This is a genomic window from Streptomyces sp. NPDC051578, assembly GCF_044454045.1.
In the GTDB taxonomy this organism is placed as follows: Bacteria; Actinomycetota; Actinomycetes; order Streptomycetales; family Streptomycetaceae; genus Streptomyces.
Window position 1 is genome coordinate 666,309 of the sequence record NZ_JBITDH010000002.1, and the last position, 224,538, is coordinate 890,846.

Annotated in this window: 206 protein-coding genes, 1 tRNA gene and 29 pseudogenes (1 of these 236 cut by a window edge); 127 read left to right on the forward strand and 109 right to left on the reverse strand. The window is 69.9% G+C overall.

All coding sequences use genetic code 11. The annotated features are described in order from the left end of the window. A partial coding sequence (locus tag ACIA6C_RS14095) for a tetratricopeptide repeat protein (protein ID WP_399276228.1) occupies positions 1-493 on the reverse strand: 493 nt, incomplete at its 3' end. Between the two features lie 330 nt (positions 494-823). Beyond that, positions 824-2,071, reverse strand: a complete 1,248-nt coding sequence (locus tag ACIA6C_RS14100; RefSeq protein ID WP_399275531.1) for a M20 family metallopeptidase — start codon at positions 2,069-2,071, stop codon at positions 824-826. Between the two features lie 420 nt (positions 2,072-2,491). Between ACIA6C_RS14100 and ACIA6C_RS14105 the strand changes: the two genes are divergently transcribed. Both ACIA6C_RS14105 and ACIA6C_RS14110 read left to right on the forward strand, forming a co-directional pair. Continuing rightward, a complete protein-coding gene (locus tag ACIA6C_RS14105; protein WP_399275533.1) occupies positions 2,492-3,403 on the forward strand; it encodes a DUF998 domain-containing protein in 912 nt (303 codons plus the stop codon). 147 nt (positions 3,404-3,550) lie between these two features. Further along, positions 3,551-4,813, forward strand: a complete 1,263-nt coding sequence (locus ACIA6C_RS14110) for a flavin-containing monooxygenase (RefSeq protein ID WP_399275535.1) — start codon at positions 3,551-3,553, stop codon at positions 4,811-4,813. Between the two features lie 53 nt (positions 4,814-4,866). On the opposite strand, the gene ACIA6C_RS14115 is transcribed toward ACIA6C_RS14110, so the two are convergent. The 4 genes from ACIA6C_RS14115 to ACIA6C_RS14130 form a co-directional block, all read right to left on the reverse strand. Further along, a complete protein-coding gene (locus ACIA6C_RS14115) occupies positions 4,867-5,637 on the reverse strand; it encodes an ABC transporter permease (protein WP_399275537.1) in 771 nt (256 codons plus the stop codon). Beyond that, positions 5,634-6,242, reverse strand: a complete 609-nt coding sequence (locus tag ACIA6C_RS14120) for an ABC transporter ATP-binding protein (RefSeq protein WP_399275538.1) — start codon at positions 6,240-6,242, stop codon at positions 5,634-5,636. Before ACIA6C_RS14120 ends, ACIA6C_RS14115 begins: the two co-directional genes overlap by 4 nt. A 237-nt stretch (positions 6,243-6,479) precedes the next feature. Then, positions 6,480-7,730 (reverse strand): glycosyltransferase, encoded by a 1,251-nt coding sequence (locus ACIA6C_RS14125; RefSeq protein ID WP_399275540.1) that lies wholly within the window; start codon positions 7,728-7,730, stop codon positions 6,480-6,482. Beyond that, on the reverse strand, positions 7,693-8,529 hold the full coding sequence (locus ACIA6C_RS14130; RefSeq protein WP_399275542.1) for a MerR family transcriptional regulator: 837 nt from the start codon (positions 8,527-8,529) through the stop codon (positions 7,693-7,695). Before ACIA6C_RS14130 ends, ACIA6C_RS14125 begins: the two co-directional genes overlap by 38 nt. Positions 8,530-8,911: 382 nt before the next feature. Here ACIA6C_RS14130 and ACIA6C_RS14135 point away from each other — a divergent pair, with 382 nt between their 5' ends. Both ACIA6C_RS14135 and ACIA6C_RS14140 read left to right on the forward strand, forming a co-directional pair. After that, positions 8,912-9,097, forward strand: a complete 186-nt coding sequence (locus ACIA6C_RS14135) for a hypothetical protein (protein ID WP_008740849.1) — start codon at positions 8,912-8,914, stop codon at positions 9,095-9,097. A gap of 618 nt (positions 9,098-9,715) precedes the next feature. Next, positions 9,716-10,101: pseudogene (locus ACIA6C_RS14140) on the forward strand (transposase); the annotation flags it as partial. Positions 10,102-10,118: 17 nt separating this feature from the next. Here ACIA6C_RS14140 and ACIA6C_RS14145 read toward each other — a convergent pair. Continuing rightward, a complete protein-coding gene (locus ACIA6C_RS14145; protein WP_361138755.1) occupies positions 10,119-10,334 on the reverse strand; it encodes a cold-shock protein in 216 nt (71 codons plus the stop codon). 292 nt (positions 10,335-10,626) lie between these two features. On the opposite strand from ACIA6C_RS14145, the gene ACIA6C_RS14150 reads away from it, so the two are divergent. Next, on the forward strand, positions 10,627-10,899 hold the full coding sequence (locus ACIA6C_RS14150; RefSeq protein ID WP_399275544.1) for a hypothetical protein: 273 nt from the start codon (positions 10,627-10,629) through the stop codon (positions 10,897-10,899). Positions 10,900-11,319: 420 nt separating this feature from the next. On the opposite strand, the gene ACIA6C_RS14155 is transcribed toward ACIA6C_RS14150, so the two are convergent. Beyond that, complete coding sequence (locus tag ACIA6C_RS14155) at positions 11,320-11,937, reverse strand: TetR/AcrR family transcriptional regulator C-terminal domain-containing protein (RefSeq protein ID WP_399275546.1); 618 nt, start codon at positions 11,935-11,937, stop codon at positions 11,320-11,322. Positions 11,938-12,002: 65 nt separating this feature from the next. Here ACIA6C_RS14155 and ACIA6C_RS14160 point away from each other — a divergent pair, with 65 nt between their 5' ends. After that, positions 12,003-13,283 (forward strand): beta-ketoacyl-[acyl-carrier-protein] synthase family protein, encoded by a 1,281-nt coding sequence (locus ACIA6C_RS14160; RefSeq protein ID WP_399275548.1) that lies wholly within the window; start codon positions 12,003-12,005, stop codon positions 13,281-13,283. Between the two features lie 721 nt (positions 13,284-14,004). Here ACIA6C_RS14160 and ACIA6C_RS14165 read toward each other — a convergent pair. Continuing rightward, positions 14,005-14,361 (reverse strand): transglycosylase family protein, encoded by a 357-nt coding sequence (locus tag ACIA6C_RS14165; RefSeq protein ID WP_399275550.1) that lies wholly within the window; start codon positions 14,359-14,361, stop codon positions 14,005-14,007. Positions 14,362-15,147: 786 nt separating this feature from the next. Here ACIA6C_RS14165 and ACIA6C_RS14170 point away from each other — a divergent pair. Together ACIA6C_RS14170 and ACIA6C_RS14175 are read left to right on the forward strand one after the other, a co-directional pair. Continuing rightward, entirely contained in the window at positions 15,148-16,293 is a 1,146-nt protein-coding gene (locus ACIA6C_RS14170) for a glycoside hydrolase family 64 protein (RefSeq protein ID WP_399276230.1), read from the forward strand. Positions 16,294-16,741: 448 nt separating this feature from the next. Then, positions 16,742-18,214: a glutamate--cysteine ligase gene (locus tag ACIA6C_RS14175; RefSeq protein WP_399275552.1), complete on the forward strand. Its 1,473-nt coding sequence runs from the start codon at positions 16,742-16,744 to the stop codon at positions 18,212-18,214. Positions 18,215-18,277: 63 nt separating this feature from the next. On the opposite strand, the gene ACIA6C_RS14180 is transcribed toward ACIA6C_RS14175, so the two are convergent. Both ACIA6C_RS14180 and fusA read right to left on the reverse strand, forming a co-directional pair. Then, positions 18,278-18,979 (reverse strand): class I SAM-dependent methyltransferase, encoded by a 702-nt coding sequence (locus ACIA6C_RS14180; protein ID WP_399275554.1) that lies wholly within the window; start codon positions 18,977-18,979, stop codon positions 18,278-18,280. Between the two features lie 351 nt (positions 18,980-19,330). Further along, positions 19,331-21,442, reverse strand: coding sequence for an elongation factor G (gene fusA, locus ACIA6C_RS14185; RefSeq protein ID WP_399275556.1), 2,112 nt, complete (start codon positions 21,440-21,442; stop codon positions 19,331-19,333). Between the two features lie 727 nt (positions 21,443-22,169). Here fusA and ACIA6C_RS14190 point away from each other — a divergent pair. After that, on the forward strand, positions 22,170-22,754 hold the full coding sequence (locus ACIA6C_RS14190; protein WP_399275558.1) for a hypothetical protein: 585 nt from the start codon (positions 22,170-22,172) through the stop codon (positions 22,752-22,754). 213 nt (positions 22,755-22,967) lie between these two features. Here ACIA6C_RS14190 and ACIA6C_RS14195 read toward each other — a convergent pair whose 3' ends face one another. Beyond that, entirely contained in the window at positions 22,968-23,606 is a 639-nt protein-coding gene (locus ACIA6C_RS14195) for a DUF998 domain-containing protein (protein ID WP_399275560.1), read from the reverse strand. 237 nt (positions 23,607-23,843) lie between these two features. Between ACIA6C_RS14195 and ACIA6C_RS14200 the strand changes: the two genes are divergently transcribed. Further along, entirely contained in the window at positions 23,844-24,830 is a 987-nt protein-coding gene (locus tag ACIA6C_RS14200) for an NAD-dependent epimerase/dehydratase family protein (RefSeq protein ID WP_399275562.1), read from the forward strand. 434 nt (positions 24,831-25,264) lie between these two features. On the opposite strand, the gene ACIA6C_RS14205 is transcribed toward ACIA6C_RS14200, so the two are convergent. Beyond that, positions 25,265-26,089 (reverse strand): MBL fold metallo-hydrolase, encoded by an 825-nt coding sequence (locus ACIA6C_RS14205; RefSeq protein ID WP_399275564.1) that lies wholly within the window; start codon positions 26,087-26,089, stop codon positions 25,265-25,267. A gap of 376 nt (positions 26,090-26,465) precedes the next feature. Between ACIA6C_RS14205 and ACIA6C_RS14210 the strand changes: the two genes are divergently transcribed. Both ACIA6C_RS14210 and ACIA6C_RS14215 read left to right on the forward strand, forming a co-directional pair. Beyond that, positions 26,466-26,702, forward strand: coding sequence for a hypothetical protein (locus ACIA6C_RS14210; RefSeq protein WP_399275566.1), 237 nt, complete (start codon positions 26,466-26,468; stop codon positions 26,700-26,702). A 405-nt stretch (positions 26,703-27,107) separates the two neighbouring features. Continuing rightward, positions 27,108-27,533 (forward strand): CAP domain-containing protein, encoded by a 426-nt coding sequence (locus tag ACIA6C_RS14215; protein ID WP_399275568.1) that lies wholly within the window; start codon positions 27,108-27,110, stop codon positions 27,531-27,533. Positions 27,534-27,784: 251 nt separating this feature from the next. Here the strand turns inward: ACIA6C_RS14215 and ACIA6C_RS14220 are convergent, their stop codons facing one another. From ACIA6C_RS14220 to ACIA6C_RS14235, 4 genes are read right to left on the reverse strand one after another with little or no spacing between them, the layout of a single operon-like run. Beyond that, the gene (locus tag ACIA6C_RS14220) at positions 27,785-28,258 is read right to left on the reverse strand and encodes a GNAT family N-acetyltransferase (RefSeq protein ID WP_399276233.1); all 474 of its coding nucleotides are present in this window, start codon (positions 28,256-28,258) and stop codon (positions 27,785-27,787) included. Between the two features lie 32 nt (positions 28,259-28,290). Beyond that, complete coding sequence (locus ACIA6C_RS14225; RefSeq protein ID WP_399275570.1) at positions 28,291-28,710, reverse strand: arsenate reductase ArsC; 420 nt, start codon at positions 28,708-28,710, stop codon at positions 28,291-28,293. Next, positions 28,710-29,480, reverse strand: coding sequence for an aquaporin (locus ACIA6C_RS14230; protein WP_399275572.1), 771 nt, complete (start codon positions 29,478-29,480; stop codon positions 28,710-28,712). Before ACIA6C_RS14230 ends, ACIA6C_RS14225 begins: the two co-directional genes overlap by 1 nt. Next, positions 29,477-29,857 carry an ArsR/SmtB family transcription factor gene (locus tag ACIA6C_RS14235; RefSeq protein WP_399275574.1) on the reverse strand — a complete coding sequence of 127 codons (381 nt, stop codon included), beginning with the start codon at positions 29,855-29,857 and terminating at the stop codon, positions 29,477-29,479. Before ACIA6C_RS14235 ends, ACIA6C_RS14230 begins: the two co-directional genes overlap by 4 nt. Positions 29,858-29,943: 86 nt before the next feature. On the opposite strand from ACIA6C_RS14235, the gene ACIA6C_RS14240 reads away from it, so the two are divergent. Both ACIA6C_RS14240 and ACIA6C_RS14245 read left to right on the forward strand, forming a co-directional pair. Next, positions 29,944-30,450 carry an ArsI/CadI family heavy metal resistance metalloenzyme gene (locus tag ACIA6C_RS14240; RefSeq protein WP_399275576.1) on the forward strand — a complete coding sequence of 169 codons (507 nt, stop codon included), beginning with the start codon at positions 29,944-29,946 and terminating at the stop codon, positions 30,448-30,450. Positions 30,451-31,034: 584 nt separating this feature from the next. Next, positions 31,035-31,847 carry an SAM-dependent methyltransferase gene (locus tag ACIA6C_RS14245; RefSeq protein ID WP_399276235.1) on the forward strand — a complete coding sequence of 271 codons (813 nt, stop codon included), beginning with the start codon at positions 31,035-31,037 and terminating at the stop codon, positions 31,845-31,847. 353 nt (positions 31,848-32,200) lie between these two features. Here the strand turns inward: ACIA6C_RS14245 and ACIA6C_RS14250 are convergent, their stop codons facing one another. Next, the gene (locus ACIA6C_RS14250; RefSeq protein WP_399275578.1) at positions 32,201-33,094 is read right to left on the reverse strand and encodes a phenylalanine 4-monooxygenase; all 894 of its coding nucleotides are present in this window, start codon (positions 33,092-33,094) and stop codon (positions 32,201-32,203) included. A 384-nt stretch (positions 33,095-33,478) separates the two neighbouring features. Continuing rightward, positions 33,479-33,922 (reverse strand): MarR family winged helix-turn-helix transcriptional regulator, encoded by a 444-nt coding sequence (locus ACIA6C_RS14255; protein ID WP_399275580.1) that lies wholly within the window; start codon positions 33,920-33,922, stop codon positions 33,479-33,481. Positions 33,923-34,022: 100 nt separating this feature from the next. Between ACIA6C_RS14255 and ACIA6C_RS14260 the strand changes: the two genes are divergently transcribed. Then, the gene (locus tag ACIA6C_RS14260) at positions 34,023-34,415 is read left to right on the forward strand and encodes a nuclear transport factor 2 family protein (protein WP_361138697.1); all 393 of its coding nucleotides are present in this window, start codon (positions 34,023-34,025) and stop codon (positions 34,413-34,415) included. A gap of 482 nt (positions 34,416-34,897) precedes the next feature. Here the strand turns inward: ACIA6C_RS14260 and ACIA6C_RS14265 are convergent. Both ACIA6C_RS14265 and ACIA6C_RS14270 read right to left on the reverse strand, forming a co-directional pair. Beyond that, positions 34,898-34,974 (reverse strand) — tRNA-Met (locus ACIA6C_RS14265). A 157-nt stretch (positions 34,975-35,131) separates the two neighbouring features. Continuing rightward, positions 35,132-35,860 carry an SDR family oxidoreductase gene (locus ACIA6C_RS14270; protein WP_399275582.1) on the reverse strand — a complete coding sequence of 243 codons (729 nt, stop codon included), beginning with the start codon at positions 35,858-35,860 and terminating at the stop codon, positions 35,132-35,134. A gap of 229 nt (positions 35,861-36,089) precedes the next feature. Here ACIA6C_RS14270 and ACIA6C_RS14275 point away from each other — a divergent pair. Continuing rightward, positions 36,090-36,200: pseudogene (locus ACIA6C_RS14275) on the forward strand (MerR family DNA-binding protein); the annotation flags it as partial. 283 nt (positions 36,201-36,483) lie between these two features. Here the strand turns inward: ACIA6C_RS14275 and ACIA6C_RS14280 are convergent. From ACIA6C_RS14280 to ACIA6C_RS14290, 3 genes are all read right to left on the reverse strand, one after another. Continuing rightward, the gene (locus ACIA6C_RS14280; RefSeq protein WP_399275584.1) at positions 36,484-36,645 is read right to left on the reverse strand and encodes a hypothetical protein; all 162 of its coding nucleotides are present in this window, start codon (positions 36,643-36,645) and stop codon (positions 36,484-36,486) included. A gap of 62 nt (positions 36,646-36,707) precedes the next feature. Next, complete coding sequence (locus ACIA6C_RS14285) at positions 36,708-37,667, reverse strand: anti-sigma factor RsbA family regulatory protein (RefSeq protein WP_399275586.1); 960 nt, start codon at positions 37,665-37,667, stop codon at positions 36,708-36,710. After that, a complete protein-coding gene (locus ACIA6C_RS14290) occupies positions 37,664-38,443 on the reverse strand; it encodes an MEDS domain-containing protein (RefSeq protein WP_399275588.1) in 780 nt (259 codons plus the stop codon). Before ACIA6C_RS14290 ends, ACIA6C_RS14285 begins: the two co-directional genes overlap by 4 nt. A 923-nt stretch (positions 38,444-39,366) precedes the next feature. On the opposite strand from ACIA6C_RS14290, the pseudogene ACIA6C_RS14295 reads away from it, so the two are divergent. From ACIA6C_RS14295 to ACIA6C_RS14305, 3 genes and pseudogenes are all read left to right on the forward strand, one after another. Further along, a pseudogene (locus ACIA6C_RS14295) lies at positions 39,367-39,630 on the forward strand (ATP-binding cassette domain-containing protein); the annotation flags it as partial. A 689-nt stretch (positions 39,631-40,319) separates the two neighbouring features. Next, a complete protein-coding gene (locus ACIA6C_RS14300; protein WP_399275590.1) occupies positions 40,320-42,881 on the forward strand; it encodes a serine hydrolase in 2,562 nt (853 codons plus the stop codon). A gap of 687 nt (positions 42,882-43,568) precedes the next feature. Further along, complete coding sequence (locus ACIA6C_RS14305; protein ID WP_399275592.1) at positions 43,569-44,375, forward strand: class I SAM-dependent methyltransferase; 807 nt, start codon at positions 43,569-43,571, stop codon at positions 44,373-44,375. A 421-nt stretch (positions 44,376-44,796) separates the two neighbouring features. Here the strand turns inward: ACIA6C_RS14305 and ACIA6C_RS14310 are convergent, their stop codons facing one another. Together ACIA6C_RS14310 and ACIA6C_RS14315 are read right to left on the reverse strand one after the other, a co-directional pair. Then, a complete protein-coding gene (locus tag ACIA6C_RS14310; RefSeq protein WP_399275594.1) occupies positions 44,797-45,606 on the reverse strand; it encodes a DUF4232 domain-containing protein in 810 nt (269 codons plus the stop codon). After that, complete coding sequence (locus tag ACIA6C_RS14315) at positions 45,596-46,123, reverse strand: SigE family RNA polymerase sigma factor (protein WP_399275596.1); 528 nt, start codon at positions 46,121-46,123, stop codon at positions 45,596-45,598. Before ACIA6C_RS14315 ends, ACIA6C_RS14310 begins: the two co-directional genes overlap by 11 nt. A gap of 104 nt (positions 46,124-46,227) precedes the next feature. On the opposite strand from ACIA6C_RS14315, the gene ACIA6C_RS14320 reads away from it, so the two are divergent. From ACIA6C_RS14320 to ACIA6C_RS14330, 3 genes are all read left to right on the forward strand, one after another. Next, positions 46,228-46,935 carry a DUF4232 domain-containing protein gene (locus ACIA6C_RS14320; RefSeq protein ID WP_399275598.1) on the forward strand — a complete coding sequence of 236 codons (708 nt, stop codon included), beginning with the start codon at positions 46,228-46,230 and terminating at the stop codon, positions 46,933-46,935. Between the two features lie 543 nt (positions 46,936-47,478). Continuing rightward, positions 47,479-49,578: a hypothetical protein gene (locus ACIA6C_RS14325; protein WP_399275600.1), complete on the forward strand. Its 2,100-nt coding sequence runs from the start codon at positions 47,479-47,481 to the stop codon at positions 49,576-49,578. Continuing rightward, entirely contained in the window at positions 49,575-51,113 is a 1,539-nt protein-coding gene (locus ACIA6C_RS14330) for an ABC transporter substrate-binding protein (RefSeq protein WP_399275602.1), read from the forward strand. The genes ACIA6C_RS14325 and ACIA6C_RS14330 overlap by 4 nt, the downstream gene beginning before the upstream one ends. A gap of 79 nt (positions 51,114-51,192) precedes the next feature. Here the strand turns inward: ACIA6C_RS14330 and ACIA6C_RS14335 are convergent, their stop codons facing one another. Together ACIA6C_RS14335 and ACIA6C_RS14340 are read right to left on the reverse strand one after the other, a co-directional pair. Then, on the reverse strand, positions 51,193-51,612 hold the full coding sequence (locus ACIA6C_RS14335; RefSeq protein WP_399275604.1) for a hypothetical protein: 420 nt from the start codon (positions 51,610-51,612) through the stop codon (positions 51,193-51,195). 69 nt (positions 51,613-51,681) lie between these two features. Next, a complete protein-coding gene (locus ACIA6C_RS14340) occupies positions 51,682-51,813 on the reverse strand; it encodes a hypothetical protein (protein WP_399275606.1) in 132 nt (43 codons plus the stop codon). On the opposite strand from ACIA6C_RS14340, the gene ACIA6C_RS14345 reads away from it, so the two are divergent. Further along, positions 51,800-52,108: a hypothetical protein gene (locus tag ACIA6C_RS14345; RefSeq protein WP_399275609.1), complete on the forward strand. Its 309-nt coding sequence runs from the start codon at positions 51,800-51,802 to the stop codon at positions 52,106-52,108. The two genes, ACIA6C_RS14340 and ACIA6C_RS14345, sit on opposite strands and share 14 nt — an antisense overlap. 118 nt (positions 52,109-52,226) lie before the next feature. On the opposite strand, the gene ACIA6C_RS14350 is transcribed toward ACIA6C_RS14345, so the two are convergent. Continuing rightward, positions 52,227-53,120 carry an NAD(P)-dependent oxidoreductase gene (locus ACIA6C_RS14350; protein WP_399275611.1) on the reverse strand — a complete coding sequence of 298 codons (894 nt, stop codon included), beginning with the start codon at positions 53,118-53,120 and terminating at the stop codon, positions 52,227-52,229. Positions 53,121-53,216: 96 nt separating this feature from the next. Between ACIA6C_RS14350 and ACIA6C_RS14355 the strand changes: the two genes are divergently transcribed. The 6 genes from ACIA6C_RS14355 to ACIA6C_RS14380 all read left to right on the forward strand — a co-directional run bounded on the left by ACIA6C_RS14355 (position 53,217) and on the right by ACIA6C_RS14380 (position 57,545). After that, positions 53,217-53,606 carry a winged helix-turn-helix transcriptional regulator gene (locus ACIA6C_RS14355; protein WP_399275613.1) on the forward strand — a complete coding sequence of 130 codons (390 nt, stop codon included), beginning with the start codon at positions 53,217-53,219 and terminating at the stop codon, positions 53,604-53,606. A 514-nt stretch (positions 53,607-54,120) separates the two neighbouring features. Then, a complete protein-coding gene (locus ACIA6C_RS14360) occupies positions 54,121-54,294 on the forward strand; it encodes a hypothetical protein (protein WP_399275615.1) in 174 nt (57 codons plus the stop codon). A gap of 53 nt (positions 54,295-54,347) precedes the next feature. Further along, positions 54,348-54,566, forward strand: coding sequence for a hypothetical protein (locus ACIA6C_RS14365; protein WP_399275617.1), 219 nt, complete (start codon positions 54,348-54,350; stop codon positions 54,564-54,566). Between the two features lie 295 nt (positions 54,567-54,861). Then, positions 54,862-55,356 (forward strand): MarR family winged helix-turn-helix transcriptional regulator, encoded by a 495-nt coding sequence (locus ACIA6C_RS14370; RefSeq protein WP_399275619.1) that lies wholly within the window; start codon positions 54,862-54,864, stop codon positions 55,354-55,356. Further along, a complete protein-coding gene (locus tag ACIA6C_RS14375; protein WP_399275621.1) occupies positions 55,353-55,808 on the forward strand; it encodes a MarR family transcriptional regulator in 456 nt (151 codons plus the stop codon). Before ACIA6C_RS14370 ends, ACIA6C_RS14375 begins: the two co-directional genes overlap by 4 nt. An 837-nt stretch (positions 55,809-56,645) precedes the next feature. Continuing rightward, complete coding sequence (locus ACIA6C_RS14380) at positions 56,646-57,545, forward strand: GNAT family N-acetyltransferase (RefSeq protein ID WP_399275623.1); 900 nt, start codon at positions 56,646-56,648, stop codon at positions 57,543-57,545. 214 nt (positions 57,546-57,759) lie between these two features. Here the strand turns inward: ACIA6C_RS14380 and ACIA6C_RS14385 are convergent, their stop codons facing one another. Next, positions 57,760-58,047, reverse strand: a complete 288-nt coding sequence (locus ACIA6C_RS14385) for a chaplin (RefSeq protein WP_399275625.1) — start codon at positions 58,045-58,047, stop codon at positions 57,760-57,762. A gap of 349 nt (positions 58,048-58,396) precedes the next feature. On the opposite strand from ACIA6C_RS14385, the gene ACIA6C_RS14390 reads away from it, so the two are divergent. Beyond that, positions 58,397-58,945, forward strand: a complete 549-nt coding sequence (locus tag ACIA6C_RS14390) for a MarR family winged helix-turn-helix transcriptional regulator (RefSeq protein ID WP_399275627.1) — start codon at positions 58,397-58,399, stop codon at positions 58,943-58,945. Between the two features lie 16 nt (positions 58,946-58,961). Further along, positions 58,962-59,366, forward strand: coding sequence for a hypothetical protein (locus ACIA6C_RS14395; RefSeq protein ID WP_399275629.1), 405 nt, complete (start codon positions 58,962-58,964; stop codon positions 59,364-59,366). Between the two features lie 63 nt (positions 59,367-59,429). On the opposite strand, the gene ACIA6C_RS14400 is transcribed toward ACIA6C_RS14395, so the two are convergent. Further along, entirely contained in the window at positions 59,430-59,699 is a 270-nt protein-coding gene (locus tag ACIA6C_RS14400; RefSeq protein WP_399275631.1) for a hypothetical protein, read from the reverse strand. Positions 59,700-59,933: 234 nt separating this feature from the next. Here ACIA6C_RS14400 and ACIA6C_RS14405 point away from each other — a divergent pair, with 234 nt between their 5' ends. Then, positions 59,934-61,133 carry a serine hydrolase domain-containing protein gene (locus ACIA6C_RS14405; RefSeq protein WP_399275633.1) on the forward strand — a complete coding sequence of 400 codons (1,200 nt, stop codon included), beginning with the start codon at positions 59,934-59,936 and terminating at the stop codon, positions 61,131-61,133. Between the two features lie 412 nt (positions 61,134-61,545). Here ACIA6C_RS14405 and ACIA6C_RS14410 read toward each other — a convergent pair whose 3' ends face one another. After that, complete coding sequence (locus tag ACIA6C_RS14410; protein ID WP_399275635.1) at positions 61,546-62,361, reverse strand: hypothetical protein; 816 nt, start codon at positions 62,359-62,361, stop codon at positions 61,546-61,548. 344 nt (positions 62,362-62,705) lie between these two features. Here ACIA6C_RS14410 and ACIA6C_RS14415 point away from each other — a divergent pair, with 344 nt between their 5' ends. Beyond that, the gene (locus ACIA6C_RS14415) at positions 62,706-62,900 is read left to right on the forward strand and encodes a hypothetical protein (protein WP_399275637.1); all 195 of its coding nucleotides are present in this window, start codon (positions 62,706-62,708) and stop codon (positions 62,898-62,900) included. A gap of 134 nt (positions 62,901-63,034) precedes the next feature. Beyond that, a complete protein-coding gene (locus tag ACIA6C_RS14420; RefSeq protein ID WP_399275639.1) occupies positions 63,035-63,484 on the forward strand; it encodes a hypothetical protein in 450 nt (149 codons plus the stop codon). Between the two features lie 180 nt (positions 63,485-63,664). Here ACIA6C_RS14420 and ACIA6C_RS14425 read toward each other — a convergent pair. Next, positions 63,665-63,829 (reverse strand): annotated as a pseudogene (locus tag ACIA6C_RS14425) (CsbD family protein); the annotation flags it as partial. A 1,286-nt stretch (positions 63,830-65,115) separates the two neighbouring features. On the opposite strand from ACIA6C_RS14425, the gene ACIA6C_RS14430 reads away from it, so the two are divergent. After that, a complete protein-coding gene (locus ACIA6C_RS14430; protein ID WP_399275641.1) occupies positions 65,116-65,454 on the forward strand; it encodes a MerR family transcriptional regulator in 339 nt (112 codons plus the stop codon). 378 nt (positions 65,455-65,832) lie between these two features. Continuing rightward, positions 65,833-66,138: an STAS domain-containing protein gene (locus tag ACIA6C_RS14435; protein ID WP_361137903.1), complete on the forward strand. Its 306-nt coding sequence runs from the start codon at positions 65,833-65,835 to the stop codon at positions 66,136-66,138. A 13-nt stretch (positions 66,139-66,151) separates the two neighbouring features. On the opposite strand, the gene ACIA6C_RS14440 is transcribed toward ACIA6C_RS14435, so the two are convergent. Further along, positions 66,152-66,532: an ATP-binding protein gene (locus tag ACIA6C_RS14440; protein ID WP_399275643.1), complete on the reverse strand. Its 381-nt coding sequence runs from the start codon at positions 66,530-66,532 to the stop codon at positions 66,152-66,154. A 303-nt stretch (positions 66,533-66,835) separates the two neighbouring features. After that, a complete protein-coding gene (locus ACIA6C_RS14445) occupies positions 66,836-67,477 on the reverse strand; it encodes a carbonic anhydrase (RefSeq protein WP_399275645.1) in 642 nt (213 codons plus the stop codon). Between the two features lie 431 nt (positions 67,478-67,908). Here ACIA6C_RS14445 and ACIA6C_RS14450 point away from each other — a divergent pair, with 431 nt between their 5' ends. Next, complete coding sequence (locus ACIA6C_RS14450) at positions 67,909-68,337, forward strand: hypothetical protein (RefSeq protein ID WP_399275647.1); 429 nt, start codon at positions 67,909-67,911, stop codon at positions 68,335-68,337. A 200-nt stretch (positions 68,338-68,537) separates the two neighbouring features. After that, entirely contained in the window at positions 68,538-69,806 is a 1,269-nt protein-coding gene (locus ACIA6C_RS14455; protein ID WP_399275649.1) for a serine hydrolase domain-containing protein, read from the forward strand. 103 nt (positions 69,807-69,909) lie between these two features. On the opposite strand, the gene ACIA6C_RS14460 is transcribed toward ACIA6C_RS14455, so the two are convergent. After that, complete coding sequence (locus ACIA6C_RS14460; protein ID WP_399275651.1) at positions 69,910-70,776, reverse strand: helix-turn-helix domain-containing protein; 867 nt, start codon at positions 70,774-70,776, stop codon at positions 69,910-69,912. A 75-nt stretch (positions 70,777-70,851) separates the two neighbouring features. Here ACIA6C_RS14460 and ACIA6C_RS14465 point away from each other — a divergent pair, with 75 nt between their 5' ends. The 3 genes from ACIA6C_RS14465 to ACIA6C_RS14475 all read left to right on the forward strand — a co-directional run bounded on the left by ACIA6C_RS14465 (position 70,852) and on the right by ACIA6C_RS14475 (position 73,165). After that, complete coding sequence (locus tag ACIA6C_RS14465; protein ID WP_399275653.1) at positions 70,852-71,289, forward strand: nuclear transport factor 2 family protein; 438 nt, start codon at positions 70,852-70,854, stop codon at positions 71,287-71,289. 316 nt (positions 71,290-71,605) lie between these two features. Next, complete coding sequence (locus ACIA6C_RS14470; protein ID WP_399275655.1) at positions 71,606-72,190, forward strand: PadR family transcriptional regulator; 585 nt, start codon at positions 71,606-71,608, stop codon at positions 72,188-72,190. Next, a complete protein-coding gene (locus ACIA6C_RS14475; protein ID WP_399275657.1) occupies positions 72,191-73,165 on the forward strand; it encodes a glycoside hydrolase family 5 protein in 975 nt (324 codons plus the stop codon). On the opposite strand, the gene ACIA6C_RS14480 is transcribed toward ACIA6C_RS14475, so the two are convergent. Continuing rightward, the gene (locus ACIA6C_RS14480) at positions 73,066-73,890 is read right to left on the reverse strand and encodes a hypothetical protein (protein WP_399276260.1); all 825 of its coding nucleotides are present in this window, start codon (positions 73,888-73,890) and stop codon (positions 73,066-73,068) included. The genes ACIA6C_RS14475 and ACIA6C_RS14480 overlap by 100 nt on opposite strands. A gap of 131 nt (positions 73,891-74,021) precedes the next feature. Between ACIA6C_RS14480 and ACIA6C_RS14485 the strand changes: the two genes are divergently transcribed. Continuing rightward, complete coding sequence (locus ACIA6C_RS14485) at positions 74,022-74,354, forward strand: hypothetical protein (protein ID WP_399275659.1); 333 nt, start codon at positions 74,022-74,024, stop codon at positions 74,352-74,354. A 19-nt stretch (positions 74,355-74,373) separates the two neighbouring features. On the opposite strand, the gene ACIA6C_RS14490 is transcribed toward ACIA6C_RS14485, so the two are convergent. Both ACIA6C_RS14490 and ACIA6C_RS14495 read right to left on the reverse strand, forming a co-directional pair. Next, a complete protein-coding gene (locus ACIA6C_RS14490) occupies positions 74,374-74,814 on the reverse strand; it encodes a nuclear transport factor 2 family protein (protein WP_399275661.1) in 441 nt (146 codons plus the stop codon). Between the two features lie 42 nt (positions 74,815-74,856). Next, complete coding sequence (locus ACIA6C_RS14495) at positions 74,857-75,378, reverse strand: GNAT family N-acetyltransferase (protein ID WP_399275663.1); 522 nt, start codon at positions 75,376-75,378, stop codon at positions 74,857-74,859. A 123-nt stretch (positions 75,379-75,501) separates the two neighbouring features. Here ACIA6C_RS14495 and ACIA6C_RS14500 point away from each other — a divergent pair. Further along, a pseudogene (locus tag ACIA6C_RS14500) lies at positions 75,502-75,748 on the forward strand (IS1182 family transposase); the annotation flags it as partial. A 147-nt stretch (positions 75,749-75,895) separates the two neighbouring features. Here the strand turns inward: ACIA6C_RS14500 and ACIA6C_RS14505 are convergent. Then, positions 75,896-76,285 carry a VOC family protein gene (locus tag ACIA6C_RS14505; RefSeq protein WP_399275665.1) on the reverse strand — a complete coding sequence of 130 codons (390 nt, stop codon included), beginning with the start codon at positions 76,283-76,285 and terminating at the stop codon, positions 75,896-75,898. Positions 76,286-76,368: 83 nt separating this feature from the next. On the opposite strand from ACIA6C_RS14505, the gene ACIA6C_RS14510 reads away from it, so the two are divergent. From ACIA6C_RS14510 to ACIA6C_RS14520, 3 genes are all read left to right on the forward strand, one after another. Further along, positions 76,369-77,145, forward strand: coding sequence for a TetR/AcrR family transcriptional regulator (locus tag ACIA6C_RS14510; protein WP_399275667.1), 777 nt, complete (start codon positions 76,369-76,371; stop codon positions 77,143-77,145). 878 nt (positions 77,146-78,023) lie between these two features. Beyond that, complete coding sequence (locus ACIA6C_RS14515; RefSeq protein WP_399275669.1) at positions 78,024-79,136, forward strand: ABC transporter substrate-binding protein; 1,113 nt, start codon at positions 78,024-78,026, stop codon at positions 79,134-79,136. Between the two features lie 379 nt (positions 79,137-79,515). Beyond that, on the forward strand, positions 79,516-79,761 hold the full coding sequence (locus tag ACIA6C_RS14520; protein WP_399275671.1) for a hypothetical protein: 246 nt from the start codon (positions 79,516-79,518) through the stop codon (positions 79,759-79,761). Positions 79,762-79,949: 188 nt separating this feature from the next. On the opposite strand, the gene ACIA6C_RS14525 is transcribed toward ACIA6C_RS14520, so the two are convergent. Further along, on the reverse strand, positions 79,950-80,747 hold the full coding sequence (locus ACIA6C_RS14525) for an NADPH-dependent F420 reductase (RefSeq protein WP_399275673.1): 798 nt from the start codon (positions 80,745-80,747) through the stop codon (positions 79,950-79,952). A gap of 56 nt (positions 80,748-80,803) precedes the next feature. Between ACIA6C_RS14525 and ACIA6C_RS14530 the strand changes: the two genes are divergently transcribed. Next, entirely contained in the window at positions 80,804-81,142 is a 339-nt protein-coding gene (locus tag ACIA6C_RS14530) for a winged helix-turn-helix transcriptional regulator (RefSeq protein WP_399275675.1), read from the forward strand. Between the two features lie 55 nt (positions 81,143-81,197). Here the strand turns inward: ACIA6C_RS14530 and ACIA6C_RS14535 are convergent. From ACIA6C_RS14535 to ACIA6C_RS14545, 3 genes and pseudogenes are all read right to left on the reverse strand, one after another. Continuing rightward, positions 81,198-81,854: pseudogene (locus ACIA6C_RS14535) on the reverse strand (transposase). A 15-nt stretch (positions 81,855-81,869) separates the two neighbouring features. Further along, positions 81,870-82,214: a hypothetical protein gene (locus tag ACIA6C_RS14540; protein ID WP_399275677.1), complete on the reverse strand. Its 345-nt coding sequence runs from the start codon at positions 82,212-82,214 to the stop codon at positions 81,870-81,872. Between the two features lie 222 nt (positions 82,215-82,436). After that, entirely contained in the window at positions 82,437-82,841 is a 405-nt protein-coding gene (locus ACIA6C_RS14545) for a type II toxin-antitoxin system PemK/MazF family toxin (RefSeq protein WP_399275679.1), read from the reverse strand. Positions 82,842-83,006: 165 nt separating this feature from the next. On the opposite strand from ACIA6C_RS14545, the gene ACIA6C_RS14550 reads away from it, so the two are divergent. The 3 genes and pseudogenes from ACIA6C_RS14550 to ACIA6C_RS14560 form a co-directional block, all read left to right on the forward strand. Further along, positions 83,007-84,155, forward strand: a complete 1,149-nt coding sequence (locus ACIA6C_RS14550; protein ID WP_399275681.1) for a GNAT family N-acetyltransferase — start codon at positions 83,007-83,009, stop codon at positions 84,153-84,155. A gap of 178 nt (positions 84,156-84,333) precedes the next feature. Further along, positions 84,334-84,627 carry a hypothetical protein gene (locus tag ACIA6C_RS14555; protein WP_399275683.1) on the forward strand — a complete coding sequence of 98 codons (294 nt, stop codon included), beginning with the start codon at positions 84,334-84,336 and terminating at the stop codon, positions 84,625-84,627. A gap of 378 nt (positions 84,628-85,005) precedes the next feature. Next, positions 85,006-85,236: pseudogene (locus ACIA6C_RS14560) on the forward strand (HAD family hydrolase); the annotation flags it as partial. 442 nt (positions 85,237-85,678) lie between these two features. Here the strand turns inward: ACIA6C_RS14560 and ACIA6C_RS14565 are convergent. Then, a complete protein-coding gene (locus ACIA6C_RS14565; RefSeq protein ID WP_272254392.1) occupies positions 85,679-86,068 on the reverse strand; it encodes a hypothetical protein in 390 nt (129 codons plus the stop codon). Positions 86,069-86,232: 164 nt separating this feature from the next. Then, a pseudogene (locus tag ACIA6C_RS14570) lies at positions 86,233-86,629 on the reverse strand (transposase); the annotation flags it as partial. 1,178 nt (positions 86,630-87,807) lie between these two features. Here ACIA6C_RS14570 and ACIA6C_RS14575 point away from each other — a divergent pair. Together ACIA6C_RS14575 and ACIA6C_RS14580 are read left to right on the forward strand one after the other, a co-directional pair. Further along, positions 87,808-88,204: pseudogene (locus ACIA6C_RS14575) on the forward strand (transposase); the annotation flags it as partial. Positions 88,205-88,430: 226 nt separating this feature from the next. Further along, a complete protein-coding gene (locus ACIA6C_RS14580; protein WP_399275685.1) occupies positions 88,431-89,720 on the forward strand; it encodes an FAD-dependent monooxygenase in 1,290 nt (429 codons plus the stop codon). Positions 89,721-90,267: 547 nt separating this feature from the next. On the opposite strand, the gene ACIA6C_RS14585 is transcribed toward ACIA6C_RS14580, so the two are convergent. After that, entirely contained in the window at positions 90,268-90,633 is a 366-nt protein-coding gene (locus tag ACIA6C_RS14585; protein ID WP_399275687.1) for a hypothetical protein, read from the reverse strand. Here ACIA6C_RS14585 and ACIA6C_RS14590 point away from each other — a divergent pair. From ACIA6C_RS14590 to ACIA6C_RS14610, 5 genes and pseudogenes are all read left to right on the forward strand, one after another. Continuing rightward, on the forward strand, positions 90,632-90,769 hold the full coding sequence (locus ACIA6C_RS14590) for a hypothetical protein (RefSeq protein WP_399275689.1): 138 nt from the start codon (positions 90,632-90,634) through the stop codon (positions 90,767-90,769). The two genes, ACIA6C_RS14585 and ACIA6C_RS14590, sit on opposite strands and share 2 nt — an antisense overlap. Positions 90,770-90,835: 66 nt before the next feature. Beyond that, positions 90,836-91,648 carry a DUF6042 family protein gene (locus ACIA6C_RS14595; RefSeq protein WP_399275691.1) on the forward strand — a complete coding sequence of 271 codons (813 nt, stop codon included), beginning with the start codon at positions 90,836-90,838 and terminating at the stop codon, positions 91,646-91,648. Between the two features lie 8 nt (positions 91,649-91,656). Further along, positions 91,657-91,937 (forward strand): annotated as a pseudogene (locus tag ACIA6C_RS14600) (kinase); the annotation flags it as partial. Positions 91,938-92,886: 949 nt separating this feature from the next. After that, complete coding sequence (locus tag ACIA6C_RS14605) at positions 92,887-93,027, forward strand: hypothetical protein (RefSeq protein ID WP_399275693.1); 141 nt, start codon at positions 92,887-92,889, stop codon at positions 93,025-93,027. 104 nt (positions 93,028-93,131) lie between these two features. Further along, positions 93,132-93,536 carry a hypothetical protein gene (locus tag ACIA6C_RS14610; protein ID WP_399275695.1) on the forward strand — a complete coding sequence of 135 codons (405 nt, stop codon included), beginning with the start codon at positions 93,132-93,134 and terminating at the stop codon, positions 93,534-93,536. Positions 93,537-93,881: 345 nt separating this feature from the next. Here the strand turns inward: ACIA6C_RS14610 and ACIA6C_RS14615 are convergent. The 3 genes and pseudogenes from ACIA6C_RS14615 to ACIA6C_RS14625 all read right to left on the reverse strand — a co-directional run. Continuing rightward, a pseudogene (locus ACIA6C_RS14615) lies at positions 93,882-94,184 on the reverse strand (TetR/AcrR family transcriptional regulator); the annotation flags it as partial. Positions 94,185-94,673: 489 nt separating this feature from the next. Next, positions 94,674-95,564, reverse strand: a complete 891-nt coding sequence (locus tag ACIA6C_RS14620) for a LysR family transcriptional regulator (RefSeq protein ID WP_399275697.1) — start codon at positions 95,562-95,564, stop codon at positions 94,674-94,676. 282 nt (positions 95,565-95,846) lie between these two features. Further along, a complete protein-coding gene (locus ACIA6C_RS14625; protein WP_399275699.1) occupies positions 95,847-95,975 on the reverse strand; it encodes a hypothetical protein in 129 nt (42 codons plus the stop codon). 270 nt (positions 95,976-96,245) lie between these two features. On the opposite strand from ACIA6C_RS14625, the gene ACIA6C_RS14630 reads away from it, so the two are divergent. The 5 genes and pseudogenes from ACIA6C_RS14630 (at position 96,246) to ACIA6C_RS14650 (ending at position 101,653) form a co-directional block, all read left to right on the forward strand. Then, on the forward strand, positions 96,246-96,656 hold the full coding sequence (locus tag ACIA6C_RS14630; RefSeq protein WP_399275701.1) for a nuclear transport factor 2 family protein: 411 nt from the start codon (positions 96,246-96,248) through the stop codon (positions 96,654-96,656). Between the two features lies 1 nt (position 96,657). Further along, positions 96,658-97,935, forward strand: coding sequence for a glycosyltransferase (locus tag ACIA6C_RS14635; RefSeq protein ID WP_399275703.1), 1,278 nt, complete (start codon positions 96,658-96,660; stop codon positions 97,933-97,935). Continuing rightward, a complete protein-coding gene (locus tag ACIA6C_RS14640) occupies positions 97,932-99,218 on the forward strand; it encodes an MFS transporter (protein ID WP_399275705.1) in 1,287 nt (428 codons plus the stop codon). The genes ACIA6C_RS14635 and ACIA6C_RS14640 overlap by 4 nt, the downstream gene beginning before the upstream one ends. 153 nt (positions 99,219-99,371) lie before the next feature. Continuing rightward, entirely contained in the window at positions 99,372-100,343 is a 972-nt protein-coding gene (locus ACIA6C_RS14645; protein WP_399275707.1) for an LLM class flavin-dependent oxidoreductase, read from the forward strand. A 76-nt stretch (positions 100,344-100,419) separates the two neighbouring features. Beyond that, positions 100,420-101,653, forward strand: a pseudogene (locus ACIA6C_RS14650) (TerD family protein). Between the two features lie 845 nt (positions 101,654-102,498). Here ACIA6C_RS14650 and ACIA6C_RS14655 read toward each other — a convergent pair. Beyond that, positions 102,499-103,335 (reverse strand): helix-turn-helix domain-containing protein, encoded by an 837-nt coding sequence (locus tag ACIA6C_RS14655; protein ID WP_399275709.1) that lies wholly within the window; start codon positions 103,333-103,335, stop codon positions 102,499-102,501. Positions 103,336-103,672: 337 nt separating this feature from the next. Between ACIA6C_RS14655 and ACIA6C_RS14660 the strand changes: the two genes are divergently transcribed. Continuing rightward, positions 103,673-104,842 carry an MFS transporter gene (locus ACIA6C_RS14660; RefSeq protein ID WP_399275711.1) on the forward strand — a complete coding sequence of 390 codons (1,170 nt, stop codon included), beginning with the start codon at positions 103,673-103,675 and terminating at the stop codon, positions 104,840-104,842. A 58-nt stretch (positions 104,843-104,900) separates the two neighbouring features. On the opposite strand, the pseudogene ACIA6C_RS14665 reads toward ACIA6C_RS14660, so the two are convergent. After that, positions 104,901-104,975 (reverse strand): annotated as a pseudogene (locus ACIA6C_RS14665) (glyoxalase); the annotation flags it as partial. 998 nt (positions 104,976-105,973) lie between these two features. Between ACIA6C_RS14665 and ACIA6C_RS14670 the strand changes: the two are divergent. Both ACIA6C_RS14670 and ACIA6C_RS14675 read left to right on the forward strand, forming a co-directional pair. After that, positions 105,974-106,584 (forward strand): annotated as a pseudogene (locus ACIA6C_RS14670) (hypothetical protein); the annotation flags it as partial. Further along, positions 106,581-107,369 carry a transposase gene (locus ACIA6C_RS14675; protein ID WP_399275713.1) on the forward strand — a complete coding sequence of 263 codons (789 nt, stop codon included), beginning with the start codon at positions 106,581-106,583 and terminating at the stop codon, positions 107,367-107,369. The pseudogene ACIA6C_RS14670 and the gene ACIA6C_RS14675, both read left to right, overlap by 4 nt. A 130-nt stretch (positions 107,370-107,499) precedes the next feature. Here the strand turns inward: ACIA6C_RS14675 and ACIA6C_RS14680 are convergent, their stop codons facing one another. Continuing rightward, entirely contained in the window at positions 107,500-107,931 is a 432-nt protein-coding gene (locus tag ACIA6C_RS14680) for a VOC family protein (RefSeq protein ID WP_399275715.1), read from the reverse strand. 496 nt (positions 107,932-108,427) lie between these two features. On the opposite strand from ACIA6C_RS14680, the gene ACIA6C_RS14685 reads away from it, so the two are divergent. The 4 genes from ACIA6C_RS14685 (at position 108,428) to ACIA6C_RS14700 (ending at position 109,574) form a co-directional block, all read left to right on the forward strand. Beyond that, positions 108,428-108,775 carry a helix-turn-helix domain-containing protein gene (locus ACIA6C_RS14685; protein WP_399275718.1) on the forward strand — a complete coding sequence of 116 codons (348 nt, stop codon included), beginning with the start codon at positions 108,428-108,430 and terminating at the stop codon, positions 108,773-108,775. Next, a complete protein-coding gene (locus ACIA6C_RS14690) occupies positions 108,760-108,924 on the forward strand; it encodes a hypothetical protein (RefSeq protein ID WP_399275720.1) in 165 nt (54 codons plus the stop codon). The genes ACIA6C_RS14685 and ACIA6C_RS14690 overlap by 16 nt, the downstream gene beginning before the upstream one ends. Positions 108,925-109,047: 123 nt before the next feature. Beyond that, positions 109,048-109,281 carry a hypothetical protein gene (locus ACIA6C_RS14695; protein ID WP_399275722.1) on the forward strand — a complete coding sequence of 78 codons (234 nt, stop codon included), beginning with the start codon at positions 109,048-109,050 and terminating at the stop codon, positions 109,279-109,281. 23 nt (positions 109,282-109,304) lie between these two features. Continuing rightward, on the forward strand, positions 109,305-109,574 hold the full coding sequence (locus ACIA6C_RS14700; protein WP_399275724.1) for a hypothetical protein: 270 nt from the start codon (positions 109,305-109,307) through the stop codon (positions 109,572-109,574). A gap of 74 nt (positions 109,575-109,648) precedes the next feature. Here the strand turns inward: ACIA6C_RS14700 and ACIA6C_RS14705 are convergent, their stop codons facing one another. After that, positions 109,649-110,629: a DUF5937 family protein gene (locus ACIA6C_RS14705; protein ID WP_399276237.1), complete on the reverse strand. Its 981-nt coding sequence runs from the start codon at positions 110,627-110,629 to the stop codon at positions 109,649-109,651. Between the two features lie 85 nt (positions 110,630-110,714). On the opposite strand from ACIA6C_RS14705, the gene ACIA6C_RS14710 reads away from it, so the two are divergent. The 3 genes from ACIA6C_RS14710 to ACIA6C_RS14720 all read left to right on the forward strand — a co-directional run bounded on the left by ACIA6C_RS14710 (position 110,715) and on the right by ACIA6C_RS14720 (position 113,929). Further along, the gene (locus ACIA6C_RS14710; protein ID WP_399275726.1) at positions 110,715-111,623 is read left to right on the forward strand and encodes an aldo/keto reductase; all 909 of its coding nucleotides are present in this window, start codon (positions 110,715-110,717) and stop codon (positions 111,621-111,623) included. 435 nt (positions 111,624-112,058) lie between these two features. Continuing rightward, positions 112,059-113,153: a serine hydrolase domain-containing protein gene (locus tag ACIA6C_RS14715; protein ID WP_399275728.1), complete on the forward strand. Its 1,095-nt coding sequence runs from the start codon at positions 112,059-112,061 to the stop codon at positions 113,151-113,153. Next, complete coding sequence (locus tag ACIA6C_RS14720; protein WP_399275730.1) at positions 113,153-113,929, forward strand: MerR family transcriptional regulator; 777 nt, start codon at positions 113,153-113,155, stop codon at positions 113,927-113,929. Before ACIA6C_RS14715 ends, ACIA6C_RS14720 begins: the two co-directional genes overlap by 1 nt. A gap of 328 nt (positions 113,930-114,257) precedes the next feature. On the opposite strand, the pseudogene ACIA6C_RS14725 reads toward ACIA6C_RS14720, so the two are convergent. The 5 genes and pseudogenes from ACIA6C_RS14725 to ACIA6C_RS14745 form a co-directional block, all read right to left on the reverse strand. Further along, positions 114,258-115,068, reverse strand: a pseudogene (locus tag ACIA6C_RS14725) (IS5 family transposase); the annotation flags it as partial. Between the two features lie 46 nt (positions 115,069-115,114). Then, positions 115,115-115,747 carry an ABC transporter permease gene (locus tag ACIA6C_RS14730; RefSeq protein ID WP_399275732.1) on the reverse strand — a complete coding sequence of 211 codons (633 nt, stop codon included), beginning with the start codon at positions 115,745-115,747 and terminating at the stop codon, positions 115,115-115,117. Positions 115,748-115,861: 114 nt separating this feature from the next. Then, complete coding sequence (locus ACIA6C_RS14735; protein WP_399275734.1) at positions 115,862-116,509, reverse strand: hypothetical protein; 648 nt, start codon at positions 116,507-116,509, stop codon at positions 115,862-115,864. A gap of 274 nt (positions 116,510-116,783) precedes the next feature. Further along, a complete protein-coding gene (locus ACIA6C_RS14740; protein ID WP_399275736.1) occupies positions 116,784-118,067 on the reverse strand; it encodes a sensor histidine kinase in 1,284 nt (427 codons plus the stop codon). Between the two features lie 184 nt (positions 118,068-118,251). Continuing rightward, positions 118,252-118,929 (reverse strand): response regulator transcription factor, encoded by a 678-nt coding sequence (locus ACIA6C_RS14745; protein ID WP_399275738.1) that lies wholly within the window; start codon positions 118,927-118,929, stop codon positions 118,252-118,254. A 151-nt stretch (positions 118,930-119,080) separates the two neighbouring features. On the opposite strand from ACIA6C_RS14745, the gene ACIA6C_RS14750 reads away from it, so the two are divergent. The 4 genes and pseudogenes from ACIA6C_RS14750 (at position 119,081) to ACIA6C_RS14765 (ending at position 121,645) form a co-directional block, all read left to right on the forward strand. Beyond that, positions 119,081-119,662: a hypothetical protein gene (locus tag ACIA6C_RS14750; RefSeq protein WP_399275740.1), complete on the forward strand. Its 582-nt coding sequence runs from the start codon at positions 119,081-119,083 to the stop codon at positions 119,660-119,662. A gap of 59 nt (positions 119,663-119,721) precedes the next feature. Next, positions 119,722-120,522: a hypothetical protein gene (locus tag ACIA6C_RS14755; RefSeq protein WP_399275742.1), complete on the forward strand. Its 801-nt coding sequence runs from the start codon at positions 119,722-119,724 to the stop codon at positions 120,520-120,522. 237 nt (positions 120,523-120,759) lie between these two features. Continuing rightward, positions 120,760-121,095, forward strand: a pseudogene (locus tag ACIA6C_RS14760) (hypothetical protein); the annotation flags it as partial. A 394-nt stretch (positions 121,096-121,489) separates the two neighbouring features. After that, the gene (locus ACIA6C_RS14765) at positions 121,490-121,645 is read left to right on the forward strand and encodes an ATP-binding cassette domain-containing protein (protein ID WP_399276239.1); all 156 of its coding nucleotides are present in this window, start codon (positions 121,490-121,492) and stop codon (positions 121,643-121,645) included. A gap of 1,054 nt (positions 121,646-122,699) precedes the next feature. On the opposite strand, the gene ACIA6C_RS14770 is transcribed toward ACIA6C_RS14765, so the two are convergent. The 8 genes and pseudogenes from ACIA6C_RS14770 to ACIA6C_RS14805 form a co-directional block, all read right to left on the reverse strand. Then, positions 122,700-123,068, reverse strand: coding sequence for a BlaI/MecI/CopY family transcriptional regulator (locus ACIA6C_RS14770; RefSeq protein WP_399275744.1), 369 nt, complete (start codon positions 123,066-123,068; stop codon positions 122,700-122,702). Positions 123,069-123,212: 144 nt separating this feature from the next. Further along, positions 123,213-123,722, reverse strand: a complete 510-nt coding sequence (locus ACIA6C_RS14775; RefSeq protein ID WP_399275746.1) for a sensor histidine kinase — start codon at positions 123,720-123,722, stop codon at positions 123,213-123,215. 7 nt (positions 123,723-123,729) lie between these two features. Continuing rightward, positions 123,730-123,798 (reverse strand): annotated as a pseudogene (locus tag ACIA6C_RS14780) (hypothetical protein); the annotation flags it as partial. A gap of 772 nt (positions 123,799-124,570) precedes the next feature. Continuing rightward, positions 124,571-125,185 (reverse strand): response regulator transcription factor, encoded by a 615-nt coding sequence (locus tag ACIA6C_RS14785; RefSeq protein WP_399275748.1) that lies wholly within the window; start codon positions 125,183-125,185, stop codon positions 124,571-124,573. Continuing rightward, a complete protein-coding gene (locus ACIA6C_RS14790; RefSeq protein ID WP_399275750.1) occupies positions 125,103-125,999 on the reverse strand; it encodes a phosphatase PAP2 family protein in 897 nt (298 codons plus the stop codon). The genes ACIA6C_RS14785 and ACIA6C_RS14790 overlap by 83 nt, the downstream gene beginning before the upstream one ends. Further along, positions 125,912-126,517, reverse strand: coding sequence for a phosphatase PAP2 family protein (locus ACIA6C_RS14795; protein WP_399275752.1), 606 nt, complete (start codon positions 126,515-126,517; stop codon positions 125,912-125,914). Before ACIA6C_RS14795 ends, ACIA6C_RS14790 begins: the two co-directional genes overlap by 88 nt. After that, positions 126,514-127,179, reverse strand: coding sequence for a DedA family protein (locus ACIA6C_RS14800; RefSeq protein WP_399275754.1), 666 nt, complete (start codon positions 127,177-127,179; stop codon positions 126,514-126,516). The genes ACIA6C_RS14795 and ACIA6C_RS14800 overlap by 4 nt, the downstream gene beginning before the upstream one ends. Before the next feature lie 212 nt (positions 127,180-127,391). Beyond that, a complete protein-coding gene (locus ACIA6C_RS14805; RefSeq protein WP_399275756.1) occupies positions 127,392-127,991 on the reverse strand; it encodes a hypothetical protein in 600 nt (199 codons plus the stop codon). 109 nt (positions 127,992-128,100) lie between these two features. Between ACIA6C_RS14805 and ACIA6C_RS14810 the strand changes: the two genes are divergently transcribed. The 6 genes from ACIA6C_RS14810 (at position 128,101) to ACIA6C_RS14835 (ending at position 133,389) form a co-directional block, all read left to right on the forward strand. Then, a complete protein-coding gene (locus ACIA6C_RS14810) occupies positions 128,101-128,298 on the forward strand; it encodes a hypothetical protein (protein WP_399275758.1) in 198 nt (65 codons plus the stop codon). A gap of 278 nt (positions 128,299-128,576) precedes the next feature. Beyond that, positions 128,577-129,446, forward strand: coding sequence for an STAS domain-containing protein (locus ACIA6C_RS14815; RefSeq protein ID WP_399275760.1), 870 nt, complete (start codon positions 128,577-128,579; stop codon positions 129,444-129,446). Beyond that, positions 129,443-129,841 carry an STAS domain-containing protein gene (locus ACIA6C_RS14820; RefSeq protein ID WP_399275762.1) on the forward strand — a complete coding sequence of 133 codons (399 nt, stop codon included), beginning with the start codon at positions 129,443-129,445 and terminating at the stop codon, positions 129,839-129,841. The genes ACIA6C_RS14815 and ACIA6C_RS14820 overlap by 4 nt, the downstream gene beginning before the upstream one ends. Positions 129,842-129,963: 122 nt before the next feature. After that, the gene (locus ACIA6C_RS14825; protein ID WP_399275764.1) at positions 129,964-130,326 is read left to right on the forward strand and encodes an ATP-binding protein; all 363 of its coding nucleotides are present in this window, start codon (positions 129,964-129,966) and stop codon (positions 130,324-130,326) included. Positions 130,327-131,260: 934 nt separating this feature from the next. Continuing rightward, a complete protein-coding gene (locus ACIA6C_RS14830) occupies positions 131,261-131,758 on the forward strand; it encodes a MarR family winged helix-turn-helix transcriptional regulator (protein WP_399275766.1) in 498 nt (165 codons plus the stop codon). Between the two features lie 443 nt (positions 131,759-132,201). Then, a complete protein-coding gene (locus ACIA6C_RS14835) occupies positions 132,202-133,389 on the forward strand; it encodes a PP2C family protein-serine/threonine phosphatase (protein WP_399275768.1) in 1,188 nt (395 codons plus the stop codon). A 27-nt stretch (positions 133,390-133,416) separates the two neighbouring features. Here the strand turns inward: ACIA6C_RS14835 and ACIA6C_RS14840 are convergent, their stop codons facing one another. From ACIA6C_RS14840 to ACIA6C_RS14855, 4 genes are all read right to left on the reverse strand, one after another. Then, positions 133,417-133,854: a MarR family winged helix-turn-helix transcriptional regulator gene (locus ACIA6C_RS14840; RefSeq protein ID WP_399275770.1), complete on the reverse strand. Its 438-nt coding sequence runs from the start codon at positions 133,852-133,854 to the stop codon at positions 133,417-133,419. Positions 133,855-134,155: 301 nt separating this feature from the next. Next, entirely contained in the window at positions 134,156-135,325 is a 1,170-nt protein-coding gene (locus ACIA6C_RS14845; RefSeq protein ID WP_399275772.1) for a PP2C family protein-serine/threonine phosphatase, read from the reverse strand. Between the two features lie 906 nt (positions 135,326-136,231). Continuing rightward, positions 136,232-136,564 carry a DUF4190 domain-containing protein gene (locus ACIA6C_RS14850; RefSeq protein ID WP_399276241.1) on the reverse strand — a complete coding sequence of 111 codons (333 nt, stop codon included), beginning with the start codon at positions 136,562-136,564 and terminating at the stop codon, positions 136,232-136,234. A gap of 424 nt (positions 136,565-136,988) precedes the next feature. Beyond that, positions 136,989-137,417 (reverse strand): DUF6003 family protein, encoded by a 429-nt coding sequence (locus tag ACIA6C_RS14855; protein WP_399275774.1) that lies wholly within the window; start codon positions 137,415-137,417, stop codon positions 136,989-136,991. Positions 137,418-137,904: 487 nt separating this feature from the next. Between ACIA6C_RS14855 and ACIA6C_RS14860 the strand changes: the two genes are divergently transcribed. Next, complete coding sequence (locus ACIA6C_RS14860; protein ID WP_399275776.1) at positions 137,905-138,288, forward strand: STAS domain-containing protein; 384 nt, start codon at positions 137,905-137,907, stop codon at positions 138,286-138,288. A 552-nt stretch (positions 138,289-138,840) separates the two neighbouring features. Here the strand turns inward: ACIA6C_RS14860 and ACIA6C_RS14865 are convergent. Together ACIA6C_RS14865 and ACIA6C_RS14870 are read right to left on the reverse strand one after the other, a co-directional pair. Continuing rightward, entirely contained in the window at positions 138,841-139,305 is a 465-nt protein-coding gene (locus tag ACIA6C_RS14865; protein WP_399275778.1) for an ATP-binding protein, read from the reverse strand. 35 nt (positions 139,306-139,340) lie between these two features. Next, positions 139,341-140,891, reverse strand: a complete 1,551-nt coding sequence (locus tag ACIA6C_RS14870; RefSeq protein WP_399275780.1) for a hypothetical protein — start codon at positions 140,889-140,891, stop codon at positions 139,341-139,343. A gap of 10 nt (positions 140,892-140,901) precedes the next feature. On the opposite strand from ACIA6C_RS14870, the gene ACIA6C_RS14875 reads away from it, so the two are divergent. From ACIA6C_RS14875 to ACIA6C_RS14895, 5 genes are all read left to right on the forward strand, one after another. Beyond that, positions 140,902-141,411, forward strand: coding sequence for a glycoside hydrolase family 5 protein (locus ACIA6C_RS14875; RefSeq protein ID WP_399275782.1), 510 nt, complete (start codon positions 140,902-140,904; stop codon positions 141,409-141,411). A gap of 49 nt (positions 141,412-141,460) precedes the next feature. Further along, a complete protein-coding gene (locus ACIA6C_RS14880) occupies positions 141,461-142,474 on the forward strand; it encodes an SPFH domain-containing protein (protein WP_399275784.1) in 1,014 nt (337 codons plus the stop codon). Further along, positions 142,471-143,367 (forward strand): hypothetical protein, encoded by an 897-nt coding sequence (locus ACIA6C_RS14885; protein ID WP_399275786.1) that lies wholly within the window; start codon positions 142,471-142,473, stop codon positions 143,365-143,367. Before ACIA6C_RS14880 ends, ACIA6C_RS14885 begins: the two co-directional genes overlap by 4 nt. A 158-nt stretch (positions 143,368-143,525) precedes the next feature. Beyond that, on the forward strand, positions 143,526-144,944 hold the full coding sequence (locus ACIA6C_RS14890) for a cellulase family glycosylhydrolase (protein ID WP_399275788.1): 1,419 nt from the start codon (positions 143,526-143,528) through the stop codon (positions 144,942-144,944). A gap of 464 nt (positions 144,945-145,408) precedes the next feature. Beyond that, positions 145,409-145,573 carry a hypothetical protein gene (locus tag ACIA6C_RS14895; RefSeq protein WP_399275790.1) on the forward strand — a complete coding sequence of 55 codons (165 nt, stop codon included), beginning with the start codon at positions 145,409-145,411 and terminating at the stop codon, positions 145,571-145,573. A gap of 83 nt (positions 145,574-145,656) precedes the next feature. Here ACIA6C_RS14895 and ACIA6C_RS14900 read toward each other — a convergent pair whose 3' ends face one another. Both ACIA6C_RS14900 and ACIA6C_RS14905 read right to left on the reverse strand, forming a co-directional pair. Continuing rightward, entirely contained in the window at positions 145,657-146,019 is a 363-nt protein-coding gene (locus ACIA6C_RS14900) for a DUF1330 domain-containing protein (protein ID WP_399275792.1), read from the reverse strand. Positions 146,020-146,251: 232 nt separating this feature from the next. Continuing rightward, entirely contained in the window at positions 146,252-147,412 is a 1,161-nt protein-coding gene (locus ACIA6C_RS14905) for an MFS transporter (RefSeq protein WP_399275794.1), read from the reverse strand. A 75-nt stretch (positions 147,413-147,487) separates the two neighbouring features. Here ACIA6C_RS14905 and ACIA6C_RS14910 point away from each other — a divergent pair, with 75 nt between their 5' ends. The 5 genes and pseudogenes from ACIA6C_RS14910 (at position 147,488) to ACIA6C_RS14930 (ending at position 152,641) form a co-directional block, all read left to right on the forward strand. Beyond that, positions 147,488-148,894: a PLP-dependent aminotransferase family protein gene (locus tag ACIA6C_RS14910; protein WP_399275796.1), complete on the forward strand. Its 1,407-nt coding sequence runs from the start codon at positions 147,488-147,490 to the stop codon at positions 148,892-148,894. Positions 148,895-149,455: 561 nt separating this feature from the next. Continuing rightward, positions 149,456-150,865, forward strand: coding sequence for a beta-propeller fold lactonase family protein (locus ACIA6C_RS14915; RefSeq protein ID WP_399275798.1), 1,410 nt, complete (start codon positions 149,456-149,458; stop codon positions 150,863-150,865). A 333-nt stretch (positions 150,866-151,198) separates the two neighbouring features. After that, positions 151,199-151,264, forward strand: a pseudogene (locus ACIA6C_RS14920) (DUF6342 family protein); the annotation flags it as partial. An 85-nt stretch (positions 151,265-151,349) separates the two neighbouring features. Next, positions 151,350-151,514, forward strand: coding sequence for a DUF6342 family protein (locus ACIA6C_RS14925; protein ID WP_399275800.1), 165 nt, complete (start codon positions 151,350-151,352; stop codon positions 151,512-151,514). 461 nt (positions 151,515-151,975) lie between these two features. Further along, positions 151,976-152,641, forward strand: a complete 666-nt coding sequence (locus ACIA6C_RS14930; RefSeq protein WP_399275802.1) for a S1 family serine peptidase — start codon at positions 151,976-151,978, stop codon at positions 152,639-152,641. Between the two features lie 176 nt (positions 152,642-152,817). On the opposite strand, the gene ACIA6C_RS14935 is transcribed toward ACIA6C_RS14930, so the two are convergent. The 5 genes and pseudogenes from ACIA6C_RS14935 to ACIA6C_RS14955 form a co-directional block, all read right to left on the reverse strand. Then, positions 152,818-152,991 (reverse strand): CsbD family protein, encoded by a 174-nt coding sequence (locus tag ACIA6C_RS14935; protein WP_399275804.1) that lies wholly within the window; start codon positions 152,989-152,991, stop codon positions 152,818-152,820. Positions 152,992-153,721: 730 nt separating this feature from the next. Continuing rightward, positions 153,722-154,057, reverse strand: coding sequence for a hypothetical protein (locus tag ACIA6C_RS14940; RefSeq protein ID WP_399275806.1), 336 nt, complete (start codon positions 154,055-154,057; stop codon positions 153,722-153,724). Positions 154,058-155,184: 1,127 nt separating this feature from the next. Further along, positions 155,185-155,280: pseudogene (locus ACIA6C_RS14945) on the reverse strand (transposase); the annotation flags it as partial. Between the two features lie 65 nt (positions 155,281-155,345). Next, on the reverse strand, positions 155,346-156,197 hold the full coding sequence (locus tag ACIA6C_RS14950; protein WP_399275808.1) for an RCC1 domain-containing protein: 852 nt from the start codon (positions 156,195-156,197) through the stop codon (positions 155,346-155,348). 853 nt (positions 156,198-157,050) lie between these two features. Next, a complete protein-coding gene (locus tag ACIA6C_RS14955) occupies positions 157,051-157,515 on the reverse strand; it encodes a GNAT family N-acetyltransferase (RefSeq protein ID WP_399275810.1) in 465 nt (154 codons plus the stop codon). Positions 157,516-157,684: 169 nt separating this feature from the next. Between ACIA6C_RS14955 and ACIA6C_RS14960 the strand changes: the two genes are divergently transcribed. Next, complete coding sequence (locus tag ACIA6C_RS14960) at positions 157,685-157,987, forward strand: hypothetical protein (RefSeq protein WP_399275812.1); 303 nt, start codon at positions 157,685-157,687, stop codon at positions 157,985-157,987. Between the two features lie 201 nt (positions 157,988-158,188). Here the strand turns inward: ACIA6C_RS14960 and ACIA6C_RS14965 are convergent, their stop codons facing one another. The 4 genes from ACIA6C_RS14965 to ACIA6C_RS14980 all read right to left on the reverse strand — a co-directional run bounded on the left by ACIA6C_RS14965 (position 158,189) and on the right by ACIA6C_RS14980 (position 161,156). After that, positions 158,189-159,265 carry a serine hydrolase domain-containing protein gene (locus ACIA6C_RS14965; RefSeq protein WP_399275814.1) on the reverse strand — a complete coding sequence of 359 codons (1,077 nt, stop codon included), beginning with the start codon at positions 159,263-159,265 and terminating at the stop codon, positions 158,189-158,191. A 231-nt stretch (positions 159,266-159,496) separates the two neighbouring features. Continuing rightward, positions 159,497-160,141 carry a dihydrofolate reductase family protein gene (locus ACIA6C_RS14970; RefSeq protein WP_399275816.1) on the reverse strand — a complete coding sequence of 215 codons (645 nt, stop codon included), beginning with the start codon at positions 160,139-160,141 and terminating at the stop codon, positions 159,497-159,499. 140 nt (positions 160,142-160,281) lie between these two features. Beyond that, positions 160,282-160,815, reverse strand: coding sequence for a hypothetical protein (locus tag ACIA6C_RS14975; RefSeq protein WP_399275818.1), 534 nt, complete (start codon positions 160,813-160,815; stop codon positions 160,282-160,284). 47 nt (positions 160,816-160,862) lie between these two features. Continuing rightward, positions 160,863-161,156, reverse strand: a complete 294-nt coding sequence (locus tag ACIA6C_RS14980) for a hypothetical protein (protein WP_399275820.1) — start codon at positions 161,154-161,156, stop codon at positions 160,863-160,865. Positions 161,157-161,501: 345 nt separating this feature from the next. Between ACIA6C_RS14980 and ACIA6C_RS14985 the strand changes: the two genes are divergently transcribed. Both ACIA6C_RS14985 and ACIA6C_RS14990 read left to right on the forward strand, forming a co-directional pair. Then, positions 161,502-162,689 carry an NAD(P)/FAD-dependent oxidoreductase gene (locus ACIA6C_RS14985; protein WP_399275822.1) on the forward strand — a complete coding sequence of 396 codons (1,188 nt, stop codon included), beginning with the start codon at positions 161,502-161,504 and terminating at the stop codon, positions 162,687-162,689. Next, on the forward strand, positions 162,686-163,603 hold the full coding sequence (locus ACIA6C_RS14990) for an RNA polymerase sigma-70 factor (RefSeq protein WP_399275824.1): 918 nt from the start codon (positions 162,686-162,688) through the stop codon (positions 163,601-163,603). The genes ACIA6C_RS14985 and ACIA6C_RS14990 overlap by 4 nt, the downstream gene beginning before the upstream one ends. 379 nt (positions 163,604-163,982) lie before the next feature. Here ACIA6C_RS14990 and ACIA6C_RS14995 read toward each other — a convergent pair whose 3' ends face one another. Next, complete coding sequence (locus tag ACIA6C_RS14995) at positions 163,983-164,156, reverse strand: CsbD family protein (protein ID WP_399275826.1); 174 nt, start codon at positions 164,154-164,156, stop codon at positions 163,983-163,985. 81 nt (positions 164,157-164,237) lie between these two features. On the opposite strand from ACIA6C_RS14995, the pseudogene ACIA6C_RS15000 reads away from it, so the two are divergent. Further along, a pseudogene (locus ACIA6C_RS15000) lies at positions 164,238-165,200 on the forward strand (alcohol dehydrogenase catalytic domain-containing protein). A 373-nt stretch (positions 165,201-165,573) separates the two neighbouring features. Here the strand turns inward: ACIA6C_RS15000 and tkt are convergent. Continuing rightward, a complete protein-coding gene (gene tkt / locus ACIA6C_RS15005) occupies positions 165,574-167,781 on the reverse strand; it encodes a transketolase (RefSeq protein WP_399275828.1) in 2,208 nt (735 codons plus the stop codon). Positions 167,782-168,409: 628 nt separating this feature from the next. After that, positions 168,410-169,528 (reverse strand): annotated as a pseudogene (gene tal, locus ACIA6C_RS15010) (transaldolase); the annotation flags it as partial. Between the two features lie 448 nt (positions 169,529-169,976). Here tal and ACIA6C_RS15015 point away from each other — a divergent pair. Continuing rightward, positions 169,977-170,783: a hypothetical protein gene (locus tag ACIA6C_RS15015; RefSeq protein ID WP_399275831.1), complete on the forward strand. Its 807-nt coding sequence runs from the start codon at positions 169,977-169,979 to the stop codon at positions 170,781-170,783. Here the strand turns inward: ACIA6C_RS15015 and ACIA6C_RS15020 are convergent. From ACIA6C_RS15020 to ACIA6C_RS15035, 4 genes are all read right to left on the reverse strand, one after another. Next, positions 170,772-171,212 carry a hypothetical protein gene (locus ACIA6C_RS15020; protein ID WP_399275833.1) on the reverse strand — a complete coding sequence of 147 codons (441 nt, stop codon included), beginning with the start codon at positions 171,210-171,212 and terminating at the stop codon, positions 170,772-170,774. The two genes, ACIA6C_RS15015 and ACIA6C_RS15020, sit on opposite strands and share 12 nt — an antisense overlap. Positions 171,213-171,976: 764 nt before the next feature. Further along, positions 171,977-172,744, reverse strand: a complete 768-nt coding sequence (locus tag ACIA6C_RS15025) for a DNA alkylation repair protein (protein WP_399275835.1) — start codon at positions 172,742-172,744, stop codon at positions 171,977-171,979. Continuing rightward, positions 172,741-173,148: an SRPBCC family protein gene (locus tag ACIA6C_RS15030; protein WP_399275837.1), complete on the reverse strand. Its 408-nt coding sequence runs from the start codon at positions 173,146-173,148 to the stop codon at positions 172,741-172,743. The genes ACIA6C_RS15025 and ACIA6C_RS15030 overlap by 4 nt, the downstream gene beginning before the upstream one ends. A gap of 12 nt (positions 173,149-173,160) precedes the next feature. Continuing rightward, the gene (locus ACIA6C_RS15035; RefSeq protein ID WP_399275839.1) at positions 173,161-173,622 is read right to left on the reverse strand and encodes a MarR family winged helix-turn-helix transcriptional regulator; all 462 of its coding nucleotides are present in this window, start codon (positions 173,620-173,622) and stop codon (positions 173,161-173,163) included. Positions 173,623-173,672: 50 nt separating this feature from the next. On the opposite strand from ACIA6C_RS15035, the pseudogene ACIA6C_RS15040 reads away from it, so the two are divergent. From ACIA6C_RS15040 to ACIA6C_RS15050, 3 genes and pseudogenes are all read left to right on the forward strand, one after another. Further along, a pseudogene (locus ACIA6C_RS15040) lies at positions 173,673-174,041 on the forward strand (integrase core domain-containing protein); the annotation flags it as partial. Positions 174,042-174,658: 617 nt separating this feature from the next. After that, positions 174,659-175,267: a TMEM175 family protein gene (locus ACIA6C_RS15045; RefSeq protein ID WP_399275842.1), complete on the forward strand. Its 609-nt coding sequence runs from the start codon at positions 174,659-174,661 to the stop codon at positions 175,265-175,267. 270 nt (positions 175,268-175,537) lie between these two features. Beyond that, positions 175,538-176,011 carry a VOC family protein gene (locus tag ACIA6C_RS15050; RefSeq protein ID WP_399275844.1) on the forward strand — a complete coding sequence of 158 codons (474 nt, stop codon included), beginning with the start codon at positions 175,538-175,540 and terminating at the stop codon, positions 176,009-176,011. Positions 176,012-176,045: 34 nt separating this feature from the next. Here the strand turns inward: ACIA6C_RS15050 and ACIA6C_RS15055 are convergent, their stop codons facing one another. The 4 genes from ACIA6C_RS15055 to ACIA6C_RS15070 all read right to left on the reverse strand — a co-directional run bounded on the left by ACIA6C_RS15055 (position 176,046) and on the right by ACIA6C_RS15070 (position 179,464). Continuing rightward, on the reverse strand, positions 176,046-176,981 hold the full coding sequence (locus ACIA6C_RS15055) for a DUF5996 family protein (RefSeq protein WP_399275846.1): 936 nt from the start codon (positions 176,979-176,981) through the stop codon (positions 176,046-176,048). A 51-nt stretch (positions 176,982-177,032) separates the two neighbouring features. Further along, positions 177,033-178,340, reverse strand: coding sequence for a Ku protein (locus tag ACIA6C_RS15060; RefSeq protein WP_399275849.1), 1,308 nt, complete (start codon positions 178,338-178,340; stop codon positions 177,033-177,035). 312 nt (positions 178,341-178,652) lie between these two features. Then, on the reverse strand, positions 178,653-178,949 hold the full coding sequence (locus tag ACIA6C_RS15065; protein WP_399275851.1) for a tyrosine-type recombinase/integrase: 297 nt from the start codon (positions 178,947-178,949) through the stop codon (positions 178,653-178,655). Beyond that, positions 178,943-179,464, reverse strand: coding sequence for a hypothetical protein (locus ACIA6C_RS15070; protein WP_399275853.1), 522 nt, complete (start codon positions 179,462-179,464; stop codon positions 178,943-178,945). The genes ACIA6C_RS15065 and ACIA6C_RS15070 overlap by 7 nt, the downstream gene beginning before the upstream one ends. Before the next feature lie 85 nt (positions 179,465-179,549). On the opposite strand from ACIA6C_RS15070, the gene ACIA6C_RS15075 reads away from it, so the two are divergent. The 6 genes and pseudogenes from ACIA6C_RS15075 to ACIA6C_RS15100 all read left to right on the forward strand — a co-directional run bounded on the left by ACIA6C_RS15075 (position 179,550) and on the right by ACIA6C_RS15100 (position 184,706). Further along, positions 179,550-179,888 carry a hypothetical protein gene (locus ACIA6C_RS15075; protein ID WP_399275855.1) on the forward strand — a complete coding sequence of 113 codons (339 nt, stop codon included), beginning with the start codon at positions 179,550-179,552 and terminating at the stop codon, positions 179,886-179,888. 397 nt (positions 179,889-180,285) lie between these two features. Further along, the gene (locus tag ACIA6C_RS15080; protein ID WP_399275857.1) at positions 180,286-181,704 is read left to right on the forward strand and encodes an NAD(P)/FAD-dependent oxidoreductase; all 1,419 of its coding nucleotides are present in this window, start codon (positions 180,286-180,288) and stop codon (positions 181,702-181,704) included. 155 nt (positions 181,705-181,859) lie between these two features. Further along, positions 181,860-182,861 (forward strand): NAD-dependent epimerase/dehydratase family protein, encoded by a 1,002-nt coding sequence (locus ACIA6C_RS15085; RefSeq protein ID WP_399275859.1) that lies wholly within the window; start codon positions 181,860-181,862, stop codon positions 182,859-182,861. 65 nt (positions 182,862-182,926) lie between these two features. After that, positions 182,927-183,223, forward strand: a complete 297-nt coding sequence (locus tag ACIA6C_RS15090) for a hypothetical protein (protein ID WP_399275861.1) — start codon at positions 182,927-182,929, stop codon at positions 183,221-183,223. Between the two features lie 396 nt (positions 183,224-183,619). Then, positions 183,620-183,948 (forward strand): annotated as a pseudogene (locus ACIA6C_RS15095) (hypothetical protein); the annotation flags it as partial. A 29-nt stretch (positions 183,949-183,977) separates the two neighbouring features. Continuing rightward, positions 183,978-184,706 (forward strand): SMI1/KNR4 family protein, encoded by a 729-nt coding sequence (locus tag ACIA6C_RS15100; RefSeq protein WP_399275863.1) that lies wholly within the window; start codon positions 183,978-183,980, stop codon positions 184,704-184,706. Positions 184,707-184,793: 87 nt separating this feature from the next. Here the strand turns inward: ACIA6C_RS15100 and ACIA6C_RS15105 are convergent. Continuing rightward, positions 184,794-184,991 (reverse strand): annotated as a pseudogene (locus tag ACIA6C_RS15105) (ATP-binding protein); the annotation flags it as partial. Between the two features lie 225 nt (positions 184,992-185,216). On the opposite strand from ACIA6C_RS15105, the gene ACIA6C_RS15110 reads away from it, so the two are divergent. Then, positions 185,217-186,026 (forward strand): hypothetical protein, encoded by an 810-nt coding sequence (locus tag ACIA6C_RS15110; RefSeq protein ID WP_399275865.1) that lies wholly within the window; start codon positions 185,217-185,219, stop codon positions 186,024-186,026. 224 nt (positions 186,027-186,250) lie between these two features. Further along, positions 186,251-187,109, forward strand: a pseudogene (locus ACIA6C_RS15115) (alpha/beta hydrolase). Positions 187,110-187,486: 377 nt separating this feature from the next. Here the strand turns inward: ACIA6C_RS15115 and ACIA6C_RS15120 are convergent. Then, positions 187,487-187,942, reverse strand: a complete 456-nt coding sequence (locus tag ACIA6C_RS15120; protein ID WP_399275867.1) for a hypothetical protein — start codon at positions 187,940-187,942, stop codon at positions 187,487-187,489. Positions 187,943-188,300: 358 nt separating this feature from the next. On the opposite strand from ACIA6C_RS15120, the gene ACIA6C_RS15125 reads away from it, so the two are divergent. Then, positions 188,301-188,537 carry a hypothetical protein gene (locus ACIA6C_RS15125; RefSeq protein WP_399275869.1) on the forward strand — a complete coding sequence of 79 codons (237 nt, stop codon included), beginning with the start codon at positions 188,301-188,303 and terminating at the stop codon, positions 188,535-188,537. A gap of 178 nt (positions 188,538-188,715) precedes the next feature. Here the strand turns inward: ACIA6C_RS15125 and ACIA6C_RS15130 are convergent, their stop codons facing one another. Beyond that, complete coding sequence (locus tag ACIA6C_RS15130) at positions 188,716-189,459, reverse strand: AraC family transcriptional regulator (protein ID WP_399276243.1); 744 nt, start codon at positions 189,457-189,459, stop codon at positions 188,716-188,718. A gap of 54 nt (positions 189,460-189,513) precedes the next feature. Here ACIA6C_RS15130 and ACIA6C_RS15135 point away from each other — a divergent pair. The 3 genes and pseudogenes from ACIA6C_RS15135 to ACIA6C_RS15145 form a co-directional block, all read left to right on the forward strand. Beyond that, a pseudogene (locus ACIA6C_RS15135) lies at positions 189,514-189,951 on the forward strand (MFS transporter); the annotation flags it as partial. Positions 189,952-190,102: 151 nt separating this feature from the next. Then, positions 190,103-191,302, forward strand: coding sequence for a trans-sulfuration enzyme family protein (locus ACIA6C_RS15140; protein WP_399275871.1), 1,200 nt, complete (start codon positions 190,103-190,105; stop codon positions 191,300-191,302). A 585-nt stretch (positions 191,303-191,887) separates the two neighbouring features. After that, on the forward strand, positions 191,888-192,319 hold the full coding sequence (locus ACIA6C_RS15145; protein WP_399276245.1) for a CAP domain-containing protein: 432 nt from the start codon (positions 191,888-191,890) through the stop codon (positions 192,317-192,319). Positions 192,320-192,648: 329 nt separating this feature from the next. Here the strand turns inward: ACIA6C_RS15145 and ACIA6C_RS15150 are convergent, their stop codons facing one another. The 3 genes from ACIA6C_RS15150 to ACIA6C_RS15160 all read right to left on the reverse strand — a co-directional run bounded on the left by ACIA6C_RS15150 (position 192,649) and on the right by ACIA6C_RS15160 (position 195,267). Beyond that, a complete protein-coding gene (locus ACIA6C_RS15150; protein WP_399275873.1) occupies positions 192,649-193,230 on the reverse strand; it encodes a hypothetical protein in 582 nt (193 codons plus the stop codon). 685 nt (positions 193,231-193,915) lie between these two features. Continuing rightward, positions 193,916-194,872 (reverse strand): hypothetical protein, encoded by a 957-nt coding sequence (locus ACIA6C_RS15155; protein WP_399275875.1) that lies wholly within the window; start codon positions 194,870-194,872, stop codon positions 193,916-193,918. Between the two features lie 2 nt (positions 194,873-194,874). Then, positions 194,875-195,267 (reverse strand): hypothetical protein, encoded by a 393-nt coding sequence (locus tag ACIA6C_RS15160; RefSeq protein WP_399275877.1) that lies wholly within the window; start codon positions 195,265-195,267, stop codon positions 194,875-194,877. Between the two features lie 586 nt (positions 195,268-195,853). On the opposite strand from ACIA6C_RS15160, the gene ACIA6C_RS15165 reads away from it, so the two are divergent. The 3 genes from ACIA6C_RS15165 to ACIA6C_RS15175 all read left to right on the forward strand — a co-directional run bounded on the left by ACIA6C_RS15165 (position 195,854) and on the right by ACIA6C_RS15175 (position 200,195). Then, complete coding sequence (locus ACIA6C_RS15165) at positions 195,854-198,682, forward strand: CHAT domain-containing protein (RefSeq protein ID WP_399276247.1); 2,829 nt, start codon at positions 195,854-195,856, stop codon at positions 198,680-198,682. 553 nt (positions 198,683-199,235) lie between these two features. Further along, a complete protein-coding gene (locus ACIA6C_RS15170; RefSeq protein ID WP_399275880.1) occupies positions 199,236-199,685 on the forward strand; it encodes an SRPBCC family protein in 450 nt (149 codons plus the stop codon). Between the two features lie 201 nt (positions 199,686-199,886). Further along, positions 199,887-200,195, forward strand: a complete 309-nt coding sequence (locus ACIA6C_RS15175; protein WP_399275882.1) for a DUF3253 domain-containing protein — start codon at positions 199,887-199,889, stop codon at positions 200,193-200,195. A 17-nt stretch (positions 200,196-200,212) separates the two neighbouring features. Here ACIA6C_RS15175 and ACIA6C_RS15180 read toward each other — a convergent pair whose 3' ends face one another. After that, on the reverse strand, positions 200,213-200,404 hold the full coding sequence (locus ACIA6C_RS15180; protein ID WP_399275884.1) for a hypothetical protein: 192 nt from the start codon (positions 200,402-200,404) through the stop codon (positions 200,213-200,215). 1,019 nt (positions 200,405-201,423) lie between these two features. Here ACIA6C_RS15180 and ACIA6C_RS15185 point away from each other — a divergent pair. The 4 genes and pseudogenes from ACIA6C_RS15185 to ACIA6C_RS15200 form a co-directional block, all read left to right on the forward strand. Then, positions 201,424-202,149: a dienelactone hydrolase family protein gene (locus ACIA6C_RS15185; protein WP_399275885.1), complete on the forward strand. Its 726-nt coding sequence runs from the start codon at positions 201,424-201,426 to the stop codon at positions 202,147-202,149. A gap of 311 nt (positions 202,150-202,460) precedes the next feature. Further along, complete coding sequence (locus ACIA6C_RS15190; RefSeq protein ID WP_399275887.1) at positions 202,461-202,895, forward strand: cupin domain-containing protein; 435 nt, start codon at positions 202,461-202,463, stop codon at positions 202,893-202,895. Positions 202,896-203,516: 621 nt separating this feature from the next. Continuing rightward, a complete protein-coding gene (locus ACIA6C_RS15195) occupies positions 203,517-203,648 on the forward strand; it encodes a hypothetical protein (protein ID WP_399275889.1) in 132 nt (43 codons plus the stop codon). A 260-nt stretch (positions 203,649-203,908) separates the two neighbouring features. Then, a pseudogene (locus tag ACIA6C_RS15200) lies at positions 203,909-204,517 on the forward strand (IS630 family transposase); the annotation flags it as partial. Between the two features lie 95 nt (positions 204,518-204,612). Here ACIA6C_RS15200 and ACIA6C_RS15205 read toward each other — a convergent pair. From ACIA6C_RS15205 to ACIA6C_RS15215, 3 genes and pseudogenes are all read right to left on the reverse strand, one after another. Beyond that, positions 204,613-205,383, reverse strand: coding sequence for a polysaccharide deacetylase family protein (locus ACIA6C_RS15205; RefSeq protein WP_399275891.1), 771 nt, complete (start codon positions 205,381-205,383; stop codon positions 204,613-204,615). Positions 205,384-205,574: 191 nt separating this feature from the next. Then, positions 205,575-205,790, reverse strand: a pseudogene (locus ACIA6C_RS15210) (IS5/IS1182 family transposase); the annotation flags it as partial. Positions 205,791-205,868: 78 nt separating this feature from the next. Next, positions 205,869-206,495 (reverse strand): TetR/AcrR family transcriptional regulator, encoded by a 627-nt coding sequence (locus ACIA6C_RS15215; protein ID WP_399275893.1) that lies wholly within the window; start codon positions 206,493-206,495, stop codon positions 205,869-205,871. Positions 206,496-206,594: 99 nt separating this feature from the next. On the opposite strand from ACIA6C_RS15215, the gene ACIA6C_RS15220 reads away from it, so the two are divergent. Beyond that, entirely contained in the window at positions 206,595-207,248 is a 654-nt protein-coding gene (locus tag ACIA6C_RS15220) for a CatB-related O-acetyltransferase (protein WP_399275895.1), read from the forward strand. Positions 207,249-207,332: 84 nt separating this feature from the next. Further along, positions 207,333-208,502, forward strand: a complete 1,170-nt coding sequence (locus tag ACIA6C_RS15225) for a macrolide family glycosyltransferase (RefSeq protein WP_399276249.1) — start codon at positions 207,333-207,335, stop codon at positions 208,500-208,502. A gap of 898 nt (positions 208,503-209,400) precedes the next feature. On the opposite strand, the gene ACIA6C_RS15230 is transcribed toward ACIA6C_RS15225, so the two are convergent. After that, on the reverse strand, positions 209,401-210,081 hold the full coding sequence (locus ACIA6C_RS15230; RefSeq protein ID WP_399275897.1) for a pyridoxamine 5'-phosphate oxidase family protein: 681 nt from the start codon (positions 210,079-210,081) through the stop codon (positions 209,401-209,403). Positions 210,082-210,315: 234 nt separating this feature from the next. Between ACIA6C_RS15230 and ACIA6C_RS15235 the strand changes: the two genes are divergently transcribed. Next, a complete protein-coding gene (locus ACIA6C_RS15235; RefSeq protein WP_399275899.1) occupies positions 210,316-210,879 on the forward strand; it encodes a hypothetical protein in 564 nt (187 codons plus the stop codon). 857 nt (positions 210,880-211,736) lie between these two features. On the opposite strand, the gene ACIA6C_RS15240 is transcribed toward ACIA6C_RS15235, so the two are convergent. Further along, positions 211,737-219,962 carry a LamG-like jellyroll fold domain-containing protein gene (locus ACIA6C_RS15240; RefSeq protein WP_399275901.1) on the reverse strand — a complete coding sequence of 2,742 codons (8,226 nt, stop codon included), beginning with the start codon at positions 219,960-219,962 and terminating at the stop codon, positions 211,737-211,739. Between the two features lie 38 nt (positions 219,963-220,000). Between ACIA6C_RS15240 and ACIA6C_RS15245 the strand changes: the two are divergent. Further along, a pseudogene (locus ACIA6C_RS15245) lies at positions 220,001-220,436 on the forward strand (hypothetical protein). Positions 220,437-220,477: 41 nt separating this feature from the next. On the opposite strand, the gene ACIA6C_RS15250 reads toward ACIA6C_RS15245, so the two are convergent. Then, positions 220,478-221,140, reverse strand: a complete 663-nt coding sequence (locus ACIA6C_RS15250; RefSeq protein WP_399275903.1) for a DUF4232 domain-containing protein — start codon at positions 221,138-221,140, stop codon at positions 220,478-220,480. Between the two features lie 635 nt (positions 221,141-221,775). Here ACIA6C_RS15250 and ACIA6C_RS15255 point away from each other — a divergent pair. Both ACIA6C_RS15255 and ACIA6C_RS15260 read left to right on the forward strand, forming a co-directional pair. Beyond that, positions 221,776-222,279 (forward strand): SMI1/KNR4 family protein, encoded by a 504-nt coding sequence (locus tag ACIA6C_RS15255; RefSeq protein ID WP_399275905.1) that lies wholly within the window; start codon positions 221,776-221,778, stop codon positions 222,277-222,279. 25 nt (positions 222,280-222,304) lie between these two features. After that, the gene (locus ACIA6C_RS15260; protein ID WP_399275907.1) at positions 222,305-222,709 is read left to right on the forward strand and encodes a hypothetical protein; all 405 of its coding nucleotides are present in this window, start codon (positions 222,305-222,307) and stop codon (positions 222,707-222,709) included. A 15-nt stretch (positions 222,710-222,724) separates the two neighbouring features. Here ACIA6C_RS15260 and ACIA6C_RS15265 read toward each other — a convergent pair whose 3' ends face one another. Further along, positions 222,725-223,342: a TetR/AcrR family transcriptional regulator gene (locus ACIA6C_RS15265; protein WP_181803289.1), complete on the reverse strand. Its 618-nt coding sequence runs from the start codon at positions 223,340-223,342 to the stop codon at positions 222,725-222,727. A gap of 68 nt (positions 223,343-223,410) precedes the next feature. Between ACIA6C_RS15265 and ACIA6C_RS15270 the strand changes: the two genes are divergently transcribed. Continuing rightward, on the forward strand, positions 223,411-224,538 hold the 5' portion of the coding sequence (locus tag ACIA6C_RS15270; RefSeq protein WP_399275909.1) for an alpha/beta fold hydrolase. Its footprint extends 207 nt past the window's final position; only the first 1,128 of its 1,335 coding nucleotides appear in the window; its start codon is at positions 223,411-223,413; its stop codon lies beyond the right edge, outside the window.

A 224,538-nucleotide genomic window follows, 5' to 3' on the forward strand; every position in this document is an offset into this window, starting at 1 on the left:
GCTGGTGTGCGTCGATGGCTTCATCGAACCGTCGCACCTGCTGCGAAGCCGTACCGAGGTTGTTCAGGGCCTGCCCCTCGCGGTGGTGGTCACCCAATTCGGTGAACCGAGCGGCGGCCTGCTGGTGTGCGTCGATGGCTTCATCGAACCGTCGCACCTGCTGCGAAGCCGTACCGAGGTTGTTCAGGGCCTGCCCCTCGCGGTGGTGGTCACCCAGCTCGTTGAACCGGGCGGCCGCCTGCTGGTGTGCGTCGATGGCTTCATCGAATCGCTGCACCTGCTGCAGGGCCGTGCCGAGGTTGTTCAGGGCCTGCCCCTCGGCATGGCGCTCGCCCAGCTCGCGGCATGTGACGAGATCCTGCTGGTGGGCCTCGATGGCTTCGTCGAACCGCTGCACCTGCTGCAGGGCGACGCCGAGGCTGTTCAGCGCTCGGCTCTCGCCATGACGTTCGCCCAGCTCGCGGCAAATTATCAGATCCTGCTGGTAGCTCATGGTGCCTCCCAGGAGTCGCGCCGTCCTTGACGACACTCTCAGCAACGAGCCAAACGCGGACGGCCGCAACCGGTTCGGGGCCGACCGCACCCAACCGAATGGCGCTTTCGCCTGTCTGGCGGACGCCACCTGCCACAACAGCCCGGCCGGCTCCTTGTCGGAGACACCACCTCCGGGCGAGCCCGATCACGGCGCGCCGGTTGGGCAGCGGGCCGTTACCCGGGCGGCGGTGATCGGCACGACGCGCGCGCCCGGGCAGGTCTGCGCCGACTTCTGCGCAAACAGGAAGCCGAGTGAGGCCACGGGATAGGCGGGGCCGATGACCGGACGTCAGGTGGTCGGCCGCTGTCGGCCGGTGGCTTCGAGGGCTGTGGCCGCGTAGAGGGCTGCTCCCGTGGCCAGGGCGTTCTCGTCGAAGACGACCCGGTCGGAGTGGAAGTCCGGTGTCTCCTCCGGTGTGAGGCCGGGTGGGCGGGCGCCCAGGAACGCCATTGCGCCCGGCACCTCCTGCAACACGTAGGAGAAGTCCTCGGCGCCCATCAAGGGCTGGGCCAGGTGATGGACGCGGTCGGGGCCCAGGAGCGCGCTTGCGGTGGCGTGGAGGAGCCGGGTGTGGGCGGGATCGTTGATGACGGGAGGGTAACCGTCGGTGAGGGTGACTTCGGCAGTGGCCGCGTGAGCGGCGGCGACGTGGTGGGCGACGCGGGTGATGCCTTCGTGTACCAGCCGGCGGGTGGCGGGGGAGAGGCTGCGGACGGTGCCGTGGATCTGGGCGGAGTCGGGGACCACATTGGTCGTGGTGCCGGCGTGGAGGGAGGCGACGGTGACGACCGCAGGATCGAAGACGTCGACCGTGCGGGTGACCATCGTCTGGATGGCTTGGACGATCTCACATGCGACAGGGACCGGATCCAGCGCCAGGTGCGGGGCGGAGGCATGACCGCCCCGTCCGCGGACGGTGATGTGGAGCAGGTCGGACGCGGCGAAGGTCGGTCCGGGCCGCAGATGGATCGTGCCGCTCTCGAAGCGGGTGGTGATGTGCAGGGCGAACGCCGATTCCACCCTGCCACCGGCAGGCTGCAGTACACCCTCATCGATCATGTGCCTGGCACCGCCGTCGGATTCCTCCGCCGGCTGGAACATGAACACCACCCGGCCGGCCAGCATCGAACGCCGGGCGGCGACCAGCCGGGCAGCCGTGACGAGCATCGCGGTGTGGGCGTCGTGTCCGCAGGCGTGCATGGCGCCCGGCACCTGTGAGGCGAACCCCAGACCGGTTTCCTCCTGCAAGGGCAAGGCGTCCATGTCAGCCCGCAGCAGCACCGTCCGGCCGGGCAAGGCACCTTCGAGGATGGCCGTGACGGATGTGAGGCGGGACCCTGTGGCGATCTCCAGCCCCAGGTCCGCCAAAGCGTCCAGCACGGCCCCTTGGGTGCGGGGCAGGTCCAGGCCCAGTTCAGGGAAGCGGTGCAGGCTCCGGCGCAGCTCCGCGGTCTCGGGCAGCAGGGCGTGCGCCTCGGCCAGCAACCCTGCCCACGCCTTCCGGGACGCAGCAGCGCCTGCTTCTGACGCGCTCACTCAGTGGCCTCCATCAGCCTTGACCTCGGACACGTGAGAGCCGGCGGGGTCCGGCTCGGTGACGCCGGCGACCAGCGGGGCAACGCGCACGACGTCTCCTCCAGCAGCGCGGCGTTCGATGTCGAGAGTCTTGACTGCCCCGGGCCGGCCCCCGCCACTCCGCACTTCACCCACAAGCCACATCAGCCGGGTGAACCGAGCGGCCGCCTCGTGGACAGGCCGGTCGCGTCCTCGGGCCCGTCCGAGCGCGGTCCCCCACCCGAATGGGACGCCGCCGTGACGGCCGCCCGGAGTCCTCCGGATGAGACACTGCCGCTACTTGGCATCTCCAGCGCGAACATGCACGACGGTCAGGGTCGGGAGCCGCTCGTCGCGGGGCATCCCCATTCTCCGCGGCCCGTCGCGGAGCGGGAGGCACGGATGCAGGGAGGCAACGCGTCGGGGTCACCGGACCCGGCGGACGGCGCGCCCGCGAGCCGGCAGGGCACCCGGCGGGCGGTGCGGTGGCGGGCGGCGGCGGTACTGCTCCTGGTGGCAGGCGTGACCTACAACGACTGGCTGTTGCAGTTGTGGGTGCACACCGGACTGGACCAGCGCAACTCCTACGTCAGCGAGGCGTTCGCCTCCGACCAGCCACATCAGATGTTGTTCGGTGCGGTGGAACTGCTCACTGCGGCGATGGTGCTGGCCGCCGCATGCCTCGTCCTGCCCGTGTTGCCGTGGAGCTGGGCCGCCGCCGGATGGGCGGCCCTCGTGCTGTTCGCCGCTTGCTCCGTGGCCGACGTCGTGCTGCCGATGCGGTGCGCACCCTCACGGGAAGCCGGCTGCCCCACCGCCAACGTCGCGCACACCGTTACCAGCGGTCTGGTGCACTTCGCCGTGTTCGCCTCCATGACCGCCCTCGCAGTCCACGCGCGCTCGGCCACCGGGCGGCGCTGTCGGGCCGGACGCTGGGCCCGCCGACTGCTCCCGGTGTCCATGACGGCGGCGATCCTTTCGGCGGGCCCGTACGTCGGCTTCTTCGGCGGGCAGGGAATCGCCCAGCGGATCCATCTGGTCACCGTCGGGGTGTGGATGTGGTGGTTGGCGGCCGAGGCGGCCCGAGCAGGGCGCCTGACGAGGCCGGCGCCGCCGCCCACGGCCAGGACGAACGCCGAGCGTGGAGCGGCCACCGGGCCGGCGGACACCTCGTCCCCGCGGGTTCCGTCCTGCCAGGGCTCCACCCCGGATGACGGGTCCGGAGCCCGCTCGTGCGCGCGGGGGGCATTCCATGCTGGGCACCAGTGCCCTGGACGAGCAGGGGGTTTCGCAGACTGCCCGGGCCCTGTGTGAACCCGCCCTGACACCATGGGCGCAGTGGTTTTTTCAAGCGGCCGGTCCCACGCAGGTCTTGATTCGACCGGCCGTTCCGAACCACCGCGTACTCCTCAGGAGTGGTGGGCGGCACCCTGCCCGGTGCGGCTGTCGTTGTACCGGACGATGCGCACTCTTGAAGATCTTCGCAATCCGACTGGCCGTCCGCCGGTACTCGTCATTGGTGCCGGTTCGAGCGGGCTGGCCGCTGCCGCCATGCTCGGCAAGGCCGGCCTGCCCGCCGTGGTCCTGGACGGTGCCGACCGCGTGGGATCGAGTTGGAGCGAGCGGTACGACCACCTGGAACTGCACACCACCCGCAGGTTTTCCGCGCTGCCCGGTCTGCGCGTTCCCCGGCGGGCGGGCTGCTGGGTGGGCCGTGACGACTGGGTGCGGTACCTGGGCGACTACGCCACCCACCACCGGCTCGACATCCGTACCGACACTGTCGTCCGCCGTATCGAACCCGCTCCACCGGCCCTGTCGGGGCGCGGTGCGCCGTGGCAGGTGTCCATCGCCGAGGGTCCTCGGCTGGCCGCGTCCGCGGTGATCGTGGCCACCGGCCGCAACCGTGTGCCGTGGATGCCCGAATGGCGCGGTCGCACGTCGTTCACCGGAGCTCTGCTGCACGCCGCCGAATACCGAAACCCCGGCCCCTACCGCGGGCGGGCGGTGCTGGTGGTCGGCGCCGGCAACAGTGCCGCCGAGATCGCGGTGGCCCTCGGCGACGCCGGGGCCGGACCGGTGTGGATGGCGGTGCGGACTCCGCCGCACATCGTGCCGCGCTCCAGCAACCACCTCCAGGCGTTCGCCGGGCTGATGCAGCACATGCCCCGCGCATGGGGCGACCGGGCCACCGCGGTGATGCGGCGCCTGGCACTGCCGGACCTGACCCCTTTCGGGCTGCCGCGCCCAACAGTGGGCATGTACACGCGTGCGGCACGCGAAGAGGTCAATCCCGTACTGGACCACGGCCTGGTCGACGCCGTCCGGTCCGGGGGTGTTCGTGTAACCGCCGCCGTCACGGGTTTCGACGGTCCCCGCGTACTGCTCGCCGACGGCACGAGCCTGACGCCGCAGGTGGTCATCGCCGCCACCGGCTACCGCACCAACCTCCCCGAGCTGCTCGGGCCGTTGCCGGTCCTGGACGCCGCCGGGCTGCCGCTCGTGCGCGGCGAGCGCACCCACGCCCACGCCCCGCACCTGTACTTCGCGGGCTTCGGCAACCCGCTCACCGGGGCACTGCACCACCAAGGCGTCGAGGCGCGCCGCATCGCGCGAGCGCTGAGCCGCACCGACCTGTCCGGGCACGACGCAGCCACCGGCCACGGGGTGATGATCCCCCGCCAGGCGTCCCGTACGCGCAGCATCTTCGCCCGCAACCGATGAGGCGGCACCCGGCGGCCCGCTGAACGGGTCAGGTCGGCAGCCCGCCGAACGGTTCAGGTACGGGTTCGGGCGGGTGCGACCCGGGTCAGCCGATGGAAGGCCGCCAGGGCAACGACGGTGGCGGCAGTGAACCACAGGCATTGGACGGCCAGCGCGGGCACCACGGACCGTGTCGTGAACGCGGCGGTCGTCGCGGCCTGGACCGCCCCGTAGCTGGGCAGCAGGACGATCGGTGGGCTGTCGGCGATCGCGCTGGCGACCGGGGTCTGCAAGGAGACGTCGACCAGGCTGATCATGACAATGGCGAACATGCCCGTGACCTCACGACGCAAGACGGTACCCAGGACGACACCCATCGCGCCGTAGGTCATCGCGCCCGCGAACAGCGCCCCCGCCACCCCCACCGGCCTGGCCGGTGCGATGAACAGACACAGCGCGGCAGTGGCGTACGCGGCGGCGAGAGCGCAGGCCAGCGACAGGGAAGCGAGTTTGCCGAGAACGAGGCGGAAGCGGGAGTAGCCGGCGAGCGCGAGACGGTGGTCGAAGGCGTGGCTGGCGAAGGTGGCCGCGAAGGTCAGGAAGCCGACGATGAGGACCACCGCGTTGAGCGCGCCGGTCAGTTGCATCAACCGGTTCCCGGCCACCACCACGCTCACGTCGTCGGCGCGCAGCCGGAACGGCACCGGCGTGGTGTGGGTGTCCAGGTAGATGGTTGTCGTCCACCCCGGGATGAACGCTGCCGCCAGCAGGATGGCGAACCGGTTGCGGGCGTACTCGATCAGCGTGTAGCGAGCCGTCGTCGCGGCCTGGCCCACAGCGCTCACGGGGCCACCACCGATCCCTCCCTCTCCAGCACCCCGTTACTCAGACGCCACAACACGTCGAGGTGGTCAGAGTCGTAGGCGAGATGGGAGACGATCAGGACACACCGGCCCTCATCGCGCAGCCGGGCGGTCAAGGCCCAGAACTGCTGATACGTATCCCAGTCGAACCCCTGGTACGGCTCGTCCAGAAGCAGCACCGCAGGATCGTGCATCACCGCCAGCGTGAGGTTGAGCTTCTGCCGTGTCCCACCGCTCAGCCGGTCGACGGGCACGCCCGCGTACCCGATGAGTCCGAGCTCCTCCATCACCTCCCAAGCCCGCTGCGCGGTGGGCAGCCGGTAGGCGCTCTGGAAGTACCGGACGTGCTGGGCGACAGTCAAGGCGTCGTTGAGGACGACGTGCTGCGGGCAGTACCCCAGCTTCCCGCCGGGTTCGACCGAACCGCGGTCGGGGCGCAGCTGACCGGCCAGGATCTTCAGCAGCGTGGATTTGCCCGCACCGTTCTCGCCGACGATCCCCGCCAGCGTGCCCGGCCCGATCCGAAGGTTCAATCCCCACAGCACCCGGCGGTTGCGGTAGGCATGGTGCACGTCGTGTACGCGCACGGGGGACTCCTTACGCCGGGACCGGGCCGAATGCCCGGTCGCAGCGCTTAACGACCCTGTCGCGCAAGCGTTTCGCCGTCACGGAGACCGCGCATGGAGGCGACCGGCGAACGCCTCATCCAGGGGCCCGCCGGGTCGCACTCGCAAGCCAGTTGGAAGCCGCGCGATTGCGCTGGGACCGTCCCGTTGACGGCGGCCGAAGCCGATGCCACCGAGGAACACCGGGCGCCCGTCGACTCAGCGGGAACGGCCGGGGGCCGAGGAGGGCAGTGTGAGGCGACGTACGGCCGACACGACGCCCCCGGCGCCGTCCTCCGCGGCCGTGTGCCGCGCGGCGGCAGCGGCGGCCCGCGCGTACGACGGCTCCCGCACGGCGGCCGTGAGCGCGTCGGCGAGCCGTTCGGCAGTCAGGGACGGGAAGGGGATCGGGGCCGTCCCCGCGCCGACCGCGGCGAGCCGCCCGGCCCAGAACGGCTGGTCCGCGGCCACCGGCACGGTGACCGACGGGACCCCGGCGCGGACCGCCGCCGCCGCGGTGCCGGCCCCGGCGTGGTGGACGACGGCAGCCAGCCGCGGGAACAGCAGGGCGTGCGGCACGTCGCCGATGACCAGCACGTCGTCCCCGGCACTGGCCCCGGCGGCCACGAGTTCCGCGATGCCCGACTGGAGGATCCCCCGCAGGCCGGCCCGTCGCAGGGCCCGTACGGCGATGGCGCCCAGACGTTCTCCCTCGCCTGCGGCCATGCTGCCGAAGCCGATGAGGACCGGCGGCGGTCCGGCCGCCAGGAAGTCCTCCAGCTCCGCGGGTAGTCGGTGGGCCGGGTCGACGTACGGCCACCAGCTCCCGGTCACCGTCAGATGGTCCGCCCAGTCGGACGGGCGCGGTACCAAGGCCGTGCTGAAACCGTGCAGGACGGGCCGGGCGGCCTCCTCCTGCCGCCGCCGCATGCGTGCGGCCGTCAGCGGTGGCAGCTCCAGGCGTTCGCGCAGCCGTGCCACGGCGGGCTCGAAGACCCGGTCGGCCATGTGCAGCGTGAACCGCCCGGCGGCCCGGTTGCCGAACCGGCCCAGCGAGCGGGCTCCCGCCACGGTGGGGGCGAAGTCGCCGGTGGGGGCGGTGGGCTGTAGGTACATGCCCATGCTCGGTATCCCGGTGGCCTCAGCGACGTGCCAGCCGAGCGGGGCGGTGGTGGTCGACAGCAGGAGCAGGTCCGTGCCCTCGGTCACGGCACCGGCGAACCCCTCGCCCAGGTCGGTGAGGAACGCGGCGGCGGCCCTCAGCAGTTCGCGCTTGCCCAGGACGTCGCCGTGCGAACGGGGATCGGCGGGCAACGGCCGGAACTCCAGGCCGGCTTCCTCGGCCAGGGGTGCGAAGGACTGCGTGGCGGCGAGTGCGACCTCGTGCCCGGCGTCGCGCAGGGCGGCGCCGAGCCCGGTGTAGGGCGCGACATCACCGCGCGATCCGGCCGTCGTGATCAGGATTCTCATCGGTGCTCCTCACGAGTGGTTCTTCGGTGTGCATGTGGCGCGACGCGTTGGCGTGCACCGCCCGGGCCAGGTACACCGCCAGGTCCGGGCGCTGCTGCGAGGGCGGCACGACCAGGGCGAACGCGCGCGGGTCGGCGGCGAAGTCGTCGGCGATCCGCCGGTGCATCTGCGGCGGACAGGGCGTGAACCACCGTGTCACGTGCAGCCGGTGTTCCTCAGCGACGTCCATCGCCCGCTGGCCGTCGGCGGGTTCGCCGTCATCGTGGACAGCAAGTAGCTCCGCCCGCCAGGTGGCGGCCTCGGCCATCAGCCGGCGCCAGTCCTCCACGGTGTGGGCGCCGGCCCGGGACATCGCCTCCCGGTGTCCTGCGGAGTCCCGCCACCTCAGCTGGGCGTCCACGGCATAGCTCAGGTCGAAGGAGATGTCGCCGAAGACGTCGAAGCGTTCCTCGGGCGTCAGGGACACCCCGGTCTGCTGGACCTCGATGGCCTGTTCGGCGACCTCGACGAGCCGCTGCAGCCGGCCGATCTCCTGCGACAACTGCCGCTGCCGGGCCCGCAGGTGCTCCAGCGCATTGGCCTGCGGGTCCGCGAGGATCTCGGCGATCTCCTCCAGGGGGAAGCCCAGTTCGCGGTAGAAGAGAATCTGCTGGAGCCGCGCGAGGTCGGCGTCGTCGTAGCGGCGGTACCCGGCGTGGCTGCGCTCACCGGGCGAAAGCACGCCGGCCTTGTCGTAGTGGTGCAGCGTGCGTACGGTCACCCCGGCGAAGGCCGAGACCTGACCCACGGTATAGCCCATGTCCGGACCTGCCCTTTCGTTCGTCCACAGCCTCAAGCCTGACGTAAGGGGAGGGTCAACTACGGTTCTGGGTGCGGGCCCCGTGCCCGGAAGAATCCGTTGCGTCAAGCCATGGACGCTCAGGAGGCCGCCCTGGGGTATGCGGGGCCCTGCGTGAGGTTGAGCCGACTGAATCGCTGCGGAGAGCGGGTTGCATCAGGGAGGAGCTGCATCGGAGTCGGGCCGGCCCGGGACCGTATGCCGTCGATCAGCTGCCGCCGAGTGCGGAGGGGCAGCCGCCACCGCCCTCGTCCCTCTCGGCGCGAGAGCGTGTTCTCCTGCCCGCCTGCCGGAGTAAGAAACACATAAGAATCGCATGCATGGTCGGTGGGCGGCCGGGCACATGGTGCTTCGGAGGTTGATAACTATGGTTCCCCTGCTTCTTGTTCTCCTGCTCGCCCTGATCCTTTTCGGTGCCGGTTTCGCGGTGAAGATCCTCTGGTGGGTCGCGATCGCGGTTCTGGTCTTGTGGCTCATCGGCTTCGTCGCCCGCCCCAAGGGCGGCAGCGGCCGCTGGTATCGCTGGTAACCGGTAACAAGTGCATGGCGGTGGGGGGGGGCCCCCCCCCCCCCGGGGGCCCCCCCCCCCACCGCCATGTCGACGTTACGCCCGAACGTATACGCGCACGGGCGGACTCCGGGTGAAAGTGGTCGCCAGGGGTATCCGGGGAAACAGTCGGGGCGGTCGCCGTGACGCAGCAGGGAATCTGCTCACCTCCAACGATCGACGGCCGTCCCGGCGCCCGACCCGGGTGGCGCCGTTGCACCACCCCGTTCGAGTGTGAACGCTCCTGATGCCCCACGGTCAGAGTCGCCAGATCGCGAAGACCGCGAAGACCGCCAGCGACAGTAGCCCACGGTCATACCGGCACCGGCCAGGTCCGCCGCGGAGCGCGCCCGGCGCACAAGGAGGGCGTCGAGCAGTCCCACGGCCTCCCTTCTGGCTTCGCCCCTCTTCGCGGTTGACGATGGCAGGTAACGCGTAGCCACCATCAAGACGAGTAAGGACAGAGCCTCCGGTCTGGGGACGAAACGGGCCTGGTGGCGCCGGGCAGGTGCGGTCGCAAGGGCGTGTCCGCAATGTCGGTCGGTCGTTGCCCGGTTCGTGGTGCGACGTCATGAACTGACGCATCAGGCACGGGAAGTGATGGGACCGTTGTTGGGCTCCGCCCCGGATGGGCCGTCCGGGTGCGGGACCGGCGGCAGGTCCTCAACAGGCCTGCGGAAGCTGTCTAGGGGCGGCGTGGCGGCGCCTGCCGGCGCGCCACGGACCGTGGAAGACCGTCAGCGAACGGTTCCGCCGCTGGTCAGCGGACGGCACCTGGGACCGGCTCTTTGCCCATGCTCAGCAGCACTCGGATTCCACCTGGCCTGCGACGGCCGGGGCCGGCCGCTCGCGTTGACCGTCACCGGCGGCAATGTCAACGACTCCACCCAGTTCGAGCCGGTCATGACTCGCGTCCGCATCACGTGGTGCGGGCCGGGCCGGCCCGCACCCGTCCGGCCCGCGTGGTCGGCGACAAGAGCTACAGCTGGAGCCCGGCCTGGAATCAGCCTTCTGCCATGACTTCGTCCGCCTGCATGCCCTTCTGTCCTTGCACTGCAACAAAGGTCACTTTCTGACCTTCCTTGAGACTCTTGAAGCCATTGCCCTGGATCGCGCGGAAGTGCACGAAGAGGTCGGGGCTGCCGTCCTCAGGGGTGATGAAACCGAACCCCTTCTCGTCGTTGAACCACTTCACTGTGCCCGATTGGCGCTCAGCCATGTCCGCTCCCTGCATCACGTGTTGGCGGGGCGTGTACCTCGCCGTGCAAGTGGATCATCCCCGACGGCGGTACGGCGGTTACGGCAGCCCGGGAAGATGGCTGGTAGTCGTCGAACGGCCTGAATCTGCTCCCCCGCTGGTCAAAGCCCGCCAGAGCGCCCTGGGGGGGGCGGAACCGAGGCCGGCGCCCAGGTGGGCGCGGGCGTCGGCAGAGGATGAGGGGTCGGCAGCCACACGCCGGCCACCCGCGTGAGGCGCGAGCCTGGTCGGGCTACAAGACGACGGTCTGATCATGGCGTTCCTCCTCCCTACAGGCGAAGTCGACGGTTTCGTCGCTCAGCTGCAGCCTGAGGTACCGCTCAGCCTGAGGGAACAGCCCCTGGCCCGCAACACGAACCCCTCAACGCCCTTTTCTCACCTGGGCGTACCCGAGCCCGATCTGTTGGCGAAGGTCCGCGAGAGCCAGGTGGGCGCGCCCTCCAAGGACAACCTCAACTGGCTGAAAGTGGCGGTGGTCCAAGTCAACGGTCGCACCAGCCGGGTCCATCTCAGCGGCGTCGACTGACCACCGGCCGGCGAATCTCAACCTCGCGGCCGGGTGCGGTGACGCGGGGGTGGAGTCACCCCGTCCCCGCGGAGCTGCTCGCGAGCCGAGGTCGCCACCTGTCTCGCCTTGGGCGTAGGCCAGTGGCGGGATACGGCGGCCTCCTGCTGCGTACCAAGCATGCGACCGTGAGCCTTTGTCGGAAAAGCCCGTGAGGCTTTCCGCCCTCCAGCCAGGGGCCTCACCGTTCGGATCGTGGCTGGGCCGTGACAAGGCCTGCTCACGTCCGACGGCCCGAAGCGGCCGGGACGCGAACGTCGACTGCGCGCCGGCTTTCCTCGCGCCGTCCCACATGCCGTTCCTCGGGCCGATTCCGCCCGTCGGCAGGAGAACGCGGGCCGAGCGCTCGGGCCGTCTGCGCCGCAGGCCCGTTCGACGGGGCTAGCCGGGTTCGGGCTCGTCATGGATGGTCAGTGCTCCGGCGAGGTCGAGGTCGGCGACAGTGCCGTGTGCGCCGGCGCGGACGAGCAGCACTGCGCCGAGCGCGGTGCTCCAGAACGTCCTGGCCTCCACGCTGAGCGGTCGACGGGTCCTCCATCCGCGACTGTCGATGAGCTGGCTTACGAAGCGCTCTGACTGCCGGAACAGCAACTGGAGGTGCTGGTCGACCACGGGAGCGAGTTCGGGCTTGGAGATCCCGGCGGCGAGTGCCCGGGCGACCGATGGCAGCGAGGGCATGGCCAGGACGGCGCGGGCGATGTTGCGCCGGAACGTCTCCGCGTCGGCGGCTTGGCGGCCGATGCGTTCGATCCGTCGGGCGTCGTGCAGCAAGCCGAGGAAGGCGGCGTGCACGAGCAGCGCGTCCTTGGAGCCGAAGTAGTAGGTGACCTGGTTGGGGAAGGCCCCTGCCGCGTGGGCGATCGCCGCGACGCTCACCTCGGCGCCGGGCCGCTCCTTGCAGAGCTGGGCGGCTGCCTCGATCAGCCGGCGTCTGGTCGCGCGACCTCGGTCACGCGACCGACCGGGCGTTGATCGAGCTTCGGTTCGCTTCGTCTCCACACCAGAATTGTATGTGATACAAAAGGATCGTTCACTTGTATCGCATACAAGAAAGGTCCAAGGAGATGCACCGGACTGAGGTCGTAGTGACCGGACTCGGCGCCATCACGCCGCTCGGAGGGGATGTGGTGTCCACCTGGGACGCCCTGCTCGCCGGCGAGTCCGGTATCCGCGGCGGCGTCCTGCCCGGCCACGAGGACGCCGGCCTTCCCGACACCGTCGCGGGAACGATGGCGATCGACCCCGCCGAATCACTGCTGCCGGTGCAGGCCAGGCGGCTCGACCGCTCGCAGCAGGCAGCCCTCACCGCGGCGGCCGAAGCCTGGGCCGATGCCGGCGCCCCGGACGTGGACCCGGACCGGCTCGCATCGGCGATCGGCACGGGCATCGGGGGCATACGGACGCTGCTGAAGGAAGACGACACACTGGAGGCGGCCGGTGCCCGGCACGTCTCGCCGCGCACGGTCCCGATGCTGATGCCCAATGCGGCAGCGGCGCTGATCAGCATCGAGTACGGCGCACGGGCCGGGGTCTACACGCCCGTCTCGGCGTGCTCTTCCGGTGCCGAGGCGATCGCCCTGGGGGCTGGGCTCATCCGTGCCGGCGAGGCGGACGTGGTCATCGCGGGCGGGACCGAAGCCGCTATCACCCCCATCACCGTCGCCAGTTTCGCCCAGGCCAAAGCGCTCTCGCGGCACACCGCCGAACCTGCCTCGGCGTCACGGCCGTTCGCCGCGGACCGCAGCGGTTTCGTCCTCAGTGAAGGCGCGGCTGTCGTGGTGCTCGAAAGCGCCGAGCACGCCCACGCCCGGGGCGCGCGCGTTCACGCGGTGCTCGCGGGCGCCGGCATCGCCGCCGACGCCCACCACATCACGGCGCCCGCTCCCGAAGGCGCCGGTCAGATCTCGGCCATGCGGAAGGCCCTCGCGCAAGCCGGCTTGGCGCCCGAGCAGATCAGCCACATCAACGCCCACGCCACCGGAACTCCGGTCGGTGACGTCGCCGAGGCGCACGCGATCGGGGAGGTCTTCGGCCGCGCTACCGTGACGGCCCCCAAGGCGGCGCTCGGCCATCTCTTCGGCGCGGCCGGCGCGGTCGAGGCGCTCATCGCCGTCCTCAGCGTCAAGCACGGCGTCATCCCACCCACCCGCAACCTCACCGCGGCCGGCGTGGATCCCGACATCGACCTCGATGTCGTCGCAGAGCGACGAGACGTCCCCCAGGAGGCCGTGCTCAGCAACTCCTTCGGCTTCGGTGGGCAGAACGTCTCACTCGTCGTCACACGTGCGCGGCACCACACGTCCACTGCGGTAGGCGAGCCGCATGCGCCGCATCGTCGTACCTGACACCTCGGCCGAACCCCGCACAGTGGCGGCCGGGCCGGTCGGCCGCGGGTTCGCTGTCCAGGCGCACGAGTCGGCCGTGCCCTTCCTCCCTTACCGCACCCCGCGGGCCGCACGACGCCTCCAGCCGGTAGGGCGCCCCCCCGGGCCGCACCACTGGCCTTGGTCGCAATGTGCTCGCACGCATTCGCATCAGTCCGCGATCCGCCACACGTTGGCCGGTGCAGGCGCGGGCGGCTGGGCCGATCCGATCGTCGGCGCGTCGACCGGCGCGATCTTGGCGCAGTGCCGGCCACCGGTCAGGACCCGGCCGGCACCCCACTCCTGTGCACCCCGCCCTCGGTGGACAGGTGCCGACTTGGCGAGGCGTTCGCCGTGCTCGGCGCCACGCCTCGAACCCATCCGAGGTGTGGCGCCGAGTGGGCCAGATCGCGCTAGCTTCCGAGATCGGCCCCGAGCAGGCGCATATCGCCCGGATACGCGTCATGGCAGGCACGGACCAAATGGCCGTACCGCGGAAGCTGCTCGCTCCCAGCTGCCCTCCGCCGTGGCGGCGAGTACGCCTGGGGACCGGCCTACCAGGCGGGTCTTGGCCAAGCCCACCGATACGGCAGAGCAGCTCCGCCTCGCACGGGAGACCGGATCCGACACGGACGGAGCGCCGCTTGGCCCCGGCCCGATCGACATGACATCGCGCTCGCGGCCGCGGCTTCCTCGGTGTTCCCTACCGGCGGGCGCAGCTCCAAGCCCCCATTCCCTGCATGGCAGCCAGCCTCTTGGCAGTGGTGATCTGCTCCTTCTTCGTGGCCAGGTCGGCTCGGGGCGCGTATCTGTGGCCACCCGCGGCTTTCCAGCTCGATGGGGTGAACTGCAGGCCGCCGTAGTGACCATTGCCCGTGTTTGCATGCCAATCGCCACCCGACTCGCATTGGGCGATCGCATCCCAGTTGACGCGGGGTTTAAAGGAGTGGATGGATGCGTGGGCGCTCGGATCGGTCAGTGCTGCCTGGTAGAGAAGCGCGGCACAGAATAGTGCGAGGATGACACTTGCGGTTCGCCGACTCACTTGAAAATCAGACATCAGTCTTCCTTTACGGTCTGAACGGGCCGCCCACAGGTCCGGCCCACCTCCTTACGGCCGTCAGGCCATGGCCTATTCGCAGGGCCGCCTTCCGACTCATCACCTGGTGTCGAGGGGTGAGGCGTCGGATCCGTGGGGAACGGCCGGTCGGTGCGGCAGTGAGAGTGTGTGGCCTTTGTGCAGGGCGGCCTGCCGAATCGGCAGCGAGGCGACCGCCGGGGCGCGTAGATCAGCCGCGCGGCAACAACTGGCACTGGAAATGAGACTCGTTGCGGATGGGGCTATGGGCCTAGCGATGGGTGATGCCAGGTCCGGCGCCGTCCGGAACGGGGAAGGTTCTGGAGGTTGGCAATTGTCATAGTCCAGTAACGCTTCGCGATGCCTGCGGGGGTGTGCTCCGTTTAGGTGGTGAAGGACCTGGTGAGCAGCGTATGGCCGGTGACTTTTATCATTTCCCGCTCAGCTCGGGAGCGCCGGGGCCAACGCGCCGGAGAGTCCGCCTGAGAACGACTGGCCGTCGTACCCCACCTTGGCGCCGGCCGTAGACGGTGAGTAGTCATCCGTCATGGCCTTCGCAGGTATGCCTTCCGCCCATGACTCGGGACGGGGAACCGCGGTCGCGTCAAGAGCATTGACAGAAGGTGAACACATCCGGACGCTGGGAGCGCTCTCAGGCTTCAATACGCCTATACCTGTTCCGCCGCCTCCCCTCGGCGCAAGGCCCCCCACCCAAGGAGGAAGAGAGTGTTCCGCTTAACGAGATCGCTCGTGTTCGCTATCTCGGCGATGGTGGGAGCCGCCGGTCTCATGTTCATCGGGCCCTCATCGTCCGCAGAGGCCGTACCGGCGACCATCCCGCTCACGATCAAGAACACCTCGGCCCGCACCGAGCCGGTCTACATCTACAACCTGGGCACTCTGCTGGCGACGGGCCAGCAGGGCTGGGCCGACGCCAACGGCACCTTCCACCCCTGGCCCGCAGGGGGCAATCCACCGACCCCCGCGCCCGACGCGTCGATCTCGGGACCGGCCAATGGGCAGACCAAGACGATCCGGATGCCCAAGTTCTCGGGACGGGTCTACTTCTCCATCGGCCAGAAGATCGTCTTCAAGGTCAGCACCGGAGGCCTGGTGCAGCCTGCCGTGCAGAATCCGTCGGACCCTAACCGGGGCATCCTGTTCAACTGGTCCGAGTACACGCTCAATGACGCCGGACTGTGGATCAACAGCACCCAGGTCGACATGTTCTCCGCTCCCTATGCGGTGGGCGTGAAGGCGGGCAACGGCACGGTCACAAGCACCGGTCGGCTCAAGCCGGGCGCATACAACGCCGTTTACAGCCAACTGCGTTCAGCGGGCTGGGGTGGATTGATCCAGAGCCGCCCCGACGGCACGCCGGTGCGAGCGCTCTCGCCCGGTCACGGGATCGAAGCGGGCGGAATCCCGGCCGGCGTCATGAACGACTACATCAACCGGGTCTGGAACAAGTACAGCAGTTCCACGCTCACCGTGACGCCGTTCGTGAACGAACCCAATACCAAGTACTACGGTCGGGTCTCGGGCGACGTCATGAACTTCACCAACGGCTCGGGAGCGGTGGTCACCAGCTTCCAGAAACCGGACTCCGAAAGCGTCCTCGGCTGCTACAAACTCCTGGACGCACCCAACGACACCGTTCGCGGTCCGATCTCCCGCACCCTCTGCGCAGGCTTCAACCGGTCGACGCTCCTGACGAACCCGAACCAACCCGATGCGAACGGCACCGGCTTCTACCGCGATGCCGTCACCAACCACTACTCCCGCATCATCCACGAGCAGATGGCTGACGGTAAGGCGTACGGCTTCGCCTTCGACGACGTGGGCGCTCACGAGTCACTCGTCCACGACGGCGATCCGCAAGAGGCCTTCATGACACTGGAACCGTTCGACTAGGACGTGGCCGGGCCGCCGTCTCCGCCCGTCCATGCCGGAACCCGGGCCCCTCTCGGGTCTTGCGGGAAACAGCAGGGACGGGCCTCGGCAGCCACGACGCCGCCCCGGCGGGTGGGTGCCCCGATGCCAGGTCGCCTGCTGACGTCGTTCCTGGGCGGCGGGCACGCCCAGCCGATGCCGGAGCGGACGCGCGCCGGCCAGACGCCTTCTTCACCCCGTGCCCGACCGCTCGCAAAGGGCCCCGAGCCCCCACAGCGGCTGGGCCGCCACCGCCGGACCATCGCACGCACCATGTCCTGGCCTGCCGGCTTCCGGCTGCCGACGCCTCCACCGACGCTACGACGCCTCATCCCCGCCGCCGCGGGCGCTGCCGCGTACGACGTGCGACGCTGGAGGAATAACGTCCACGAGCACCCGGACCCGAGCGCCGGGGGACGCGGGAGGTCCGATGGGACGGGATGTCCCGGCGATGATGTTCACCCGGGAGGACCGGCGCCGCTACCGGAACAAGACGCAGTCCTGCCTCGACGCGTTCGCCCGCATGCTGCGCGAGGCCCGGTTCGATTATGAGCGGCCCCAGGTCGGCCTGGAGATCGAGCTCAACCTGGTCGACGGATCCGGCGAGCCGGCCCTGTGCAACAGCGACGTTCTCGCCGCCATCGCAGACCCCGCCTGGTCGACTGAGCTGGGCCGCTTCAACCTGGAGATCAACCTTCCGCCCCGGCGGCTGGCCGGGGGCGGTCCCGATGCCTGGGAGCGTGAGATCCGTGACGCGCTCAATCACGCCGAGGAACGGGCCGCGACGGTCGGCGCCCATCTCGTCATGATCGGCATCCTGCCGACGCTCCAGCAGAAGGACGTGGGAGGGCACGCCCTCTCGGAGAACCCGCGCTACCACCTCCTGAACGAGCAGGTGTTCGCGGCCCGCGGCGAGGACCTGCGGATCGCGCTCGACGGGGTTGAGAGGCTGCGGACGTACGCCGACACGATCACCCCCGAGGCGGCCTGCACCAGCGTCCAGTTCCATCTCCAGGTCGCCCCCGATGACTTCGCCCCCTACTGGAACGCAGCGCAGGCCATCGCGGGTGTCCAGGTCGCCCTCGCCGCCAATGCGCCTTTCCTGTTCGGCAAGGAGCTGTGGCGCGAGACCCGTATCCCGCTGTTCGAGCAGGCCACCGACACCCGTCCCGAGGAGATCAAGGTGCAGGGCGTACGGCCCAGGGTGTGGTTCGGGGAGCGCTGGATCACCAGCGTCTTCGACCTCTTCGAGGAGAACCAGCGCTACTTCCCCGCGCTGCTGCCCCTCTGCGAGGACGAGGACCCGCAGGCCACCCTCCAAGCGGGGAACGTGCCCGAACTGGCGGAACTGACTCTGCACAACGGCACCATCTACCGGTGGAACCGGCCCGTGTACGCCGTCGCCCACGGCAAACCGCACCTGCGCGTGGAGAACCGGGTGCTGCCGGCCGGGCCGACCGTGGCCGACATCCTCGCCAACGGCGCCTTCTACTTCGGCCTGACCCGCGCGCTGGTCGACGAGGAGCGCCCGGTGTGGTCCCGCATGTCCTTCTCCGCCGCGGAGGAGAACCTGCACCTCGCCGCCCGGCACGGCATCGACGCCTCGCTCTACTGGCCCGGCATGGGCGAGGTCCCGGCCACCGAACTCGTCCTTCGCCGACTGCTGCCGCTGGCGCACCGGGGCCTGGAAGCCACGGGCATGGACGACACCTGGCGCGAACAACTGCTGGGCGTGATCGAACAGCGCTGCGTGTCCGGGCGCAACGGCGCCACCTGGCAGTCGGAGATGTTCCACCACCTCGACGACAACCTGCGCCGCCACGAGTCGTTGCGCCGGATGACGTGCCAGTACATGGATTACATGCACATGAACGCCCCGGTGCACACCTGGCCCGTCGACTGAACGGTCCTCTTGAGCGGCGGTGGAGCAGGCCCCGACCGGGCGCACGCACCGTCAGGCACCTCGTCAGGCACCTCGGCGGCGGGCCCGGAGCACGTCCGGCGTCAGGTCGTCCTCCAGTACGAGGCCGGCCTCCGCGAGTTCCCGGCCCAGCTCCCGCCTCGGCAGCGGCCACACGAGGAAGGACTCCCGGGCGTGGCGCAGGATGCGCCCCTGACGGCACACCAGGTAGGAGTAGTCGTAGCGGATACGGGCGTCCTCGGCGCACTGGGTGAGCAGCCCGTGGTAGGTGTCCATGCCCAGCCGGACCTGCCCCAGCCCGCGCCGCACCGGCTGCGCGGGAACACCCGATGGCGGCCGGTCCAGGAACAGCAGGCCGCCCGGCACCAGCAGTCCCGCCAGCACCCGCCACAGCGCGCGGCGCTCGACGGGCGGCAGACAGGGCACCAAGCGCAGGCAGACGGCCAGGTCGGCGGGCCCGTCCAGCGACAGGTCGAGGGCGGAGCATGCGTGCACCGTGACCCGTTCCCCCGCGGAAGCGCCGACCGGGGGGTGCAGCCGGGACAGCAGCACGGTCCGCATCGCGGGCGAGGGCTCCACCGCGTGGACGGGTACGTTCGAAGCGCTGATCAGGACCCCGGTGACCAGGCCCGTCCCCGCGCCGACCTCCACGATCCCGAGCCGCGCGGCGGCTGCCGGAGCGGCGAGGGCGAGTGCGTGCCGGTGGTAGGCGCGGGCGTGCAACAGGTCGTAGAACTCGGCCGACACGGCGTACGCCTCACCGGGCGCCTCCCCGGAAAGGCCGGGGAGCGCGGAACGGCCCGATGACGCGGGGACCCCAGGGACCCCGGGGACCCCGGGGACCCCAGGGACGCCGGGGACGCCGGGGACGCCGGGGACGCCGGGAACGCCGGGGACGCCGGGAACGCCGGGAACGCCGGGGCGGCCACAGTGCTCCGGCGCCGCTTCGCGTTCGGCCGGTCGTAAATCCACCCGTCTGTCCATCGGGCCATCATGGCCGTACCCGTCCCGCCCCACGAGCCCTCGATCCGGCCACGAAGGCCGGTCCGCGTCCCCCGCTCCGCCCCGGTGCGACGGGGCGGAGCAGGAGCCCTCCGGCTAGCGGGCCAGCACCGCGGCGGCGACCGAAGGCGGAACCGGCGCGAGGGCCGCGGGCCGGGTGGTGAAGGTGCCGCGGCCGCGGGTCCGCCCGCGCAGCCGGGTCGCGTAGCCGAACAGCTCGGCCAGCGGCACGACCGCCGTGACCAGCGCCGTCCCGGACCCGGACGTGGAGCCCGAGATCCGGCCGCGCCGGGCCGCGAGGTCGCCGAGCACCGCGCCGACACCGTCCTCGGGTACGGTCACCGTGACCTCCACCACGGGTTCCAGCAGTTCCATGGTGCTCGCGGCCAGTGCCTCGCGCAGGGCGAACCGGCCCGCCGCACGGAACGCAAGCTCCGAGGAATCCTTGGAGTGGGTGGCCCCGTCGGTGAGCGTGACCCGCAGCCCCGTCACCGGGTACCCGCCGAGTGGCCCTTCGGCGAGGGCGTCCCGGCAGCCGGTCTCGACGGCCCGCGCGTACTCCTGCGGCACCCGGCCACCGACGACCGTGGACCCGAACGCGAAGCCCGCGGCCTCGTTCAGCGGCTCGACGTCGATGACGACGTGCGCGAACTGGCCTGCACCACCGTCCTGTTTGACGTGACGGTAGACGAAGCGGGTGACGCCGCGCACGACGGTCTCCCGGTAGGAGACCTGCGGGCGCCCGACGACGACCTCCAGGCCGTGACCGCGACGGACCTTCTCCACGGCCACCTCCAGGTGGAGTTCACCCATTCCCGACAGCACGGTCTGGCCGCTCTCCGGATCAAGGCGCACCCTCAACGAGGGGTCCTCCTCCACGAGGTGCGCCAAGGCCGCCGCGAGCCGCCCGGTATCGCCGGTGCGGTCCGCCTCGACCGCCACCGACACCACCGGTTCGGCGACCGACGGCGGTTCGAGGACCAGTGGAGCGCCCGGTGCCGACAGGGTCGTGCCGGCCCGGGCGGCCTTGAGCCCGATCACGGCGACGATGTCGCCCGCAACCGCCTCCTCCCGTTCCTCGTGCCGGTCGGCCTGGACCCGCAGGATCCGGCCGATCCGCTCCGTACGTCCCGTAGCGGCGTCCAGTACGGACTGGCCCTTGCACAGCCTGCCCGAGTACACCCGTACGTAGGTGAGCCGTCCGGTCGGCGTCGCCGTCACCTTGAAGGCCAGCGCCGCGAACGGGCCGGCCGGATCGGGGGAGCGCTCCTCGTCCGGACCGCCGCCCGCACCGGCCGTACCCCGCACCGGAGGCATGTCGGCGGGTGACGGCAGGTACGCGAGCACCGCGTCCAGCAGCGGCTCGATCCCGCGGTTGCGGTAGGCCGACCCGCACAGCACGACGAGGCCGTCCCCGGCGAGCGTCAGCTCGCGCAGTGCCCGGGCCAGGGTCGGCGCGCTCAGCGCCGAAGCCGTGCAGAACTCCTCCAGGGCGTCCGCGTGCAGAGCGGCGACCGTCTCCTCGAGGAGCCGGCGGCGCCGCTGGGCCTCCTCCCGCAGCTCTTCGGGCACTGGGCCGCTCTCGTACGTGCCGTCCGTGCCCGCGCGCCCGGGCAGGTGTCCGTCCGCGTGCCAGTGCAGCGCCCGCATCTGCAGCAGATCGACGACCCCGGTGAATCCGTCCTCCCGGCCGATGGGCAATTGCACCACCAGCGGTACGACGCCCAGCCGTTCGCGGAGGGAGGCGACGGCCGAGTCGAGGTCGGCGCCCGCGCGGTCGAGCTTGTTGACGAACGCGATCCGCGGCACCCCGTGCCGGTCGGCCTGCCGCCACACCGACTCGCTCTGCGGCTCGACACCGGCCACGGCGTCGAACACCGCGACGGCGCCGTCGAGGACGCACAGGGACCGTTCGACCTCGTCGGCGAAGTCGACGTGGCCCGGGGTGTCGATCAGGTTGACGCGGTGGCCGCCCCAGCTGCAGCTCACGGCCGCGGCGAAGATGGTGATGCCGCGGTCGCGCTCCTGGGCGTCGAAGTCGGTGACGGTCGTTCCGTCGTGTACCTCGCCGCGTTTGTGGATGGCGCCGGTCGCGAACAGGATGCGTTCGGTGACGGTGGTCTTGCCCGCGTCGACGTGGGCGAGGATGCCCAGATTGCGGACGGTGGCGGGGGAGTCGGAGGTGAGGGGTCGCCGGTTGCTGCGCATGGCCCGGGGCCTTTCGAGTGATGAGGGAACAGGCAGCGCGATTCCCGGAACTGCACACGGCACACGGCCCCTCCTCGCCCCGGCCAGGCCGGCGTGAGCCGGCAGCGGGATGCGGAGGGAGGGGGCGGGAACTAGGACAGCGTCACGGGCATACGGTGGCGGCCGCGCAGCCGGCACCGGTCATCGCGAGACACCGGGATCACGTCGTACCGGGCCGGGGGAACGAAGGCGGTGGTGCGTCGCATGCACATGGCCCGGTTCCCCTTCTCTTCACTCCGCGTCGGGACACGCGGTGCCCCGTCGGCAGCGCGTGGGGCGAGTGTAGTGAAGGCGACCGCGAACGGGCGCGGCATTTTTGCGGCCCGGGCAGAGGGCGCGAGACGGCAGCAGGCCGCAGGCATGGGGGTGTGCTGAGGCTTGCGCCGAAGGACCAGGACCGGCTCCGGACGTTGGGCATCAAGGTCCGTAGCCCCTGGTGACAGATGCGGTGCTCCGCGAGGAGCGGTCAGGGCCTGGGCCGCCCGATCCTCGGAAGGATCAGGCTTTCACGTGCCCTGCGGTATGCCGGCCGTACCGCCCGGCGGTTGCTGTCGTTGGAGGCCGCCGCTGCGTCGCCGTCGGGCCTCTGCCGCAGGCCGGACTGCCCCTCCTGGACCACCCCTGGGACGAACCGGCCCACCCCCGGTGCGGCCGCAGAAACGGCGTCCGCCCGTGCGAACATGTCTGAATGAGCGTCACCGAGTCGACTGTTCGAAGTCCGGTGCTGGTGGTTGGCGGCACGGGGATGCTGGCCGGAGTCGTGGGCGCGCTCGTGGAGGAGGGACTCACCACGGTCGTCGTCTCCCGCCGGCCCCCCGGTCCAGCCGCCTTCGGGCGCCACGGCGCGGCAGGCGGACTGCTGGTACCGGTGAGCGGGGACTACACCGAGCCCGTCCGCTTTACCGAGGTGCTGCGCGATGCCGCCGCCCGTACGGGGCCGTTCGGGCAGGCCGTGCTGTGGGTGCACGCCGAGGGACGGCCGCACGCGTACGCAGCCGTAGCCGATACGCTGGCGGACGACGCGCTGGTGGTCGAAGTCCTCGGGAGCAGGGCCGCAGCGCCCACGGCCCCCGCACCCCGACCGCCCGAAGCCCTGAGCCGTACGCGCCACCGCGGCGTCGTCCTCGGATTCACCGGTCACGGGCCGAACACCCGATGGCTCGACCACGGGGAGATCAGCGCGGGCGTGCTGGCCGCACTCCGGGCCCCGAAGGACCGCGGACTGCATGTGATCGGGCGGGTCCGTCCCTGGGAAGACCGTCCTTGGCCCTGAATAGGGCCGGGCTGCCGGCAAGCAGCCGGGAGAACCACCAGAAGCGGGCTGCCCGTCCATTAAGCCCACCACAAGGCCATGATGACCACTACGGCTCGGGGGTGCTCATCACTCGCCATCGAAGCCGGAGTGCCGAGTTGGCTGGCGCGGCGGACGAAGCCCGGGCTGATCTCGAAGCCGCCCGAGCGGCCAGCCGAGATCTGATGAGCGCTCTCAACCAGCGGGGCTGAGACGTTCTGCCGGCATCGGCTTTTGCAAACGACCCGCCCGACGAATGAGGCCACGAACGCCGACAACCAGCGCCCAGAACAGGAGAGGAAGAGCGGCGACCCGTTCCATCCCTCCCATGCCGAGACCGAGGTAGTGGTGGAAGAGGAACAGCCCGAAGGCCGCGAGCGCTGTGGCTCCCAGCAGGCCGGTGCCCCACCGCAATGGGGTCGGTACATGTTCTGCCAGGCCGAAAACCGCCACGATGAGACCGATGTTGCCCGCTGCCATGATGAAGAGGGCGCCCAGGACATGCTGGTTCTCATTGGCGTCCGCAGGAGCCAGCCCGGCCAACACGAATCCCACGCCGGCACCGGCGAGCAGCAGACGGGCCACGGCAGCGGCCCGTCCCCTGCGCCAAAGGCCACCACCGGTCAGGGCGGCACCGACAACCAGCAGCACCCCCAGGGCGACGAACGAAACATTCATCAGACCGTGCTCGGGGGAACAGATATACCGCGGCTCAGGATCTGGCTGCAGAGCGCAGTGAGCGTTGCCTAGGTCGCTGATGTTGTTCCGCGCCCAGCTATACGGTCTGGCCCAAGCCGATTCGGCAATCCAATGGATGGCGAAGAACTGCACCACGCCCACGATCCATGCCGCGTACCCGATCCGGACTCTCACCATTCCACCTTCCGCCACACGAAGAACGTGCGGACAGCCGATCACGCGGCGCCGGACTCAGGCACTCCGACAAGCCCCCTGGAACAGAGTGGGGCAGACCCTACTGCGACCGGGGCAGGAGTTCGCGGACGAGCGCAGGCGCTACGCCGTCGGTGAAGGAGCGACGTGCAGGCTCACGGTCTGTGTTTGAGTGACCTGATGAAAATCTTGGTACTGGGTGGAACGGCGTGGGTGGGCCGTGAGGTCTCGCGGCAGGCGCTGGAACGTGGGCATCGGGTGACGTGCCTGGCCCGCGGGCAGAGTGGCAAGGCAGCCGAGGGCGCGGTGTTGGTCGCCGCGGACAGGCGGGACCCGTCGGCGTACGAAAGCCTGGCAGGCCAGGATTGGGACGCCGTGGTCGAGGTGTCGTGGCAGCCCGGCTTTGTCCGCGGGGCGCTGGCTGCGCTCGGCGAGCGGGCGGCCCACTGGTCGTACGTGTCGTCGGTCAGCGCGTATGCCTCGCATGCGGATCCGAACGCGGACGAGTCGGCGGAACTGCTCCCGGCGGCCGAGCGGGACGAGGTCGACCTCGACGGCTTCGGGGAGGCCAAGGTGGCCTGCGAGGAAGCCGCAACGGCCTCGGTGGGAGACCGGCTCCTCATCGCGCGGGCCGGACTGATCGGCGGCCCCGGTGACCACAGCGGCCGCTCGGGGTCCTGGGTCGCCCGCGCGGCCCGCCAGCCGTTGTCCCCGCTCCTGGTGCCGGCGTCCCCTGACCTACCGACGCAGGTGATTGACGCGCGGGACCTCGCGGCGTGGCTGCTGGACTGTGCGGAGAGGGGGACGACCGGCACGTACAACGCGGTCGGTCCGATCATGTCCTTCGGGGAGTGGGTAGCGCTGTCGAGGGAGATCGGTGGACACACCGGACCAGTGGTGGAGGCGGACGACGACTGGCTGCTTGGGCAGAAGGTGGTCCAGTCGATGGGCCTGGAGTCGCTGGCGTTGTGGGTGGCCGACCCGGACTGGGTCGGCTTCGGCGCCCGCAACGGCGCTGCGGCGAGCGCGGCCGGATTGCGGCACCGGCCCAGGGCGGAACTGCTGAAGGAGACACTGTGCTGGGAACGGGAGCAGGGCCTGGACCGGCCCCGGAGGGCCGGCCTGAGTGCCGACCGCGAGCGCGAACTCCTGGAAGCACTGGGGTGAGGAAGCTCGGCGGCGCGTTGTGACTTGAAGGCGGGCGGATGCAGGGCGGCGAGCGCGCTCATCGGCGTTTTCCTTGGCGCCCGTTGTGTCGGTCGGTTCAGGGCCGGCTTCGTCCGCGGCGAGTGGTCGGCGACCTGGCCTCGGGCTGGCCGTCGCCGGCCGGGTGGGTTTCCACAGCGCCAGCAGCGGGGCGGATTCCAGCATGCGGCTGTGGCACGGATCACGCAGCGCACCGTCGGCACTATCCGGTTGTTCGCTGCTGCCGGGGGGAAGGTGCTGCGGGGCGTGCGCGGCGATCAGGGTTCGAGCACGCGCCGCATCCACACGAGACCCAGGGATCGCAGCGATCCGTTGACCAGGCCTGAACTCGCGATTGATCGATTCGCGGGCCGCCTGGAGGTGTTGGTCCCCTGGCTGGGGGCCGTGGCGGCCGGTCAGGTGTGGACGTGGAAGTCGATGCTGAGGGGAAGCAGGAAGTCGGCCTGGTGGTGGTCGGGGTAGCGGCGGATCATTTCGGACAGGGCCTCCTCTCGGCTGGTGGCGGATTCCGTGACCGCGAGGAAGTCGTGGAGGTAGAGACGGATCTCCTCATAGCGGGTCGTGTCGCCTTGCGGGCCGTGGCCGGGGTGGACGGTCACATCGCTGCCGTAGCGTTCCTGCAGGGCATCCAGGGCTGTCAGCCACGACTGGATGTTGTCCCTGGTGACCTGGGGCCCCTCCCAGGCGTGGACGCCCGAGTAGACCAGGTCGCTCGTGAGGACTGCGTTGGCGGCGGGGACGTGCACCACGGTGGTGTGGTCGGCCTCCGCGGCGGGCCAGTCGGTGTCCAGCCGTAGGACCGCTCCCTGCGCGAGTGTCAGTTCCGGGCGGTCCGCGACCTCGATGAGGCCGTAGTCGAAGCCGTCGGGGTTGGCGGTGCTGCGCGGCTTCATGGTGGGTTCTGCGTCCAGCCAGCCGACGGACTCCATCCAGGAGGTGAAGCCGGTGACGTCGTCGGCGATCTCCCGGGTCGCGACGAGCAGAGGCACGTGCGGGAAGCGCTCGGCGAAGGTGCGCAGCCCGATGTAGTGGTCGGGGTGGCCGTGCGTGACGACCACCGCGAGGAGCTGCTTGCCGGAGGCGGCTACCTCGTCCGCCAGCTCGGCGGCTTCCGAGCTGCTGCGCAGGACGTCGATGACGATGAGGCTGGTGTCATCGGCGACCAGCCAGCTGTTCACGCTCGCTGTCGGCGCGGCGAACCTGGTCACGGTTACGGACACGGATCTCTCCCATCGGGCTAAAGGGCGCAAAGTGGTCGTAACGGATTGTGCCGCACTCGGGTGGGCAGCCTGGGGAATCTGCCACGGCGCGGCAGGTACCCAGATGAGCTGCAGGGGGCCGCGTTGTCCGCCGTGCTTTCCCCGGGGGCGTAGGCGCGGGACGCCAGCCGCCTGCGCGAGGTGCGGCGCTCGCGAGGTGCTGGGGTGTGGCAGCGGCCTCAGCGGGGCAGGCTGCGCCAGGGTTCACGTCTGTCTTGAGCCCGTGCGAATGCCGCCTCGTACCGTGTCCGGACTTGCGGGTCCGCCGTGCCCGCAGCAGGGCGCCGAGCGCCTGATGGCTGGCACCGCTTCGCCCCCGCCCGCAGCCCGAACTCCCTTGCCCGCCGCCCTCCGCGAGGACCACAAGATGGTCGGCCACCCGTCAGTGGACCCGGTCCCGGTGGACCGCGACATCCTGGCCGACGGCGACTGCGAGCTCGAAGTCGTCATCATCACCGTCGTGCCCGTCAGCGGGGACGAGACACAGCTCCGGCTCACCACCGTCGCCGGCCGGGTACCACGAGCACGGCACCGCCCCGACGCAGACCCTGGCCGTGGGCTGGATCAGTGGTGAGCCACTGCCCGATCGCCCGGTCCGTGGCGGTCGTGTGCCGCACCGCGGCCGGAGACCGTGCAGCTCGTAGGAGGCCCGCGCGGTGGCGCATTTTCCGCAAAGCGTTCCGGGGAGCCGGCCCTTCCGTATTCCCGAAGGGCCGGCTCCCGGGCAGCGGCCGGACCTGCCTCCGATGGCGACCGGGTGGCCCGGATGGCAGCCTGGACATGACGTCGAAGCCAAAGCGACTGGTCGCCTCACTCATGCGCTGAAAACAGTTCGTCGCGGGAGGTGTACCTCGTGAAATGCACTGCTTCACGCACCCGGAGGCTCATCGGTCCGGCCGTTGCCGCCATCCTGGCGGCGATGCTGGTACCCGCGGCCGCGTCCTCGGACGCAGCTGCCCAGCCCGGGGATGTAGTGGGCTTGATCAACGCGCAGCGTACGCAGCGGGGGCTTCCGGCGCTGACCGTCAACTCCGCCCTGAACACCGCTGCCCGGCAGCACGCCGCTGCGGCCGTGCAGCTGAAGTGGTGGGGGCCGGGCCAGGATCCGCACACCAACCCGCAGACGGGCTCGACACCGCAGAGCCGCATCATGGGGGCCGGCTACTGCCCGAACCCCCGGTCGTGGCAGGTCGCTGAAATCACGTACACCGGCTGGGGCACCTCGGGCACGCCGAGCGCCGCCATCAGATGGTGGATGAACAGCCCGGCACACCGCGCGAACATCCTCAACGGGACGCTGCGCGACATCGGCAGCGCGGCGTTGGCCGGCTCCGCGGACCGGGCCGGAGCCGGCGCGAGCGGCGCCGCGACGTACGGGGTGACGTTCGGGCGTTGCCAGCGCTGACCTCCTGCTCCCACGGCAATCCGGTTGCGAAGTGGTGGTGGGCCGGCTGACCGCACCGGGCACAGCCCATTGACGGTGCTCGGCCAGGTGCGGGTGGTCGGCGGTTCCAGTCGGGGTCGAGAAGGAGAAGCGCGAATGCTGGCCATGTGGACAGGTGCGATCAGTTTGACTTGATCACTTCTCTGAACTTGGCCTGGAGCTAGAGGGGGAGCGGCCGGGGTTTTGGCCAGTCGCAGAGCGTGGGGCACCCGTCAGGTGATCGTGGGGCTGCGGCGTTCGACGAGGATGACGTCGCGCCACGTTGAGTGGTGTCGGCCGATGCGTTCGCGGGTGCCGATGACGCGGAATCCGGCGCGCTGGTGCAGGGCGAGGCTGGCGGTGTTCTCGGGAAAGATGCCGGACTGCACCGTCCAGATGCCCGCCGAGTCGGTCGAGTCGAGCAGCGCGGTCAGCAGGTTCAGGCCGACGCCGCGGCCGCGGGCGTCTGGGTGCACGTAGACGGAGTGCTCGACGACTCCGGCGTATGCGCAACGGTCGGAGACCGGGACCACGGCGGCCCACCCCAGGACCTGGTCGCCTCCATCGAGGGCGACCAGGCGGTGGGCGGACAGCTTGGCGGCGTCGAAGGCCTGCCAGGTCGGGGCGGTGGTCTCGAAGGTGGCGTTGCCCTCCTCGATGCCCAGCTGATAGATGGCCAGGACCTGCTCGGCGTGCTCGGTCCGCATGGGCGCGATGCGCACGCCGGCCTCGGTGTCACTCACGCCGTGGGCTCGATGTCGAGTTCGGCGAGCAGGATTCGGACGCGGCGTTCGATCTCGTCGCGGATGGGCCGGACCGCCGCCACGCCCTGTCCGGCGGGGTCTTCCAGCTGCCAGTCGAGGTAGCGCTTGCCGGGGAAGTAGGGGCAGGCGTCGCCGCAGCCCATGGTGATCACGACGTCCGAGGCCTTCACCGCTTCGGTGGTGAGGATCTTCGGGGTTTCGGCGGAGATGTCGATGCCCGCCTCCCGCATGGCCTCCACCACGGCCGTGTTCACCGTGTCGGCGGGGGCGGAGCCGGCCGAGCGGACCTGGACGCGGTCACCACCGAGGTGGGTGAGGAAGGCGGCGGCCATCTGGGAGCGGCCGGCGTTGTGCACGCAGACGAACAGCACGGAGGGAACGGCGGAGGTACTCATCAGGCCAGGGCGCTTTCTTCGGCGGAACGGGCGGGGGCGGCGGACTTCTGTCCGCCGGGCAGGTCGGCGGCTTCGGCCTCGGTCCCCGCGGTGAGACCGAAGCAGACGGCGACGAGGGCGAGACCGGCGGCGGCTCCGAGCAACTGGGCGGCGAGGAAGGGCAGTACGGAGGCGGGGGCGATACCGGCGAAGGTGTCGGTGAACGCCCGGCCTATGGTGACGGCCGGGTTCGCGAAGCTGGTGGAGGAGGTGAACCAGTACGCCGCCCCGATGTAGGCGGCGACCAGCAGCGGCGCCAGGTGCGCGCGGCCGGCGCGGCCCAGGCCGAAGACGAGCCAGACCAGCCCGGCGGTGGCCACCAGCTCGCCCAGCCACAGCTGGCCGGAGAACCGGTCGTGGCCGGAGAAGTCGACCAGCGGCCTGCCGAACATGGCGTCGGCCAGGACCGCACCGGCGATCGCCCCGGCGACCTGGGCCGGTACGTAGGCGGCGACATCGCGCAGGGCGGGGCCGTCGCCGGTGCGCCGGCTGGTGAACCAGGCGGCCAGGGTGACGGCGGGGTTGAAGTGGGCCCCCGACACCGAACCGAGCAGGGCGATCAGCACGCCGAGACCGAAGACGGTGGCCAGGGAGTTGGCCAGCAGCTGCACTCCTACATCGCGGGTCAGCTCGGTGGCCTGGATCCCGGAGCCGACCACCACGGCGACCAGCGCTGCCGTCCCCAGCCCCTCGACCGCCGCCCGCCGCAGCAGCGGCACGGGCGCGCTCACGCGGGAGCCTTCGCGGATGCGGTGGGGACTTCCAGCAGGGCGGACAGCCTCGCCAGGGCCTCAGGGAGCACCCAGTAGTACACCCAGGTCCCGCGCCGCTCGGAGTCGACCAGCCCCGCCTCCCGCAGCACTCGCAGGTGGTGGGAGATCGTCGGCTGGGAGACGTCGAACGGGCCGATGAGGTCGCACACGCACGCCTCCCCGCCCTCGTACGAGGCGATCAGCGACAGCAGCCGCAGTCGGATCGGGTCCGACAGCGCCTTGAACATCCGCGACAGCTCGGCCGCGGCCTCCTCGCCCAACGGCTCGCGGACCATCGGCGCGCAGCACGCCGCCTCGTCCTGCCCGAGCACCGGCAGACCACCTTGTTTCGACATTCCTCAATATTGACAGCTGTCGAAACCGGTGGCAAGCTCGACTGTATCGACAGATGTCGAAGCAAGACGTTCGATGGGAGACCGCCATGTCCCGTGTCCAGCTCGCCCTGCGCGTAGCAAACCTCGAAGCCTCGATCGCCTTCTACTCCAAGCTCTTCGGCACCGAGCCCGCCAAGCGCCGAAAGGGCTACGCCAACTTCGCCGTCGTCGAGCCCCCGCTCAAGCTGGTCCTCATCGAGGGCGAGACCGGCGAGGACACCCGCCTGGACCACCTCGGCATCGAGGTCGCCTCCACCGAGGAAGTCACGGCTGCCACGACCCGGCTGGAGGACGCTGGCCTGGCGGCCTTCGAGGAGAACGACACCTCCTGCTGTTACGCCCTCCAGGACAAGGTCTGGGTCAGCGGTCCGGGCAAGGAGCCCTGGGAGGTCTACGTCGTCAAGGCCGACGCCGGCCTCTTGGAGAAGGCCGGCGCCACCCCGGAAGCCTGTTGCGGCTCCCCTGCGTGCTGTACCCCGCAGGAGCAGGCGCTCGACCCCGCTCACACTCCGGCTGAGGCCAAGGCGGCCGCCGGCTGTGGCTGCGGCAGCTGACCTACGTCGCCCGTCCGCGGCAGTTGGCGGGCGCCAGAGCGTCAACCAACTGGTTCTGGGTCATGGAGGAACGGCCGTCTCTGCCGACGGCCGCGACGTCGCTGTAGAGCTCGGCCATAGTGGGAGACATCAAGCGCCCGGCGCCGGAGGACCCGTCGGCCGCCACCTGCGAGGTGTCGGCAGCGCCGGCAGCATCGGGCCACTGGATGTTCGGCGGCGATCCGGCCGATCTTGACTTGGGCCCGGGAGAGGCTGACGCACAGCCCTTCGATCTCGCGGAGTTACCCCACACGTCTGTGCCTGTCGCCAGGCGGGGCACCGGCGGATGGTGGTGCGGAACCGGTTCTGCTGCGGCTCGTTGAGGGGCCGGGATGCACACTCGGCCCCGGGACCCCGAGCTCCCGGGGCCGGGCCCCTGGTTATGCCCCCCGACACCGCGGCCTGCGCGAGGAGTGGTGTCACCGTGCGCGGGCAGTCTCGGTGTCAGGTGTCAGGTGTCAGGTGTCGGGACCAAGCCGCCGGTACGGGACAGCCTTTAGGCTGGCGCGGTGACTGATGAGCAGGAGCGGGCGCAGCCGTCGGGAGTGTGGGCCACGGCGGTGGGAGTGACCAGGGTGCGCGCGCTGGAGACCGAGCGGGAGAACGCGCTGTTCCGTGACCCTCTGGCACACGCCTTCGCCGCCGCCGGCGGCCTGTGGCCCTCGTCACCGCCGCCCGATGACGAGGCCGCGCGCCGCCGTCGGCTGGCCGTGTCGTTCTCCATCGTCATCAGGACGAAGTTCCTCGACGACCTGGTGCAGCAGGCCTCCGCGTCCGGGGTTCGGCAGGTCGTGCTGCTCGGTGCGGGTATGGACAGCCGGGCCTTCCGGATGGACTGGCCCCAGGGCACCCGGCTCTTCGAGGTCGACACCGCCGCCCCTCTGGACTTCAAGGCGTCGGTGCTGCGTCAAGAGCGGGCCGTCGCACGCTGCGAGCGGATCACCGTCGCGGTGGATCTGCGTGAGGACTGGCCGGGGGCGCTGGCCGCCGCAGGACACGACCCTGCGGCGGCAACCGTGTGGATCGCCGAAGGACTGCTGATCTATCTCCCCCAGGACGCGGTGGAACTGCTGATGGCCCGGATCAGCGCGCAGTCGGCGGCCGGCAGCCGGCTGGGGCTGACGTTGGGCTCGCGCGGCGTGATCGAGCGCTTCGGCGCGGACGCCGTGCCGGGATCGGCGGCGTCCATGTGGGTCTCGGAGATGCCCGACGACCCGGTGGGCTGGCTGGCCGGTCACGGCTGGGAGGCCGGCAGCCACACCCTGCGCGAGCGCGCTGCCGCCTACGGCCGCCCGATCAGCACCCCGCCGCAGCGCGAGGAGCGGCCCGGCGGACTGATCTCGGCGGTCCGCCGGTGAAGCGCCTCCCCCCGATTCCTCCCAAGGGTGTAAGCACCTGACCGGTGCCAGTTCGCATCGACATTTTCCGATAACGGTGTCTCCGTCAGTTACGGAGCTGGGTGGAGTCCGCGCCGCGGATGGTCTGGGCGTTGAGGGCGGCTGAGACATCGCCTTGACGGGGTCCTCAGGAGAGTTGTCATCGGCTACGACCACCCCTGACGTCGACTGCCTGCAGCCGCTCCCGCGGGTCAACCAGTGCGAACGGCACCCCCGGCACCGGCGCCGGCGCGGCGGCTGCCGGCCGCCGGTTGGCCTTGTCGTCATCCAGTGGCCAGGCGTCAGGGGCTGGTGCGCCGGCCGGCACCCCTGCCTCAGTCACGGTGCTGCGCCCGGGTGGCCGGTGTGCGTCCGAAGCGCGGTGCGCTGTCGTCGTCGAGCTGTTCGAGGAAGCGGCCCAGAGTGTCGGTGACCTCGTCCAGGCAGCGGGCGCTGAAGAGCACTGGCTGGTAGCCGCAGATGTCGTACTCGGTGGCGAGTATGGCGGCGATGCTCAGCGGACGGATCCGGGAGTGCCGCAGGCGGCGGATCTCCCCGTAGGACGAGAGCAGGGCCGCGCCGTACGCCTTGGGTTGTCCTCCTTCGTCCAGGATCCCGTATTCCAGGGTGAACCAGTACACGTCGCTGATCATCTGGAGGACGTCTTCGTCCTCGACCCGCATCGCCGCTTGCCCGATGAGGCGGTAGATGTCGGCGAAAGCCGGCGCGGCCAGGTGGATCCCGTGACCGAAGACGTCATGGATGACGTCTGGCTCGGGCGTGAACAGCGGTACGGCAGGGTGGCGGACGAACTGCACGGCGTGGAAGTAGCCGTCTGCCATCGATCCCAGGAAACGCTTGTTCTCGACCACGCCTCCCGCGAGGGTGAAGTCGAAGCCCGTCAACCGCCGCAGATGTGAGCCGACTTCGCCATGCTGCGGGATGTGGTCCGCGGGGATAGGGGCCTGACCCCTGGCGTCGAGGACGGCATGGCACGCATGCTCGCGCTGGGCGGTCCACAGGGCCTGATGGACGATGCGCCAGGTCCGCTCCTCGGCCTCCATGTAGTTCACCGGTGGTGACGGATCACCGACCCGGTGACCGCGTGCCCGGGCGGCGATGGCCCCGCGCCGCCGCAGGTAGCGGGTATCGCTGAACCCGGGGTGCTCCACGGCCGCGCCCAGCCGGCCACCGGCAGCGACGGGCGTCCGCAGAGGAACATGACTCATGAACCGATTGATTTCCACCGGCACGAAACGGCACACCCGGGAGCTTGGCGCAGCCGGCATCGCCCCAGCCGTGGGCGCCGCGGATGGCCGAGAAATGCTCCTCGACGGACCGATCGCCTGCCCATGATGGCGGAACCCAGCCGCGGGGCGGGATGACAGGTTGCCTGCCCGGCCTGCCCAGGCGGGACGCGGCCCGGATCGTCACCGCGATGGCCCCGTCGTCCTGAGGACGCACCCGTTACCGCCTCTGGCAGCGGCGAAGGCCGTCGGTGGATCCGGAAGCGGCCGGGTCCTCGCGTCACTGCCTTTCGTCCGCGGGGGAGTGCCTTGACCGTCTGGTGTCGCCGGGTCAGAACACTCGGCGAGCGTCGTAGTGAGTGGGCACTAGGCGAAGGGCCCCTCGGCCGTGAAGCGGCGCAGTTGGTGGGCGAACGTCGCAGCCTCGCCCGGCGGCCACCCGGACAGGCTCCCCATGATGTGCGCGGCCAGTCGCGTGCGCAGCTCGGCGACCGCGGACCGGCCTTCCTCGGTGAGGACGAGCAGGTGCGCGCGCCGGTCGTCGGGGTCCGTCTCGCGGCGGATCAGGCCGGCGGCCTCCAGCCGGGAGGCCCGGCGGGTGACGCCGGAACGGTCGATTCCGACATCGGGGGCCAGGTCGGCGGCGCTGCGGGGGCCGGTGCGGGCCAGTGCGCTGAGGACCGGGTAGGTGTGTTCGTCCAGCCCCTCGCCCATGCCGTCGGTGAGCTGCCGGTGCAGCTGCGTGCGGGTGGTGCGCCTGAGCAGGATGCCCAGCGCATCTGCGATCTCGTGTCCTACTTCGTTCTCCACGGCCCAAGAATAGCGTGCGCCACGCACGCAATTGATGCTACCGTGACCGAGATGCGTGCGAAACGCACGCATCTCTCCTTCGTCCTGCAAGGGAACCGCCATGACGCGCACCGGTATCGAGGCCGCCCTCAACGATCTGATCTTCAACCGCGACCTCACCGTCCAGGAGGCCGCCGACCTGCACTTCACCCCGGAGTACCGCCAGCGCACGGACGGCGAGTGGGCCGACCGCGCCGGGTTCGTCGAGCACATCACCCACGTGCGCGGCGTCGTCGCCGGCGGCCACGTCGAGGTGCACGAGGAGCTGTACGACGGCAGCAGGTACGCCGACCGGCACACCGCCCACATCACGAAGAAGGACGGCTCGACCGTGCGCATGGAGGTGTACGTGTTCGCCGACCTTGCCCCCGACGGCCGCTTCGACCGCATCGAGGAAACCACCCTGATGCTCGAGGGCTCCGCCGCCGACCGCAACATCGGCAGCGCCCGCTAGTGCTGTGGCGGAAAGGCTTGCCGGTTCACGGCGTCCGGTGAGGTGCATCGCAAGGAGAAGGGCCGCAGTTCGTACTCGCCGTACTCGCGCGGTCCGACGACGCAGCGAGGCGTCGTGCCGAGCGTCGCGAGCGATGAACCTTTCCCGTCACATCACCAGGGACGGTGGGACCGGCGGCGGCAGCGGCTGCCATTCAGCGGCCGAACGCGAATTGCCTCACCACGAACCATCCGATGCCCTGATGGGGCCCTGTGCCGGGACGGCTGCAACCCCCGACTACATCCCTCCGGACTTCACCTCGCCCGGCCTCAGCCCCCATCCCGCTCTGCACCCCCGCCCGACCCGCCCCGACTACACGGGCCCAGAACGCCAGCCGGAGTGACACCCCGACGGGACCGTCAGCGGACCGGGGGAGGCTGGCCCCATGCGTCCCGCTACGACAGAAGGGCCCGGATCCATTGAGGATCCGGGCCCTTCCCATGTGGTAGCGGGGACAGGATTTGAACCTGCGACCTCTGGGTTATGAGCCCAGCGAGCTACCGAGCTGCTCCACCCCGCGTCGGTAACCCCACCTTACGGCACGATCGGGACGTGCTCCGACGTTTTCCGGCAGGACGCCAGTCACCGGCACCTGGGGACGACGAAGTCTCCCTTAAGGTCACGGTCGCGGGACGGTGCGCACGCCCGGGGCGGTCGTACTGCGGCTGGGCGGACACCTAGATCTGCTCGAAGTGGAAGGAGCGGATGAAGCAGTCTCGCGGCTGGCCGATCGCGAACAGGACGCAGTCGAGCACGGATTGAGCGGCCAACGGGTCGCCTGCGGTTCGGGAAGCTTGATCCCAGGTGAGGTGGAGTGGGTCGCCGTCCGTGAAGTCAGGCGGGTAGAGCGAGATGACGCGGATGCCCTCGGGGCGGAGCCGTCGGGAGAGGACGTCGGCGAAGCCTGCCTGGGCGGCTTTGGCGGCGTAGAACGCGGGGTGTGCCCGGGAACGGTGGTTGCGGGTTTCCGCGACCGAGGAGACCAGGTTGACCACGTCCGCGCCGGCAGAGGCGCGTAGCAGCGGCAGGAGGTGTTTGACCGTCAGCAGCGTGCCGGTGGCTCCGGCAGCGATGGTGTCGGTGATCGCCTCATCGTCGGCGTCCCACAGATCGACACCTTCCAGGTAGCGAGCGCCGTTGTTGATCAACACATCCACCTGGTCGGTGTGGCGGGTGATTTCCTCCGCGAAGGCCCGTATGGAGGCTGGGTCGGCCAGATCACAGGCGAATGCTTCGGCTTTCGCCCCGGAGTCGCTCGCCACCGCGTCGGCCACTCTCTGTGCTGCGACCAGAGAACGCGCGGACACGAGCACGCGGGCACCCAGTCGACCTGCCTTCAAGGCCGACGCTCGGCCCAACCCACGCCCGGCCCCGGTCACCACTATCGTGCGCCCGGTGAGATCCACGCGTACACCTCCTTTCGCTCCGCGTTGCCACTGACGCTAGTCAGCAAGATCGGCAGGCGCATGAGGCTGTGGCCCTACGCCCCTTGACCGATATCCATGTCCGTCTCGGGTGGGAACCAGGTCGGACGGCAGGACGGACACGGTCATACCCCCTACTGCACCGCCGCGCGGCCTGCCGGCCGAGCCGGAACGCAGCAACGGCGATCACCATCTCCATGGCGAGGACGTGGTGACCGCGCTGCGGGTCACCAAGGCCGCTCAGCGGCTCGGTTTCACGCTGGAGGAGGTCGCCGAGCTCCTGGAGGCAGGCCGCCACCGGCACGGCCGCCCCGTGGCCTGGCTGCGACGAACTGACCGTGTGCGCGTCCAGCACCTGCCACGCCATCCCCCTCAGGACCTCGCCCGGGAACGTCATGCCGGCCCCTGCTGCTGCCCGTCCCCAGCTCACCCCAAAGCATGGGGGCCTGGCCACGCCGGCCTGCGTGGCATGCTGCGCGCCGCCCGTCCTGGTCACCGCCCGGGTTCGTCGGCGCCGACGCCGGGGCGGTGGTGGGCTGGCTGCCCGCCCCCGCCGTCGCCCTGGCCGTGCTCGCCGCCGGAGCCCCGAAGGCCGTGGCCGGCCGTCAGACGTCCGTGCCGTCGGCGATCACGTCGAGCGTGCACTCGACGGAACCGAGCTGGGTGTCCAGATGCTTGCTCCACCGCCCCTTCGGCTGCAGGACGGCGTGCGGGGCTACCACTGCGGTGATGAACCGGCGGATCTCGGTGAGCCTCTCGCGGACCACCGGGCCCGGACCCCGAGAGCGGTCTTCGCCGATGTGCCACTGCTTGCGGCCATGGGGCGCCGCTACTGGGGGACGTCCATGTGGAGGCGGATGGTGGTGCCTTGGTCGGGGGTGGAGCGGATTTCGACCAGGTCGCAGAGTTGGTGCGCGAGCCACAGACCGCGGCCGCCGCTCTGGTTCGCGTCCGGGCGGGTGCGGCCTGCCATCACGTCGGAGATGTAGCCGGCGTCACGGAATTCGGACAGGAACGTGGAGTCCTGCACCCAGGTGCGCAGGGTTCCTCGACCCCCGCCGTGGCGGATGCTGTTCGTGGCGATCTCCGTGACGGCCACGGCCAGCTTCGGTAGCCGGTCGTCTGGGACGCCGGCGTCGGAAGCGCACTGGGAGACCTTCGAACGGATCGCCGCCAGGTCACCGTGCGTGTAGCTCAGCTCCTGAAACGGATCGCAAGGGTCGGCCAGGGCCTCGAAGGGGTATTCCTCCGCGGTGAGGTACTGCTCGTTGCGTACGTACCGGTGGTCCTGGCGGATCAGCGGATGGCAGCGGGAGAGAGACTGCAGGGCGTCCTGGTCCCCATCGGCTGCGTCGTAGGGGCACAGCATCGACCAGGCCGGGCTTTGCGCGAAGGCCCGGTTCAACAGCCATTCGTGATAACGCATCTCGGAGAGATGAGCGGCGTTGCGGGCCTGATGCCAGGCGGTTTCGCCGATGCCTCGTACGGGCCTGTCTCCCTCGCCCCGCTCGCTCATCCAGGCCGTCCAGGCGGCGATGAGCCGGCCCGGACTGGGGCTGGCCGTCGTGTCGACGAAGGTGACGGCCGGCTCGTCGGCCAGTTCTTCCCGCAGCAGCGAAGCCCTGTCCGATGGAACGGCGACGACCACTGCCTCTTCGGCCTCCAGCGCCTCGCGGATGAAGCCCAGCGTCCCGGTCAGGAACTGTGCTTCCCCACGATAGGGATAGAACTGGTGACGGAATCCGTTCGTGTCAGGTTCGGAGGGGTGCGCGGGCATGGTCATGGTCATGCGGCCATCACCACCGGTACGGCGTCGGTGGCGTAGCCTGCGAGTTCCCAGCACAGGCGAACTGTGTCGCTCGCACCTTCCACCACAATCCTGCGGCCTGGAAGGTGGCGGGCCGCATCGACGAGGGCCTGCATTCCCGCAGCGTCGATCATCTCAAGCGTATCGAAGCGCAGTTTCATCATGGGCGGGCGTTGTAGCGCTGCGCGTACGGCAGCGTTGAATGCCGATGCACATTCCGAATCGATCACTCCGTCAACGCTCCAGATATCGGCGCCCGTGCTGAACATCCGGAAGGCCGGACGTCCAGCCCGTTTGCCCATCTCGTGCGGGTGCACACATACCACGTGTTCCAGCGTAGTCGCCTGCCACTGCGAGGGGTGAAATGTGCATACCACCATGGCGCCGCTCTCCGAGGCGAACTCGTCCAGCTTCAGCTCCCGGGACAGCCAGTCCTCGGCGCTGTCAGCGCCTGCCGCGGGGATCCCCTCGGCAAGCACACGTACCGATCGGTATCCCTCACGTGCTGCGGTCCGTGCCTCGCGGCGAACTGCGTCCAGAACGAAGTCGGGGTCTGTGGGGTGGGGAAAATCCAGCATCACCGAAGTGGAGGGCACAGCGACACGCGGGAGGCCGGAAATGGCGCCGCCGGATCCGACGACCACGATCTTGTCCCCGTACAGGGCTCCGTCCGCTACATAGGCCCGCGCGCCGGAAGGGGATCCGGCAGCCTCATCCATGAGCCAGCAGACGTGGTCACCGAGCTCGACCTCGTCCAACGTCGCCAACGCCCGCGCCGCTCTCACCTCGCCCCTTCCCGGCCTCCCGGCCCAGTCCTGCGAACCAGCAGAATACTGCGCCCGGCCGAGTGATCGTTAAGCCAGACGCTCTCAAGCAGAGAGCCGCAGGACCGCCGACCGCGAGGCACTCATCGCCCTCATGCGGACAACACTACGTCTGGTGTCCGCTGTCCTCGATTCCGCTGCTCCAGGGAGCAGCGCCATGATCCGGGACAACGGTCCCGCACCGGTTCAGCCGCCCGACCCGCCCCCGTCCACAGGGGCGCGCGGCCCGCGAGGAGGGCGCCTGGTCCGGCGCCTGACCGGAATGGACCGCGAGGAAGGGGGAGAGGCATGGTGATGACGGGCAGGCAGCGCCGCACTGCTCGCAGAGTACCGGCGCTCGGGCGCCGTGCACTCCCCTCAGGTGGCCCCCGACCGGCATGGCCGAAAGGTCCACATCACCGAGACGTGCGGGCCCGACCGGCCGAACCTGATCGCGTACGTGCTCACCACGACCGCACCGGCCTACGACGTGCAGGTGAGCGAGAACATCCACGCCGGCCGGGCCCAGCAGAACCTGATGCGGGCTGCCAGGTACGGCCCCGTCCGCGGTGCCGGGCCGGGTGCGGGCGGTCGAGCGGATCGGTTCGGGGGCCGGGGGTCGGCCGGTGACGCGGCATGGCCGGCCGGCCTGCGCGCTACCCGTGGGTGGCCCGGTGGGCGGGGTCGTCCACCACGCGGTGCTGCACGCGTGCGCGCCGCAGGAGTGCAGGGCGTGCCCGGCACGACTGCGGCGATCTCCCCGGAGTCCTGAGATCAGCGTGACACCGGGGGCCCACCGTCCCGAGGCCGCTGGCTCCGTGGTGCGGTTTGCCGAACCGCCGATTCGGCGACAGGCACGATCGATCGCCGTCCTCCGTCCGCCGAGGATGAGGGCACCGCTGAGACGGCGACGGACATCGCAGTCGCTCGGCTTCGTGTTCCAGGCGTTCAATCTGATGCCCGCCCTGACGGTCGCGCAGAACGTCGAACTTCCCGGTCGGCAGGCGGGCGAGCAGCCCGACCGGGGCCGGGTGCAGGACGCCCGGGTGGGACTCGCCGGGCGCGAGCGGGACCGGCCAGGGCAGCTGTCCGGCGGACAGCGGCAGCGGGTGGCCATCGCCCGGGCGCTGGTCTTCCGCCCCCGGTGCTGTGCTCGGCGGCTCTCCGCACCAAGGCCTCGGGACGGGTGCGTCGTAGCGCATGGAATAGCCGGACGCTACGTGGAAACGCATGAGCCGCCGCTCCACGTACGCCTGGATCCCGCCGCCGGACAGCTCTCGGAGGCCTCCAACGTCACCGCGGACCAGATCCGCGAGGACACGCCATCCTCGGCGACGGGCTCGTCACCGTGCAGAACCAGCACTCGCCCGGCGTCCGCGACAGCGAGCCGCAGCGGCGGCTGCGCACCGAGCTGGGCCTGACGTTCCTCCCTTGGAGCCTCCTCGGCGGCATCACCCGGAGCGCCGTCGAGGGACGCTCCGGCCCGACGTCCAGGGGCCACCGCCTTCCACAGCGCTGCGGCCGCGCGCGGCGTCAGCCCCCAACAGACCTCCTCGCCGTGGCTCTTGACCCCCTTGTCTCTCTGATCCCGGTCCCCAGAGCCAGCCGTCCCACCCCCCAGCACCCATTCCGCGGGGCCGCAGACCTTCGAATGAGCGAGGACGAGCTGGCCTGGCTCAACGGCAAGTTGCCGCACTCAACCGCACCAGGATCCCAATCTACGCGCGGGTGGAACTAGTTCCGCGGTCCGTGCATCTAGCCGTATGGCGGGGGCCCACACGGCACCGCCGTACGAATATCTGCACAGCGTGAGTGGCAAGGCGGGGCTGGGATGAAGGCGAAGACGGTGGCGGGCGGTCCTCAGGGCGACCCGAGGCTCCAGGGAACCACCACGAGAGGGAAGGCCCCTGACCGCACGCGCGAGGAACCGGACACGGTGGACGTCACCGGTGCCGACCGCGCGCCGGAGGAGGGCGGTGCCGGTGTCGCGGACGGCGAGCCCGAGGCTGTGGAGGACACCGCTCAGCAGGAGACGGACGGCGGGGGCGACGTCCCCGGCGTATCCGCGCCGGCGGAATCCGCCCCCGCCGCGGGCGGCGCCGAAGCCGGGGCCCGGGGAGAGGCCGAGCACCCGCCGGTTGAGTGCACGGATGGCCCGGGCTCGGAGGGGGGCACGGAAGCCAAGACCGGTCGGGGGGCCGACGGAACGCACGTACTCGCTGCCCCCGCACGTACCGCCGACGAGCCCGAAGACGACACCGAGGCCGATGGCGCGGCGGCCGCGTCACCCGCCGCCGTACCCCCGCCGCCGGGCGCCGAGCCCACCGCACCCGATGCTCCGGCCGAAAGCGACGAGCCCGAGGGCGCCGCTGGGCCCACCATCGAGGCCGAGCCGGACGACACACCTACGAGCCCCACGGACGCCGGCGAGGCCGAGGCGAGGGCCGAGGAAGAGGCCGAGAAGGAAGCCGCCACGACGGCCGGTACGAAGGTCGGGGAAGAGGCCGACGAGAAGGCGGAGGAGAGGACCGACGGCAAGGCCGACGAGACGGCCGTCGGAAGTGCAGGGACGAAGGCCGTGACGACGGCCGACGGCACGCTGACGTCCACCGAGCCGACGAGCGAGGAGGCCAAGACCGGGGCCGCTCCGGCCTCGACGGCCGACCCGGCCGATGCAGGCCAGGCGGGCGATGCGGGCGACTCGGGCGAGGACACGCGCACCGTCACCTTCCGTGCCCCCGACACCGCCGCGACCGCCCGGCAGCCCGAGGCCGACGCCGCGGCGGACACGTCCCGCGGCGGCAGCGAGACGCATCGCGGGCCGAGCAGGGAAGCCCGGCCCCCGTTCGCAGGAGAGGCCGACGCCGCGGCGGGCGACGAGCCAGATGCCCGAAGCGGACGGTCCGTTCCCAGCCCCAACGCCGAGACCGCGCCCGGGAACGGCGGCCGGAAGGCGCCCGCATGGGCCAGGCGGGAGGAGGGCGGCCCGGAGCGGACGAGCCAGTTCGCCGCCCTCAAGCCGCTCGACGCGTCGGCGCGCGCCACGGCACGACCCGACGCGGCACCCCACGCCCACCCCACCACCTCGCCCAGGGCGCCGCTGGACCTGCTGGCCGAGCTCACCAACACGCCCGCCCCGCCGGAGACCCCCCGCCGGACCGCGCTGCGCCGCGTCAAGGTCTGGACGCCGATCCTGCTGCTCCTCGTCGGTGCCTACACCGGCGCCCAGTTGCTGCGCCCGCTGCCGTCGCCCCGCATCGTCGCCGCCGAGAGGCAGCACACCGCCGACGGGCAGTTCTCCGTCCCGTGGCCCGCGAAGGGCCAGGGGGCCGTCCGGGTCTCCGGCTCCGGGGACGTCGGCACGTTCGGCGAGCAGAAACCCGTCCCCATGGCCAGCGTGGCCAAGGTGATGACGGCCTACGTCATCCTCAAGGGCCACCCCCTGCGCAAGAACGACCCCGGTCCCGACATCACGATCGATGCGAAGGCCGTGGCGGACGGCAACTCCGACAACGAGTCCCGCATCCAGGGGCTCGCGGCCGATACGAAGTTCAGTCAGCAGGACATCCTCAAGATGCTGATGATCAAGTCGGGCAACAACGCCGCCCGGCTGCTGGCGCGCTGGGACACCGGCAGCGACTCCGAGGCCGCGTTCGTCGAGAAGATGAACGCCGCAGCCAGGGAGCTCGGCATGCGGGACACCACGTACACGGATCCCAGCGGTCTGGACGCCGGCACCGTCAGCACCGCCGCCGATCAGCTGAAACTCGCCGAGGCGGTGATGAAGGACGAGGTCTTCCGCACGATCGTCGCCATACCCAGCGCGCCCATCAAGGGCCTGCCAGATCCGCTCATCAACAACAACGACCTGCTCAGCGTCCAGGGCCTCAGCGTCCGCGGCATCAAGACCGGTTCCAGCACTCCGGCCGGCGGAGCGCTGATGTGGGCGGCGTACAAGTCGGTCGGCGACGAAACGCCGCTGATCCTCGGCACGTTGATGGAGCAGCGCGTGGACGGCCCGGATCCGAACGCGGCCAACAGCCTGGCCCTGGTGCTGGCGAACAGCAAGAGGATCATCGAAGCAGTACGGACGGCCCTGGCGTCCACCACGCTGATCCGCAAGGGAGACACCGTCGGATACGTGGACGACGGCCTCGGCGGCCGCACGCCGCTCGTGGCCACGAAGGACCTGAACGTGATCGGTGTCCCGGGTCAGCAGTTCGAGCTGACCCTTGCGGCCGGCTCCTCGCCGCTTCCGCACGTGGCGAAGGCGGGCACGGAGGTGGGTGCCCTGACGGCCGGTGACGGTGCAGGGGCCAAGCGCGTGCCGGTGGCCGTCCGGCGGCCCCTCAGCGAGCCCTCACTCACCAGCAGGCTCACCCGCCTCCGCTGACCGGTCCCGCGGCCGGTCCGGCCCGCGTCCCGGGCCGGCGGGTCGGGCCGGTCCGCGCCACCCGGATCATGCGGAGCGGGAGAGGAGCCGTGCCACCCCCGTCGGGCCGGGATTGGCGTGGTGGCGCCCCGCCAGGCGCAGCCCAAGCCAGCAATTGCAACCCGGTCGCCAGAAGGCGACCGGCCTGCCGTCGACCGCGGCGTCGGCGTCGACGCGACGCTGCGCCTCCGCCGCGCTGACGGACCTGGGGAAGACGAGGGCGAGCCCATTCCCGGGAACAGGAGGAACGTCCGTCGTGGACGGCCGGCTCGGCTGGCCGTCCTGACGGCTGTGCCCGCCCGGATGACCAAGGGCCCCTACAGCGGGCGAAATCGCCACGTGAGACACGGTCTAAGGGAGTACGGCTGACGGTTCGCCGTTGAATTTATCGACATTTGCCGATAGTGGCCGCCTGTTTTGAACGGCCAGAGCACGCCCTCGAGCGGCTGCCGCAGCCAGCTCGGAGTACCGGCCGTTTTCGTCCGCGCCGAGGGCGATCTCCGGAGATTGATCACGGCTCCATACGCACCCTGGTTGTCGTGTCAGAAAACGTTTGCCCTGCCGCGTCGCCTGGCACATCAATCGCCAGGCGGCATGGCTGCATGGCGGCGCGGCGGGGTGGAGGGCTCCGGGCGCGGCACTACCGTCATGAGGGTGACGGAAATCAATGCCGACCAGCGGTGGTCCGAGTCGATGCCAGTGGCCTATGAGCAGTACCTCGTGCCGGTGGTCTTTCGCCCTTTCGCCGAACAGCTGACCGCGACGGCGGCGGCACTCCACCCGCGCCGAATCCTCGAACTGGCCGCGGGAACAGGCGTGTTGACATCGAGCCTGCTGGCGGCAGCGCCGACGGCCGAAGTGACAGCTACAGACCTCAACGAGGCCATGGTCGCTTTCGGGTCGGCCCGGGCGCCGGGAGCGGTGTGGCGGCAGGCCGACGCGCAGCGGCTGCCGTTCCCGGGCGCAGGCTTTGACCTGGTGGTCTGCCAGTTCGGCGTGATGTTCTTTCCCGACCGGGTCGCGGCCTTCACGGAGGTCCGGCGGGTGCTGGCCTCGGGCGGCCGGTTCTTGTTCAACACCTGGGGCCCACTCGCGACGCACGCGTTCGAAGTCGCGCTGCAGGCAGGGCTGGAGCGGGCCTTTCCGGTCGACCCGCCGCAATTCTTCCCTACGGTTCCGCATGGCTACGCTGACCCCGCTGTCGTAGTCGCTGATCTGGCCGCTGCCGGGTTCACTGTCGAGGAGGAGCAGGAGCTGACTCTTCAGGGCCGGGCCGCGTCGACCGCTGACCTTGCCACCGGGTACCTCACCGGGACACCAGTGCGCGCGGCCGTTGAGGAGCGGGGCGACGGACCCTCTGTCCGGGCAACCGTCATCGAGGAGATGACTGCCCGTTTGGGCCCGGGGCCGGTCACAGCCCCGATGACGGCGTACGTCTTCCGCGCCGTGGCCTGACACAGGACGCGCCCGCGCCGAGTAGGCGTGAGCCGAAGCACGACCCGGAGGTTCTGCGCACCCGCCGAGGTGGACGGCGTGCCCGCCGCACGGTCGTTCCGGCTGGTCAACGACGTGCCGGACCGCTCCTTAGCTGGCTAGTCCGCGTCATCGCGCGGGTGGTGCCGCGGCTTGTGCTGCTTGTGACGTCCCATGATGTGCCTCGCAGACGACGGCCGTGTACGGGTCAGATGGTCCGCCCAACCTCGACCGCCAGACCGACGCCCGGGTATGCCCAAGAGTCGACGCTCATCCATCCGGGCCTCGGCCGCACCCGGTACGTCGACCGCAGCGTGAGTGCCGGCAGTCCGGCCGCAGCGACGGCCTCTTCTTTGCGCGCGTGCGTCGGAGCCAGCTGCCGAGCGCTCCCGGTCGGGGTGGGTCAGGAGGACATGATGAAACGCAGGGCGGGGCCGGGGGCGGTGATCCAGTAGGTGACGCGGGCACCGTCGTCGAAGGACACCTGGCCGGGCAGGGAGACGTTCGCGGGATCGCTTGGTTTGCTGCCGGGGTTGGGGCCCTGGAGGCTGAGGGGAATGGTGTTGGTGTCGTAGGTGTCCATGTGGCCGCCGCTGGCGAGGAGAGCTGCGTACGCCTTCTCACCCGGAGCGAGGGCGGCGGGCGCGTCCTTGCTGTCCTTGATCACGGTGATCGGGGCCCTGGCGTAGGGGAACCTCAGGTAGGGATATTCGTAGAGGTTGCACTTCTTGTTACCGGTGTTGGTGACCGTGAGGAGGAGGTGCCGGACCGGCTTGCCCTTCTCGTCCTCATCCGTCGCGGAGAACGCGAGGTCGGTCACCGCACACGCGGCAACCGCGGCAGGCGCAGTGGGGGATGACGCACCGGCGGTGGGGGTCGGCCCAGTGAGGGTCGGCGCAGTGGGGGAGGGCTCGGTGGACGAGGGTGCACTGGCGGTGGGCGCAGCGGGAGAGGCCGCATCGGCCGTGGGCGCAGTGAGGGAGGCGGCGGCGGGGGGTGGTGCGGGGTGCCGGTGGGGCTCCGGGCCGCCGAGGGCCGTGGTCAGGCCGAACGCGAGGGCTGCGACTACCGCGACGGTGCCTCCAGCGAGGGCGGCGTGCCGGCGACGGCGCCGGGAAACGGCCCGGCGTCGGACATCCGCGCCCGTCGTCGGCGCGGGGCTGGCGGCGCTGTCGGCCAGCTCGCGCAGGGCGGAGGACAGGTCATCGGGCACGGTCTTCCTCCTTCTCCTCGCTGCTTCCACCAACCACTTCGACCTCACTCGCCGGTAGCAGCTTGGCGAGGGCTGCGCGGCCGCGTGACAGGCGCGCCTTGACCGTACCGGTCGGTGCGCCGGTCTCGGAGGCTACTTGCTCCACACTGAGGTCACACAGGTGGTGCAGCACTATTGCCAGACGCTGGGACTCTGGGAGCTGTCGCAGCGCCGCGACGAGGGCGACGTGCTCGGGACCGGGTCCAGGGGCGTGATCGGGTGGCGGGGTGCGGCGTACCAGCTCCAGCCACCGCCGCGCCCGCCGCCAGTGGCTGACCGCGAGACGCATCGCGACGGTGCGGATCCAGGCTTCGGGGGGCTCGGTGGAAAGGAAGTCACGCCGCCGGTCCCAGGCACGGATGAAGGCTTCCTGGACAACGTCCTGGGCCTGGCCATGGTCACCGGTGAAGGAGTACACCTGGCCGACGACCCGTGGGAACGCCGACGCGTAGAACGCGTCGAACTCGTCCTCCGTCATACCGCCCCCTCGGTCCCAAAACTTTTCCGATCCGCATGCAACCCGCTGACTCCTGGCGTGCGTACAGGTCGTGTACAGCGAAGAACACCACATAGGGGGCTCTGTTGACCAGCGGAAACAAGGCAATCAGGAAGGGGGCGGCCGCGGCCGTCCTCGGTGCGCTGCTGCTCGCAGCCACGGCATGCGAGCAGAGCGGGGCCGACGTATCGGGCCACTCCAAGACCTCGGAGCAGCCGAGCGCGACGGACTCGCCGAAGACGGGGGAGACGGCTTCGCCGAAGCCGAACGAGGCTTCGGCGAAGCGCAGCGGTGATTCGGCGAAGCCCGGCGGCGGTTCGGGCAATGCCGGCGGCGACGCTGGTAAGGGCGACACCGCCGCGGTTGCCGCGTGTGCGGTGACCGACCTCGCGTTCTCCGCGACGGATGAGGACGAGAAGGGCAAGCCGGTCCGGCACCTCCTCCTCACGGTCACCAACACCGGTAACAAGAAGTGCAACCTCTACGAATATCCCTACCTGAGGTTCCCCTACGCCAGGGCCCCGATCGCCGTGATCAAGGACAGCAAGGACGCGCCCGCCGCCCTCGCTCCGGGTGAGAAGGCGTACGCAGCTCTCCTCGCCACCGGCGGCCACATGGACACCTACGACACCAACACCATTCCCCTCAGCCTCCAGGGCCCCAACCCCGGCAGCAAACCAAGCGATCCCGCGAACGTCTCCCTGCCCGGCCAGGTGTCCTTCGACGACGGTGCCCGCGTCACCTACTGGATCACCGCCCCCGGCCCCGCCCTGCGTTTCATCATGTCCTCCTGACCCACCCCGACCGGGACGAAAGGGAGGGTCGCCGCGTTGCTGCGGCGACCCTGGGACTGCACATCGTTTGGTGAGACTGCTGATCAAGCCGACCACGGCCGGGCGGCGGGGGACTCCCCGCAGTTCGATCCGGTTCTGGAAGCAATCCGGGTGCCGCGGATCGGCTCGGCAGACCGCGTAAGCGATCGGACCGAGTGCGGGCCGACAAGGCGCGGCAAGGCGTGGCAAGGCGCGGCAAGGCGCGGCAAGGCGCGGCAAGGCGTGGCAAGGCGCGGCAAGGCGAGATAAGGCGTACGACTCCCGCAGCAACCGCTCCCACCTGCGCAGACGTGGGATCAAAGCCACCATCCCGGTCCCGGCGACCGCGTACGCAACCGGCTGGCGCGCGGCTCTCGCGGCGGCCGGCCGCCGAGTGCGCGGGTCACGAAAACGTAACCCTGAGGTGCGGCTTCGTCGAATGTCGGTGGGACATGTAGCCGCCGCCTTACGCTCCTTTCCATGCGGCGGCGGTGCGCTATCGAGCCGTATGACTGGGGGGTCACGTTGACGCTGTACGGACGGGCGGCGGTGCTCGATGCCGTCGTGCCTTCATTGGTGGGGCTCGAGTCGCAGGGGTCCGCTCGGCTGCGGATACCCGGCGGGAGTCCGCTGCTGATCGAGTGCGGCGGCGGGCGCCTCACCGGCAAGACCGCGCTGTTGAAGGAGCTCTCGAAGCGGTACGCGCAGCGCATACCGCAGGCGTACGCCGACCTCGGGGCGGCGGACTTCGGCCAGCCCGGGCTCGCCTCCCTGGCCAGCGAGACCACGGCAAACGCCTCGCGCACCTCGGACCTGCTCTTCTACCTGATGGACGGGTTGAGCCGGAAGCCGAACGACTTCGCAGGGAAGCTGTCCTTCCCCCGGCTCACCCAGGGGCTGCTGGCGGTCACCAGCTGGCAGTCCGAGAGCGTCCAGCCCGCCGAGCTGCAGGCCGCCCGTCGCCGCCTCGCGGGGCTGTTACGGGAGAGCCAGCCCGACCTCCAGGCGCGCAACCAGCGGGTGTCGGGCTGGATCGGACAGGTCACCCAGGGCGTCACCGCAGCAGCGGGGCTGGGGCCCGGGGTGAGCGAACTCGTGGGGCCGCTCACCGACATCGTCACCACCGAACTGCTCGGGCCGCGCGCCAACAAGCAGGGCCTGGCGTGGTGGGCCGGCCGTCGGGTCGGCCCACAGGGGGACGGACACGCCCAATTGACCGATCTCGCCATGTGTTTCCGCGGCGACGGGGGCGACAGGCGGCGGGCGGAGCACCACTTGGTGGCCGCCCTCCTGGAGGACATGGCCGACCACTACACATGGGTGCGCCTGAAGAACCGGGTGCCGCGCCCGCTGCTGCTCTTGGACAACGTCCACACCCCGCTGGGTGTGGCGGTCCTGGACGCGCTGACCCGAGCCTGGCACGACGAGCCCACGCGGACGCACCCCGGCGTCGTCGCGGCGGCCCTCGCCCAGGAGTCCGCCGTGCCCGACCCCGAGGGCACCGCCCCGTCGACGCGGAGTGCGGCGGGCCCGTACTGGCGGCAGGATCGGCCGCAGACGGCGGCCGGATGGGTGCTGAGGCTGCCGATGGCACAGCTCGACCTCGACGAGGTCAAGGAGATGTTCGGCGACGACAGACCGGGGCCCGACACCGCCCACGTCATCCACCGGCTCGGCGCCGGGCGGGCCGGCATAACCCACGCCTTGGTCCTGTCCGTCCGGCAGAAGATCAGCCTCCATGAGCCCGTCGACCACGGCGCACTGCTCGACCTGCCGCTCAAGCTGCCGCTCGACGACGGGCCGACGCTGCCCGTGTACGACCAGCTGCTCCGGCTCCTGATCCCCGACGGGGAGGCCCGGGCCCGCCTCGCCTCCTACACCCCGGCGCTCGACGACGCGGCCGCCCACGCGCTCGACGCCGACCACGTGCCGCACGTAGCTGATGGACAGCCCGTGGCGGCGAGCGCCAGAGTGCCGGTGGCGGAGACCAAGCGCCTGTTGTGGAAGGACTGCTGGAGCCATCACCCCTGGCCCGGCACCGGCGGCCCCTTCATCGGTGATCCCACCCTGCGGGCCCTGCTCGTACACGACCTCCGCACCCGCACCCGCGCGCCCGGGGGCGGAGACTGGCGGGGCAGCCACCGGCGGCTGCGCCTCCTGTACGCGCCGGGCGCCGCCGACCCACGCGATGCCTGCTACCTGCACCACTCGCTCGCGATCGGCGAGACCGACGTCGTCGTGCGCGCCCTGCACCGCCGCCTGGCCGAACAGGACGCGCCGGGGTGGCTCGCCGCTCTCAACCTGGTCTGCGCCGCACCGCATCCCCCGGAGTACCCGGCCGTCCCGGCTGCGGAGCCCGTGGAAGACCGGCTTCCGGCCCACAACGACCCCGTGCGCCAGGCCGTACAGCTCCTCGTCCTCAACTTGTGGCAGCAGTCGCACCCCCTCGCACACCCCGACCCGAGGAAGGTCAACGCAGTGCGACTGCAGCTGCTCACGCTCGCCCAGAACAGCGCCGTCGGCCCCCAGGAGGTCTTCTACCAGGCCTACGAGGAGTGGCCCCAGCTGCTGAACCGCTGGATCCAGGCACCCGATCTGCCGACCTACGGAGAGCCCCGCCCATGACACTCTGGCCCGCCGGACCGCTGAACCGCGCCCTGCTGATCACCGCCGTCGCCGTCGTCCTGGGAACCGGCGGCTACGTCTCCTACGACCGGTGGCTCGCCGAGGATCCGGCCTGCGCCCCGGGCGTGGCGCAGCGGGGCCCCCGGCACGAGTGCGTCGGCGTCACCGACGGCGGCTACGTGTTCACCCCGTCGCTGAGGCAGGTCACCGACCGCATCAAGGCGGAGAACGACAGCGTCGCCGGGAAGTCGCCCGCCACGATCGCCCTGATGATCCCCATGATCTCCGACACCCAGGCAGAGCAGCAGGAGTACGTCGAGCAGGTGCAGGGCGCCTATCTGGCGCAGTACCGCGCCAACCACCAGGCCAACGGCAAGCAGCCGCCCATCCGGCTGGTGCTCGCCAACCCCGGCCGGGGCTACAAGGAGTGGCGTACCGTCGCCGACCAGCTCGTGCGGGCCACGGCCGACAAGAAGGAGAACCTGCGCGCCGTCGCCGGCATCAACATCAGCATCACCGAGACCGAAGAGGCCGTCCGCTACCTCACGAAGGACAAGGGGATCCCGGTCGTCGCGGGCCCCATGACCGCGGATGACATCAAGAACACCGCATCCGATCCGCACCGCTACCCGGGCCTGGCCCGGGTAGCCCCCGGCAACACCGACCAGGCCGACGCCCTCGCCTCGTACGGGTCGGACATCAAGCCCGCAGAGACGCTGGTGGTCGAGGACATCCGCGAGGGCGACAACTACCTGGCCAGCCTGCGCCAGACCTTCGAGAAGCTGGCCACGGGCGCACCCAACGCCCCGGAGACCTTCCGGTCGCCGCCCGACTTCAACGACGAGGGCAACCTCGCCAACGACTTCCACCAGATGGTGCCGGACATCTGCTCCTCCGACGCGAAGACCATCTACTTCGCCGGGCGTCCGGTTCAACTGCGTCTTTTCCTGGTCGAGTTGGGCAACCGCAAGTGCAACAAGCACTACACCGTCATCAGTGGGTCGCACGCCTCCACGCTGACCGTGGACGAGAAGTTCGCCGAGCAGTGGGGCGCCCTCACCAATGGCGCCGGCATCACCCTGCGCTACCCGGGCCTGGCCCATCCCGAAGCCTGGGGGGAGCGGAGCACGACGCCGACCGGCGGCTCCAAGCCGGCACTGAAGGAGCTGACCGACCTGGTCCAGAAGTTCGGCACCAAGGAGCCCGACTCGATGGGCCCCGCCAACCTCACCGACGGCCGTGTCATCATCACCTACGACGCGGTCTCCACCGCCATCGCGGGCATCCGCAACGACGCCGTCGGCAGCGTGAAGATGCCGTCGCTCTCCGAGGTTGCCGACAGCTGGCTGCGCCTGCACGGCAACAACCGGGTCGAGGGCGCCAGCGGCTGGATCTGCCTCGACCAGTACGGCAACCCGTACGACAAGGCAGTCTCCATCGTCCATCTCGACCCGGCGACCAAGACCGCCGTCTTCGACGGTATCGCCTGGCCCGCGGGCCGCGCCCCCGACCCGAACTGCTCCATCCCCAGCTGAGGCCGACGGCAGGCCCCGCCCCGACGACGCGCCCGCCCCGGGCGGGCCCGTCGGACCGGCGCGCGGGCGATGTGCCTCGTCAGTCGGCCAGGATCACGGAGGCGACCGTCCGCCATCCCGCTTCGGTCCGGGCCGCCAGGTACAGCACACGGACACGCTGGAACTCCCGCTGCTGGCTGTCCTGGCGCGCCCAGGTCACCTCGATCTGCGCGGCCCGCTCGTTGAGCACGCGCACCACCGGGTCGAGGGCCTCGCTGCCCCCGTAGTCGGCGTCGCGCAGGGCGCGCAGCTCGTGTGCGAGTCCCTGGGAGAGCGCCTCGGCGGAGGTGAGAACGGTGTGGGCCGTCCCCGTGGTCATGCTGATCGGCACCGAGAAGCAGTCGAGGAGCGGCGCGGGATCGGTGCTCCCCTTTGCTGCCAGTCCGACGAACGTCTCGACGTAGCTGTCGAACCATGCCTGTGCTTCGTTCGCGACGGCGGCCAGAGCGGTGTGCGTCATGATTTCGTGGCCCTTCTTGCGGAGATTTCAGGTGCGGGTTTCTCGGAGGGAGTGGGCTATGCCGTTGTGTCACCGGTGCGCGAACGTGTTGGTGCCGGTCAGCTGGGCGGACAGGGTCCACAGGCATGCGGCCTGTTCGGGGTCGACCGCGTAGGGCCTGACTCCGGGTGCGTCGATCCGCCTGTGGATGGACGACTTCATCGACTACCTCACCGCCAAGCAGGGCATGGCGGACGCACTGCGGGCCGCGGCCGCATCCGGTGCGGACCCGTTCGCCGAAACCCTCGACAAGCTCGCCACCGCCCTCGGCGCCCTGCTGCACACCGGCGCCGACGCCGGTCTCCTGCGCCCGGACGTCGACCCCTTCGATGTCGGCTTCAGCCTGGCCGGCATCGGGCTGCTCACCAGCGCTCCCGACCAGCGCGAACGGGCCGGACGCCTCCTCGATCTGCTCCTCGACGGCCTCCGGTACGGAGCGGACGGATCGGCGTCCTGACTCCGTAGACAGCGCGGGGCCACCGAGCGTTCCAGGGCGTGTTGTGAAAGTGCTGGGCAAAACGTCTCGTTGAGGGCTTTGACCAGCACGGTCGTCACTTGTGGCGGCGCGTGGCTGGTCAGCGCACCAGCAGGTCGATCACGCCCGTCAGGTCCTCCTCACCGCTGCTCTCGGCCAGACGGCGGCGCATCAGCTCGAAGTAGGGGCTGAGCAGTTGCGGGCTGACACCCTGCTCCTCGGCGGTACTCAGGAAGGTCGGCGTGCCGGCCACCTGCATCGCGAGATTCGAGACGACACCCTTGGTGTAGTCGCCGCTCCGCAGCTGGTCGGCAGTCTGGTGAACCGCCGGGGCCATCGCGACGAGCCAGTCGGCGAGCAGCGGGGCGAGCGCCGCGGGATCGACGTCCTCCCTGCGGATCAGGGCGAAGGCGTGCGCGGCACCCGCGAACATCCCGTACATGGCGCTGAGCAGGGCCACGTCGTGCAGAGCCGCGAAGCCCGCGTCCTCGCCGACGTAGGTGGTGCCGGCCGGGACGGCCAGGGTCTCCTGGTGCTGCTCGAACAGCTCCCGCGAGCCGCTGTAGAAGACGTAGCCGCCGGCCTCCGGGACGCCGATCATCGGTGGGACGGCCATGATCCCGCCGTCCAGGTAGCGGGCGCCGCGCTCGCGGGCCCATTCTGCGCGGGCGCGGGCCTGGGCAGGGGTGCCGGTGGTCAGGTTGACCAGGGCCCGGCCGGCCAGGTCGGTGCCGGCCAGTACCTCCTCGACCGAGGCGTCGTCCAACAGACAAACGATGACCAGGGAGTTCGCCGCGACCGCCTCAGCGGCGCTGTCCGCGACCCGTGCCCCCTCGGCGGCGAGTGCCGCAGCGCGGGCCGGGGTGCGGTTCCACACGGTGAGCGGGTGGCCGGCGGAAAGCCAGGTACGGGCCAGCGCGGTGCCCATCGCGCCGAGGCCCAGCAGCGTGACGGGAGTCTTCTCGACAGTCTTCTCAACAATGTTGTGTGCCATGCCGATTAGGCTGGTTACAGTCCCGGAAGTGATCAAGTACGTACTTCGGAGTGGGTGGTTACCCCGGGGTGAGCGAGCACGTCAGAAGGGTGGGGCATGACGACGCTGAACCGGCCGAGCACATCAGACGGACACGTCTGCGGGATCGACACCGCGATGGAGGTGATCGGCGGCAAGTGGAAGGTGCTGATCCTCTGGGCGCTCCACGAGCACCCCTACCGCCGCTTCGGCGAGCTGCGCCGGCTGCTTCCCGGCATTACCGAGAAGGTGCTGGCCTCTCACCTACGGGAGCTGGAAACGGACGGCGTCGTGCGCCGCGTCTCCTACGAGGAGGTGCCGCCCCGCGTCGAGTACTCGCTGACCGAGGACGGCATGCGCCTCAACGACGCACTCGAGCCGCTGGCCGCCTGGGGACGTGAGCGGCCGACCACGCGAGGGCTGGAAGAGAACGCGTTGAGGGCCGAGACCAGCACCGTCACCTCGTAGCGGACCGCGAGTCTGTCGAATCGCGTGGCCACCGCCCGGTGGCGTTTCAGCCGGTTGATGCGGCACTCCGCGGCATGGCGCTTTTTGTAGCCGTGCTCACCGGACTCCGGTGGTCGCCCGCCGTGGGAGCCGCGCGCTTCTCGCGGCTGCGGACCTGGTCGCCCTTCTCGGGGACGGTCTGCTGTTCGGGCAGCGTGCCCAGGTGGCCGTGCGCCCCGCGTCGTCGGCTCGCCGCACGGCGGTGTCTCGTTCCCTTCGGCAATCCGCTGCGCGTCCCGGGCGGCCTCTCGGGATAGCCGGTCGCGCTCGGCAGAGGCACTCGGCCGCCTCCCGGCCCGCGATGGCCTGTGAGCGTCCGCGCGGGCGGTCGGACGCGTCGGCCTTGCGCGGGACGCCCGCGGTGGGGCCGCACATCGTCGGTACCTCCGGCGGAGGAACCCACCACCAAGAGCCCCCGGATCACGCGCGGCGAGTATTCCTACAGCGTCCGGGGGCGGGAGCGGGAGGCGTTCGCGTGAGTGGATTGCCGAAACAGGACCGCTTCAACCTGAAGTCCGGTTGTGCGCATCAAGTCGATCATCACCACTGTCACGGCCGTCACGGCCCCATCGGCGCGCTCGTCGGATACCTCCAGGTGAGCCGTGCCGACACGCCAGAGCAGCCGCACACCATGGTCCAGGCCGGCTGAGCCGCCCTGGGCGCCGGACGGGATCCGGCTCGGGCTGCTGCGGGTCCTGAACGATGCGATCGGACGTGCAGCTCTCCGACGAGGAGGTTGAGGCGGCGGTCGCGCTCGCGGGCACCCTCTCCGGCCGGGACATCAGCCAGATGCACGACGAGTACCGTCAGGCGCTGGAGAGACTGATCGAGGCCAGGACCGCCGGCACCCACCCAGGGCCGGTTGAAGCCCCCCAGCCGGCCTCGGCGGAGGTCGTGGACCTGTTGGCCGTGCTGGAGTAGTCCGTCAGTCAGGCCAACGCCTCCCGCGGCGCGGCCGATGCCACCGTCCACGACCTGCCCGCCGCGAAGAAGACCACCAAGAAGACAGCACCGGTGAATGAAGACGGCCGCCCAGCAGGCTCTGGCGATCAGTGTGCGGGCTTGGGGCCTGTCTTCAGTCCTGATCATGTGGCGGAGGGAAGCGGTTTGGCCGGAGGTTCCCTCGGTCCGTCGCAATGCCGAGTCGGGTGCGCCGTCCCATCCAGCCGCAAGAAAATAGTAGCCATGGACATAATGGCCATGTACTCTATTTGTCGTGAACAAGGTTTCACCGGGCCCCACGCCCGGCTTCCTGGTGTGGCGGCTCGCCAACAAGTGGCGCGTCGCCGTCGATCGTGCGGTGGCTCCGCTGGGGCTCACGCATGCGCAGTACTCGCTGGTGGCGTCGCTGTACGGCATGCAGCGGGCCGGTGAGCGGCCCAGTCAGCGGCAACTCGCTGACCATACCGGCCTGGAGGCGCTGTACGTCTCGAAGCTGGCGCGCTCCCTGGAGTCGGCCGAGCTGATCGAGCGCACCCGCGATCCCCGCGATCCCCGCGCCGTACAGCTCGCCCTCACCGCGAGGGGGCAGGCCGTCACGCGGCAGGCCATCGACGTGGTGCAGGAACTGCACCAGCAGTTGCTGGAGCCGCTCGGCGGGCTCGACGCCCCACGGACGCGCGCCTTGACCGACGAGCTGACCACCCTGCTCGACACATCTCTCACTCCATCTCTACCGAACAACGAGAGCACTCAGGGGGCAACATCATGACCACCACCGCATCCACCACCGCACCCGTCGCGGACGCCCGCGCCCTGGGTCTGGCCCACTACGCCGCCCGCGGCGTCCTGGAGCACGTCCTGGCCCGGCACGGCGTCACGTTCCAGCAGCACGTCACCCTGCGCGCGGCCGTCACCGCCGACGCCCCGCGTACGCCGGACGACCTCGTCGCCCAGGTCCGGTCCTCCCTCAAGGCGGACCCGGCCGACATCCGCACCACCCTCGACGAGCTGCTGGCCGACCAACTGCTCGCCGTGGACGGCTCTCACCTTCGTGCCACGGAGTCGGGGCGCGAGCTGATCGCCGCCATCGGCGCGTCGACCGCCCCCGTCACCGCCCGCGTTTGGGGCGGGATATCCGCCGAGGACCTGGCCGCCGCCGGTCGCGTCCTCGCCCTGGTCACCGCGCGTGCCAACGCGGAGCTCGCGGCGCTGGCCGACTGATCGAGCCGACGGGGCCTTCGTCCGGTTGTGACCGAGCAGTTCCGGGGCCGGGACGCCCGAGTCGCCGGCCGTGTGCTCGGGCAGGAGATCGGTGACGGCGGTGCGGATCGCCCTTCGGCTGACGCCGTGGTCGCGCGCGAGGGGCGGCATGGAGCGGCCCTCCAGGTACGCGGTGCGTACGGTGTCGGTCTTCGCGGCCGCCACGGCACCATGAACTTCACGGTGGACAGCAGTTCTCCGGTGCGCGGGTAGCGGGCGGTGAGGCTTATCGCGGAGAACGCGCCGTCGTGGATACGCAGCCCTACGTGGTCATGGTGCAGGACGTACGAGCATGTCGAGGACGTGCCCGGTGCCGACTGCCGACAGGGTGGGAACGTGCCCCACGGCACCGGGATGGCTTCGGCCGGTGCGGTAGGCCTGCGGCGGGGGTGGACCACACGCCCGTACGGTCCAGGGCTTTCACGGCCCGGCGTTCTCGTGGACGCTCCGACGTCTTTCGAAGACCGGAGGATTTGAGCAGCTCGTTCGATCCATCGACTGCTGCGGTGCGGTGGTCAGCGGTAGGCGGCGAAGAAGATGCAGTCCGCCTAGCTGGGCGCCGCGGGCCTTGGAGAGCGCTCTGCATCGTCCCGCGAACCCCTCCCTCCAAGGGGTGCGGAAATCCGTGGACGGACCCGCGGAAGACCACGTACCGTGTGCTCCACGCCCTGAGATGGACGGAAGGAGGCGAGTGCCGTGCAGTTCACACCTTTCCCGCGCTCCCTTCTCCGCTATCCCGGCGTGGTTCGCCAGTTCTGACCGGGAGCGCTCCAAGCAGCCTGTATCCCGGAGGAATCCATGACCGATCTGGTCATCCGCACGCTCTCCGCGAGCGACGCTCATCTCTTCGACGCACTCCCCGACCCCCTTGGAGCCCGTGAAGCCCACCGGCGTACCCAGTTCCGCCCCGACTGGAAGCGCGTCGCCCTGCGCGACGGCGAGGTCGTCGCACGCGGCGCATGGTGGGGCGGCCCCGGCGACTCGGAGCCCGTCAACATCAACTGGTTCGACGTGGCCGAGGGCGAGGAGGAGGCCGGGGCCGAACTCCTGCGCTCCGCTCCCTGGCAGGTCGAACTCGAGATCAACCTGGCCGGCGGCTGGCGGGAAAAGACCGATCTGCGCGCCGCCGCCGAGACCCGCTTCGCCGCCGCACGCGCCGCGGGGTACGAACTCCTGGTGGAACGCTTCCTGTACCGCTGGACCCCGGAGCAGGGACTGCCCGAGCGGCCCGGACGCCTGCGCTTCAGCGCCGAACCCGACGACACCGTGTTCTTCGACGCGTTGCGCCGCATCCACTCCGTCACCCTGGACGCCCACGCGCTCAGGGCCATCGAGGAGGGCGGCCTCGACCAGGCCGCCCAGGAGGAACTCGACTTCTTCCGCTGGTGCCCCTCCCCACGGGAGTGGTGGCAGATCGCGCACACCCCGGAGGGCGACCTGGTCGGCATCCACATCCCGGCCCACAACCCCTCCGGCCCGACCATCGGCTTCATCGGAGTCGTCCCTGAACAGCGCGGCCACGGCTACGCCTACGACCTCCTCGCGGAGTGCACCCGCTTCCTCGTCGAGCAGGGCGCGGAGTCCATCAGCGGAGCCACGGACCGCGGCAACTTCCCCATGGCCGCGAACTTCGCCAAGGCGGGCTTCCCCGTCGTCAGTGAACGCATCAACTTCTACCCAGTGGGCCAATCGGCCTAGCGAGGAGTAGCACGCGGTGAGTGGTCCGGTCCGAGGACCGGTCCGGGCCCTCGCCAGTGCCCGGCGGCCCCAGCGCACAGCCCGGTACGGGAGCCGGCCTGCCCTTGGACGATGTGGGGGAGGCCGATCGGTACCGGGCTGTGCGCTGCGGCTGGTTCACACGGCGGTCTGGGGTGACGGCGCGAAGTGCGCCGGGTCCAGGGCCTGGTGTGTGTCAGTACCCGCCGTGCCCCTGCCCCTTGTAGTGGCCGTCGTTGTGTCCGCTGGCGTTGATGCAGGTGTTGCCGAAGGCGGGGTTGAGGATGCCGACGACGTTGATGGTGTTGCCGCAGACGTTGACGGGGATGTGGATGGGGACCTGGACGACGTTGCCGGACAGGACGCCGGGGGAGCCGATGGCGGCGCCTTCGGCGGTGGCGTCGGCGGTGGCCATGCCGGCCCCGCCTGCCAGGACGGCGCCGGCGGCGGCGGTGAGGGCTACGGCCTTGGCGATACGGAACATCACAATCTCCTTGAACTCATGAGGTGCGGGGAATACAGCACGGACGACGCAGCCCATAACCGCCCGGACAGCCCGCCCGTCACGGCGGCTGGGCCGATCCGGTGACCTGCCATCCGTATGGCCGACGAACGGGCCGCCTTGCCCGCGGGTCTCGTCCTCGACCCAAAAACCGGTAGTTCCTCGATGAGCGCCGACCATGCGGTCGCGGAAGCGATGAGGATTCCGTCCACGACCCACAGCCGGTCGGCGTCGGCGGCCGACCGGAGGGCGGGCTCCAGAGCCGGCAGTGGCCGGCGCCGCTGGATGACCAGGCACACGGTGGTCGGCGAAATCCCGAAGGGCTGCGGAGTTGGCCCGCGACCCCGGCGGCTTCCTCTACAACCCTGGTGTCAGGGCCTCGATGGACGCCTTCGCGCTCGGCAGTGGCTCACTCGCGCTGGCAGCGGCCGCAGCCGTACGCTCGGCTTCACAGGCCGTCGACCGGCTGCGCTCGCAGGGGGCGGAGGGCCGCGGCCTCAGCGCCGGGCCACTCGATGTCCTGGCACGGTTGAGCGCGGCCGACAACGAGGGGCTGAGCATCGGAGACCTGGCCCGCGCGACCGGTGTGAGTTCCCGCAACGTCACCGGCCTGGTCGACACACTGGAGCGCGAGGGACTGGTGCAACGGGTTCAGGACCGGCACGACCGCCGGCCCGTCCGGGCCCGGATCACACCGGCCGGCCGCGACTGGCTGGAGGCGTGCCGCGAGCCGACACAGCGCGCGATGTCCGCGGTCTTCCAGGGCTTCACCGACGACGAGCTCGTCCAGTTCAGGCACTTGTGCCTGCGCCTGGTCGAAAACCAGCACCGGACCGAGCGGTACCTGAACACGGCCCGGCCCGACCAGCCCACCTCCTGAACCGACGGAGCACCGCATGACCACCCACACCCCCACCCGGCACACCGTCCGGACCTACCACGAGGCCCGGTTCAGGGGAGACGTCGCCGCGGCCGCCGCCCAGACCGGCGAAGGCTTTCTCTTCCGCAGCCCGTTCATCACCTCCGACAGCCCCACAGGCCACCTCGACTGCCTCGACGGTCTCCTGGGCATCGTCACCGGCACAGAGCTGATCAGCGAACTGTACGGCGAAACCGAAGCCACCCTGGTCTACGACATACACGCCGCCCCGGCCGCCGGCATCACCCAGCGCACCGCCGAGCACTTCCGCCTCCAGGACGGCCGGATCACCGCGATCACCCTCATTTTCGACTCCGCCCCCTGGCAGGCCATCATGGCGGCGGCCGGACCGACCCGCGACGAGGTCATCCCCTCGTCGTGACAGGCCGTCGGGCGGCGCCATCGGCACCGCCGGGGTCGCAGCCTGCCCCTCACTGTCCCGGGATTACGGGACTACTCTCAGGAGCAATCCACCTACCTGATATTCCAGCCCCTCACGGAACTCCAGGTGCGGGATGGCACCCTGCATCGCCGAGTACAGAACGGGCGGCACCTCGTAGACCGCGGTCTCAAGGAAGTCGTCGTCCCGGCCGGGGAACAGGTCCCTCATCCTCAGAATCTCAACTCGGTCGAGGCCTGTGTCATGTGCGGCTTGCTCATCGCTGTCCCAGCCTATGAGGTCCCACCCAAGGGTTTCGGTGTTGCTGTCGTTCACGCGTCTACGGTAAGCGCGGACTGGCCATGAGGTTAAACGGCAAACGACAAGCTCGGCTTGTTCTTTATGGTCTGACTTCGTGTGACAGATCGGTGGAGCTGGCGGATGTCCATGAGCCGTGCCAGGTTGAGGACGGTCCCGACGAAAACTGCCCGCGCACTGGGGAGAACCCGACCATGGGGCCTCCGGTTGGCCGGATGGTTCGACAGATGTGTCGCTCTTTAGCGTTGCCTCATGTCGATCATGTTGAGTCGGATCAACCGTCGGACAGTGACCGTGCTCGCTGTCGCTCTTCTGGCGTTATTCGTTCCGGCAGAGTCCAGGGCGGCGGCCCCCCATCGCGTGTCCCAACTGCAGCGTGATGTCGACGCCCTGCGGGACGACGGCATCACAGGCGCATCGGCGAGACTGGAGACGCCCCACGGAGTGCAGACCGTCCGTAGCGGGGTCGGTGATCTCACGACCGGGCAGCCTGTGGCCGCGGATGGCTACCTGAGGATCGGCAGCACCACGAAGACGTTCGTCGCGGCGGTACTGCTCCAACTCGCCGGCGAAGGCAACCTGTCGCTGGACGACACGGTGAACAGGTGGCTTCCCGGGCTGGTCCGCGGCAACGGCAATGACGGGCAACGGGTCACTCTGCGCCAGCTTCTCCAGCACACCAGCGGGCTGCCCGACTACATCGGCGACGTCGTTCCTGATCTCAGCGCGGCCGGGTATCGTGCGAACCGCTGGACCACCTACACGTCCCGACAGCGTGTGGCCCTCGCGATGAAGCACCAGCCGTCCTTCGCACCCGGTGTCGGCTGGGAGTACTCCAACACCAACTATGTTCTGCTGGGCATGGTCATCGAAGCGGTCACGGGCCATTCATGGGAGGACGAGGTCCAGGCCAGGATTCTTCGTCCGCTGCGGCTCACCCGCACTCATACACCCGGTAACCGGCCGTTCCTGCCCGGCCCTCATGCCCGGGACTACCAGCAGTTCGAGCCGGGTGGTGCCATGACCGACACCACGGTCGCCTACCTGCCCTTCGACGCCGACGCCGACGGGTCGATGATCAGTACAGCTGCGGACGTCAACAGGTTCTTCACAGCACTGATGCAAGGCAGGCTTCTCGCCCCCGCCCAGCTGGCGGAGATGCAGCGCACCGTCGAAGTCCCCGCAGGCCGCGGCTTTCCATCGGGCACGCGCGACGGGCTCGGCCTGTTCTGGACACCACTGTCCTGCGGCGGCGGGTACTGGGGGCACAGCGGCGACGGATTCGGATACCTGGTGTGGCCTGCCACGACTCCGGACGGCCGGACCACCGTCACGGTCTCCTTGCACAGCCGACCGGGCGATGAAAGCACCGCTACTCGGCAGACCCAAGACGTTACGGCTCTCGTCGACCGCGCACTGTGCTCCGCTCGTCGATCTCCGACGTCTACATGAGCAATGACAATGTCCGGCGGGAAGTGTTCGCGGTGGCGTCAGACCGTGGGCGGCCTTGAACCGGATCCGGTCCTCGGCCCTGGTGGGCTTGGCAGGTCTGCCGTGATGGTGTTGAACTTACTCGAACAGGTTCCTGCCGCCCCTGCGGGGGACTGCGCGGTCCAGCTCAGTCGCCATTCAGACGTCTTTCGGCCCTGGCCGTGTCGGGCTCGTCCGCGATGCGGGTGCGGTTCTACCCTCAAGGCGGCATCTGGCAGCGCTTCGTCAACTGCTGGAGGCGACCGCCGGCCCCATGTCGGTCAGCTACGGGCCCTCGGCCTGGTACCGAGACACCGACTCGTCTCAGACGGTCATCCACCGTCCTCGCCGTCACGTGTTCACCGGTCACCGGCGCATCTTCCGTGGTCGGGGGTTACACCGCACGACTCGCAGTGCCCGTTGGGCTCGGGGTGCGCGTGCGGAGCTGGTGGGTGAGGGCATCACCCAGGGCGCTGTCCAGTGGCCCGGTGTGGCCGATGCCGAGCTGGGGGGCCAGTTCGGTGGTGTGGAGTTGAGCGGCGGCCTCTAGGAACCGAGCATAGCTGTCCGCAGCGCTGCGCATGCGGTGCCTGCAGGTCAGGGCGAGGACGACGGCGAGCGGGGCGGCGGGCCACCACCACACGGTCAAAGGCGCGTACAGCAGGATCCAGCCGGCGAGGGTGGTCGCGCGGGTGAGGGCTTGTTCGGCGCTGGTGATCTCGGCGCGGGTGGCTTCGGGCAGGACGAGCCACAGGTGAGACCACAGGGCGGGCAGGTCCAGGTGGTGGTCGCGCTTAAGGCGGACGGTGACGGCGTGGATACGGTCGCCGCTCCATGTGGGTCGGTCCGGTGCCTCGGCCGCTATGCGCAGCAGCGCTGGGTACGCGGCTCGGCGCGGGGCGGGGTCGGCCCGGCGCTGCTGGAGCGCCAGGGGTACGGGCGTCGGCGTCCAGTCACCGACCTGCGTGAGCGGCACCCCGAGCTGGCCCGGCGCTTCACCGAACTCCGCGAACTGCTGGCCCGGGATCCCCTCGTGACTTTCGGACCTACCGGCCCCGGCCAGGCAAGGGGAGCCGACAGGGTGAGCCGTGAGCACCACCACCTGGCACTGGAACTGGAAGCACTGCTGGGGCGTATCCGGACCTGTGACGGGTTCGCCGCCTTCGGCCTGCCACCCACCCTCGACGACCTCCTGGCTGAGGCCGCCCACGGCCCCGGCTCACCGAGGATGCGGTCATCGGTCAAGTCAAAGCCTTCTATGGGGCGCTGGACGATGCGACAGCGCCCGAAGGCGACCGGATCGACGCGCAGCCTGTCGTTCAGCTCGGCTGCCGTGGCGTGGTCCTCAGATGCCAGACAGTCCCAGGGGGTGCCGGGGCCCGAAGCCCAGCTCTGTTCGGCGCTTCGGATCAGCAGACGAGTCGCCTCGCAGAGCGGTCGCCGACTCATGGCCAGGGTCCAGCCGGCCCACTCTCCCGCGTACTGTTCCAGTATGGGGTCCTGCACCTCCTCATCGTCGATCGTGATGAAGTCGGCGTCGACACTCTCCCAGCGATGTTCGGAGCCTTCACCGAGCAACTCGACCTGGTGGTACACGTGCTCGGCCAGGAGCCTCCAAAGGGCTTTGCCAAGCAGGGGATCGTCACTGCTGGGACCGGAGCGCAGGAAGAGCTCGCGTGGCTCTGCGATGTTCCAGAACATGCCGATGGGCAGGACGATCCTGCAGTTGAAACAGACCGAATCTGCTGAGTCCGACATGGCTGACCCTCTCCCCCCACGACTGTCGGGTCTACGTTGTCCTGACTCGTCGGTCAGGAGCATCTCAGAGACTTCGTTGGCGTCGTCCCGTACTGCGCCGCCCAGACGGCAGCCTCGGCGCCGTCATGGTCGGCGGCGATCCCGTCGTGATCCAGGGCGACGATGCGGCCAAGGGCTGCCCCCAGATGACCAAGACGCGGTGCGTCGGCGTTCAGGCGTTCGGGCACAGGGACATGGAAGCACGGGGCTCCGCCGCCAAGGAGCGGGTGGAGTTCACCCTCTTCACCTTCGGCACGGTGAAGGACGCGTCCACGCTGGTGAAGGACCTGGCGGAGCACGAGCGCAGGAAGAGCGCGGAGAACGGCGAGCCGGCGAAGCCGGTGACGGTCGGCGCCGGCGCAGACGAGACCGAGGCGATGCAGGACGGCGACCACGTCGAGGTCGTCATGCGCACCGGCGAGGTCGTGGCGCACCTCTACGCGAGCGACACCAAGCTCGGCAACGTGACGTATGCGGCGAAGGCCCAGATCGCCCGCGTGAAGTCCGTCTCGAACGGCGTCAACCCGGACCGCTGACCCACTCGCCCGAGACGGCAGCCGCTGTCAAAGCCTGCGGCGGGTGGGTGAGGATGGCGGTCGAGCGCTATTCATCCGGTGGTGTGGGGGGACGTGGAGCCCACCGAGGGGTACACGGCACACCATAGCGGGGCCGGGGCCGCTGCTGCGGTCCCGGCCCTGCCGCGTGAGGCGGGAGTCTCAGTGCTTGAAGGTGTCCTTGACCTTCTCCTTGGCTTCGCGGGCATCGCCCTTGGCCTGCTCCGCGCGGCCCTCCGCGGTCAGCCGCTCATTGCCCGTCAGGCGGCCAGCGGTCTCCTTGAGCTTGCCCTTGGCCTGCTCGCCCTTCGCTTCGGCCTTCTGCTCACCAGACGCAGCTGATCACTCCCTCTTCGATGGAAAGCCTTACAAGGCCCGTATGGCCGCAGGGTGCCATTCCAAACAGTGCGCCAGGGAGCCGGCAGGGGCGGCCCGCCGTACGGGCCCGGGACGGCTCCCCCGGACGGCGCACGCCGATACTCCATCGGGAGCAGGCTGTCTCCTTCGGTATCAGCGGGGGAGGAGGGCACGGACGGTCTTGCCGCCTTACGACGCCACTTCGATGCTGCCGGGACGGGCGCTCAGGCGCAGGGCGTACGTGCCGTCGCCGTGACGCACGGCGTTGGTGACGAGTTCGGAGGCGATCAGGACCACGCCGTCGGGGGCGCCGGACCGACGGCCGGCCGCAGAGCCCCGAGGAAGCCCCGCGCTGCCTGGCGGCCGTCGGCGACAGCCCGCCCGGGACGGGTGGCTGGGGCGTCGATGCTCAACGTGTCCATCCGGTGCCCCTGCCCTGTGACCTCGATGCCGATCCCTCACTCAGTTGGCCCTGGTCTGCGACCCGCAACCAGGCAACCCCGATTTCTTCCTCATCCAGAACCCGAAAATCTATGTCGGCCGGAGTAGACATTGGGCTGCGACGTGGTTATGGTTTCTCTCGTAACGCAGAGAGACCGAAGGGCCCGGCAGAGACGAACTGCCGGGCGGTAGTACCGCAGTTGCAGTTCGTTTGGACGGTGCGGCGGTGGAGTTCCGAAGCCAGAGTGGTTGCAGGACGGTGACGGGACTGACGGCCGGACCGGGTGGCCCGCAGTGATCAGGGGCCGCCGCAAGCAGTACCGCAGTTGAAGCAGTGGCAGTACCCAGCAGCGAAGTCAGTGAGCAGTACCTCGGTGAAGGCGTCGGCTGCGGGCGCGCGCACCGGGAGGTTCGGCAGTGGGGTTCTAAGCCAGAGCAGATGCAGGATGGGCGACGGGGCTGGCTGCCGAAGTGGCGCTGAGAGAGGCCACCAGTAGTACAAGCAGTAACGGCAATAACAGCAGTTCGCAGTTCCCGTTTGGTAAGTAATCGATCCAGAGGGAAGAACGGAGGAGCCGAGCGCCATCAGGATCGCCCAGGCGGAAGTCTGAGTCTGGGTACCGCAGGACATCGATAATGAGGTGGTCTCCGGTCAAGCAACCGCGATCCCCGCACTCCCGGCAGAAATCAGGCCGGGTCGGCGGACACAGAAGGCCGGCGCAGCATGAGGGCCGGCAGATGGTGTAGCAGTTCCTTCGGGGCCCGGGTGCCGTAACGGCACCCGGGCCCCTCCACGCGTCCCACAGAGAGGTGCAATGACCGCAGACGACTCGTTCGGCCGTCTCGATGACGACGACTACCCCGCCTACACCATGGGCCGGGCCGCAGAAATGCTCGGCACCACCCAGGCCTTCCTCCGGGCCATCGGTGAAGCCCGCCTGATCACCCCGCTGCGCTCCGCCGGCGGACACCGCCGCTACTCCCGCTACCAGCTGCGCATCGCAGCCCGCGCGCGAGAACTCGTCGACCAGGGCACCCCTATCGAGGCCGCCTGCCGGATCGTGATTCTCGAAGACCAGCTTGAGGAGGCCCAGCGCCTCAACGCCGAGTACCGCCGCACCGCCGGGTCAGCCACTTCGGGAGCCGGGGCTTGAGCTGGGGCGCGGCGGCCGGGTCACGGCGGGCCATGCTCCCTCACGCAGAGGGAGTCGAGCTCAACAGGCCGGCGGGGGAGGGCAAGGCGAGGCGTGAGCCGATCCGAACCGCATCTCGCCCGCGGCCCAGCGTGGTTCTCGGCGTACCGCACGGTGACGTCGGCTGCCGCGCCGGAGTGCGGATGGAGGCCAGGCTGCCCGCTGTGCGTGCCGCGCTTTCGGGCGCGGGCGAAGGTTTGTGGGGAGAGGGTTCGTCAGCGGCTCGCGGTTGTGGCTTCAAGCGTGGTGTCGTTTCGGTCGGGTTCCCCGTACGGTGCGGTGTAAGACGGTTTGTGTCGATGAAGAGCGGGACCGGAGGGTTGTATGGGGTCGCCGAGGGTGACGGTTCGTGCCGAGGCCGACAGGGCATGTGTGGTGGCCTGCTCGGGAGAGTTCGATCAGGACACGGTCGGCCTCCTGGACGCCGCCTGTGAGCGCGAGACGGCCAGGGCGAAGCCATTGGTGCTGGACGTGAAGAACGTGACCTTCGCGGACTCCTCGTTCCTCAACACCCTGATCCGCCTGCGCAACACTCGCTCGCTGTCTTTGGCGGGGCCGCTGCCGGCCCAGCTGCACCGCCTCCTCGATGTGACCGGGACGCTTGCCCTGTTCGAGATGCGTGAGGACGGCCAGGAGCTCGGCTGAGCGTGGGGGCGGGTCAGGCCTGGCCGGCCTGGAGCGTGGCTGTGATGGTCTTGCCGTCGCGGTGGATGTGGACGTCGGTGGTGGCGAGCTGATTGACCAGCCGCCAGCCGAAGCCGCCCGGTTCGTCCGGTGCCCACGGCTGGATCCGGGGCGCAGTGGTTGAGCGGTCGGACACCTCGACGGTGACGGAGCCGGGTCGGGCGGTGATGTGGAAGGCGGTGACGCCGCCGGCGTGGCGGATGGCGTTGGCGACCATCTCCGTCACCACCGTCAGCACGTCGTCCATGTCGGCGGGGGGCAGGTGTAGACCGGTCAGGATGTCGCGGGCGGAAGCCCGGGCCTCCGCGCAGCTGAGGCCCGCTCCCAGAGACCCGGGCAGGAGCTGGTCAGACACCGTCGACTGTTCCATATCACGCACTTTCCCCCGCTTTCATCCGGTAACCGCGGGGTGGATGTTGCCCGGCGTTCCACCCTCGCTGCCCGCCAATGGTGCAAGAAAGACGGCACCGAGACGCAGCGGCAAGGCTAGCCGCACCGGGTCGGCGTCGGTAGGACAAGTCCCCGCCGTCCGGGATTCACCAGCCGGGCCCGCTGACGGACTCGCGACGCGGGCGCGCCGAGCCCCTGGGGAGCCGCCTCAGCACACGTTCGGCCTTGGCTGCCCACGGTTCGCGTCCGTGGATGACCGGCCGACGGCTCACGGCGTCAGGGCGCCGGGCGGGTTGGGGATGCCGTGGGCGGTGACGAGCCGGGCGTTGCCTTCGGCGAGCCGGTAGGCGAGGCCTACCACGCCGGTGCGGCCGGAGGCCACTTGGTCGGCCAGGAGTCGGGAGCGCTCCAGGAGCAGGTCCACGGTGTGCTGGATGTGGGCGTCGATGAAGTCGCTGTCCGTGGTCGATCCCGCGGCGCGGGCGGCGAGCACGCTGGGGGTGACGCGTTCGACGACGTCGCGGACGTAGCCGGCGGCGGGCATGCCGTCCTCCACGGCGACGCGGGCTGCTGTGACGGCGCCGCAGGAGTCGTGGCCCAGGACCACGACCAGGCGGCAATCCAGCACGCTGGTGCCGTACTCGATGCTGCCGAGGACTTCCGCGCCAAGGACGTGCCCGGCGGTGCGGACCACGAACAGGTCGCCCAAGCCCTGATCGAAGATGATCTCGGCGGCCAGCCGCGAGTCGGAACAGCCCAGAACGACCGCGAACGGCTTCTGCGCAGGTGCGAGCTCCGCCCGCCGGGCGGCATCCTGGTTGGGATGGGCAGGTGCCTCTATCACGAACCGGCGGTTGCCCGCCAGCAGCGCGTCGAGTGCCTGAGCAGGAGACACAGGAGTGAAAGCCATGGCGGCAGCGTACGAGAGGCCCCGCCGAACAGCACGCCCGGGGGTCCCCTGATCGTGCAGCCGGAGGGCAGGCCCTGCGAGGTGAATCCGCTCAAAGACCTCCTTGCTTCAACGAAGCCACGGGCTGTTCCAGTCGTCGATCGCCTGCCGCGTGAGGGAAGGATTCGCTTGTAGCGGGTCCGGTCCGTGTGGCGGGGGAGTGGACCGGCTGGCGGCGAGGTGGGTGAGGACGTTGTGTCAGGTGCCGTTTGGCTGCCGTAGGCGCAGGTGTTCGGCTCAGCGGTGCCAGGGTCCGTAGCGGGTGGGCCGTTTCGCGACGGCAATACGGCCTCAAGCAGGAGTAGGGCGCGCGTGACGGGTATGCCCTTACGTGACCCGTAGTCGGCCCCTTGAGACGGGAGCCAGGGGCACAGCTCTACCCAAGACGGCGGGTGGTCAGCGGTGCCGTGCCGGCCGCGAAGCTGCCCGCCTTTTTCGTGGCGTTCGACGTCGCGCAGATCGGCGGCCAGAACGTGCTCGGCCCTGCGTCGAGCGCCGCGCTCGTCTGGATGCTCTGTTCGCCGAGCACGCTGCGGCTCTCACTGCTCTGGGGCGAGGTGCGCCAGAAGGTGTGCCACGGTGCAGCCGGTGCCATCCGTTCGGGCCGCCCGCGGCCCGTCACGATGAGGGGATGGGCCTCGTCGCGGGTCGGCTCGAAGCAAGCCCCAGGTGCGCTCACGGACGCGACCTATCGCCCGCCCGCGACCCCCGAGGGGAGTGCCCATGTCGATACTGCGTGCACGGCCCCCACCTTCTCGTTCTCCCGTACGGTCGCCGGAAACCTGGCAGTGGTCGCACCGTGGTGCGCCAAAGGGTTGTGAGACGGGGTCCTTTGCAGGATGCCGCCACGGAGTGGAAACGACGCAGCGGCGGCCAAGGCTGCGACGTATCAGGGCTTACCCCGACGGCGAGTCAGGGAGCGGAGGGGGGCGCGGTGAGGGGCGTTCCGGATGGCCGACAGATCACCGCGCGGCAGGCTCCAGGGCATGACTTTCAAGTTCCCTTTCTCGACCGCCCTCCGGTGACCGCAGGGCCACGTGCTCGCAAGCGGATGCCGATGGTGGTGCTGTCCTGCGCGGCGTTGGCCGCAGTGATCACCGGTACGGCCGTGCCGGCTGTGGCCGCTCCCGCCACTCCCGCCGCACCGAGCGCCGTCGTCGAGCATGCCGACGGCTCGCTGCCCGAGATCGACCCTGACGCCCTCCAGCGGGGGGTGTCCAGCGCACCCGACCGGGTCACGGCTGCACTTGCGCGGGTCAGCGGACCGGCAGGGCAGTGGAGCGGAACGTACGGGGTCGCTGACACGGTGACCGGGCAACCGGTTCCCCTCGACGGCCGGTTCCGCCTCGGCAGCGTTACCAAGACGTTCATCGCCACGGTAGTGCTGCAGCTGGCCGCCGAGGACCACATCGACCTCGACGGGCCCGTTCAGCAGTACCTCCCGGGCGTGCTGCCCGACAGCTACCCGCCGATCCCCGTACGCTCACTGCTCAACTTCACCAGCAGCCTGCCCGAACTGACCGCGGACGACCTGCCGACCACCCCCGAAGCCATCGTCGAGCACCGGTTCGATGAGCACCCGTTCGCCGAACTGGTCGCCATGGCGGTCCGGCACGACCGGCCCTTCAAGGAGCCCGGCCAGATACAGGTTTACGGAGCCACTGGATACTACGTCGCCGGGATGCTGATCGAGAAGGTCACCGGCCACAGTTACCAGCAGGAGATCACCAGCCGAATCCTGTGCCCGCTAAACCTGAGGCACACCACTGCCCCTCGGACCGACACCACGATCCCCGGCCCCCACAGCCACGGATACATCGCGATACCCCAGACGAGCGGAGGAGGAACGCAGCTTGTTGACGTCACCGACCAGAACCCGGGCGCAGGTGGGATGATCTCCACCGCGGCCGACCTGGACCGCTTCTTGACCGCACTGTTCCGGGGGCGCCTCCTGCCGCCCGCCCAGATGGCCGAGCTGTTCAAGGTCCCCGATGTCGGCTACCTCAACGGCCGTCCACAGGACCCCGGCCACGGCCACGCCTACTACAGCGCGCGGCTGATGAGTGTCTCCCTTCCCAACGGCGTGACCGTCTGGGGCAAGACCGGCAGCACCTTCGGCTACACCGACGGCATGTTCACCACCCGGGACCTGCGCCGCCGGCTTGTCTACTCCTTCAACCCCATCACCGGCGGCGGCAACGACTTCGTACTGGTCGCCCGGCTCATCTCCGCGGCGTTCAACCCTGGAGCCCCGCCCAGCACGAACCCCGTTCAGCGCGATCATCGGTGACGCAAGGCCGGTAAAAGACGCAAGGCCGGTACGAGGGGGCAGCCACGTGCAGGCCGCCGCACTTCAACTCCGCACGCCCGCCGGGCCATCCGCACGACCATCCCTATGTTTTTCTCCTGACGCCGAGGTACGGAACTGGTTCGGCCCACGCGATGTCGTCCACCGCCAGCCCCGGGTCACCGGCCAGCGTCGACGGAGTCACTCCGGTGAAGGCCACAACGTCCCGGTGCAGATGGGACTGGTCGACGTAACCGCATTCCGCCGCGACCCGGACGGCGTTGTCGCCCGCGGCCAAGCGGTGGGCGGCATGTCTGAAACGGACCAGCGTCGCAGCGCGCTTGGGGGGAAGGCCGATCTGCGACCGGAAACGGGACCACAGGAGCCTGCGGCTCCACCCGACCTCGTCCGCCAGATCCTCGATCCTGACCTGGCCTCGGCTGACGAGGATCCGGTCCCAGACCCGGGCCACCTCCGGGTTCACCAGCGGCCCCGTCTCCCGGCGGCGGGCGAGCAAGGAGTCCGTCAACGCGAAACGGTCCTCCCACGACGCGGCGTCGGCCAGTTGCTCCCGGATCCGTGACAGATCCCGGCCCCACAGGTCGTCGAGGGCGACCACGGTGCGGTCCAGCTCCGCCGGGCAGACGCCCAGCACGGCGTAAGCGACCACCGGGGACAGGCGCACCTCCACGCACGTGACGTTGTCACCCCGCATACGAACCGAACCGGGTGCGAGCCCGGCGACGAGACTTCCGCGCTGCTGCCGGCCGGTGGCGTCGCCCACGGCGAACAGGCCGTCGCCGAACTCCACCACCAGCGTGACGGCCGGGTGCGGGACCAGCGGCACGTCGACCGGGCCCGCGCTGGAGTCACGGAATCCGGCCAGGCTGACGCCTGCCGTCCGGCTGGGCCATGACGGTCTCGCGACGTCCCACCTGGTCACCGTCTCACGCTCGCGCACGGAGGATCGCATCTCCCCATGTTATGAGGAGGTCGGTCGGAACATTTGTCCAAGACACCGGCGCGCACTGGCGGCGACAGTGGGTTCATGAACCGCATCATCATCGATAACGCCTTTCAGGCGCTTGCCAGTTACGACCCGGACCGGATCTCTGCGGTCCTCACCGAGGACGCCGAATGGCTGTCGCCCCCGGGGAACGCTGTCGCCGTCGCGCTCGGGGCGACCCACCACATGGTGGGCAGGAAGGCGATCGTGCACTTCTTCGCCCAGGACTTCCCCCGCTTGTTCGCGCGTGACGTCACCGTCACGCTCCACAGCTTCCATGCCGACGGCGAAGGGGCGGTAGTGGAGTCCACCCTGACGGCGACGCTCGCCGACGGCAAGCACTACAGCAACGACTACTGCTTCGTCTTCGAACTCCGGGACGGCCTGATCCACCGGGTCCGGGAGTACGTGGACACAGCCCGCGGTCTTCGCATGATCGTGGGCGAAGTATCACAGCAGTCATCCCCGATCCGGCCGTGAACCGGTCAGCCCGACGGACAAGAGACCTGGGCTGCTGAACCTGCGTCGGCGACCCCGGCGCACGTCCAGTACGCCGCTCACCATGGACGACCACAACGCTGAGTGACCACTGGCGCCCAGCTCTCGTCGTCGTCGAGTTCCGACCAGGGGAGTGTCCTCCGGGGCGGGTGTGCGGCCACCCGCGTTGACCTACGGGTTCTGCGCCCTTTTGTGGTGAGGGGGAAGCTCCCTGGATGCCTCCGCTATAGTCGAGTTCGTGTAGTCGACTTCGACCATAGATGAGGTCCCGATGCCGCCACGCCCGTTGCGTAGCCCCATGACCGTGGCCGTGCTCGGCCTGCTGGCCGAGCGCGCGCGGCACGTCTACGACATGCGCCTGGAGATGCGCGAACGCGGCCATGACCACACCTTGAAGATCAAGAACGCGTCGTTCTACGACGTCCTGCCCCGTCTGGTCCGCGCGGGCCTGATCTCCGAAGGTGAGACGGTTCGCGACGGCGGCCGGCCCGAGCGGACCGTCTACCACATCACGGAGACAGGGGGCGCGAGGCTACGAGACTGGCTGCGCGAATTGCTCGCCGGCCCCGAAGACGACACCTCCGGCTTCACGGTCGCGCTGATGTTCATGTTCGCGTTGCCCCGCACCGAAGTGATCGCCCTGCTCGAACGCCGGGCCGAGCACATGGAGCAGCACGTCGACGAGATGGACCAGGCGCTGAACGCCGCCGCCCGGAACGGGGTCGGGCCGGTGTTCCTCGCCGACCACGCCTTCCCCCTGGCCCTGCGCCGCGCCGAGCTCGACTGGCTACGCGCCTTCACCACCCGGCTCCGCGACCCGGCCACGCACTGGCCCGACTCCCAGTCCCCGAAGTTCGAGCCCCCGAAGAAAGACGCCAAGTAAGTGAACACTCCCTCCATTCACGAAACCAACCGCCTCCTAGCCCGCACGATCAACATCGGCGCCGACTTCGGCGCCGAGCTGGAGCGAGGATGGACCGTCCCGGTCGGCCCCGACCACCTCGACCTGTGCCGTAAGGCCGGATTCTCCGCCATCCGGCTGGCGACGTGCTGGGCCGCGCACACGACCGAGTCCCGTGGACGGTTCGTCGTGGAGCCCGCGATCCTGGACCGCGTCGACTTACTCCTCGACCAGGCGGCCGAACGCGGGCTGAGCGTCGTACTGAACAACCTGCAAGACCCGGCCCTGTACGCCGACCCACCCCTCCACCTCGACCGGTTGCTCGCCACCACCCACCAGATAGCCGGACGCTTCTCCGGCCGCCCCGCCCAGGTGATGCTCGAGCCTCTGGCCGAACCCCGCGGCCCTCTCGACCCGCTCTGGAACGACTACCTGCGGCAGGTCCTCGCCGCCCTGCGCGAGGCCGACCCCGTCCGGGCCGTGATCATCGGCCCGGCCTCCTACAACAACATGCGGCGCCTGCCCGACCTCGACCTGCCGGAGGAGGACCGCAACCTGATCGTCACCGTCCACCAGTACTGGCCGACCACCTTCACCATGCAGGGCGAAACCTGGCTCGGCACCGACACCCCGTTCGGCGACCCCCTCTCCTGGCTGGGCACGACCTGGCAAGGCAGTGACGAGGAACGCTCCGTGCTGTCCGACGCCTTCGCCGGCCTGTCCGAGTGGGGACGCGTACACGACAGGCCGATCTTCGTCGGCGAGTTCGGCTCGTCCCACAACGCCGATCCGGGCTCACGCGCCCGCTGGGCCTCCTTCAACCGCCAGCTGGCCGAAGAGCTCGGCTTCTCCTGGGGTTACTGGTCTTTCGGACCGACCTTCGCCTTGTACGACGAGAGTGCGGGCAGGTGGAACCCCGCACTGCTCGAGGCCCTTGGGCTCGGCCGGCAAAGCTGATCAGCGGCGATCAGAGCAAACCAGCGCGCGTCCACACCCGCCCGATGCTCGGCGCCAGCGCGGCCGAGCATCGACGCTTGAGCATCTTGATCCGGTGGACGTGGCCTTCGACGACTCCGGAGTTCTGCAGCTGGGTGAGCATGGGCGAAGGGGCGGGCACGTTCGGTGAGTGCGTCCAGTTCGGGGCAGTGGGCCAGTACAGCCTTGAGTTGGAGCCGGTCGCTCTCGGTCAGGGCGTCGGGGTGGGTGAGGATCCAGCGGGTGACGGCGCGGGCGGATGGCGGCCGGGGGCCGATCGGCTGGGGCTTGCCACGTAGATTTCGGCTGACGTAGGCGCGAACGTTGCCGTAGCCGTCCGGGTAGCCGTGTTCCTTGATCTCCTCCCACAGTTTCCAGGCGTTGGTGCATCCCTCCTGCCACCGCTGGTCGAGGCAGGGCTTGTAGGCGTCGAGCTGAGTGGGACGGCTTTGCCCCTGACCGCTGAACAGTTGCTCCGGCGCGGTAGCGCGGGAGAAGCGGAGGACGGTGTGGAATCCCATGCCGAGCTGCCGGGCGATGGACCGCATGCTGTGGCCGGCAGTGAGCGCGTGGACGGTGGCGTACTTGGCGCGGGTGCGTTCGGCGAATCGGTGGCCGGTCGGCCACGGCGACGACGCGGTCGTCTCCGACGCCTGCTGTGGTTCCGCTAGCGGCGCCAGGGCGGGGCGCAGGCAGGCGCGGCGCAAACGAACTGGCGCACTCCGCCGCTACGAGCGCAAGGCCGAGCACTTCCTGGCCTTCACCGCCATCGCCTGCATCCTCATCTGCTCTCGCCCCCTGAAGGCATGACCATCGGCCCGAGCAAGGCTGCGGCAATATGGTGCTGGTGAGCGAATCATCTGAGCAGATGCAGAATGCAGGCCGTCTCTGGCACGAGCACCTCGACGCGCCTTTCCCCGCCAGCCTGCGAGGTGCCGAGTTCGGGGATACAGACATGGTGCTGCTTGATGCGGAGACTGCCGGCTGCGTTCTTACATGGCTGAACAACGGCGGGGTTCTGGATGCGGAGCGCACCAGCATCCTGCAAGGCTGCATCGAGAACCTGGACCGAGTCATCCCTCAGATCGCCGAACCCGCAGGAACCCAGTACTACGAGCGCCTGCGTCAGCTCGCCGTACTCGTGGCAAGGGCTCTCTCCAGCACCACATGAGACGACCTCTTCATAGGCGTCACTGTCCTCGTCCATGAGGACCAGCCCGTCGAGATCGAGGCCGTCGCCGCCGTGCTCGACTCCTGAGGTCAATCGACACAACTTGTGCGGACGAGCTGATCCTCGTGGGTGAAGCTGGCAATGGAACCGTTCTGGTGCAAGGCGATGCCTTCGGCCAGGCGCGGGCGCCGTCGCCGTCTTCACGGACGATGATGTTGGTGACATGGTGGGCCAGCGGGCTGTCAGGCCCGTGACGGTGCCCAGCCGCGACGTATATGTCGAGGTGCGGCCGGGTTGGGTCCTGTGCCGGCAGCGGGGCGGGACCGAGAGCGGTGGCGTCGACTACGAGGTCGGGCGTGAAGACCTCGTCGAATCGCTCATGGCTGCCGGCGTCACTGAGGTGACCGTGAAGTGCGATCACCTCGTACATCGCAAGGCGGTCGTCGGCGGTCGAGCCCATCGCAAACTCCAGACACGGTGTTCGGCACGCGGGCGGTCGAGGCTAGGAGCGTGGGTCAGTATCCGCCATGGTGTCGGTCCAGGCGATCTCGAAGTACCTGACGCGTTCGTCGTGCCCGGCCGGCCGCATACCGGCTGCCATCATGACGTGCTGAGACGCGATGTTGTCGTGGTCGGCGTCGCCTTTCACGCAGGTGGCGCCGTGTGCCCGCGCGAACAGCAGGAGTCCCCGGAGGGCTTCGGAGGCATATCCCTTGCCTCGCGCTGACGGGATGAGGCCGTAGCCAATCGTGACGCTGCCGTTGGCGTCCGCAGGTCCGTGGAAGCCCAGGCCGCCGATCGCCTGACCGTCCTCGCGGCGACGGATCTCATAGTTGCCGAACGGCTGGGGATCACCGGTGCTCGCGCAAGTGCCCAGGAAGCGCCTGGCAGCGAACACGTCCCCATCGGTGGGATATCCGGGCGCCCATCGGACACTGCTGTCCGACCCGCCCGCCACCACTCGCTCAGCCTCGCTGACCGTCATCGGATGAAGCACGAGCCGCGCTGTCACAAGATCGCCCATGGCAGGGAGGAGTATCACGCGAAGCGAGCAGACCGCACTTGGATTAATCAACCGGGCAGCAGCCTCGCCTCCGGTTGGTGATCGTAGGCACGGAGGGATCGCGGCATGCGCGGTGAAGATGGGCTGTTCGAAGTCCAGCCGGTGGAAAAGCAGCGGCCGCAGAGCCTTCCGGTGGGGGTGGACCAGCGGTTCAGGGCGTTCGACCCGCACCAGGTCCTGCTGCTGTCCCCGTCACTGGACGACTGGCTGCCCCAGGATTCCCTCGCCGGTTCGTCGCCGACCTGGTCGACGACGTGCTGGACCTGGGGCCGGTCCTGGCGACTCCATCGGCAAGCGCGGCTACCCGCCCTATGACCCGCGGCTGATGCTGGGACCATCTCTGGACCGGCATGCGGTTCTTCACGACGTGGGGCAGCCGCGACGCCTTGGGTGTGACCCTGGTCCGCCCCGAGATGGTCGCCGAGATCAGCGCCGACACCGCCGTCGGCCGGCGGCATCTACCGACACTCCGTCCGCTTCAAACGCTGGTGGGGGCGTTCCAGTCGACCAGTTGGACGATGACGCCGTTGGGGTCTCGAACCTGGAAGGCGCGCTCGCCCCACTCTTCGTCGGTCAGCGGCATGGTGATCGCGACGCCTTCGGAGCGAAGGCGTGCCAGCTCGCCTTCGAGGTCCTCGACGACGAAGGCGAGGATCAGGCCTGCGGCGTGATCGTTGCGCTGGTCTGCCGGGAGGCTGGCCAGCCCCCGCCGCAAGAAGATGACGTTCATGCCGACGTCGTCGCGCGTCAGGGACGCGAAGCCGTCGGCCGCCATCTCCTCGCGGAACCCGAAGTGCTCGATGAGGAAGGCGCTGGACGCGGGGACATCGTCGACGTTGAGCGACACAGCACTAGAGGCGATCTTCATGAAAACTCCTCCGAGAGATCCCACATTCTCTGTACGGGGTACAGTGTACATCGTACAGAGTAGGGATGCGAGAGGATGACCACGTGCCAACGGAACGAACCAGCTCGGGCGACCCGGCCCGCACCCTCCAACTGCTATGGCGCGGCTCCTCCTCTGACCATCGCCGAGGACCGCGACGGGGGCTGAGCATCGACGCGGTAGTCGAGGCCGCCACCGCCGTCGCCGACGCTGATGGCCTGGACGCGGTGACCATGCGCCGGGTGGCCAAGGAACTCGGCGTGGTACCGATGACGCTGTACACCTACGTCCCCGGCAAGGCCGAACTCCTCGACCTCATGCTCGATGCCGCCTACGCCCGCATGCCCCGCACCGACACCACCGGGCAGCCCTTGCGCCAACGCGTCACTGCCATCGCCGACGAGAACAGAGCCCTCTTCGAACGTCACCCATGGGCCGCAGCCGTCTCCACCGCCAGGCCTCCGCTGGGGCCGGGGCAGATGTCAAAGTACGAGCACGAACTGTCCGGACTCGACGGCCTCGGCCTCAGCGACGTCGAGATGGATGATTGTCTGACCCACCTGCTCACCTTCGTGCAGGCATGCGCCCGTGCCGTCGCCGACGCCCGCGCCGCCCAGCACGACAGCGCCCTGAACGACCAGCAATGGTGGGAGCTGAACTCCCCGCTCCTCGCCCAGGTCCTCGACGAAAACGCCTACCCCACTGCCGTCCGCGTCGGCGCAGCCGCTGGCGCCGCACACAACAGTGCCTACGACCCCGCCCACGCCTACGCCTTCGGCCTGCAACGCGTCCTCGACGCCTTCGCCGCCCTTATCGACCGAAGCGGACACGCGAAGACATAGACCGGATGTGGCGAACGACTTGGTCGGGTCACCGAACCTCACTGGTGCCGGCCGGCCCAAACGGCGCCACACACCGGGTCCGGCCCGATGGCCCATGGCTGACCCTGACCGACGACCCGGCGGCGAGGACATGTTGTCCGGCTCGTCCACCAACACGAACGCCGAATACGTTGCCGACGAACGCCGAATACGTTGCCGAGCTGGCGGCAGGGGGGAGTTCTCAGCCTCGACGCCCACTCTCCGCGAACGCGGCGCTGACGGGCCATCATTGCCGGCCTGTGGCGGGCCGACGCCGTGGGGCTCCTCTCCGAGAACACCTGCCAGTGCCCGGGGCGGCCCGTCAAGGGCACCGGAGGGTCAGGCCGAGCCGTGCTCGGGCGCCGGATCCCCGACCGGTACGAGCAGAAACCGGGGCCGACCTTGGCCCTCGCCCGTCCGTCGCCGCACCGCCCCCACCACCTGGGGAACGTCTTGGCTGGCAGTGTGCGGCTTAGGGGAGCCAGGGCGTGTTCCAGTCGTCGGCGCTACGGTTCCTCAGGTTCTTGATGTCGTTTATCCAGTGCCGGTTCTTGCCGTCTTCCGGGTAGCTCCCATGGCGTGCGCGTAGGGGAACGTGGCGCCCGTCCCCGCGTCGGAGGCCGTGCCCGTTCCTTCCTCTGCTGCTCCTGATTCGATCCATGCCCAAAAGCCGGCTCCGGAGCCGGTGGCGAACAAATAGTCGGTTGCATATTGGCGATGGTGATGGATCAATGACCGGCGTGATCCCCCCCCGGTAACGCCCGTCGAGACGAGACGTGACGAGCGCGAACCGCCAGGCCTCGGCCGGCGCACGGTCCGGGCGGACTACGACCGCACCGTCCCAGAGGAGAGGCCACCCGATGAACCCGCCACCATCGTCGTCCGGAGCGGAGTACGCAGACGGGGCGTCCGTCCGCCTGGGCGCGCTCGTACCGCTGACGCGGCCCGGCTGGGTCGAGGCGGGCCGACACCTGCTCGCAGGACTCGAGCTGGCCGTTCGTGAGGTCAACGATGCTGGCGGGATCGACGGCAGACCACTGGAGTTGGTGGTCCGGGATACCGCGGCCGATCCGGAGCGGGCCGCGGCGGCCGTGGATGAACTGGCCGGCCTGGGCGTGGCCGCCGTGGTGGGCGAGTACCACAGCGTCGTCGCCCGCGCAGCCGCCGCCCGGGCCGACGCCCTCGGCGTGCCGTTCCTCTGCTCGTCCGCGGTGCTCGACGCACTCACCGAGGAGCCGACGCAATGGGTCGCGCGCCTCGCCCCGGCCCAGTCCCACGGCTGGGGGATCTACGCGGACTTTCTCATCGGTGCGGGCCGGTGTCAGGTCGCCGTGGCGACCCAGCCGAGCGTCTACTGGGCCTCCGGGACCCGAGTCCTGAGGGACCACCTCGTTGCGCGCGGCGGCACCGTCGTCGAACTCGACACGAACGCGCTCACCCCCGAGGCGCTGTGCGACGCGCTCGTCGACCACGGCGCGACGGCGCTCCTTTTGCTGGTGGGCCATCCGGAGCCGGCGGTGCCGATCGTCAGAGCGGTCCGGGGCGACCGGCGGCTCGCGGAGATCCTGATCGGCGCTCCGGCCGGACAACCGGAGTTCGCCGAATGGGCCGTGGCGCTGGGCGAGGACGGCGCCGCGATCCCGTTCCTGCGATACCTGCCCGAGCGCCTCGGTCCGCTCGGCGAGCGCGTCGGGAAGGAGCTTCGCGAGCGGCTGGGCGAAGCGCCCTCCTTCGTGGCTTTCGAGGGCTGGGACGCCGTCACCGTCCTCGCCGCGGTGCTGCGTTCCCACGGCACGGACCGGGCGGCCATCGCCGGGTCATGGCCGCGCGTTGCGGTCGAGGGCACCCGCGGTCCGATCCGGTTCTCCCGCACGCCGGGCATCAGCATGTGGCAATGGGCTTGGGCACCGGTCCAAGTCGTTGATCGGGACACGGCGGAGCCCGATCGCTTTCGGATCCTCCACGCTGGCTGAGAGAACTGTCAAACCTTCCCAGGCCGGGGAGGGACGCCCAGGACTCCGCGCCCCCACAACCGTTCCCGGTCGTCCATGCTTCCGGGGCTGTGCAGGGAGTGCGCGGCGACGCCAGCCTCGACCGCGCGGACCCGATGGACGGGGGTGGGGGACTGGGCTGTGAGCCGTGCCGACTGTGGGCCATGGCCCAAGGGGCGGCGCGGAGTACTCATGCACATGATCGTACGGACACGTCCGGCGCCGAAGATACGAGGGCGTGACGCCCGCCCAGTGCCCGCAACCCTGCGCGACTTCCCCGAGCACGCCCAGGCGGTTGTCCGCCGGGTCGCCGGGATGAGCCCGCAGGACATCGAGGCCGGACAGCGCGCCCGCACGGCGCATGGTCCGGCTGGCCGAGCTCATGGCCGCCGTACACCGTGCCGACGCCGAGCCGGTGCAGTCCGAGAACGACGTCCAGTACCGAACCCTGACAGCACTGCGCACCGAGACCGTCGACGAGCACCGGGCGATGGACCGCTCCTGCGTCGGCAACGACGCCTGGTCCGCCGCGTACGAAGCGATCGCACCGGGTCTGGGTGCGTACCAGCGCGATGCCATCGTTTACGCCACCACCCGGCTGAGCTGAACACCAGTGCAACCGCCATCCCGGGACAGGCCCGCAATGGCGGTTGCACTGTGTCACGGTGACCGGCACAGGGCGCCGCTCGTTCCCGTATTTGCTCCGGGGCCGCGGTTGTGCTCACCTGCGCCACGCAACGGCCTTGGCAGGAGTCGGTCCACAGCCTCACGCGGGATCGGCCGGACAAGTCCCGGCTAGTCGTCCACGGCCCCCGGGGCCAGGGCCGGGGCCGGAAACGCGAAGCGGGCCTCGGCGCCCGACCACCAGACGCCGACGGCGAAGACGGCAGTGGCCTCCAGCAGGGCAGCGCGATCGAGCCCGCCGCAGGGCAGGGGCGAGCAGTCCATGGAGGTGATGATCTCCGTCACCCGCTTGGCGGCCTCCGGCTGGTCGGTGCAGAACGGCACCGCCAGCGGTGCCCCTTCGAAGGCCGGCCGGTCCAGGGTCCAGATGCTCTCGTGGCATACCCCGAAGGCCTTCACCACATGGGCGCCGGGGGCGGCGTCTGCGATGAGCCGGGCTACGGAGGTGGCGCCGCCCGTGGTCAGAGCAGGGCCGTCCACGCCCGGCGCCATGGGAAGGGTGCAGTCGATCACCGTCCGGCCGGCGAGCAGGGGGGCCAGTTCCTCGGCCAACTGCGCCGCTGCGCCCGCCGGTACGGCGATGAGGACCACGTTCCCGTAGGCCGCGGCCGCGGCGAGGCTGCCGTGCTCACAGGCGCCGATGCGCCGGGCGGTGCGGGAGGCCGCCTCGGTGTCCCTACCACCCACCCGAACGTCATGGCCGGCGCGTACCCAGGCCGCGCCGAGGGCCGTGGCCATCGCCCCTGTACCGAGAATGCCGATGCGCATGTGCTTGCTCCTGTCGTCCGTGTCACGAGATGTGCGAGGTGTCACGGAAAGGACGCTAAGCGAGCCGATGCGCACCACATGGTGTGCATCGGGCGGGGCAGGATGATCGCATGAGCGACGCGGCGGTAGAGGCAGACGCACATGGCCTGGGCGAGGACTTGGGCGGCGGCGAGTACGCCGCGGACTGCCAAGCGAGGGTGGCCTTCGAAGTACTGTCGAACCGCTGGGACAGCGTGCTCGTGTACATCCTCGGCGAGAGCGGACCCATGAGGCCGCGCGCGCTGATCACCCGCATCGGCGGGATCAGCCCCAAGGTCCTCAATGAAGCCCTGCGCCGCCTCGAGTACAACGGCCTGGTCGTACGCCAGGCGTACGCAGAGGCACCACCACGCGTCGACTACTCCCTCACCGAGGCGGGCCTCGCGCTGCTGGGCCCGATCCGCGCGATGGGCGCGTGGGCGGGACGCTACACCGAAGCCGTCCTGGCGGCCCAGGCCAGCTTCGCACCCCGAGAAGATCGGCCGCACAGGAGCTAAGGTCTGTCCCGTAAACGACCTTGGGGGCTGCCGAGTTGACTTGTGGGTTGCTCCCTCACCCGGCGAAGGTGAGGTTGTGCAGTCGGGCGACGCCGAGCATGGCTTGGTGGACGCAGTCACCCTCAAACGGCAATCGCGAAGGATCTTCCAAGTCTTCATGCGGGCAAAGGTGTGCTCAACGCGGGCACAGACCTTGCGGTGGAAGGCATTGTGCACCTCCTTCCAGGCCGCACGTTCTGCCTGACCTGGTTCGCGGCGGTGTGGAATGGCCAAGCCGGTGCCTCGGTAGCCGCCATCCGCAATCACGGTGGTACTGCCGACGGCATCCTTGGCACCGGAAGGCTCCTATACCTTGCAGCCGTTACGGTTGCCCGGCACTGGGTGACGGACGGAGACGACGAGCCTGGTGTCGGCATCGACGACGACCTGGTGTCTGGCGGGGATGCAGGGCCATTGACGGTGCAAGATGGTTGATGATGCGGTCGGCCGCCGACTTCGAGAACCCGCAGAGCGAGGCGAACTGCCCCAGCGTCAGGATCTTTTGCCAGTACGCCGCGACCCGTAGGACCCGCTCCTCCAGCAGCAGGCTCCATGGCCGTCCCTTGCGAACCTGGTCTGCGCCCCCGCGTCGCAACGCGGAGATCTGCTTGCCGAACTGCCGTAGGCCCAGTCGGCTGAACGGGGCGATCCAGAAGGGCTCCGACGCTGTGATCCAGTCACTGCGTGATCAGTCCACTGCGTCGGGCCGTGCCTGCTCGAACGCGGTGCGGCAGCGTTCAACCTGGTCGGTCACCTGCTCCAAGAACCACCGCATGATCTCGTACGGGACGACGTACTCGTCGTGGCCGTGGATGTGGACGGTCGGTTCCAGATTCGGGTCCTCGTCAGGGACGAGCGCCACCAAGAAAGCAGCGCCGGGCAAGTGGGTCACCACTGCGTCGGGGCTCTCGGCCTCCCTGGCCGGCGCAGGCACAGCCTCGCTCAGCTCCACGGACCAGGCATCATCAGGCAAGGCGTAGTGGAACAGGACGGCGTAGTGACGGCCCGCATGTTCTCGCAGCTCCCACGGCATGTTCGGAGACTGCCACAGTCGCGGTGTCGGAGTCTCGTAGGTATCCCGCTCACACCTGAGCAGGAGAGCCATCCAGCGTGTACGGGACAGGCCTTGGGCAGACCTCCTTGGCGCGCCGCCCGATCGCCCGGACCTACCTCCTCACCCAATGCCCACCCCAGGTTGCGGAGAACGGCGGACATTGCTGCCGCGGACGCCCACCATGACTCAGCGTGGCTTTTCCTACCCGAGTTCACCGCGACGTAGGGCGTCCCTTATCTCGCTGAGCTTCGCGGTCGTTGCCGGGGTCTGCTCCTGTGCTTGTTCAGCGAGTCGCAGGGCCTCGTCGATCTCGCTGAGCTTCCTGGAGGACAGGACGGCCGCCCGCTCCATCAGGTCGTCCCGGGACACGGTGGTCAGCCACGTGCACGGGGTGAAACCTGGACGCGGGAACGCGAGCCGCAGCACGCCTTCGAGCGGCAGCCCTTCACCGGCGCCGACCGTCACTTCGACGCCCAGCCCGCCGATGTCGAGGCCCGCCGGAGCGACGACCTGCATCACCTGGAACCCGGACGCGTCGTCTCCTGACAGCAGTACGACCAACCTCCGCTCGTCGAACTGGACCCACCAGACTTCGCCACGTTGCACAAGCCCTCCGATACACAGGACGGCAGGCAGACGCTGCGCGACCTCACGCGGTGTGGAGACGGGTGCGGCCACCGTTGATCACCGGTTTGTGAAGACAAACGATCACGCGTTGGCCGCGGGTCACAGCGTAGACCCGGCCTGCCGGCAGGAGACGTTGTCGACACGGTGGTGGTCGAACGCCACGCGCAGCGGCCCGGCTACTGCCGGGGATTCCACAACGCCCGTGCCCTGGACCTGCTGGCGCGACGCAGCCTAGCCGAGAGGTTCATCGCCGAGGGCCGGCAAGTGCCACACGCCGCGTTCTCCGGTCTGCCCGTGACGCTTACCCTCGCGGGCACACGCACCGACCACCCGTATTCGCTGGGCATCCCCCAGACGCGGGTCGAGGAAATCCTCGAAACGCATGCCCTCGATCTGGGGGCCGACATCCGGCGCGGACACGAACTGCGCACCCTGGAGCAGGACTCCGAGTCCGTCACCGCCACCGTCACCACCGGCGACGGTGAGTACCGCGTCCGGGCCGCGTACCTGGTGGGTTGCGACGGCGGCCGCAGCACCGTCCGCAAACAGGCCGGCATCGACTTCCCCGGTACCGAGGCGACCGGCTTCTTCCTGCTCGGCGATGTCGAGCTTGCAGACCCCGAGGCATTGCCGTTCGGCGCGATTACGGGCCCTGGCGGGACCGTGTTCGTCATCCCCCGCCCCGGCTACGTCCGGGTCATCACCTCCGACCGGCAACCCCCCGCGGACAAGGACACCCCGGTCACCCTGGACCTGTTCCAAACCGCCGTGAACGACGCGCTCGGCCGCCACGTCGAGCTGCGCGCCGCGCGCTGGCTGACCCGGTACGGCAACGCCGATATACCGGAACTGATCCGGCTGCGCGCCGTCGCGCTGGAGAGTCTGGGTACAGACCCCGGACCGGTCGACACACCATGGCGCCTGATCGCCCGCGACTGGTTCGACGAGCGCATCAACCGCCGCGACGACTGCGTCTGCCTCGTCGTCGGCGGTGCCCCCGGCGAACCCCTCCTCGCCTGCGGCATGGCCTGGGTCACCTACCATCTGCCCGGTTCCCGCTGGCCCGACGGGCGCCGCGGCTACCTGGACGGCATCGTCACCGACACCCCGGCCCGCGGCCGCGGCCACGCACGCCGCATCGTGGACGAACTCGTCGACTGGCTCCACGAGGCCGGCATCCACTACATCCAACTGCACACCAGCGAGGCCGGAAAACCGGTCTACGCAGCTGCGGGCTTCGTCACCGGCCGCTACCCAGGCATGGACCTGTTCACGACATCCCCCTCCAGATGACCTCTGATGCAACCTGTCAGGGGAAGTTCAGGGATGGGTCCTCAGCACACGTCGAGCCGGATCACAGGATGGCGGTGGCGGCCATCCGGTACCAGCCCACGGCCGCGCTGCCATCGCTGCCAGGGAACGTCTTGGCGTACGGGGTGGACCCCACCGTCCCCAGGGGGCGTGGCTGCGGGTGACCGCGGCGGCGGTCGGCCATCCCGCCCGCGCGGGCCTGCTCGTCTACCTGGGTGGGGATGCCGATACTTACCGGCCGGGCAGTCGTTGGCTGGTCATGAAGATGACTCGGTTTCTCAGCTCTGCCGTCGTTGCCGCGGCAACGACGATCGTCCTGTCGGCACCTGCTTTCGCTGCTCCGTCCGCCGCCCCCTTGCCCACTCCTCTGCCCACGTTGAACTTCATCGGCAGCGTCGTGGTCAAGGTCGTCCAGGGTGGCGCCGACCTCATCGGTCTCCCGGTCGTCGGGTAGACGTCTGCCGGTTGCCCTCCGTCTGCCGGCCGTGGTTCTGGGAACGGGGCATGGTGAGGCCGGTCACGCCGTGCGCGGCGAGCCCGCGGTGGGTCCGTCGTGCGCCGCGTGGCTCGTCTGCGGCCTGCTCCCTGTCCGGGACGGCGGCATCGGGCGGTCCCCGGTGCCGCCGCACCTTCGCAGGTGGGTGTCAGCGGCGGTGCATCAGATGGAGCCAGCAAGGCCCTCGGCATCCGCAGGACATACCTCCGCCCTGAGTCACCAACTCGACGCCGTGCGCCCCGGCGCCAGCACGCGTCAGCAACACCCTCAGTTGCGACAAGCGTGTGGATCAATGGACCGCGCCAGCAGCCGAGGTCACCGCCTGGTCCGGCCCTCATGGCAGGCGTTGTTCAAGAGGTCGTCGCCCTGCCCAAGCGCGCCCGCAAGGCCGTCACCGTCGCCCTGGTCTCCAACGCGACCACGCGGCTGGATTCGGATCTCGCTCGGCAGGGGCTGGACGTCCTCGCCGACGCCGTGGTGAACACCGCCCACCTCGGTGTCGCGAAGCCGGACCCGCGTATCCACCTCACCACCGCCGAACGAGTCGGGGCGCCAGTCCACCGCTGCCTGTTCACCGAGGACACCGCCGCCAACGTCACCGCCGCCCGCGAAGTGGGGATGACCGCCCTTCACGAATCATCAGCACCCCGTTGCCGCGTTCGCCCGCCGCCGAAGCGCGGGCCTTCGACGCCGGTCCGGCTGCCGCCATCGACGAGCTGGGGCGCGGCCTGCTCGGGTAGTTGGTCGACTGGCCGCAGTCGATCGGCGAGCTGGGCCGCGCGCTCACCACGGCGACTTGCGGCCGGCCGCTACCCGGCTGGTCCACCGGCGCCGGCCGCGCCGAGGACATCGGCGGCGCCAGGCCCGCACCACTCTGTTCGAGGCCGTCGCACGCCACCACCACGCTCACCTGCTCGCCCCGCCATCGTCGAGCTCGGCGGTTGGCTGGAGCTCCCAGCTACCCGTAACGGGCGCTGCACGGGCGCGGTCGTCCCAGAAGGCTGCGCGGTCAGCGCCGGCCGCCGCCGATGCGGCGGTCGTCGGCCAGTGCGGTCAGCGGGCCGAACTCGCAGGCAAGCTGGTTCCACGTCAGGACCTCGCCGCAGCGGGCCGGGAACTCCTTCGGGTTGAACTCGGGCATGGTCCAGGTGCCAGTGCCCCGGTCCCGCAGCCACAGGTCCCCGTCACCGTCGACCACAGTCGGCGGGACCGGTACGGGCTCGGCCTGATCGGTGGGCTCCCAGGTGACCCGGCCCGGGTGGGAAACGCGGCGCAGCTCGGTGGTGGCCAGCCGCGCGGCCAAGTCACGGGTGGACTCTTCGGCGTCCTTGACCGACGTGAGTCGGAATGCGTCGTCAAGTACGGGCAGGGCTGGATTCTTGCTGCGCTTTGAACTCATACGCTGACTACCTCCGGTGGGGGGCGTCACATCCGTTTTGGCACCCCGTAGAGGAACACGGTATCCGAGGCGGGAGCCGGGCCGACTACGACCGCTGTCCGGGTGGAGGCGCTGGCACACCGGGCGGTGGGGCTAGGGCGTGTCCGCAATGTCAGTTTGGGGAGTTATAGTCGCAGGCAGGCGAGGGTGACCAGGGCTTTGTAGCGGCGGCTCGTTTGTCGTAGCGGGGGGCGAGGGCTTTGTTCTGCTTGAGCTTGTTCAAGCAGCGTTCGACGACGTTGTGGCGCCGATAGGCCTCGCGGTCGAGGCGGTACAGGCTCTCCCGCAGACGATCGTCCGGTCGACTTCGCCGACCGCATCGCAATGCTGCTGGACGTGGGCGAGGGCCGGTTCCAGGTGCCGTCCGCTGACCAGCGGCGGAACCGTTCGCAGACGGTCTTCCACGGTCCGTGGAGTTCCGGCAGTCTGAGCCGCACCCGTGGACAGCTTCCGCAGGATGCCGTTGAGGGCCTGCCGCCGGTCCCGCACCGGAAGGCCCGTCCGGGGCGGAGCCAGTACCGGTACCCGCTGCACGCTGAGCTCTATGGCCCGGCGGACGTCATGGTCCGGGGGGAGGCACCCGAAGCGGACGCACTGGGCTGGATCACGAGCAGAGACGAACCCGGCACGTGGCCTGTGGCTCTCTATCCGCACGAGGCGAGTGGACGGTCTACGACTGCACCCTGACGGAATCCCTGCTGCAGCTCCGCACTGAAGAATTCGACGGTACCCGACAGGGCCGACGCGTCTGTTCGGAAAGGGTAGCGGTTTGCCAGGGAGCGGTAACCGGCCGAGCCCCGTGACTGGCAGCCCTGCTCCACCCCACCCGAAATGGATATTGGCTCACGAACCGCCCCTCTGGCGACTCGATGCCTTTGCGCAGGATGCGGACGCCAATCCGCTTGCCGTGGCGGCATTCCCCGGTTCAGGAGTAGGCGGCCAGCGGACGGTACCGGACGGACCAGGGGTTAATGCACTGGAGGGTAGTAGGGCTCAGGCTGCCGGCGGCTTTCGCAGGAATTGTTGTTCCACTCGCGTTGATACGTCCTGTCGTACCCGGTTTTGTATCCGCGGTCCCAGGCAAGTTGCGCATTGTCGGGGTTGGGCCACCACAACCCGTATGACTTCTCGCGGCACTGTTGGCCGTCCTGTGCTCCACGCGCTTCCCCTGCCCTGAGCCCCCGGCAGTAGGACAGCTTATTCTGATCCGTGGACGGATGTCCTGTAGCAGAATCCCACACTGTGCCGTCCAGTCTGCACAGTGTCGTTTTCGACACCATGGATACCTGGGTCGACGGGGTGTCCGATGCGACAGCGCCCGGCGCGAGGGCGAGTGCAGTCGGGAGCGCAAGTCCTATCAGGGCAATTAACGACGAGTGACGCATGTTTCCTCCTCCGGGGCATCCTTCTGCGAGTCTCTTCCTCCAGTTCACTCGCTCTGGCAAGGCCACGCCACTTGGCTCACGGCGCAGCTTGTGACGACCTGGTAGTGGCAGGACTCAGGGCCCTGAGAACCATGCGCGCATCATCAACGAACTCGCGGGCCTTCTTCTGCGATATCGGCCGCTTCGGCCCAGCACCTTCTCTCATTAGACGCTCTCTTCGGTTCCCCGCCGGATCCGGCGGGCTGGGCGTCGCGAACGTAGGCGGTCGGCAGCCCTCACGCGGGGCCGCGGCAAGGGCTCACTGATCGTTTCAGAATGAGTGGAGCTGTGGGTCCTGTGCCCGGCGATCTTGGTCGGCAGGGTGTCCAGGTGCGTGCTGATCTTGTTCCTGACGAGCTGTGGGGGCGGGTGGCCCCGGCTGCTGCCGCCCGCCCCAGAACGACGCCATCGCCACCCGGGGCGGCTGCGCGTTCCCGACCGAGTGGCGCTCACCGGCGTCACGTATGCGCTGCGGACCGGTGTCGCGTGGCGCGACGTGTCCACAGGGGCCGTTGGCGGTTCCGATGTGACGGCCTGGGGTCGGCTGCGGGACTGGACCGAGGCCGGCGTCTGGCCTCGCCTGAACGCCGCTCTGTTGACCGAGCTCCGCCGCGCCGGCCTGCTGGACTTGGACGACCGCTCCGTAGACGGGTCGCCGCTGTCCGCGTTGCGCGCAGATCTGGCGAATCCTCAGGCGGCGGCCCAGCTGACAGGCTGATTCGCCTGGTTTACACCAGCTTGGGTTGACGTGAGTCTCATCAGAGCTGGCGTTTCTCATCACTGTCTGCCGTGACCGATGAGTTTTGTGCGGATCCGTGGTCGATACGGCTGGATACACCGACGGCGGTGGGCCTGTGCTGGGGACGATCCAGCACGGGTGGAAGCAGATGGAGGCTGAGATGAGCGTTGACGACTCCGACCAGGGCCGCGCGATCCGGACGGGCGGGCGGGGGGCGCGGGTGAGTGGTCCCAGGGTGTTGGTGGCGGGGGCGAGCATCGCGGGACCCGCGCTGGCCCACTGGCTGTGCCGGCGGGGGGCTGCGGTGACCGTGGTGGAGCGGGCTCCCGAGCTGCGTCCCGGCGGGCAGGCGGTCGACGCGCGCGGGGTCGCCAAGGAGGTCATCGGGCGCATGGGGTTGGACGCGGCGGTGCGCGCAGCGTGCACCGACACCGCCGGCGCGCACATCGTGGACGCGGCCGGGCAGGTGCTGGAGACCTTCCGTGCCGACGACGACGGTGGCGACGGGTTCATCGCGGACATCGAGATCCTGCGCGGGGACCTGTCCCAGGTGCTCTACGACGCCACCCGCGACGGCGTCGAGTACGTCTTCGGCGACCGGATCGCCGAGCTCGCCCAGGACGCGGACGGGGTCGATGTCGTCTTCGCGGGCGGCAAACGGCGGCGCTTTGACTTGGTGGTCGGGGCAGACGGTCTGCACTCGGAGCTGCGGGCGATGGTCTTCGGGCCGCATGAGCGGTTCCTCCGACACCTCGGGCACATGCTGGCCTTCTACAGTGTGCCCAACGAGTTCGGGCTGGACCGCTGGCTGCTGGAGTACCAGGATCAGGAGTCCGGGCGCTCCGCCCTCCTGCGGCCCATCCGGGACGCCACCCGGGCGATGGCCATGTTCTACTGCGCCTCGGCCGATTTCGACGTCGACCACCGTGACGTCGCGGCCCAGAAGCGCCTGCTGCGGGAGCGGATGGCGGGCCTGGGATGGCTCGCCCCGGACATCCTCGCGCACCTGGACGACACCCCGGACTTCTACCTCGACCAGGTCGCCCAGGTGGTGATGGACCGCTGGTCGAGTGGACGGGTGGGGCTGCTCGGGGACGCGGCGTTCAGCTCGTCGCCGATGTCCGGGCAGGGCACCGGGCTGGCCCTGGTCGGCGCCTACCTGCTGGCCGGAGAGCTGGCCGCCGCCGAATGGGACCCCGACGCCGGGTTCGCCCGCTACGAGGCACGGATGCGCTCCTTCGTCGAGGCCAACCAGGAGATCGGCCGGTTGAACGCCCGCAGCCGCGACCTCCCCGGGCCAGACGCCGAGCCGTGCCCCGATTTCACCGGCGAATGGTTTACGGAGCTGGTCGGGCGCGCGATCAACGGCGTCGAGCTGCCCGACTACGCGGGGGTGCCGGACTCCGCGGCCCCGGACGGATCTCCGATCACCTCGCCGGCCAAGCTGTAGGTGTCCCTGACGGGTCGAGAGGTACCACCGTTCGGTAGGGCACCGCCGGACGACCTCCGCTCATGCCGCACGGTGGGGGTTGGAGCACCCGCACGGCGGCCACGCCACGTTCCGATGAGCGGTGTCGGCTCGGAAAACTGACAGATCGATGAGATTCCACGGCGCGGGATCTCTGTGGTTCTGTCACTTGCCTGGTCGGCGCTCACCGGAGCTGACAAGACCATGGGGACATCGACCCCGTGACGTCCAAGCCCATTGATCCCCAGCCGGATCGCTCGCCCGTCCTGTCTCAAGGCAGCTGTCGGTGCGCAGCTCGCCGACACGGCTCCCTGACACGATGGATGAGAACGGACAGCTGCGTCGCACACCGCCGGCAGCCCGGAAGCCGACCCGTCGGGGCATCATCGTTCGCTCGGTCCGTTCGCTTGCCGAAAGCTGCCCGGTCTGCGGGACCGATCAAACTTCAATGGGGCGGGACACTCTCCGTGTGAAGCCAGCGAGATCGGCGACCTGCCTCGCCGGACCACTTCCCGGCTGCTCTGTCCGGTCAGCAGTTGCTCGTGACCCGCTTATGCGCCGGGTCGGTGTGGGTGGGGCCGTCGCTGACGCTCGACAGGATGTCGAGTTCGGCGCCGGTGTGCGGGCCGATCAGCCGGAACGTCAGCCAGACATCACCGGTGGAGTCAGCGGTGCCGGACGCTCCCGAGGTGTAGCCCTTGTGGCCGGGGATCCAGTAGTCGGTCCAGACCCGCTGGCCCGCGAAGCGGGTGGTGTAGACGGCGGTGATCTTGGAGTTGGCCGGGGTCGTGCCCGAAGGCTTCCAGGACCAGCGTGACCCGGTCCACGGGTACGGTGGTGGTCGTTGTGCCGCTCCGGACGGTGTCCGTACCGCAGTACTGGTCCTGGAGGCCATGCACCACCCCGACGACCCCGCCTCCGGCCGCGTCCTGGTCAAAACCGGGTTCACCCGCATGGGCAGGGTCGACCGAGACACCGAGACCGGAACCGTCCCCTACGAGTTGTACGTGCTGGAGACCGGCGGCATCTGAACCTGCGCACGCCCAGTGCGTACGCTGCACGCGTTCGGCATGCCTTTTCGAGGAAGATTTCACCGGATGACTGACAACCCGCTCGTGCCCGGACCGCGCCGGGACATGGCGATGCACAACGACTGGTGGGCGTCGGGCTGGGACCACGTCCTGCCCCGCCAGGGCTTCCCACTGACCATGCTGATCGGAACCGCGAGCCAGCCCGGCTTCACCGGCTCCCTGGACGACCTTCTGCAAGAAATCTTCGACGGCCGCTGGGACATGATCGGCGGCGACCTCGACGGTGCGCTCACCTTCTCCTGGCCGAATGAGCAGTGGGACTACGAGGACGCGCCGGAGGGGCCCGAAGCGAACGAGGCACATCGCTGGGAGAAGTTCGGCGCCCTCCTCACGGCCGCCGGCTACCCGGTGCCCAAGACCGTGCGGGACCTCTCCGAGCTCTACCTGACGTGGGGCCTGGTGAGCCGTGAGGAGACGCCGGAAGGCACCCGGTGGTCGATGCCCGTCGCGCTGCCGCTGCCTGGCGACCTGTTGCCCCTGGACGCCGACCTCGCCAAGCGGCTCGACTGGATCCGCTGGACCATGCGCACCGGCCCGCTCGTGGGCGGGCTCATCGACCACCTGGCCGACGATCTGGGCGAACCGCACGAGGTCCTTACCTCCCTGGACCGACTGGCGGCCGCCACAAGCCAGGACGTCGACGACGTCCGTCTCGCCCTCGCAGAGCTCGTCCAGGCCGGAGACGCCCAGGTGCAGCGCGGCCAGGAGCCGGCCGACGTGGAACGCCTGGAGGCCCACCAGCGCTTCCGCCTGATCATGAACTGGGAGCACATCCACGAGAACCGGATGCAGCTGAGCATCAAAGGCGACGACGCGTGACACAGAGCGTGCCGGGCACGGCGGGAACGCCAGACACCCGCCTGATCGTGCTCCGAGGCAACAGCGCCTCAGGCAGGTCGTCCATCGCGGCCGGCCTGCGCGAGAAGTTCGGCCGCAACCTCGCCATCGTCACCGAGGACGACCTGCGCAGGATCGTGCGGCGCGAACGTGACCGGCCCGGGGCTGCGAACATCGGCCTGATCGCCTCACCGCCCGCTACGCCCTGAACAACGGCTTCCACGTCGTCGTCGAAGGCATCCTGTACGCCGACCGCTACGGCACGATGCTTCAGGGCCGGGAGCCGGAGGTCGGGGGCGAAGCGCGGGAGGGTCTCGAACGTGGGCATGGTGGTCTCCTCCGGGCAGCACGACGCCCCCCGCGGGTGCCGAGGGCTGCTGTAGGCGGCGCTCGTTGGTGGTGTTCGTTTCGTGGTGCTGGATGGTGCTCAGTGGTGCTGGGTGGTGTCGTCCGGGCCGTGGTGTGAGTGCTGCCCGCACCAAGCTGAACTCCATGGCCGCCGGCTGAGCCGACCGAGCAGGACCGTGGCGAGCAGGTCGAACCGGGTGTCCGAGTCGGGGTGGCGTCAGCTGGGGCCCGCGCCCGAGGTCGACCACGCAGGGCGCCTGCTGGCCGTCTCGGCCGGCTCGATCCCCATGGTCGGCTCGCCGAGGAGGTGGTCTGGAGCCGCAGCTACCGGGACCGCCCGTTCGCCGAGCGGTTCGGGCTTGACTCCGAAGACCCCCGGCCCGGGTGCTGCCGTTCCGCCGCGCAGTGGAGATGCTCGCCGGCGGGGCCGTCGGCCCTGCCGGGCTCTCGGCCGCCTGCGGCTGCTACGACCAGGCCCACCTCAGCCGTGAGGTCCCGGCCCTGGCCGGGGTTCCCCCCGCCGGATGACCACAGCCACCCGGCGGGTCGAGGAGGCCGTCGTCTCTGACGTGAGGTCACATTCGTCCAAGCCAGGTTTTTCGCACCCGTCTACGCTTCCCTGGTCGGCACCGGTCGGCACCGGTCGGCACCGGTCGGCACCGGTCGGCACCGGTCGGCACCGGTCGGCACCGGTCGTCACCACGTCGGTCACATTCGGAGGCGCGACGGGCCGGGACGAGGGTGGGTAACCGACGTGACGGCACCGCGGGGTGTGGCGTCCGGAGGGCCGGTTGCCATGGGACGACCGGGGGGCGATGACGGTGCCATTGCGCGCGGGTGACCCACGCGACGTGGGCGGCCATCGGCGGCTGGTGGGGAGGCTAGGGGGCGGTGGTCTGGGGACGCTGTTCCTCGGCCGCTCGCGCAGCGGACGGCTGCTCGCGGTCCGGGTGGACGCGCCGGAGCTGGCCGACGACTTCCCGGACGAGGTGGTGGAGCTCGTCGCCCGGTAGATGAACGTGCCAGGCCGTTCTGGCCGGAACCGCAGGGTCCGACCCGCTCGAGCCGGCCGACCTCAGCTGGCGACCCGCAGATCGGATGAAAGGGAAAGATCGACATGAGCGGTGAGCAGCCCTGGTGGCAGTGGCATGCGAAGGCGCCGAGGTGCCCCGCCGGTGTCGACTGGTCAAAGTTCAAGGGCCGTCGGCTGGAGATCACCGACGGGTGGATGAACAGCGGGTTCCGCCCGGAGAACTTCTCCGGGACCGTGGTGGCGAACGCCGCCGGCACGCCCGAGGGCCACCTGACCTTCGACAACGGGTTCATCTTCGGCTCCCAGTACTGGGACATGTACGACCTGGACCGTGGAGGCTGGGTGCGCTTCGCCGCAGACGGCCGTGAGTGGCGGGCCGATGACGAGGAGCCCGGGTGGGCCCGAGCCTGCTGGCGATGCACGGTGACCAGCCGCAGCAGGCGGGGCCTACCGCCTGGCCCGGGGCCTGACCTGGGACACCGAGACTGAGGCATGTATCGAGTGGCTCGGTGAAGCCTGTGGGGAGGTGGCGCCAGGACCGACAGCCTGACCGAGGCTCAGGTATCCGAGGCTATCCAGGCGACCGTCCAGGCCCACGACGACCGCTGCGGCCTGCTTGCCGACCGCCGAGAGGGAGTACACGCGCGCCCACTCGGTCAGAGCCTCGGACATGCCGGCGACCGCCGAGGGGGCCGGCCAGCTATCGCCAGGGCATCGGGTGCTCACTCGCCGTGCGCCAGTCCTGCAGACTGAGCACTACCTGTTCTCTGGCCGAGCGGGGGTCAGATCGTTCCGCAGGCTCCGGCCGTACACACCTGCCGACCGCGCGGGCTCCCTGGGTACACCGCATCCAGCAGACTGCGGACAAACTGATCGGGGTCGTCCAGGCCGGCCCTCGCGGTCGGCGGGTCCTGCACCGGAGGCCGCCACCTCAGCCGTTATCGCGCGGTACTGCTCCACGCACCGCTCGGCCACCGCGCGCAGCGAGGGCGTCCCGGGTCGGGAAATAGTTCTTCGCGGTCCCCAGTGGCACTCCCGCGGCCGCTTCGACGGCCCGGTGGGTCAGGCCGGTCCGCCAGCCCCGGCCGGCACCTCGATGGCCGCGTCGCGCAGCAAGTCGCGGCGATCTTGATTCACAGTCAGTTCCGCTTGGTGACCCGCCTACGACCTCCGCTCAGGCGGAGGGGGAGAGCACCTGTCCGCCCCCGGCCTGGCCACTCTGCCGGAAGGGAGGGCGTGGTAGCCCAGGATGTCGGGGCCTTGACCTCGCCTGCGATCAGGCCCCCCGGCGGACAGCGAGATCACCGTCTCGTCCACCCCGGTCAGGCGCTTCTGCCGTTTCTTGACGATCGTCGGCTCGAACGAGCCGTCCGGTCCGGAGCACGGATATCTCGATCTCGGCCTCGGCCACGGTTCTCACGGGTCAGCGGCGCACCGTCCTTGATCGGGAGTTACACCGAACGATTTACAGTCCCCACCCCGCGCGGAAAGTGCTCGCCTGACCCGCCATGGGCGGCTGCGCCTGGAGGAACGGGAGCTTCTGGTGGACACCTGCCGGCGCACCGGCTCGACACTGCGGCAGACCGAAGCCGGGTACGGGCGGGGACAGTTGCACGCGGGCGGCGTTCAGAAGTGTAGGACGCCGATGTCGCGGACGGTCTGGGCGAGGGCCCGGACGAGTTCGTTCTCTCCGTCCCTGCGCCACACCAGGGCGTAGGGAATCGTCCCCATGTCGGGGACGGGAACGAAGCGGACGTGGGACATGGACCAGTAGCGGGTGACGTGGGAGGGGAAGGGGTGGACGATCTCGCCGGTGCTGACGAGGTGGATCAATTCGTCGGCGTTGGTGACCTCCTCGACGCGTTCGATCGGCTTTCCCCGGGCCGTGTGGAAGGACAGGTAGGCGTCCTCCCAGTAGTCGGGCATGTCGGGTGGCATGGCATGGGCGAAGTCGGCCAGTGCCTCGAACGGGACGGAGTGTCGTTCGGCGAGTTCGTGGTCGGCGGCGACGGCCAGGACGCGGGGGTCTCGGAAGAGGATGGGGCCGACGGTGAGATCGGGCTCGTCCACCGGCAGCCAGGTGAGGAAGACGTCCATGTCGCCCTCGCGCAGCCGGGCGAACGGGTCGAGGTAAGGCGCCCGGCGCAGCTGCAGTTCCCACTGGGGGTGACGGGAACGGAAGGTCTCCCAGTAGGGGTACATGTCGGGCACGTTGAACGGCAGCATGCCGACGCGCAGGCGTGCGGTCTTGCCGCGGGTCGCCATCCGGGCGCGTTCGAGGCTGTCGCGCAGGTTCGCGAAGACCGGCCGCAGGTCGCTGCGAAGCTGCTGGCCGAGCGGAGTCAGGCGGATCTGGCGGCGGTTGGAACGATCGAACAACAAGCCGCCCAGCCTCCGCTCCTGGCGTCCGATCACCTGGCTGACACGAGCCTGCGTGAGGTGCAGCCGGGCGGCCGTCCTGCCGAAGTGCAGTTCCTCGGCCAACGTCAGAAAGATCTCGATGTCGCGTATTTCCACCTGTGCCGACCCCCGTCATAAGCCTCAGTTATCGGATTTTACTTATCTTCGACGTTGATGGGCGCGGTGGGGAGTTGGAAGATCGACAGCGGCCGGAACCGCCGCGCGGCGGTCGGTGGGCGGTGCGGCGCCCGTACCGGTGACACCGCACCGCCCGGCGGCCCGCCTGCGGCCGCCGACACCGTGCCGGACGCGAGACCAGCTGTTGTCCCAGGGCGCCAGCACACCCCCACCCCCAGGATGGACACCCTCATGAAGCCCCTCGTCGCCGGCGTCAACGTTTCACAGGAGGAGGTGCGCGCCGTCGTCAGCCTCGTTGCACAGGTCGAGCACGCCCAGCGAAACGGCCCGCCGGACGCGTTCGCGGTCTACGACCTCGCGTTTGACATGGCCTGCAAGCGCAATGGACACGTGGGCCGCATGGGGGCACGTCAGCCGGGCCGCAGAACGGGCGATCGCCGCATTTCGCCCCCGCGGGCGAGGAGTCCGGGACCGGCCTTCAGCAGGAGACGCGATGCCCCGACGACCCGCAGGCACTGGCCGAACCAGACCTTTCGGGCCACCGGGGGCGCCCGGCCGTCGGCACCTGACCGGCACCCGCACCGTCTGGAAGCCCGGCTGCCCGGCCGGGCCGAACGGGAAACGGCAGACCGACCGTTCCACTTCCGAGGAGTTGCGGCATTGACGTTCCGTACCACGGCCGAGGTCATCCACTGCTTCAACCGCGCCTTCATCGAGCATGACGCCTCCTCGCTCGCCGACCTGATCGCCGACGACTGCGTAATGGAGGCGAGGGGGCCGGCTCCTGACGGAGCTCGCTACGAGGGCCGCGCCGAGTGCCTGGAGTTCTGCCGGGCACTCGCCGAGGACCGCACGATCCAGTTCGCGCCGGAGGCGGTCGTCATCACCGGTGAACGGGCAACGGTCCGCTGGCGGAACCACTTCGGCGACGGACCCACCGACTCGGTCCGCGGCGTGAGCCTCGCGCTGGTACGGGACGGGTTGATCGTCGAGTCCCTCGGCTACAGCAAGACCACGGGCGACGCCCCGCCGGCCAAGGCCGGAAACCATGGAAAGCAAGGGAAATCCTGATATGCGTGTGCTGTTGGTGGCGTACGGGTCGCGCGGGGACATCGAGCCGATGCTCGGGCTCGGGGCGGAACTGCGGGCACTCGGCGCGGAGGTGCGGATGTGCGCCCCGCCGGACTTCGCGGAGCTGCTGGACCGTGCCGGCATCCCACTGGTGCCGCTCGGCCGGTCGTTGCGCGCGATGGCGACCAGGGCGGTGACCGGGACGGGGAAGCCGCCGCCGGCGGAGGGCCTCTCCGAGCGTGCGGCCCGGATGTTCGCCGAGACGTACGACTCGGTCACCGCGGTGGCCGAGGGATGCGACGTCGTGGTGGCGACCGGCTTGATCCCGGCCGCGGCCGCCGCGCGGGCGGTGGCCGATGAGCTGGGCGTTCCCTACGTGTTCGCCGCCTACTTCCCGACCTACCTGCCGTCGCCGCACCACGCGCCGCTCGCGTGGCCGGGCCGGCCGCTTCCGCCGGAGGTGACCGACAACCGGGTGCTGTGGGACCTGAACACCGAGCACATGAACGCGCTGTTCGGCGAGGCGGTCAACACCCACCGGGCCGCGATCGGTCTACCCCCGGTGGAGAACGTCCGCGACCACGTCTTCACCGACCGCCCATGGCTGGCGGCCGACCCGGCCCTGAGCCCGTGGCCGCAGCCGGCCGACCTCGACGTGGTGCAGACCGGCGCGTGGATCCGGCCGGACCAAAGCCCGCTCCCGGCCGCTCTGGAGGCGTTCCTGGACGCCGGCGAACCCCCGGTGTACGTGGGCTTCGGCAGCATGCCCGTCCGCGACGCGCAGAGCGTCACCCGGGCGGCCGTCGAGGCGGTCCGCGCGAAGGGCCGCCGTGTCCTCCTCTCCTGCGGCTGGGCCGGCCTGGCCCTGACCGATGACCGGGACGACTGCTTCGCCGTCGGCGAGGTCAACCAGCAGGTGCTGTTCACCCGGGTGGCCGCCGTCGTGCACCACGGCGGCGCGGGCACCACGACGACGGCTGCCCGGGCCGGCGCGCCCCAGGTGGTGGCAGCCCAGATGGCGGACCAACCGTACTGGGCCGGCCGGGTGGCCGAGCTGGGCATCGGCGCGGCGCACGACGGTCCGACCCTGACCTACGAGTCCCTGTCGGCCGCACTGGAGACGGCCCTGACCCCCGGGACCCGCGCACGAGCGGCCGCCGTGGCCGCCACGATCCGCACCGACGGGGCGAGGGCGGCCGCGAAGCTGCTGCTCGACATGGTCGGCCGGGAAAGGCCGCCCGCGTCCGTGCCTCACCCCGCACTTGAGGAGAGGATATGAAGGTGAAGGACCGCCGGGTGCCCGGCGAGCGGAACCTGGTCGCCGGGATGCTGGTGGACGCGCTGGGCACGGGTATGTACGTGCCGTTCAGCCTGGTCTTCTTCCAGCGGATCACCGGACTGCCACTGCCGACGATCGGCACCGTCCTGACCGTTGCCGGGCTGCTGGCGATGAGTGCCATGCCGGTCGGCGGCTGGGCCGTCGACCGGTTCGGTGCCCGGCGGGTGCGGCTGGCCCTGTATCTGGTCCGCGGCCTCGGCTTCCTGGCCTTCCCGCTCGGTACCACCCTGCCGGTCTTCGCCCTGGTCGCCACCCTCACCGCGGCCGGCGCCCAGGCGTTCCCCGCGACCCAGCAGGCCCTGATCGGCGAGCTCGCCCAGGGGGAGCACCGGGACCGGCTGCTGGCACTCGCCCGGAGCGTGAACAACGCCGGCCTCGGCGCCGGCGGTCTGCTCGCAGCCGGATTGGTCCAACTCGGCGGTGACCGCGGCTTCCTGGCGGTCGCCTGGCTGAACGCGGCCACCTTCTTCGTCGCGGCACTGTTCGGGCTGCGGATCAGGACCCCCCACGCGGTCCGCCCGGCGACCGGCCGGGAGCGGGCCGGCTATCGCGCGGTGCTGCGCGATCGCCCGTACGCCGGGCTCACCCTGGCCAACTTCCTGATTGCCCTGGGCTATTCGGCGCTCAGCGTGCTGCTGCCGGTGTACGCCGTGAGCCAGTTCGACCTGCCCGCTTCGGTGGCCGGTCCGCTGTTCGCGGTCAACACCGCGCTCTGTGCCTTCGCCGGCGTGCCGGTCGGGAGAGTCAGCAGGCGCTTCGCCCGGCGCACCCGGGTGGCCGCGGTCGGCGCGCTGGTCTTCGCCACCGCGTTCCTCGGGTACGCGCTGCTTGGCGGCATTCCCCGCCAAGGCGTGATGGCGGGCCTTGTCGGGCTTCTGGTCCTCTACACAATCGGCGAACTGGTGCACAGCCCGAGCGCCGGCGCCCTCTCGGTGAGCGCAGCTCCCACCGAGGCGCGCGGCCGGTACCTGGCCACCTACCAGCTGTCCTGGGCGCTGTCCCAGACCCTGGCGCCGTCGCTGTTCACCGGCCTGCTGGCCGTCGACGGCCGGCTGCCCTGGCTGGTGCTGACGGCGAGTTCGATGGCAGGAGCCGTCATGCTGCTCGCCCTGGAGCGGAGCCTGCCGGCCGAAGCCGTGTACACCACGACCGTCGAAGCCGTGCCGCCCGCACGCTGCGAGGCAGCCGAATCGGCGGAACTCAGCCGGGACGGCGCCAGCTGAGACTTCTCCGGCCGATCATGTGACTGCCTGGGCGGGGGGCCTTGCCTTCGGAGTCGTCGTGTTCCGATCCACTGGTACCTGACCTCCGCTGAACGCGTGCTGCCCGTGCCCACGAGTCCCCCCGTGCAGGCGCATGATCCCTATGCTGACGACATGCTTGACATACCTCTTTCGGCACTGGAAGTCGCGATGGTCCAGACGGACACCCGCGCCGTGGACACGCTGCGGGACACCGCGGCCTTCGCACAGGGACTCGAACGGCTCGGCTACCACCGGCTCTGGTACGCCGAGCACCACCATTCGCCCGCGATCGGCGCGTTCCCGCCGGTCGTGCTGATCGCGCACGCCGCCGCCACGACCTCCGTCATCCGTCTCGGCTCTGGCGGGGTGCTGGCACCCAACCACGCCCCCATCATGCTGGCGGAGCAGTTCGGGACACTGGCCGCCCTGCACGGGGGCCGTATCGACCTGGGCATCGGCCGTGGCCCCGGAACCTTCGACGAGGCCACCGCGCGGGCGCTGCGCCGCGGCGCCGGACCGACGACCGACGCGGAGTACGGGAGCGACGTGGCCTCGGTCCTCTCCTTCCTGGTGGGCGAAGTCGCCCTCGACCCGCTGCCGGAGCCGTGGCTGCTCGCCTCCAGCACCGCGGGCGCCGCCCTCGCCGCGGCGCTCGGCCTGCCGGTGGCCGTGGCCCACCACATCCGACCCGACAACACCCTTGCGGTGCTCGATCGTTACCGGGCGGAGTTCACCCCGTCCCGTTGGTGCGAGCGGCCCCGGGTGTTGTTGTGCGTCGAGGCGGTGTGCGCGGAAACCGACGAGGAGGCCGTGCGGCGGACGGGGCCCATGGCCGTCGTCAAGGCCGGGCTCCTCAAGGGGGTGAGCGAGATGCCCTTCCCGACCCCCGCGCAGGCCGCCACCCACCCGTTCACGGAGGAGGAGCGAGCGGTGCTGGCCCACTTCCGGGCACAGCAGGCCGTCGGGGCCCCGGAGACAGTCGTACACCGGCTCGACCGACTGGCGCGCGAGACCGGCGCGGACGAGCTGATGCTGACCACGCCCGTGCACGACCTCGGCGACCGCCTGCGCTCCTTCGAATTGATCAGGAAGCGCTGCGGCTGAGCGAGAAGTGCCGAGACGGGCGGGAAGACCTCGTACGCTGCGTACGTCGGGGTCAGTCGCGGAAGGGGGGGCCCGCATGGGCTTGCGAAAAGGCGCCAATGTGCCGGTGGAACACACCTCGGTGCGGGTGGAGGTGGGATGGCAGGAGCGCCCCGGAACTCCGGACGTCGACGCGTCGGCCCTGCTGCTGACCGCGGCCGGAAAGGTGCGGTCGGACGACGACTTCGTGTTCTACAACCAGCCCGCCCACCGCAGCGGCGCCGTCCGCCACGAGGGCAGGCGACAGGACGGCGCGAGCGTCGTCGAGACGGTCAGCGTGACGTTGTCGGCGGTGGAGCAGGACATCACGACCGTGGTGGTCGCGGCTTCCACCGACGGCACGTTCGGCCGAGTGCCCGGTCTGTTCGTACGCGTACTGGACGCGGAGAGCGGGGCCGAGACGGCGAGGTTCGACGCCACCGACGCCGACTCCGAGACGGCGTTCCTGCTCGGCGAGCTGTACCGGCGGGGTGGTGCGTGGAAGTTCCGCGCGGTGGGCCAGGGTTACGCCTCCGGCCTGGCCGGGCTGGCCACCGACTTCGGCATCACCGTGGACGATCCCACCACGCCGTCATCCCCACCCGTCCGGCAGCCGCCGCCCGCGCCGGTGGCCCCGGCGCCCGAACCCGTACGGCTGTCGAAGATCACTTTGACGAAGGCCGCTCCCGCGGTGTCGCTGACCAAGCAGGGCGCCACCTCGGGGGCCATGCGGGTCAACCTCACGTGGAGCGCGGCCGAGCCGGGGAGCGGCCGGCTGGGCAGGGGCACGGACGCCGTCCGGCTGGAGGACGTCGACCTGGACCTCTCCTGCATGTGGGAGCTGCGGAACGGAACGAAGGGCATCGTCCACCCCATCGGCAACGAGTTCGGCTCGTTCGACCGACCGCCGTACGTCCTGCCTGCTGGACCAGGACGACCGGACCGGCGGCAGCGAGGACGGCGAGAACCTGATGATCAACCTTGATCACTCGGCCGAGATCAAACGCCTCCTGGTGTTCGTGGTCATCTACGACGGGGCGCCCGACTTCGCGGGACTGCACGGCGTCGCCACGCTGTATCCGCCCGCCGGCCCTCCGATCGAAGTGCGTCTGGACGAGTGCACCGTCCCCTCACCGGTCGCCGCGATCGCGCTGATCGAGAACGTGGGCGGCGAACTGGTCGTGCGGAGAGAGGCGAAGTACCTGGTGCTCGCGCCTGGCGTCTTCAAGCAGCAGGCCGCCGACCTCGAATACGGCTGGGGGATGAGCTGGCACTCCGCCACCAAGGACTGACACCGAGGACCGGCCGATCATCCGGCGAACAGGATGTAGGAGGCCTTCGTGATCAGGGAGAATCCCGCGAGCTGGACGGGGGAGCGGAGCCCAGAAGCACGGGTGCACACAGATGCCGACAGGCGCGGCGTAAAGGCGGATTCCCGGGACGGGCAGCCTGACGGGCAGGAGGGCGTCGATCGCGATCACCAGGGTCGACATGGGCCTGCCGACGTGCAGCGCGTGCGGGGTTCCGCTGCCCAGAAGTCGGACGGGGGCGTGGGGGAGACGTACTCGCGACGGGGGAGGAGCGGGCGCACGGCCGCTCATGAGTACGGGTTAGTGGCTGTGGACATCCCTGCGGTGCTACGTCCTGACCGCCTTGCCGGCCTGGGTGACCGCGGCCTCCGTGCGGCCCGCTCTCGGTGACGAGCCCTTCACCGACGAGTGCGTGCTCGAGATGCGGATGGGACTCGTGGGGGTTCCCCTCCTGACACTCGCGACCATCTTCGTCCTCGTCCTGCTGGTCGGCCGTCGGTTCGAACCGCCGACGCTCGCCGACCCGGCCGTCCCCGCGGAGCAGCGGGCCCGGACGCGACGCACCTCGACTGGTGCTGTCCGTGGAACGACTCGACTACGCCATCACGCATATCAACCGGCGGTGGGCCACGCGAGCTGGCGACCACGCTGGTCGGGATCGTCGCGCAACCTCCACGTCCGTCTCAGAGCCACGCCCCCACCCGGGATGCATCTGATTCCGTCGGTGAACCGTATGCCCACGTTCGCTCTGGTCGTCCTGCCGCTGTTACTGGTAGGCGCGCTACTCGTCGCCGCTCTCGGCTACGCCGTCTACCGGTGCCCGGTACCTAATCGCCCGACCGTAGGCGGTGCAGGGCGTCCTCGGAGTCCCTGTCGTCGGGCAGGTAGGCCAGGAAGTGGTGGCCGGGTTGGTCCACGGCGGCCAGCTTCACGTACCTAAGGCGCAGTTCGCCCACGGTCGGGTGCCGGAAGCGACGGACCGAGGGCTGGAAACCGGCTGTCTCCCGGCGTTCGTACCAGCGGGCCGCGTCACTGTCCGACAGCAGCTCGTCGGTGAGTTCGGCGAAACGCGGATCGTCAGGCCGGCGAGCGGCCCGTGACCGGAACTGGCCGAGCAGGGCACGGGCCTCGTGCTCCCAGTCGGCTAGCAGGGTGCGCGCCGGCGGCCAGCGGAACACCAGCCAGAGGAGGTTGCGCTGCTTGGGGTGCAGCCGCGCCGGGTCGGTCAGCAGCGCGGCGTACCCGGCGTTCCACGCCAGCAGGTCCCAGTGGAGGTCGAGGACCACGGCCGGGTGCGGTGTCATGGCCTGCACCAGGCTGAGCAGGTTCGGTGATACCCAAGTGGGGGCGTCGGCGGGTGGCCCGCCATCTTGTACGAACGACAGGACGTGCGCGGTTTCGGCGGCATCCAGCCGCAGCGCCCGCGACACCGCGCGCAGCACCTGCTCCGAGGTGCGCACCCGGCCCTGCTCCAGCCACGTGTACCAGGAGACGCTGATTCCGGCGAGTTTTGCCACCTCGGCCCGCCGCAGTCCGGGCGTCCGGCGGCCCGGGGCCTGCGGCAGGCCCACGTCCCCCGGCGTGAGCCGTTCACGGCGGGACCGCAGGAAAGCCCCCAGCTCGCGGCGGGAGGACCCGGCCGGGGGCGTGGGTACGGCGCTCACCGGCCGGCGCGCCGGCCACCGCAGCGGCGGCCGGGCCCGGTCGGCGGGGAACCGCGGTCCACGGGCGGCGGGGTGCAGGGGGCCGGGGGCGATAGCCGGACGCGCGTCATCGTGCCCCTCCTTGCGCCAGTGGGCGTCCGCCCGAATGCGGGCGCCCTCTCCTGAGGCTGCCGTCACCAGGCGCGATGCCGGACCGGCAGGCTGTGTCTGATGGTAATAGCCAACGGTCTTCGCCCCGCAGGTTCCGCTGTTGAACTGGTGAAAGACCGCGTCCGCCCCGGACCGGTCCCCCCGTCACCCGTCCTCGTCGGACCCTTTCGAAAGGGGCTCCCGCCTCATGGCCACCACCGTGCCGGCACCTGCGGCGACCTTGCCCGCGTCCTCCCTGCGGCTGTTGGGCACCGCCGGATTCGTCAGCAACTTCGACCGCTTTTGCGTCGCACCCATGCTGGTGCTCATCGGCCGGCAACTCGGAACTCCGCTTTCCACCGTGGCGTGGGTGGCGAGTGGCTACTATCTCGCCTACGGGCTGATGCAGCCGGTGTGGGGCGCGGCCAGCGACCGCTGGGGCCGCGTGAGGGTGATGCGGGTGTCGCTCACCGGCGCGGCGCTCGCCGCAGTAGCCTCGGCCCTCGCTCCCGACACTCCCGTGCTGATCGTGGCCCGCGCCCTGGCCGGCGCGTTCTTCGCCGCCTCCATCGCCACCTCGCTCACGTACGTGGGCGACACGGTGCCGGCCGCGACACGGCAGCGCTCCCTCAGCGCGCTGATGACCGCGTTCGCGCTGGGCACCGCCATGGCCACGGTGGTCGCCGCAGCGCTGGCGCACTGGTTCACATGGCGACTGGTGTTCGCGCTGCCTGGCGTCCCCGCCGCATGCCTGGTGGTGGCCCTGCGCCGACTGCCCGAGCCCGAACGGGCGCGCTCCGGCCGCCTGATGGCGCCGTTCCGCGTCGTTCTGTCCGCACGGTGGCAGTGGTACGTCATGGTGGTGGCGCTGCTGGAGGGGGCCGTGCTGCTGGGTTTTCTGACCTACCTGGCCCCGGCGCTGGAGGCGCACGGAGCTCCTGTCACCCTGGCCGGCGCGGTCGCGGCCCTGTACGGGGTCGGTTCCATGGCGGCGGCGCAGGTGGTCAGGCGGCTCGTCGGACGGTGGTCCCCGACAGGCCTGATTGTGGCCGGCGGGGTGCAGATGGCCCTGGCGTACCTGTTGGCCGGCTGTAGCCGGTCCACCGGGGTGCTCGTCGTGGTCGCCCTGCTCCTGGGGGGCGGCTGGTCCTTCATGCACTCCACGATCCAGTTGTGGGCGACGGACCTGTGCCCGGCTGCCCGCGCGACGGGAGTGGCCTTGTTCGGCGTCGCGCTCTACGCGGGCAGCGCCGCGACCACCGCGCTGGCGGCCTCCACCGCTCAGGCGCACGACTACCGTTCCCTGTTCTGGTCGGCGGCGTTCTTGACAGTGCCCGTGACGGTGGTCGCGGCTGTGGGCCGGGCACGCTGTCCTTGAGGGACGGCTCGGGCGGGTGGCGGGGAATGGACCGGCAGCCGCGCTGCGGCGGGAGGGCTCAGGGGTGGCTGAGGACGGTGACCACGCGGCCGTCCGGGTCGCGGACGAAGAAGCGGCGTACGCCCCACTCGCTGATGGGCGTCATGGGTTCTACAGCGGGTGGTGGCAGGGATATGCACCGGGTTGCGGGGTTCTGAGCTGGTTCGGCAGGGGAGGATGTGTCGTCCGTTTGGTGCAGGTGCGTGTCGGTTCGCGGGTAGAAGGCTTGCTGCCTGGGTAGGGACGGCGGCGCCGGGGGCGGCCGACTTCGCTACTGCTGCCTACTGCCTCCCGAGCTGGCGAGGGGCAGGCCGCGTGCGGTTGCGGGGCGGTTGCGGGGCGGTTGCGGGCGTCGATGGCGGCGTGGCGGTGGGGTGTCGGCTTCGGTCTTCCTCTTCGCGCTGAGCTGCCCGGTCCACTGCCCTGTGACTGGGAATGTGGGGTGCCTACCATCGGATCTGCGCGATTTCTGAGCCTCGATCGGAGAGTGCTACTCAGTCGATGATGAGGGCTGGTAGGCGTTGGTTCTTCACCTCGTCGCGAGGGAGGAAGAGCCCGCATCGTGTCTCTATGAGTGCCAGTGTCCGGCGGTCACGGTCGCGGTGGGGCTCGCCGTCGGGTCGTGCGTACGAGCCGTCCGGATACAGCACACCAGCGGCTGTCAGCTCCGGCAGCAGGAGGTCAGGCTGCTCGCCCCATCGCCATACTTCTTCGCCGATTCCGAAACTTGCAGAGATCCGCACCGTCTCTTGCGTACGAGAACATCGCCGGCGGATGATCCGGGGAAGGATCCAGGTGGACCGCCTCCACTCCGTCGCGCGAGATCTCGGCCAGTCTCCCGCCCCCGTCCCCCAGCCCGTACTCAACAGCGAAGGACCAACCGCCGCACGAACCGACCCGCACAACGTCGTCGTGGTCCGTCGCCAGGTCCAGAACCATGTGCCAGGCCTCCGTGTCGGTGGTCGGTGAGACCACAGATCCTGGTACTCCGCCCATCCGCACTCCCAGCGCCTCAGGGTGGATACCGCGTGCGAAGACCACCCCGTGCTGCCAGACGTCTTGGTCCACAAGCCACTGAATGCCGCTATCCACCGGGACCACCTCGCTGCACGCGGCGGCACCGTCGTCGAACTCGACATGAGTGCGCTCACCCCGCGGACGTGTGCAACGAACTCGCCGACCATCGGGTGACGGCCCTTCTTCGTCTGGTCAGCCACCCGGATCCGGCAGTGCCGATCGTCAAGTCCGTCCGCGGCGACCAGCGCCTCGCCGAGGTCCTGATCGGTGCTCAGGCCGGGCAACCGGAGTTCGCCGAATGGGCGACATCGCCGGGCGAAGCTCCCTCCTTCGTCGCCTTCGAGGGCTACGACACGATCACCGTTCTCGCCGATGTGCTGCGTTCTCACGGAGCCGACCGGGTGCGCATCGCCAAATCCTGGCCGCGCGTCGCGGTCGTAGGCACCCGCGGGCAGGTCCAGTTCTCCCGCACGCCAGGCATCAGCGTTTGGCAATGGGCTGGGACGCCGATCCAAGTCGTTGATCGAGGTCCGGCGGAACCCGATCGTTTTCGGATCCTTCACGCCAACCGAGCTGGGGGAGTACGGAGGTCCGACTGCCCAGATCTTTCCAAACTTGAGGCTGTCCATCTGTCTACGTGTGCCGGCGCTAAGGGTTGTCCCGTAAGTGATCTTGCCGTGGGATGATCTACGCCGTGGCTGGCGTGATCACGGCGTCTGAGCCGTCCTGGATAGCCCCGTTCGCCGGACTGAGCCCGCGTGCCTTCTGCAAGTTGATGAGGCAGCTACGCCGCGAGGGCACCGACGCGCCGGGCCGTGGTCGGCCGTGGAAGCTGTCCCTGGAGGGCCGGGTGCTACTGGTGGCCGCGTACTGTCACCCCAACTTGACCCTGTGCCCACTCGTGCCGTTCTTCGGAGTGTCGAAGTCCACCGCCGATCGCGTCATCGACCACCTCGGCCCCAGGCTCGCGCTGGCCTCGCGCAGACGCTTCGCCAAGGACTCGGTGCTGATCGTGGACGGGACGCTGGTACCTACCCGCGACCACAAGGTCGCCGAGCAGTCGAAGAACTATCGCTACTCGACGAACCACCAGGTGGTCATCGACGCCGACACCGGCCTGGTCGTGGTGGTTGGCCGGCCTCTGCCCGGGGAACTGCAACGACCGCCGGGCATGGGCCGAGTCCGGTGCCAAGCAGGCAGTCGTCAACACCAGACGATCGCGGACGGCGGCTACCTGGGCACCAGGCTGATCATGCTGCACCGCTGGCGCAAGGGCGGGGAACTACCCGACCGGAAGCAGGCGCGCAAACAAGAGCCACAAACGGGTTCGCGCTCGCGTCGAGCACGCCTTCGCCCGTATGAAGACCTGGAAGATCCTGCGCGACTGCCGCCTGAGAGGCGACGAGGCGACGGTGTGCGCCACGCGATGCACGGCGTTGCCCGCCTACATAACCTCGCTCTCACGGGATGACTCCCTCCGCATGCGGGACTTGAGAGGTCCACGGAAGACTGGCCTTGGGGAACATCGGGGCAGCCGATATCGGCTGCCCCGATGTTCCCCAAGGCCGGAGACGGGCTCCCCACGTCGCAGTCTCGGAGAATCAGTCGAGGCAGAACTCGTTGCCCTCGATGTCCTGCATCGTGATGCACGACTCGTTGACGCCATCGGCGCGCTGCGTCAGCACGTGTTTCGCGCCGAGTGCCATCAGTCGTGCGCATTCGGCCTCGAGTGTGGCAAGGCGCTCCTCACCCACGAGCCCGGTGGCGGCCCGCACATCGAGATGCACCCGGTTCTTGACGACCTTGCTCTCGGCAACTCGCTGGAAGAGCAAGCGCGGGGCCACGCCCGAGGGATCGGTGCACGCGAAGTAGATCTCATCCTCGGGCGGCAGCGAGAGGTGGTACTCCTCCCACGTGGCGAAGCCCTCCGGGACCGTCGGCACGACGTATCCCAGCACCTCGCACCAGAAGGCGGCGAGGCGCGCAGGCTCCGCGCAGTCGAAGGTCACTTGGAACTGTTTGATCGTTGACATCGGCGCACGATAACAGGGCCCTGCTCATCTCCCCAGGTCGGGAGGTCCACACGTTGTCGTGAGGAGGCGTCTGCTACCCGCTGTTGTGTCGTGCGGTCGCAGGGGTGAACCGAAGCCAGTGCCTCCCCAAGGGGAACCTGGGGCGCGATACCGGCCAGCCACTCTCGTGCTGTCAAAGATCAGTTACGGGACAACCCTTAGCCCGGGGCAGGGCAGAGAAGGCCAGCAGTCGGACCGGCATCGAGATCAATCTCAGCGTCAATGACTCAGCCCGCAGGGCCGGTCCGTCATAGTGCAGGCAGCAGGCAGCAGGCAGCAGGCAGCAGGCAGCAGGCAGCAGGCAGCAGCCAGCAGGCAGCAGGCAGCAGGCGCAGTCCAGGGCATCGTTGGGCGAGCCGGCGACGCCACAGTGGCGCGGCAGGCTGCACAACCGTCAGTGATCCACTTCACGAGACCGGCTGTTGCTCCTGCCATGCGCATATCCTGCGCCCGCCCCGTGCCGCTAACCGCCGCCGAGCGCGAGCGGCTGAAGAGGATGGCCTACGGTCACAAGCCTGAATACCGGCTGCGGGTCCACGCGCAGGTCGTCCTGCACGCGGCGCGGGGGCGCTCCAACGCGCGCATCGCCCGCGAGACGGGTTTGCACATGGACACGGTTCGCGCTTGGCGGGGCCGGTTCGCCGCCGGCGGGCTGCCGGCCCTGGCCGACCGCAAGCGCTCAGGGCGCCCCGCCCGTTTCACTCCGGTGCAGGTCACAGAGGTTAAGGCGCTGGCCTGTCAGTTGCCCGCCGAGACCGGCGTACCGCTGGCTCGCTGGCGTGCCCGGAGTTGGCTGCCAAGCTGACGGCGCTCGGGATCACCGGTACCGTCTCGGCGTCCACGGTGCGCCGCTGGCTGCGCGAGGACGCGCTCAAGCCCTGGCAGTACCGGTCCTGGATCTTCATTTGCGACCCGGGCTTCCGGGCCAAGGCCCAGCGTGTCCCGGACCTCTAGGCCCGCACGTTCGAGGGTGCCCCGCTGGGCGAGGACGAGTACGTCCTCTCCAGCGACGAGAAGACCTCCGTCCAGGCCCGCTGCCGCTGCCCTTCGACCCTGGCCCCGGGCCGGGCCCGGGCGATGCGCGTCAACCACGAGTACGGCCGCGGCGGCGCGCTGACCCACCTGGCCGCCCACGACGCCCACCGCGCGAAGGTCTTCGGCCGCTGCGAGCCGAAGACCCGCATCGTGCCCTTCATGGCCCTGGTCGCCCAGGTCATGGCCACCGAGCCCTACGCCAGCGCGAAACGCGTCTTCTGGATTGTCGACAACGGCTCCTCCCACCGGGGGAAGAGAAGGCCATCGACCGTCTGACCAAGGCGTTTCCGAACGCGGTCATGCTCCACACTCCCATCCACGCCTCCTGGACCAACCAGATCGAGATCTTCTTCCCCATCGGCCAGCGCAAGGTCGTTCAACCCAACGACTTTACGGACCTGACCGCGGTCCGGGACCGGCTCCGAGCTTTCGAAGACCGCTACAACCTCACGGCACAGCCGTTCCAGTGGAAGTTCACCACCTCCGACCTGGGCGATCTGCTGGCCCGGCTCGATCGACACACACTCGCCGACCGCCAAGAAGAATCCTCCGTCTCCTTGGCAGCCTGATCAACCCCGGAAGGACTTCGAGAGCCGACCACTGAGTTGTCGGCTCTCGAAGTCCTTCCGGGGTTGACGTGAGGTCAGGCGGAGGCGGCTTGGAGAAGGGCTTCCGCTGCGGTGGTGCGGGCGTAGAGGACGGAGCGGCCGGCGCGGTGGGCGCTGACCAGGCCCGCGTTGCGTAGAGCGGTAAGGCATTGGGATACCCCTGCGGGGGAGAGTCCGGTGCGGTGGGCCAGCTGTGTGGTGGAGGCCGGGATCTCCAACTCGGTTAGCAGCAGGGTCCGCGAGCGGCCGAGTACGGCGGAGAGGGTTTCGGTCTGGGTGACGGGGCGCTTCGTCCATAGTGAGCCGACACCGCGCGCCGGATAGGCGAGTTGGGGCGGGTCCGGTGGCGTCGTTCGGGTGCGCAACCCTGGTCCGGTGAAGGCTGAGGGGATCAGCAGCAGTCCCGTGCCTGCCGTCGTGCGGATCAGCGGCTGCTTTCGGCGGGACATCCGGAGCGCGTTGTCGTCCCAGCTCACAGAGGTGTGCAGGTCGTTGAGGAGGTGGCCGGCGCCGTGCTCGGCGGCCAGGCGGCCCCGGTAGAGGATGTCTGCGTCCAGGACTGCCCGGATTCGTGCCCAGTAGGGGGCGAGTACCAGCTCCCAGTACGTTTCGAGCTCTTCTGCGACCTTGGCCAGGAGGCCCTGTGGGTCGTTGTGCAGGGCTCGCAGCCGAGGGCCGAGGTTTCCCTGGTGGCGGGCGAGGTGGTCGAGGTCCTGGCGTACCCGGTCGGCGGGCGAGGCCCGGATCGCGTCCCGCTCTGCCGCCGGGGTGGGGGCCGGACCAGCGGGAGCCGGGTTGAGGAAGTCGGGGACGTAGCCGCCGGTGGGCGGGACCAGCTCGCAGAGCCAGCCCCGGTCCAGCCCGGCGGCCACCATACGCGGACGTACCTGGTCGGCCCAGGGTCCGTGGATGGGATGCGCGGCGGCGGACGTCAGCAGTCGGAAGCTGGGTGCGACCTCCCACATCGGTGAGACGGCGAACCGCACCTGCGCCAGATCGCTCGTCGAGAACGCCAGCTCTGCCACGACGAACGCTCCTCAATGGATTCAGGCATGTATGAATCAATGGCGGGCCAGCCTACCGTGCGTAGATCATCCCGCCATGACCTCACAAACGATCACCGCGGCGGCATCGGGCACCTGGAAGCTCGGCGACCTGACGGTCAACCGGATCGGTTTCGGCGCGATGCGCCTGACGCAGCACGGCGAGGCATTCGCGGCCGATGCCGTCCCACGCAACCGCGACCAGGCGATCAGTGTGCTGCGCCGCGCGCTCGAACTCGGCGTGAACCACATCGACACCGCCGCGTTCTACTTCTCGTCGCTGCGCTGTGCCAACGAGCTGATCAACCAGGCACTGGCCCCCTACCCGGACGACCTCGTCATCACCACCAAGGTCGGACCGGGCCGCGACCCCTCAGGTCAATGGCTTCCGCACGCCACCCCGGAGCAACTCCGCGGCCAGGTCGAGGAGAACCTGCGCCAGCTCGGCCGCGACCACCTCGACGTGGTGAACCTGCGCATCGTCGGCACCGACTCCATCGCCGAACGCTTCGGCGCACTTGCCGAACTGCGCGAGGCCGGACTCATCCGGCACCTGGGCCTGTCCAACATCCGCCCCCACCACCTAGCCGAGGCTCAGACCATCGCACCGGTGGTCTGCGTCCAGAACATGTACGGCATCGGCGCATCGCCCGAGCAGAAGGAGTTCATGGGCATCTGTGGTGAGCAGGGCATCGCGTTCGTGCCGTTCTACTCGATCGCCGGCACCGGACGCACCGCTGGTGCGACCACCGACCACAGCCCGGAGGTGCACGCCATCGCCCGCGCCCACGGCGTGAGCGCAGCCCAGATCCGGCTGGCGTGGACACTGCACCAGGGCCCCCATGTCCTGGCCATCCCCGGCACCGGCGACCTCGACCACCTCGCCCAGAACGTCGCCGTCGGCTCCCTGCGCCTGTCGGTGGAAGAACTCACCGCCTTGGACCTCCTCCACCACGAGACGGCATGAGCAGGACCATGGCGTTGTGATCCACTTCTGCTGGTCGGCCTGTCTGCCTTGCCTGTTCCTGCCGCCTACCCCATAGCCCTGACGGCCGCCGAGCGGCAACGGTTGAAGAAGGCGGCCTACGGTCACAAGACTTGCACCAGGCCAGGATCCGGTCACAGATCGTGCTCCTGGTAACTCGGGGCAGGTCCAACGCGCGGATCGCTCGACCGACACACACTCGCCGACCGACAAGAAGAATCCTCGCCCGGCACCCCAGCCCAGGTGCCGGGCGATCGCCCGGCGTGAGTGGTGTTGGGCAAGCTCCTCCCTGCCGGTCACGCCGACTGGAAGCGACCGTGGGCTGGTTCACAGTTGAGGTTGACCTAGGGGCAGGGTGGAGGCTCGTCGCATCGGCACACGACGCCGACCCGGGCACAACCGATGTGAAGGAGCAGTATGTCCACCCACCTTTCCGGCCAGGGGCAGGATCGTCCGGAGCTACAGAAGGCGATCGAGGAGTTGGCCGAGTCCGGTTTCGTAGGGATCCAGCTCCGGGTGAACGACGAGCAGGGGGAGTGGGTTGGCTGCGCCGGTGTGCGCGCGTTGGGCCAGAGTGCCAAGCCGCTGACGAACGGGCACTTCCGCATCGGCAGCAGCACCAAGAACTTCGTCGCCACCTCCGTGCTCTTGCTGGTGGCCGAAGGCAGGATCGGCCTGGATTCCCCCGTCGATGACTACCTGCCTGAGTTCGGTCTCGACCGGCGGATCACCGTGCGGATGCTGCTGCAGCACACCAGCGGGATCTTCAACCACACCGGCGAGCTCTACGAGGACGGGACGATCGTGCTGGGGGTCCCCTGGCAGGGCAAGGAGTGGGTGGACAACCAGTTCAAGACCTACCGGCCCGAAGAGCTGGTACAGCTGTCGTTGTCCAAGCCGACGCGGTTCGCGCCGGGTACGGGCTGGAGCTACGCCAACACCAACTACGTGCTGGCCCGGCTGGTGGTCGAGAAGGTTACCGGCCGTCCGTTCGCCGAGGAGTTGCAGCGGCTGATCCTGGAGCCGCTATGGATGACCGGCACCGTGGCGCCGGGCGCCTCGCCGGAGATCCCCGAGCCGCACAACCACGGCTACTACCGCTACGAGGAGGCCGGGCAGGAGCGGACGGTCGATGTCACCCGTCAGAACCCGTCCTGGGTCGGAGCCGGCGGCGACATGATCTCGACCACCAAGGATCTGCACACGTACTTCTCCGCGCTGATGGGCGGCAAGCTCCTGTCGGCCGAGATGCTGGCCGAGATGCGCACGCCTGAGGCGACGGTCGGCTACGGCCTGGGAGTGTTCGCGCAGGAAACGGAGGGCGGCACCGTCTTCCACCACAACGGCGCCACCATGGGTTCGGCGGCGCTGATGTACAGCACGCCGGACGGCAGCAAGACCCTGACCGCCGGGCTGACTTGGGTGGATGACGCCGACCTGTCGATAGCACCGGCATTCCAGACCGCCCAGCAGCGTTTCGTCGACGCGGTGTTCTGCGGCAAGCTGGGCTGATGAGGAACGGGGTCACGATCGGGCAGGCGGCGGCGTTCGTCGGCGTCACGGTGAAGACGGTGCGGCACTACCACAAGATCGGCCTGGTCGCGGAGCCGGAACGTGACAGCTCCGGCTATCGGCGGTACGGATCCGGCGAGCTGCTGCAGCTGGTACAGGTACGGACGCTGGCTGCCGCGGGCGTGCCGCTGGCCGAGATCGGGGCCATGCTCGGCGCCGGCGCCGAGCAGTTCGGCGCCGCGCTCACCGACGTCGAGCGGCAGCTCACTGAACGCATCGATGAGCTGGCCGCCCGCCGCGACATCCTGCACCGGCTCGCCGACGGCGACCGGGCCCTGCTGCCCGACCGCGCCTGCGCGATTCTGGATCGCATGCCCGGCCTCGGCTTCAGCCCCGACTACGTGGCCGCGCAGCGCGAGGCCCTGGTGCTGGCCCGGGCGCTGGTGCCGGAGGGCTTCGACGGCTTCCTGACCCAGCTTGAACACGGGCTCGACGACCCCGAGTACGTCGACCTGATCAAGCGCGGCCGGGAGGCGGAGACCTGGGAACCGGACGACCCGAGGATCGAAGAACTCGCGACCGCCATGGCCGACCGCTACCTCGCCAACCCCGGGCTGTTGGGGGATCACGCCAGCCTGCAGGCGTGGGCCAAGGCTTCGGCCCAGTACAAGCTGATCAACAATCACCGCGAGGACCAAGCGCCGATCTCAGCCCGGGTGACCGCGCTCACCGAGGCCAGACTCCGCTCCGCAGGCGTGCCCGTCCCCCACCGATGAAGCCCTGGAAGTCCGTCATCGTGTCTCCGTACGTGATCGGCCGGCGGTGTCGGCCGGGGTGCGGGGGTGAGGCACAGCGGTGGCCGGCCCCAGGCCGAGGCGCTTGTTCAGGTCCAGGTGGATGGTGCCGTAGGGGTGACGTGGGACCAGAACAGCGCGGTCAGGCCGCGCCGGTCCTCCTCGCGAAGGGCGGCCTCGCCCGGTGAGGGGCTGGTGGCCGGGGCGACGGGAGCCGGGCTCCGCGGCAAAAGCTGCTTTCCCCGCTCGGTGATGCGAGCGGCGGGCGCCGCGTCGCGCGCGGGCCTGCCCCTAGGGGCTGTCTCTTTGGCTATCTGCGGGTCCAGATGAGGATCGCGGCGAGGTGGAGTGCGGCTTGGTAGGCGATGGCGAGCTTGTCGGTTCGCATGGCCAGGCCGCACCACTGCTTGAAGCGGTTGATGCACCGCTCGACGGTGTTGCGTTCCTTGTAGGACTCGGGGTCGAAGGCAGGTGGCCTGCCGCCGTGAGGACCACGTCGTTGGCGGTGGCGGACCTGGTCGGCAGGCTGTGGGATGACGGCCCGGATGTGACGGTTGTGCAGGTGGGCGCGGATCGCGCGGGAGGAGTAGGCGCGGTTCGCGAGCACCACGTCCGGGCGGGTTCGCGGTCGCCCCGGACCAGTGCGTGGGACGCGGATCGCTGCCATGACGGTGGTGAACGCGGGCGCGTCGCCCGCTTGTCCGGCGGTGAGGACGACCGCGAGCGGACGGGCGTTGCTGTCGCAGGCCAGGTGGACCTTCGTGCTCAGGCCGCCCCGCGAGCGCCCGAGCGCGTGGTCGGCCGGCTCTCCTCGGCCAGTGTCACCCTTTGCGGGCACCGGCGGCGTGCTGGTGGGCCCGGCAGACGGTGGAGTCCACCGAGACGGTCCAGCCGATGTCGTCGCCCGAGTCCGCTGCGGCGAGAACAGCTGCGAAGACCCTGGCCCAGGTGCCGTCAACTGCCCAGCGCAGCAGCCGTTTGTGGGCGGTCTTGAACGAGTCGAACTCGTGGGGCAGGTCCCGCCAGGGCAAGCACGTGCGGTACTTCCACGCGATCGCCTCCAGAGTGCGGCGGTGGCGGCTGCCGGGTCCGCCGGCAGAGGTGCGTCGCGGGTGATGTGGATCTGCGTGGTGACAGCGGCCGGGTCCGTGGCGGCTATCGGCGCGGTCAGCCGCGCGAAAAGGCCTTGCGGGACGATGACGACGTTGTCGGGCGGAGCGGAGCGGAGGGCTGGGACTGGGGCGGGGCGCCGACCTTTTGGAACAGGGAGTCGGCCTGTGGCAGGTCCACGACCCCCGCCACGGGCACAGCCACCGGTGCGATGCCCGGCATATGGACGATGACGGTGTCGCCGGGTGCCGCGTGAAGGTTTGCTGCGGTCTGCTGGGCGAGGAGCACGCCGCGGCCGGTGCCGGCGAGCACGCGCACCGTACCGGAGAAGGCACGGAGGTGGCCGTCGGGAAGTCCGAGGACCACACCCGGCCCGGTGTTTTGGGTGCTGCCCGCGGTGGTGGTCTGCAGCCCGGTGCTGCGGACCATGCCCACCGTTTCACTGGTACGGACCCCCGGGTCGGAGCGGATCGCCGCGACGACGGCGCGCGTGTCGGCGCCGGGCTGGATCTCGGCTTGCCAGTCGACGGCCACCGAGCGCACGGCGCGTTCCGTCATCGTGGACTTCGAGGCGGTCAGGAAAGAACCCAGAGCGGCGACGAGTGCGACCGCGAGGGCAATGCCCGTAGCGGTGGCGGCGAGGCGGCCTGTCCGGTGGAGCAAGAGGCCCCGGACCCAGCTGCCGATCACGGCCCGTCTCCCCGCGAAGTCGATGGTGCGGAGGGTGAGTAGGCGTCGGGAGCGGGCCGGAGGCGGCCGTCGCGCATGGACCACTGCCGGCTCAGGCGCCGGGCGACGCGAGGATCATGGGTGGTGACGACCAGTCCGGCACCGAGGGTGTCCGCGGTGGACCGCTGCCGTCCCCAGGACGGCGGGCTCGGCGCGCGCGGCCAGGAGGCGTCGGACGCCCATGCCGAGAGCGCACGGGATCACGATGCCGGTGAGCGCGAAACCGGTACTCGTGTGTGCCACGGCAGCGGTCACCGCATCCGAGTAGGCGGCCGTGAGCAGCGGCGCCAGGGCACTGATCGTGAGCAGCACGGTGAAGGGACTGACCAGGGCGGAGGCCAGGACCAGACCGAGTATGGCCGGTTCGTCTCCACGGCCCTCAGCCGTCCATACCGTTGCACCGGCCGCCACCGGCATGGCGAGCGTCAGCATCATCGCGGTGACCATTGCGCTGCCGCCGTCGGAGTCGGCCGAACAGCGCAGGGCCAACGAGATCAGCGGGATGATCAGCAGGGGCGCGGCCAGATGGAGGGTCAGTCCGGCCGCGATGACGCCCGGCCTGCGCAGCGCCCCCGCGATCGCCTGCGGGCTGGTTCGCAGCCCGGCCGCGAACAGCACTGCGAAGAGCAGGACTTGGGTGCCGCCGACCTCCAAGTGAACCGCTGCGCCCAGGTCCAGGTCGTGCTCGTGGCGCATCCACAAGCCGGGGGCGGGCACGGCCACGGCCGCAGCGTACGCGGCGCACGACGCCCAGCCGAGCCGTTTCCGCATGCATACGAAGACCCGGGAAGGGGAGTGCCGGGACGGGGGAACCTTCTCCACGGCGGCGCGGGTAGGTCCGGCCCCACCTCGGGACGGGACGGCGTCAGCTGCCGGAGCGACGCGCTCAGGACGTGTTCAGGTTGAGGCGGCGCGCTCCTCCTTCGCCCTTACGGCGAGTCTTGAATCACCGGCGCCAGCCGTGGAGGCGGTCACCAGCTGACCGCCCGTTGCGGGTCTACCCCCGGGGGCGGGTGACCAGGCGGGTACGGAAGGTGACGCCGTCCGAAGTGTCGTGGACGGTGATCGTGCCGCCGTGCAGAGCCGCGATGTCCAGGGCGATGGACAGACCGAGGCCGGTGCCGCCGTCGTCGCGGCTTCTCGCGTCGTCGAGGCGGGTGAACCGCTCGAAGATCTTCTCCCGGTCGTCGGCGGCGATCGGGAGGCCGTCGTTCGCGACGTCCAGGACGGCGTCGCCGGTCACCGGGTCTGCCGCAAGCCGTACGGCGACGCAGTGGCGGGCGTGCCGCTGGGCGTTGTCCAGTAGATTGGTCAGGAGGCGGCCGAGCCACAGTGCATTGCCGGAAATGATGATGTTGCCCGATGTGTGGAGGGCGACCTCATGAGGGTCCGTTGAACGTGCTGCCACCGTGGCGCGCACGAGTTCGGTGAGGTCCACGGGTTCGCCGGGCCGGCTCTGCCCGCCGGCGTCGAGGCGGGCGAGCAGGAGCAGGTCTGCGGAGAGCGCCTGGAGGCGTTCGGTGTCCTGGAGGGCGCCTTCCACCAAGGTGTCACGCACCTTCGGGTCGGGGTGGGTGTGCGCGACTTCGAGCTGAGTCCGGAGTACCGCGAGAGGGCTGCGCAGTTCGTGCGAGGCATCGGCGATGAACCGGCGCTGCCGGATGCCTGCGGCCTCCAGTCGTTCCAGCATGGCGTTCATGGTCTCGGCGAGGCGGGCGATCTCGTCGTCACTGCGCGGCGCGGGGACCCGGCGGTCCAGGCCGCGATCGCTGATCGAGTCGACCTCGGCGCGGATGGCCTCGACAGGCCGCAGCGCCCGGCCGGTCGTACGCCAGGTCAGGGCGCCGACGGTGAGGACGAGCAGGGAGCTCAGGGCTGCGAGGGCCGCGGTGGTGATGTCCTCGGCCGTGTCGGCGGTACGGAGCGAGGCACCGACGTGGACGGTCATCGGCCCGGTGGGGGTGGCGGTGGTGACGCTGCTGACGCGCTGGTCGTGCCTCTCGCCCAGGGCATCGAGGTTGTACGTCCGGTGGCCCTCGTGGGAGCCGGTGGGGGCGAGGGCGGGCCGGCCGGTGAGGTTCTGGCTCTGTGCGACCACCTTTCCGTGGGCGTCGACGACCTGGACGAAGTCCGTTCCGGGGCCGAGCGGCAGCTGAGGGGTGAGGTGACCGGTGGCGGCGAGGCGTGAGACGGCCTGGGTCTCCTCGCGCGCGCCGGTTTCGACGGTGCGTTCCAGGTTGACGCGCAGCAGCATCTGGACGACGGCCGAGGCGACGAGCATGACGACGGCGACGCTGACACATGCGGCGAGGGTGGTCCGGGTACGGACCGAGCGCGGAGCCAGCCGCTGGATCAGTGCAGCCGCCCTACGCCGATCGGCCAGGAGGTGCAGAAGCGTACCGGCCCGGCGGCGTGCAGCGCGGAGGATTGCCGGCTGCCCCGGTTCGGGTGCGATGGTTTGCGGCTCAGCCACCGTCAGCCGCCAGCCGGTATCCGGCGCCTCGGACGGTCTGCACCGCGGCCCGACCGAACGGGGCGTCGATCTTGCGTCGCAGGGCGCTCACGTGGACTTCCACGGTGTTGGGGTCGCTGTCCGTGTTGCTGTCCCAGACCTCGTCCAGGATTTCGCGCTTGGAGACCGCCTCACCGGCCCGCCGCGCGAGGTGGTCCAGAACGGCGAACTCGCGCGGGGTGAGAGGGATGGGCAGGCCACCGCGGCTGCATGTACGGGCGGCGGAGTCGATGACCAGGTCGCCCACGACGGTGCGCTGCGGGGCCCGGCTGCCGATCCTGCGGGCCAGCGCCCGCAGGCGGGCGACGAGCACCACGAAGGAGAACGGCTTGGCGAGGTAGTCGTCGGCGCCGGTGTCCAGTGCCTCAGCCTCGTCCCACTCGCCGTCCTTGGCAGTGAGCATGAGAATGCCGACATTGCTGCCGCAGGCCCGTAGACGCGAGCACACACGGTAGCCGTTCAGGCCGGGCAACATGATGTCGAGCACCACCACGTCGTAGGTGCGTTCCGTGGCCTTCGCGAATCCGGACGGACCGTCGTGAGCGAGGTCCACGCTGAATCCCTCGGCGGTCAGCCCATGCTGAAGCGCCAGGGCCAGCCGGCGCTCGTCCTCCACCACCAGTACACGCATGCCCCAAGAGTGGCATGCCGCCCGGCGCCGGAGCCGCCATGCTGAAGGCACCTTCAGGTCTTCAGCATCCCTTCAGCATGCTCGAACGATGCTGTGCCCGGATGTCCGGGCGCAGTGCCCCGGACCTTGCCAACAGGTAGGGGTGGTCACAGTGAGTGAATCAGTGGGTGAGTCCGTCGGCGCCGACGAGTCGCAGGAGCAGAGGGGTGAGGGCGGCTCCGGCGCGACGGGCGAGAAGCTGGTCCGCGGCCGTCGGCCGCGTGGCCGCAGAGTGCGATGGGCCGCAGCCGGTGCGGCTGCCGTGGTGGTGATCGGCGGCGGTGCGGCGGCGGCGGCCATCCACCACCACGAGGAAGAAGGACGCGGCGACCACAAGGCGGCGGCTGCCGGAGACCACGAGCGCGGCGACGATTCGCGCGAGCATTCTGAGGGCCGCGACGGGCACGGCGGCCGGCACCGGGACGGTGAGCACGGCCCGCATGCCGGAGACTTCCGCGCCTCCTCGACCGGCGGTGCCCCGGCTCCCCTGCCTTCGCTTTCCGCAGCGGACGCCGTCAGCAAGGCGGCCACGGCGGTCAGCGACGGCAAGGTCGAGTCACTGGCACCGGTCACCGAGCAGGGCGGCGGCCGCGCCTGGCGGATCGTCGTCGTCGGCCCCGACGGAGTGCGGCACGCGGTGAGCGTCGACGGCACCAACGGCACGCTCACCGGCAACACCGTCCTGGGCGGCTGAACCGGACCGACCGAGCGGCGTCGCTCCGGCCGCGCCGCAGAGAAAGGAGTGCCGCCGTCTTGGGCGCCACGACAACCCCGCGGGCGCACCGCCGCGCCCGGGCCCAGGCCGTTCGCTCCGCGGTGAGCAAGGTCCCCGAGGTGACCGCGGTGTTCTGGATCGTCAAGATCCTGACCACCGGCATGGGCGAGACCACCTCCGACTACCTCGCACGAGCCCTCGGGCCCGTCCCCGCGGTCGCTGCGTCCGGTCTCCTGCTGGCCGCCGCCCTGGGCGCGCAGGCCCGCACGCGCCGCCACGTCCCGGCCGTGTACTGGTCGGCCGTGGTCATGGTCAGCGTCTTCGGGACCATGGCCGCCGACGTCGCGCACGTCGCCCTCGGCGTGCCCTACACGGTGTCCGCCTCGGCGTTCGCCCTGGCCCTGGCCTTGGTCTTCATGCTCTGGCAGCGGACCGAGGGCACCCTCGCGGTGGAGACGGTGGCCGGCGGACGCCGCGAGGTCTTCTACTGGACCGTGGTCATGGCCACGTTTGCCCTCGGCACGGCCGTCGGCGACCTGACCGCGGCGACCCTCGGCTGGGGATACCTGCCGTCGGGACTGCTGTTCGCCGCTCTGATCGCCCTGCCGGCACTCGCTCACCGGCTGTTCGCCCTCCCGCCCGTGCTCGGCTTCTGGTGGGCGTACGTGCTCACACGGCCACTCGGCGCTTCCTTCGCGGACTGGGCCGGCGTCGGCGCCGAGCGCGGCGGCCTCGGGCTGGGCACCGGGCCGGTCAGCCTGGTCCTCGCCGTGATCATCGTCGCCGTGGTCCTGTGGCTGAGCGCCGCCGACCGACGCGCGGCACCGTCTGCGTCCTGACACCCGGTCCCCTCTCGCCGTACTCGACTGCGTGTACCAACCGAGTACGGCGAGAGGGGGCATCGCTGTCGCTGTCGTCGTGGCCGATGAGATGGTCAGGATGCGTTCAAGTTTCCGATGACAAGGTCGGGACGCATGACCTACGAGACGTCTGAGACTCCCACAGCTCCACAGGCAGGCACCCGCGCAGGAGACCAGCTGCGCATCGGCGAGAGCGTTCGGGCACCTGCCGGGCAGATGCTGAACAAGGTGCCCGAGGTCACGATCTGGTTCTGGATCATCAAGATCCTGTGCACCACGGTCGGCGAAAGCTTCGCCGACTGGATCAACATGAACCTCGGTGTGGGCCTGCCCAACACCGCACTGATCTTCACCGGTGCCTTGGCCGCCGTCCTGGCCTGGCAGCTCAGCGCCGGGCGCTACATCCCGCTCGTGTACTGGCTCACCGTCGTGGTGGTCAGTGTGACGGGAACTCTTTACACCGACATCCTCACCGACAGCCAGGGCGTTCCCCTCGCCCTGAGCAGCAGCGTGTTCGCCGGCGTGCTCGCTTTGGTCTTCGGCATCTGGTACGTGAGAGAGGGAACCTTGTCGGTCCACAGCATCACCACCCGGCCCCGCGAGCTCTTCGGGGTGCGGGGCGCGCACGGCCTTCAGAACCTTGTCGATCTGGCTGTCAGGCCACCGAGGTCGGCGCACTCAACACGCTCCTCACTTCCCTCGGCGGAACAAGCTGACGGACGGCGGACGCCCTGGCGTATCTCATGCGCCGGGGCAGGGGGCGTGAGCAGTGCCTGCAGGAACCACCGTCGCGCACAAGGACGGGTTCCCATGGCTTGCCGCGCGCGTGAACTGGGCGCTTACCGTCATCTCACCGTGGACGGGCCGGACTCTGACCAGCCGCTGCCTGGCGTCGGAGGAGACTTCGACCCTGGGGCCGTCTACTGGGTCGACCGCCGTGGCCGCCGTGAACAGCGCCACGTGCGAGGTCCGCGGCGGCGACCGGATAGCCATCACGGGCCCTTCCGGCTCCGGAAAGGCCACCCGGCTGCACCCCATGGCAGACCTCGTTCAACCCACGGCCGGAGAGGCAGGCGGCCAGGGCTTCCCCGAGTACCAGTAAGCGGGCAGGTCGGAGTCGTGCCTCAGGGACCCACCCTCGTGCCAGGTGAGGTGAGAAGGGGCTGACTCGGTGGCGGGCTTGTTGTAGGCGCCGCAGGCGAAGTGAGGTTGTTGGCGTCGTACTTGGTGTTGCGGTTGCTCCTCGCGGTCCGCAGGGATCGCACCATGACGGCCCACAGGGCTGGGGCCCTGCGGGCCGAGGCACGGGGGCTTGTGGCACGTCCCCCATCCGCGCGAGCGTGAGGTCGCGCTCACTCGGCGGCCCCCGAATGATGACTGCAGCGCCTGCTCTGCGGTCTCGGGGCTCTTGGATGGCCCCGGCGCCCTCGGAGGAATGTGGTTCGGTGCGGACCGGGACTCCTTCGGCTCGTACACCTTCCCCCGTCGCGCCGGTAGGGCCCTCCTTCGCGCCTCTACCGAGGTGCAGGCTGACTGCTCGTCGGCGCCGAGACGGCCGCCTGCCTCGGGCGTTGGTGCCCCGGGCCGCAGCCGCGGGCACCTGCAGGCTGCTGCGGAGGGACGCCGAGGCAAAGGCCGGCCGCCCGATGGCCCGGGCAGCCGGCCGCGGGTCTCCGCATGCACGCCCGGCAGCTTCGTCCGCTGCACGCTCGGACGCGAGGGAGATGCGCATAGCCGGGCAGCGCGAAGGCGTCCGGCCGCTCTTCGTCGAGTACGCACAGACCTACGGCTTCCGGCATCCCCGCGACGAGCTCCTGGGCTGCGCGTTGCCGCCTCAACTCTGCCCTGGCACCGCGGCTCCCGGCGGTCGCGCTCATGCCGAGCGCGCCGCCCGCCGGCATCGAGAGGCAGAACACGAGTGCTGCCGGGACCGCCCGGACGGGCTGGAGCAGATGACCGAAGTCGGCGAATGCCGGCAGACGGAGGGCGAGCGGGAGCAGCAGGGTGCCCAGGCACGCGACGACCGACGAGCGCCAATGCGGCCGTGCCGGTCGCGATCGTTTAAAGAGCGATGTCCGGCCGCACCCTCTCGGCCGTACGCCGTGCGAGGGTCGGCAGTAGTCAGGCCAGCAGCAGGGGGACCACCGGCAGCATGATCACGGTCGGTCTTCTTGCAGAAGGCGACGCAGTTCGGCCTCATCGTGTGGATCGAGGCCCTCGACGAATCGTGCCAGCACCATGCTCCGGTCGCTGCCGCCGTCGAGTTCACGGTGCATACGACGAGCAGCGAGGCCGTGTGCGTCCTGGACAGCGAAATAGACGAAGCCGCGACCGCCAGGTCGACGACCGACCAATCCCTTGTCGCAGAGCCGCCCCAGGAGCGTCGCCACCGTGGTACGTGCCAGGTCCTGGGGTAGGGCTGCTCTGACCTGCGCGGCCGACTGCGCCGTCCCGGACGCCCACAGTGCGGCGAGCACGCTGGACTCGAGTTCCCCAGCGGGCCGGCGCTCGCCTTCGTCGGACATGGGTCCCCCTAGACCGGTGCGGTCCCTGCATGGAGGCAGGGTGACTACTGTGTTGTAGACACAGTAGTGGCCCTCCGGCTGGAGGCCGAAGGAAGGGTCAGTCCTGTGTGTTTCCCGGGTGGCGTCACAGACCGAACAGGTTCATCAGGCTGCGGGCAGGGTGACCACGAGGCGGGTGCCGTCGCGATGCGACGCGTCGTGGTGGACATCGCCGTCAGCGGAGCGGGCCAGGCGCCGTGCGAGCGGCAATCCCAGGCCCGCTCCTGAGTGCCCGTCGTCGGCTTCGGCCCTCCGCCCAGGGTGGAAGAGCTCGGGAGCGAACGAGGCGGGGACACCCGGCCCGTCGTCTGTCACCTCGATACGGGTGCCTGCCTCGTCTGAGCGGGTGATGACAGTTACACGGGAATGCGCGTAGCGCAGGGCGTTGTCTACCAGAGGGCTGACCGCTCTTTCCACGATTGCCGCCGGGGCTGCGGCCATAAGGCGCCCGGCCGGTGGCGCGACCCAGAGAGCGACCGTCGGTTGGCGGAGCAGTCCGACCGGCCAATCGGACCAGGGCGGCGTGAACGTCGGCCGGTCCCCTGTGGGTTGCGCCTGCGCCCTGGGCTTCGTCCAAGAGGGTGTCGCAAATCGTTCGCATGGACGAAGCCGCATCCTCGATCACGGTGAGTGCGTTCCGGGTCTCTTCCGAGGTACGAGGGCGGGTTCCCCACCAGTCGAGTTCGGCCACGATGCGGGCGAGTGGGTTGCGTAGTTCGTGGGACAGCTCCCGAGTCAGCTGCTGCTCGTGGCGCAGGCCGGCCCGGATCTTGTCGAGGAGTGCGCCAAAGACGTGGCGAGCGCGGCGAGTTCGGCAGGGCGATCGGTAGTGCCGAACCGGTCGTCGGTTGCTGCGTGCTCCATGCGGCGGCCTGTTCGGTCATGGCCTGTACCGGGCGCAGAGCACGGCGTACCGCGAGACGGGTCAGGGCGTACGTCAGGACGAGCATGGCGGCGCCCAGGGCCACGGTGGCGTGCAGGACGGTGTCCGCCGACGTCCGGTACGGGACGAGACTGACGGCGGCGACCACGGTCGCGGGGGCGTTTCCCGTGACGGGCAGTGCGCACAGCCGGATGGGGACGTGGCCGGCGGCAGTGACGCAGCGCGGTCGTCGGTCGGCGGCAAGGGCGTCGGCGACCTGAGTCAGGGGTCCGTCCTCGGCCGCGGCTGGGGGAGCCTCCAGTCGCTCCGTGCCTGCGTAGATCCACACGTCGGAGTCCAGCGCGTCGTCGTTGGGGGACTTCCACGACGCGTGCCCTTCGGGCGGTGGTGTCCACGGTTGAGGCCACCGCGGCCTCCCGGGTGCGCAGGTGGTCGTCCGCCCGCTGGTCCGGCTGGTGCCGGACGATGCCGTTGAAGGCGACGATGAGAACGGCCATCAGCAGGGCTGCTATGGCAACGGCGATGAGCGAGAGCCGACCGCGCAGCGTCAGCGGTCGGCGCCCGGCGAGGGTGCGCGCCGTCATGCGAAGCGGTGTCCGATCCCTCGGCTGGTGGCCACCGTTCGCTCGCTGCCTGCAGTGCGGAGCTTGCGGCGCAGTCGACTCAGATACTGGTCGGGTGTGTTGTCGCTGACCTGCGCTCCCTCGGGCCAGCCTGCCCGCAGGAGTTCGCGGCGCGAGACGAGGGCGCCGCCTGCGGCGAGGAGTGCGGCCAGCAGCCTGAACTCGGTCGGAGTCAGGTCGACAGGGCTGTCGGCCGCGGTGCAGGTGAACCGCGCCGGGTCCAGGATGACGTCGCCCACTGTCGCCGCCGGTGGCGGGCCGGCCCTCTTCAAGGCAGCTCGGAGCCTGGCAGCGAGTTCGACCGAGTGAAAGGGCTTGGCGAGGTGGTCGTCCCCGCCGGCGGAGAAGCCGGAGAGGCGGTCGGTGAGGTGGTGGTGCGCGGTCAGGAAGATCACCGGTGCGGTGAAGCCCGATGCCCGCAGAGCCTGGCAGACGTCCCTGCCGTCGGCGTCGGGCAGTCCGACGTCCAGCACGACCGCGTCGAAGCGGTCACGGGCCAGCCGTATCGCGGCGGCCCCATCCGGTGCGGGCACCGGGTCGAAGCCTTCTTCCCGCAACCCTCGCAGGATCACGCTCCGCAACGGAAGGTCGTCCTCGACCACGAGAATGCGACTGTCCACCCCACTGCTCCTTCCGGACCCGGGCCGCAAGGCAACGCAGGTACGCCCAGACGACGAGGCACACCCACCCGATGGCAAAGAGCCAGCCCGCCAGCACGTCCGTGAACCAGTGGACGCCGAGGTACACGCGCGTCAGCCCCACTGAGAGCCCCCACAGCCCGATCAGGGTGACGGCGAGGCGCGAAGTTCCCCGGTGGCCGAGGCACAGCGCGGCGATGGTGAGAGCTGCGGTCATCGCGGCAGTGGTGGTGTGGCCCGAGGGGAAGGACCAGCCCGAGGCGTGAGCGGCCCACTCTCCGACCGGCGGACGTGGACGTGCGACCAGCGACATGGCTACGTACCGAAGAGCCTGCCCCGCGCCGAGGCACGCCATCAGTGCAAGCGCGATGGTGCACCGCTGCCGGCCTGCCCGCCCCGCGTACATGCCGGCCAGGAGCAACATGGCGTAAGGGATGACTCCGGTTCCCGTGTCGGTGAGCGCGCGGGCCGCAGCCGCCGCCGGCGCCGGGCGATGCGCCACGGACCAGGAGTGCAGGCTCGCCTCGGCCGGCAGGAGGTGGCCGGAGGCCCGGATCACCCACAGCGTGAGCGCGGCCAGGAGCACAAGGGCCGATACGGCCACCCATCCGGCCCGGCGACCGGCGGCCGGGCCGACGGGCCCGCAGGGGCGGGGGCGACTCACGGGGTGATCAGCAGCGGGCGCAGGCGGCTCTGGCCGAGCCGGTCGGCCAGAGCGCTCTGCCGACGCTGTACGAACCGGCCGCATACGGCGGCAACCAGGGCGCCGACTACAAGTCCCGCAATCACGTCGTGGGGGTAGTGCACCCCGACCCATACCCGCGAGGCGGCCATCAGCACCGCCGCCACCACGGCGACGGCGCCCAGGCGACGGGAGACGAAAAGGAGTGCGACCGCGGCTGCGGCGGCGATCGCGGCGTGGTTGCTGGGGAAGGACCAGTCCCCGGGGGCGGGGCAGGCTTCCAGCACGGCCACGTGCAGGCTCTGGCAGGGTCGGTCCTCGCGGACGACGAGCTTGAGGAGCAGGTCGACACCGAACCCCGCGAGCGTGATCAGCGGGACCGTCAGGGCAGTGACGGCCGACGGGGAACTGGTACGGCGGGCCCCCCACCACGCCGCGACCATCAACACGGCGAACAGGGACAGTCCGTAGAGAGACCAGGCGGCGATGGCGTCGTTGAGCCAGCCCGGGGTCCGGTGGGCGATGTCGGTGACGTCGATGTAGGCGTTGCCGTCGAAGCCGGAGCCGTTGTAGCCGGAAGTCACTGCGCTGTTCCGTTCTGGTGCTTGCCGCCCCGTCGGGAGCGGATGATTTCGATCGCCACGGGAAGCAGCGAGATCGCCACGATCAGAGCCACGATCGGCAGGAGGTACGTGTCGACGCTGGGAATCGACGAACCGAGGCCGTAGCCGGCCAGGACCAGCCCCACCGTCCACAGCAGACCGCCCGCGACCTGCCAGAACGTGAACACACGTCCCGGAATGTTCAGAGCTCCGGCGAGGGGGTTCAAGACCGTACGCACCACAGGAACGAACCGGGCCAGCACGATCGCCTTGGCGTGCCCATACTTCGCCAGAAGTTCCTCGGCCCGCGCGGCGCCCTCACGGAGCTTCTTGGAGCGGCTGCGGGCAAGGAGAGCGGGGCCGGCCCTGCGGCCGAGGAGGTACCCGCACTGGGCGCCGGACAGCGCGCCGATCACGGCGGCGGCCAGTACGGCCGGGAGGGACAGGTGCGTGCCCTTGTCGGCCGTTCCCGCGCACAGCAGGCCCGCCGTGAACAACAGCGAGTCCCCGGGGAGGAAGAAGCCGACCAGCAGGCCGGTCTCTGCGAACATCACCACCGCGATCCCGATCACACCGAACGAGGCGAGGAGTGAATGGGCATCGAGCAGATTCACCGCGAGGGCGGCGGAAGCGGACGTGGCCATGGATCAGGGCGGCCTCTCTCACTGGTTCGGAAACGGGGGACAGCCCGCAAGCGCCCGTCGACTACAGTCAAGTAGACGGTCTACTGCACTGTAGACGATCAAATGGGCTGAGACGACCCGGTCCGGGCAGCGCATCGGTACGGCTTCGCAGGCGGACTCGCCCGCCGGCACGGGTCGGCCGGCCCCCGCCCCACCCACCAGGGCGCTGGCGGTTACTTCTGAGGGGCATGGGTCGATGCCGCCTCACGGTTGACGTTCACATGCTTCGACTCCAACCGGCCAGCGGGGGAGCCGAGGCAATCGTGTCGCCATGACGGCCACGCTCCCGGGGCGGAGACGGTGAAGGCGCCGTCGAGGCAGTGCGCCACGAGCTCCGGCTGCCCACCCGAGGCGGTCGCGGCGGCCCGCCGCAGCTCCACCCGCCGTACCGCGCTGTACCCGCCGGGCCGCCAGAACGAGTGCGCGCTGATCTCGAGGCGCAGCACCGCCCCGCATGAGGCATTGCCGGTGCTCTCCACCGGGCCGCTTCGCGGTGTGGCGGCCTGACGCCGGCTGGGGACCGGGCGCGCGTGAAGGAGGCCGTCGGGGTGGCGTTGTGGCCGCCGGCGGAGCCGATGCCGGCGCAGGCTGTGGAGTCGGTGCCGGGTCCCGGCGTGGTGGGTGAGCTGGCAGCGGAAGCGGGCTTCGATCCGGGCGTCGAGTTCGGCCGCCTCATCGTTGTGGGCAGCCACCGAGCGGGCGAGGCGGCCGAGGAGCTCGGCCCCGAGCTCCTCGCCGCGCCGGGCGGTCATCTGCGCCTGTGCGGCTTCCACGGCGGCGGCCGCGGGCGCGCAGGCCCTCTGGATCTTGCGGGGCGGCGTAAGACCGGGCGTCCCCGACCAACGCCCCGCCGACACCCCCACTCGCCAACTGCAGGCTGGCGTGACGGAGGAGGAAGAGGGCTTCTTCCTGCTGTTCACGAGCGCTATCGGTGAGCCGTCCGCACAGGACACCTCGCTCGGGCTCGACACGTACTGCGTGATGACCTCAGACCAGTGCACGGCCTATGGCTGTGTCCGCGAGGTGGCTCTGAAAGGCACCCTGCTCACGGGGTCGCTGGACCCCAGCTGTCCGGGATGACTTGGAGTTGGAGGACGCGGAGATCGAGGCGGTGCTCGACCTGCCGGCCGAGGGCATTGACTCGCTGGATTCTCAGTTTGATCGGTCTTTCGAGGCGGCGGTATGCGACCGGGGGCGCGGACTGCGTGAAGAGTATGTGTCGGAGAGCGCTCGGGTTCCCTGTGCCGGACAGGCGTGCGTATATTTGCCGCACGGCAATATTTGCGTGTGCGGCTTATCCGGCCGGGTGGAGCGTCGCTCGCCGGACGCCGGCGTCGCCGAATGGGAGGACCCTTCTTGTGAGCAGCAGCGCGGACGTACGGCGGCGCGTCACCCAGACACTGCGGGCGCGGGCGGATCAGATAGCCGACCGTTGGGTAGAACTCCAGCAGTCCCAGGCCGAGCCGTCCGCACAGTTCGCCGAGCGCGAGCTGCGGGAAGAGTCCGACGCGCTGGTTGCGGCCCTGCTCTCCGGCATGGAAACGGCCTTTCCCGTCCGGCAGGTGGTGGAGTCGCACGCCGATCTCCGGCGCGCCGTGGCGGCCCTTTCACTGCGCCGGGCCCGCGCCGGCTCGACTCCGACCGCCACCTCGATGGCGGTGCTGTCCTTGAAGGAGGCACTGCTGGAAGCCGTGCAGCTGGGCACCGAAGGCGCCGACGTGCTGCTTGACGCCGCGCTGCTGATCGACGAGCTGCTCGACGCGGCAGGCGCGTTGTGCTTCGCCACGTACGTCGAAGGCCGCGAAGAGATCATCCGCCGACAGAGCCGCCAACTCCTTGAAGTGTCCACGCCGGTCGTACGGCTGTGGCAGCACATCCTCGCCGTTCCGCTGATCGGCACCCTGGACACAGCGCGCACCCAGGTGGTGATGGAAAGCCTGCTCACCGCCATCCAGGAACACGAGGCACGCGTCGCCATCATCGACATCACCGGTGTACCCACGGTGGACACCGCGGTCGCCCAGCACGTGATGCAGACCGTCAACGCGGTGCGTCTGATGGGCGCAGACTGTGTCATCAGCGGCATTCGTCCGGCCATCGCACAGACCATCGCGCAGCTGGGGATCGAGCTGGGCGCCATTCTCACCCGCGCCACACTTGCCGACGCCCTCACCGACGCCATCAAGATCACCAACCGGCCGCAGCAGCACGCCGTGGCCGCCCGGTGAACACCTACCAGGGCGGCGGTGTCCCCATCCTGCGGCTGGGCACGGTCCTCGTCACCGGGCTTTTGAACGAACTCGACGACAAGGCGGCGCTGGTCTTTGCCGAAGAACTCACCGCCCGCATCTCCGCCGACCGGGCGCAAGGTGTCCTCATCGACGTCTCCCGGCTCGAGATCATCGACTCCTTCGTCGCACGCACCCTCATGGAGCTCACCACCATGGCCAGACTCCTCGGAGCACGGGTGATCGTAGCCGGAATGCGCCCCGCGGTGGCCATCACACTGGTGGAACTGGGTCTCGGACTCACCGGAGTCGAAACCGCCCTCAATACCGAACACGCCATGGCCGCACTCGGATGGCACCAAGAAGAGCGCCCCCCGGAAGGGGACACCACATGACCCGCTCCGCCGCCGACAACTCCGCGATCCCTACTCCCACCGCAGGCTCCCTCCCGGCCCCGCAACCGATGGGGCAGGCCCGTCGGCCCGAAACGATCGAGCTACGGACAGAGGAGGACCTCATGACGGTCCGCCACGCGGTCCGCGCCGCAGCCGTAGAAGTCGGCTTCAGCATTGTCGACCAGACCCGAGTGATCACCGCCGCCAGCGAAATCGCCCGCAACGCCTACATCCACGGCGGCCACGGAACCGTGCTCGTCGAATTCCCACACCGCGACGACGGCACCCCCGGACTGCGCCTGACGATAAGCGACGACGGGCCCGGCATCGCCGACATCGAAGCCGCCCTCACCGACGGATTCAGCACCGGCATCGGACTTGGCCACGGCCTGGGCGGCGCACGCCGCCTGATGAACGACTTCGAACTGCGTACCGCACCCGGTGAAGGAACCACGGTCACCATCACCCGGTGGACCCGCCCTTGAGAACCGCTGCCGCACCCCCGCTGCACGCGGCGCCCGCGGACAGCCGGCCGCAGCGCCCCAACGCCCGTCAAGCCAGAGGTCCGCATCAACCGACACCGGTAAGTACGCCCCACTAGCGGCACCCCACCTGTCGTGCCCTTCGAGGCCGGCGCACCTGCTGACCTCTCGCCCGCCCTGTTACCGGGGCACCACCCAGCCGACACCCACAGCCCGGGCAGCGCCCGTACCCAGCCTGCTGCGCACAGCGCTTGGCGCGAGCACTCGCTGTCCCCCGAGGCCACAGGCCGCCTGCTCCTCTCGGTCACCGACCTGGCGGCAGGTCAATTCGACGCCGACCGGCCCCTCGTTTTGGACACCGCATCTCAAAGCGCCTCACAGGCGGAGCCGGGCCCGGCTGATCGTCACCGTTGAGGCTTCCGGAGCACCCAGCCCACTGTCTGTCGCGGGTCTGCTCTGCCGGCGGCACTGTTCGGCGGGAATTCGGGCACATGGCGCCTGCCGGTTCTCCTCCGCGGCCACAGCACTGCACTGGGAGGCATCGCCTCCCGTGTCCGCTGGCCGTGCGCAGATGCCTGCCGGACCGTTGTCGGAGGAAAGACGACGAACAACGCGGCAGCCACCCTCCCGCCCTCCTGCTGAACGACGACGGCACATTCCGCTACCTGTACGCCTAGGATCAGGCGTCGGCTCCCCCCCCGCCACCGGCCGCCGTGCACTACTCTCCGCCGGATCAAGGCGGCCCGCACTCCTGCCCACCGTGCGCCTGGCGAGATTCCCGCCGCCACCGCCACCGCCCCCGACATGCACACCCGCATACCCCAGGCTGACGACACCCTCGCCCTGAGCGTACGCATCGGTCAGCTCGCTTACGGGCGGCGAGGCCGGCATAGTACCGCTGGCTGACAAACGAGCCCCTGAATGACACAGTGGTGCAATGCCCAGAGCCTTCCCCTCCCTCAGCCATGATCAGACGGCTCACGAGGCTTGTGCTCTCCTGGAGATGCTCGATGTCCTGTGGGGTCGAAGTCAGGAGGCCGCTGCCCCCGTCTCGCCTTCACAGCTTCGGGCATTGATCGTCATCGAACAGCGGGCCGGGGTGAATCTGCGCGACCTCGGTGAAGCACTCGGGTCTGCCCCGCCCTCGGTCAGTCGTCTGTGCGACCGCCTGGAAGCGGCCGGTCTTCTCGAGCGCTCTCCCGCCAGAAGCAGCCGTCGGGAGGTCGAGCTGCGTCTGAGCCGACGCGGACACACCGCGCTGGCAGACGCACGAGCGCTGCGGGCACACGAGCTGACCAAGGTGCTGGAGCGGATGTCCCCCGAGCAGCAGCGGGAACTCGCCGCAGGTCTGGCCGCCTTCCGCGGCGCGGCCGCCGCCCATGTCGGCCTCGACGTTATGGCGGACAGTGAAGACCGCCTCACCGAAACCGCCTGAGAAGGCACCCTCCAGCCGCCTCGGCAAAGGCGGGAACGGCTCGGCCACATGTGGCCCGGTCGTACCGCCGCACCGTCGACACCCAAACCCCTTGAGCTGTGCTTTGCCTGCCGCGGACAACCGGCAGCCGGTGAGCCGGTCATCTGCGAGCAGCAGTTCGGCCCGTCGCCGGGCTCGGAACTCAAGCAGCCCCTTCAGCCTGGACCACCTGGCGTCGTCTCGTCGGCCGAAGTGTGGGCTGATCGCCGCAGGACAGAGGGAAACGATTGCCACGGGGCAAGTATCATGGAGGGGTAGCGAGTCGCCGGTCTAGGCTGATGGGCCGGGACATGGCAGCGGGTTTGCCAGAGGTGGAACATGAAGAACAGTGGCGCTGCCTTCGCTGGGGGTTCCAGCCTCGCCTTCGCCGCTCCCTGCGTCCGCGGGCAATGAGAGAAGAAGCCATGTCCAATGACTGCGATGCCTGGCTCGGGATAGCGGAGCGGGCTTTGCGAGCGGCAGCTCCCACCGCGCTCCTGGCAGCGGCCGGCGAATTGCTGGCCGAGTACGTGCAGGCCAGCGAGGTGACCTTGCTCCTCGCCGACTACGGCCTGACCGTCTTGCAACCCGTGACGCAGCTTCCCCACACAGGGGAACAGATCGCGGTCCGCGGCGAGGCCGCTGCCGCCGCCGGGCGGGCGTTCTCCGCCGAAGCCCCCATCGTGGAGGTCACCACCGAGCCCGGCATCGTCATCGCCCACCTCCCCATCACCGTCCGCGGTGACCGCCTGGGCGTGCTCTCCGTGCGCCTGCCCGAGCCCGTGGAGGGCGCTCCCCGCGTACTGGAGCTGGCCGCCTTCGCCACCGCCTTCGGCCATGAGCTGATCGTCGCCGAGCGGGACACCGACCTGTACCTGCAGGCCCGACGACGCAGAAGGCTCACGCTGGCTGCCGAGATGCAATGGCAGCTCCTCCCCGGCCGCGGCTTCACCCGGCCCGAGTTCACCCTCGGCGGCCACCTGGAGCCCGCATACGCCATCGGCGGTGACAACTTCGACTGGAACACCACCGAGGAATGCCTGACCGTTACCGTCACCGACGGACAGGGCCACGGCATCGACGCCGCCCTGCTGACGAACCTCGCCGTGAACGCCCTGCGCAACGCCCGCCGCGCAGGCACCAGCCTCGAAGACCAAGCCTGCCTCGCCGACCAGGCCGTCTACGCCGAATATGGCGGCAAGCGGTATGCGCCGTCCCTTCTGCTGCAGTTCGATCTCGCCACCGGCCACGCGCAGGCCGTGGACGCGGGGTCACCGCAACTGTTCCGGCTCCGCCGCGACACTGTGCGCCGGGTGCCGTTCGAAGCACAGATGCCACTGGGGATGTTCGAGGAGACCGACTACCGACAGCAGGCCTTCGACGTCCTGCCGGGCGACCGTCTGGTGGTCGTCAGCAGCGGCGTCCACGGCTCCCCGGCCCAGGGACACGATGCCTTCGGCGAACGGGCCCTGCGAGAGATCATCGCCGCGACCCGCACTGCCTCCGCACATGAGACGGCCCGCGCGGTCGTCGACGGCCTGGTACAGCACCACGGCGGCTACGACCTGCCCCAGGACGCGGCGGTGATCTGTATGGACTGGAGAGGCAGGTAGCCGTGGCGGCCCGACGCGGGCGGCTCGTCACGTACGGCGCCGCGACCCGGCCTCCGCCGCACCGCCGTCGCCGTTCATAGCTTTCGCAAATGCACGCAGGCCGTCCACCAGATTTCGACGCTGGTCGGACGGCATGTGACTCAGTACCTTTTCCAGAGCATCAGACCGCAGCTCCTGCAAACGATCTATCGTTTCCTGCCCGTGAAGGGTCAGAGTGAGCCCGATCTCCCGCCGGTTGCCCTCCAAACGGCGCCGCTTCAAAAGACCTGCGGCCTCCAGGCGATCACACAACCTACTGGTGGCGGGAGCACCCGTCCCGACTTCCTCCGCCAGCCGGGTCAGATTGATGCCCGGAACCCTCCGCACGACGACCAGGGCCCTCACCTGCAGATTCGACAGGCGTGGGGGAGAGGCTTGCGCGACGCGCCCCCACAGGTCCATCAGAGCCTCAGCCGCATCAGCCACCTCTCGCGCCGTGCCGCGCTGAGGGTCTTCGGGTGGTCCCGCGCGGTCCATTGTGGCCGTCACTCCCCATGTGCAGGTGCGAATTCCTTTCAGAGAGGCACCGTCCGATGACGGGCTTCCGACTGAACGGATATGGGTCGTGTGCCCTCTCTGATTAAAGTATCCCCACCGAGCGCCACAAATGTCCCCGGGCACGCTGAGCGTCTCGCTACACACCAAGCGCGCCCACCCGCACCCACCGCATGGCGCACTTCGCGAGCGATGGAGAGGCCGCTGCCGGGCCGTACCCGGCAGCGTTCGATCAAGCAGCCGGTCGACCGAACCAATCCAGGCAGGTCACCAGCGCGTCGTCCTCCGCGGCGGTATCGCGGTAGGCCGCCAGTTCCCGCAGAATCGCCCGCGGCACCGCAGCGGCGGGCAGAAGGCTGGTGGCGTGGATCGCCCGCGCCAGAGCACGCTCACTGTAGGGCTCCCCACCGTTACCGGAAGCCCCGTACACACCGTCACTTACGAAGATGAGTCGGTCCCCTGGAAGGGCGTCGAAATCCTGGGCTACGTAGACCGACTCCTCGAACATCCCGAGAGGAAACTGCGCCTCGAACTGCACACGCTCCACCGATCTGTCCCGGTACCGCCAAAGCTGCGGAGAACCGGCGTCCACGACCTTCCCGCGCCCCGTCGCCAGCTCGAAGGACAACAGCAGCGTGGACACGTACTCCCGCCCGCGATGCTGCCAATAGATGGCCTGATCCGCGAGCGCCGCCTGGTCGGCGATGTCGATACCGGCCCTGCGGGCATTGCGCAAAGCGTTGACTGCCAGGTTGGTCAGCAACGACGCCTGAATCCCGTCACCCATCCCGTTCGTGACGGTCATGGTCAGGGTCTCCGCCGTGGTCGACCAGTCGAAGTTGTCACCGTGGATGTCGTACGCGGGCTCCAACTGCGCCCCGATCGCATATTCTGGACGCGCGCATGCCCGTCCCGGCAGCAGCTGCCACTGCATCTCCGCAGCCAGCGTAAGCCTGGTCGCCCGCCTCGCCTGCAGATACAAGTCGGTGTCGCGTTCCGCCACGATGATCTCGTGGCCCAGCAACTCCGCCAGATCGCGCAGCTCCCCGATCGTCTCTTCGGTACACAGCTGTTCCGGCATGCGAACGGTGAGGATTCCCAGCCTGTCCCCGCGGACGGTGACCGGCAGGTGCAGGTCCATGGCGTTGTCCTCGGCGGCGTACTGACCGAACGGTTGCTGGCTGCCGAACGCGCGGCCCTCGGGAGTCGACTGCACCGGAAGAGGCTCCGCCGTGTGGGGCAGGGCGGTGACCTGCTGCAGCACGGACAAGCTGTAATCCGCCATCAACAAGTCCACTTCGATCGCGGCATAGTGCTCGATCAGCGCGCTACGAACAGCGTGAAGGAGGTCATGCGGCGCGGCTGTACGCAGAGCGCGCTCCACAGCCAGGAAGTTCGTCATGGTCAGGTTCATCTCTTCGGAAGTGATCGGTGGACAAGACGGCAGGTCTGCCGGCGGACGAGCACCCTCAGCCGACGAGCTGCGGACGGAACACCAGCGGTACAAGACCCAGGAGCCGCAGTCCAATATTCATCGCCTAAAAAGTTGCTATGAGACAACTGTCTATCCTACCTTCACCCCGGCTATGTGGGGAGACGGCCAGCCCGCGAGTTTGTGGCATCCCGGGCGGCGCCCGTGCGTGACGGCGGCCAGGCGACGGCTACGGCGGCAAGCCGCCTGCCTCAGGCCCGAAGCGTGTCGTCAGTGCGCCGCGTGCGGTGGGGGTGCCTGCGGCAGTGGGGACCGCCCATGGCATGCGCCGCGGGGCGATGTGGCGGAGCCGCCCAGCCCCGACGGCCTGCGATCCCCGCCGAAGACCAGGCGGCTGCGGCGGGCAGAATGCAGGTCCGAACCGACTATGGCTCTTCGACCTCGTACCGAGGCATGCGCGCCCGAATGGTCTTTCCGCCGCGGCGTTCATGCGTGACCGAGACCTCGGTCGACAGGCGATGGACCATCGGCCAGCCGAACCCGCCGGCGCCGCCGTTCAGCTCAGGGGTTCGCATGCGAGGCGGACGTGAGCTGGCGTCGTAGGCAAAGAAACGCTTCGTTCACCCCGTCCCGGCAGGTGCGACAAGGCCAGGTTTCCGGGATGGTCGAGCCCTCTCGCTTCGGCGCTGGGATGGCGCTGACGCAGGCGGCGGTCAGGAGTCCCCTGTTGACGCGTAAGGGCGGTGAAGCGTCACCTCACTACCGGGGGGTACGACCCTTCGTGCCGAGGTGGCCGGTCCATTTGTGCGGCGGATGTGAAGCGAACGGATCCCCATCCACTCAACCTTCGCAGAACAGGGTCAGATGGGGGAGGCGTCAGTTGTTGGCCTCTTGGGTGAACTGGTCGGCGCAATGCTGCTTTTCCCGCTGGGAATGCGCCGTCTCCATGCAGCGGCGGAAGTTCTTGCCCGCGTCGGAGTTGAGGAGGGAGACCCCGGCCGCGACGAGGATTGCCGAGAGGACCACAGCCACGGACCCGAGAGTCAGGCCGGTAATGGCCGTCTCTCGGCCGCCGACCGGGTAGGCGCGAACTCTGCGGAGTGCCGTGACTCCCAGCCCGATGGCGACGAGGGCGAGGGGAATCCCGAGGAACCACAGCCATAGGAGCAGCAGCGAGGTGATTCCGGTGATCAGTGCGGCGATAGCCAGCCCGTCCCGGGCCGGACGGGCGCTTCCTTATTGGTGAAGAGGGGTGTGAGTGGTGTCGGTCATGGGTGAGTCCTTCGAGGACAAGCCGCAGGTACGGGCTCACCGCTGACGAGCCGTGGGGAAGCATCGGGCACGGCGCGGCGCGGCGCTGGATCGGGTCGAATGAACTGTGGTGGCTCAGCGCGCCGTTACCGGCTGAGCTGGGCGCCGAAGCAGGTTCAGAGACGTCCTCGGGCGCCGGACCGGCAGACACGGGAGGCAATCCTGTTCGTGCCGCATACCAGGATTTAACGGGAGTGGAGCGGCGTACCTGCTCGGGCCGCATTACTCCGGCCCTTCGCCGCCTGCGACCACCGGCAGGAGTGACGAGAACGTGACTGCGCTGCCAGGGAATGCGATGACGGTGGGCGAATCCGGGGTTCCCTCAGTCCTGGACGACCAGCCGGCCGACGTCCTGCGGGCTGAGCCCTGTGAGCGACACGATGCGAGAGGCGGGGATGCCGGCCATCAGCGCTCGGTGGACGAGGGCTTCCCAATCCTGCGTCGTGTCCCTGAAGTGCAGCAACTCCGATTCGACATCAGCCACCGGCTGAGGGGCACATGCCTGGCGGACCCGGACCGCCTCTTCCTCGCTCAAGGGGACCGGCAGCCGTTCGGCGTCTTCTGGGATGAGCACTGCCTCCTCGGCCGGCAGGATCCTGACTTGTTCTGAGGCAGGCGAGACGGCGTGGGCATGAAGCCATCCTCGGACAGCCGGTGTCTCGGAACACTCCAGCGTTCCCACCGCGGCGAGGGCGGCACCCACGTGTGGATGCTGATCGGACAGCAGGAACAGGTGGGCGTCATCGGCCATAGCGGGAGGTCGCCTTCTCGATCGGTGCGGAGAGTTGTGATGCTAGCGCGAAGGCGCACCACAGTTGCCTTGGCAACGTCATGAGAGCGCCACGGCCAAGGGGGTACTCCCCGCGGGCCTGACCCTCGGTGGGTGACGCGGGCGGCGAGGAACGGCCTGCCCCCGCTGGGACGTGGCACGGAGCCTGGCCGTGAAGTCGTGGGGGAGGCGTCCGGGCACGCCTCAGAAATTTCATGCCGCACCCGCGGCACATAGGTTCGAGGAACGGCGACGCGGCTGTCATGGTGTGAAGACGAGCGCCGTAAACCTGTTCCACGTCGTTGTACCCGTCACCCTGGTCGCCGTACGGCGGGTCTGCGAAGCTACGACCTAGACGCACAATCCGATGAAGAGGTGGACTGTCAGAGCCCACCGAGCCGCAGAATCTTTGCCGTCTTGGGTAAGGAGTCCAAGGCCCGGCCTGCGTCGCGCAACCGAGGACGGAAGCATGGAACCGAAGAAGACCGAAGCACGCAACCGCGTCGAGATGCGAGCCGAGAACGACACGCGCATCGTCGTGATGGTGGGTGAGTTCGACATGGAGACTTCGAGCGAGTTGCGGACGGCTTTGGACCCCGAGGCGCCCGGCGTCTCACGCTTCGTCCTCGACATCTCTGCCGTGACCTTCGCAGATTCCACGGCCCTGAGCATCATGCTCCAGCCCGCACTGAACCGGCCGGTGGTGCTGGCAGGTGAGGTGCAACCCAGAATGGCCCGCCTCCTGCAGATCACGGGCTGCGACCGGGCTTTCGCTGCCGCTCCCAATGTGACCGATGCGATGGCGATGGCGCTTCCAGGACTCCGTGGTGAACTGCGCGACGGAGATCTGTGAGGCGGCAGGCGGGTGAACAACCGGCTTGAGAAGCGGAAGCGCCCGTGCAACCGCGCCTCAGACGGTGGACCCGGGGGACCGGGGGCGGACGAACATGTGCCGTGAGCACGGCAGCACCATCAAGCTGCCAACTCGCTCTTCGAGCGGCCCGCGTACCAGTGGACGTAGATCCCGGTGATGTCGACCAGGACGAACGTTCACCTTGCCACCTGGGCTGACCATCGGACAGGTGGCCGTGGACGGCAACCGACCGGAGTGGACAGGTGCGGAGTCGGCGCCTGCGTTGCCGTTTCTGCGGTGGGTCGGCTGATGTCTCTGAGAGAGATGCTCATCGAGTCGACGGCACAGTTCTCCGGCGCTCACCCATGGCTGGGCGCGCGGGTCCGGAGCACCTGAACTTCATCCTCGGAGAGGGGTTCTCCGTGGTCGTCCACGCGATGTGGCGGTTCCGCTCGCGATCAGGAACTGTTGCCTTCATCTGGTTCCGTGCGCCTGGGTTCGTAGAAGGTCCCGTCGGAGTAGGTCCGCGATCCCGGGTCGCGGACACGGAGGTCAGAAGAGTTGGCCTGCCGGATGTCCGTCCGGATCATCGGCCAGGGTCACAGTGACGCGGACGCACTTCCCCACCGGTTCGCGCCGCACCTCGAAGCTGCGGCACACCCCCATCACGATTTCCAGGCCGTGCTGTCCGACCCGGCACGGGTCCGCGACGTGGGCTACTGGCAGCGTCGAGTCCGTGTCCCAGACAGTGATCACCACAGCGCCGTTGTCGATATCCAGATCCAGCAGACACGGACCGGGCGCGTACTTGCGCGTATTGGTCATCAGTTCACTGACCACCAACTGCACTGCGTCCATCACTCGCTCGGACACGGGGATGCCGTACACACCCTGGACATCGGACAGGTAGCCGCGGGCGGCCAGTCGGGCCTGTGCCAGTGGCTCGGACCCGGCGAATGCAACCGTCTCTCGTGTGGACCGATCAACCAGCGACTGATCCGTGTTCTCGTTTACCACAGGCCCCTACACCGCTCCCGTCCCGACCGACCCGGCTAACCATGCCCGCATGCCCCGCCAACGGCGCCGCAAGCCGTCGAACACCAAACGAATCTCTGACCGGCGCGACTGACGGCGGCCAGACGGCCCGTACAAAGGGGGTCGTTGTGGGGCGCTGGGCGGCGACCCATAAGGTCGGTCACGGCGATGTGGATCACCGGCACGTCCAGTGCGTGGTTGACGCCGGTGCAGGTGCTGCCGGGGAAGTCCACCGACACCTTCACCGACTCGGCGTCGAGTTCCTCGTGGTGCGCCATCTGCAGGACGACGTGGTCGAGCGGTCCGGTCGTGGCCGGTGCCGGCTGGGCGTAGTCGCTGAGCGTGAGGGACGCCCGGCCGCCCCCGGGGAGGGTGGCGTCCGAGACGTCTACGGCTGCGCCGGGCGCCGGGGGCGTGAACCCGGTGATCCCGGTGACCGACGCCGGTTTCGTGATCACGGCCGGATAGGTCGTGAACAGCACCGGCTCCGGCGGGATTCCGATCACCGGGCGGAGGTAACCGGCGGCCGGGCTGATGCCGAGAGCGATGGTCCGGGCGATGATGCCGCGGGTGACGACCTGCGAGCCGACCTGGCTCATCGACAGGTCGACGGCGGCGGTCGGCGCGTAGACGGTGCCGTTGATCAGCAGGCGGCTGTGATCGGTGGTCGTGTCGGCGTCGGCGGTCGATTTCAGCACCGCGCAACTGCTGCCCTCGGTGGGGCAGCCGGACGGTGCCCTGATGGACGGGGCGCGGAACACGATGTCGAGCTCGACGCCGTCGAGCTGGTCGGCGGCTTCGGTACTGCCCGTGCTTAGTCTCGCCGCATAGTCGACAGCGAGCTTGGACAGCTGGTCGCCCTTCGTGACCCCGCAGGCGCCGAGGTCGACCACATCGACACCGAGTGCGCCTTCATGGGAGGTCAGGGCGTGGTTCGCGTCGCAGGCGGTACCGGTGCCGGAGACGGTCAGCGCGGCCGTCGGTGGCTGCCTTGGCGAGGGTGGTGCCGACGGCGAGGGCGGTGGCTGGGTGGTGTCGTCGTCCTGGTGCGATATGCGCAGTACGACCTTGTCGATCACTGCTCCCGCCGGCAGGGGCGGCATCGAGAAAGCACCCAGTTGGATCGACGCCGACGGGGTGGCCGTGGCGAGCGTCGCGGTCGAGGTGGTGGTGTCGATCGCTTGCGCGTTCTTCGGGTTGAGGAACGCCGCGGCGGTGGGCGTCGGGGTGCTGCTCGCCTTGGTGGGCCGTACCGAGAGCGGGGGCCGGTAGGCCAGTTCCAGGGTGACACCGTCGAGCTGTTCGAGGGCGGTGGCGCTGCCGGCGCCGCGGGTGGCGGTGTAGGTCACGACCAGGCCGGTCAGCTGGGCGGGGTCGGTCAGCCCGCAGGCGACGACCTGGTCCAGGGTGTCGGTGGTCAGGGCGCCCTGGTGTGCGGCGAACTTCTGCGGGGTGGCGCAGGAGCGGGGTATGCCGGGCCCGGTCAGAGTGACCGTGACCATCGGCGGCGGTCCTCCGGCCGCTCCGGGATCGTCGCGGTGCGCGACGTGCAGCAGGGCTCGGTTCACCGGTCTGACCGTGACCTACGCCGCCGCCCTGGACACCGACGGCATCGCCGCCACGGAACGGCTGGACGAACGCCCCGACCCCGTCCGGGCCGTGATCATCGGCCCGGCCTCCTACGACAACATGCGGCGCCTGTCCGACCTTGACCTGCCGGAGGAGGACCGCAACCTGATCGTCACCGTCCACCAGTACAGGCCGACCACCTTCACCATGCAGGGCGAAACCTGGCTCGGCACCGACACCCCGTTCGGCGACCCCCTCTCCTGGCTGGGCACGACCTGGCAGGGCAGTGACGAGGAACGCTCCGTGCTGTCCGGCGCCTTCGCCGGCCTGGCCGAGTGGGGACGCGTACACGACAGGCCGATCTTCGTCGGCGAGTTCGGCTCGTCCCACAACGCCGATCCGGGCTCACGCGCCCGCTGGGCCTCCTTCAACCGCCAGCTGGCCGAAGAGCTCGGCTTCTCCTGGGGTTACTGGTCTTCCCGTCCAGGAAGGCGCCTTTTCGTCCTCTTGACGATATGAAGGACTGCCGATTATCGTCATGATGACGAAATGAAGGGGGTTTCTCACCATGGCCGACATCACCCGTCGCTTCGGCTGGCGTCACCTGCGCACCGCGCCCACCGCCCACATCCGTCACCACAAGCGCGGCCGCCTCGTCCACGACGGCCGGGGGCTCAGCTTCTGGTACCGGTCGCTGTCGGCGGCACTCTCCGAAGTGCCCGTCGACGACCGGGAGCTGGCCATGGCGTTCCATGCCCGTACGGCCGACTTCCAGGACGTCACCGTGCAGGCCACCGTCACCTACCGGATCAGCGACCCGGCCGCGGCGGCGGACCGGCTCGATTTCTCCGTGGACCCGGACAGCGGGAGCTGGCGCGGCGCGCCGCTGGAGCAGATCTCCACCCTCCTCACCGAGACCGCGCAGCAGCACACGCTGGACGTACTGGCCCGGACCCCGCTGGCCGTGGCCTTGGTGGACGGCGTCGCCTCCGTGCGGGGGAGCGTCGCCGCCGGTCTCGCCGCCGAGCCCCGGCTCCCGGACACAGGCATCGACGTGGTGGCCGTACGCGTCGTCGCGATCCGGCCCGAGGCCGAGGTGGAGCGCGCCCTGCGCACACCGGCCCGCGAGCAGATCCAGCAGGAGGCGGACCGGGCTACCTACGAACGGCGAGCCGTCGCCGTCGAGCGGGAGCGTGCGATCGCCGAGAACGAGCTGGCCAGCCAGATCGAACTGGCCCGGCGCGAGGAGCAGCTGATCGAGCAGCGGGGCGTCAACTCCCGTCGCGAGGCGGAGGAGAAGGCGGCTGCCGACAGCGTCCGGACCGAGGCCGAGGCGGCGCGCAAGGTCCGTCTGGCCCGGGCGGACGCCGCAGCGGAGCGCGAGACCGGGTCGGCACGGGCCGAGGCCCAGGCTTCCTGGCTGCAGGTGCACGACGAGATTGGCGCGGGCACGCTGTACGCCCTGGCGGCGACCCGGCTGGCGGAGAATCTGCCGCGCGTCGAGAGCGTCACGCTCACTCCGGACATCCTCACCGGCCTCCTCGGCAGGCTCGGGCGCCCGGACACCGGGGCGGACGCGTGAGCCTGGCACCCCGGGCGGTGCTCGTGCACCGCAGGACCGAGTACGAGGAGCTGATCGACCGCCACGGGACGCACGGGCAGGCGGCGTTCTTCCTCTCCAGCCGGGGCCGCTCGATCGACGAGGTGGTCGGCCGCCACGACCGGACCCGGCAGGCGCTGCGAGAGGTGGCGGCGGCGGTACCGCTCACCTGGCGCAGCTCCCGGGTGGAACGGGCGGACCTGGACCGCTTCCTGTTCGCGCCGGAGGACGTGGTGGTCGTGGTCGGGCAGGACGGCCTGGTCGCCAACACCGCGAAGTACCTCGCCGGACAGCCCGTGGTCGGCATCGACACCGACCCGGGACGCAACCCCGGAGTCCTGGTCCGTCACCGCTGCATCGACACGGCCGCCCTCCTGCGCGCCGCGGCCGACGGGGGGCCGACGGAAGACCTGACCATGGTCGAGGCCGTCGCCGACGACACCCAGCGCCTCCTGGCCCTGAACGAGATGTACCTGGGCTCGCCCGGCCATCAGACGGCCCGCTACCGCCTGCGCCCCGACGGCGAAGAAGGTCCGGGCGAGGCCCAGGCGTCCTCCGGCGTACTCGTCGGCACCGGAACCGGCGCCACCGGTTGGCTGCGCTCCCTGTGGCTGGAACGCGGCAGCACGGCGCAGTTGCCCGCACCGTCGGACCGCCGACTCCTGTGGTTCGTCCGCGAAGCCTGGCCGTCGCCCGCGACCGGAACCTCGATGGTCGGCGGTCATCTGGAACAGCGCGAGGGACTGCGGCTGACGGTGGAGTCGGACCGGATCGTGGTCTTCGGCGACGGCATGGAGGCGGACGCCCTGCAGCTGACCTGGGGTCAGAGTGTACGACTGGGCATCGCGGCGACAGCACTGCGCCTGCTGACGTGAGCACCCTGCCGGCCGGCATCGCGGGCAGGGAGGTCCGCGAAGCAGGAAGTCTCATCAACAACTCCGGCCGATTTATGGGAACTTGCCGCACTGGTCAGTAGCATCCCACCGGCACGTGACACATCGTCAGAGACGCTACTCTCGAAAGGGTCCCCTGCATGCGCCGGACCTCCCGCTTCGCCCCAGTCGCCCTCGGTGTCGCAGCCCTCCTGCTCGGCGTCCTCCCTGCGCAGGCCCAGGCCCACCCCGACCGCGCCTCCGACCGTGTCACCGTTGACGGCCGCACCTACGTCGCCGACGGCCAGGGCCGCGCGCTGCAGTGGCGCGGCTTCAACCTCGCCGACAAGAGCAGCCGGGGCGCCGACGCGTTCGCCGACATCCACGAGAGCGACCTCAAGGACATGGCCACCCGGGGGTTCAACCTCGCGCGCCTGGCGTTCTTCTGGGACGATCTCGAACCGGCGCCCGGGCACTACGACCGCGGCTACCTCGCCAAGATGCGCCGCATCCTCGACTGGGCCGACCGCTACCACGTCAAGGTCGTCCTCGACGCCCACCAGGACGTGTACGGACCGCACTTCGGCTCCCGCGGCGTGCCCGCCTGGGCCACGCGCGACGAGGGCCTGCCGTTCCGGCCGATACCCGAGGACTGGTTCTCCGAGTACTTCGAGCCGTCTGTACAGGCTGCCTTCGACCACCTGTACAAGGACACCGACCTGCGCACCGCGCACGCCCGCATGTGGACGACGGTCGCCTCCGCCTTGGGCAGGCATCCCGCGCTGCTCGGCTATGACCTGATGAACGAGCCGTTCGCGCGTTTCCTCGAGGGCGAAGACCTCCCTGCCGCCGCGGCCCGCTTCGAGGCCGGCGAGCTCACCGAGATGTGGAACCGTCTCGCGCGGGCGGTCCGTCTCGTGGACCAGAAGTCGTGGGTGTTCGTCGAACCCACCGTCATCGTCGGTCTCGGCGTCCCCACCCGGATGGGGTCCATCGATGACCCGCACGCCGGGTACGCGCCGCACTTCTACGAGACCGCGATGGAGACCGGCGGTGACTACGACCCCGACGGCACCTTCATCCCGGCCTACGAGGCCGCGATCAGCGACTACCCGACCCGTCACCGCATGCCGGTGATCGTCGGCGAGTGGGGCGGCAACCCGTACGTTCCGCACGCGAGCCGGTTCGTCACCGACATGACGGCCTCCCTGGACCGCTTCTCCAGCGGCTGGACGTGGTGGCAGTGGTGCCGGGGCGGCGGCTACTGCTTCCTCGACCAGGCGGGCGCGGTGAAGCCCAACGCCCGGCTGCTCGTCCAGCCCTACGCGCGGGCCGTCGCGGGTGACCCACTCGGCTTCGCTTACGACCCCGCCACACGCACCTACACCCTCACCTTCCGCACCCGCGACCACGCCGCCGGACCCACCGAGATCACCGTGCCGAAGGAGACCTACCCGAATGGGTACCGCGTCACCGTCCAGGGTCACAACGCCAAGTGGGACGGCCACGGCCAGATCGTCACCGTGAGCACCCACGGGAGGAGCGGAAGCACGTACCAGGTCACCATCAGCCCGAGGTAGCCCACCGGCGCGGTCACGGCGGGGCCGGCCGGCTGCGTCGCGAGCGCGTCCAGCACCACCGCCGCGACGTGCTGTTGACCGGCCGGGGTGAGGTGGACGCCGTCCTCCTCCCAGTGGCCGTGCGCGGCGGCCCGGGTGTCGACCGTGACCTCGGGCTCGACGGGCAGGAGTTCCGCGACGGCGTCAAGGTCCGCCCCGGTCCAGCCGAGACCGGGCCGCCGGAAGTGGACGTACTCCGCGACCCGCCCGGGATCGACGCCGGTCGGGGTGAGCCAGACCTACCGGACCCCGGTCCGCCGGACCGTCAGGTCGCGCAGGACCCGCAGGGTGCGGCGGGTCTCGGCGGAGGAGATCAGCGCGACCCCGTCCAGCCCGCTGGACGTCGTTCTCAGTGACCGCCTCTGCCCGTGCCGTGTGGCGTCGTCGGTACGGCTCCGGTACGGACCCAGCTCAGGGAATCGCCCGTGAAAGCCCTCGTCGCCATCGACTACCAACCGCTCGACCGCCTGACCATCGCCGAGCTGCCGAAGCCGGCCGCGGGACCGGACGAGGTCGTGGTCAAGGTCGAAGCGGCTGCACTCAACCCGCTCGATCTCATGCTGGTCCGTGCTCTGGCGCACATTTCGTGAGGCGATCGACGGCGTTCTGTCGCCAGATGTTCGATCGCCCCAGATTTCCGCTCCTCCGTAAACGGGTGCCGAGGGGCGGGGGATCACGTGGTCGACTGGCCTTCTTGGCCGGCTTCTGCTTGCAGCTTGCTAGCTCGTTCGGCCGCGTCGTAGTCCGGCCTGACGCCTTCGATCAGCAGCAAGTCGCCGTCGACGTGGTCGGTACGCAGACGCAGGATGGATCGGTAGGGCGGAGAGTCGTACCAGGCACGGGCTTCGGCCAGGCTGGGGAACTCAATCAGCACCATGCTGCCGGGCCACGTCCCCTCTACGACTTCGGCCGGCGGACCGTGGATGACGAAGCGGCCTGCGAAGGGGTCGAGGGTTTCCTGGATGCGTTCCAGGTACTCGATGACGTCGGAGTGATTCCGGCGGCTGCGGAGGTGAGCGAAGCCGTAAGCGGGCACGACGGGGCCCCTTCAGTCCGGGGGTGAGCGATGGCCACGAACGTAGTCGTTGGAGGTTGGGCGGTGCGATTACCCCGGAGGTAATTGCCGTCACGTCGGGACACCACCAAGGCCGCCGCCCGCCCTGCCCCACCGTTCCGCCTCTCACGACATCTCGGCAGGCAGGCGGATCGGACCTGAGGCCAGGTTCATGAAACCGGGAGGCGCAATCTGGTCCGGTTCCGCGGGGTCGTCATGCGCGGGAGCCGGTCGGGGGGCGATCGCGCCAGGCCGAGGCGAGGGCGGTGAGCATGAGCGCGGCGGTGAGGGTGAAGGCCAGTGGGTAGCCCGTCCGGCCCGCGAGCACCCCCATCCCGACGGCGCCGACGCCCATGCCCGCGTCGTAGGCGAAGTTCCACAGGGCGCTGACGGTGCCGTATCCGGATGCTGGGACACGGGCGTACATCAGCGTCAGTGTGGCGTTCTGGGTGATGCCGAAGCCGACCCCGAACAGGGCCACGCCGACGACAACGGCGATCGGGCTGTGGGTCAGGGAGATGAGCAGCGTTCCTGCGGCCGAGACGGCCAGGCCGGGCACGACGAGTGAGGCCGGTCCGTGCCGGTCGCCGTGTCGGCCGGCGCCCCAGCGGGCCACGGTTGACGCCGCGGATTGGACGAACAGGGCCCCGGCGACGACTGCGGTGGAAGCCGATGGGACGGCAAGGGGGAGGAAAGTGACGACGATTCCCGCAGCGAGCGTAGTAGCCGAGAAGACGAGAGCGAGCCGCACAAGAGCAGCTGTTCGCAACCCCGCCAGCACCCCGATCGACCGTCCCGGGGTCGGCTCGCGGTCCGGCAGGCCCGGCACCGAGGCGATCGCGGCCAGCGCGGCCACGGATCCGGCGATGCCTACCGGTCCGTACCCCACGTGCGCGACCAGCCACACACCCAGGGGCAGGGCCACCAGCGACGGCACCCCCGACACGATACCGACCAGTGCCAGGCCCTCACCGCGGCGCTCGGGCGGGATCAGCGAGGCCGTCATGGCGCCACCCGCGACGACCGTGAGCGCGAAGCCGATACCGCGTAGGACACAGACCGCCGTGATCGACCCTGTGTTCCCGGAAGCGGTCAGCGCGAGCGCGGGCGCACCGAGGAGGACCAGCCCCGCCACCAGCGTCAGGCGGTAGCCGAAGCGGGCAACGAGCCAGGGAGTGGCCACCTCACCTCCGACAGTGGCCAGCATCAGCGCGCCCGTGGGGAGTCCTGCGGCGTTGCCGTGGCCTCCACTGGACGCCTGGGTATAGAGGGGGACGACCGACAACAGCAGGTAGAAGCTCGTCGAGGCACCGATGATCGATACGAAACGCAGCAGCAGGGGCCGCGTACCAGGGGCGGTCGCGAACCGGCGCACTGAGTCTGGGAGTTGATCATTCTTGTCATACGGCAAAGCTAGAGGCCGAGTGGATCACCAGTAAGATCCAATTTCATGCCTCTGGAGTGGTCCGGTCTGTCACCTGATCTGCTGCTGGTCATCGACCGGGACAGCGGCGAGCCGCTGCGATCCCAGCTGGAAATCCGGCTGCGGGACGCGATCCGGACCGGCCGGCTGGAGGTCGGCGAACGGCTGCCGTCCTCCCGTGAACTCGCTCGGGTACTCGGGCTGTCGCGCGGGCTGGTGCAGGAGTGCTACGCCCAGCTCCAGGCCGAGGGCTACCTCGTGACACGCGTCGGCTCTGCCACCCGGGTCGCCGCCGGCTCAGGCGTACCCTCGGCGCCCACGCCACCGCCCTCGGCGCCTCCACGCCTGGTGGCCGACTTCACGTGGGGCGTTCCGGACCTCGGCAGTTTCCCGCTCGCCGACTGGCTGTGGGCCACTCGTGAAGCGGCACGGACCATGCCGAGAGCGGCGCTCGACTACGGAGACCCGCGCGGCAGTGCGGTACTGCGCCAGATCATGGCCGGATATCTGCGGCGGGTGCGCGCCTCCGCGGCGGACCCGGACCGGATCGTGATCTGCTCCGGCTACGCGCAGGGCCTCGCTCTGGCCCTGTCCGCCTTGGCCAGGACGGGTATCCGCACGGTGGCGTACGAGGACCCGGGCTCACCGGCCACGATCTCCTCAGCCGCCTCCTGGGCGGGCGTGTCGGCGATTCCGGTGCCGGTTGACGAGCGCGGGATCGACGTGCAGGCACTCGCCGCGACCGACGCCCGCGCCGTCGTCATCACCCCTGCGCACCAGTGGCCCACCGGTGTCGCTCTCGCCCCCGAGCGGCGGCTCGCAATGATCGAGTGGGCCAGGAGCCGGGACGCCGTCGTCATCGAGGACGACTACGACGCCGAGTTCCGGTACGACCGGGAGCCGGTGGGCGCACTGCAGGGACTCGCCGCCGACCGCGTGATCTCCATAGGCAGCGTCAGCAAATCCCTCGCGCCCGCGCTGCGCATCGGATGGATGCTCTGCCCGCCCGCGCTCACCGAGCTGATCACCGAGCACAAGCAGCTGAGCGACCGCGGGTCGCCCACGCTCGATCAGCTCGCCCTCGCGAGAATGATCGAGTCCGGCCGCTTCGACCGGCACCTGCGCCGTATGCGTACGACCTACACGGCACGGCGCACGACCCTGCTGGCGGCGATAGCCGAATACGCCCCCAAGGTCAGGGTGACCGGCCTCGCGGCAGGCTTCCACGCGGTCGCGCACCTCGACGGACCGGTCGACGAGCAGGCCCTCATCGCCGCAGCATACGACCGGTCCGTCGGTCTCTACGGAATGAGCACCTGCCGCTCCTCCCATGCGACCCAGCCGGTGCAACTGGTCCTGGGATTCGGCAATGTCGGCGAACGTGCCATCACCGCCGGCATCACTACGGTCGGCGGTCTGCTCAGGGGCCGGTAGCCCGCGTCACAAGTCGGTCCGAAGCTCGGTGACATCTGGCCCGATGGCCTGGGTCGCTCATCGAGCTGCCCGGTCGCCGGCCCTACCGGCGGCGACAGCCCGCGATTCGCCTCGGTGTGGGGCACCCGCGACGTCCTGGACGCCACCCTCGTCCAGCCTCACCTCGTCGCGGAGATGTCGGCCGGAGGGTCTGATGCGGTGTCAAGGTCTTTCGTCGTCAGTTTCATGAATCGAATGCAGACAACTATGGATGTTCTCCATCATTCCTGGTGGGGGGTCACGATGATTCTGGTGACTTCACGGGGGAGTGGCTCTGCTGCTGTCCGGCTGGAGTAGGCCGCCGCTGCCCTGGTTCCTGCTGCGGTGGTGCGTGAGGTGTGCCGTGCCGCCCGGGGGTTCAGCCCGTGGTGGGGCGGTGCGCGATGGATGCAGTGCCGCCAGAGCTCCGAACCGTCCCCGGGCCGACCGGCCGCCGGTGGTGGAGTCGCGTGACCGCACGGCCGTCGGCCCCCGGGTCCTCCGGACCCGCCGTCGCCGTGCGGACCGATTGGGGGGAGTCCCTTGCCTTCTGCACCTGCCCGCATACGCCGGCCCTTCTTCGTCTGGGGGCGCCGCCTGATCTCTTTCGCCACGGGTGGCGCCCTCGCGCTCACGGGGGTGGTTGCACTGGGCGCGCCCGCGCACGCCGCGACCGGCCCGCTCGCCTATGTGGCCAACATCGGTGGCAACACCGTCTCGGTGATCGACACGAGCACCAACGCCGTCACCGCCAGTGTCACGGTCGGCAGCAATCCCGCCAACGTGGCGGTCTCTCCCGCCGGCGGCCGGGCCTACGTCACCAACTTCGGAAGTGACACCGTCTCGGTGTTCGACACGGCGACCAACGCGGTGACCGCGACCGTCCCGGTCGGGAGCAGCCCCCTCACGGTGGCCCTCACTCCGTCCGGAGCGCTCGCGTACGTCACGAACAACGGTACGAACACCGTCTCGGTCATCGACACCGCGACCAACACGACCAACGCCACGGTCGCGGTCGGAAGCGGCCCGAACGGCGTGGCAGTGAACCCGTCGGGTACCACCGCGTACGTCGCGAACAACTATGCGGACACGGTCTCGGCCATCGACACTGCCACCAACACGGTCACCACAACCATTGCGGTCGGCAGCGCTCCCTCGGGTGTGACCGTCAGCCCCACTGGGACCCTCGCGTATGTCACGAACAACGGCACGAACACCGTCTCCGTCATCGACACCGCCACCAACACGGTCACCACAACCATTCCGGTCGGGACCGCTCCCAACGGCGTGTCGTTCAACGCGGCCGGCACGCGGGCCTACGTCGCCGACTACGGCAGCGCCACCGTCTCCGTTGTCGACACCGCGACCAGCACCGTCACCGCGACCATCCCGGTCGGCAACAACCCGGCTCAGGCCAGGACCAACCCGTCCGGCACGGCCGTCTACGCCACCAACCAGTCCGCCAACACTGTTTCGATGATCGACACCGCCTCCGACACGGTCACCACGACGATCACCGGGTTCAGCGGCCCCTACGGCATGGCCTTCAAGCCCGCCCCGCCGGCCTCGGACATCGACGTCGACCTCGCCGCCCAGCCGCACCTGGGCATCCTGGTTCCCTACCTCAGCTACACCCTCACCGCCCGCAACACCGGCCCCGGCGCCCTCACGTCAGCGAGCCTCACCGCCACACTTCCAGCGGGTGCCTCGGCCACCAGCCTCGCCCCCGGGTGCACCTCCGCGACCACCACGGTGACCTGCTCCTACGGGTCCATCGCCGCCGGCGCGAGCGTGAGCAAGACCTTCCGCGTCCCCCTGAGCCTGCTGGCACTCGGCCCGGTCACCGTCACCGGCGTGCGGACCGCCTCCGCACCCGTCGACCCCAACCCCGACAATGACAGTGCGGCCGTCACCTGCGCCGTTCTCTCCGTCGTCCTCGTCAGCTGCCCCTGACGTCCCGCGCCCGTCGGTCCGCTCGTCCCACTGCCGTTGCCCTCCACCGACCCCGGCCGGTGGAGGGCAACGGTGGCTTCCGACGCAGGATCCCGACGACCGGCACCGTCGGGACATGCGGCGTGATGCGGCCACCGACGCGTACGGGTAACCCGTCAGACCACAAGCACCGATGAGCTTCGAAGGACCATCCGGTAACACGCCACCGCCCACCCCGCTTCGGCGTCCGGTCCGGCCACAGCGGCCCGGTCCGCGCCCACTTGGTCGGGTCGCCCCAGCCAGCACGACTCGACATGGCGGGCGCGTCCCGCCGGACCTCAAGGGGGGGGAACCATGGCTGAGCTCGACCTCGGAGTCGCGTCGCGCTGGGACGAAGGGGAGTACCACGGCAAGGTCAGGCTGGTGGACAACCAGACCTACCCGGGCTCCTCGGAGAAGAACGTCGCGGCCCTCCCCCCTCCCCCCGAACAGCGTGGAGATCGTGATGAACTCCAACCACTCCACCTCCCAGGAGGCGGACGAGGTCTACTTCGTCACCCACCACGGCAGCTCGAAGAAGACCGTCGGCATCCTCGACTCCGACGGCAACCTCAAGATCGCCGGGAGGTTGATCACCGACCAGGAGGACCTCTCCTGCTACACCAGGTGAGCCCCTCGGGCAGCCGTAGCCGGGGGACGAGGCCGCAGTTCACCGCTTGATCGCACAGCACGAGGGCCCGCACGACCTGACCGGTCGGGCGGGCCCTCGTCGTTGCTCACGAAGGCGCAGGCCAACGGGCTCCATAGAGCGCCGTAGGTAAAGGGGTGTGCCGGGGTTTCGAGAGCGGGGAAGGTCTGGGCCGCGAACGACGGGTGCCGGTTTGGACGCGGGCGGCCTGACCGATGGCCGTGGTGACTGACCGGTGCCGTGTTCGTTGAACGCATCATCCTGACACGTGGCTCCGGACGCCACGTTGTCCATCCGAACGGGAGGCACCTGTGAGGGGTGCAACGGCAGGGCGTGCGACACGGGGTTGGGCGCGGCGGGCGCGGTGGGCGGGTGTTGCGTTGACGGCGGCATGTCTGGCCCTGCCGCTGACTGCCGCGCAGGCGGTCTCCGGTGGTAGCAGCGTGGGGAGCGCCTCCCAGTTTCCCTACATGGTGTCCGTGCAGGGGCCAGTCGTGATGTGTGAGGGGGCGCTGGTCGACCTCAAGCACGTCGTCACCACCGCCACCTGCGTGAGCGACCTCGCACCCTCCGACGTCAACGTCCGCGTCGGTTCCAACAAGTACTACGAGGGCGGACTCTCAGAGGACGTGACGGTGATCACCGTGCACCCGGCGTTCGACGAGAGCACCTACGACAGCAACATCGCCGTGCTCACGCTGGCCGACAGCCTGCCTGCCAGCCCGTCGATCAAACCGATCCCCCTTGCCGAGAGCGACCCCGCGGTCGGAAGTGCCGGCATCGTCACCAGCTTCGGCGCGACGAACGCCCAAAACGACCTGCCCGATCTCTTGCAGCAAGCCACACTCACCACGTTTTCCGCCACCCAGTGCCAGAACTTCAAAGGCGGGAAGGTCACCAGCCGCATGCTGTGCGCCGGTGACCCGAAGGGTGCCAAGGACACTTGTCCGGCTGACCAGGGCGCCCCACTCGCCTACCAGGGCCGGCTGGTCGGGATCTACTCCTGGGGTGCCGGCTGCGGTCTGGCCGCCCCCAACGCCAGCAGTCCCGTATTCAACCGCATCAGCACCTTCACCACCTGGATCAACACCGTGATGAGCAACGGCTGACCCTGACCCGACGCGTCCCAAACCGGGTAGTCGGCGGCCGCGTTTTCTCTTCGGCCAGGCTGAGCCGTCCCGGCCCACCCGCCCTCAGCCCGCCGCTGCTTGACCGTCCCGGCTGGGCGCCGGCACGCCGTGAGGGCCCGGACCGCTCCGCGGTCCGGGCCCTCACGGCGGGTAGGTCAGTGTTTGAAGACGTCCTTGATCTTCTCTTTGGCCTCACGCGCATCGCCCTTGGTTTGCTCCGCGCGGCCCTCGCCGGCCATCCGCTCATCGCCTGTCAGGCGGCCAGCGGTCTCCTTGAGCTTGCCCTTGGCCTGCTCGCCCTTCGCCTCGGCCTTCTGCTCACCAGACACAGCTGATCACTCCCTGCTCGGTCGAAAAAGCCTTACAGCGCCCCGTATGACCGCTCGGACGCCTCCTAAACGAACGGGCACCCGTCGCAGGGCCCCAGTCCGGCGCCGACGGGGCCTGATCACGGCAGCCAGCGGCGGGTGTGCGTGGGCACCGTGGGTGTGGTGTTGTGGAGGAGCGCATGGAGTTCGGGAGCCCTGAGGCTTCCGGCCCGACCGCGGGGCCGGCGGCCTGCGGCCGGCGTGTGGCGGATGACGAGAGGTCGTTGCGGCTGTGGGCCGCGGCGGACCAGGCTTTCGACAGTGAGGCGGGGTGCGGGCGCGTGAGAGCTGCTTCATCGTGGGCGTCGGCAGCGTCTTCGGCCCCGCCTTCGGGTTCTTGGCCCGCTGCGCGGGGACATTCCGCACCGCCTTCTGCGCGGCGTCTGTACTTCCACTGTTCCGTCGGGGCGGCCGATGATCACATCGCCTGCCGAAGGCTGGTTGTACGACCTCGGATTGGGGGTGGCGCTGGAGTGCTGCCCGGTTCGGCCTCGGCTGCCGTGACGACGTGCCCGACGTGACACCGGTTGCCTTGTTGAAGGTCATCCCGTCTGTTGGTAGGCCGAAGAGTAGCGAAATGGGAGTGTTCTGCTCGGCCACTGGCCTTGAGGTCAGAGTGGCACGGCAACCAGCGGCGGGCCTCCAGCGGAGCGGGAGGCGGCGCTTCAGCTTCGGCGTGTCACGGTCTGTGTCAGCCGCCCATGACTTGGAAGCTGGCGAACTCCCTCATGAACGTCCCGCCGGGGCTGACGGTGTACGAGGTGCCCATACAAGCCCCCTTGGTGGTCGAGGTGTACGCCTGGAGGTACTCGTCGGTGTTGTTCGTGAGGTTGTACGAGTGCAGCCCGACCGGCCAGCAGGAGCGGCCGGCCGGGTTGGTCACCGTCATGGTCCGGTAGTCGCCTCCGTTGACCCAGGAGATGGTGCCGTTCGCGGCCTGGGCCGGGGCGGCGGTGGCACCGACGGCCAGGAAGGCGGCAGCAGCGGCAGCAGTCAGGGCGTTCCTGGTCCTCGGAACACGGCTCACGGGTAGCTCCGTTCGTTGGCCGTACGGGGAGACCCGTACGGTCATGAGACGGCCTGCCAGGCGGCGGGGCCAGTGATCATCAGAGCAGCCCGTAGCGGACCGACCTGGGCCGACACCGGATACGTCACTCATACGAGTCCCGCGATGGTGACCATGAAGGGGCAGGCCAGGCCAAAATTGCGCGCTCCGCAGTCGTCTGCCGCTGCCCACCCGGTGCTCCCGCCACCGGCCCCGAGATCGCCTCCGCAGCGGCCCGCCCAAGCTGCGCCCCTCGGATTGAACGTGCCGTCCAGAGCCTCGGCGCCGAAGTCGCTGCGTGGCCCGTCGGGAGCGCCGGACAGGTGTGGTCGCATGGTCATCGGGGCGACCTCGATGGGCACCCTTTGTCCAGTGTGCGGCTTCAGGGCCAGCCGATGCCCGGTTCCCGCAGCGCGGCCAGCTCCTGGGCGAGCTTGTCGCGCCTCGATTTGGTGTTCGGCACCCTCACTCCCAGTTTCACAGCCACCGGCTCGGCCTCGCCGTCGACCGCGATCTCTTCGCTGTGGCCCCTCGGCGCCGGCCGCTGGCCCCGCTGGCTCCACCCACTGGGCCGGGGCCGCAAGCCCCGCTGGAATGCCTGATGCGCTTTGCCGGGGCCCTTGGCCGTACGAGCCCCGCGGGGGCTGGAGGCGGGGCCCGGCGGGTTCCGCGCCCAGGGCGGGCAGGTGTTTCTGCTGTTCGGTCAGGAGCCGGGCCCAGGCAGTCGGCTGCTTCTGCTATCGGAGCCAACGTCCGATGTCCTCGCCGTCCGTGAGTACGCCGGGTGGGAGCGCCAGGCGCCGGCCCGGCCGTGCTGTCTTCCGACTCTCCGAGGACGGGGGAGGAGGGGCACGGATCTCCAGGACGTCGATCTCGAACTCGGTGAGGATGCCCCGCTCGATGGCTTGGGAAAGCTCGACCTCGGCGAGGTGCCGTAGGGGGTGACGTCGGGGTCGTCGGCCATGCTCGCGTACTCCGCGCGACTGCCATTGCCCTTTCTCGGGCCCGGCGGGGGGCGCGGGGGTTTCGTGGGCCTCGCCGACGAGGTTCGGGCGCCGGTCGCCCACGGGTGCTCGGAAGCTGCCTCACGCCGGACTCGGCTGCGGAACTCGCTGTCCGACGGTCTCCCACGGACCGAACCTCTCCGGCAGGTTCCGCGACTGCACGCCCGTTCGGACTCGGTAGAGCACCCCGTTGATCACCCGGTCAAAATGAGGTCTCTAAGGCCAGTACGTGACGGCATGTCAGCTCGTGTTGACGCGGGCCGGGCCTATCGAAGCTGGACTCCGGACCAGGCATCGACTTCGCACTGTCCGTCGGCATTGTTCCCTGCGGTCACGACTGTGCCGTTGGCACGCAGGCCAAGGGTGTGCGTTGAGCCGGCCGCCACGGCGACAATGTCACGCCAACCGCCGACTTCGCACTGCCGGTAGCTGTTGTCTCCAGCTGCGAGGACCCGTCCGGACGCTGTGAGTCCGATGGTGTGATAGCTGCCTGCGTCGAGCGCCACCACGTCTTCCCACTCATCGACCGCGCACGCCCCGGTTACCCGGTCTCCGGTCGCTACTGCCCGCCCGTCGGCCATGAGGCCGACGGTATGGAGATACCCGGCCGAAATGGCGGCCAGGTCACGCCACCCTTCAACGTCACACTGTCCTCGTCGGTTGTTCCCCGCAGCCAGTGCAGAACCGTCGGACCGGACGCCGACCGAGTGCCAGTCACCACACGAGACGACGACCATCTCCCGCCAGGACTGCACGTCGCACTGTCCTTCTGAACTCCGGCCAACCGCCAGCACACGGCCATTAGCGAGTAGCCCGAGCGTGCGGCGCCAGCCTGCGGCCACGGCCGTGACGCATCGCCATCCGGCGACATCACATTGCCCATCGCCATTCCACCCCGCTGCCAGCACCGTGCCGTCCGACCGGAGTCCCACCGTATGAGACCTGCCCGTGTTCGTCGCGGTATGGACGTTGCCGGCTGCCACCGCGACGACGTCTTCCCATCGCTCGACACGACATTCACCGGCTGCGGTATTGCCCACCGCGAGAACGGTTCCATCCCAGCGCCGTGCGACCGAATGACGCCTTCCGGCCGCCAGTGCCGACGAGTTGGCGAGCATTTGCGCCTCCTTGCGCTTGGCGCGAGTCCGCGACATGGAATCCCACCTTACTTTTGCCCGGAATCAGAGTGGGGTCCTCAGTCGTCGCCGGCAGATGACGGCACAACCGAGTGCGATGGCGCCTTCCACGACCCAGCGGTGTACGCCGAGTCCGGAGCCGAGTTCGGTGCCGCGCTGGGCGATGTGCGGGGTGATTTCGCACCGTCGGACCTGGTCCGGTAGCTGCGTGGTCGTAGCCGCGGTAGGCGTAGAGACGCCAGTCCACCGGGGACGGGCCGGTGGCCGCACCACCTTTCACGGCCCGCAGATGGCTGGTCGACCGATGCCCGGGACAGATCCACGTCATGTCGTGACTGCGTCAAAAACCGCCACTTACATCGAAAGCAACAGCTTGCCATAACGACGGCCAACACACTGAGGTGAGTCGTGTCCCGGCGCCTACGAGGACAGCACTACCTTCGGGTGATCCTGTGTCCGTCTGAACTTCCGCCACGTACCGGCGTGTCGCTGTTTCGCCCTGCAGTCTCGGTAAGGCTGCCTCCGCTCAGACGTCCGTCGCGTCGGCTCGCGTCTTCCTCCTCAGCCCCATCAGAGAAGTTGGCGGCCCCTTCGTTGAGGAGGCGAGCACGCAGCGCTCGCCTCTTGCCGCGCGTTCCGCCTGCTGACCACGCGCCTCGGCCACTCCGGCGATGGCGCACCTTCCGTCCCACTCCGCTGCGTGGCCTCAGGCCGGCCACCGCGTTTCGGAGCCGGCCCGGCCTCGACCGTCGCGTGAGCACCGGCCGGTGTCCCCTCATTCACCGGTTCTCCTACGGCGGCTGACGATCTCGCCCCGCATCGGGCTGGCCTCTTCCTACGGCGGGCATGGGCTCTTGCTCCGCAGGCCGGGCGACGCAGTTCCGGCGCTCGCGCTGGCGCAGCCAGGCGAGCCACAATTGGGTCCACGGCCAACTCCTGCGCAGCGCTCAAGTGTGGTCCTGGGCCGCACACCCGGGCCCCGCCCCGTGCCCTCAGGACCGGTGCGGTCCGGCGGCGCCCCGTTCGAAGCGGTGAATGTGGCCGATGACGGAGAAGCCGCGGCGCTCCTACCAGTGTCGTGGCCAGTCCGTCGCATCAGCGGTGAGGAACCGGTACCGCAGTCCTTGTCGGCCGCCAGGCGCAAGGCGGTGGTCAGGACGGCATCGGCGTAACCGCGCCTGAGGTGGACCTGCGAGGTGATCAGGTCCTCGATCTGGGCTGTGCCGGTTGCCGGGTCCAGAGAGAGGGCGGCCCATGAGGCGACCTCGCCCTCCTCCGTGCGGGCACCGAGGAAGCGCACGATGTCGGCCCGCGGCAGCGAGCCTCGCGACGGTCGACGAGATGGCGCAGGGCCTCGTCGTCGACGTCCGGAAGCAGGCCCCGCCAGCGCCGGGTGAGTGGGACGCGTATCGCGTCGAGGTCCACCTCCTCCGCGGGCCCGCGGGCCCGCGGGCCGGCACCGGGCCCGCGTGCAGCATGACCAGATGAATGGAGTGGGTGTATCCGGCGCGGATCAGCGGCTCCGCGCACGCCATCCCGACCTCGTCGTGGAGGACGGATATCAGTCGGTGAGGCAGATGTCCCACTGCCTCTTCCGCGATGGCGGGCACCGCCTCGGAGTCAACGATGCCGTCGATGATGATCTGGTTGTTCACGTGGGAATGGGCAAAGGCGTCGTCGTATACGGCAAACCCGCCGGGGAGTTCGACGATACGCGCGGCCTGGCATCAGGCGAAGGCCGACAGGAAGGCGTTGATCCGCTGCAGTTCTGAGTTGGGCATGGCGGGAGCGTAGGCAGCCGTGGACCATGACCGCCTACGAATTCCCACGGAGAACCCCGGCGTGCAGCCCAGGCGATCGGAGAGACGTATGCATTCAGCGTGCCACGGACGCGGTCCGGATCGGTGTCCTTCGCCATCGCCCGCACCTGGCAACGCCCCTGAGCCCTCCGCCTCGTCCGGGCCGAGGTAGCCTCACCGGCCCCCCGGGCGGGCGCCGCGGGAGGCGGCCCGGTCCTGGAGGGTGCGCAGCAGGTCGAAGCCCGAGGCGTCGACGGGGCGCTGAATGTTGCTCAGGACGATCGCGGCCGTGCCGGTCTCGGGATCGAAGCCGACGAAGGACGCGAAGCCTCCGGTTCCGCCGTTGTGCCAGATCTGCAGGTGGGCGCCCTGGCGGGGGTGCAGGCGGTGGGCCCGCCAGCCGAGGTGCATCCAGGAGAAGCGGTTGTCGCGGTGCTCGACCTGCCGGGTGAGGCGGACCGCCTCCGCCAGCTCGGTGGGGCCGCTGCAGTCCAACTGGGCCCGTACGTAGGACACGAGGTCGGTCGCGGACGACCGCAGGCCTCCCGCCCCGGCCATATCGGCCAGGTTCCACGGCGGGGTGGGGCGGCGCCGGCTGTCGTGGCCCTGGGCGAGTCGGCCGGGCCTGGTGGCGTCAGCCGCCACCCCGGTCGCGGACATGCCGAGCGGCGCGCACACCTGGGTGGTGACCAGTTGCCCGTAAGTGCTGCCCGCGCGGCGGGCGAGGGCCAGTCCGAGGAGGCCGGCACCGAGGTTGGAGTAGCGCACCCGTCCGCCCGGGGCGGTGCGGAGGCGGGTGCGGGCCAGTGCGGACAGCAGCACGTCGGCGGTGCAGCCTGCGTACGGATCGGGGGTGCGGGGGCGCAGCAGGGCCCGCAACATCATGCCCTTGGGCAGCCGGGGCAGACCGGAGGTGTGGGTGGCCAGGTGCCGCAGGGTGATCTCCTGTCCGTCCCGCGAGGGTACGGCCGTGCCCTCGGGCAGGAGTCGGGCCAGCGGCTCGTCGAGCTCCACCATGCCGGCGACCGCCATCCGTGCCAGGCACAGCGTGGTGAAGGTCTTCGTCACCGAGCCGATCTCGAAGAGCGTGTCGGCGCCCGGTGTCCCGCCGTCGGCCCTTCCGGTGGTTCCCGCCGCCGCGTGTGCTACCTGTCCGTCGGCTACGACGGCGACGGCGACGCCGACGTGCCCTCGGGCGAGCCGCTCCGCGGTCGCCAGGGCGAGCGTGTCGAGGTCTTGAGCTTTGTCCATGTCCGGATCATGCGGGCGGGAGCACATCCGCCGACAGCGCCCGAAGACTGATGTGCGGACGGGCGCCATCCGCCCTGAGGAGGAGAACGTCATGGACCTGATCACGGCACCGCCCGCCAGGTGACCCCCGCTGCTCTGCAAGGCGCAAGCGGAAGCCGGTCGGTCTTCGAGCTTGTCCTCGGCGCTGGCCCCCGGAAGCAAGAGCAGCCCAGGGCCGGCACTGCGGGGCGGTTACTTCCGCCAGAACAGGTGGTGCGTCACTCCGCTCGGGCTGGGGACGGCCTCCATGTGGAACCGGTCGAGCAGCTCGTCGGGGGACTCCCAGAGCCGTAGTCCCGACCCGAGCTTCATCGGCGAGACCACCACGTGCATGGTGTCGACCAGGTCGGCGTCGAGGAACTCCCGGACGGTGGAAACCCCGCCGCCGAGCCGCACGTCCTTGCCCTGCGCCGCCTCCCGGGCCTGCTCCAGGACGGTGGCAGGGCTGCCGTCGACGAAGTGGAACGTGGTGTCGGACAGCGTGAACGAAGGACGCTTGTGATGGGTCAGGACGAACACCGGGGTGTGGAAGGGGGGCTCGTCGCCCCACCAGCCCTGCCACTCGTGGTTGAGCCAGGGCCCGCGCTGGGGCCCGAACTTGTTGCGGCCCATGATCTCGGCGCCGATGTTGCGGGCGTAGTCCCGCGTGAAGTAGTCGTCCAGGCCGCGGCTCCCGCCGGGGTCGGTGCGCATGGGCCAGCTCGCCGTGGCGCCGGCCCAGGAGAACAGCCTCCCGGGATCGACATGACCGAACGGCCTCTCGAGGGTCTGGTCCTCACCGGCACCGATCCCGTCACTCGAGACGTTGAAGTTCTGGACTCTCAGCAGCTGAGCCACTTGCTCCTCCTGTGTTGTCGACAGCAGTGGTGTGACTTGCCGGGACGGGAAAACTCATCGCTGCGTCCGGAATCGTCGAAAACCGGGCGGCCCGGTATCTCGACCTGTGAGTCTGGCAGAGCCTTCCCCCAGTTGCCCGGTCATCCGGGGGGCGCGTTGCGGGCGTCCTCGGCGCTGCGTGCGGTGTTCCGCCCCGCGCACGGAGCTCGTGCCGTGGCCCGCGCAGTGCCTTCTCCGAGACCGCCGTCGCGGCGGCGGTGCCGTGCTCGAAGCGGAGCTTCACGCCTCGGCGCGCCCGCGCCAGGCTCCAGGTTCAGGCGCTCGGTCACGTCGGTCTGGAGCCAGGCCACGGACACCGAGCTGATCGGCGCTCCTGTCCCGCCGTACCGGGTGACGACGGCGGCGACCGGGCCGTCGTCACCCGGTACCGCGAGGTTCACTTCCGGGGCGGAGCGGTGCCGGGGCACGGTCCTCAGCGCCTCCTGGACCGGCTCGGAGGGGACCCGGCCGCCGTCGATGACGGTCCGGGCCATCGCCTCCCGCAACCGGCCGGCCTCGGCCGGTTCCCCCGGTACGGGCGGCTGGACGGCGGTGACGGGGTAGGAGACGACGCGGGGCAGGCCGGCGACGACGCCGGGCCACACGGCATCCAACGCGAGCGCGGCCGGCGCCAACGAACCCCGACGCGGTGCCCGTCACAACAGGGCTGCTCGGGTGGGATTCAGGCGTTCACATGGCGCGCGGTGATCGCGTGTCGCGGTGCGGCGTGACGGACCGGCTTGTGTCCCGGGGCCGCTTGAAGGCGCCGCAGCCACAGCGAGGCCGTGCCGAGCAGACCGGTGAAAACCGCCAGGAGGAGCACACTGGCCCACATCTGCCGGCTCCAGGGGTGAGTCCATCCCGTCCAGGCCGCGGCAGCCGCCCACAGCAGGACCCCCGCGGTGTAGACGGTCCGGACCCGGCGCAACTGCCGTACGGCCCGCAGGGACGTCACGTGTTCAGTCTTCGGTGCCATGCCCGGCCATGTGCCCCGACAGGCCCACCGCATGCCCGTCACGGACCGGTCACCGCCCAAGACCCGCTTACCTCTCGCGGGCGGACAGCAGAGATGTGGGATGCGCGATAGGCGTCCCCTGCCGATGTGCGGTCCTGCTGTCCCGGCAGTCTCCGCGCAAAGCCAGTCGATCATGGTTGAATGCTGCATCGCGGCGCTCCGGGGGGCTGTTGCCGCGTCGTGTCCGCCTTCTCTCCGCGACGTGACGCGGGTCACATCGCCCCTGTGTCACGAACGGAAGGGCAGCTTGCGTCTGGTGGTCGTCCGCAACGCGGGAACGGTCCACACGAAAGAGGCAGCAGAGCGATGAACACGACAACGCGGCACGAGGTCCTGGTCGTGGGCGCCGGCTACGCCGGGCTCGGCGCCGCGATTCAACTCGCGGCCCGCACCCGCAAGCGTGGCAGCCTGCGAGTGACACTGGTCAACCCCTACGACACCTTCACCGAGCGGCTCCGGCTGCACATGACCGCCACCGGCCAGGAGACGGCCGACCTGAACATCCCGGAGCTGCTGGACGGCACCGGCGCCGAGTTCGTCCGCGGCTGGGTCACCGCCGTGGACACGGCGGCCAAAACGGTCCGGATCGACGACGACCGGCTCCTGCGCTACGACACCCTGGTCTACGGGCTGGGCAGCATCACGGACACCGCCCCCGTCCCCGGCGTGGACGACAACGCCTACACCCTCAACAGCCGGGAAGACGCCACGCTCCTCGCCGACCGGCTGACCCGGATCGACGGGGGGACAGTCGTGATCGGCGGCAGCGGCCTCACCGGCATCGAGGCGGCCGCGGAGATCGCCGAGCGGCACCCGGAGCTCCAGGTGGTACTGCTGGGCCGGGGGGAGCCGGGCGCGAGCATGCACCCGAAGGCCAAGGCATACCTGGACGCGGCGCTCGCCCGGCTCGGCGTGCGGGTGCGCAGCGGCGTCGAGGTGGTGAAGATGCTGCCGGACCGCGTCGAGCTCGCGGACGGCTCCAGCATCACGGCGGCCGCGGTGCTGTGGACCAGCGGCACCCGCGTCTCACCGCTGGCCGCAGCCGCGGGCCTGACCGTGGACGAGCGCGGCCGGGTGGTCACCGACAGCGCACTGCGCTCGGTCTCCCACCCGGACGTATACGCCGTGGGCGACGCGGCGGCGATCCGTCAGGGCTACGGCGTGATGCACGGGACCTGCCAGAGCGGCATGCCCACCGGCGTGCACGCGGCCCTGTCGATCCTGCGAGTGCTGGCCGGCAAGGAGCCCAAGCCCTTCCGCTTCGGCTACTACCACACCCCCGTCAGCCTGGGCAGGAACGACGCCGTCGTGCAGTTCACCCGTCCCGACGACAGCCCGCGCCGGATCGTGCTGACCGGCAAGCGCGCCGCGAAGTACAAGGAGGCGGTCACCGCGGCGCCGTGGGCGACCTTCGCCCGCATGAAGAAGATGCCCGCCTCGGGCGCCCTCTGGCCGCACGGCGGCCGCTACACCCGGATCAGGAGTGCGAAGTGACCCAGCCGCAGCAGGACGGCGCCGACCAGCTCGCCTTCCAGCAATACCGCACCCTGCTCTTCTCCGTCGGCTACCGCATCCTCGGTACGGCCGCCGACGCCGAGGACGTGGTCCAGGACACGTGGCTGAAGTGGTCGGCGGCCGACCGTTCCCAGGTCGCCGACCCCAAGGCCTATCTGACCCGGATCGTCTCCAACCTGGCCATGGAGCGGTTGCGTTCGACCCGCCACCAGCGCGAGACCTACGTGGGCCCCTGGCTGCCCGAGCCGATCCTCACCGGCCCGGACACCGCCGACGGCGTCGCTGCGGCGGACTCGGTCTCGATGGCCCTGCTGGTGGTGCTGGAGACGCTGAGCCCGCTGGAGCGCGCGGTCTTCGTACTGAAGGAGGTTTTCGCGTTCAACTACGTGGAGATCGCCCAGGCGGTGGAACGTTCGGAGGCGGCGGTGCGGCAGGCCGCACACCGCGCCCGTGAGCACGTCCAAGCCCGCCGGCCCCGCTTCACAGCGGACCGAACGCACCAACGTCACGTCACCGAGCGCTTCTTCGCGGCGACGACGGGCGGTGACCTCAACGCCCTCATGGAGCTGCTCTCCCCGGACGTGACGCTGTGGAGCGACGGTGGCGGCAAGGTCCGCCAGGCCCTCAAGCCGGTCGTCGGCCTGAAGACCGTGGCCGGTTGGTTCGCCGCGCTCGGCAGCGTGACCTACCAGGGCGTCGAGCCCGGTCAGATGCGGGCGGAGCTGACCTGGATCAACGGCGGCCCGGGACTGGTCTTCCGCGCCCCGGACCGCGTGATCGCGACGCTGACCTTCGACTTCGACGCGGAGGGCCGCATCTCGACCATCCACAACGTGGCCAACCCCGACAAGCTCCACGCCGTCGCCGACGGCACCCGGCACGAACTCTCCTGAGCCGCCCGATCGATATCGACGTCCGTCGCAATCACCGTGAGCGCCCGCGCCCGCAGCCCAAGCCCGGCCCCGCCCGGACCGTCGTCTGACCCGGGGACAACATCGCCGACAACTACCCGCTCCGCATCCAGATCCAGGTCCCGCCGTCCCGATCGACCCATCACCCTCTCCATACAGGCGGACGCCACCGCGCCCTTCGCCGGCAGCCGGTAAGGGGTGGCTCGTCCTGCGGTCGTAGCTCAGGGCGAAGGGGCCACGGTGGTGCCGGTGCCGGGCCGGCCGGCACAGTCGCGCGCCGGGGTGTGCGGGGCGCGGTGCAGCCCCCGGCCCGGGGGAGTGGGTCGGGGGCTGCACCCGTGCGAAGGACGTGCGTCCGCAGTCAGTGGCGGAAGGCGTCCTTGGTCTTCTCCTTGGCCTGGCGGGCATCGCCCTTGGCCTGGTCGGCGCGGCCTTCGGCGGTCATCCGCTCGTTGCCCGTCATGCGGCCGAAGGCTTCCTTCGTCTTGCCCTTGGCCTGCTCGGCAGTGGCCTTGGTCTTCTCGGTGCCCGACATGGGGACCTCCTCGTTGTCGTACCGGATCGGTCGTGACCGCTCTCTTGCTCACGTCTGCCGCTCGTAAACAGCCACTGGTGTATGCCGGGCTCCGCCAGGCCGTCCGGGCGTCGAGGCCGGACTCCTGGTGGCCGGGCTCGGGACGCGCAGATCGAACACCCCTGCGCCATCATCGTCAAGATAACGACCACCGACATCTGCGGCTCGCAACACCTGCACATGTGCGAGGGCCGCACCCCGTTCGAGTCGGCCGCACCCTGGGCCACGAGAACATGGGCCAGGCCGTGGAGTTCGGCTCGGCCGTCAGCAAGATCCAGGTCGGCGACTACGTGGTCCTGCCCTGCAACATCGTCTGCAGCTTCTGCAAGCAGGGCCTGACCGACTACTGCCTGACCATGCAGCCGGAACTCCTCGCGGGAGCCGCCTACGGATTCGCCGACATGGGCCCCTACCAGGGCGGCCAGGCAGAACTGCTGCGCGTGCCCTACGGCGACTTCAACGCGCTGCGTCCGGGGGAGGACGCCGCCGGGCGGCAGACCGACTATGTGATGCCGGCCGACATCTTGCCCACCGGGTATCACGCCACCGCGATGGCCCACGTCAAACCGGGTGACCAGACCATCGTCTTCGGGGCCGGTCCGGTCGGGCCGATGGCGACCTACTCCGCCCTCCTCAAGGGCGCCGGCCGCGTCTGGACGGCCGACCACCAGCCCGACCGGCTGCGCAAGGCGGAGGAAATCGGCGCCATACCGAGCAACACCGCCGAGCAGAACCCGGCGGAGGTCGTCAAGGAGGCCACCCTAGGTCTGGGCGCCGACAACGGCTGTGAATGCGTCGGCTACCAGGCTCACGACCCCCAGGGACACGTGGACGCCAGCCCAACCGGGCGCTGCGCGACCTGATCGCCGGCGGGAAGGCAAAGCCCAGCTTCCTCGTCTCCCACGAGCTCAGCCTGGACGAGGCCCCCGACGCCTACGAGCACTTCGACGCCCGTGACGCGGCTGGACAAAGGTCGTCCTGCATCCCGACGGCCGCAAGGGCTGAACGCGTTCGTACGGGCGTGCAGGATCACATACTTCGGCGATGCTCTTCTCGTACTCGCACAGGGCGTCGGAGCGTCATCGAAGCCGGCCTGGCCCTCGATGGCGAACTCCTCGTCCGGGACAGCGAGGCCCCCCTGCAATGTAGCGGCGCACCGCCGATGTCCCCCGCCGGAGTGAAGCCGCCCTCGCGTACGCGAGGGCGGCTTCTGGGATGCACCCCCAACTACCCGTGCAGGCGCACTCGCCAGCTTTTCTTGCACGCCGCACTTTCACCCTGCAGCACCGACCCCTGGACCCAGCCCGATCCAGCCGTCGTGGGCAATGCAACCGGTCGTGCCACCGTGGTGCGGGCTGGTGGGGCTCGGTGCCTTCGATCAGGGATGGTCGCCGGTGCCACCCTCCGTCGGGGCTGAGGTGCGCTGGTGCCCGCCGGGGCGGGGGGTCTGGGTGGTGTCGTGGAGGCTGTCGCGGGCGGCCGCGGCGACCGCTTCGGGAGTGATGCCGAACTCGGTGTAGAGGCGCTGGTAGTCGGCGGAGGCGCCGTAGTGTTCCAGGCTGACGATGCGTCCGTCGTCGCCGACGATGTCGCGCCAGCCCTGGCCGACCGCGGCCTCGACACTGACTCGGGCGCGCACGGCTGGTGGCAGGACCTCGTCCTGGTAGTGCTGGGGTTGGGCGGCGAACCATTCGCGGCACGGCATCGATACCACCCGCACCGCAAGGCCTTGGGCGGTCAGCAGGTCGCGTGCGTTCAGGGCGATGTGGACTTCCGAGCCGGTGGCGACCAGGATCACCTCGGGCGCCGTGCCGTCGTGTGCGTCGGCGAGGACGTAGGCGCCGCGGGCCGCTCCCCGGGCCGGGGCGTAGGTGCCGCGGTCGAGGACGGGCAGGTTCTGGCGGGAGAGGATCAGGCCGGCGGGCCGGTCGGTGTGTTCGAGGATGGTCTGCCAGCAGGCGGTGGTTTCGTTCGCGTCGGCGGGGCGTACCACGTCCAGTCCGGGGATGGCGCGCAGTGCGGCGAGGTGTTCGACGGGTTGGTGGGTGGGGCCGTCCTCGCCGAGGCCGATGGAGTCGTGGGTCCAGATGTAGGTGGCGGGCAGTTGCATGAGAGCGGCGAGGCGGACGGCTGGGCGCATGTAGTCGGAGAAGGTGAGGAAGGTGCCGCCGTAGGGGCGGGTGAGGCTTTGCAGGGCGATGCCGTTGAGGACGGCGCCCATGGCGTGCTCGCGGATCCCGAAGTGCAGGGTGCGTCCGTAGGGTCCGCCCTTCCAGTCCTTGGTCTGCCGGTCGGCCGGGACGAAGGACGGTTCGCCGTCCATGGTGGTGTTGTTGCTCCCGGCGAGGTCGGCCGAGCCGCCCCACAGCTCCGGCAGTACCGGGGCCAGCGCGGTGAGCACCTCACCGGAGGCGGCGCGCGTCGCCATCCCCTTGGCATCGGCGGGGAAGGCGGGCAGGGCGTCGGTCCAGCCGTCCGGCAGCCGCTGGGCCTGGAGCCGGTCCAGCAGCGCAGCACGATCGGGATGCGCGGTGCGCCATGCCGCGAACGCCTCATCCCATGCGGAGTGTGCCCTGCGGCCGCGCTCCGCGGCCCTGCGGGTACGGGCCAAGACCTCATCCTCGACGACGAAGTGCGCCGTGGGGTCGAAGCCGAGGAGTTGCTTGGTGGCGGCGATCTCGTCCTCGCCCAGTGCCGAGCCGTGGGCCTTACCGGTGTTCTGCTTGGTCGGGGCGGGCCAGCCGATCAGGGTCCGCAGCATGATCAGCGAGGGGCGCCCGGTCTCGGCCCGGGCGGCACGGATCGCGGTGAGCAGGGCATCGACGTCCTCGACGTACTCGCCCGTGGCGGTCCAGTCGACGCTCTGCACGTGCCAGCCGTAGGAGGCGAAGCGGGCGGGCACATCTTCACTGAAGGAGACGTCGGTATCGTCCTCGATCGAGATGTGGTTCGAGTCGTAGAACACGGTCAGATCGCCCAGTTCCTGGTGTCCGGCCAGGGAGGCGGCCTCCGCGGTGACTCCTTCCATCAGGTCGCCGTCTGAGGCGATGACGTAGACGTGGCGGTCGAAGGGGCTACTGCCCGGCTCCGCGTCCGGGTCCAACAGACCGCGTTCGCGGCGCGCGGCCATCGCCATGCCGACCGCACTGGCCAAACCCTGCCCCAGCGGCCCGGTGGTGATCTCCACCCCACGGGTGTGACGGTGCTCGGGATGGCCCGGGGTCGCCGACCCCCAGGTCCGGTACGCCTCCAGATCCGGCAGCTCCAGGCCGTAGCCGGCCAGGTACAGCTGGATGTAGAGGGTGAGGCTGGAGTGCCCGCAGGACAGGACGAACCGGTCCCGGCCCAGCCAGCGGTCGTCGGCAGGGTCATGCTTCATGACGTTCTGGAACAGCAGGTACGCCAGCGGGGCCAGGCTCATCGCCGTCCCGGGATGCCCGTTGCCGACCTTCTGGACCGCGTCGGCCGCCAGCAGCCGCACAGTATCCACCGCGCGTACGTCCACTGCGTCCCAGCCGCAACGCTCGGCCACCGGACTCGTCACGGACCTGTCGCCCCTTGCTGCACCGGGCTGCTCGCTCATCATGCTGTCCTTTCGTCAAGCGGACCGGCCCGCCCAGCGGGGCGCCTGCCCGTGGATGCGCTGTCGCGGCCCGTGCTGTCCGGCATCTGCGGTGCCCTTGGTGCCGTCATCGGACGGCCGGCGGCGTGGATCCCAGCGTTCGGGCTGCCGCGGCGGAGCGCACCTCCTCCAGCGTGGTGCTCTGCTGCGCGGCGCGTTCCAGCAGTACGTCGAGGGCGTCGGCATGGAGGCGGCTGTCGGTCTGGGCCAGGGCGCGTAGGGTGCGCCAGCAGGCTGCCTTGCCCTGTACTCCCGTCAGCATCGCTTCTGCCTCCAGGACGTCGCTGAGCGGGGAGCGGGAGAACAGGTGTCCGTTGGTCTTGAGGCGCCCCGCCTTTTCCGCCAGCCAGCCCGCGGCCGTCTTGGACGGGCTGGTCGACACGCCCAGGTCCGTCATGATCCGGGCCAGCGCGGTGCGGTCCTCGTCGATCTGGTCCGCGAGCTCGGCGAGCGTGTGGCCGTCCTGTTCGCCCTTGCGGGCGTCCGCGGCCCGCCTGAACAGTTCCAGGCCGCCGGTGGCGGCGGCGTAGTGGTCGCCCAGGTAGATCGCCAGGAGCTCGGCGCTCTCGGAGTCGCCGTCCGCTGTGGCGGGCTTCGCGTGCATTTCGCGGGCGACCGACTCCCCGAGCTCGCTCCAGCTGTCCTCGAACTTCCTCAGCCCCTCGCGCTCCAGCGTGTCGGTGACGTCGGTGAAGTCGATGCCGGCCCGTTCCAGCGCGGCGAAGTGGGCCTTGGCTGCCGTGAAGTCGTCCACGGTGGGTGCGTGCGCGGGGAGGGTGCCGTGGTCGGCGAACGCGGCCAGCGTGCCGCCGGGCATGGTGTTGACCGTGCCGGCGATCACGAGCTCCCTGACGTACATCGTGTCGGGAAGGTTCGGGTCCTTGACGCCCGTAGAGGCCCACAGCGGGCGCTGCGTGCGGGCTCCCGCCGCGGCGAGTCGCTGCCATCGCGGGTCGACGAGTAGTTGTTCGTAGGCCTGGAAGGCGAGGCGGGCGTTGGCGATCGCGGTCTTGCCCTTGAGTGCCAGGGCCTCCGCGGTGCCGATGGCGTCGAGGCGGCGGTCGACCTCGACGTCGACGCGGGAGACGAAGAAGGAGGCCACCGAGTGGATGCCCGCCAGGTCGTGTCCCGCGGCCTGAGCCTGCTCCAGCCCCCGCAGGTAGGCGTGCATCACATCGCGGTAGCGGTCCAGGGAGAAGATGAGCGTGACATTGACACTGATGCCTTCGGCGGTGACAGCGGTGATCGCTTCCAGTCCTGCCCGGGTGGCCGGGATCTTGATGAACAGGTTCGGTCGGTCGACCGTCTCCCAGAGCTTGCGGGCCATCGCGGCGGTGGAGCCCGCGTCCTGCGCCAGCCGCGGGTCGACCTCGATGGACACGCGACCGTCGATCCCCGCGCTCCGCTCGTACACGGGACGCAGGACGTCACAGGCCTGGCGCACATCATCGGTGGTCAGGGCGAAGACCGCGTCGTCGACGCTGCTTCCCCCCTCGCCCAGGCGCCGCAACTGCTCGTTGTAGCGGTCCCCCTTCGACAGGGCGGAAGCGAAGATCGTGGGATTCGTGGTGACTCCCACGACATGCTTGTCCGCGATGAGCTTCTTCAGTTCTCCGCCCGCGAGAAGTTCCCGGGACAGATCGTCGAGCCAGACCGATACACCGGCCGCGGACAGGTCGGCGAGCGGGCTGGATTCAGCGGAGACGGACATACGAGACCTCCAGAGCGGTACGGCGCCGCGCACACTGAGGATGTTCCCGCCCTAAGGGCGGCGGCCGGCGGCGACACTCGCACGGTGGTTCCCTCCCCACCTGCCCGGATCACCCCACAACAAGCGGAATACCCCGAACAACTCGTGGCCGAGGGGGCCCGGCAAGGCAGCCGCCCCTGATCACATGCAGGAACGCGAGGCCGAAGCGGTCGATGTGCCCGCCCTCCTGCGCAAGACCGCCGCCGAGCACCCCGCGAGGTCGTACGCACACCCTGGTCGACGCGGTCGCCGACGCCTACGACGGCCGCCCGCCCCGCGACGACGCCACCGTCCCGATCGGCGCCGGGGTGATCCTCGAGGGCTCGGGCGGCATCGAAATCGGGCCTCAGGCGGACCTCGACGTGCTGGTCGTATCCAGCGGCCACGACCTGAGCCGCCGCTCCCTGCCGTGGCGGGACGGCTCGTCGACCTGGGCACGGTCGATCCGATCTTCTTCGACAAGACGTACTACCTCGGCCCCCGCGCAGGGGGTACGGCAACGTCTACGCGCTGCTGCTCAAAGCCCTCGCCGAAGCCAACCGGGCTGGCGTCGCCACCTTCGTCATGCGCGGCCACGAGCACCTCGTCGCAGCTCCAGGCGGACGAGGCGCTCGGCAGCCTGACCCTCCGCACCCTTCACTGGACGGACGAAATCCGAGAGCCCCGCCAAGAGATCCCGGACCTGCCCGGCGCCGTGAAGGTTTGGCTGCGGTCGGCGCCGTTGATCAGGGGGACCATCCGCTCGCGCGGACCCCGGTCCGCCGAGTCCCGCGGCTGGGGACGCAACATCCGCTTCGCTGTCAGCCGGGGCCTGGCCGTCGTCCTCACCGGCCACGTCGAAGGCGACGTCATCCGGCACACGGAAATCTTCGCACCGCTGGAGGTCCTGGACCTGCCCGTCGGCCACATCGTCACGGTCCTGGAGGAGATGGGGATCTTCGAGGACGACAGCGAACCGTCCTTCGAACGCTGGCTCGTCGGATGCCTGGAAGGGCTCGCACCCGGCATTCGCTCGGAAGCCGAGCGGATGCCCCCGCGGCCTGCGCGACGGCGGCCCCCGCAGCCTCCCACGCAGGGACGGCACGGTCTGGCTCTCGCTCCAGCAGGCCCGTCCGGCCGTGCTGGAGTGGTCGAACCGCTACGACTAGCTGCGGGAAGTGACTCGCGACGACGTCCTCGCTTATATCAAGACGCTGTACGGTCATCAGCGGCGTGACCAACTTGTCGCCCTGCGTCCCTGTTCACCTGGGCCAAACGGCAGGGGCTGATCTTCCGCAACCCCACCAGTCGGATCAAGGTCGGGCAGAACGAGTACGCCGTGCTGCAACCTCTCCTCTCCGAGCAGGTCAAACGCTCCGTCGCGGCTGCGAGAACGCCGGCGGCGCGGCTCGTCCTCGCCCTTGCGACGGTCCACGCCGCCCGGGTCGCCCAGATCGCCGCCCGCGTGCTCGACGACGTCGATCTCGGCAACCGCCGGCTGACCATCGCCGGACCCGCCCGGCCTCTCGACGACCTCACCCTGAAGCTCCTGGCGGACTGGCTGGACCACCGGCGACGCCGGTGGCCGAACTCCGCGAACCTTTACCTGCTGATCAACAACCAGACCGCCAACACGACCGGCCCGGGCCAGCAACCACTGGATCAATGCTCCGATGCGAGGGCAGGACGCCACCCTGGAACGGCTTCGCGTCGACCGGCAGCTCGAAGAGGCCCTGACCCACGGCCCCGACCCACTCCATCTCGCGGAGGTCTTCGGGCTCGACGAGAAGACCGCCATTGCGCTACGCGGACTCGGCCCGACGCCTCCTGGAGACCAGTGCCGAGTCGTTGAGCGCTGTGACAGCATCAGTCGATGATCAATGCTGAGGACCTGTCGGCAGACGCATGCTGAAGGTGACGACGTCCTTGCACCACTATGAGGAGCCGAGCCCTCTCTCCTGCACATGTGGCTGCATATGGACGGCCTCGGCCCCGTCCGGTTCCACACGCCAGGCGATGGATTGTCCGTGGAGATCGATCAGCCTCTTGGCCCTACGGCATGGACGAATACGGCTACACCACGGTCGAGGACGACCTGTCCGACCTGCAGTTCGCGAACGGGAGCATCCGTGTCCTCAACCTCGCGGACGAACTCGTCTAGGCCCATGACCAGCACCTGGGTACGGTCGAGGCCTATTTCCACGAGGAGATGATGCCCGCAGATCCGGATGCCTCACCATGAGTTCGAGGCGAACCTACGGATCGATCCCCACAGAGCACACCATCCGACCCCCGGGTTCCCGCTGAAGCCCCTTCAGTTTCTCTGAAACCGCGGGGCTCGCGGGCCTCGGGGATCAAGGGAACCGTGGTTGGCGCTGAGATTGATCATGGTCTCGGGTCCGATATCACGGAAGGGATCCGGGCAGGGCGTTAGCTGTTCCGCGGCTGTGTCCGGCGACCGCGGGAGTAGGCGGCGGTGAGGCGGGTGCGCTCTTCTGCTTCGAGGCGGCGGGCGGCTTCCCGCAAGGTGACACCGGAGACGCGGTCGATCCGCGCCTCCACCCATGCGGTCACGAACCCCGGGCTGCGTCGGGAGGTTTCCCGCAGTGCCCAGCCGATGGCTTTGCGGATGAAGAACTCGCGTTCGTCCAGCATGGCGTCGGCGTATCGGTCCAGGCGCCCCAGGTCCGCGCTGTCGGTACGGATGCCCGGCAGGAGGGCGAGTAGGGCGGAGCGGCGGATCCACATGTCGTGGTCGGTGGCCCACTGGTCGAGGACGGGTCCAGTGTCGTCGGGGTGCCGAACCGCGATCACACCGGCGGCGTGGACGGCGAGGGTGTCCACGAGGGCCCAGGTGCGTGCGGTGCGCAGCATCGTCTCGATGATGTCGAGGTCGGAGGGCACGAGCAGGGTGGCGTGCTGCGTGAGGACGTGGACGGCGGCCTGGCGGTGTTCGTAGACCTCGCTGGACCAGAGCAGGCCGGCCAGGGTCAGGGCGTCGGTGCGGGTGAGTGGCGGCAGCGAGCGCCGCGCGGTGGTGACGGCGCGGCGCAGGTCGGGGATGGTCACGCCGAGGTGGGTGAGGTTACTGCGGAGGTAGTCGCGGTCCCAGACGGCGCGTTCGGGTGTGCCGAGGCGGGCGAGCTGCTCGGTGAGCTGTTCGGCCGCCTCGGCGAGTCGGTGGTGGGGCAGGCTCACGCGCCGGTTTCCATGATGCGCTTGAGGGTGGTGAGCTCGGTGTCGACCAGGGCGATCTGCTCGTCGAAGAACTGGTCGGTGAAGGTCGGCGGCTGGTAGAAGGTGATCATGAATTCCGCGCCGGTGCCGTTGGGGACGACGCGGGCCGGGACGGTCCAGGAGGCGGTGTCGTCGAGGTAGTCGTGGTCGAGGATGCCGTAATGGGCGTCGGCGCGCAGGCGGAGCTTGGCGGATCCGACGGGGGTGGTCATGGCCCACCAGTCGGGGTCGTCGGTCGGCTCGATGGACTTGATGTTGACCACGGCCCACGCGGACCAGTTGGCGGGGTCGGCGAGGAAGGCGAAGACGTCTTCCACCGGTCGGTCGATGCTGACGGTCTTGGTGATCGAGCGGGTGGTGCTCATGGCGGGGGCCTTTCAGGAAAGCGGGGGTGTGGGGGGCTCGGGGTGGGTCTCGCCCACCAGGCGGCGGATCCATTCCTCCAGTTGGAGGCGCTGGTCCGGGTCGAGGTGGGCGAAGAAGTGGGCGTCGTTGCGGTCGGCGATCTCGGCCAGGCGCGGTGCGAGGTCGCGGCCGGCGTCGGTGAGGGTGAGCCGCAGGATGCGGCGCGAGCTGGGGTCGGGCTCGCGGGATATCAGGCCCTTGGCGATCAGGCGGTCGACCAGGCGGGAGACTGCGCCGACGTCGATGTCGGCGTACCGGGCGACCTCCCGTGTGGTGGTCGCGTCACCGCGGTAGACGGTGATCAGGACCGTCCACTGGGAGACGGTCACGCCGTGCTCGGCGAGCTGCCGTTCGAAGCGGGCGTGGACCTCGTCGGAGAGTCGGCGCAGCCAGTACCCGAGGTGGTCGCGAAGGCCGCTGGTCGGTGCAGTCACTTAGCCAGCATGCATGCCCAGACAACTGTTGTCAAGACAACAGAAGCGGGAAAAAGGAGACCGCCCCCGCCTTCTGGAACCGGGCCCACGCCTACTTCACCAGCGTCGGGATCACCGTCGAACGCGTGCTGACCGACAACGGCGCCTGCTACACGTCCCACGCCTGGCGCGACCTGCTGGCAGCGGCCAAGATCACCCACAAGCGAACCCGGCCCTACCGCCCGCAAACCAACGGCAAGGTCGAACGCCTCACCCGCACCCTCCTGGACGAGTGGGCCTACGCGAAGCCCTACCGCTCAGAACAGGAACGGCCAGACGCCTACCCGCAGTGGCTGCACACCTACAATCACCACCGCGGACACACCGCACTCGCCGGCAAACCACCCGCCAGCCGCGCCCCCAACCTCACTGGGCAATACACCCTGGGGCCGGCCAGGCCACGCTGCCAGCCGTGTGCCAGGTGCGATCACAGGTTCGGCGTGCCTAGCCTGAGGATCCGACCCAGGGGGGTACCTGGGAAGCCTTGCGATGCCCCGACCGATCTGGAACGGCGCGATCAGGGACTGGTCACTTCTCTGAACTGCCCCGTCCTGCGTCGCTGACTGTCGGGACACCACCGCCGCGGGACGCTCGGGCCGTGGGGGGAACGCGCGCAGCCGCGGGGCGCTCGGCGGGTCCAGCGAGGGGACGTCCGGTTGGGCGTAGGCACCAGCTTCGGCTGCGGTGGCGTGTGTGGTGATGCGGCCCTCGTACAGCGGTTAACGCTAAGCCGGTGATCATGGTCCGATCGGCGCGAGCGAGCTGAAGCGGTTCTTGTACTCGCGGCGGGCCTTGCGCTGGGCGGGATCACCCCGACGCCGTCGAGGACCTGGCAACGGTCGAGGAGTTGGCGGTGAACTGCGGGAACGGCGGTGACACGTAGCCCGTGCCGCGTGTAGCTAGGTCGAATCGGAGGTGTCGACGCTACCGCCGTATGCCGACCTGCGGGAAACGACGCCTGCGGCCCGGGGATCCCCGGGCCATTTAGCATCGGCGCATGTCAACCGAGCGGATGGAAGCGTTCAGCGACGGGGTCATCGCCATCGTGATCACGGTCATGGTGCTCGGGCTGCCCATCCCGCATGGCACCACTTGGGCGGCCTTGCACCACGCGCTCCCGGCGCTGCTGACCTACGTGCTCAGCTTCGTCTACCTCGGCATCTACTGGAACAACCACCACCACATGCTGCAGACGACTGATCGGGTGAACGGGCTGATCCTGTGGGCGAACCTGCACCTACTGTTCTGGCTCTCCCTGATCCCCTTCACCACGGCTTGGATGGGCGAGAACCACTTCGCCGCCGTCCCCGCGGCCGCGTACGGCATCGTCCTGCTCGCCGCTTCCCTGGCCTACTACACACTGCAGAGGGCGATCATCCGCGACCAGGGTAAAGAGTCCCTGCTCGCCACCGCCGTGGGCAGGGACCTGAAGGGCAGCATCTCGCCGCTGCTGTATGCGAGCGGCATCGGTCTGTCCTTCCTGAGCAACTGGATCGCGGTGGCGATCTATGCCGGCGTCGCGCTGATGTGGCTGGTCCCCGATCGCAGGGTCGAGCGGACCGTTGCCGACAGACCGACCCCGGGCCCGAGCGGGTCCGCCCAATGACACCCGCGGCGTTGCGACGGCAGCGAAGCCCGGTCTCGGCAACCGCTGGACCGGCCCGGGGATCCCCAGGCCGCTGGCGTCGTTTGCGCAGGTAGGCACATGGCAGTCGCGTCGTCACATCCGATTCGCCCTAGCTACCGGTCGGATAGCTGTCCCCGGGTGTCCGAGCTGGGATTCCGGCGGCGGTCCCCGCGGCGGCCGGCGGGCCGTGACCGTCGGGCTCTGCCGGATGGGAATGCCGGGCGCAGGCTCCCGCCCTACGCTGGCCGTATGTCCGATTTCATTGCCGCCGGCGCCTCGGCCGACGACCTTCCCGCACCGGCCGAGGGTCTGCTGCTGACGCACTTTCTCACGGTCGGTGACGTCCCTCGCTCGCGGGCGTTCTATGCCGACGTGCTGGGCGGGCAGGTGGTGCTGGAGGAGAACCCCTGCATCCTCAAGGTCGCCAACAGCTGGATCATCATGAACCCCGGCGGCGGTCCCACGGAGGACAAACCCGAGGTCACGCTGCGCCCACCGGAGGACCGCCACACCGCCGCCAGCTTCCTGAACGTACGGGTGGCGGACATCCACGGCTTCTACGCGGCGGCCCGCGCCAAGGGAGCCGAGTTCCTCACCCCGCCCATCGACCGGCGCGCGGAGCTGCGCTGCTACATGCGCGACCCGGATGGCTACCTCATCGAGGTCGGCCAGTCCACGGGCCTGCTCAAGGGCGTCCTGGCACGCACCGATACCGAAGGCTGACCACTGCACCGCGCTGCACTGCCGAGCGAATTCGTCAGATGCGACGGACCGGGTCCGTGATTCCGCCGGGGCACGCAAGCGCCGCGATGTCCCATCCGGCGCGTCGGGCTCCGGCCTGGTAGGCGCTTTCGTAGAAGGCGAGCACGGCGGCACGTGGATCGGTTTCGGCGCGGGCCGCGTCGTAGCGCAGCAGGGCCAGGTGGCTGTCGCCGCGCGCGACCCACTGGGCGGACGCTGGGCTGAGCGGCGCTTCGGTCAGAGCGGCGGGCTCGGGGGCGGTGTACGAGTAGAACGCGGGCTCGGCAAAAGTGTCGTCGCCGAACCAGAAGCCGGAGCTGATCACCTGCCGGGAGTACGCCTCCCGGGTGACCGGGTCGGCCTGCTCGGGCTGCTCGATGTGACGCTCGGAGAACCGGGTGTGCGCGATGTCGAAGGTGTGCCAGAAGTGGTGCACCGGACTCACCTTCCCCGAGAAACCTGCTGCGAACTCCTCCAGCACGGACACCACCTGGCTCAGCACCCGCCAGTAGCGGTTCGCGGCCACCGGGTCGTAGGTCGCGTGCTCGGTGTCCTCGGCGAACGGCCGGTCACCGTCGGGTAGATCGAAGGGCCTGGGAATAGCGATGTCCACCCGGACGCCCAGCGCGGCCAGAGCGGCCAGCGTCTGATCGTAGAAGGACGCGACGGACTGGCCCGAAAGCGGAAAGGACCGCTCCTCGCCGTCCAGCGTCATGACGACGAGCCGGTGGTCGACGAAGTCGAAGTCGATCGTGAAGATCGGATTCCCGTCGACCTGACCCATCGGACGGGTGGTGATGCCGCGCCCAGTGACATGGAACGGGACATTCCACCAGTGGTTGCGCCGAGCGCTCGCGGCCAAGCGGATCTTGCCGACAATCTGCTCGAAGCGGTGCAGCGTCTCCTTCGTGTCCCGCCACTCCGGCAGCGGCGCCGGCGGGAACAGCTCCATCGCCTGCCCCTTCCCGCCCGGCGCTCCCACGGTGGCCGGGCCGTCTCATCATCACCCCGCCGGGCACATCCCGCACGCCACCGAACGGCGCTTCTTGACCCCGTACAAGCGGCCGGGGCCAAGGCGGCCGTCGGCTGCAGCTGCGTCAGCTGCCTGCTTCTTGCGCCGGCGGCCGCCGGTGTGCGCGAGGGCGTCGACCAGCTGGGTGGCCATCTTCACCTCGGCGGCCGTCGCCCGCGTCGTACCTGGAAGGTCGGGGACCTCAGTGTGCGGGTCGCGGATCTCGTCGGCCCAGTGGAGGGTGTGCAGGGTCAGCAGGTCGTCCTCCGCCTTCACCGCGACGAGGTACTCGCGGCCGCGCATCACGAAGGTGGCGATGCCGGCGTTGTTGGACTCGGTGAGCGCGCGTTCCAGCAGGCCGTAGATCTTGCCGTACTGCTCGCCGCGGGGGCCGAGGTAGTGGGTCTTGTCGAAGAAGATGGGATCGACCGCGTCGAGATCGACGAACCCGGTGACCCGGTGACCTTGCGGATCCGGTCGCCGGTGCCGCGCTGGAGCTGGTGGAAGCGGATGGTGTGGCTGTCGGTCGCGGTGTAAAGCGCGATCGGCAGCGAGACGAGCCCGAAGGAGATCACCCCGCTCCCCACAGGTCTGGCCATCAAGGATCACCGCCACGGCCTGCGGTGTCGTGCTGCTCGGCGTCTTCCCGGTGCCCGGCTGATCAGTCGTGACGGGCTGGCCGCGGCGTCGGCAGGCCCGACAGAACCGGCCCCGGAGAGCCTGAGGAGTCAATCTGGTCGATCTTGGAATCGGCGCCGGCCAGACTGACGCGGAGCCCTTCGACTCGCCGTGCCAGCCTTCCCGCTCGGCCTCCGCGATCCGGTCCAGGAGGTTGTCGCGGATCTCCACCAGTCGGCTGGGCTGGGCAGGGTCCGGGCGTAGGAGGGAGCAGCGGACGCAGGCGTGCTCGTGGATGCAGGCGGTGCCGTAGGCGCGGGCGCAGGTGCCGATGGAGAGTTTGCGGCGTTCGAAGTGGCCGAGGAAGTCCTCCCACTCGGCGTCGGTGGGGGCGCGGTACTCCTCCGAGGGGCGCAGGGTGCGGCGGCGGGTGATGAAGGCGCGGTGGGCCTCGATGGTCTTGGCGGGGTAGACGGCGTTGTAGCCCATGGTGGTGTTGATGTTGGTGTGGCCGACGATGGCCTGGGCGATGTGGGGCGGCAGGCCGGAGGGGATGGCGTCGGTGATGAACAGGCGCCGGAAGTCGTGGTGGGCGAAGTCCAGCGGCCGGCCGGTGGGGTCGGTCAGGCCGATGAAGGCCAGGACTTCGCCCAGGGCGCGGCGGATGAACTCGCCGCTCATGCGGGAGGGCTCTCCCGCGCGGTCCCACTGGAACAGCAGCGGGGCGGGTGGGTTCCAGATGCGTCAAGATCGCGCGGGCCCCGGCAACCCGGTACCACCGGGTGTTGTCCGTACCGATGCCGCCGTACTCGGGCAGCGCCAGGACGGCGAGCACCTCCTCGGCGCTCTGGGAGGTCATCGGCCACCGCGTGCCGGCCTCCCGGGCCGGGAACCGGGAGCGGGCCCGCTCCAGCGGCCCGCCCGCGGCATGGGGCGCCGGCGGCAGCTCGCCCAGGCCGACGGGTGCATCAGCCAGGTACCGGCTACGGGCCTTCATCGGGAACCTCCGAACAAGTCGTTCAGGGACTGCGTCCGGTAGCCCGGCGCGGGCACCGCCGGAAGCCGGGCCAGCCGCTCCTGCCGTACGTGATGCTCGCGTACGGCTTCGACGAGCTCGTCCCGCCCGGCCGGGAGGTAGATCTGGGTGGTGGTCAGGTGGGCGTGGCCGAGGACCCACTGGACGTCGGTCAACGCCAGCTTCGGATCCCGGGCCATCCGGTACGCCGCCGTGTGCCGCAGGTCATGGAGGGTCCAGTTGGCGCCCAGCAGGGCGTTGGCCCGGTTCAGCATCGCCCGCGCCGCGTGGAGGTCAGCGGCCGAAACGGCCGCCGCAGCGTCCACCACAGGGAGGCCGACGGATCACGCGGAACCCCGGCCCGCCACGCCTCCTCCTGGTAGAGGCGCAGCCACACGAAGGCGTCCGGCGACGAGGGCAGCTGCTGATACGCCCGCGTGCCCTTGCGGACCGCCCCCAGCAGCTGGTCACCGGGCAGCGGATCACGCTGGCGGCTCGTCAGCAGCGCCTCAGCCCGGGCGCCGTTGGACACCCAGAACGCCAGCAGGGCGCGGTCCCGGTGATACCTCAAGGCCGCGAACAACTCGTTGAACCGGCCGTCCGGCATCCGCCGCGGCATCCGGGAGGGAACCGAGGGCCGGTAGCGGCCGCCGGCCGACGCCCGGGCGGAGCCGCCAGCGGCGGCCGGACGGCGACGGGCCCGCCCGGCAGGGAACGGATTGATGACCGGCCCGGTGCCCTCGTCGAGGTGGAAGTCGTAGAACGCGCGCAGCACCGTCTCGCTGTGCACCCGGGTCCTCACCGAGCACATCGGCCCCGGCGCGGCTCGCCCGGTCACCGGATTCGGCACCGCCGCAGGACGTACCCCGGGCGGAGTGTCGCAGCCGGCCAACTGGCGGCGCCCATGGAGACGTACCGGCTTCGGCGCGATCTGCATCCAGCGGGCGAAGTCCCGCGCGTCCACCCGCGTCGCCCGGTTCCACACCACACCCCAGCCGGACAAGAACCGCCACCAGCGCAACATCCGGGTCAACGTCGAACCGGCCATCGGCGCACGGGCGGTAGACGAACTCCGCCGACGCGGTCACCAGCCCGTCATCACGGAACCGGCATCCGGCAGCCGGCTTTGCGCTGTGGCCCGTGACCCGGCCACCGGCATCCTGTCCGCGGCCGCCGATCCCCGTTGCAGTGAGACCCGCGCCGCCGGCCGCTGACAGGTCTGGCAGCGGCCGGGGGATACCGCAGCCGCAGACCCTCCGCCGGATCGTTGCCCACCGGCCCGGTCGGCCCCGTCCCTGACGGGGCCGGTGGTCGGCGAAACCGGCGCCCGGGGCCCCCAGCCCGGCTCCGCTTGCGTGGTGAGAGTGTCCGCCCGCCCGCACCGCTTGATGCCGAGCCCGCGCGGGCGGGCTGGCGGGTGCCGGCGCGTGCTCCGGAGCGGGCCCCGGTCGGCCCCGGACCACCTCGCGCGCTCCGTCCGTCCTCCAGCGCCCCTGGTGCGCCCCCGCATGCCCCTTCACCGCCCTTGATCATTCCCTGAGCAGCGCAGTGAAGTGGTGCGCGGACGGCGGCCCGACCGGGCCACCGGCGGCCCGAGGGACGGGAATCGGTATGACGGACGCGGACAAGGGTGCCTCGGCACCGGGCACGAACGCGGGTACGAACACCACAACGGTCCCGGGCAGCAGCCCGGGGTGGCGGCGCGCCGTGGTGATCGGCGGTGGCTACGCGGGCCTGCTGGCGGCCCGGGTCCTGGCCGACCACTTCGCGGAGGTCCTGGTGCTGGAGCGGGACGCGGTCGACCACACGACCGGTGCACACCCGAGCGCGCCGCAGTCGTACCACGCGCACGCGATGCTGGCCAAGGGCGCCCAGACGCTGGAGCTGCTCTTCCCCGGCCTGCGCGCGGAGTTGGAGCAGCTCGGTGCGCCCGTCTACGACTACGGCGAGCGGATCAGCTTCCTGCTGCCGACCGGCTATGCCGTGCGCACCCCCACCGGAGTGCGAATCCAGTCCTTCACCCGGGACGAGCTGGAACGCCGGATCCGCGCCCGCGTGCTCGATCTGGCACAGGTCCAGGTGCTGGCAGGGGCCCGGGTCCTGGGCCTGGGCCGGGACCCGGACGGCCGGATCGGGAAGGTCCGCTACCGGACCGAGGAAGACGGAGAGCGGGAGGTCACCGCGGATCTGGTGGTGGACGCCTCCGGGCGCACCACCTCGATCGACGACTGGCTCAGTGCAGCCGGCCTGCCGGTCTCCGCGAGGAGCACGGTGAAGGCGAAGATCACCTACACCACGATGGTCTTCGACCGCACCCCCGAGGAGAAGGACTACGACGTCGCCTACCAGATGACCTTCGCCCCCGCCGTCAGTCGCGGCGGCGTGATGCTCGCGGTGGAGCAAGGGCGCTGGGTCTGCTCGCTGTTCGGCTTCGAGCAGCACCCGCCCACCGACCCGGACGGTTTCCTGGACTACGCGCGCAGCCTGGACAACCCCCAGTTGGCCGAGCAGATCGCGCGCCGCAGCCGCCACGACGAGTTGCACCGCTACACCAACCCCGGCAGCACCTGGCGCCTGCACCACCGCGACCCCGGCTGGCCGGACGGACTGATCGCCATCGGCGACGCGCTGTGCGTCTTCAACCCCGTCTACGGCCAGGGGCTGACCGTGCCCGCGATCCAGTCCGACGCGCTCGGCTCGCTGCTGCGCCGTCGCCGTGCCGCCGGCACGGGCCTGACCGGCCTGAGCCGGGAGTACCTGCGTGCGGCGGCGGGGATCATCAAGGTGCCGTGGTCGCTGTCCACCACCTCGGACCTGATGTGGAGCCCGGCCGGTCGGCCACTGGCCGCCCGCTTCGCACACTGGTACAACCGGCAGGTCTTCGCGCTGGCCCGGCACGACGCCGACGTATGGACCCGTTTCGTCAAGGTGGCCAACATGACCGCCCCGTCCTCGCTGCTGATGCACCCCTCGGTCCTCGCCAAGATCGTCCGACAGGTCGTCACCCGCCGCCTGCAGTCCACCCGCTGACGGGACCCCCACCCTGGTCGGCGCCGCGTTCGCTCTCGGCGGCCGACAGCGTTCGGTCGCCGCTTCCGGCCGTGCCCTCCGGTCCCTCCGGCGGATCGCTATGCCTTGGGCGAAGCAGGGGGGCCAAGACCCGTCGTTCGTGTTTGAGTGATCCGATGAACATCTTGGTGTTGGGTGGAACGGCGTGGGTTGGCCGCGAGGTGTCCCGGCAGGCACTGGAGCGTGGGCATCAGGTGACGTGCCTGGCCCGCGGAGAGAGTGGCGCCGTGGCCGAGGGTGCGGTGCTGGTCGCCGCGGACAGGCGTGACCCGTCGGCGTACGAAGGCCTGGCGGGCCGGGACTGGGACGCCGTGGTCGAAGTCTCGTGGCAGCCTGGCCTCGTCCGTGAGGCGCTGGCTGCGCTCGGCGGGAGGGCGGCCCATTGGGCGTACTTGTCTTCGATCAGCGCGTACGCCTCGCACGCGCGGGTGGGTGCGGACGAGTCGGCGTCGCTGCTTCCGGCGGCCAAGCGGGACGAGGCCGACCGTGAGGAGTACGGGGAGGCCAAGGTGGCGTGTGAGGCGGCCTCGACGGCCGCGGTGGGCGATCGGCTCCTCATCGCGCGGGCCGGACTGATCGGCGGCCCCGGTGACCACAGCGGCCGCACCGGGTACTGGGTCGGCCGCGCGGCGCGCGAGCCGCTGGCGCCACTGCTGGTACCCGCATCGCCCGACATCGCGACGCAGACCGTGGACGCGCGGGACCTCGCGGCGTGGTTGCTCGACTGTGCGCAGAAGGGGACGACCGGAACCTACGACGCGGTCGGTCCTACCGTGCCGTTCGGTGAGTGGGTCGCACTGTCCCGGGAGGTCGGCGGGCACACCGGGCCGGTGGTGAAGGCCGGCGCCGACTGGCTTCTCGGGCAGCAGGTGGGGCAGTTCATGGGCCCGGAATCGCTCGCGATGTGGATGGCCGACCCGGACTGGGTCGGCTTCAGCGCCCGCAACGGTTCCGCGGCCGGCGCGGCGGGACTTCGGCACCGGCCCCGGGCGGAGCTGCTGGCGGACACCCTGAGCTGGGAGCGGCAGCAAGGTCTGGACCGGCCCCGCCGGGCCGGTCTCAGCGGCGAGCGCGAGCGAGAACTGCTGGAGGCATGGAGCAGGGCGGTTCGGGAGTGAGTGGGCCTGCCACACTGGAGCGGTGCGGGCCGCGACCGGCGGTGTGGGGGAGAACGGATTTCAGCATGTCTCGATGGACTGTGCTTGCCATACCCGTCGACGGTGTCAACGAGATGGATCGGGACGCACGAACGCTCGCGCAGTTCGACGGCAGTCCGGAGCAAGCCGAAGCGGCCCTGCTGGAGGCGGCGAACACGTACGAGCACAAGCTCTGGAAGGTGAACCGACGAGAGATCTTCAAGTGCTCCAGCCGGTCCTACTTCCTCCGCATCCACGGCCGAATGGCCACGTACGGGTTCCTGCTCCAGCTCGCCGAACTGGTCCACGACACTGCGGATCCTATGACCAAGACTTCTACCTGATCGCGGTCCACCACGGAGGCCTCCTTGGCAGGAACTGCTTCTCCAGGGTGCCGAGGTGGTGGTTGGCGTAGTGCCCGGCGCAGACGAAGCCGTGGGCGTCCAACTCGAATACGTCCCGGCCTCGGCGGCTCCTTCGTACGGCCCACTCCGTGGAGCGCTGCGGCTGGTATGGCCGGAATTGCCGGATGCTGCCGTGACCCCTGACGAGCGCGCGCGAGCAACGGAGGAGGCCTCGTGACGCCGCCCTGGACGCGCAAGAACGCACCGCGAACCTCCCGGGCAAGCCCTCAGGCCCCGTCTGCCCCATCCGCCACTGGCCGTCGACCGCCAGGACCAGGCGTCCCGGTGCGCGGTCTGCTTCAAAGCTCTTTCGACTCGTCGATAGCCTTCGTCTTCATGACGCGCGCTTGGATCTCTCCCATGCCGCTGGTGCTTTGCGGCTCAGTCCTTGCGGCTCGACTTGCCCTTACTGGAACTCCCGCCGCAGCCGCAGCCGTTCTGCTGGTCTGCGTGCTGCTCGCAGGCGTCAACTCCCTCTGATCTTCCCGAGGTCGGTCGGCACGCTGGAAGCACAACGACGCAGCGCCGTCGACGGCCGACCGGTCGTCTTCTGGCGGCCAGGCTGCAAGTACTGCATCCGACTACCTGACCAGTGCCCTTACGGAACTGTGTGCCAGAACCGAGTTCCAAGAACACTCCGCCGGCGTGTCGGGGTGTGGAGGGACTTGATGAGCGGGACAGATATCGTCCTGGCATGACACAAGAGTTCGAACTTGCTGCGTCTCTTGCCAGAGGCGTCGAAGGCCGTAGTGGCGCATGGGGCTTCATCCAGGGCTTCGCCGCCCACTGGGCTGAGGCCCTGGAGAGCGGTGACGGGTGGACGGAGGCCGATCTGGACGCTGCCGAGGAGAGGCTGGGTGTCCGGCTGCCGGTGGCGTTGCGCGAAGCGTATCTTTTGTTCGGGCGCCGTCGGGACCTCACCAGCAACCACGACGTGCTGCTCGGCCCGGCCGAGCTGTATGTGGATGACGCCAAGGAGGCCTTGGTCTTCCGTGACGAGAACCAAGGAGCCGCGTCCTGGGGCATCCTCCTCGACAACCTCCAGGATGACGATCCTGCAGTGTTCATCCGGCCTGACCTTGCCGACAAGAGCGCCGAACGGTGGGAGGAGTGGCTGGAGCGACTTTCCCTCTGTTTCGTCGAGATCGTGCTGTCTGAATCTCTGCGATCCGGCGAAGAGCTTTGCGACTTCCTCGACCCGGACGACGACAGCATTGGGCTCCTGGAGGAGAACGCCGTCCGGCTGCCCTTCCCCGCATATCCCATCAGCGAGGAGGAGCACACCGTCCGGTGGTTCCTGGGCCAGGACGTCCTTCTGCGTGACGACGATGGCATGGCCATCCTGGCTCGCGGCCGGACGGCAGAGGACCTCGACCGCGTTCGTGACCTGATCCCCGGGGACTGGCTCAACGACTATCGCTGACCACGTAACAGGCTTCGGCCAGCGGAGTCGCCCGCGCCGGAGTCAGCTCAGGGGCTGCTGTTCGGCTCAGGCTCGGGTGGTGGCCAGGCGGTCGAGTTCCATGTAGGCGAGCTCGTCGATGCAGAGGAGATCGACGCGGCCATAGCGGGCGATGGTCTTGGTCAGCTGCTTCTCTCGGCGGCCTCGACCAGCTCGTTGACCAGCTTCGTCGCCAGGACGTACTTCACCCGGAAACCGGCCATCACTGCCTCGGTGCCGAGCGATCAACAGGTGCGACTTGCCGGTCTCGAAACTCACTCCACAGCCACGACGGTCCTCCGCGTCGGGCAAGCAGGCGCTGCAACGACCCGGCGACCTGCGCAGGGTCGCGGGGCCGGCCAGTGCGGGGCCGGCCGACGTACTGGCTTCGGCAAAAGCCGTTCAGCCCCGGAACCGGGTGCCCACCGGCGGCGTCTACGCCGCCGCAAGTGGACAGCACCGTCGGCACCGACCACCTGAGGAGCATCCGCGATGACCTGGAGAGACCGGAGAACCTGGAGAGCACTGATCGCGAGTACGGCCGTACTGATCGGCCTGATCGCCGCCGGAACGTCACCCGCCTTCGCCGGCATCGACGGGCGGGATCCCTGGGTCGACCAGCACTGTGGCATAGAAACCATCGGGAGCGGCAAGACGACCGTCGCCGTGCCCGTGGACCGGCTCAGCCTGAATTTCGAATCCATCGGGCACGACCCCGCCGGGTCCAAGATCACCGTCGTCTACACCATCCCCGGCACCAGCAAGTACGGCACCCTCTTCGGCCAGTACGACCCCGCCCGGGCGAACGCCGTCTTCAACTACACGATCGACTACCCGCCCGCCGACTCGTCGCTGAGCATCAGCTTCGAGATCGCCTGGCCCGACGGCACCTACTACAGCAACACGCTGACGCGCCCCCTGCTCCACTGCACGCGGGACAACACGAGCGACGTCGACAAGAGGTGGTGGCGGGACGCCGCCCCGGTCACCGTCTTCCAGCAGTGCACGACCGTCGGCACCTGGCCGTTCACCGTCCGCGCGGTGGACGTGACCGTGCACCGCTCGCACGACGAGCCCGTCTCCGCGGGAGTGCCGGTCTGGACCGACTACTGGATCCCCGGCAAGAAGGACTACATCCCGGGAGCGTCCGGCACCACCGACTCCACCGGTGACTCCTGGCAGACGTTCAGACTGGTCGCCCCGCCCACCGGCGCCGAACTCGACATCCTGTCAACGCTGCGGGACACCTCCACCTCGCCCTACTCCTGGCCCGTGCACACCTGGGTTCCGATCGCCTGCTAACCGGATGCAGGCAGGGGAGCCGGGGCACGTCCGACCCGCAACGCCCGTCGAGCCGCCGGATCCGCTACGTCGGACGTCGACGGGGGAGAACCAGACCGCTGCCTTCGGCCGTCTGGCACCCGGGGCCCGGCTCCCCGGCTGCTGCCGGGTGAGTACTACGGCTCATCAGGGGCACGCGCGACGGCGGTACTGTGGACATCCCCCGTCACCGGGAGGGGCGTTGCGTGTTCGAGGAGTTCACCGCCAGGACGGTGCGCACCGCGGACGCATCTGTCTTCGTTCGGTACGGCGGCGAGGGGCTGCCCCTCTTGCTGTTGCACGGCCATCCGCGCACGTCCGCGACCTGGCACCGGGTCGCGCGTCTTGGTGCGGCGCGGTTTCACCGTCGTCTGCCCTGACCTGCGGGGCTACGGGCGCTCGCGCGGCCCGGAGCCCGCTCCTGATCACGTCCCGCACTCCAAGCGTGCTGTGGCCCAGGACATGGTGGAGGTCATGCAGGCGCTCGGACACCGGCGCTTCGGGCTCGTGGGGCACGACCGGGGGGTCGCCGTGGCGCTCCGCCTGGTGCTGGATCACCCCTCGGTGGTGTCCCGGGTGACGTTCGTGGACGGCCTGCCTCTGAGTGAGCACCTGGCCCGCGTCGACGCCCGGTTCGCCACCGCGTGGTGGCACTGGTTCTTCTTCGCCCAGCCGGAGACTCCCGAACGCGTCATCAACGCCGACCCCGACGCCTGGTACCGGAGCACGCCCGAGGCCATGGGGCAGGAGAACTAGGACGAGTGGCGGGCGGCCACCAGGAATGCGGGCGTCGTCCGCGCCATGCTGGAGGACTACCGTGCCGGCTCACCGTGGACCGCCGCCACGAGGAGGCGGACCTAGCCCGCGGCGCACGGATCGACTGCCCCGTCCAGGTCCTGTGGTCGCTGCGGGACGACCTGGAGGACCTGTACGGCGCCCCGCGCACCATCTGGCGCGACTGGGCCGATGACGTCCGGGGCCATGGCATCGACGCCGGCCACCACGTTGCCGAGGAAGCCCCCCGGCCCGCTCACCGCAGCCCTGGGCGACTTCTTCACCGACTGACCCTGCCCTGCGTCCCGCCCCGTCAACAACCCCTGCCCCAATGGTCCACCCGCAGCTCCGGCCGCAGCAGGGGACAGGCGATTCATCCCCAACCACCTGCGGCTGAGCCTGTCCGGTCATTGTCGGGCCGCATGGTCGGCTAGGTCCTGCGCGCCCTGACCACCCGGCCCGGCGCCCCGGTGCCCGACAGCCCAGCGTCTCCGCCTCCGCTGCCTGCTCCTCCATCGCCCCCACCGGCGCAGCCCACGGCCAGGCCGCGCCTGCGGAGTCTGCGGTGCCGCGCACCGCAGACTCCCGTCGGGCGTTTGAGTGGCCCGGCTGCCCGCTCAGGCGAGTCGCCGGGCCGACCGTGACGAAGTCCGCCGGGCGGCGGGGCGTCAGCAGGTGAGGGTGACCTCGTGCACGACCGGCCGGGGCGCCCAGGGGAAGGAGGCCACGCCGAACGTGCCGCGGACCGTCGTGCCGCAGGGGACGGTGCTCGCGGGGCCGCGCACCTCGAGCGTCGTGGAGGTGAAGATGGCCGGCTTGTCCTGAGTGAGAGGCGGGGCGCCGGCGCCCACGACTTCGGCGGACAGCGTGGTGAGCAGTTCCTTGGGGGCCGGAGCCGGGCTGCCGGGGGAGGGCGGCCCGGCGAGGCTGACCTTGCCGTAGAACTGCACCGTGTTACCGGTGACCTCCGCGCACAGCCGGGTGAGCAGGCCTGCCTGGAGACCCGAGTTCCCGCAGGTGGTCACGGTCTCGTCGGCGGCGGCCTCAGGGGCCGCGGCGGCCGGTCCGGCGGCCAGAACGGTCAGGCCGGCAACGCAGGTCGCGAGAAGGGCAAAGCGGTTCATGGGGACGTGCTCTCCTTGTGTATTCGTCGGTGCGTGACGGGTCATCAACCCACCCTGTGCGATGTGATATTTCACATCGCACAAGAACGCGAGATGACCGCGCCCTGAAGTCCTCCCGCCGGGGGGCGAAACTCTCCGGCGCAGCAGTCAGCCCGATGTCCCGTGGCCGAGCAACGCAAGCTCCGCCTCGCCCAGCCCCATGTCCGCGGCCCGGGCGAGCCGGAAGTGGAAGCCGAACGGCTGGCGGCGACGTCTTCAACGAAGGTGATCCCGTTCGGTAGAGCCGTGCGCTCACTGCGTTCCGGCCGAAAGGGTCACCGCGCTCCGGGCCGGGCCCCACGGCAAAGTCGCTCCGCAGATGGAACCGCTCGCAGCCGCGCTGGCGGACGCTCCCTCACCGTTCCCCGCCATCCAGTGGCTCGAGGGGAACCCGACCACCAAGCTCCTCGCCCAGCTCGTGGCCGAAGGCCACGGCTCAGCCACGAGCTGCTGGACGAACTCCCGCCCAGTCCGAACCAGCGCCATACCTGCCAACTCCAGCTCCATACGCGGGCCTGGAGGACGGTGCCAGTGCGAGATCGAGTTCGTCCAGTGACACCCTGGTCGCAGCGAGGAATGCGGGTGCGGCTTCGTGCATGTGATCGGCCTCCCGCTGGCGAAGTCATGCAACCCGGTCCCGGTTGCCGAAAGCAGCCTGGGCTATTCCGGTTTCTGCATCACCTTCCGGCACCCCCCCGCCGGATCCGTCATCGGGCCGGGGCTCGTGGGTCGCGTCAGTCCGTGGGGTGGGAGCCAGGGGTGTGGCCGAAGGCGCGGCGGAAGACGTCGATGAAGGCGCTGGCGGAGGACCAGCCGCACTGGTGGGCGACCGTGGTCACCGGGGTGCGCTCGGTCAGCAGGATCAAGGCGTGGTGCAGGCGCAGTTGGGTGCGCCATTGCGGGAAGGTCATCCCGAGGTCGCTGCGGAACAGCCGGGACAGCGTGCGGTCGCTCGCCCCGACCTCCTTGCCGAGCTCGGCGAGCGTGCGACCGTCACCGGGGTCGGCTTGCAGGACGTCACACAGGGTGCGCAACAGGGGCGTGGTGGGGGTGGGCAGGTGGAGCGGTTGCTGGGGTGAAGTCCGCAACTGGTCGAGGAGGACCGCGCGCAGCCTCGCCCGCTCGTCGCTGCCGTCGTCCCCGTCGTGCGTATAGGCGATGATCAGTTCGCGTAGCAGCGGGCCGACGGCCAGCACGGTCGGTGCGCCGAGGCCTAGCGGATTCTCGACCGCGGGCAGTCCCACCAGGTGCAAGTCGAGCTCGCCGTAGGCCCGATGCTCGTGCACGGTGCCGGCGGGCACCCAGATGGCGCGGGTTCCCGGGGCGACCCAGGACCCCTCGCTGGTCGTGATGGCGAGCACCCCGCGGCCGGCATAAATGATCTGGTGGTCGTCGTGCCGGTGGGCGTGGATCGCCTCGCCCGACGCCAACCGCTGCGTGCGGGTTGGCGCGACGGACGCATGGCGGATTTCCGTCATCATGTGGCAGTTTATCGGAAGCGGGACACGCTGGTGGGCCCGGAGCATGATGGTGTGCGAAGGAACGCCTCGATAACCCTGCTGTCCGTCGGCCACGCTCGCGTCGACATCCGCCCCGTGGCGGCCCTCGTGCCGTTCTTCATCGTCGGACGTGACTTCACCTGCGCCGTCGCCCGGGGCATCGTGCTGGCCGCCTCGCTCCTGCCCTCGGCGGTACAGCCCCTGTTCGGGGCGCTCACGGACCGCTGGGCCATGCCCTGACTGCTGCTGCCCCTCAGCCCACTGCTCGGCGGCGTCGGCATCACGCTGAGCGGCCTGAGCGGCGGCTCGTACACGCTCACCCTCGCGTTCGTCGCGATCCCAGGCATCGGCGTGGCCGCCTACCACCCGGAATCCGCCCGCGCCGCCCGCCCCGCCCCCCAGTGCATCCACCGGGCCACGGGCTGGTTCTCCAGCAGCGGCAACATCGGCTGCACGCTGGCCCCGCTCATGGCAACCCACCGCGCCGCACCTCCGGGACCACGCCGGAGCGGCAGGCCGCCGACAACTACACCGACTCCGCGCCTGCCACTGCGCACCAGTCAGGCAACCACGGACCCTTTTGACCCCTGCCCTGTCGCATTGACCACCAAAGGACGAACTGATGGACTCCGAGACGCTGCTGATCCACGCCGGTCGCCAGACCGCGGGAGCCGCCAATGCGGTGAGCCCTCCCCTGGTGCGCACCTCGACGACCGTGTTCGACTCGTACGACGCCTACAAGCAGGCACAGGGCGGGCTGGTCTTCGACGGCCCGCGCTACGGCAGATCCGGCACGTCGACGACGTTCGAACTGCAACGCGCCGTGGCCCAGGTCGCGAACACCGAGACGTGCATCGCCACCAGCAGCGGGCTGGCGGCGATCACCGCCGTGCTCGCCGCGCACGCCGGCCCCGGACGCCACATCCTCATCGGCGCCGGCGTGTACGGGCCCACGCGGGTCTTCTGCGACAACGTACTGATCCCGTCCGGAACCGACGTCGAATACTTCACCCACGACGCCGACGTGGCGTCCCTGCTGCGCGCGAGCACGAGCCTCGTGTTCGTCGAGACGCCCGCCTCGTTGACGATGGAGATGTGGGACGTACCCGCCATCTGCGTGGCGGCCCACGACCGCGGGATACCCGTCGCGTGCGACGCGACCTGGGGAACACCGGTCTTCTTCGACGCGCATGCACTCGGGATCGACATCTCCGTCCACGCCGCGACCAAGTTCATCAACGGCCACTCCGATCTCCTGCTCGGACTCGTCACGGGAACCCTCGACGCGCTGGCCGGCGTCCGCGCGTACTGCGACCGCAGCGGAACCCACGCCGCCCCGGACACCTGCTGGCTCACCCTGCGTGGACTGCGCACCCTGGCCGTGCGCATGGACCGCCACCAGCGCTCCGCGCTCGCCGTCGCGCAGTGGCTGGAGTCCCAGCCCTCCGTTCAGCGCGTCCTCTTCCCGGCCCTCGACACCGATCCCGGCTACGAGCTGTGGCAGTCGCAGTTCTCCGGCGCGGGAGGCCCGTTCACCGTCGAACTGGCCCCGTGCAGCGAAGCCGCCTTCACCCGGTTCATCGACAACCTCTCGCTGTTCGGTCTCGGCACGAGCTGGGGAGGTTTCGAGAGCCTGGTCATGCCCGCCGTGCCCCACCAACTGCGGGCCCTGGCCGCCCCGGCGAACGCGTCCCGACTCGTCCGCTTCCACATCGGCCTCGAAAGCCCCGAAGACCTCTGCGACGACCTGGCCACGGCACTCACCGCACTGCAGGACCATGCAGACACCACCGCGGGCACACGGCGGCAGGCAAGCGCATGACCCATATCGTCATCCCGAGGTGTGCGCCACGGCAGAGCCCGGCCAGGTTTCACGCGCCCCTGGCCGCGACCGAGTACGGCCAACAGTTGCTCTGGATGCCGACGTGTGCCGTGTGACGGCACGCCCTATGGCAACCGTGCGAGCTGGTCGATGCAGGCAGGTCGACCCGCTGGGAGTCGAAGCGATCGTCCACGCAGCGGAAGGGCACGGTGGAGGCGCTGAGCGGTGCGGTGGCGGAGATGCTGCTGGTCGCTGAGCGGCGGCGAGTTTCCGCGAAGCGTTCCGGGTGCTGGCTGGCCCATTGGTCTTGCCGAGGGGCCGTTCCGTCCCCGCCAGCCGCCCACCGGCCCCCGACGCGACCGGGTGGCCCAGGTAGCAGCCTGGACATGACGTCGAAGCCAAAGCGACTGGTCGCCTCACCCGAGCGCTCGAAACCACTGTTCGTTTTCGCGGGAGGTGTACGTCGTGAAACGCACTGTCTCGCCGACCCGGAGGCTCATCGGTCCGGCCGTTGCCGCCATCCTGGCGGCGACGCTGGTACCCGCAGCCGCGTCCTCGGACGCAGCTGCCCAGCCCGGGGATGTAGTGGGCTTGATCAACGCGCAGCGTACGCAGCGGGGGCTGCCGGCGCTGACGGTCAACGCCGCCCTGAACACCGCTGCCCGGCAGCACGCCGCTGCGGCCGTACAGCTGAAGTGGTGGGGGCCGGGCCAGGATCCGCACACCAACCCGCAGACGGGCTCGACACCGCAGAGCCGCATCATGGGGGCCGGCTACTGCCCGAACCCCCGGTCGTGGCAGGTCGCTGAAATCACGTACACCGGCTGGGGCACCTCGGGCACGCCGAGCGCCGCCATCAGATGGTGGATGAACAGCCCGGCACACCGCGCGAACATCCTCAACGGGACGCTGCGCGACATCGGCAGCGCGGCGTTGGCCGGCTCCGCGGACCGGGCCGGAGCCGGCGCGAGCGGCGCCGCGACGTACGGGGTGACGTTCGGGCGTTGCCAGCGCTGACCTCCTGCTCCCACAACAGCCCTCTGAGTAAGCCACCGTGTAGCCCTTGGCGTAGGCCGTCGTCTGGGACCGGCCGCTGCAAGGCACCGGACTCGGGCGCGGGAGGCGGCGGCAGCGGCTCCGGCGAGGGCTGGTACACGTCGTGGGGTTCGGCTGCGGAAACGAACGCGCCGCCCACTGACACTGCTCGGCCACCACCCTGCGCCGACGCCGCGGCAAGTGGACCGATGCCGGCGTGGCGGACCGGCTACGGATGCCCGGCTAGCTACTCGCGTACTCACCGACGTCGACCGCACCCCTCTCAGGCCGCGGTGCGCCCTCAGGCAGGCTCAGCCATCAGCCCTTGCTGCGAGCACGGCTGCCGCGCTGACCTGCCGGTGGCCCTCCTCGCCCCGGAACCAGATCCAAGCCTGACGTTCGCGCGGGAACTCCCTGCTCACGCAGGTGAACTCCATGACGGCGACGGCATCGGACATCCGCCAGCTCAGCATGGGGCCTGACGCCTCAGCGACCTCGCCGAGGTCGTCCAGTTGCCGGGCGACAGCGGGGCCGAGGCCACTGATCGGCCACGGATCCCAGGCCGAGACCTCGTCCATGACGGCGTGGGACTCGATCCGGTGGATCATGGAGGCCTCCGTCTCCTGGAAGACACCGTCACCGGCGGTACTCTCGGCTCCCAGACGACCGTCGGTGTGGGCGAGGCAGCGCACCGGGTGGGCAGCACGCGGGCCGTCCCAGTCGAAGAACCAGCCCCGAACGGGATCGGGCCACACACGTGCGCCCAGCTCGTGGGTCCATTCAAGGCTGTACTCCGCGCGTCCTCCATTGGGGTCCGCGAGACTTCTGCGCACGGAGTAGCGCAGTCCTCCGTATTTCTGGGCGAAGCCCTCGCGCCGGATCACCAGATCCATCGGGGCGGGGACCGTGCGACCCTTGCGGTCGCGGACCCGCAGCAGTTCCGTGGGAAGCCGAGGCTCCGTCGGCTCCTGCCGAAATCCGGTGCGGTCGAGTAGGCGTTGGGCGCGTGGCGAGAGACTCGTGGTGTCTTCCAGGACGTGCATGTACTTCTTTTTTCGACGTGAAGACTGCGACTGCATCAGCAAACGCACAGTACTCGGCTCACCCTGCCAGCGTGAAGCCGGCTTCGTATACCCGGCCGGCGGGTCGGGTCGACCCGAGGTGACCGGACCGTCCGTCGTCAGCGCATCATTCGCCGGGCGGAGTCCGCGCCGTACCGGGCCGCATCCAGGAGCCGGTGGAACTCGTCGTCGATCGCCGACGGCTCCGTACGGCGAACCAGCCGCAGGTACTCTCCGCCGCCCCCCGCTGGAGCTTCGGCTACAGCGCCCCGTCGGCCCCGTCGAGGCCGAGCGGGCACCGCGTGGGCGAGACGTCCGTTGGTGCTGTCGGGCACGAGGACGTGCCCGAGCACGCTGTCGACGGCGATCAAGCCGACCGCCTGGGCGAGGCCACGGCCACCTCGGAGTTCAGGAGCAGCCGCCCGGACCGAGACGCCGACTTGTCGGTCAGACCGTTATCCACCGTCCTCGCCATCACGTGCACACAGGTCACCGGCGCATCGTCCGTGGTCGGGTGTTACACCGCAGGACTTGCAGGGCCGGGTGGGCTCGGGGTGCGGATGCGGAGTTGACGGCTGAGGGCATCGCCCAGGGCGCTGTCCAGTGGCCCGGTGTGGTCGATGCCGAGTTGGGCGGCCAGTTCGGTGGTGTGGAGTCGGGCGGCGGCCTCCAGGAGCCGGGCGTAGGTGTCCGCAGCGCTGCGCATGCGGTGCCTGCAGGTCAGGGCGAGGACGACGGCGAGCGGGGCGGCGGGCCACCACCACACGGTCAAAGGCGCGTACAGCAGGGTCCAGCCGGCGAGGGTGGTGGCTCGGGTGAGGGCTTGTTCGGCGCTGGTGATCTCGGCGCGGGTGGCTTCGGGCAGGACGAGCCACAGGTGAGGCCACAGGGTGGCCAGGTCCAGGTGGTGGTCGCGCTCCAGGCGGACGGTGACGGCGTGGATACGGTCGCCGCTCCATGTGGGTCGGTCCGGCGCCTCGGCCGCTATGCGCAGCAGCGCTTGGTACGCGGCTCGGCGCGGGGCGGGGTCGGCCCGGCGCTGCTGGAGCGCCAGGGTACGGGCGTCGGCGTCCAGTTGTTGCAAGTAGCGATTCCTGGCGGCGGTCCAGCGGGCCTGGCGGCGGGTGACGCGGCTGTGGGTCCACTGCCGCAACGGGCGCGGCCACGTGCGCCAATCGACGGCCAAGACGATGCGCTGGACCAGTGCCCCCAGCCCCTGGGCGGCCAGTCCGGCGACCGCCGCGGCGGCGAGGACCGCGCTCAGCAGGACGATTTGGCCACCCAGTGTGGTTGCTGCGGGGCTTTGGGCCCACTGGGTGATCCGCTCGGTGAGGCGGCGGGAGTCCAGGGCGTGAGCCTGGCCGAGGGTGCGGGCGGCGACGGTGGTTGCCAGGAACAGCGCCCCGGGCAGCGCCAGTAACGTCAGCCAGCGTTCGGCGAGTTTCTGTCCCAGGGCACTGAGGAACCCGCCCACCGCTACAGCCGCTCCGTGCGCAGGGGCCGGCCGCTGATCCGGCAGGGAGACGTGCCGGGCCCGTCGGGCCAGCCGAAGCGCGAGCACAGGCCGGTCGGGCAGAGCAACACCGACTCCGCGGGCATCGCGGAGTCGGCGCCGATCAGATTCAGGCCCCGCCCCTGGCCGCCATTGATGCCACGGGCGTCACCCGCGGCCAGCAGGGCCTCATGAAGGGCCTCCAGCGGCACGGTGGGGTCCTCACCGGCACGAAGCACCGACATCAGGTGGTCCAGTGGTGCTGCTCCCTGGGCGCTGTGATTCTGCAAATCCTCGCGTATGCGCTCCAACCGCTCGCACACGTGGGCAATGCCCGCACGCGTCCCCGCACCGAGACCGCTGTACTGGTCTGTCACCTCACGGCCCCCGTCCGTCGTCCGGGCTGTCGGTGCGGTCGTACCGGTCCTGACTGGGTGAACGTGCATTGCAGAGCCTGGTTTCGGCCAGACACTGGGCGACCATGCCCACCTAAGCCGGTCGGCAACCACAATCTGTCTTCTATGGCCATAGATTGACGATAGGTCAATAAGTGTGAGGAAGGAGAGGAAGGACCTCATGGGAAGGCGCGAGACGTTGCTGGCAGCGGTCGAGGAACGAATGGATCGGATGTCCGTCACGGACTTGTCTCCGTTACGGGGTGCCGCCGCACTTGACGACGCGCGGAGTCTGGCGGACTACATCGCCGACGGCGATGTAGATCTGGAGGCTGAGTACATTTTGGGCCTGTTCCACTTCTGCCGTGCTCCAGCTGTTCCCCAGGCCCAAGCCCAACAGGAGTGGGAGGACGCGCTCCGCTTCTTTAAGCGATTGTTCACTACGGTGGGCGTAGAAGGCATCCCGCAGTCGCTGCTCGCACCCCTCGCAGAGCGGGCGTTGCCTGATGCGGTGGACTTGCTTGATCGCGCGTCGAACACCACAGGGGATCCAGCACTCTTGACCTCGGTGGTGGACCTCGCAAGACGCATCGTGCGCACCCTGCCCGAGGAACACCCGAACCACGTCGTCTGCCTGTTCGTCCTCTTTAACGCCCTGAGTACACGGTTCGAGCGCAGCGGGGATCTCGATGACCTGGAGGAGGCGGTACGGGTGGCCCGGGCCGGCGTCCAGGACACTCGCGAGGGCCAACCCGAGCGGGCACTATGCCTGGGCAATCTCGGCCTCATCCTGCAATCGCGGTTCAAGCGCACCGGCGACCTCAAGGACATAGACGAGGCGGTGGAGGCGAACCGTGCCGCCGTCCGAGCGACCACCGACGCCCACCCGCAACGCGCGATCTGCCTGTCCAACCTCTGTGTCACCTTGCTGGACCGGTTCAACCGCTCCGGCGACCTCAGGGATGTGGACGAGGCGGTGGAGGCAGGCCGCGCATCCGTCCGAGCCACCCCGGACAGTCATCCGAACCAGGCTGCCCATCTGAGCGCCCTCGGTTCGGCCCTGCGGTTCCGCTTCCAGGGCACCGGGTCACTGGCGGACGCGGACGAGGCGGTCGATCTGGGCCGTTCCGCCGTTCGGGTCACCCCCGACGACCACCCGCAACGCGCAGAACGCCTAGTCCACCTCGGCGCCTCGCTGCGGATGCGGTTCGACCGCACGGGGACTCTGGCGGATCTCGACGATGCGGTCGATCTGGGCCGTGCCGCCCTCCGCCTCACCCCCGACGACCACCCGTCACGTGTCACCTACCTATCGGAACTCGCCGTGTCGTTGCAGATGCGGTTCGAGCGCAGGGGAGACCCCGAGGATGCGGACGACGCGGTGGAGGTGAACCGCTCCGCCGTCTGCATAGCCCCTGCCGACCAGCACCGGGTCATGCCTCTGGTCAACCTCTGCATCGCTTTGCAGAAGCGGTTCGAGCGCAGCGGCGACCTCGATGACCTGGACGAGGCGGTGGAGACGGGCCGCGCTGCTGTCCGCATCACCCCCGGCGACCACCCGAACCGCACCGGCCACCTGATCTGCCTGGCGCTCGCCCTACGGCTGCGCTACGCGCGTGCCGGCGCAGCGAGCGACCTGAAAGAGGAGCGGTCCGTGTGGGAGCAGGCCGCCGAGGTGACGACGGCTCCGCCGTGGATGCGTCTGCGGGCGATGCGCATGGCAGCACGCTTGGTCGCGTCCACGGATCCGGGCCGGGCTGCCGGACTCCTGGAGAAGGCCGTATTGCTGCTGCCGGAAGTGGCACCGCGTCGGCTACGGCGCAGCGACCAGCAACACGCCCTGGGCACCGACGCCTTCGGCCTCGCCGCTGATGCCACCGCGCTGGCCCTGGCCGACACGAGCCGCAACGCAACCGAACGCGCCGTACGGGCGCTGCGCATGGCGGAGGCCGGGCGCACCGTCCTCCTTTCCCAGGCGCTGGACACCAGAAGTGACCTCACCGACCTGCGTGAGCGGCACCCCGGCCTGGCCCGGCGCTTCACCGAACTCCGGGAACTGCTGGGCCGGGATCCCTTCGTGCCCCTCGGCCCTTCCGGCCCCGACCAGGCAGGGGGAGCCGACGGGACGGGCCGTGAGCGCCACCACCTGGCACAGGAACTGGAAGCATTGCTGGGGCGTATCCGGACCTGTGACGGGTTCGCCGCCTTCGGCCTGCCACCCACCCTCGACGACCTCCTGGCCGAGGCCACCCACGGCCCCGTGGTGACGTTCAACGTCAGCCCCTACCGCAGCGACGCGCTGCTCCTCACTCGCGACGGCATCACCTCCTGCCCGCTGCCCCGGCTCACCGTGGAGGCGGTCATCGACCAACTCGAAGCGTTTTACGAGGCGCTGGAAGAGGCAACAGCGCCAGAAGGCAGCCGGATCGCCGCTCAGCGGCGGCTGCGCCAGGTCCTGGAATGGCTGTGGGAAGCCGCGGCCGAGCCGGCGCTCACCGCGCTGGGCGCTCTGGGCGAGGCGATCCCACCGGCCGACGAGAGAGGACCGCTGCCGCGGGTATGGTGGGCGACCGGCGGGCTGCTCGGGATGCTGCCCCTGCACGCCGCCGGCTTCCACACCGACCCCGGGCAGGGCCCGCACCGCCGCACCGTCCTGGACCGGGTGATCTCCTCCTACACCCCCACCATCCGCGCTCTGCACCACACCCGCCGTCGCCGGCACCAGCGCCGGGGCCGGTCTGCCCCCACCCCCCGGTCCCTGATCGTCGCCATGCCGACCACTCCCGGCCTCAGCCCACTGGATCACGTGGCCGAGGAAGCCCGCCGGATCAGGGCCCTGCTTCCCCGCCCGATACAGCTCACCGCACCCGAGCCCGCGCTCAACGGATCGCCCGTTCCGCCGGGCGCTGAGCCCCCAACCGCTGCCGCCGTGCTCGCCTTGCTCCCGGAGTGCGGCATCGCCCACTTCGCCTGCCACGGCGACACCGACCACACCGACCCGTCCCGGAGCCTGCTCTTCTTGCACGACCACCTCACGGCGCCGTTGACCGTCTCGGCGCTGGCCCAGGTCGATCTCGACCGCGCGCAGCTGGCCTACCTGTCCGCCTGCAACACCGCGAACCCCACCGCCTCCGACCTCCTCGACGAGGCCATCCACCTCACCAGTGCCTTCCAGCTCGCAGGCTTTCCGCACGTCGTCGGAACCCTGTGGCAGATCGACGATCGCCTGGCCGGCGACATCGCCGAATCCTTCTACGCACACCTGGTGACCGACCCGCCCGGAACGCTCGACCCCGACCGGGCCGCCACCGCTCTCCACCACACGATCCGGGCGGTACGCGACCGCTACTCGGCAACTCCTTCCCTGTGGGCGGCCTACCTTCACGTCGGCGCGTGATCAAGCCGGACGCGGTGGGGGACTTGCTCAGGCCGCGGGGCGTTCGGTGCTTCCCGGGTGGACCACGTCACGGTCGGTGAAAACAAGGTCGGTTGGATCAGGGTCGGTGGATCACTTCGTGATCAAGTCGCCGCCCACGGGCAGCCCGTCCACCTGTCAGGCTGCCAAGAAACAGGACGACCTCGTCTCCGAGGACGGACCGCGGTCGAGCACGGCCTGGTCGACCCGCAGGATTGGGCGGAGGTGGCCTGTGCCGGGGTCGAGACCGCCGGGGCCGTGGTGCAGGCCCTGTCGAGCCCATGGTCGCTCTACACGCCGCAGGACGCCGCGACGGTCGCCTCCCGGCCGTTGCGCGTACCGCAGGGGCCCGATCCGGCCCGGGGTGCCGGGGGTGGCCCGGGGTGGGCCGGTTGCCGGTGACACGCCATGCGTACCGACCTCGGGCGGGTGGTGTCACCGAAGGGCGGAGGGGCGGGCACGCCGGACGGGGGAGGGATGCTCGCGCCCGCCGGCCACCGTCGGCAGGGCTCCGAGTCGTGGAAGGACTTCTTCGATGTCGCAGGTCAAGGAAACGATCGAGGTCGACGTGCCGGTGACGACGGCCTACAACCAGTGGACGCAGTTCGAGTCGTTCCCGCAGTTCATGGACGGTGTGGAGCGGATCGAGCAGCGCACGCAGACCCTCACCCACTGGGTGACGAAGGTCGCGGGAGTGCAACGCGAGTTCGATGCGGAGATCACCGAGCAGGTTCCGGACCAGAAGGTCGCCTGGGTGACCGTGGGCGGCAAGACCGAGCAGTCGGGGCTGGTCACCTTCCGCCCGATCGACCCGGCCCACACCGAGGTGACCTTGATGATGGACTTCGACCCCGACGGCATGGCGGAGAGCATCGGCGACAAACTGGGCTTCGTCGACCGGCAGGTCAAGGGCGACCTGAAGCGCTTCAAGCACTTCATCGAGGACCGGGGCACCGAGACCGGCGCCTGGCGCGGCAGCGTCTGACCTGCCCGCCCCCATCCCCGCCGTGCCCGGCGCCGCCGCGTGAGCCCGGGCACGGCACGGGGAGCGCAGGCGCCCCACCCTCGGGGAGCGCAGGCGCCCCATCGGCGCCGCACCCACCCCACGGTTTCGGCATACCGGCCCGAGGCGGCCGCACAGGCCCGCTGTCGGCGTACCGGACATCAGCGGTGCGACACTGGCGGAGTGACCGACAGCGAACGGCAGACCGACCGACGCCTGGAACGGATCATCCTGCAGCTGCTGGATCGTCGCGGTCCGGCCGCGACGATCTGCCCCTCCGACGCCGCGCGGGCGGCGTACGACGGGGAGGACGACGGCTGGCGCGCCCTCATGGAACCGGTCCGACGTGCGGCCCGGCGGCTCGTGGAGTCAGGGGAGGTGGAGATCACCCAGGGCGGCCGCCGGGTGGAGCCGACGAAGGCCCGCGGTCCGATCCGTATCCGCCGCGCCCGCCGACCCGGTAACGGCCCTGCGCCGTCCGAGGCGTCGTAGCCCGGTCTGCGGACTCGTCAGATGCGGCCGCCCACGAGCCTGGTCAGCGGGCCGACCTGGGGCTTGGCCGTCGAACGGCCGACCGCGAACGCCGCTCCGGCGACGCCGACGACGCTTGCGGCCGCACTCGCAGCGATCACCTTCCGGTTCTTGACGACCGTCCATGCAGCGGTGGCTGCAGTGGCTGCCTTGGCTGCGTTCGCTGTCACGGCCTCCCGGCCCGTCTGCAGACCGCTTGCCACAGCTCGGCCGGCGCTCTTGGCGGCGCGACGAGCCGGCCCATGGCCGCACGCTCCCGGCTCCGCCGCCTTGTCGCGGTGTCCTGTCCACGCCGGGACCCGTCGCAGGAGCCGCGAAGGAGAACGGGGCCCACGGGCCGGTCACCTCCACCTGCACTCCGGCTGTCGGACGCGCCGCCGCGTGCAGGGCCGAGTCGGGTGCACAGCACTTGCGAGCGGTGGCTGGCCGATACCCCCGTTGGCGGTCAGCCGGTGCTGGTCGAGTTGACCGTGCGTCGGCTGTACGGCGAGAACACTGACCACCCGCGGCACATTGGCCGAACAAGGCGAGGGGCTGAGCGTCCGGTAGGGCAGACGGACACCGGCGTCTCGTCGGCTTCTGTGAGCGGTGACCGTCGCTCTTGCGGGCCGAGCGGGCAGCCGATTCGCCGTGGCGCTGGGAAGCGTGGTCAGCCGAGCCTGTTACGGCTGCCGACGGCCCTGTCTGACCCGCGCAGGGTTGTAGCCGAGAGTCTTGGCGTCGAAGACTTCGCGACCCGCCGCGGACAGCAGTACAACACCGTGATCACCGACTCCGCGACCGGCCATCCTCTTGACCTGTTGCGGGCCGGGATGCGAAGACGCGGGCGAACTGGCTGCGCAAGCCCGCCGGCGTGGAGATCGTGTGCCGTGACCGAGGCGGCTCCTTCGCCGACGGCGCCCGCTTCGGCGCACCACAAGCAATCCCGAGAGTGGCCCAGTCCGGCGGCGCTCCGAGAAAGGCAGCCAGATCCGGGCCGAGGTCAGGATGCGCTGGTAGGTATCGGAACCCAACGTGGCGCCCGAGTCGTGCACTGGAGCAACACTCCACCATGGCGATTCCGAGAGAGTCGAAAAACGATCCCTTGCGACAGGAGGGTGACTCGTCCGGGTGTTGTCGGGACAGACCGCTGTCTGCCATCGGTGAACACCATCCGGAGCGGGGGCAACGGTCAGTAATGTCCAGAATCATGACGACGGTTACGACGCGTACGGTCGAGTATCCGGCCGACGGTTTGACGATGATCGGCCACCTCGCGCTCCCGGCCGGTGTCGACCGCCGGCCCGCGGTGCTGCTCGGACCGGAGGGCACGGGGCTCAGCGACGTCGAGCGCCGCAGGGCCGATGCGCTCGCCGAGCTGGGGTACGTAGCGCTGGCCTTCGACCTCCACGGTGGGCGCTATTTGAGTGACCCCGAGGAGATGCTGGCCCGCTGCTTGCCGCTGCTCGCCGATCCCGAGCGGATGCGAGACATCGGCCACGCGGCGCTCGACGTGTTGCACAGTGAACCGCGAACCGACCCTGACCGGATCGCCGCCGTCGGCTATGGCACGGGGGGCGCCATCGGGCTGGAGCTCGGGCGCGACGGCGTCGACCTGCGCGCGATCGCGACGGTCAACGGGCTGATCACGGGCCGACCGGGCGAGGCGGCGCACATCCGCTGCCCTGTTTGGGCCGGGGTCGGGTCGGAAGACCCGATCATGTCGCCCGCGCAACGGGAGGCGTTCACCGCCGAGATGCAGGCCGCGGGCGTCGACTGGCGCCTCGTGGTGTACGGGGGAGCCCTGCACGCCTTCCACCATCCATCGGTCGACCACACCGTGCGCCCCGGCGTCGGCTACCACCCCCGGCACGCACAGCGAGCCTGGCGTGACGTCGTCGCTCTGCTGTCCGAGTGCCTACCCGTCGCGGATTGATCCGATCGGCTCCTGATACTCACTCCTGCCCGCCGTCGTCGTTTCGTCCAGCTCTGAGGCCTCGTGGTCACGCAGTGAGCGCAGGGCGCGGGAGGCCGGGATGGAGGCGGCGTAGCTACAGCGGCCGAGCAGATCCAGGTTGCGGTGCTTGAGCGGGGCGAACCGGGCGAGATCTCGTCGCCAGTGGACGCGCCAACGGGATCGACGGCGACTCGTTAACGATTGACCGTTCCCGTCTATTCAGCCTTGGTCCTGCCCGTGTGCGCACGTCGTTGCCACCCCACGACGGCATCATCGGCCAGGATGCATCCATGGGTGAGATCTCCCCCCTGGTGCAGCACCTCGGACTGGAGCCGCACGCCGAGGGCGGCTGGTTCCGGAGGACCTGGCAGACCGGACCGGAAGCCGTCCCGGACGAGCGCCGCGGGCTCCGCCCCTGTGCGACCGGCATCTACTACCTCCTCCACCCCGGCGAGACCTCCCGCTGGCACCGCGTACGCTCGGACGAACTGTGGCTCTGGCACCGGGGCGGCCCCCTCACCCTGCACCTCGGTGGCACCGCAACCACACCCGACGAGGAACCCACCGCCGCAGTGTTGGGTCCCGACATCGAAAACGGACAGCAGCCGCAACTCCTCGTGCCGGCAGAGGTATGGCAGACGGCAACACCGACCGGCGACGAACCCACCCTGGTGTCCTGTGTCGTTGCTCCCGGCTTCCACCCCCATGACTTGGACATCCTGTGATTCCCCACCTTTCCACCAATGCCGTGCGTACCCAGATGTCCTGAGAGCCTCATACAACCGTGAGGCGAGGCGCAGCCCGGCGCGGTAGGTAGTGGCCGTCTTGGCGTACCGAGTGGCGAGGCGGCGCGACTGCTTGAACCCATTGATGCTCCGCTCGCGGGCGTTCGTCGCCTGCACACCGCTCTGTCGAAGGACGGCGGTCGGCTGTCGTGGTGGCCGAGCCGCTGCGCGTCCTCGAACCTGGCCGACTCGACCGGCGCGCGCCGCTTCTCATGCCGCACTGGCTTGGTCCCGCCGGTGCATTTGTCCCATCGGTTTACGATCACCAAGATCACGAAGGGGACGTCATGAGGCTGAAGTCTGGTACGGGTGGCCGAAGAATGGGATGAGCTCGGGTACAGCAACGGTGTGCTGCGGGGGACGATCGGTACGACAGCGGTCGTGCTCAGTGCGGCGATCGTCGCCCTTGCACTGCACCGTTTCCGCGTCGCCTCTCTAACGGTCGCTGGAGTGGTTGCCGTCGCCGGAGTGGGATGGCTGTCCACCCACTGAGGCACAGCGCGGGCAACGGTCCGGCGAACCTGGACCACCGAGGCCGGGAACCAAGACGGGGAACATCAGATGACGGACGCTGCCGTAGCCGGGTCCGGACCCAACGGCCCGACCGCGGCCCTCACGTCGGCCCGCGCCGGACTGGCGGTCGAGGATTTCGAGGCACACGAGCGCATGGGGGACTTCGCCACCGAGGCCTAGTTCGACTCGGAGGTGGTCCACAACATCTGCGCAGCGGTCCATCCTATGGCGCCGGTCTCCCCCTTCATGCGGTCGTTCCTCCGCGCGAGCACGGCGTCCGTATGATGCGTTCGCCCGCCACCTACGCCCGCCCTCTCAAGGACGAGCAGGACGCCGTCGCATGGAACACCCCCTGCTTCCAACGAGCAGGGGAGGCGGGATGGCATCACCGGTCAGGATCCGGAGGCCGATGGAGCCGGCGAGGCAGAAGCTCCAGCAGTTTGTTAGTCCGTGACGTCTGCCGCTTCAACGAGATCGGGCTCGCATGCCTGAACCCTCAGTGGGCGGGGAGTCCTCTGCGCCTGCTGAACCGTGACGACGAGGACTTCGTCATCCATACGGCCACCACCCGACCCACCATGCTGCGCAAACTGCCACTCGCGGATCGGTCGGCAAACTGGTCGGTCATCTGCGCAGGAACATGACCCGGCCCGTTCGGATCCGCCGGAGGCCCTGCGGTGCTTACTGGCCCGCCGTGAGGTTACCTTCCAGCGGACGAAATCCTGGAAGGGATTCCCCCGGTCCGGCCTTCAACGGCAAGCTGGAGCGGATCGAGTACGCGATCAACGAGCATACTGACCACACGTGCGCGTTCGCTGAGTTCCGCCGTACCGCCGCACCCACGGCATCACCTACTTTCAAGGCTGCCACTCCGTCGGCGACGACAAGCTGTGGGGAGCAACCGGCGCCGCAACGGCATGGAGCACACCTGGGCCTCCGTTCGAACGGTCCGCTCCACCCGCCCGGACGGCGCCCCGATCTACATAGTCCTCGACAACCTCTCCGCCCATTTGAACTGGAAGATTCGCAGGTCGCCCTCGAAGAACCGACGGCGGCGGGGGACGGCTGGGGGGCGGCGTGGGTACGGGACCGGGACGCGCACCCCGCCGTCATCGCGGGCCAAGGGCCGCCCTCGCCGCCGCCGTCACGGGGCTTGCGACGCGAGGAACTCGCGCAGGTCCACGACCGCGTACTCCTCCTCCAGGACCGCGTCGATGATCCTCGGCAGGGCCTCGGCGTCGAGTACCACCCCGTCGCCCGTGCTGCTCCCGACATGCATCTGCAGGACGGCCCCGGGCTCCAGCGAGTCCACCGCCCTGCGTACCACCTCGTTCACGGTCATGCCGCCGGCCGGCCCCAGATAGCCGTTCGTGTCGTTGGTGAACTCGATCGCCGCGTAACCCAGGTCGTTGACGTCCGCAACCGAATCCTCGGTCGTAGAGCTGTACGGAAACCGGAAGAACGGCAGGGGCTCGGCCCCCGACGCCGTACGGATCGCCGTGTCCGCCGCGCGGACCTCCCGCGCCCGCTCGCGCGTGCTCAGGCCGTCGAAGTAGGGGTGGCTGTAGGAGTGGTTGCCCAGCCCGTGCCCCGCCTCGGCCATCGAGCGCACGGCCGCCCGCCGGGCCTCGGCGTACATCCCCGTGGGGAAGAACGTGGCGGGCGCCTTCCGCCGGCGCAGCTCCGCCAGGACCGCGCCCAGGCCGCTCTCGTCCCACGCGGCGTTGAAGGTGAGCGCCACCACCCTGCGGGACGTGGGCAGCCGCCGGATCTCCTGCCCGAGCAGCTCCGCCGGCGGCCGGGGACCCGCTACGGGACCGGTCCCGCGCCCCCGGGCCACCGGCGCGGCCAGAGCGTTGGGGCCGGGCACCAGCCCCGCGGCCAGCACCGCCGCCAACGCGGCACGTCGTCCCACAGTCACCACGGTCGCTCCCTGGGACACCGCGCCGCCCCGCGCGGCGCTCCCACGAGTGTGCGAGAGCAGCGGGCGAGGTCCCGCGCGGCCGTGCCGGGCAGCCGGGTGATCTCTGAGCGCCGCACCGACGGGGCCCGGTGTAGCCGATGGGCCGACGTCTGCACCGGCGCGACGCGCGCGAGGTCGGTCGCCGTGCGCCCGCCTCGAGAGTGACCCAAGGCCTCATCGGAACGATGCCCGACAGGCTGGTTGGCTCGGCCCGGGACGCGCGGCACTTCGGCACGGGCACCGGCAGCGTGCTGGTGGGCCCGGCAGGAGGAGAAGTCCACGCCGTCCATGCTCCAGTCGATCCGCCCGTCCGCAGCGGCATCGGCCTGAACGGCCCGCAGGGTCTTCTTCCAGCGCCCGCCCCGCACTACGTTCGTCGGCAGATGCGGCCCTTCTTCTCCTGTAGCTACGGCGAAACGGACATGTAGCGCAGTCGATCACACGCTCTCTTCCCGACGGATGCAGAAGGCTCCCGCGGCAGCCGCCAGGACTGTTGCCTGCGCGGCTCGTTCCGGGAGTTGCGGGTCGGGATCGGCGCGTAGGAGCACCATCTGGTGGTAGAGCGGCGCCGTGGCGGCGATCAGCAGGCTCCGCGCGTCCGTGTGCTGTGTGCCAAGTTCACCGCGCTCGATGGCGCGCTCGACGAGGATCTCGCACTGGGCGTACCGGTCCGTCCACAGCTGCGTCTGGGCCCGCGCGGCCTGTTCGGAGTGGAACGAGGCGGCCATCAGGGCGACGGCGAGCGACGGCTGTGCGACCAGGGATTCCTGGATCTCCTGGTTGAGGGCTGTCAGATCGCCGCTCAGCGAGCCGGTGTCCGGCGGCTGCCAGTCGATTTCGCCGGCAGCGGCGATGACATCGACGAGCAGGCCGCCGACATCGCGCCAACGCCGGTAGACCGTGGCGCGGTGCACTCCGGCCCGCGTCGCGACGCCCTCCATCGTGAGTCCTTCGTGACCGTGTGCAGTGAGTTCGGCGCGCACCGCATCGAGAACCTGGGCGCGGATGCGGGCGGTGCGACCGCCCGGGCGGCGGTCGGACGTCGTGTCCAGTGGTTCTGTCATCGGCAGTCAGTATCCGGTTGATCAAGGCGGCAGGGCTGTGCCAGCATCCTAATGCGACAACTGTCGCTCTGGACTCTCTGGAGAGGAACCGCCTCCGCGATGCCGCCCGTTCCCGCTGATCCCACCGTGCTCCACCCGATGCCCGAGCACCCGCGCGTGGTTCTGCTCAAGCCGCTCGTGAAGTCGCCGTTGATCGAAGTCGGTGACTTCTCCTACTACGACGATCCGGACGACCCGACCGCGTTCGAGAAGCGCAACGTCCTGTACCATTACGGCCCCGAGCTCCTCGTCATGGGCAAGTACTGCGCGCTGGGGACGGGCACCCGGTTCATCATGAACGGCGCCAACCACCGCATGGACGGGCCTTCCACTTTCCCGTTCCCCACCATGGGGGGCTCCTGGGCGGAGCACTTCGACCTGATCACCGACCTCCCCGGTCGGGGCGACACGGTCGTCGGCAACGACGTGTGGTTCGGCCACGGCGCCACGGTCATGCCCGGTGTGCGCATCGGTCACGGCGCGATCATCGCCGCCGGCGCCGTCGTCACCGGCGACGTCCCCGACTACGGCATCGTCGGCGGCAACCCCGCCCGGCTCATCCGCACCCGTTACGACGCCGCGGACATCGCCCGGCTCCTTGCCGTGGCGTGGTGGGACTGGCCCGTGCAGCACATCACCAGGCACGTACGGACGATCATGTCGGGGACCGTCGCCGACCTGGAGGAGGCCGCCGCGCAGATCGACCGGCCCTGACACCGCGTCCTCACCACTTCGCCCGCACCCGTCCGCGCCAGAAACGAGTGATCACCCGTGTCACGTCGCCGCGCCCACATCGCGATGGTCGGCATCCCCATCGTCAGCCATGTCCTGCCCAGCCTCGCGCTCATCCGCGAGCTGGTGGCTCGCGGGCACCGGGTCACCTACGCCAATGACCCGTTCGTCGCCGACCGGATCGAGTCCACCGGCGCGGAGCTGGTGCCCTGCACCTCCACGCTGCCCGTCGCGGACAACGACTGGCCCGCCGATCCCATCGCCGCGGCGAGCCTATTCCTCGACGATGCCGTCCGGGCGCTCCCGCAACTGCGTGCCATCTATGACGACGATCCGGCCGACCTGTACCTCTACGACATCGGCGCCTATGCCGCGCGCGCCCTCGCCGAAGCGCACGGCCGCCCCCTCGTGCAGCTGTCCCCGACGTTCGTCGGCTGGGACGGCTACCAAGAGGAAGTCGCGGCGCATCTGCGGAAGCTGCCGGGCGCCGACGCATACCGGGACAGGTTCGCGCGGTGGCTCGCCGACTGCGGGGCGACCACCACGGACGTGGACACGTTCTCCGGCCCGCCCGCCCGGGCCCTCGCCCTGATTCCGCGCTCGATGCAACCACATGCCGATCGAGTCGACACCGACACCGTGACCTTCGTCGGACCTTGCTTCGACAGCCGAGCGGACACGAACGGCTGGACCCGCCCGGCGGCCGCAGACCACGTGCTGCTGATCTCGCTCGGCTCGGCGTACACGCACCGGCCGGCGTTCTACCGCCAGTGCATCGCCGCCTTCGGCGGCCTGCCTGGCTGGCACGTCGTACTGCAGATCGGCAAGTACACCGACCCCGAGGAACTCGGCACCATCGCGCCCAACGTCGAGGTGCACTCCTGGGTCCCGCAGCGGGCGATCCTGGAACAGGCCGACGCCTTCGTCACCCACGCCGGCATGGGCGGCTGCGGTGAAGGGCTCCTCGCCGGCGTTCCCATGATCGCCGTGCCGCAGGGAGCCGAGCAGTTCATGAACGCGGATCGGCTCGTGGAACTCGGGGTCGCCCGCCGGGTGGACACCGCTGACGCCACCGCCGAGACCCTCCGCGCGGCGCTGAACGACCTGATCACGGATCCGGAACGTATCGCCCGGTCCAAGCAGTTGCAGGCTGCCGGTCGGGCCGAGGGCGGCACCCCGCGCGCTGCTGACCTCATCGAGAGCATCCTGGCCGCCGCCGAGGGTCCCGCGCTCTGAGCTCAGCGCTACATGGCCCCCAAACGACGGGGCCTCCGTAGGGGAGATCGGCATCTACCTCTTCCTCCTCAACAGCAGCAATCGCCTACGACGGCCCGACTTGCCTCTTCGAAATCTGCGACTCCCACGGCTTCCGGCCCCTGGCGGAACATCGTGGCGTACCGGACGCGAAGCCTCGGACGGGCTGCGAGTTGAGTTGGCCGGCTACGGCGGCCCCACGATGTACGCAAGCATCACGGAACGGCGGTCAGAACCAGGCAGTACGCTCGGTACAACCGGGCACGGCAGTTGGCCTGGATGGCCAACTCCCATGTTCACAGAGACCGAGCGAGGACCGACCGCTGCTCAGGCGCTGTGCAGGCAATGCGTTCGGCCGATCCACTGCTGTGCCAGGGGCGGGCGGTCTTGCGCGGCCGGTAGATCGTCGACGCTCGGTACCCCGCGCAGAAGCGGAACCGAGAGCGTCCCAAGTAGCCACGCCGATAGCCGACGCGGAGTGTTTCGTGCAGGCAGTACGCGGGGCAGGGTCGGTGACAAGGCCTGCACGAAGTTGGGCACCGTGCGGGGGTCGGCTGACTGTCAAGACGACGGCACTGCATTCTCGCTGCCCCCAGGCATCGGCTCAACGGTGGTCTTCCCCAACCTCCGCGATCTCAACGAGCACGCCCTGGACAGCCCCATATGTCCAAGGCGAAGGACGCGAGCGCGGGAGGGGCCTTGAGGCGGTCCCGTCACCGCAGTACCGCGGCTGCGGTTGATGCCGAGGAGAAGACCACGGCACGACCCGGCTGGCAGGGTGGCTCGACAGCGGAGGCCGTTGCCGACGATGAGGAGTCCACCGTGAGCATCCCGCGGACAGATGACAGGCCGGCCGTCCACCGGGAGGCTCTCGTGAGGGTTACCCGAGGTGCTGGTGGGCCCGCGCGACGAGGTGCGCCGGCGCCGTGATGCCTTCTGCAAGCAGGGGGTCGGGGTCCAAGGCGCCCCACACGGTGTGCAGGGGGATGACGCCTGCCCAGATTCCCAGTTCGGCGTCAGGCCCGTCGCCGTCCTCCGGCGGGCCGGTACGCACCTTCACCGATGCCTCGTCCAGGGACAGCGCGAGGACCGCGGTCGCGGCGAGCTCCTTGCGGTTGGGCCGGCGCGCATAGTCCCACTGACCAGGCGCGGTGTGCTCGGTGATAAGCCGCAGGCCCTCGAGCTTCTCCTCGGGATCGGTGACCGTCCGGGGCACCCCGTACACCATGGCGCTGCGGTAGTTGACTCCGTGTTCGAATACCGACCGGGACAGGACCAGGCCGTCGACGTGGGTCACCGTCAGGCAGATCGTGGCCTGCGGCGATGCGATCAGGCTTCGGCTGGCGACCGAGCCGTGGAAGTACAGGGTGTTCTCGTCAGCGCCGTACACGGTCGGCACCACCATCGGGGTGCCGTCGACGACGACACCGAGGTGGCACAGGAAGCCGGCTTTCAGGATGGCGTCGAGATCGGCCCGGCTGAGACTGCCCTGCTCTCGCAAGCGGCGATGGCGGGTGCGTTCCGTCTCTGGCAGGTCAGAGCTCGGCGTCTGCTCGGTCATATCGGGTCTTTCTGTCTGGACTGTCAGGGCCGCCCACCGCTGTGCCACGAGTGCCAGGACTGCCGCGTGCGGCGTTTCGCAGGCCGGGTCGCCGACCCGTCCGGCAGGTCAGAAGCGGTCCGGTGTCCGCGTAGGAGGGCGCGGAACAGGTGCAGGACATACGCCGGACAACAGCCGTCCCTGAGGCAGTTGTTGAAGAGGAGCCGGACCAGAGACTACCGAGATGCTAACTAGATGACCAGACTTACTGCTGAATTCGTTGCCAAGGCCCCATGGCGCAACGGATTACATGCCAAGCGGCTGCAGACGCGCCACTGTGCTGGCGCGAGGGCCGTTGATCGAACGCCCGCGCCGGCTCGCCGCCCGCGCCGGTCAGCCGCACCATGGACCTGCTCGCCACCAACCCCGGCGGCCTCCACCTCTTGCGGGAATCGAAGAGTGGCCGCTCAAGCAGCGCAACCGCCTCCGATTCCTCTTCCTCCACCCTGCCGCCCGCGAACCGTTCACCGACTGGGACGACCAGATCCCGCGGCTGCGTCGCCCGGCTGCGCGCTGGCCGGTACCGACCCCGACCTCGCCCAGCTCGTCGGAGAGCTCCTCCTCAAAAGCCCCGACTTCGCAGGATGTGGGAACGCTACGTCGTCCGCGGCCACCGCCCCGGCACCAAGCACTTCCACCGCCTCCCAGGTCGGCGCCCTCACCCTCGGCTGCCAGTCCGTGCAACTGGAGAACACCCCCGACCACCGCCTCGTCGCCTACTACGCCGAAACCCGCTACCCCGAACCGGTCGGCCGCTGACCGGCGCTGGGCAAGCCCAAGGGGAGCCTGGGCAAGCCGTTCCGAACACCGGCTTGCCCACACCGGCTGGGGCTCGTCGGCAGGGCGGCATCGGTCACGGCCACCGCCGGCCTTCACGGCCAGGGCGGCGTGCTGACCGATGACGCGTGACCGATGACCGGTCACGCCCAGACCGGGAGTTGCCTGGACCGGTCACGCCCAGACCGGGAGTTGCATGGACCGGTCACGGCGCTGACGTGCTGGTTGACCGATCGTGGGAGACGGGTCGGGCACGATCGGGCCCGCCGACCGGTCACGGTTCTGCTGGGCAAGCCCTCGGCCCGGAGGGCTTGCCCAGGGTCTGGATCAGGTGGCGGGATGGCTGCCGAAGTCGCGGCGCCACCCTCCGGGACGCAGCTCCTCGGAGCCGGCCGACGCCTCTTCGCCGGTCGTACACCCGGAGCCATGAGACGAGACCGACAGAACGACCCCGAGCCTGTGCCAGTTCTCCTTCAAGCGGGCCTGGGCCGGGGCCATGGCGGGTTGCCGGTGAACCGGTGCACGGCCTCCGCACCGGCCTCCGGGGCTGTCGCGGATCCAGGACCTGGCCCTCACAGCGCCCGGAGGCCGATCCGGGCCCGCCCCCTTGGCCGCGGTCAGCTGCTCGCGGCGCGGCACCAGGGCCATGTGCGGGCGGCCCGGTTCGCAGGTCCACACGGTGCCGTAACCGGCGGATTCCTGCGGTGCGTGCTACGGGGTGAAGTCCGGCTGTCCCGCCAGGTCGTCGGCCCGTTCGGCCCGGTTGGGCCCGGTTGGGGCCGGTTGGGGCCGGTGACGCCGGCCCGGCCCCCCGATGGGTCGGGGGGCCGGTCGGGGGTTCAGTTCTCCATTCCGAAGTAGTGGCCGAGGTATTCGGTGATCTCGGCCGCGTGGGGCAAGAGTTCGGGTAGGTGGGCCGCGAGGGCGTCGCGGGTGGCGGCGGCGAGGTCGGCCGAGCTGGTGGCTGCGGGTCGCACGTACGGTTCGAGGCGTTTGATCAGCTCGTAGTTGCTGGCGATGTTCTCGGTGCGCATGGCCTTCTCCAGCGGCGGCGCTCCGGGCGGCGGGACGGGGGCCAGGACCCGGCTGATGTAGGTGACGCGGTGCAGGATGCGCCAGCACGGGGGCTTGGCGGAGCTCTGACGGGTCTGGCGCAGCGCGGCCGCGTCGGGCGCGTTGCTCCCCTGCAGCCAGGTCGGGTCGACCACCTTGTGGTAGAAGTCGTCGAAGTTGGCGCTGGTCTCGCCCAGGTAGAAGGTGAGGAAGCGGTAGGCGTCGACCTTGCCCGGCACGAGGACCGGCTTGCCCGCGGCGTCGTACAGGGGCTTGCCACTGCTGTCCCGGCGTTGCAGGTCGTTCGACGGCGCGCACTGGACGTCGAGGCCGAAGCTGCGGGAGGACTCCTTGCTCTTGGCCCGGGTGGTGCTGAAGCCGCCGCCGCGGGATGCGTCGAGGTGGAAGGCCCAGCCGAGGCCGAGGGCGCCGAAGCTCAGGTCGAAGTTGCCGCCGTAGGAGTAGGTGAAGTTGTACGAGCCGGAGGTGGTCTCGCTGACGGCGTCGGTGGCCTCGGTGGTTTCAGCGAAGAAGCCACCCTGGGCGGTCCAGACGTAGGTGTTGACCAGGTCCCGGTGGGAGAAGCCGGTGGCGGCGGCGCTGCCGGTGGTGGAGCGGGCGCTGTCCTGCTGCTCGGCAGACATGCCCATCGAGCGCAGGACCGCCTTGGCCTGGGTCTCGGCCGGCTCGGTGCCCGAGTTGTGGCCGACGTCGGTCGAGATCGACTCGTAGAGTGCTTGCAGCCGCTGTTGGTCGCGGGTGATGCGGCGCTTGAGCGCGTAGGCGTCGCGCGGCTTGAAGTAGCTGTACTCGCCGTAGGTCGTGGCGGTGGGGTAGTCGGGGTCGGTGACCTTGCCGAAGGCGTCGAAGCCGACCGAGCCGTCCAGGGTGCCCTGCTTGGTGTAGCGGGGGTTGATCGGGAAGTGGATGATGTTCCAGTCCAGCGGGATGTCCGGGTTGGGCAGCATCCGGTAGGCGACCAGGGCGCCGGTGTGCGCCAGGCGCAGCGCGAAGACGTCGGCGGTCTGCGACTGCACCAGCGCCATGCCGGTGTTGGCGGGCACGTACCGGGGGCCGATGTCGGAGTTCAGTACGTTGGCGGCGTCCTCGGTGTACCCGGTCAGCTCCAGCTTGGTCTTGCGGCCGGTGTTCTTGCCCTGGCTGACGGTGGTGTCCTCGCTCCAGGTGTTGGAGAACTCCAGGCCGGCCGTCACGGCCATCTTGAGCTGGCCTTCGGCCAGCGGGCTGGCGGTGCCGAAGCCGAGGGGCGCGGCGACCGTCATGACGTCGGCGACGGTCTCGAGGCCGAAGGAGACGTTGAAGGCGGTGTTGGTGCTGCGGGTCTTGCTGGCGGACAGGCTGTGCACCACCTGGTCGGCCTCGGCGAACTCCACCGAGGAGGCGGCGGGGAAGCCGTCGGGCTTGCCGGTGAGGTTCTCCGACGGCACCGGCGGGGCGCCCTCGATGTAGCCCATCAGCTGCGGGTCGAACTGGGCCTGACCGACCCATTCGGTGGTCAGGTCGCCCACCTTGTACCCGGTGACCAGGTGCCAGCGGCCGTCGCGGACGAAGCCGTAGCAGCGCTTGAGCACGCCCAGCGTCTCGCCCTTGGCGTCGAACTGGAGGTCGGCGTACTCGCAGGCGGCGGGAGCGCCGGAGACGGTGTCGTGGAACGGGGTGCGGACGTCGGCGAGCGCCGAGCGGACCTGGGCGGTGTCGGTGGACACCGGCGCGGTGGAGAGCAGGATGCGGGGCCGCTTCGTGGAGAACGCCAGGTTGTTGCCGCGCAGGCCCTCGTCGCGCACCGAGGTGGTGGTGGCGGCGGTGGAGTCCCGGTCGAAGGTCCAGTAGCCGAGCAGGTCCTGCTTGTCGCCGCGCAGGCGGGTGAAGAGGTTGTCCAGGATCTGCTCCCGGGTGCGCACGGTGCGCCAGATCCGCACCTCCTCCAGCGTGCCGGTCAGCAGTTCGGTGGGCTTGCCCCCCTCCAGCCGGGCGCCGAGGGTGAGCTGCGGGTCGCCGTAGGGCAGGAGGTCCGCCGGGGTCGGGGCGGTGGTGGCGAGCAGCGGCTCGCCGTTGCGGTACAGCCGCAGCGGGCTGGCCGCCGGGTCGACGTCGCGGGTCCAGCGGGCGCCGCGCAGCTTGGCGGGGAAGGAGCCGGAGACGTCCAGGGTGGTGTTGCCGGCATTCTCGTTGAAGGGCCAGCGCGCCAGCAGCCCCTTCTCGCGCACGGCGACCGGCAGGCCGATCTGGTTGAACGTCCGCGCGGAGCTCCACAGCCGCACCTCGCACAGGACGCCGTTCACGCCCCGGCCGATCTCCAGGTCGCTGCTGTTGGACTGCGCGCCCGGGCCGCCGTAGACGTAGGTGCCGGCCAGCCCGCCGTCGAGGTAGAAGCGGATGTCCTGCTCGGGCTGGCCGGCGCTGGCCGCCTGGGTGCCGGTGGCGGCGGACACCTCGGCCTTGCGGCGCTGCCGCACCACGCTGATCCGCTGGAAGGCGCCGGGCTTGACCGCCCGGTCGGAGGCGTACCGGACGGGGTTTCCGTCGGCCTCGGCGAAGGCGAACTCCACCCGGCCGTCGGCCAGGATGCCCAGCTGGTAGGGGACGCCCTCCCGGCCGCCGTTGACGGCCGAGCCCTTGGCGACCAGCGCCATCGGCGCGCCCACCTTGTCGACCTGGACGAACGCCTCGATGGTGAGGTCCTCCAGGACGTTCAGCGAGTCCTGCGAGGCCACCGACAGACCCTCGCCGCCGTCCAGGCGCAGTGCCCAGGCCTGGGTGAAGGTCGCGGCGAGGTGCGCCCACTCGTTGCACGGGAAACGGTCGGCCGACCGCAGCACCCGGTCGCCGACCCGGGCGACCACCTGGTAGCCCTTGATCGGCGAGGCCGGGCTGTTCGGCTCGTTGAAGGTCCAGTAGCCGAGCAGTTCGGGCTCCCGGCCGGACAGCCGCTGGTTCCGCTCGGTGGAGATCTCGTGGGTGGTGCGGGCCCGTCCGAAGACCCGGACCTCGTCGATCTGGCCGTCCAAGTAGTCGCCGGTGAAAGGCTGGTGTCCGAGAATCAGCGGCCCGCTGCCGGCGTAGTTGCCGGTGGCGGTGCCGCGGTGGACCTGGGTTCCGTCCCGGTAGATGAGCTGCTCGCGGGTGGCGTGCTTGTAGACCACGGCCCAGTGGTGCCATCCCAGGTCCGGGTAGGACTGGGGGGTGGTCAGGTCGTCCCCGAACAGCGCGAAGGTGAAGGTGTCGTCGGGCGAGAAGTGCAGGTGCAGGGTCTTGTCCTTGGCTCCGGACATGACGCCGTGGGCGAGCAGTGGTTCCCGGCGGCCGCGGGCCTGGTTGCGCTTGGCCCACAGCTCGATGGTGAAGTCCCGGCCCGCGAGGTCGAGCGAGTTGGTCAGCTCGACCTTGGTGGTGCCGGTGAACTGCCGCGCCGGGAGGTCCACGGCGGCCAGCGCCAGCGAGTATGCCGACCCGTCCGTCCGGCCGTGGATGACCCGGCCCTGTCCGGCCTCGGGGTTGACCCAGGCCTCCAGGGTCAGGTCGCCGGCGGGGACGGCGTTCTTCTGCTGGGCGGTGGGCAGCGTCAGGTACTGGTCCTTGCCGTCGAACAGGAAGGCACGGCCGGGCATCTCGGCCCGCCAGCGGCAGCCGCGGCCGCCGGTCACCGGTACGGCCGTGCCGTTGGACACGGAGGTGGCGCCGCCGGTGTTCAGGGTGATCAGCCGGGAGCCTGCGGAGAGCAGGACCCCCACGCGGGTGGACTCGGCACGGGCCCAGTCGTAGCCGACCACGGTGACCGTGTCGCCCGGCTTGATCGCCGTGCCCGCGGTGGTGAGGCTCAGCGTCTTGGCGCCGACCGGGGCTTCGGCGGACGCGGCGTACCCGTTGGCGCCGATCTGCAGGTGGGCCTTGCCCGCGACCGCGACGGTGGTGGCCGCGGTGAACTCCACGGTGCTGCCGGTCACCTGGGCGACGGTGCCGACCGTGACCGCCTGGCCGGACTGCCCGGCCAGTGCGGCGGCCATCTGCTCGGCCTTGCGCGGCAGCGAGCGCCAGGTCTCGGTGTCGCCGCCGACGGTGATGGTCAGGTCGCAGCGGCCGGGGGCGTCGCCGTCGGACACCTTGATGGTGCAGGAGTCCAGCAGGACGCCCGGGTCGCGGGCGAGGAAGCCGAGCGTGCCGCCGTTGCCGGTCAGCCTCTGGGTGCCGCGAGTGACGGCGGTGTCGTAGTAGACGGCGAAGAACTGCTCGTTGGCGCCGCGGAAGTACAGCACGACGGTGCCGGTGCCGCTGTCGAGCAGCGCGGGCCGGTCGGTGCCGCGGGCGAATTCGAGCAGGCCGCCGGAGAGGCTGAGCCCGGTGGTGTCCACGGAGATCAGCGGCATGGCCACGGTCAGGTCGTCGTCACCCTGCAGGGCGGTAGACAGACGGGCCAGCTTCTCCTGGGCGTCCTTGAGCTCCGCCTGCTTGCCGATCAGCTTGAGCTCGAGCTCCTTGACGAGCTGCACGGCCGTCTTCGCCTCCTGGAGGCGCTGGCGCGCATTGTCCATCTCCTGCTTGGCCTGCGGGTACGTCGTGTCCAGCCCCGAGCGCAGTGAGACGCGCACCATCTTGATCAAGCCGGAGTCGCCGGTGAGGCACTCGCTCGACTGGACCGGGATGGGGGCCGGGAACGAGGCGGGCGAGCCCAGCGCGAGCTTGCTGCCCCGGTTGACGATGCGGGTGTACTCGCCCTCGGCGGTCAGCTGGAACTGGGCGAAGGGGTTGCCCGGTTCGCGGACGATCGCGTCCAGCACACTGTTCTGCGCCGACGCGTTGTTGCGGATGTGCAGGTCGAGGTTGCTTGAGTTGTTGCCGACCAGCCAGTAGTAGGGCTTCCCGTTCTGGCTCTCGCCGGTTTCCTCCAGCCGCCAGGTCGTGCGGATGGGGCCGAGAGCGACGATGACCGACGTGTGGGAGGGGGTGTTGAAGTACCGCACCACCTGGCCGTTGGAATCGCGCGGGACCTTGACTTCCAGGGCGTAGTACCAGGCGGTCGGCACGTCCTTCTCGGCGAGGTACTGCCGCTCCAGCCGCTCGAACCCCGGCAGCAGCCGGTCGTGCTCGCCCTGCCAGTAGTCGACCTGGCCGGCCGTGGCCTTGAGCCGGTCGATCTCCACCGGCAGGGCGGCGACCTCCGGCTCCAGCTGCCGGATCAACTGCTGCAGAGCGCTGACCTGTTCGGAGTCCTGGCCCTTCACCGGCCGCCGGAGCACCGCCGGGTCCAGCACGTCGGGCACCTGGGCGAGCCGGCCGTCGCGGCCGACGGCGAAGTCCAGGCTCACCAGGGCCGGCTCCTGGCCGTACTTGGCGGCGAACGCGAGCATCACCCGGGCCTGCCGCTTGGCGGGCTTGGGGTCGGGCCGGTAGCCGGCCGAGACGCTCTCCTGCTGGTGGTAGATCACGGCGGACATGCCGGACTCGACCGTGCGCCCCTTGAGGACGAAGCTGTCGCGGCGCACCCCGGGGTGGTCGCCCACCGGGGCGTCCGAGCCGGTCCACTTCGCGTCGCCCTTGAGTGCGCCGTGCAGGGCCCGGTCGCTCTGGTCGTAGGCGGTGACACCCGAGCCCTCGTCGAACCGGTAGTAGGCGACCAGGCCTGCCTCGTTGCCGACCAGGCGGTGGTTCAGGTCGTCCGCGAGCTCGGCGGCGGACCGGACCCGGTTCCACACCCGCACCTCGTCGACGGCGCCCTCGAAGAGCTCGGCGGTGGTGCCGGAGACCTGCTTGCCGATCAGGGTGTTCACGCCCGTGGCCGGCGTGAACGGCAGCGCTCCGCTGCCGGACAGCTTTCCGTTGACGTACAGCTTCGCGGTCGTCCCGTCGAAGGTGGCCGCGATGTGCGTGTAGACGTCCTTGGGGATGGTCTCGGTGGAGACGACCGCCGTTGCGGCCCCCTCGTGCGCCAGGCGCAGTGACCCGCCGGCGTCCAGGCCGAGCCGGTACTCCCCGCCCCGGGACAGCACCGGCCGGTCGTACGCGGTCGGCTTGATCCACGCCTCGATCGAGTACGCCCTGCCGCCGAAGCGCAGCGCCGCCGGGTCGCCCAGGTCGACGTGCGCGTCGTTGGCACCGGTCAGGCCCAGGGCGGTCTCCGCATGCCCCTCGGTGCTGGTCACCGGCACCAGGTCCTGGTTGGTGAACGGGCAGGTTCCCGGGCTGCGTTCGAACACCGCGTCCCGGTAGACCGGGTCCGGGCTGGTGTAGAAACGCGTGCCCTGGGTGTTGAACAGCCCCTGGACGCCCTGCTCGACGCTGAAGCTGTCGATCCTTCCGGTGGCGTCGTTGTGGGCGAACAGCTGCCAGCGCCGCGCGCTGCTGACCGCGGTGGGCACCAGCACAGCCGCGAACCGGCCCTGGGTCAGGTTGCGGACGAACGACAGCTCCTGGGTCGGCTCGTAGAACGGCCGGCCCTCCATGTCCTCGGTGCCCAGGGTGTCCTTGGCCGAGGCGGGACGGGTGGCGTGCCGGCTGCGCTTGTAGCGCACCTCCAGCACCGGCTTGAGCTTTCCGTCGACCAGCAGGAAGCGGTCGCACAGCAGGGTGTCGCGCACCAGCGGCACCTTCTTGGTGCCGCTCAGCACGTAGTCGGTGCGGGAGGCGTTCGCGGAGCAGCCGCCGCCGGTCAGCTTGTACACCGCGTCAGGGTGCGTCTCGCCGATCGACTGCCGCAGCACCACCACGTACGTGCCGTCCGACACCACGTGGAACGGGGCGTCCGCGGTCAGTCGCGCGGTCGTGGACAGGTACGGGTCGATCTCGCTGTCCAGCGGCCGCTCGTCGACCGCCGCCTCGGCCCCGCCCCGCTTGACCGTCGGCATCGCCGTCGCCCCGACCACGGCGAACCCCACCTCGGCCAGCTCCCGGGGCAGGACCAGCTCGGCGGGGTTGTCGCTCCAGTACGCGGCGTCCGCGTCCCCCTTGGACTGCTGGCCGGCCAGGTCTAACACGGAGTAGACGATCCGCCGGGCCGAGTCCATCGCGAAAGCGATGGTCGTGCCCTGGTGCCGGGCCATCGTCACATGCCGGTACGACCGGTCTCCGTAGACCTTCAGCAAGGATTCCTGAGGTGCCACTGTTCCCCTCCCACACACGGAACGCCGCTCCTGTTCTCTCCCGCCCGGAGCGGCGATGGACGTACCCCTGGCGGGACGTCGGCCAGTCTGGCATCTGCGGATATCCCGTGAAGAGAATGCGAAAAATGCCTCTCTGCCTATGACTTGATCAGCCATCAGTTGGCCGGACTTCGATGGCAGGACCGCCGCCCGGGAGCGCTGATTCCCAATCCAGGCACCCAGCTTGTGCTCCCGCTCCTCCTGGTCCTCGCCGACGATCCGCTCGACGTGCTTCCTCGGGACCTGGAGGTGCCCCTGGCGCTCGTAGAACTGCTTGGCGGCCTCGTAGTTCAAGGCCCACTTGTCGGCCTGCGTACGGCGCTTGGGCTTCTCGTCCTCGCTCGCGGGCTCGATCCCGAGGACCTGCTCGCACATCCACTGCTGCACGGCCGTGAGCTCGTCCCACCCGAGCCGCACCGACTGCACCCACCGCCCGAGATCCTCACCCTGGCGTACGACGTCGCCCGCCCCGGTGGGCAGCGCCTCAGCGGCGTCCAGGTGCATCCGGACCAGGTGGAAGCACCGCTGCCACGTCACCGGCCACGACGGGCACCAGGACGCGTCGATCTCCTCCAGCTGCTCGCGCCGCTCGTCCGACAGCGCCCCGGCCGACGACTCCACCGGCAGCCCCTCCGCGCGCCGCTGCTCGTTCTCCTGCGCCTTGCGGGCGGCGGCCCGCGCGTTCTTGAGGAAGATGCCCACCTTCGCGCCCTGGAAGGTGGCGTCCAGCGGGGCCAGGAGGTGCCCGTGTTCGGCCGCCCACCCGCGCGCGGCGGACAGACCTTCCTCCCACGCGACGTCGTAGTGCGACCAGATCATGCCGAGCTTCTCCAGCTGCACGACGCGGTCCTCGTCCATGTCCCGCGGGCGTAGAACCGGCGTGCGTCGGCGGTCCACTGCCCGAGCGGGAACCCGGCGAGCGAGGCCGGCCACCCCGCGCCTTCCGCCTCCTGGCCCTCGACGGCGGCGGGCACCCGGAACGTGAACGGCACGCGGAGGTCACCGTCCTCCTCATCGGTGTCTGGGCGGACGGCGCGCTTCACTTCTGCACGAGCGCAAGGCCGAGAACCTCCGCGGCAATCCGAACGTCGCGCTCACCACCGGAAGCAACTCCCTCCACGGGGGCCTTGACCTGGTCGTCGAGGGCGAGGCAGTGAGGTGACCGACGCCGGACGGTTGCGTGCGCTCGCCGCGGAATGGCACTTCGACGTCGGCGACGGCGTCTTCGTCAACCCCGGTGCCGGGGAGGCGGTGGTCTTCGCGGTCGCCCTGCGCACGGTCTTCGGCTTCGGCAAGGCCCCGTACAGCCAGACCCGCTGGCGCTTCGCCTGAGCTTCGGCGCCGGGCGGGTCCAGGGCACGCGCGACACAGCGCTAGAGGCTGAGAGCGTCCTCGGCGTTGTCCATCCAGGCCGTCACGGAGTTCTTGTCGGGCGAGACGTACAGACCGGGAGTCGACGCCTTCAGCGGGGTCTGCTCCAGGTCCGACTCCGTGTTCATGGTCAGCCCGATCGAGTTGACGGTCTTGCCCTTGCCGTCGTTGGCGCCGCCCATCAGCCCAGCGTACGCTGACTCCCCCGGGTCGAGCCTGATCGCGTCCTCGATGCCGGGAGCCGTGCCGCGCTCGGTGGCCTGGCCGGCCAGGTCCCCGAAGGCCACGATCGGATGCCCCAGTGCCCTGCAGGCCTTGGTGCCCTTGTTGGTGATCTTCAGCAGGTAGCTGCTCGTCGTGGGCTCCGCCAGGGTCGCGGTGAACTTCACGTCGAACGTGCTGCACGGGAAGACGTCGAAGCCGGGATCGGTGGAGGGCTTCGTCGGCTTCGGCAGCTTCGCCGGCTTCGACGTCGTCGACGGCTTGGCCGACGCGGTCGGCTTGGCCGGCGTCGGCGGTGCGGCCGGCGTGGCGGACTTCGCCGGGCTCGCGGTCGACCCGCCGGCCCCGCCGCCCGCGGTGTCCTCGGAGGGTCCACAGGCAGTCAGGGCGGCCAGTGCGGATACGGCGGCGAGGACGGCAGCGGCTCTGCGTACGGTGCTCATGGTGTGGTTCCCCCCGATGAGAAGCGCGATGTGCGCCGGCTGGACTGGGCCCGAGGATTCGAGCTGAGCACCAGCGTCCCGCAGAACCTTCACAGGTTGGTGACGGTGTGTTGCCGAGTCCACCACGATTGCCTTGGCGCGCCGCGCCTGCGGCGTGAGCCAGCGCCGCCTCAGGCAACGTTCGCCCCTCCTCGTGTGCTGTTCGTGAGGGCCGGTGCTCAGGTCCGGGGAGCGATCTCTTGGAGGTCGTCGACGGTGCCGGACATGATGGCCCGGATCTGTGCGGTGAGGTGCTCTGCGGGCCAGTTCCACAAGGCGAGGTCGAGAGACGGGCGATGTCGTCCTTGTGGCGGGTGCGGATGAGTGCGGCCGAATTGCCACCGACGGTGCCCCCTGGCCGACACGGTCGCCGCCGCTCTCACGCTCGCCACGAGCAGCCGCTGATCCCCACCGCACCACCACCGAGGAGGAATCATGATGGAACGCGTGTACCTCAACAACCGCAGCGGCGAGCGCCGCATCCACGTCAAGTTCGACGGAGCCGTCCTGGTGAAGGTCTCGGCTATGTGGAGTCCTACGGTGCCGGATGACATCGCGACACCCCGTTGCCGGTGCCCGCTGCGAGGATCACCGGCATGGAGATCAAACATGTCGACTGGCGGAACTTTCTGGCCCGGTGGAGCGAGGAGTGGGCGGACGCGCACGGTGACGTTGAAGAGCTGAGCCCCGACGACGTCGCAGCATGGCAGGGCAGATGGCTCGGCGTCGATCCGGCCACCGAGGCAGACATCGCTGCGATGGAGAACCGGCTCGGCCGCGCGATGCCGCCCTCCTACCGCGAGTTCCTGCGGGTCAGCGACGGCTGGCGGCACGCCGGCGCCTTCGTCTGGAAACTGGCCTGCACCCGCGAGGCGCACTGGCACGACGACGCGATGGGCCTCGGCGAGGATTTCGACGAATTCTGGGGCGAGGAGGACAACCCCGAGGAAGTGCGGGCGCAGGTGGGCCTGTGGTCCCAGGCGCTGCAACTGGACGTCGAGTCGGACATCACCTTCGTGCTACTCGACCCGCAGGACGTGGGACCGGACGGCGAGTGGGCGGTGCGGGTGTGGGCTTCCTGGCGGGCCGGGGGGGCTTGAGCGGTATCCGTCGTTCGCGGCGTTCATGGTCGCCATGCACCAGGAGTTCCACGCGCACGCGCCCGGCCGGGACGGCGAGGACGGCCCCGCATTCGTCAACGGGACGACCCGGGCCCAGGACGCGTATGGAACCCCCTGCAAGCACGAACACGCCTGCATCCGCTGCCCCGTCCTCCAGATGGATCCCCGCCAGAGACCACGCCTCATCGAGATCATCCAGAACCTCCGAGAGCGCATCCGCGAAGCCCGCGCCAACGGCTGGCTCGGCGAGGTCGAGGGACTCCAGGTCAGCTTCGACGCTGCGATGGCCAAGCTCAACAGCCTCAAGCGATCTCCGGCCGATGGTCGGCCGCAGCTGGTCGACCTTGGCATGCCGGTCTTCACCGACCACGCACCCTCGTCCCGCCAGGGACCGGGAGGGCCCCGATAACCAGCACTGATCCTGTCAATGAGCGAGTTCTGCTTGGCGAAGACTGCGGAACACCGCCGGGGTCGTCCATCCGCGCAACGTGGCGTGAATCGCCGAGCGGAATGCGGCCTCGGCCGTCGCGGCGTCGAAGGCCCCAGCCAGTTCAAGAGTCACCAGCCCGTGGAGGGTGGCCCAGATCGACAGGGCGATCGACGTTGCCTCGCCGACGAGGACGGACGCTGTCACGGCGCGATCGATCGCCGCGAGGAGCGGACGGATCGGGTCACTGGCACCGACCTCCCCCGACGGGTCGAAGGACTGCACACCACCGAACAGCACCGTGTACAGGTGGCTGTGTCCTCGCCCCCAGCGACGGTAGGCGACGGCCAGCGCGTAGAGGTCGGCGAGCGGGTCCGCGGAGGTCTGCACCGCCGACACGTCCTGGAACAGGCCGGCGACGGCTCTGTCGCGCACCGCACCGATCAGCCCATCCTTACCCCCGAACAGGGAGTACACCGCCGTCGTCGACGCCTCGGCGGCAGCCGCCACAGCGCGGACCGTGAGCGACTCCCGCGGACGGGTGGCGAGCATCTCGGTCGCGCACTCTACAAGCCGCTCTTTGACGGCCTCGTCGTTTGTTCTCGGCCTACCCACGGCCAGCAGCCTACCCCCTCTGATAGCGTCGTTTTGAAACACCGTTCTCAAACTGCCGGAGGTCCGCCATGCCTACGTCCGCCATACGTCTCGTCCGCTTCACCGGACGCTTACTGCTGGCCCTGGCCGCCGTCACGACGCTGGTCGTCGTCTTTCTCGCACTGATCGCCCTCACAGATGGAGCAGGCTCGGGGCTCGCCGCATGGTTGACGACCCTTGGAGTCGGAGCTGTCCTGGCGATGTGGCTGGGGCGGCGCCGCACTTGGCCGGCGCGGCTCGTGCCGTTCCTGCCGGTGGTTGTCGCGGCGGCATTGACGGCGTCGGTCTGTATCCCGACCGTGCCGACGGCCCGGCGATACCCGCCCGCCCTGCCGTTCGTGACCACGCAGCATTGGAGCCTGGCCACAGGCAGCCGGGTAGCGGTGTACCACTACCCGCCCGCGAACCCCGGCACCCGGCATCCCATCCCGCTCGTGTACCTCAACGGCGGACCGGTCCGCGGCATCTCGGTGCTCGACCACCGGTTCCTGCAACTCCTGGCACGCCAGGGCTACGACGTCTACGCCTACGAACAGGCCGGTGGCGGACGAAGCGACCTGCTCCCTATGAGCCAGTACACGATCTCCAGGCCGGTCCGCGACCTCGCAGCCTTCGTCGACCGCCTGAACAAGGGCAAGGTCGACATCCTCGGATTCTCCTCAGGCGGGGCCGTGCTCACCCGAGCCCTGGCTGACCCGAGCGTCGCCGCACGCTTGCATCGGGCGATCATCGCTGAGCCCGGCCCCATGGACGGCCCCACCGCCCGCATCGCCGGGCACAAGGGCCGAAAATCCGCACGGGGCATCGCGCCGGCCATGACCGGACCGCGATCGACGCACGTCCCCCGGTACGCCGTGGCGTTCGGCCTTATGCGACTCGGACTCCTCACCCCCGACACCGGACTGATCGGACAGGCCGAAGGCGACAATGCCTTCACCGCCGCAGACCTCGGCAGCGACACCGCGTCCGCCTACTGCGCTCGCGACGCGCACCGCATCCCCGCCGAGGACACCGCCCAGAACTTCTCCTTCAGCCCCGCCGCCAGCCTCCGCATCCAGCAGACGGTCAAGGACTCCCCCTCCATCGCCTCGAAGCTGAGGCGCTCCCGGACTCCCGCGATGTTGATGATCGCCGAGTGCTCCTCCCAGGTCCGTCAA

What these genes read in the sequence shown, in the direction of transcription:
- ACIA6C_RS14380 (WP_399275623.1), top strand. Translation starts at nt 56,646, where the DNA reads ATGACCGATCTGGTCATCCGCACGCTCTCCGCGAGCGACGCTCATCTC.
- ACIA6C_RS15120 (WP_399275867.1), bottom strand. Translation starts at nt 187,942, where the DNA reads ATGAACCGCTTTGCCCTTCTCGCGACCTGCGTTGCCGGCCTGACCGTT.
- ACIA6C_RS14700 (WP_399275724.1), top strand. Translation starts at nt 109,305, where the DNA reads ATGCTCCACACTCCCATCCACGCCTCCTGGACCAACCAGATCGAGATC.
- ACIA6C_RS14385 (WP_399275625.1), bottom strand. Translation starts at nt 58,047, where the DNA reads ATGTTCCGTATCGCCAAGGCCGTAGCCCTCACCGCCGCCGCCGGCGCC.
- ACIA6C_RS14835 (WP_399275768.1), top strand. Translation starts at nt 132,202, where the DNA reads ATGTCCAATGACTGCGATGCCTGGCTCGGGATAGCGGAGCGGGCTTTG.
- ACIA6C_RS14260 (WP_361138697.1), top strand. Translation starts at nt 34,023, where the DNA reads ATGACGCGCACCGGTATCGAGGCCGCCCTCAACGATCTGATCTTCAAC.
- ACIA6C_RS14170 (WP_399276230.1), top strand. Translation starts at nt 15,148, where the DNA reads ATGGTGGGAGCCGCCGGTCTCATGTTCATCGGGCCCTCATCGTCCGCA.
- ACIA6C_RS14145 (WP_361138755.1), bottom strand. Translation starts at nt 10,334, where the DNA reads ATGGCTGAGCGCCAATCGGGCACAGTGAAGTGGTTCAACGACGAGAAG.
- ACIA6C_RS14985 (WP_399275822.1), top strand. Translation starts at nt 161,502, where the DNA reads ATGAACACGACAACGCGGCACGAGGTCCTGGTCGTGGGCGCCGGCTAC.
- ACIA6C_RS14775 (WP_399275746.1), bottom strand. Translation starts at nt 123,722, where the DNA reads ATGCGGCTTCGTCCATGCGAACGATTTGCGACACCCTCTTGGACGAAG.
- ACIA6C_RS14925 (WP_399275800.1), top strand. Translation starts at nt 151,350, where the DNA reads ATGAACTCCAACCACTCCACCTCCCAGGAGGCGGACGAGGTCTACTTC.
- ACIA6C_RS14890 (WP_399275788.1), top strand. Translation starts at nt 143,526, where the DNA reads ATGCGCCGGACCTCCCGCTTCGCCCCAGTCGCCCTCGGTGTCGCAGCC.
- ACIA6C_RS14745 (WP_399275738.1), bottom strand. Translation starts at nt 118,929, where the DNA reads ATGCGTGTACTGGTGGTGGAGGACGAGCGCCGGCTGGCCCTGGCGCTT.
- ACIA6C_RS14200 (WP_399275562.1), top strand. Translation starts at nt 23,844, where the DNA reads ATGAAAATCTTGGTACTGGGTGGAACGGCGTGGGTGGGCCGTGAGGTC.
- ACIA6C_RS15170 (WP_399275880.1), top strand. Translation starts at nt 199,236, where the DNA reads ATGTCGCAGGTCAAGGAAACGATCGAGGTCGACGTGCCGGTGACGACG.
- ACIA6C_RS14445 (WP_399275645.1), bottom strand. Translation starts at nt 67,477, where the DNA reads ATGGCTTTCACTCCTGTGTCTCCTGCTCAGGCACTCGACGCGCTGCTG.
- tkt (WP_399275828.1), bottom strand. Translation starts at nt 167,781, where the DNA reads ATGATGAGCGAGCAGCCCGGTGCAGCAAGGGGCGACAGGTCCGTGACG.
- ACIA6C_RS14375 (WP_399275621.1), top strand. Translation starts at nt 55,353, where the DNA reads ATGACCACCACCGCATCCACCACCGCACCCGTCGCGGACGCCCGCGCC.
- ACIA6C_RS14800 (WP_399275754.1), bottom strand. Translation starts at nt 127,179, where the DNA reads ATGGCCACGTCCGCTTCCGCCGCCCTCGCGGTGAATCTGCTCGATGCC.
- ACIA6C_RS15110 (WP_399275865.1), top strand. Translation starts at nt 185,217, where the DNA reads ATGACCTGGAGAGACCGGAGAACCTGGAGAGCACTGATCGCGAGTACG.
- ACIA6C_RS14855 (WP_399275774.1), bottom strand. Translation starts at nt 137,417, where the DNA reads ATGGCCGATGACGCCCACCTGTTCCTGCTGTCCGATCAGCATCCACAC.
- ACIA6C_RS15080 (WP_399275857.1), top strand. Translation starts at nt 180,286, where the DNA reads ATGACGGACGCGGACAAGGGTGCCTCGGCACCGGGCACGAACGCGGGT.
- ACIA6C_RS14715 (WP_399275728.1), top strand. Translation starts at nt 112,059, where the DNA reads ATGTCCACCCACCTTTCCGGCCAGGGGCAGGATCGTCCGGAGCTACAG.
- ACIA6C_RS14710 (WP_399275726.1), top strand. Translation starts at nt 110,715, where the DNA reads ATGACCTCACAAACGATCACCGCGGCGGCATCGGGCACCTGGAAGCTC.
- ACIA6C_RS14490 (WP_399275661.1), bottom strand. Translation starts at nt 74,814, where the DNA reads ATGGGCTCGACCGCCGACGACCGCCTTGCGATGTACGAGGTGATCGCA.
- ACIA6C_RS14675 (WP_399275713.1), top strand. Translation starts at nt 106,581, where the DNA reads ATGATCTACGCCGTGGCTGGCGTGATCACGGCGTCTGAGCCGTCCTGG.
- ACIA6C_RS15125 (WP_399275869.1), top strand. Translation starts at nt 188,301, where the DNA reads ATGGAACCGCTCGCAGCCGCGCTGGCGGACGCTCCCTCACCGTTCCCC.
- ACIA6C_RS15235 (WP_399275899.1), top strand. Translation starts at nt 210,316, where the DNA reads ATGACCAGACTTACTGCTGAATTCGTTGCCAAGGCCCCATGGCGCAAC.
- ACIA6C_RS15150 (WP_399275873.1), bottom strand. Translation starts at nt 193,230, where the DNA reads ATGGATCTGGTGATCCGGCGCGAGGGCTTCGCCCAGAAATACGGAGGA.
- ACIA6C_RS15255 (WP_399275905.1), top strand. Translation starts at nt 221,776, where the DNA reads ATGGAGATCAAACATGTCGACTGGCGGAACTTTCTGGCCCGGTGGAGC.
- ACIA6C_RS15065 (WP_399275851.1), bottom strand. Translation starts at nt 178,949, where the DNA reads ATGCTGAACCGGGCCAACGCCCTGCTGGGCGCCAACTGGACCCTCCAT.
- ACIA6C_RS14165 (WP_399275550.1), bottom strand. Translation starts at nt 14,361, where the DNA reads ATGTCTGATTTTCAAGTGAGTCGGCGAACCGCAAGTGTCATCCTCGCA.
- ACIA6C_RS14335 (WP_399275604.1), bottom strand. Translation starts at nt 51,612, where the DNA reads ATGACGCACACCGCTCTGGCCGCCGTCGCGAACGAAGCACAGGCATGG.
- ACIA6C_RS14125 (WP_399275540.1), bottom strand. Translation starts at nt 7,730, where the DNA reads ATGAGAATCCTGATCACGACGGCCGGATCGCGCGGTGATGTCGCGCCC.
- ACIA6C_RS14540 (WP_399275677.1), bottom strand. Translation starts at nt 82,214, where the DNA reads ATGCCGTGGGAGCTGCGAGAACATGCGGGCCGTCACTACGCCGTCCTG.
- fusA (WP_399275556.1), bottom strand. Translation starts at nt 21,442, where the DNA reads ATGCGCAGCAACCGGCGACCCCTCACCTCCGACTCCCCCGCCACCGTC.
- ACIA6C_RS15250 (WP_399275903.1), bottom strand. Translation starts at nt 221,140, where the DNA reads ATGAGCACCGTACGCAGAGCCGCTGCCGTCCTCGCCGCCGTATCCGCA.
- ACIA6C_RS14430 (WP_399275641.1), top strand. Translation starts at nt 65,116, where the DNA reads ATGACCGCAGACGACTCGTTCGGCCGTCTCGATGACGACGACTACCCC.
- ACIA6C_RS14910 (WP_399275796.1), top strand. Translation starts at nt 147,488, where the DNA reads ATGCCTCTGGAGTGGTCCGGTCTGTCACCTGATCTGCTGCTGGTCATC.
- ACIA6C_RS14150 (WP_399275544.1), top strand. Translation starts at nt 10,627, where the DNA reads ATGGCGTTCCTCCTCCCTACAGGCGAAGTCGACGGTTTCGTCGCTCAG.
- ACIA6C_RS15030 (WP_399275837.1), bottom strand. Translation starts at nt 173,148, where the DNA reads ATGAGCACCACCCGCTCGATCACCAAGACCGTCAGCATCGACCGACCG.
- ACIA6C_RS14565 (WP_272254392.1), bottom strand. Translation starts at nt 86,068, where the DNA reads ATGAGTTCAAAGCGCAGCAAGAATCCAGCCCTGCCCGTACTTGACGAC.
- ACIA6C_RS14830 (WP_399275766.1), top strand. Translation starts at nt 131,261, where the DNA reads ATGCCCAGAGCCTTCCCCTCCCTCAGCCATGATCAGACGGCTCACGAG.
- ACIA6C_RS14740 (WP_399275736.1), bottom strand. Translation starts at nt 118,067, where the DNA reads ATGCTCGTCGCCTCGGCCGTCGTCCAGATGCTGCTGCGCGTCAACCTG.
- ACIA6C_RS15130 (WP_399276243.1), bottom strand. Translation starts at nt 189,459, where the DNA reads ATGACGGAAATCCGCCATGCGTCCGTCGCGCCAACCCGCACGCAGCGG.
- ACIA6C_RS14365 (WP_399275617.1), top strand. Translation starts at nt 54,348, where the DNA reads ATGCGATCGGACGTGCAGCTCTCCGACGAGGAGGTTGAGGCGGCGGTC.
- ACIA6C_RS15225 (WP_399276249.1), top strand. Translation starts at nt 207,333, where the DNA reads ATGGTCGGCATCCCCATCGTCAGCCATGTCCTGCCCAGCCTCGCGCTC.
- ACIA6C_RS14340 (WP_399275606.1), bottom strand. Translation starts at nt 51,813, where the DNA reads ATGAAGTCGTCCATCCACAGGCGGATCGACGCACCCGGAGTCAGGCCC.
- ACIA6C_RS14470 (WP_399275655.1), top strand. Translation starts at nt 71,606, where the DNA reads ATGACCGTGGCCGTGCTCGGCCTGCTGGCCGAGCGCGCGCGGCACGTC.
- ACIA6C_RS14695 (WP_399275722.1), top strand. Translation starts at nt 109,048, where the DNA reads ATGCGCGTCAACCACGAGTACGGCCGCGGCGGCGCGCTGACCCACCTG.
- ACIA6C_RS14415 (WP_399275637.1), top strand. Translation starts at nt 62,706, where the DNA reads ATGTTCGGAGCCTTCACCGAGCAACTCGACCTGGTGGTACACGTGCTC.
- ACIA6C_RS14110 (WP_399275535.1), top strand. Translation starts at nt 3,551, where the DNA reads ATGCGCACTCTTGAAGATCTTCGCAATCCGACTGGCCGTCCGCCGGTA.
- ACIA6C_RS14825 (WP_399275764.1), top strand. Translation starts at nt 129,964, where the DNA reads ATGACGGTCCGCCACGCGGTCCGCGCCGCAGCCGTAGAAGTCGGCTTC.
- ACIA6C_RS14315 (WP_399275596.1), bottom strand. Translation starts at nt 46,123, where the DNA reads ATGACGGAGGACGAGTTCGACGCGTTCTACGCGTCGGCGTTCCCACGG.
- ACIA6C_RS14130 (WP_399275542.1), bottom strand. Translation starts at nt 8,529, where the DNA reads ATGGGCTATACCGTGGGTCAGGTCTCGGCCTTCGCCGGGGTGACCGTA.
- ACIA6C_RS15140 (WP_399275871.1), top strand. Translation starts at nt 190,103, where the DNA reads ATGGACTCCGAGACGCTGCTGATCCACGCCGGTCGCCAGACCGCGGGA.
- ACIA6C_RS14285 (WP_399275586.1), bottom strand. Translation starts at nt 37,667, where the DNA reads ATGACCATGACCATGCCCGCGCACCCCTCCGAACCTGACACGAACGGA.
- ACIA6C_RS14640 (WP_399275705.1), top strand. Translation starts at nt 97,932, where the DNA reads ATGAAGGTGAAGGACCGCCGGGTGCCCGGCGAGCGGAACCTGGTCGCC.
- ACIA6C_RS15195 (WP_399275889.1), top strand. Translation starts at nt 203,517, where the DNA reads ATGACGGACGCTGCCGTAGCCGGGTCCGGACCCAACGGCCCGACCGCG.
- ACIA6C_RS14610 (WP_399275695.1), top strand. Translation starts at nt 93,132, where the DNA reads ATGAGCGGTGAGCAGCCCTGGTGGCAGTGGCATGCGAAGGCGCCGAGG.
- ACIA6C_RS14305 (WP_399275592.1), top strand. Translation starts at nt 43,569, where the DNA reads ATGAGGGTGACGGAAATCAATGCCGACCAGCGGTGGTCCGAGTCGATG.
- ACIA6C_RS14720 (WP_399275730.1), top strand. Translation starts at nt 113,153, where the DNA reads ATGAGGAACGGGGTCACGATCGGGCAGGCGGCGGCGTTCGTCGGCGTC.
- ACIA6C_RS14585 (WP_399275687.1), bottom strand. Translation starts at nt 90,633, where the DNA reads ATGGCCTCCAGGACCAGTACTGCGGTACGGACACCGTCCGGAGCGGCA.
- ACIA6C_RS14105 (WP_399275533.1), top strand. Translation starts at nt 2,492, where the DNA reads ATGCAGGGAGGCAACGCGTCGGGGTCACCGGACCCGGCGGACGGCGCG.
- ACIA6C_RS15055 (WP_399275846.1), bottom strand. Translation starts at nt 176,981, where the DNA reads ATGGAGCTGTTCCCGCCGGCGCCGCTGCCGGAGTGGCGGGACACGAAG.
- ACIA6C_RS14190 (WP_399275558.1), top strand. Translation starts at nt 22,170, where the DNA reads ATGAGCGTCACCGAGTCGACTGTTCGAAGTCCGGTGCTGGTGGTTGGC.
- ACIA6C_RS15185 (WP_399275885.1), top strand. Translation starts at nt 201,424, where the DNA reads ATGACGACGGTTACGACGCGTACGGTCGAGTATCCGGCCGACGGTTTG.
- ACIA6C_RS14175 (WP_399275552.1), top strand. Translation starts at nt 16,742, where the DNA reads ATGGGACGGGATGTCCCGGCGATGATGTTCACCCGGGAGGACCGGCGC.
- ACIA6C_RS14860 (WP_399275776.1), top strand. Translation starts at nt 137,905, where the DNA reads ATGGAACCGAAGAAGACCGAAGCACGCAACCGCGTCGAGATGCGAGCC.
- ACIA6C_RS15090 (WP_399275861.1), top strand. Translation starts at nt 182,927, where the DNA reads ATGTCTCGATGGACTGTGCTTGCCATACCCGTCGACGGTGTCAACGAG.
- ACIA6C_RS14595 (WP_399275691.1), top strand. Translation starts at nt 90,836, where the DNA reads ATGACTGACAACCCGCTCGTGCCCGGACCGCGCCGGGACATGGCGATG.
- ACIA6C_RS15045 (WP_399275842.1), top strand. Translation starts at nt 174,659, where the DNA reads ATGTCAACCGAGCGGATGGAAGCGTTCAGCGACGGGGTCATCGCCATC.
- ACIA6C_RS14520 (WP_399275671.1), top strand. Translation starts at nt 79,516, where the DNA reads ATGGTCCGGCTGGCCGAGCTCATGGCCGCCGTACACCGTGCCGACGCC.
- ACIA6C_RS14225 (WP_399275570.1), bottom strand. Translation starts at nt 28,710, where the DNA reads ATGAGTACCTCCGCCGTTCCCTCCGTGCTGTTCGTCTGCGTGCACAAC.
- ACIA6C_RS14660 (WP_399275711.1), top strand. Translation starts at nt 103,673, where the DNA reads ATGGCCACCACCGTGCCGGCACCTGCGGCGACCTTGCCCGCGTCCTCC.
- ACIA6C_RS14515 (WP_399275669.1), top strand. Translation starts at nt 78,024, where the DNA reads ATGAACCCGCCACCATCGTCGTCCGGAGCGGAGTACGCAGACGGGGCG.
- ACIA6C_RS14880 (WP_399275784.1), top strand. Translation starts at nt 141,461, where the DNA reads ATGGCCGACATCACCCGTCGCTTCGGCTGGCGTCACCTGCGCACCGCG.
- ACIA6C_RS14235 (WP_399275574.1), bottom strand. Translation starts at nt 29,857, where the DNA reads ATGTCGAAACAAGGTGGTCTGCCGGTGCTCGGGCAGGACGAGGCGGCG.
- ACIA6C_RS14645 (WP_399275707.1), top strand. Translation starts at nt 99,372, where the DNA reads ATGCTTGACATACCTCTTTCGGCACTGGAAGTCGCGATGGTCCAGACG.
- ACIA6C_RS14995 (WP_399275826.1), bottom strand. Translation starts at nt 164,156, where the DNA reads ATGTCGGGCACCGAGAAGACCAAGGCCACTGCCGAGCAGGCCAAGGGC.
- ACIA6C_RS14135 (WP_008740849.1), top strand. Translation starts at nt 8,912, where the DNA reads ATGGTGCTTCGGAGGTTGATAACTATGGTTCCCCTGCTTCTTGTTCTC.
- ACIA6C_RS14420 (WP_399275639.1), top strand. Translation starts at nt 63,035, where the DNA reads ATGGTCGGCGGCGATCCCGTCGTGATCCAGGGCGACGATGCGGCCAAG.
- ACIA6C_RS14845 (WP_399275772.1), bottom strand. Translation starts at nt 135,325, where the DNA reads ATGACGAACTTCCTGGCTGTGGAGCGCGCTCTGCGTACAGCCGCGCCG.
- ACIA6C_RS15060 (WP_399275849.1), bottom strand. Translation starts at nt 178,340, where the DNA reads ATGAGCGGCGAGTTCATCCGCCGCGCCCTGGGCGAAGTCCTGGCCTTC.
- ACIA6C_RS14250 (WP_399275578.1), bottom strand. Translation starts at nt 33,094, where the DNA reads ATGAGTCATGTTCCTCTGCGGACGCCCGTCGCTGCCGGTGGCCGGCTG.
- ACIA6C_RS14350 (WP_399275611.1), bottom strand. Translation starts at nt 53,120, where the DNA reads ATGGCACACAACATTGTTGAGAAGACTGTCGAGAAGACTCCCGTCACG.
- ACIA6C_RS15215 (WP_399275893.1), bottom strand. Translation starts at nt 206,495, where the DNA reads ATGACAGAACCACTGGACACGACGTCCGACCGCCGCCCGGGCGGTCGC.
- ACIA6C_RS14345 (WP_399275609.1), top strand. Translation starts at nt 51,800, where the DNA reads ATGGACGACTTCATCGACTACCTCACCGCCAAGCAGGGCATGGCGGAC.
- ACIA6C_RS15220 (WP_399275895.1), top strand. Translation starts at nt 206,595, where the DNA reads ATGCCGCCCGTTCCCGCTGATCCCACCGTGCTCCACCCGATGCCCGAG.
- ACIA6C_RS14580 (WP_399275685.1), top strand. Translation starts at nt 88,431, where the DNA reads ATGAGCGTTGACGACTCCGACCAGGGCCGCGCGATCCGGACGGGCGGG.
- ACIA6C_RS15050 (WP_399275844.1), top strand. Translation starts at nt 175,538, where the DNA reads ATGTCCGATTTCATTGCCGCCGGCGCCTCGGCCGACGACCTTCCCGCA.
- ACIA6C_RS14485 (WP_399275659.1), top strand. Translation starts at nt 74,022, where the DNA reads ATGGTGCTGGTGAGCGAATCATCTGAGCAGATGCAGAATGCAGGCCGT.
- ACIA6C_RS15085 (WP_399275859.1), top strand. Translation starts at nt 181,860, where the DNA reads ATGAACATCTTGGTGTTGGGTGGAACGGCGTGGGTTGGCCGCGAGGTG.
- ACIA6C_RS14965 (WP_399275814.1), bottom strand. Translation starts at nt 159,265, where the DNA reads ATGGACAAAGCTCAAGACCTCGACACGCTCGCCCTGGCGACCGCGGAG.
- ACIA6C_RS14950 (WP_399275808.1), bottom strand. Translation starts at nt 156,197, where the DNA reads ATGCTCGCCAACTCGTCGGCACTGGCGGCCGGAAGGCGTCATTCGGTC.
- ACIA6C_RS14465 (WP_399275653.1), top strand. Translation starts at nt 70,852, where the DNA reads ATGAACCGCATCATCATCGATAACGCCTTTCAGGCGCTTGCCAGTTAC.
- ACIA6C_RS14330 (WP_399275602.1), top strand. Translation starts at nt 49,575, where the DNA reads ATGACACTCTGGCCCGCCGGACCGCTGAACCGCGCCCTGCTGATCACC.
- ACIA6C_RS14590 (WP_399275689.1), top strand. Translation starts at nt 90,632, where the DNA reads ATGCACCACCCCGACGACCCCGCCTCCGGCCGCGTCCTGGTCAAAACC.
- ACIA6C_RS14770 (WP_399275744.1), bottom strand. Translation starts at nt 123,068, where the DNA reads ATGTCCGACGAAGGCGAGCGCCGGCCCGCTGGGGAACTCGAGTCCAGC.
- ACIA6C_RS14460 (WP_399275651.1), bottom strand. Translation starts at nt 70,776, where the DNA reads ATGCGATCCTCCGTGCGCGAGCGTGAGACGGTGACCAGGTGGGACGTC.
- ACIA6C_RS14355 (WP_399275613.1), top strand. Translation starts at nt 53,217, where the DNA reads ATGACGACGCTGAACCGGCCGAGCACATCAGACGGACACGTCTGCGGG.
- ACIA6C_RS14300 (WP_399275590.1), top strand. Translation starts at nt 40,320, where the DNA reads ATGAAGGCGAAGACGGTGGCGGGCGGTCCTCAGGGCGACCCGAGGCTC.
- ACIA6C_RS14240 (WP_399275576.1), top strand. Translation starts at nt 29,944, where the DNA reads ATGTCCCGTGTCCAGCTCGCCCTGCGCGTAGCAAACCTCGAAGCCTCG.
- ACIA6C_RS14160 (WP_399275548.1), top strand. Translation starts at nt 12,003, where the DNA reads ATGCACCGGACTGAGGTCGTAGTGACCGGACTCGGCGCCATCACGCCG.
- ACIA6C_RS14505 (WP_399275665.1), bottom strand. Translation starts at nt 76,285, where the DNA reads ATGAAGATCGCCTCTAGTGCTGTGTCGCTCAACGTCGACGATGTCCCC.
- ACIA6C_RS14395 (WP_399275629.1), top strand. Translation starts at nt 58,962, where the DNA reads ATGACCACCCACACCCCCACCCGGCACACCGTCCGGACCTACCACGAG.
- ACIA6C_RS14495 (WP_399275663.1), bottom strand. Translation starts at nt 75,378, where the DNA reads ATGGGCGATCTTGTGACAGCGCGGCTCGTGCTTCATCCGATGACGGTC.
- ACIA6C_RS14405 (WP_399275633.1), top strand. Translation starts at nt 59,934, where the DNA reads ATGTCGATCATGTTGAGTCGGATCAACCGTCGGACAGTGACCGTGCTC.
- ACIA6C_RS14980 (WP_399275820.1), bottom strand. Translation starts at nt 161,156, where the DNA reads ATGGCACCGAAGACTGAACACGTGACGTCCCTGCGGGCCGTACGGCAG.
- ACIA6C_RS14635 (WP_399275703.1), top strand. Translation starts at nt 96,658, where the DNA reads ATGCGTGTGCTGTTGGTGGCGTACGGGTCGCGCGGGGACATCGAGCCG.
- ACIA6C_RS14790 (WP_399275750.1), bottom strand. Translation starts at nt 125,999, where the DNA reads ATGCGGCCGGTTCGTACAGCGTCGGCAGAGCGCTCTGGCCGACCGGCT.
- ACIA6C_RS15230 (WP_399275897.1), bottom strand. Translation starts at nt 210,081, where the DNA reads ATGACCGAGCAGACGCCGAGCTCTGACCTGCCAGAGACGGAACGCACC.
- ACIA6C_RS15100 (WP_399275863.1), top strand. Translation starts at nt 183,978, where the DNA reads ATGACACAAGAGTTCGAACTTGCTGCGTCTCTTGCCAGAGGCGTCGAA.
- ACIA6C_RS15260 (WP_399275907.1), top strand. Translation starts at nt 222,305, where the DNA reads ATGGTCGCCATGCACCAGGAGTTCCACGCGCACGCGCCCGGCCGGGAC.
- ACIA6C_RS14220 (WP_399276233.1), bottom strand. Translation starts at nt 28,258, where the DNA reads ATGCGGACCGAGCACGCCGAGCAGGTCCTGGCCATCTATCAGCTGGGC.
- ACIA6C_RS15240 (WP_399275901.1), bottom strand. Translation starts at nt 219,962, where the DNA reads ATGGACGAGGACCGCGTCGTGCAGCTGGAGAAGCTCGGCATGATCTGG.
- ACIA6C_RS14680 (WP_399275715.1), bottom strand. Translation starts at nt 107,931, where the DNA reads ATGTCAACGATCAAACAGTTCCAAGTGACCTTCGACTGCGCGGAGCCT.
- ACIA6C_RS15190 (WP_399275887.1), top strand. Translation starts at nt 202,461, where the DNA reads ATGGGTGAGATCTCCCCCCTGGTGCAGCACCTCGGACTGGAGCCGCAC.